Here is a 230686-nt window from a genome sequence, read left to right as displayed (position 1 = left end):
AGCAAAAAGATAATTGTCTTTGCTGTATGGCAGCCTAAGTTCTGTTGCGTTTGTAAAAAACTTCTTTTGCCAAACAGAGCTGCTGGTTTCTCGCATTAAAACATAATAACCTTTTGCAGTTCCATTTACAGGGGCTTTCCATGATAAAAATGTAGAATTGCTTAAATTTTTAACATCAACTTTAACCTCAGTTGGCTCTGATGCGGCTTTTGCTAAATTTGCAAGCACAGAAATATTTACAGCAGTATTTTTTCTCAAGTATTCAAAATCCATGAATTCTTGCAAATCGCCATATTTAATTCCATTCTCAGTTCTTAAATCCTGGTGCTGATGATCGAAGTTTTCATTCATTTCGGTAATGCGAACTGCTGTAAATCCATTATCAACAAATGGGGTATGATCTCCGCCACGTAAAAAACGGTCGTTCCGATAAATCAACTTTACTTCAAGCTGATCTACGTAACGTTCGCCTATTTCTTTAACATACCGGGCTAGCTGCCTGCTTTTTCCGTCGTTTTCTAACCCAAACTGACGGATGCTCTTTGCATTTTTTTCCAGCTCAAAGCTGGGTAAGCCTTCACTAAAAACCCTAAGTTTGGTATTATCAATTATCTGGGTTTCGCTGCTGTTATTGCTTCCAATCATATCGTTGTTAAGCATAGCATCAATATTCCAACCTTCTTTTTTTGCTTTAATAGCCATAAATCCCGATCCCAACAAAGATTGTTCTTCGCCACTCACGGCAACAAAAATAATTGTAGAAGGAAATTTGTACTGGCTCATTATTCTGGCGGCTTCGATAACACCGGCAACTCCGCTACCGTCATCATTTGCGCCTGGGGCATCGCTGGTTCGGTTCATCACATCCGTAACCCTACTGTCCAAATGGCCACTAACCACATAAACCCTTTTATCGTTTGCATCTGTACCTTTTAAAATGGCAACTGCATTGCCTAAAAGAATTGGCTTGTCTACTCTTTTTCCATCGGCTTTTAAAGTAACCGTATCCAAAAATGCTGTCAATCTGCCATCGCCCTGTTTAGCGAACTGATTAAATTTGCCCACTACCCAGTTTCGGGCTGCGCCAATTCCTTTTGTTTTGCTCTTAATATCGCTAATGGTGCTTCTTGTGCCAAATGTTACCATTTTAGAGATATACGATTTTAAAGAATCTTGATTAACAGCCTTTACCATTCTATCAATATCTGTATTCCGATTAATTAATGTTTGGGCTTTAATTGATGATCCTAAGGCAATTAAAAGTACAAGTGAATAAATTTTTTTCATGTTGTTAAATAAGAAAGCTAATGTATTGAATCATTGGCTAATGTATTACAAAGAAATTTATCTTTCCTGTTACAATTTAAGCATAAAAAAGCCCCTCGAATTATTCGAGAGGCTTGAAATATATAGTGAAGACAACGAATTATTTTGAAAGGGATGCGATGGTATTATTCTCAGTTTTGATCCAGTTTCCAAACGCTTTTTTAGCTGAATTTTTAGCATCATTTACATTTACATCACCAGCAATGGTTAGGTAGGTTTTGTCTGGAGTAATTTCATTATAGAAATCCTGAACATCAGATAAAGAAAGCGCATTAATAGATTCTTCAGTTACTGTTTGGTCGTAATCATAATCCTGAAGCTTTAAACTCGTAATAAGTTTTGCTTTCGCAACATTAAATGTTTTTTGATTAATCTGAGCATGTTCTATGTTAGATGCAAAGGCAGTTAAATCAGCATCAAAATCTAAAGCAGAAACAGCAAGTTTCCCACTGTTATCCTTAAAACTCATGTGATCATTTTTTTGAGCACCTTCATTAAGAACCGCATTTAATAATTCTACAACGCCATCTTTTTTGTTTTGGAAGGCTTTAGTATCCAAAGTAAAACTCGAGAAGGCTTTATCAGAACGATTGTTTTCGGAAACGATAACCGTCATGCCATTTTTAAGCTTAAAGGTTACCGGCTCCTTAAAGCCATTTTGTGCATTACTATTTAGGAAAGAGAGAAGGATTAGGGAAGTTAATAATGTTGTTTTGATCTTGTTCATCAGTTTTTTAAATAAGTTTTTTTTAGTTTATTTTCTGCAAAATTATATCGATTAGCGAGTTAAGCCTATGATAACGAGATAAAAAGGCATAAATCCTCGACGAATGCCGTAATATACGTGTCGAAATATCTAACGGTTTTTTTTAAATCGAAAATTATTCATTTTGTTCATTAGCCCCATATATAAAAGTTTTTCGATAGGTTGTATTAGATTTAATTCTGAAAGACTGAAAAACTAAATGAACTGCCTCATAGTTGATGATGATATAATTTGTAGAACCGTAATTAAGCATTTAGTTACGTTTGAGGAATCGTTGAATCTGGTAGCCGAATGTAAGGATGCAAATGAAGCTTACCGTTGCCTTGGCAGCCATAAAATAGATTTGATTTTTCTGGATGTAGAAATGCCGGGAATTTCTGGAATTGATTTGGTTAAGGGCTTAGGGCAATCTAAACCGTTAATTATTTTTATTAGCTCGAAAAAAGATTATGCAGCCGAGGCATTTGATTTAAATGTGGTTGATTTTATTACAAAACCCGTTGCTCCAGATCGTTTTTTACGATCGGTGATAAAGGCAAAGGATATTTACAAACACAAAAATAATTCGTTTTTTTTAGGATCGAAAAAAGATGAGTTTATCTTCATCAGAGATTCCAGTGTAATTAGACGTGTTAAGTTAAATGATATCTGTTACTTAGAAGCTCAAGGCGATTATGTTAAAATTTACCTAATTGACAAGGTTCATTCCATTCATTCTTCGTTAAAATCTGTAGAGGATAAACTACCTGCCGATACTTTTTCTAGGGTGCACCGATCATTTATTGTTAATTTAAGTAAAATAGATACCATTGAGGGAAGCACACTGGTAATAAACAAAAACTTTGTTCCGGTATCCGACGCATACCGTTCAACGCTAAACAAAAGAATGCAAATACTTTAATTATACCTATTTAAAATATGTTATTATGATCAGTGAAAATGAAAAATTAAAAGATGACGCTCAAAATAACTCGATTGATATATTGTTAGTAGAAGATAATGCCATCAATCAGAAATTATTTTCATATTATTTTAAAGAATACGAAGTTAGCTACGATGTGGTAAACGATGGATTTGAAGCCATAGAAATTCTTCGTGAAAAAAAATATAAACTCATTTTATTAGACATCGAACTTCCAAAAAAGGATGGTTATAATACCGCTCAGGAAATCAGAGAAATATTAAATATCGATACCCCAATTGTCGCAATAACTTCTCATAATATTGATGATGTTAAAGAGCAGTGTTTCGAAACTGGTATGAACGCCTGTTTTGCAAAGCCAATCAGCAAAACAGAATTAGTGGGCGTACTTAGTCAATTTCTTCCTCAAGAAATTTTCTGTCAATCTATAAAAAATGAGCAAAAGGTTAAGGGTGAGAAAGAATATCAAACCATAGATTTTGATTACTTAAAACAGATTAGCATGGGCGATAAAATTTTCGAAAAGAAATTAACCGAGCAATTCTGTGAAAAGATTTCGGAAAATTTAAACATGTTGGATGAATGTTTGGTAAAGGAAGATGTGGCAGAACTCAAATTTGTTGCACACCAAATGCACTCAACTATTTTTATAATGGGGTTGCGTTCTAAATTAGAATCTCATTTAGATGCAATTGAACGCAATACATTAAATTACGAACAGCTTAAAGCACGAATTGGGATTATAAGCCTGGTTTGTAAAAAGGCAAGAGCCGAAGCAAGGGAATTTTTGGCAACTGCTGGTTAAATGGTGTTTAATGAATTGAAATTCACTTGTTTGTATTCTTATAAGTATATTTATTATGATGATTTAATTTAATTAGATGGATTATGAATGACAAAAAAAAAGGGTTAAGAATTTTTAATCCATCTTTAACCAATTGTATCATTAATCTTCAGATGAATGGTTACGATTACGACTTCCAGAAAGTTAATGAGGAAGATATTTTGTGTGTACAGAATAATCGGAAGTTTTCTGCAAAGCATTTGATTATAAACGCGATCGAATTATCCCGAAAATCGGCTAAAGGATTACATACTATAGAAACTGCAACAGGAGAAAGAGGTTTGTTATTAACAGAAGTTGATTTTTAAATCTTAAATTTAGGTTTTAAATCCAACCTTAAGATGGCAGAAATCAAATTTGAAACATTCCCGAATGAGCCGAGTGCTTTTAACCTTTATCTCGAAGAGGTAAAAATTGGAGAAATGATTGTTGAAGTTAAAGACAATAATTTAACGGTATACCATACAGAAGTAGACCCAGATCAATCTGGCAATGGTTACGCGGGCCAATTGCTTGCCGAAATGGTTGCATATGCAAGAGCGCAAAAGCTTAAAGTAATTCCTTTATGTCCATATGTTCATGCTCAATTTAATCGCCATCCAGATTTGTATGCAGATTTGTGGAAAAACGAAGACTAATCTTTAATTAAGGCTATTTTAATCCTCAACTTTGATAAAGTTGGGGATTTTTTTTAGTTAAAAAATTGAATGAACGTCGATTATTTTGATCGGTTTGGGCGAATTCTTTGATTTGGTTTTTTCTTTAATGAAATTAGGTAAAACGTTTAACCTATGTTATCTTGCGGTAGAATTTTAATCTAACCAAATCTCATTCCCAATGAAAAATTTTATTTTTTTGCTCCTGCTTCTGTTTGCAAATTTTCTAAAAGCTCAAACTCCGGTAGATCTAAGTAGTTTTAAGAAAAATGGTTCAACGGTATCTATAAATAAAAAATTAATTACGCTGAGCTGGCCGGCCGGAAAATCTGTATCAGGAAAAATCATTCTTGATATGGATCAGAAAAAGCCACTTTTCAATAGCATTTTACTGAGCAAAAATGGAACATTTAAAGAAATTGCAAAAAATCTCGATCCTGCCTTCGTTCTTCGAGTTGGAAAAAGAACACTAAGTCCTTCTAGTGGTGGCTGGGATGTATTTTTTGATAAAGTGCCTACCAGACCTTATACCACAAATCTAATGGCGTTTGATAAACGCAAAGCCAGTATTCAAACCAGCGGTTCTCAAACAATTATTAAAATTTCACAGGTAAAATCCAACACCTTTAATGGCGATTTAGAAATTACCCTTTATAACGGAAGTCCTTTGTTTAATGTGGCTGCAGTTGTATCAACCAAAGTAGACTCTACAGCAATTTTATACGATGCCGGTTTAACCAGTAAAACCGATGTATGGGGAAATATTGCTTGGTCTGATGTAAAGAAACAGATGCAGTCTGTTAAGCCCGCATTAACCGATCAAAGCAAAAATTTAGAAGTTAAGTACCGTACGGTAATAGGCGAAAACAATGGTGGAAGTTTAGCTCTTTTTCCGGCACCACATCAATATTTTTATCCATTAGATGAAGCTTTTAATCTCAAATTTACTTGGTATGGGAGCAATTATCTAAACTTAATTCCAGGTTTTGGTATTGGGATTCGCCAAGATCCATTGGGCGATAGGCGTTATGTGCCGTGGTTCAATGCAAGGCCAAATACCAAGCAGCGCCTTAATTTTTTCTGTTTGATTAGTACCGATCAGGCACAAGCCACTTTAAGCGAAGTAAAGAAATTTACCCATAATGATTCCTATGTTTCCTTGGCTGGGTATAAAACAATGGCGAGTCATTTTCACAATGAATTTATTTCCGATGTGGCTCTTAGTGGAAAACCAATTCCAGAGAAACCAGAGTTTGTAGAAGTTTTAAAAAATACAGGCTTAAACATTGTTAAGCTTGCCGAATTTCATGGGCCAGGACATCCGAAAGGCCCAGACAGTACGCGTTTAAAAGAATTGAATTCGTTATTTGAACAAACCAAACGATTATCTGATGCCAGCTTTCTTTTGTTGCCAGGAGAAGAAGCAAATAATTTTTATGGTGGGCATTGGCTGGCTTTTTTTCCTAAACCGGTGTACTGGGTAATGTCTAAAAAAGAAAATACGCCATTCGAAATCACTGATGCCAAGTATGGAAAAGTTTATCATGTTGGTGATAAGGATGAAATGTTAAAGTTGTTGGAACAGGAAAAAGGTTTGGCCTGGGTGGCACACGCCCGTACCAAGGCATCAACAGGTTATCCCGATAAATATAAAGAAGAAGCCTTTTTTAAATCGGATACTTATATGGGCGCCGCATGGAAAGCAATCCCTGCAGATTTATCCTTGCCAACCTTAAGTAAGCGTGTACTCGATTTAATGGATGATATGGCCAATTGGGGTTTAAAGAAACACGTAATTTCTGAAGCAGATATTTTTACCATAACAGAGCAGAACGAAATGTACGCACACCTAAACGTAAATTACCTTCAAATGGATAAGCTTCCAAGATATGAAGATGGCTGGCAACCTATTTTAGATGTAATAAAAAACGGAAAATTTTTCGTTTCTACTGGAGAAGTATTAATTCCCACTTTCAACATTAATGGCAAAGGAGCCGGAGAAACTTTAAAATTGGATCAGTTGGGCAAAGCAACTGTTAATATGCAACTGAACTGGACTTTTCCGCTAAACTTTGTCGAGATAATCTCCGGAGATGGACATAAAGTTTACAGAGATCGAATAAATTTAAAGGATACGCAGGCTTTTGGAAAACAGACATTTAAATGGTCGGTAAATTTAAAAGGCAGAAAATGGGCAAGGGTAGAAGCTTGGGACATTGCAACAAACGGCGCATTTACCCAAATGGTTTGGTTAGAGTAAATATCTTTAGTTAGGAAAGCTCTGCTATCTGGTTGACAGAAATTTCCTGAATAAAATTTTCTACATTTTGAATGAAGGCGATTTTACCGAAATTCCAGGTTTGTGGAGATGCCATATCCTCAATAATTCCATCGATTGCATCGTCTGGTACGTTGCATAAATTTTTAAACTCTCTAACTAAGCTGTAAGAATCCATATCGCCAAAACCCCTAAGCTGTTTAACCTTTTGTAAAAAAGTGCTCAATTTATTAATCTTGTTTGAATTTTCCATTAACCAAAAATCCCTTTTCGCTCTAATTAATACTACAGTAATTTTACCCTTTTGCGCTTGGTAACGCAATTGTGACAAGATGAATATTTCTAATTTAATAGCAATTTGAACAATGCCCATAATAAAAAAGGAACGAGCACAAAAAGCCCGTTCCATCTAAACCCCAACATGCGCTCAAACATGAAGGAATTACAAAAGTAACAAACAGTTTTCTGATTGGTTTTCAAATTGAATTGTAATTTGATCGAATAATGTAAAAAAGAAGTGATTGGTTGTTAGATGATCTCATCAAAAACAAACCGATAAAATGCAGGGCTTGTCATCTCTTTTATACTTCATCAAAATCAATTTTAATCATGCCTAAATTTTTTGAAGTTTACTGTATCGGCAAAGCGGTCTAAAAGAATTCTAAGTTTAGGCGTTACAAAATTTTTACAAAATGCTTTTTCGGGGTTTTTGTAATAATAATTTAGATAGTTCTCCGTATTGAGTTTAAAATCTTTAAAAGATAATACTCTGGTTATTATTGGTTTATCGAAATCATCTTTCAAATTCAAAATTTCATTTTCTGCTAAATGACTTTGATTTTTATCGAAGGTATAAACAGCCGAACGGTATTTTTGACGCATAGAATGATTTGATGTGCAACTGTGTGTATGCAGATGTATGGCAATTAAAATTTCTAGCGGAATGCGAGACGGTTCAAAAAGTACAATTACAGCTTCCGAGAAAGTCGAATCTTTTCCTTCAGATGAGATCCACCCCTGCATAACTTCTGTAACTCCGTTAAGGGATTGAAAAATCGCTTCTGTACACCAATGGCAACTGCCTCCAAAACCTATTTTATCCATCGAAAGATAACCAGTAATTATCCTACCATCTGCTTTTTAACACGACAAACAAAATCATAAATATCAAAAGGCTTACTAATAAAATCATCTGCCTGGCATTCTTTGCTCAAATCAGAAAGATCTCCAGATGCGGACATAATGATGACGGGAAGATGCACGGTGGCTGGATCTGCTCGAAGTTCTTTACATAGATCTAAACCGTTTCCATCAGGAAGCATCACATCGAAGATCAGAGCATCTGGGCGTACCTTTGAAATCTGATCGCGAAAGCTGGCTGCATCTGCAAAGGAACGAACGGTATATTTTTCACTGTTAAGGAGAAATTCTAGCATTTCGCGAATTTCATCGTTATCCTCAACGATCATAATATGCTTTGCCATAAGAAGTTAATTTGGAATGATTTTAGTTTAAAACAACGGATATCAATTTTAGTTTTAATCGGAACATTTTTATTAATTGAACAATTTTTTAAAAGCTAATTTATTGAAACTGCGGTGTTTTGCTAAATAAAACAAACAATCAAGCCTCTTTTCGTAAAAACTTTGTGCATAAATATAAGTGGTTTCATTTTTGCGTTAGCATTAACAATTAGCGTAATACAAAATAGATTTATGAAAGAGATTATCGGAGTAAGGGATGTTGAACGAAAGATAGAGAAGAAAAAATTAGAAACAATAGAAAATACCATTCTGCTAGTCGAAAAAATATTTAGTGGTATCAGAGCAGAAATTATTCTTTCCGCTGACGGAGTTGATTCTGATTGGGACAAAAACGCCAATATTTTTTTATTAAATACAGAAAGCGAGCAAAAAATAGGCATGCTTATTTTGGAAAATTCTACTTCTTTCGGAGATTATGAAAATGAAATCGTAAAAATAATAAGCAAGAACCTAGTAAGAGAGCTTGGAACGCTTGATGAATTAAGGGAAGTCGGGATAGAAGAATTTAATCAGGGTAAAGAGTTAGAAAGATGCAATTTAGAACTTAGTCTTGCTTACGAAGATTTAAGTCTAGCTCATGAAGAATTGAGCGAGGCTTATAATATGACGGTTTTGCTCAATAAAAACTTATCGCGTGCAAGTCTTAAAGTAAAGAGTTTCCTTGAACAGGCACCCATAGCTTTTGGCATTTTGAGACATCGACACTTAAAAGTTGAGTTGGCAAACAGCCTAATTCTTCAGCTTTGGGGCAAAGATAAATCGGTAATCGGTAAACCACTTTCCGAAGCTTTGCCTGAATTATCTGGACAGCCTTATCTGCAAATTTTGGATGATGTTTATACCTCAGGAGTCCGTTATGTTGGGAGAGAAGCCAAAGTAACCTTAACGAATCAATTAAAAACCTCTGATTTCTATTTTAATTTTATTTACGAACCGCTAAAAAATGAACGGGGAATTACCAATGCAATTATGATTATTGCTACAGATGTAACCGAGCTGGTTAATAATAGAAATACAATTACCAAGGCTATTAAAAATTTAAACCAACCATAAAAATGGATTACTTCGCAATCTAATTAATTCCAATTTGGTTCTGATATTGAAAGGTTAGTTTAAACTAAGCTCAGAAAATTACACTCCTGTTCTCACAATACGCTTGTTATAATAGCGGATAAAATTATTTCACATTAATCCGTTCAACAGCTGGTTTGCCAGTCGATTCATCTAATCCCTCAATCTCCGCATATTTTACATTTGGAAGCCAGAAGGAACCGCCTTCTATTCGAACAAACAATCGGGTAACTCTAATAGTTTTATTGTTTATAGAGACTGATACATGATAATTTTTATCAGCATATCTTTTTAAGGTAAAGGGTAATTTTTTATGGGAAACAAATCTCAGCTCATATTGATCTTTTCCGAGATCCTTTACATCCATTCCATAAGCAAATTTTTTTTGAATGTAGCCAAGATCCTTTTTCTCACCCTTCTCTGCATACCTAATCCAATAAGTGCGAATCGGATTACTGCTACTTATGCTTCCATTCTCTTTTAAATTAATGGCGTAAATCAAAGTATTTGTATTTGGATCCCTTTGCAGATAGAACAGCATATTCTCTACATTTTTTGGAGTGGGAAAATTAATGGGAGATGGATTTTTTGATTGTGCCCATAACTCTGAATAAAGGATTATTAAAAACAAAAAAATAATTCCTGATCTCGAATAAAGAGTATAATAATATTTTTTAGTCATTTGTATGATTCGTCTAGAGGCATGTTTCCCTCGTAATTATAATCAGGTTCGGTAAACTGACTTTCTTTATTTTGAATTGATTTATTTCCGAAAACCCAGAATTTCATTAGCGGATAGTTAAATCCATAAGAAACCATACTGTCAATTAAAAGTCGGCCCAATCTATAATCTAAGTTAAAAAATCGATGTAGTAGGTAAGTTCCTCCAGACTTTAATGAGATGCTCCCCATTACAACGCTAAAAAATCTAAAGAGTTGTTTATTAACCGGGATTGTATAACCATCGTGAGTTTTAAAAGCCCAATATCTATTGATGCAAAAGTTAACGGCTCCGCCAAAGGTTCCCGAAATTAATATTGAGATGGTAAAATGAATGTGCAGTTTTTCTGTTAGTAATATCATTAGCCCATAATCTGTTACGCCACCAGAAAATGCCGATACCTGTGCTTTTAAAAAAACCTTAATTGATTTCCAACGAATCATGAACGTTTTTCCTCCCGATCTCTCAAATCCCCATTCTTTAAAAGTTTAATGGAATCAATTAGGTTGATTACGAAAAGCAGGATTGTAATCGTTATGGCTAAATAGTTTAGTGATCCTGCAATAAATACTTCTGATATAAGAATAAGGGCAATAATTACCCTAAGTTCTGTTGGGCCAAGATTTCCAGAATCAATTTTATACTCACCAATTATTTTATATCGAAGCAAAGAAATAATCATTGACCAGCCATAAAACACAACGAAGAGAAAGCCGAGAATTTTCCAATTTACCGGGGCATAAAAATAGTATCCTAAACCAATTAAGACTATACTCAGCCAGTCCATCATAATATCGAGCGCAAACCCATACCATTTTCTAGGGGTTTCTCTGAAATATGCTAACCTTCCATCAAGAGAATCGCCAAGCCAATTTATAGCCAGGCCCAACAGACCTATTAACAGGTAGGCCCTACCAAAAAATATAGCAAAGATAAATGCAGATAATACAGTTATAGATCCAACCGTTCCAATTGCTGTCATCCCATTTGGAGAGATAAATGAAGGTACTTTTGGCAGTAAAAACAGAATCAATCGTTGCTCGCCCTTTCGTAAAATATTTGTACGCTCCCGATCAGAAAATACCTTTTTCCGATTTATTTCTTCTTTCTCACCAGCCAAATTCAAAGCCATTATATCCTGTTAAAATGATGCTAGAAATGATTGCAGTTTCTGGCCTATAAAATTTCAAAGCCATTTTTTTTGGTAGGCTTTTGATTAAGTAAGTCTGTCGTTTAAGCTTTCCTGATCTAATCAGATAGCTAAATAATAAAACAATCAGCATTGTTATTTTACTATTCCAGCAAAGCGCTGATAAAAAACTGTTGGACTATTTTCGTTCTTTGGCGCATACTTGCCCGCAATAATTGGAACATAAATTACCCGTCTCCTGCTTTCTTCACCACGTATAGAAGATTGCGCAACCCTGTGCCATAATCTACCATCGTGTACGGTAAGATCGCCTGCATTTGGAAGTATCGAGACTTCCGCATCATCTGGATTGTTATCAAGGAAATATTTTTTTCTAAAAAGCATTTGATAAATATTCTGTTTGTGGGTTCCTGGAATAATCTTTAGTCCACCGTTCTCTGGTTTCTGTGTACTTAAATGAATCCCTACATTAAGCATCGGATTTAATTTTCCACCATAAAATATATCTCTAAGTCCATCTGTATGCCAGCCCATTTTACTAAATTTACTTTCAGGGCCATTGATGTAATGATTGAAAACCATTCCGTCTTTCTCTTCAGTTCCAAGTCTGGCGCCGTCTCCTGCAAGTTCCAATAGGGCACTAAATCTTGGGTCGAGTAAAAGCCCGCTCAGGGTTTGATGATGCTGATTGATAAATGCAAAGCGCTGCACAATTGGAGAACCATCGAGATCTTTTCCGTACTTAATGGGTACACCGTTTATTTTTTTAATGTCTTGATCAATCCATTTATCCTGAACTTCTTTAGAAGCATTGATGATAGAAGATACGGTTTCTGCTTTGATGAAATTTTTAAAATGGATAAATCCATGTTGGTGAAAGAAATCAAGTTGCGCTTGAGTAAGTTTTTCGGATAGGGTAAAGGTGGGATACGATGTAGCCATGTGTAGAAGTTTAACAGTTTGGAAAAAAAGAATTTTAAAGAGAATTATGCGCAACAACAGCACATTCGCATTCGCGAGTGGTTCTGTACTGAAGTAAAATAAAACGCGATTGTTTTACTTGACATAATCTATAGATTTAGTAGTATTTAATACAAACGTAACACTTTTTTAACATCGTAAAGAATATTAATCTAATTATTTTTCGAAAAAGATTATTTAGGTCTTGTAAATGCCGGCAGCCATTTTTTCAATAAGTGCTTTTGGAAGTAGTCTAACGCCTATTACGCTGATTAAATTGGTAAAACCAGGAACAATTTCTGATTTCTTTTTAAGCATGCCTTTTACTGCAATTTCGGCAACTTCATCAGGTTGCATGTTAAACTTTTGGGCCATTTTACTGAATGCATCTAAGCCGGCACGTTCGGCAAAGCCGGTATCTACAGGTCCTGGGCAGAGGCAGGATACGGAAACCGATGTATCTTTTAATTCAAATCTCAAGGCTCTGGTAAAGGAGAGAACATAAGCTTTTGTAGCCGAATAAATAGCTAATGTTGGAACGGCTTGATAGGCTGCAGTACTGGAAACGTTAAGGATATAGGCCTGTTTTTGTTTTAAAAGTGCTGGAAGAAAAAGGTGGCAAAACTCGGTTACAACATCCATATTTAAACGGCACATATCCATTTGCTCGCTTAGTTTAAGATCAGAAAAATTACCCCATAAACCATAGCCTGCATTGTTTATTAATGCATTAAGCTGATATTCGTTCGTTGAAATCCAATCTGCAACTTCTTTTGGAGCCCCGGTTTTGCCGAGATCAATGGAAAGCATTTCAACAGTTACTCCATATCGAGTTGTAATTTCGGTACGTAGTAAACCAAGCTCGTTTTCGGAGCGGGCAACAATCAATAAGTTAAATCCTCTTTTGGCTAGCGCAATGGCTATTGATTTGCCAATACCTTTACTTGCGCCGGTAACCAATGCGTATTTTTTCTCTAATTCAGCCATTTCCTATTTCAAGCTTTTTGGCAATAATACAATTTCTTAAATATAAATAACTGTTTTGTAGGTTTAGGTTAGGCATTTAATATTCGAATATCCGTAAATTATAAATCCGGTTGAAGCGGTATCCCCCGATTTTTTCTATCGGGGATTTAGCGGAAAACGGGACCACAATTGCTAAGAACAACAGAAACGTTCATTTCCATATAATCGACTAAGTAACTTGATCTGCTTCCTAAAACGGTCAAAATCAAAGGCAAGATAATTATCTTGAAGTAGTTATCAGACTGGAATCCATTTTCTTTTTTAACTTTTTACGAATTGGAGTATCGATTAAAATAAGGACCAAATAAGCGAAAATCATAAGTAATATAACACCAACTACCATTACAATAATCATCTCGTTCATACTTGGTTTTTTGCTTTCTACATAACTCATAAACAGCCAGATAAACGGATAATGAACCATGTATAAGGGATAAGATATCTCGCCAGAAAATTTGCAAAACCAACCTGATTTTTTTGTTGGGTTAGTGCCGGCACCAAGCGCAATAAGAAAAGGAAAAAACAGAATTACAACTAATGGATCTACAATGAAATTTGTTTTATCTGAGTATGGGATTAGAAAGGTAATCAATAAGAGTGTACCCATAACGGCAAAACCAAGTCTGGATGATATTCTCCAATTTGATCGGTAAATTAAAATGCCCGCTACAAATGAGAAAAAGACTCTGGCTCCTCCTCCAAAAAAATTATCGCCTCCCCAACCAACGGATAGATTGCCCGATTTAAAGGCTTCATATCCAAGCAATACTGCAGCCAATACGATTAAAAACCACAGCACTTTATTCTTTAATCTGATTAAAACGAACGCATAAACAAGATTTGCAACATACTCCCAGAAAAGAGACCAAGTTGGCGGATTTAAGTGAAAAAAATTGAAGTAGCGTTCATGTACTACGGCATAAGGAATCATTAAACAAGAAGCTATAAACATCCACAAACTTTTACTTTGGTAAGTATCGAAGAGACGACTCATCGGATCGAAGGCAAATGCCAATATTCCGATAATTGAACCAATAATTACAAGAGGGTGTAATCGAATTAATCTGATTTTTAAAAAGTTAGGAATACCAATGGTTTTTAGTTTTTTATCATAAGCATAAGCAATTACAAAACCCGATAAACAAAAGAAAAAATCTACTGCTAAATAAGCATGTGCAATAAAGCTTTTTGTATAATCGGGAACTGCAATTTCCATAAAATGGAAAATTACTACTGCTACAGCAGCAAGGCCACGAAGGCCATCTAAAATTTCAAAATGTGGTTTAGATGAAAGTACTAATGGGGATGCGGTTTGATTCATAATTACATTTGGTGTGCCCGAAGATAATATTTAATTTTTTATGGGGAATGGAATGTATAGCTCGATTATAGGATTGTCTACTCTTAGAAGGTCTAAATGAAAAATCAAAAGACGTACAATTAAGCTGGTTACCAATTAGATCAAATAAAAAAACGAGACAAACAGCTAAAAAACTGACTTGTCTCGTTTGTGTTCCCGACGAGATTCGAACTCATATCGATGGTACCGGAAACCATAATTCTATCCATTGAACTACGGGAACAGAGCTGCAAATATAGAAAATCCTAAACTTAATTTATCGTAATATCTAAGCTAATATTAAGTTTGTTTTGCAGGGAAGCAAAACAAGCCAACGCTTTATCTGTTAATTTGGCTTAGTGCGAAAAACGAATAAGATTTACACATCTGTTTAAATTTTATTTTGGCTTTTCTTGGCTGCAAGGTTAGAATTTAAGATTAGAAATTAGCATCTTCAGCCTCAAATCCAATGGAATATAGTTTTCCAAAAATTAGTCATTAAGCAATCAAAATTGGCTTTTTAGAAAATAAAAACGCACCTTTGCGAACCGTTTATAAAGGTTTAGGCATGTAATAAGAAAATTAGTTGTTTATGGAAGAATTGGTTGTAGAAGAGATTCAGGAACTGCTTGAAAAAGAAAACGATAAAGCGTTAAAGCGATATCTAGATGAACTGAATATCTCGGATGTAGAACAACTGATTGATGAGCTTCCACAATATGCAGCTAAATTTATCGAAACCATTTCTGTAAATCGAGCAGTGAATGTTTTCCGAATTCTCGATTTTCCTACCCAGGAGCGTATCATTAAAAAACTTTCGGGTAATAAACTGAATCAAATCATCAAAGATCTTCCTCCAGATGATAGAACAGCACTTTTTAGCGAACTAAAAGGCGATGTCGTAAAAAAAATGATTACGCTTTTACCTCCCGAAGAACGTAAAGAATCGCTTGCACTTTTAGGTTATAAAGAAGACAGTATCGGTAGGTTAATGACGCCCGATTATATTGCGGTTAAACCTGAATGGTCTATTTCTAGAGTTTTAGCGCACATCAGGCGCTATGGTAAAAATTCTGAAACCATTGATGTGGTTTATGTAATTGATAAAGAGGGCGTACTGTTAGATGATATTAGAATTAGGGAAGTATTATTGGCCGATCCAGAAGCTATTATTGGCGAATTAACCGATAAACGCTTTATTGCTTTAAAAGCAAACGATCCACAGGAAGATGCCATTAATATTTTCCGTATGAACAATCGGGTGGCTTTGCCAGTAGTTGATGAAAATAATATTCTTTTAGGGATTGTAACTGTTGATGATATCTTATGGATTGCCAACGAAGAGTACACCGAAGATATGCACAAAATTGGTGGTACAGAAGCTTTGGATGAACCCTATCTCGATACTTCTATTTTTAATCTAGTTAGAAAACGCGTAGGATGGCTGGCTATTTTAATGATCGGAGAGATGCTTACAGCCACCGCAATGGGCTTTTTCGAAGGACAGATTCATAAAGCTACTGTGCTTGCGCTTTTTATTCCTCTAATTATATCATGTGGTGGAAACAGCGGTTCGCAGGCATCAACTTTAATTATACAGGCCATGGCTTTGGGCGAAGTAACCATCAAGGATTGGTGGCTGGTTATGAGAAGAGAGATTACATCTGGTTTTCTGCTTGGTGTGTGTTTAGGGATTATCGGATTTCTTCGCATTTTGGTTTGGCATGTTGCCGCACCGAATGTATACGGAGAACATTGGATACTAATAGCAGCCACAATTAGCGTTTCTTTGGTGTTTGTTGTTTTATGGGGTTCATTAAGTGGCTCGATGTTGCCTGTTTTACTTAAAAAGCTGGGTGCCGATCCAGCTACGTCATCAGCTCCTTTTGTAGCAACACTTGTTGATGTTACTGGCTTAATTATTTATTTCAGCTTCGCAGTTCTATTTTTAAAAGGTGTTTTGCTTTAACTTATATTCATGGAAAATCAAAAGAAAATTACAACCCTATTTACCGATATTGGTGGTGTTTTATTAACAAATGGTTGGGACAGACAGGCAAGGGGAGAGGCATCTGTACTTTTTAATCTCGATTCTGTCGATTTAGAAGAACGCCATCACCTTACTTTTGATACTTATGAAGTTGGTAAACTAACGCTAGATGAATATCTGGAAAGAATTGTATTTTTCGAGGAACGCTCGTTTAGTTATGATGATTTTAAAGAATTTATGTTCAAAAAATCGTTGCCTTATAACGATATGATTGCATTAATATGCGATTTAAAAAAGAAATACAATCTTAAGGTTGCCGTAATCAGTAATGAGGGAAGAGAGTTAAATCAGTATAGAATAAATACTTTCAGGTTAAATGAATTCGTTGATTTCTTCGTATCATCAAGCTTTGTCCATTTCCGTAAACCTGATGCAGATATTTTTAAAGTAGCCATAGATATTTCGCAGAGCGATGTTGAAACAAGCTTATATATTGATGATAGGATGTTGTTTGTTCAGGTAGCTGAAGGATTGGGATTGAAGGGAATTCACCATACCACATACGAGGATACAAAGACACAATTGGCCAGTTTTGGTTTAGAGGTTTAGACAATAAACGAGTACAAAGAAAAACTGCTTGAGTTATTTTAAAAGAGAAAAATAGTTTTTGGAAAGCAATGACAGTATCTCTTTTTAATGTCTGTTCCCGCTTTCCGTTTTATCCCTGATGAAAAATCATGGGATGCCACTTCAATCGGGTTTAAGGAGTTAAGATTCAGCTACTATGTATGTTTGCAAACTTGGCCTTTCTAAAGTGTTAACTCAAACCTACTTCCGTTTTTCCGCGTTTCCGTGGCAAAAAGGACAAAAAAAAGCCACTTTCTCAAATGGCTCCATGCTTTTAAAGTCCCCTTTAGGGGATTTAGGGGCTATACATTAAATCTAAAATGCATAATATCCCCATCTTCAACGATGTAAGTTTTGCCTTCAACGCCTAACTTTCCAGCTTCTTTACACGCATTTTCAGATCCAAGCGTTACAAAATCATTATATTTTATGACCTCGGCACGGATAAATCCTTTTTCAAAATCGGTATGGATTACACTTGCAGCTTGTGGTGCAGTAAATCCTTTTGTAATTGTCCAGGCTCTAACCTCTTGTACACCAGCAGTAAAGTAAGTGTAGAGGTTTAATAATTTATAAGCTGCACGAATTAATTTATTTACGCCAGATTCGGTTAAACCTAAATCTGCTAAAAATTCCTGACGCTCTTCGTAGCTGTCCAGTTCGGCAATTTCCGATTCAATTTTAGCAGAAATTACCAAAACTTCAGCATTCTCATCCGCAACATTTGCCTTAACTAAATCAACATATTTATTTCCGTTAATTACAGAAGCTTCGTCGACGTTACAAACGTACATTACTGGTTTTTGCGTTAATAAGCCCAAATCTTCAATAAAATCGAAATCATCTTGAGGAAGCGATGCCGTACGAATAGATTTTCCGCTTTCTAAATGTGCTTTTACAATGGTTAAAATTTCAAAAGTACGTTTAGCATCTTTATCCGTTTTAGCCATTTTCTCTACTTTTTGAATTCGTTTATCAACGGTATCCAAATCTTTAAGCTGTAATTCGGTATCAATAATTTCTCTATCGCGAATAGGATCAACAGAACCATCAACATGAATAACGTTACCATCATCAAAACAACGTAAAACATGGATAATCGCATTAGTTGCACGGATATTTCCTAAAAACTGATTTCCCAATCCTTCTCCTTTTGAAGCACCTTTAACTAAACCAGCAATATCAACAATCTCAATTGTATTTGGTTGCACCTTGTTCGGCTTAACCAATTCCGCTAATTTTGTCAGCCTATCATCAGGTACCGTAATTACGCCAACATTTGGCTCAATTGTACAGAACGGAAAATTTGCCGCCTGTGCTTTTGCATTTGATAAACAGTTAAAAAGTGTCGATTTTCCAACATTTGGTAAACCCACTATACCACATTGTAATGCCATTTATATTTTAAATTATTTGATTTGCTTTTAATTTGTATTTCGTCTCACGTTCTCAACCTTCAACCTTTCTTAAAGTCGGCAAAGATAAGCTTTTAAAACCTTTATTTAAATCGTTTCGTTTGTAGGAAATCGATATTTTATCTAAGTTTAAACCAAATTAGAGATTTAAGCCCATGGATAATTTAGAACAAGACGTTCCTCAAGAAGTAAAATTGGTTGTTACCGAAGAAATGCGCAGTTATATTTATGAAATAACAAAGTGGAGCAGATTCTTGTCTATAATAGGATTTATCCTATCAGCACTTTTAATTCTGGGCTCTTTAAGTATTGGTGCTGCAATTAGTGCAAATCCGGCAATGCTAAGTCAGTTAGGCCCATTAGCAGGAATAGGGGGTATGGGTTTAACCGTTATGTATTTAGTTATTGCCCTGATTTATTTTTATCCAAGCTTATTATTGTTTAGATTTTCAAATAAAGGCAAGCATGCCGTTTTGTACGGAGAGCAGGAAAGCTTAAATGAAGCCATGTTACACATGAAATCTTTATTTAAGTTTTGGGGCATCCTTACCATTGTTATAATCATTTTATACTTCTTAATGATTTTTATTGTAGGCGCAAGTATTGCAATGAAGTAGTTTTAGATTTTGTTACCATATAAGGAATGTAAGAAAATATAAGCTATTTAAATTGTCACCACCTGAGACACCTTAGTTAACCTAAGCTGGATGGTTACTCTAGGATATTAGTCTCGTTCTAATGGTTAATCCACTGTCCATTATCTCCCTCTCTATAAGAAGAGGGAAGGTACAACACCCATTATTATTACTTGTTTTGATAGAGAGAAGCTTTTGCCACATACGGAATGTAAGAAAATATAAGCTATTTAAAATGTAACCACCTGAAATTCCTTGTTAACCTAAGCTCCGTGGTTATTCTGGGATATTAGTCTCGTTCTGATGGTTAATCCACTGTCATTATCTCCCTCTCTTCAGAGGGAAGGCACAGCTCTTATTGCTATTCCTTGCTTTGATAGGGAGAGGTTAATACATCAAAAAAAACTCAAAAAATCAAGCACAAAAAAAGCCTTTGTGTTTAAAACAAAGGCTTTCTATAGAAATGTATATTACTTAAAAAGAAAAATCATCGTTGGTTTTAGTGCTATGTTCTCCATTTTCAGAATATTCATAACGCTTTTCAACAACATCTTGGTGAGTTTTGATGTATTCTACAGTTTCTGTTAATCCTTCAGCAAATTTTTCGAAGTCTTCTTTGTATAAAAAGATTTTATGTTTTACGAATACCCCGTCTTCTAATCTTTTCTTGCTTTCGGTAACTGTTAAATAATAATCACCTGAACGAGTAGCCTTCACGTCGAAAAAATAAGTTCTCTTACCTGCCCTTACTTTCTTTGAAAAAACTTCTTCTCTCTCTTTGTTGTCGAATTCTCCCATGGTTGGTATTGATGTTGGTTTTTGGTTTCGGTAAATATAAAGCAAATATTTAAAGTTCAAAATAGTATTTAACAGAATTTAAATACTTCTGCTTTCTTCCTCTAAAAGTTGGTTGTTGTACATTTCGGTATAAGCACCATTTAAGCTAAGTAATTGGTGGTGTGTGCCTTGTTCTATTATCATTCCATCATCGAGCACCAAAATTTTGTCGGCATTTTTAATTGTCGATATTCGGTGTGCAATTAAGATACTGGTTTTTCCAAGCATAATTTTACCCAGATTTTGTAATATTTCTTCCTCGGTTTTTGTATCCACAGCAGAAAGACAATCATCAAAAATTAAAATCTTTGGCGATTTAATCAAAGCCCTTGCAATAGATACACGCTGTTTTTGGCCTCCAGAAAGCGTAATGCCACGTTCACCAAGCATCGTTTCGAAACGTTCTTCAAAATCTATAATGTTTTGATAAACAGATGCATTTTTGGCAGCGTCAAACACTTGCTCATCCGTTACTTCATCCAAGCCAAAAGCAATATTATTCTTAATGGTATCAGAGAAAAGGAAAACTTCCTGAGGCACAAAACCGATCTGACTGCGATAATTTTTAAGGTTAAGCGATGTTAAACGCTGTCCATCAATTATAATTTGCCCATCCCCAACATCATACATTCTCATTATTAAATTGGCAAGTGTAGATTTTCCAGAACCTGTTTTGCCTATAATGGCTACAAATTCTCCGTTATTAATTTCGAAATTAACATTTTTCAACGCCACAATTCCGGTATCTGGATAAGTAAAACTTACATTTTCGAACTTAATGTTTCCGTTTAATTCGATTTCATCGGTTTGTTTAGATTGTATGTCAGAAGGAATATCCAAAAACTCATTAATCCTTTTTTGCGATGCTGCAGCCCTTTGAATTAATGAGGTTACCCACCCAAGCATGGTTACAGGGAAAGTAAGCTGATTGATGTAGATAATAAACTCCGCAATATTTCCGGCAGTAATACTTCCATTCATTACCTGGATGCCACCAATATAAATAGTTAAAATGGTACTCAAACCAATCAAAAGTAACATGGTTGGGTAAAACAAAGCCGAGACTTTTACCAAACCCATCGAATCTTTTTTATACGCATTACTCTGAATTTCGAACATGTTTCTCGTGTAATCCTCACGTACGTAAGACTTTATAATCCTAATTCCAGAAAAACGTTCCTGCACAAAACTCGAAAGATCAGATAAACGTTCCTGAATCTTTCCGCTCTTTTTAAAAATTAGCGTATTTACGTAGTATATAATAATTACCAAAAAAGGCAGTGGCAATAAACAATATATGGCCAGTTTAGAATTCACATCAAACATCGACCAGATAATCAATACCGATAAAACAAAAGTATTAATGGTGTACATAATTGCTGGGCCAACATACATCCTAACCCGATTTACATCCTCAGTCGCCCGGTTCATCAAATCACCCGTATTGTTTCGTCTATAAAACCCTAAACTCAGTTCCTGGTAGTGCTGGTAAATATCGTTTTTCATATCAAATTCAATATGTCTCGACATCAGAATGATGGTTTGGCGCATAAAGAATAGAAACAGCCCCCTTAAAATATAAAGTGCAATTACCAACAATCCGAAATAAAGTAGGTTACTGCTAAAAATACTGTAAATAATTTCCTGCCGCTCAAAACCTTGAAAAAGATTGTAAATCTGGATGTTTTCCGTAATTAAATCTACGGCGTAACCAATAACCTGAGCAGGTACTACTCCAAAAATATTCGATATGACTACGAAAATACTTCCCGGAATAATCCACCATTTATATTTTAAGAAATACTTGTTTAATCTGCTCAGATGTTTCATGTATTACAAACTTAGATAAATTTGTTATTTCATACTACAATTAATATATATGTGCGGTTAAGCTTTAAAAATTAATGACATTCAATTAGCCATAAAAGCTTTTAAGTTCCCATCGAAAAAATGCCACAGTTTATCGGTTTTAGTTTTTAGGTTTTTTGAAAACGGCTGGTTCTGTGTTTCATCGCAATTTTAGCCCTGCTATCCATTTCAAGCCGATGAAAAATCGGGCTTTTCATTCCCATCAGGTTTATTATACACCAGTTTGGTAATCCTTAGGATGGTAAACAATCCACAGCCTAACTAAGATGGAAATTTAGTTTTGAAGATTATATTATTAGGCTGTATCATAAATCAATTTTTTTGTCACATTGAGCCTGTCGAAATGCTTTAAATCCATTTTTTATTAATCATTCGACAAGCTCAGGATGACAATTCTTGTTTATGATACAGCCTCGTCAAAGTTTTGTGCTGATGCAAAAAATCAGATCACATGCTGCGCTAACGGAATTAATTTTGTTATTGTTTAGTTAAATTCATGTATTAACGGTTTTTTATTTTAATTTTGCGAGAAGTTAGTCGTACATACAAACATGCCAGCAAATTCTTCGTCAGATATTTCAATTTTAGATCAATTAAGTGCTTACGGGCATAAAAAATTGGTCTTCTGTAATGATCCCGACACAGGTTTAAAAGCAATTATTGCCATTCACGATACCACATTGGGTCCTGCCTTAGGCGGAACACGCATGTGGAGTTACGCTACAGAAGGTGAGGCTTTACAAGATGCTTTACGCTTATCGAGAGGGATGACGTATAAGGCGGCCATCACAGGATTGAATCTTGGAGGAGGTAAAGGTGTAATCATCGGCGATTCTAGAAAAGACAAAACAGAAACTTTAATGCGCAGCTATGGAAGGTTTATTAAAAACCTAAATGGCGAATTTATAACCGCAGAAGAAATGGGAACCAACACCCGCGACATGGAATACATCCGAATGGAAACCAACCATGTTACAGGCGTACCAGAATCTATCGGCGGTGCAGGTAACCCGGCTCCATTTACCGCCCAAGGTGTGTATTTAGGAATTAAAGCCAGTGTTAAAGAAGTTTTTGGAACTGATATGCTTGCCGGAAGAACCATTGTGGTGCAAGGCATTGGAAATGTTGGCGAACACTTGGTAGCTTTGTTAAGGAAAGAAAATGCTGAAGTTTTAATTAGCGACATTAACCAAGAACAGCTCACCTACGTTGCTCGAAAATACAAGGCAAAAACCATCGAAGCCGATAAAATTTTCGGTATAGATGCCGATGTTTATGCTCCATGTGCAATGGGCGCTACAGTAAACAGCAAAACGATTGAAAAAATGAAATTCGCTATTATTGCAGGCTCGGCAAACAATCAACTAAAAGATGAAGTTATTGATAGTGAGTTGCTTCTTAAGAAAGGAATTTTATTTGCGCCAGATTATTTAATTAATGCTGGAGGCTTAATTTCATGTTATTCAGAGTTAACTGGCTTTGGAAAAAAACGAACTGTGCAATTAACAGAAAACATTTACGATGCAACACGTAATGTTATTAAATTGAGTAAAACAGATCACATACCAACAAATATTGCTGCAAACCGAATTGCTGAAAAACGGATTGAAGATGTTAAAAAAATTAAATCGTCATATTAAATTAATTATTAAAATAGGTTTAAAAAACCACACTCGTTCTTACATTCATGTTAAATAGAAGACATTTAAGGATCAAAGCTTTGCAAAATATTTTTGCTTGGCACATGGCAGACAAAAAAGACATTAAAGGTGATTTGAAAACTTTAATGCAGAGCATCGATAGCGTGTACGAAATGTACATTTGGATGTTATCTCTAATGGTAGAAGTTACCGAATTTACTGCAAACGATGCGGCTGAGCGTGCAAACAAGCACCTTAAAACTGCAGAAGATTTAAATCCTAACTTAAAATTGCTCCACAACAAGTTTAGTGTTTTAATGCAGCAAAATCCCGAGTATGCATCGGCGATTAAAAAATACAAGGTAGATTGGGGTTTCGATCCAGAAATCCGTAAAACCGTTTACAATTCTTTAAAGGCATCAAAAGAATATGCTGAATATCTTGCCGATCCAAACGAAAGTTTAGAATCATCAAAAGATATTATCAAATACATTTTCAGGAAAATTATCTTAAAAAATCAGGCCATAATTCAGGTTTTTGAAGAAAAATTCATCAATTGGCAAGTAGATCACGAAGTGATGAAAGGCATGGTTGCCAAAACACTTAAAAACTTTACATCTGATGATCCTTTTAAAAATAAGCTAACAGAAATTAGTGCCGATTGGATAGAGGATAGTAAGTTTGTTCAGGATTTGTTCGTTTATACTTTGCAAAACGATGCTAAATATCAGGAAATGATTGCCGAGAGAACTAAAAATTGGGAATCGGAACGTATTGCCCTGATGGATACTATTTTGATGAAAATGGCAATTTGCGAACTGCTTAATTTTCCGTCAATTCCGGTTAAAGTTACCATTAACGAATATCTTGAGCTATCAAAAGATTACAGTACGCCGAAGAGTAACTCGTTCATAAATGGTATTTTGGACAAAATTTTAGGCGACCTAAAGAAAACCAATACAATCAAAAAAATTGGTCGCGGGTTAATAGAAGAATAAAAAAATATGTGTTATTGCGTTAAAGGATAATAACATACATTTGAAAATCAAACACCATGAAAAGAATATTCATCCTAGCTATTGCTTCGTTATCATTTGTTGCTTGCCGTAACGGCAACACAAATAGCCCGGCAACTTCTGCGGTTTCTGTCGGCAACGATACTTCTAGCAAAATTGCTTCACCTAATGCACCAATAATGACTTTCGAACGCGATATTTTCGATTTCGGAAAAGTTAAACAAGGTGATTTGGTTCAGCATGATTTTAAATTTAAGAACACTGGTAAAAGCCCGTTAATTGTTTCTAATGCTACTGCAACCTGCGGTTGCACAGTTCCTCAGGTTCCGGGAGAACCAATTTTGCCAGGCAAGGAAGGATCTATTAAAGTTGTTTTTAACAGCACAGGTAAAATGGATATGCAGGATAAGGTAATTACGATAACTTCTAATGCAAATCCTACAATAAATAAAGTTCATTTAGTAGGCGAGGTGCTTGCAAAATAATTGGATATTGGCTATAAACCATTAGCTATAAACTATTCACAAATAAATAAACAAATAAAAATGATATCAACAGTAATTTTACAAGCAGCAGGTGGTGGTATGTTGGGTACAGTTGTACCAATGGTATTGATCATGGTAGTTTTCTACTTTTTCATGATTCGCCCGCAGGTTAAAAAAGCAAAAGATCACAAGAAATTAGTAGCCGAATTAGGAAAAGGCGATAAAGTAATTACCACTGCAGGGATCCATGGAAAAATTATCGATTTAAACGAAACTACTTTCCTAATCGAGGTAGAAAGCGGTGCTAAAATCCGTTTTGATAAATCGGCTGTATCTTTAGATGCGACCAAAGCAGTTGCCCCGAAAGCATAGATTATTAAAAAAACATCAAGGAAAAGCTACTCTCAGGAGTGGCTTTTCTTGTTTACTATAATTAACTCCAATAAAGCTGTTTTACAAATGCTTTGGTTTAATCATAACGGCATTTGTTTTTGAGTGCCTATTTAGTTTTGTACATTTGGCTATATTGTTGTAATGAATTAAATCATTTCAATCGATATTGATCAATTATTTGTTATGCCCTTTATTAAGTTAACTAAAATAGAGAAAAGACGTGTTCTAAGCTTGCTCGCTTGTTTGGTACTGGCGGTTGCTGCATGGCTTTTTATGGCATTAAATAATAAATATGTTTATACTGCAAAAACCGTATTAATCTATAAAAACTTTCCCCAGAAGAGGGCATTCCATCCCCTACAATCTGATACTGTTGATTTACAGGTAGAAGGGACAGGCTGGCAGTTGCTTTTTGCACGGTTAAGAATTAATCCCCAATCCATCTCGGTTAGCTTAAATCAGCTCAATACGAAAGAATTTGTTGTTTTTTCAGATCAGCTATACAATGTAAATAAGCAACTGGAAAGTTCTCAAAAGGTTATTTCTGTAAAACCTGATACGTTATATTTCGACTTTACCAAAAGAACGGTTAAACGTGTGCCAATTAAATTGATTCAGAAAGTAGATTTTGAAAAACAATATGGCATATCGAGCGAGATTCTTTTAAACCCAAAATATGTTACGGTTACCGGACCAATAGAAGAACTGGAGAAAATAAGTTCATGGTCTACTGATACTTTGAAGCTTACAAATGTTCAAAGCAGTGCTAAGGCAAGAGTTTGGATGCAGCACAGTACACATAAAAATGTAAGTATATTTCCTTCCTCAGTTGAAGTGAAATTACCTGTCGATGAGTTTACGGAGAAAACAGTTGAAGTACCAATTAAGATTATAAACAATAGAAATTATAACAGCATAAAGCTTTATCCTAAAAAAGTTAAAGTAACGTTTTTGGTTGCTTTAAGTAATTATGATCAGGTTGATGATAGTTTTATAACCGCCACTGTAGATGCAGATGAATGGCAAAGCCTTAATCACAATCAGTTTACCATTAAAATAACCGAATTTCCTGATTACTGTAAGCTGATTAGCATTTATCCTTCAAAAATAGATTTCATTGTAGAAAAATAATGTATAAAGTTGGTATAACAGGTGGCATTGGAAGTGGCAAAACAACAGTTTGTAAAGTGTTTGAGGTTTTGGGTATTCCTGTTTTTTATGCAGATGCCGTTGCAAAAGAAATTATGGTTACCGACAAGATACTTATTGAAGGTATTAAAACCACATTTGGAAACTTAAGTTATTTTGAGGACGGAAGGCTGAACAATAAGCACATTGCCAGTATTGTGTTTAACAACGAATCGGAGTTAATTAAATTAAATGCTTTAGTTCATCCTGCAGTTTTTAGAGCTTTTGATGTATGGGAGGCACAGGTTTCTCCTGAAGTTCCATATACCTTGAAAGAAGCTGCCTTACTTTTCGAAAGTGAATCTTACAAAATGGTCGATACGACAATCCTTGTTACTGCTCCATTACAAATTAAATTAGATAGGGTAACTGCAAGAGATGGTGTTGCTACTGATCAGGTTAAAGCTAGAATGGATAAGCAACTTAGTGATGACGAAAAAATTAAAATGGCCAATCATTTTATCATCAATGATGAAGCCCATTCTATCATTCAACAAGTTTTAGCTTTGCATAAACAGTTTCTTGAAATCGCCGCTAATTCGCATAGCAAGGAATAATCTTAACTAATATTATTTATATCAATATGATTATCCAACTAAAATCTGCCTTATCCTTAAATCCCACAAATCCTAAATGATTTTAGAAGATTTTATTACCATTACACCAACAGGACTATATTGTATTTATGGCGATTTTTACCTCGATCCGCAACAACCTGTTAAAGAAGCGGTTGTTTCTCATGCCCATGGAGATCATGCAATTGGTGGAAGTGCGAATGTTTATTGTACAAAACCTACGGAAACTTTTATGAAACACCGTTACCGTAAATTTGCTGCGGTCGATTTTCATGTAAAAGAATATCATCAAACTTTTAAAATAAAAGATGTAGCCATAACATTTTATCCAGCTGGTCATATTCTTGGTTCGGCTCAGGTAATGATGGAGTATCAAGGTATAAAATATCTTTATACAGGTGATTATAAGATAGAACCTGATCCAACATGCGAACCCTTCGAATTTGTAAAAGCCGATGTTTTAATCACCGAAAGCACATTTGCCAAGCCCGAAACCAAACATCCAGATCCTGTTGAAGAAATTAAAAAACTTAATGCAACCAAGGCAAATATTATGTTGGGTTCTTATGCATTAGGTAAAAGCCAACGGATTATTCAACTGATCAATCAACATTGCCCTACCAGAAATATAATGGTGCATTTTAGTATTATGCCCTTTGTTAAAATTTATGAAGATTACGGCATAAAACTAGGTGCGTACAAAATGTACGATAGAAAAGTTATGAAGACTAATTTCGAAAATCAGGTTTATATTGTACCGCCGATGGTTTTTCACAGTTATCATAAAGCGATAAATGTGGTAAGGGCTTTTGCCTCGGGTTGGGAAAACTTGCAACAAAAAAACGGAATTTCACTATATATATCAGACCATGCAGATTGGAATGCTATCTTAGAAACTATAAAAAAAGTTGAACCAAGCCAGGTTTGGACGTTACATGGTGATGGGAGGCAACTAAAACAATACTTTGGGGGTAAATTAGAAATCAAAATAATGAATGAATAATAGAATGAGTGCCTAATGGAATGTTGTACGTATAAACCAACTTGATTCATTCCTTCAAAATTCATCTATTAAATAAATAAACAATCACTCATTTTTTTTATTTTGATATTTACATTCACTCATCATTAATTCAAAATTCATTCATTTTAGATGAAAGAGGGCGAAGATTTTTATTTTAACGAAGATGGTTTTATGGTTTTTACCGAAGCCTATCACCTAAAGCGTGGCTATTGTTGCAAAAATAAATGCAAACATTGTCCGTGGGGTTATGGTAAGAAAAAAGAAAAGAAATAATAATTTATCTTGCAGTTGTTTTGGAAGCAAAATGAACGCGATAATAAATATCTTTCAGTTGAATTTTAAAGCCTAACGAAACAAAGGTTAAAACATTGGTCATTTCCTTGGATTCTTTCAACTCCCAGTTTTGGTTTTCATTAATGTAAAAAGCTTCCACCGAAATAGATTCCGAATCAATTAAAATATACTCTTTTAAAGATGGAATGTCTCTATACAGTTTAAACTTGTTGCCTCTATCGTATTCTTTTGTTGAAGGTGAAAGAATTTCTATTATTACTGTTGGCAATAAAGCAGTATTTTCATCTTCTTCCAGATGTTTAATTTCGTTGCAGTAAATGGAAATATCAGGATAGGTAAATAAAGTATTTTCTGGAATATTCAGGCGCATATCGCTTCCAAAAGGAATGCATTTTGAGCCATTTAACTTAGTTGCTACAAAACTAAATACATTTGAGAAGATTAGGTTATGATTAAAGCTAGCCCCCGACATTGAATTTACATCACTAAAGCTTTCTTCTCTATGTAATGGGAATATCTCGCCTTGAAAGTATTCATGCTTCTGCTGAGACGCATTCTCTAATTCAAGATATTCTTCGATTGTAAAACGCCGTTTTTGATATTCTACTGCAGGTTCGTTAATAAGCTCATCCATGCTCTAATTTAAAGAAAATTTTTTAAATGGCAATCCAGTTTATGTGGTAAACAATCGAATGAAACGGCTGCTTAATTTTAATGTCCTCCGGCAAAGAAACCTATTAAAGCCACTCCAATCCCTAATAAAACGGCTATCATTTTACGGGTATTTATTTTGTGGTCTGCGCTAGATTCAAACAATATCGTTGTAGAAATATGTAAGAAAATACCAATTACAATGCCCATAATTTTATTAAAATAAGCATCAACACCACCAATTGTACCATTACTTAAGCCAATACTCACATAAAAACCAAGTGGAGCCATTACCGCAAAAAGAATTAAATAGAATACGATACTTCCCTTTTTAAAATGATTTTGCATTAATATACTGGCCAATGCAAAGGCTGCAGGAATGTGATGTAGCGCAATTCCGAAAATGAGCTCGTTGTGATGATCTTTTGCAAGTGGCATGCCCTCTAAAAACGCATGTAAACATAAACTGATCATAATTCCATATGGAAAAATTTGAGCATTATGATGTTTATGGATATGGCCGTGTTCTACACCCTCTGAAAATTGTTCCAAAAAAATCTGCAGTAGGAAGCCAATCAGAATGAATATTCCAATCTCGCGGCTATCACTTCCGCTATATGCATCCGGAATTAAATGCAGTACGGTGATGGCAAAAAGATAAGCCCCGCTAAAAGATAAAATCAGTTTTAAGAGTTTAGATTTATCGCTTTTAACTAAAAATATAGCAGAGCCACCTAAAAAAGCACAGAAAAAAAGTACGCAAAATTTCCAAGCTTCCATATCAAAAATCTGGTTGTAAAGTTTTAAAAATTCGGAACGTAATAAAGCCTATTGTTGTGCCTAACAAGGCGCCAACCGTAACATCCACAGGATAGTGAACGCCAACGTAGACTTGTGCAAAGCTTATAATCGCGGCCCAAAATAATCCAATTGGTAAAATAGGTTTCCATCTGCTGTAAAAAATACAGATCAAAAATATAGCGATTGCAAAATGATTGGTTGCATGTGCTGATGGGAAGCTTAAGCCGCTGCCACAAGGAACACGATGAATAATATCATTCGCCAAACTCAAGTCGTTACAAGGTCTTACTCTGCTAACAAAGGGTTTTATTAATCGCGACGCAACTAAATCGCCCAAAGCAAAGGTTGCTAAAACCATTCCTATAATGTAATAACCTTGTTTTTTATATTGCTTAATACAAAATACAACGATGAAAAGATAAAGTGGCGACCAAAAAAAACGATTGCGCATTAAAGGCATTAACCAATCGAAAAATCCGTTTGAAAGACCCCGATTAATTTTCAAAAACAGTTCAACATCAAATTGCTGTATGCTTTCTATCATCCTTTTTTGCAAATTAAAATTAATCTATCCGAATTCGATTCATCAAAATCATCTAATGAGTAACTGCCAAAAGTATTTTGAATAACCATCCCAGCTTTGGTTAACATCCTGGTAAAATCTTCTAAACTAAATGCCTGTACCCGTTCTTCAAAATTGTAAACCTTATGTTTATCCTCAAAATTTATCTTTTTAATAATCTTACCCTCAATAACATTTTTGGTAATATTAAAGGTAATTCCATCAAGCGATTTGGTTTCACAAGAGTTTAGATTTCGAACAATTTTTTCGGTATTAAAATAATCTATTACTAATATTCCATCAGCATTTAAACACTTTCTAAAGGTTTTTAATGCATTAACATGGTCTTTTTCTGTATCGAAATAACCAAAACTGGTAAAAAGATTAAGGGCAATATCGAAGTAGTTAATGTAAAACAATCTTCGCATATCGTGCACCAAAAAATGCAGTTTGCTGTTTTCGAACTGTTTCGCATATTTTATACTCTGCTCAGATAAATCGATCCCAGTAACATCAAAGCCCTTCTTGTTTAAATAAATAGAATGCCTTCCTTTTCCACATGCAATGTCTAGCATTTTGGAACTGGTATTCGGATGAAGAAAATCTGTTAGTTTATCAATAAAAAATTCGGCTTCGGCATCATTTCGTTGTTGATATAGAATATGATAATATGGCGAGTTAAACCAATATTGAAACCATTTGCGCTGCATATAAAGCCGTTTTTTATTTTCGAGAGGCACAAATATAAGGTTTTGTATCTGCTAGTAAAGTTTTGTATGCTTTTTATGCAACATTATTGCATAAAGATTAAGTTGAAACGGACTTAATCTTTATTTTGAGTCTGCATCATTTTGATATTTTATTTAAGTCAACGGCAAAAAAATTGAAAATAGATCACACGTTTGATTTAAATATTCAAAGCAATTTCTATTAAATACATCGTATAAATAGATATAAAAACAATGTAAATTAAGTTCTGCGTTCCTTGCAAAATAGTGGCTATCTTGTTTTTTTTCTTATTTTTGAGCCTCAAATAAAATACACATAGTGACTTTAATAAAATCGATTTCTGGGATAAGAGGAACAATTGGCGGAAAAGCTGGAAATGGCCTAACACCATTTGATATAGTAAAATTTACGGCTGCTTTTGGCAGTTGGGTGGTTCAAAAAACAAATAACAAAAGAATCGTTTTAGGTCGCGATGCTCGGATTTCTGGCGAAATGGTGAATAACCTGGTTATTGGTACTTTGCAGGGATTGGGTATTGAAGTAATTGATTTAGGTTTATCTACCACGCCTACTGTAGAGGTTGCCGTGCCTGATGAAAATGCTGGTGGTGGTATTATTTTAACAGCCAGCCATAATCCAAAACAATGGAATGCACTTAAATTATTGAATGATAAGGGTGAGTTTATAAGCGATACAAATGGTATTGAGGTTTTGGAACTGGCAGAAAACGCAAATTTCGATTTTGCAGAAGTTGATAAACTGGGTAAGGTAATTAAAAACGATACTTATCTTCAAAAACATATCGATAAAGTTTTGGCGCTGCCTTTGGTTGATGTTGAAGCCATTAAAAAGGCGGATTTTAAGGTCGTAATAGACTGTGTTAATTCTACAGGAGGTATTTTTATCCCCGCTTTACTAAAAGCTTTAGGCGTTACTAGAGTTACTGAATTGTATTGTACGCCTGATGGTCATTTTCCGCATAATCCTGAGCCGCTTCCAGAAAATTTAACAGAAATTTCTAAGGAGGTTCAAAAACAAAATGCCGATTTGGGTATTGTGGTTGATCCAGATGTAGATCGTTTATGCTTTGTTAATGAAGATGGAAGCATGTTTGGCGAAGAATATACACTGGTTGCAGTTGCTGATTATGTATTGAAAAATACACCGGGAAATACCGTTTCAAACCTTTCTTCTACTAGAGCTTTACGCGATGTTACCGAGAAATCGGGCGCAGAATATAATGCTTCGGCCGTGGGTGAGGTAAATGTGGTAAATAAAATGAAGGAAACCAATGCCATTATTGGTGGTGAAGGAAATGGCGGAATCATTTACCCTGAATCTCATTATGGTAGAGATGCCTTGGTGGGTATTGCTTTGTTTTTAACACATCTGGCAAAATTTGGCAAATCCATTTCTCTTTTGAGAAGCAGTTATCCAGCCTATCACATTTCAAAAAACAAAATTACCCTAACTCCAGAAATGGATATTGATAATTTGTTGAAACAGGTAGAGGAAAAATATAAAAATCAGCCTTATAGTACTATAGATGGTTTAAAAATCGAATTCGATAAAACATGGGTTCATTTACGCCGTTCTAATACCGAACCGATTATTCGCATTTACAGTGAAGCAGAAAATGAAACTGTAGCCGAGAGTTTGGCGAACAAAATTATTTCTGATATAAAAGAAATACTGAAGCTTTAATTAGTGTTGGATTAGCGCTTAATATTTCGATTTTACAATATTCTAACTTTCAATTATTCATAAAATGAAAAGGGTTTATTTAGATAATGCCGCAACAACGCCTCTTGATCCGGCAGTAATTGCCGAGATGACGAATGTAATGGAAAACTATTTTGGCAATCCATCTGCCATTCATGCACTTGGTCGCGAGGTTAGAACTTTAGTAGAAAAAGCTCGAAAAACTGTTGCCAATTTATTAAATGCCTCGCCATCAGAAATTTTCTTTACCTCAGGTGGTACCGAGGCAGACAATACCGCAATTCGTTGTGGAATCTCAGCTTACGGAATAAAGCATGCCATAACTTCAAAAATTGAGCATCATGCTGTTGAGCATACGCTAAACATGATGCTTAAAAATGGTGAGATTGATAAGTTGAGTTTTGTAAATATTGATGAAAAGGGAAATGTAGACTTAGCCCAGTTAGAAGAGCTTTTGCAAAATAACGAGCGTAGTTTTGTTTCGTTAATGCACGCCAATAACGAGCTAGGCACTTTAAGCGATATGATTAAGGTAGGTGATATTTGCGAAAAATACAATGCAATCTATCATGCCGATACCGTTCAAACCATGGGGCACTATCCGCACAATGTTCGTGAACTTAAAGCACACTTTATCGTTTGTGCTGCACATAAACTTCATGGCCCGAAAGGTGTTGGGTTTTTATACGTGAACAGCAACATCAAAATCCCACCGATGATTTATGGTGGCGCTCAGGAGCGCAATATGCGTGGCGGAACTGAAAATGTTTATGGAATTGTGGGTTTGGCAAAAGCTTTAGAAATTGCTTACGCAGAAATGGACCAACACCAAAACCATATTCAAGGCTTAAAGGATTATTTAAAAGAACAACTGATTGCAGAAGTTCCAGGGATTTCTTTCAATGGTGAAACCGATGCTGATAAAAGTCTTTATACCGTACTAAATGTTTCTTTCCCAGAAATGGATATGGCCGATATGTTGTTGTTTAACTTAGATATTAATGGCATTTGTGCTTCTGGAGGAAGTGCTTGTTCGTCTGGTTCCAATATTGGTTCTCATGTTCTAAATGGAATTAATGCCGATCCAAATCGTCCTTCTGTTCGTTTTTCTTTTAGTAAATACACCACTAAAGAAGAACTGGATTACGTAATAGAAAAAGTCAAAATGGTGGTTAAGCAAAACGCCTTAGCTTAAAATATTCATTAACCAAATAGGAGAGTCTCGGTGCAAATCGAGACTTTTTTTATGTCTGATATTTTTCGGTTGATTTTTAACATCTAAACATCTTATTGCCATTATTTTTAAACAAGGGTTGGTATTGCAAATCTCAAAACAAAATCTTAAATTTAATTAAGACAAAGGCAAATTTTCACGCTATTATCTGTAGATCCTCAACGAAACCTTATCATACACCCCAAACGTATAAGGTTAAGCAAATTATTTTTGAAAACGTTTTCAATAAATCTGAATGCAGATTTCAGCAAACATTCTCTTTAAATTTTATTTAACACAGAAAGCTATATGCTTTTACTAAATCTTATCGTTATGGAAAATGACCAAATTAACCAAGTTTCGGAGTTTGAATCTCAACCAGAAAAACATGTTCAGGCTAAAAAACATGCCTTCAGTTTTATTCTGGCTTCCTTTTCAATCGAATGTACAAATCACTTTAACAAGGTGCATAAAAGGAGATTTCATTCTTTTGGAGATATTCATCAACTGGGTAAATTGCCAGGAGCAATGCTGTAGTTAATTTCTTAATTGGCTAGCAAGTTGGTAACGATATGGGATTGGTATGTTCGCACTGAACCGTTAATTTCCATTGATTATTTGTTGTCCAACTGCGGAAGACAATTACTAAAAACATTCCTAAAACAACTAGCAAAAACAATATTATTTTTCACTTGTTTCATAAGTACATCAATTTATAATCACTATGGAAACAGATAAAGAAAAAGGAAAAGTTGTTGAGAACGACTTACTAGATAAAACTGCAGAAGATGTTAAAGAGGATAGAACGCTAGATGAAAATAAATCATCAAAAGTCACCACAAATCTTTTCAACAAGGATACAGACCGCAAGAATAATTCTTTTGGTCCAGGCCATGAACCGGGAACAACTCCAGGTTCAGGAATCTAACTGAAGGATTCACATTTACGAGCAAAAATTATTAGATTTAAACCACGGCAATTGCTGTGGTTTTTTAGATTAATCTCAAAATGGAAAGAAGAAATTTTATTAAGAATTCGGCATTGGCAATGGCATTGCTTTCAATATACAAAACAGATGTTTTTGCGCAACAAAACCTGCTAAGAGCTTACAACTTTAAGCCTTTGCGTAATAATGTTGGCATATTTACCGAACAAGGCGGAACCATTGGCTGGTTAAATTCCTCTAATGGTTTTGCTGTTATTGATGCACAGTTTCCAGCCTCAGCACCGCATGTAATCGAAGAATTGAAGAAACTGAATGAAAAGCCATTCAAATATTTAATCAATACGCATCATCATGGTGATCATACAGCTGGCAATATCGCATTTAAAGGCCTGGCTGAAAAAGTGGTGGCTCATCAAAACTCTTTGGTCAATCAGAAAAGAGCGGCAGAAAAAGCAAATAACCTAGACCAACAATTATTGCCAGATACTACTTTTGGAACGGGTTGGAAAGCGCCAGTTGGTGATGAAAAAATTAGTGCTTATTATTATGGTTCCGGGCATACCAATGGAGATGCCGTTTATCATTTTGAAAATGCTAACATAGTTCATGTAGGCGATTTGGTTTTTAATCGGAGATTCCCTTACATCGATAGAGAAAATGGCGCACACATTGGTAATTGGATTACAGCTTTGGATAAGATTACAAGCCAGTTTGATAAGGATACCCTTTTTATTTGGGGACATAGCTTAGACCCAGAAAAGGTAACCGGAAATAAAGATGATATTAAAGCTTACCAAAATTATTTGAAAAGCTTGATGACATTTGTTGGTGGGGAAATTAAGCAAGGTAAAACAAAAGAAGATATATTAAAAGCAACCGAGATTCCAGGGGCACCAGAATGGAAGGGTGATGGTATACAGAGAAGCTTAACTGCAGCTTACGATGAATTGAAAGGCGTATAAAAAAATAAAAATAGTATCACCACAGATTATTCATTTACGATTTATAATCTGTGGTTTTTTTGTGCTTGTTTTATCCAAATCTATTTTCAATTTATAAACATTCTATATTTAAAATAAATGGTTAAGTAAAATGCAAATCCCTTATTGATAAAGCATTATCAAGTATATTTGTTCCATACTAATCCCCATCAGATATGGATGATTTTCTTGCCGCTCGTTCCCAAATGGCCTTGTCGTTAGGCTTTCACATTATTTTTTCCTGCATTGGTATGGTTATGCCATTTTTTATGGCCGTATCTCATTATAAATGGCTTAAAACAAATGATGAAGCTTATAAAAATGTAACCAAAGCTTGGAGCAAAGGCGTAGCTATATTTTTTGCAACAGGTGCGGTTTCTGGTACAATGCTTTCATTTGAACTTGGCTTGCTTTGGCCAAAATTTATGGAACATGCCGGGCCAATTTTTGGAATGCCTTTCTCTTTAGAAGGAACAGCTTTCTTTATCGAAGCCATTGCTTTAGGTTTCTTTTTATACGGATGGAATAAGCTGAATAAATGGTTTCATTGGTTTACTGGAATGGTTGTTGGCGTAAGTGGGTTAGCTTCTGGAATATTGGTCGTTGCTGCCAACTCTTGGATGAACAGTCCTGCCGGCTTTGATTTTGTTGGTGGTAAGTATATCAATATAGATCCTATCCAGGCCATGTTAAATAAAGCCTGGTTTTCTCAGGCTTTGCATATGTGCCTGGCTGCATTTACAGCAACTGGTTTTGCAGTTGCTGGTGTACATGCACTAATGATTTTACGAAACTCGAATAAGGATTTTCATTTAAAAGCTTTTAAAATTGCAGCTATATTTGCCTGTATTGGTGCACTGTTACAACCATTAAGTGGCGATATATCAGCAAAAGATGTGGCCAAGAGGCAACCCGCCAAGCTTGCTGCTATGGAGGCACTTTATAAAACCCAAAAACCTGCTCCCTTATTAATCGGCGGCATAGTAAACGAGAAAGACAAAACGGTTAAAATGGCAATAGAAGTTCCTGGTGCATTGAGTTTTCTTGCTCATGGGGATTTTAAATCAGAAGTGAAGGGGCTCGATCAAATTCCTGAAAATGAACATCCGCCAGTTGCCATTACACATTATGCTTTTCAAATAATGGTTGGAATAGGAACTTTGCTTTTATTTGTTGCCCTAATTTATTTCTTTACATTGTTTAAAAAGAAATCCTTAACAGATAAACGTTGGTTACTTAAGCTTTTTGTTTTGGCTATTCCTCTTGGTTATATTGCTTTAGAAGCTGGATGGGTAGTAACAGAAGTTGGCAGACAGCCGTGGATAATTTATGGTATTATGCGTACAAAAGATGCCGTTACACCAATGCCGGGCATTGCTTATTCATTTTATATTTTTACTGCAATTTATGTTTCATTAAGCTTAATTGTTACCTTTTTACTGTATAGACAAATAAAAATGGTTCCTGTATTATATAATCAACCTACATCGAAAACCCCAAATCAATAATTATGGACTACGTAGTAATCTCCTTTTTATGTTTGGGCATTTTGCTGTATTTCCTTTTGGGGGGAGCAGATTTTGGCGCCGGCATTATCGAACTTTTTACATCAACCAAAAATAGAAGCAGAACCCGGAAAACAATGTACCAGGCCATAGGGCCAGTTTGGGAAGCCAATCATATGTGGCTTATTATTGCAATAGTAATCCTTTTTGTAGGCTTTCCGCATATATACACCACCATGTCTGTTTATCTACATATTCCGCTGCTTATCATGCTTATCGGAATTATCGCACGCGGAACGGCCTTTGTTTTTCGCCACTACGATGCCATTAAGGATGATATGCAGTGGCTTTACAATCGCATTTTTAGGTATTCAAGTTTCGTTACGCCTCTGTTTTTAGGAATTATAGCAGGAAGCGTAATTTCTGGCCATATAGATCCAAATGCAAAAGATTTCAGTGCTGCCTATATTTACAGTTGGTTAAATTGGTTTTCGGTTTCTGTTGGCTTATTTACGGTTGCACTCTGTGGTTTTCTAGCTGCCATTTACTTAATTGGTGAAACTGAAGATGATTTTGATAAACGACGATTTATTAAAAAAGCCGAATACATGAACATTGCCGCAGTTGTATTTGGAGCAATGGTTTTCATTGCGGCACAGCTCGATAAAATTCCGTTGATCGATTGGGTCTTCAAAAATACAGTTGGTTTAAGCGCAATCATATTGGCCAGCTTATCTCTTATTCTCCTTTGGTATCTGCTCATTAAAGGCAAAACAAAAGTTTTGAGAATTTTAGCCGGTTTTCAGGTTACCATGATTTTGGTAGCCATAAGTTACGCCCACTTTCCTAACTTCATCCGTTTAAAAAGTGGCGATACAATTTCACTTTTTGAAAGTATTGGCCCCGAGAAAACAATCAATAGTTTAGGCTTGGCACTTTTGTTGGGTAGTATTTTGATCTTACCCTTTTTAGGTTACTTGTTTTATAAATTTCAGAAGAAAGAAGAGTAGAAAATATTTGACTACACTTTTATTTACTAAGTTGATCATCTGAAAATCATAGACAGTTATCCTTCGGTTTCAGTAGTCCCGCTATCGCTTCAATCTTTTTAACCACAGTTATTGCTATGATTTTTGCCAGTACGGTGAGAAACTTTGGAGCAATTTACTCAGAGACTGCAACAAAAAAGGATTTTCACTTTATCGGGTTTAGTTATTACGGATAGCGCCTCGAGAATAATAATATTATCCGTGTTTTAATTCTAGTATCGTTTAAACTAATGCATAAAATATAAAAGGAGCATTTGTTTCCAAATACTCCTTTCAAAATTTATTTTAAATATTGTTGTTATAATCCCCCTTTTCTATTCGATTTAGTTTGCACTGGCCAGGTGGCTTGTTTTCCGGTACGCTCGTTAACCGGTAAATCAGTAGCTTTTTCATTCGAAGTTTTCTCAGGATCTTCACATGCCATATAAACCAAAATGGCAGCTAAGATCACATTGCTTCTAATTTCATCAAAAACCAATTTATCATAACTATCACGATTGGTATGCCAAGTATAAGTGCCGTAATCCCAACTGGTCGAACTTAATGAATAACCCAAAGCACCCACTGCTACAAAAGATGCAAAATCAGAACCACCGGCACCGGGCGTACCCGGAAAGCTGGTTTTAATTTGATTTTTAATCGTATCTGGAACTTTAGCCAACCAACGTGTAATGTAATCTTTAGATTTGGCAAATCCCTGACCTCCGATATTAACAACTCTACCTGTACCGTTATCTTGATTAAACAATGCCTGAAGATTATTTACAATTTCTGGATGATCTTCTACAAAAGCCCTCGATCCATTTAAACCTTGCTCTTCGCTGCCCCAATGGCCAACCAGAATGGTTCTTTTAGGGTTAGGATAAAATTTCTTTAAAATCCTCATGGCTTCCATCATCATAATGGTTCCAGAGCCGTTATCTGTTGCGCCACTGGCACCATCCCATGAATCGAAATGTGCAGAAAGCATTACATATTCTTTTGGTTTCTGCTTTCCTTTAAGCTCTGCAATTGTGTTAAAAGTTGGTACAACGCCAAGCTCCTTAGATTCTGTTTCAATTTTAAGCATCGGTTTGTCACCATTAACGGCTAAGCGATAAACTAAGCCATAATCTTCTACAGATAAATCTACCGTGGGGATTTTTGTGGTGTTTGCTCCAAAAATTTTATCCACCCCAAAACCTTGAGACCAATTATTAATCACAATTCCGGCTGCTCCGGCATTTTCTATAGCCAAAGCTAAATTTTTAGCGTTCAAACCGGTTTTTGCAATGCCTGCAGCAAATGCTTTTACAGCATCAGCTTTATCTTTTTTATATTTTTCAAATAAATCCTTGGTTGCAAATTCTTCCCAGTTTTTTTCTGATCGCCCTGAAAGTTGATTTAAAGAAATAAGAACAAGTTTTCCCTTAACGTTTGGCAACCATTTTTGAAAGGAAATGGAATCTATAATTGCTGGCAAAACAATCGCTTCGGCATTTATCGGTTTTCCATTGGTAGAAGGACTCCAGGCCAATTGCGTACCTTCTAAGGTTCTTAACCTTGGGCTAACCAAATCTATATGGGAAACGCCTCTTTCCCAGCCACGCCACTCGCCCCATTTTTCGTTTTTTGCAGAAATGCCCCAATCCGTATATTTTTTTACCGCCCAATCATTCGCTTGTTTCATCTGCGGACTTCCAACAAGTCTTGGTCCAACAACATCCAATAATTCGTGAGCCAGTTTTTCTAGCTGAGAATTTTCAGTAACTTCTTTTACAATATTATCTATTACCTTATCATCTTGAGCAAAAACAAAAGACGATGAAAATAGAAGGAGTGTAGAAAACAGTAATTTTTTATTCATGATTAGTTCAGTTTACTTAAATGATGAGCTAATTTATGAAATAAGGAAGGCGTTTAGCCGATGATAATGGAAATGTTGCAAAATGAAAATCTACAGATCAAATATCAATAGTTAATATGGCCTAATGCTAAAATACCAAACCCAGGCTATTAAAAATAATTGGAATGGAACCCGAAACCACAGATACTTAACACCGGGACCAGGTTTGTGCAAATTTTCGTAATTGATATTGTTTTTGGCTGAGTAAATATTTGCGGGAAGAATTGCAATGAAGAATATAACCAAGGCTATTCCGGTATAATATCTGGTAGTTTCCATGCCCAAACCTATCGCGAATAGAATTTCCAGCAAACCAGTAATCAAAACAACCTCTACCTTCTTTGGGATAAAAAGAGGAATCATCGCGGCCATGCTGGTTTTAAATTTAAAATGACCCATTGCCGTGAAAAGTAACATGATACTCATAGCAACATTGCCGGCAAAAAGATAATTTTTATCAAAATCGGTATATTTATTAAAAGCTACAAATAAGATAAAGGCAATTATAAGTACAAAAAGAGGTTTCATCTTTGTTTTAAATTATTTGAGCCTTACTTGATCAAATTAAAAGCAATTAAAATTGTAGCTACGAAAAGTACCACTAATCCAGACAAAAACACGAAATCTGCAAATTTTTCTAATCGCTGACTTGAAGTTCTTTCTCTCCGCATCGATATAAAAGATAGGATGCAACTCGTCATAAAAAACATAACGGCCGCCACAGCAAACTCGTCAATTAAAGAGCCATCTGTTAAGTTAAGCTTTCTTAAAGAAGTAAGAACAATAAAACATATTCCTAATAAATTGGCTGAAGTACTTAAAATATGTGGCGATCGATTTTCAGGCATGTTAATCTTTTTCCTCTAATTTAATCTTTTTAGTAATTCGATATACACGTTTCTTTTTATCCGGTTTATGTTCTTCGCCCATTAAAATTCCCCAGGGTTTCAGTGTATCTACACGGTCGAAAATAATCTTTAACATAGCCAAATAAGGGATACATAAAAACATACCGGAGATGCCCCAAATCATTTCACCCACTACAATGCCAATAAAAGCAAAAAGTGCATTTATTTTTACTTTAGAGCCCACAACTAAAGGCATAAGAATATTTCCATCAACAGCATGAACACCCACAAATGCAACTAAAACCAATAAAACTTTTCCTGCGCCGGCAGTTGCAAACGTAATTAAACAGCTCATCAGCAAAGCGAAAAATATTCCAAGATAAGGCACAACATTAAAAATACCTGCCACCAAACCAAGAAGAACTGCATACTTAACACCCAATAAACTCAGTATTGATATCATTAAGACCGTAACAATTAACATTTGCAAAAACAAGCCAATAATGTATTTTTTTATAATGTATTGAATCTGACTAACAATTTCTGTTACTTTTTCTTTATGCTCCTCTTTAAAAACAGAAGTTAAAAAAGTGAATAAAACCCTACGATAATTTAAAATAAAGAATGTAAATAACAGCGTAAAACCTAAAAAAAGAAGGGTTGATGATAGTGTAGCCAAGGTTGTAGCTACAATTGCTGCGCTTGTTGCCAAAGCTTTTTCAGTACTATCATTTAAATAATCCAGCTGTTTTTGAGTATTAACCCCGAAGGTATGAGAAATCCATTTTTGGAGTTCGTGGTACGATACATTTGCCTTGTCTTTTAATAGAGGCCAATCTGCCCAAAGGGAACTGAGCTGGTTTCCGAAGAAATAAATAATCCCACCAATTCCAAGAATCATCAATACAACAGAAACCAATGTAGATAGGCTCCGCTTAAATTTTAATCGATGTTCTAAAAAATTACCTACCGGAAGTAATAAAATTGCCATTAAAAAAGAGAAAAGCAAGGGCGCTAATAGCGACTGCCCTAAAATGGCAATATAGGTTAAACTAATTAAACAGAATAGAACAAGTGCAAGCTTGGGCAGAAAAGATAGTTTCTCTTTCATAAAATTTAAATCCTGTTTAATACAAAATGCCCGATTAATTGTTTCATTAATCGGGCATTTAAATATAATAGTTTATTTCTAATAGATGCTAGCTTTATCTAAAAGTGAAATATCCTCTGGAGATAATTTTAAATTAGCGGCTTCGGTAAACGATTTTAATTGACTTAAATCTGTAACACTGGCAATAGGAGCTGTGATAGATGGATGGTTGATTAACCAGCCCAAAGCTACGGATGCCAGTTCTACATTATGTTTTTCAGCAACTTTATCCAAGGCATCCAAAATCCTAAAACCCCGTTCGTTTAAATATTTTTTTACGCCACCACCACGTTGGCTTTTCTTTAAATCGTCTTCACTGCGATATTTTCCCGTTAAGAAACCACTTGCTAAAGAATAATAGGTAATTACGCCTAAGCCATGTTCTAAACAGATTTTTTCGTGCTCTTGCTCAAATTCCTCGCGATCAAATAAATTGTAGCCGGGTTGGTAAACTTCATAACGCGGAAGATTATGCTCATTTGAAAAAATTAAAGATTCTTTTAAACGATCTGCCGAAAAATTCGAAGCGCCAATCCATCTCACTTTTCCTTCTTTAATTAGGGTTTCGTAAGCGCCCAGAGTTTCTTCAACTGGAGTAGCCTCATCATCAAAATGAGAAAAATAAAGATCTATATAATCTGTTTTTAAGCGGGTAAGCGAATGTTCAACTTCGTTTATAATGTAATCTTTTTTGAGTGATTTGCCAGAACCCATGTCAGAACCAACTTTCGTGGCGATAATAACATCCTGGCGCTTATTGTGTTTTTGAAGCCAGTTGCCGATAATCTTTTCAGATTCTCCTCCTTCGTTTCCCGGTTTCCAACGCGAGTAAACATCAGCAGTATCAATAAAATTAAAACCGCTTTCAACAAAATGATCTAATATTTCGAACGATTTTTGCTCATCTATTGTCCATCCAAAAACATTTCCTCCAAATACAACGGGCGCAATACTCAAATCCGATTTTCCTAAAATTCTTTTTTCCATGATATGAATTGTTAATATAAAACTAACAAAATTGGTAGCGCTAGGTTTTTCTAGGCGGTCGGGATTGTGTAAAAATTATCTATACTCTGTTTTAATGGCTCTCAGCATTTCTCTTTTTCCTGGTGCGCCAGGTAATTTTTCAATAGTGAAACCATTTGCTTTAACAGCCCTTTTTAACTTTCCGGTTATAGCATAGGTAACAAATGTTCCGCCTGGTTTTAAAAAGCTACAAGCATGACTTATAATTTCATCGCTCCACATTTCCGGTTGATGTTGTACAGAAAAAGCATCGTAATAAATTAAATCAAATTTTTTGGTAGAGGTGAATTCTGCCAGCGTGTTATGCGGAATTTCGAGGTCACAAAGTGGCGATAAATTTTGTTCAGCTTTTAGTGCTCCATCATAATTTTCAATAAAACTTGTCCATATTTTTTTTGGAACATAAGCTTGGTAACCTATTTGCTCGATAACTTCTTTGGTAAGTGGAAAAGCCTCTATACTGGTATAATCTAATTTTACGCTGTTTTCCGTACAATATTCATAGCTTAAAATAAAGTTCAAACCTGTTCCAAAACCAATTTCCAGAACCGAAATTTCTGATTTCCCTGCACTGGAAAATTTTAACCCTGCATCAATAAAAACGTGTTTACTTTCTTGCAAAGCGCCGTGTTTGCTGTGATAATGTTCGCCAATGGCTTCGTTGTAAAGTGTGTTAGAACCATCTGCGGTAGGGGTAATAATATTCATGAGCAGGATTTTGACCAGGATTAAAGGATTATAAGATTTTCAAGATTTTTGTACAGAATTGCTATTTTCGTAACAGAATACAAACATAGTGAAATTCGTATTCGTTTACCCTAAACCCTAAACCCTAAACCCTAAACCCTAAACCCTAAACCCTAAACCCTAAACCCTAAACCTTAAAATGGATATAGAATCTTTCAGAGAATATTGTTTGAGTTTGCCCGGTACAACTGAAGGCATGAAATGGGATCATTTATGTTTCATGATCGAAGAAAAAATCTATGTTATTATCGCAATAGAAGAAGGAAGTAGTTTTTCTATAAAATGCAATCCAGATGATTTTGATGCTTTAACGGCGAGAGATGGAATAGCACAGGCTTATCATTTAGCCAAACGCCAGTGGGTACAGTTCCAAAATTTGGATGTTTTAAATGATAAGGAATTGAAAAGCAGAGTGGCAGATTCTAGGGCACTGGTTTTAGCAAAATTGCCCAAAAAAGTACAGGCTAAATATCTTTAGTTATAACAGCTTTTACGTTGATATTTAATTCTCTTTCTTCTCAGTTAATGAATTTGCCTGTAATTCTTTTTGCTTGGCCATATTAAATTTAAAAAGCTCTTCCACGGTTACTAATTTTCTGGTGCATTTTTCAATATCTATACCTTCCTTAGCCCATAAATAGGGGCGGAAGCTGTAAGATTTATTGCCATCTAAATTTGCGATAAACTGATTCCAGCTAGACCATCTCAATCCTTTGTAAAAATTAGAAAGATCACTATCAAAACAGAATAGAATAAATTCTCCGTAGCCTGCACCAAGCGATTCCCAGTTTAAACTATTGGGTGCCAAATAATAAACATTTTTTATATCCTTGCCCAGTGCGCCGTAATTAATGGCGAAAAAACCTCCAACAGCATCATCGGCAACTAACAGGTAACCGGGTTTATCGCCATATTCGGTAATGGTTTTTCCTTTGTTCCACTCGGCTACATTTCTGTTTAGTCTTGTGCTGCCAGAGCCTAAAATTCTGATCCAGCCGTTATCAACCATTATTCCACCTGTATTATAAATTATCGCACCCAAAGTAGAATATGTACTTACTTGAGCATTATAAAGTGCTTCTTTAGCTTTTGCAGAATCTAGTTCTAATACTTCAACTTTATTTTTGGCAGAATCTACCCACTTTTTTACAATCGGCCATGCCGGATCAGTTTTATTAATCAGTTCATCTATGCTTTCCATTTTGTTCTGTGCAAACGAAGCAAATGATAAAAAAGTAAACATGAAAACGGAAAAAGATTTGATTGTACTTTTCATTAGGTATTGTATATAATGCTCAAAGATAGAATGATAAATAACAACCCGAATCTTTTGAATAAAAAAAAACGTCCCGAATATTCGGGACGTTTGTAATATAGGTTTGATATTCCTCTTGGGATGAATGTACTAATGGCAATGGGAGTTACCACATTCTTATTCTGTCTTCTGGCTTTTTATATAACTTGTCGCCAGGTTTAACATCAAAGGCCTTATACCAAGCATCCATATTAACTGGTGCACCAATTGTACGGTACGGACCAGGAGAATGTGGATCGGTTTTAATTAATTGTGCAGCACTTTCGGGTAAAATATTACCTCTCCAAACCTGTGCCCAAGCCAGAAAGAAACGTTGATCTGGAGTAAATCCATCAATTTTCTCATTGCTTTGGCCTTCCTTAGTCATTTTAAAAGCAGTATAAGCCGCATTCAAACCGCCTAAATCTCCAATATTTTCGCCCATGGTTAATTTACCAATAACATGAACAGTATCCAGAACAGTATAAGCATCAAATTGCTCGCCCAAAGCTTTTGTTTTAGCATCAAATTTTGCTTTATCTTCTGCTGTCCACCAGTTTTTTAAGTTACCTGCTGCATCATATTGGCTTCCGCTATCATCAAATCCATGGCTCATTTCATGACCGATAACTGCACCAATTCCACCATAATTTACTGCATCATCAGCATTTGGATCAAAAAACGGGAACTGTAAAATTCCGGCAGGGAAAACAATTTCGTTTAACGTAGGGCTATAATAAGCGTTAACTGTTGGAGGAGTCATTCCGAAACGTGTACGATCTACCGGTTTGCCCAATTGACTAACGCTTTCATTATATCCCCAAACACTTGCATTACGTAAATTTTGGAAATAAGTTGTTGGCGTAATGGTTAAGCCATCATAATTTCTCCATTTTTCCGGATAACCTACCTTTGGTGTAAACGCATGAAGTTTTGCCAATGCTTTTTGTTTTGTTTCGGCGCTCATCCATTCTAAACCATTAATTCTAATTTCAAACGCTTTGCGCAAATTAACGATCATTTGGTTCATGCGGGCTTTTGCTTCAGGCTTAAAATATTTAGCTACGTAAAGCTGTCCAAGTAATTCGCCAATGGTGCCATCAGTTAATGACGACATCCTTTGCCAACGTGGTGTTTGCACTTTTTGGCCGGTTTGTGCTTGGTTAAATGCAAAACTTGCTTTTACAAAAGGAGAGCTAAGGTTAGAAGATGCACTTTTAATTAAGTTCCACTCTAAATAAGTTTTCCAGTCGGCAACAGAAACTGATTTTAACATACCATCCAAACTCGCCATAAATTTTGGCGATGATACCAGCACCGTATCTTGCCCATTAATTTTAAATTTAGGCAAATAAGTTGACCAATTAATATCCGGTGTCTTTTTATTGAGCTCTGCAACAGTAAGTTTGTTGTAAGTAGCGTATGGATCACGCATTTCTAAACGGCTCATCTGTGCTTCCGCAAAAGCTTTCTCGATTTTAAAAACCGTTTCAGCTTTTTGTTTAGCAACATCTGGTGTACTTCCTGTTAAGGTAAAAAGCGTAGTCATGTAAGTATTGTACGCTTCTCGAATTTTAACGCTACGGGTATCGTCTTTCAAATAATAATCACGATCAGGCAAAGTTGTACCACCTTGACTGATGTTAACCATGTACTTGTTAACGTTTTTACGATCTTGCCCAACGCCAATACCAAACATACCGCCACCTATACCGTTGATGCGCATGTAAGCTACTTGGTCTAAAACACCCGGAATATCCTTAATTTGTTTAATTTTTTCGAGGTCGGCTTTAATAGGCGTATATCCAAGTTTTTCTATGGTTACACTATCCATAGCCGCACGGTAAAAATCGCCAACTCTGCGCTTAACAGAACCTGCCGGTGCAGATTTATCGGCAGCAGCTTCTTCTACCAATGTTTTTACAGCATTAATATTGAAATCGCGTAACTCATTAAAACTTCCCCAACGAGTTTCTTTAGCTGGTACAGGATTGTTTTTTACCCAGTTTCCGCTGGCGTATTGATAGAAATCATCACCGGGTTTTACGGAGAGATCCATGTTTGCAGGATCAATGAATTTTTTTGGTACTTGTGCATTTGCTGAAAAGCTTGCAGCAACAATACCGAGTGCAGCAAAATATCTTTTCAAATTTTGGTATTTCATTCGCTTAATAAGTTAGTTTTAATAGCGAAATTTATGAAATACTAATTGATACTGAAACAATATATTAGAAATATTACTTATAGAACCAGTAATAAATTTTAGCTAAGCCAAGCCGTCTTATAAATTCAGATGGCGAGAATAGGGTTTTGATAGACTTCATGATTTTTAAATCTTATACACTATTAACATTTTTTAACATTATTTATTGTGTACCTATTAAAAAAATCGCTATTAAGAATGATTAAGAATAATTGCTAAATTTGAAATATTGCATGTTTACCAATACAGGTTTTGGAATAGAACGTTCAGTATTTCATAGCATTAGGAAGTCCCGCCATACGCTTTACCCTTTTGTTATTGCTTTGCTAGATTCGTTTTGAGGCATTGAAACAAAAAGGATATCGCTTTTGTCGGGTTTATTAACTTTTGATAGTGCTGCTATTTGCGCCACCCAAGTCCGACAAAGTGGAAAATCCGGGCTCCCGATTATTCATCGGGTGAGGGCTTGAAACGATGGCAGGAAAAAAGAAACCGAAAAGATGCTGTTAGTGCTTTTCAATAAAAATAATTTTTAAATGAATCATACCCACGATAAAGAAGATAGTTGCTGTATTAAAAAACACGCTGAAAAAGAGCACATCCATTCTCATAGCCATGAAGAGGGCGAAGAACACGACCATAATCATGGCGGAGATCCTTCGGCATTTAAAACCTATTTGCCAGCGCTTGTTACGTTTACCATGTTGCTTATTGGAATTGCTTTTGATAATATTTTCAAGGTTGAAGCCTTTGCGCTAGTAAGACCATATTGGTACATAATTGCCTATTTACCCGTTGGTATTCCCGTTTTGCAGGAGGTTTGGGAAACCTTTAAGGCAAAAGATTTTTTCACGGAATTTTCTTTAATGTCTATCGCTACAATTGGCGCATTTTGCATCGGGCAATATCCAGAAGGGGTTACGGTTATGCTTTTCTATACCATTGGTGAGCTTTTCCAAATGGTAGCGGTTAACCGGGCAAAACGAAATATCAAAGCCTTGCTTGATGTAAGGGCCGATATTGCGAATGTTTTTAGGAAAGGCAAATATGAAACCGTAAAACCCGAAGCCGTAGAAATTGGAGAAACCATCCAAATTAAAGCTGGAGAGAAAATTCCATTGGATGGAGAACTGATTGCTGAAAAAAGCAGTTTCAATACGGCTGCGCTAACTGGAGAAAGCAAACCTAAAACCATTAATAAAGGCGAAACCGTTTTGGCTGGAATGCTAAATTTGGATAAGGTTATCGAAATTAAGGTAACAAAGGCTTTTGCAGATAGTGCTTTATCTCGTATTTTAGAAATGGTTCAGAATGCTACCACCCGAAAAGCAAAAACCGAACTGTTTATACGCAAGTTTGCGAAAATTTATACACCGATTGTTTTCTTTTTAGCCTTGGCTTTGGTAACCATTCCCATTTTAATTTTGGGAAGTGATTATAATTTTCAGACCTGGCTTTATCGTTCGCTGGTTTTTTTGGTTATTTCTTGTCCATGTGCATTGGTAATTTCTATTCCCTTAGGTTATTTCGGAGGTATCGGCGCCGCATCGGCCAACGGAATTCTATTTAAGGGATCTAACTTTTTAGATTTAATTACCAAGCTTAATACCGTGGTGATGGATAAAACCGGAACCCTTACGAAAGGTGTTTTTAAGGTACAAAAGGTCGAAAGCAATATAGATGAAAAAGAATTTTTAAATTTCTTAACTGCTGTTGAGGCAAAGTCTACACATCCAATTGCTAAAGCTATTGTAGAATATGCAGGTGAAAAAGAAATTCATCCTGCCGAAAATATTGAAGAAATAGCCGGAATGGGCTTAAAAGGAATTGTTAATGGTAAGGAGATTCTCGCTGGGAATGTCAAGCTTTTAGAAAAATATAAAATAGATTTTGATTCAAAAATAAAAGACATTGAAGAAAGTATTGTGGTACTTGCTATTGATGGAAAGTTTGCCGGCTATGTTTTAATTGCTGATGAAATTAAGGAAGATTCGGCTGAAGCGATTAAACAACTTCATTTAAACGGTGTAAAGCAAGTTGTAATGTTGAGCGGAGATAAAGCTTCGATTGTTAAAAAAGTAGCAGGTATTTTAAGGATCGATTCTTATTATGGCGATTTATTGCCTGAAGATAAAGTTGCAAAGCTCGAAGAAATTAAGAAAGACAAAACCAAAATTGTTGCTTTCGTTGGAGATGGGATTAATGATACTCCGGTTTTGGCCATTAGCGATATTGGAATTGCTATGGGGGCCATGGGTAGCGATGCTGCCATTGAAACAGCAGATGTGGTCATTCAAACCGATCAACCTTCGAAAATTGCAACTGCGATTAAAATTGGTAAGGCTACAAAGAACGTGGTTATTCAGAATATTGTATTGGCTTTTGCTGTTAAGGCATTGGTTCTAATTTTGGGCGCTGGAGGTATTGCAACCATGTGGGAAGCCGTTTTTGCTGATGTGGGAGTTGCCTTTTTAGCCATTTTAAATGCTGTTAGAATTCAAAAAATGAAATTTTAATTGCTATAAATTTTAGTATATTTGAATATGTCAGAGCCAAAGCCATATCCAACCGATTTACATGACGGGCCAGTTATGCAGTTTAATGATATTGATGCATCATTAACGTATAGCTATGCAAATTATTTGAATTGGCTTTTCGAAGATCGGGTTGAGCTTATTAAAGGCAAAATCTTTAAAATGAGCCCTGCGCCATCAAGGGTACATCAAAAAATCTCAATAAGAATTACTAACCCTATTGTTAATTTTTTAAAAGGTAAGCCTTGTGAGGTTTACTCTGCTCCATTTGATGTTCGATTTCCTAAAGGCAGTAAGCATGATCAAGATGTATTTACGGTTCTTCAGCCAGATATTTGCGTAATCTGCGATAAAAGCAAATTGGATGATCGCGGATGTATTGGCGCTCCAGATTTAGTTGTCGAGATTCTTTCTCCTGGCAATAATAAAAAGGAATTACTAAACAAATATCAAGTTTATGAAGAGTTTGGCGTAAAGGAATATTGGATAGTGAGCCAAAGCGACCAAAGCATTTTGATTTACACTCTGAATGATTTAGGTAAATTTCAGCCATCAAAAATATTTACACTAAGCGAAAAAATTACATCATCAGTTTTGCCAGGATTTGAGCTGTTACTAGATGATGTTTTTGAGGATTTGGATTGAACCATTTCTTAGATTAAGGAATTCGTCACTCTGGATTTATTTCAGGGCCTTAAATTTCACAATTAAGATGCTGAAATGAATTCAGCATGACAATAGCTTCGAATAAAATATAAGGTTTGTTGACGATGAGAATAGCTTCTCTGTTTGTCAATCTTTATTCCTTGTTCTTTTATCCTTATTCTTTTTAGCCTTTCAGCTTAATTAGCTATTTTTGAATTTTTAATACAATTCATGAGCATTTCCACAAAATACAATCCTGCAGAAACTGAAGATAAATGGTATAGCTATTGGTTAGACAAAAAGTTTTTCCACTCTGAACCTGATGAGCGTGAGCCTTACACCATTGTAATTCCGCCACCAAATGTTACCGGAGTGCTGCACATGGGGCATATGCTGAACAATACGATTCAGGATGTTTTGATTCGCAAGGCACGTATGCAGGGTAAAAATGCTTGTTGGGTTCCTGGAACGGATCATGCATCTATTGCTACAGAAGCAAAAGTTGTGGCCATGCTAAAAGAGCAGGGCATCAATAAAAAAGACCTTTCTCGTGAAGAATTTTTGAAATATGCCTGGGAATGGAAAGAGAAATACGGTGGTATTATTTTAGAGCAATTGAAGAAACTGGGTGCGAGTTGCGATTGGGACCGTACACGTTTTACAATGGAAGAAGATCTTTCTCAAGCCGTTATCGATTCGTTTATCCATCTATATAAAAAAGGCTGGATTTATCGCGGCATCCGTATGGTAAACTGGGATCCGGCTGGTAAAACGGCAGTTTCTGATGAGGAAGTTATCCGCAAGGAAGTTAACCAAAAATTATATTACATAAGATATAACATTGTTAGTCAGAAAGTCGGAAAGTCGGATGATATAGATGCCAATTCTCCGGCCTCCGGGCTTCAGACTCCCGACTATCTTGTTGTGGCAACTACGCGTCCGGAAACGATTATGGCGGATGCTGCAATTTGTATTAACCCAAACGATGAACGTTTTACATACTTAAAAGGCAAAAAGGTTTTTGTACCGTTGGTTAATCACGAAATTCCGGTTATTGAGGATGAATATGTTGATATTGAATTTGGTACAGGTTGTTTAAAAGTTACGCCGGCACATGATTTGAATGATTATGAGTTGGGCGTTAAACATAATTTGCCCGTAACCGATATCTTAAATGATGACGGAACTTTAAATGAGCTGGCGGTTATTTTAGTTGGCGAAGACAGATTTGTAGCCCGTAAAAAGATTGCCAAAATGTTGGAAGAGGCTGGTCATTTAGATAAGGTTGAAGATTATAAATCGCAGGTTGGTTTTTCTGAACGTACCGATGCGGCTATCGAACCAAAGCTTTCTATGCAATGGTTTGTAAAGATGAAAGAAATGGCTCAACCCGCTTTGGATGATGTTTTAAACGGTGATGTAAACCTGATTCCAAATAAATTTGAGAATACATACCGCCATTGGATGGAAAATGTTCGCGATTGGAATATTTCCCGTCAGCTTTGGTGGGGACAGCGAATTCCGGCTTGGTACGATGATAAAGGAAATTGGGTTGTTGCCAAAACTAAAGATGAAGCTTTAGAAGAATTCTGGAAGAAAAAACATTTGGATGAAAGCTGTTCGGAAACTGAAAAAGCAGGATTTAAACATCAATTAGAGCCTTTTTTAAGACAGGATGAAGATGTAATGGATACCTGGTTTTCATCGTGGTTGTGGCCCATTTCTGTTTTCGATGGCTTTAAAAACCCTGAAAATAAGGATATTAATTATTACTATCCAACCAATGATTTGGTTACAGCACCAGAGATTTTATTCTTTTGGGTAGCTCGAATGATTATGGCCGGGCATGAGTTTATGGGTAAAAAACCATTCACAAACGTATATTTAACAGGTATTGTTCGTGATAAATTGGGCCGTAAAATGTCTAAGTCGTTAGGTAATTCGCCTGACCCGATTGGATTAATTGAAAAATATGGCGCTGATGCAGTTCGCGTGGGTATGTTAATGTCATCGCCTGCAGGTAATGATTTAATGTTTGATGAAAGCTACTGCGAACAAGGACGTAATTTCGCATCGAAAATTTGGAATGCTTTCCGTTTGGTAAAAGGTTGGGAAGTTGATGAGAATTTAGAAAATCCGAATACACAGGCGATTTCATGGTTCGAAAATCGTTTCAATGAAGCATTGGTAGAAATTGAGGCAAACTTTAAGCAATATCGCTTATCGGAAGCTTTAATGACGACCTATAAATTAGTTTGGGATGATTTCTGTGCCTGGTACCTGGAAATGGTTAAACCTGCTTATCAACAGCCAATTGATGCTGAAAGTTATAAAGCAACTGTTGGATTTTTCGAGAACATCATCAAGTTATTGCATCCGAATATGCCTTTTTTAACGGAAGAATTATGGCATGATGATTTGTTTGCTGAACGCGGAGAAATGGATTGCTGTATTGTTGCCGAATTCCCAAAAGGTGGTGCAATTGATGAGCAATTATTGAAAGATGCAGAGGTGATTAAAACCGTTGTAGCTGAAATCAGGAATATTCGAAACCAGAAACAGATTTCTCCGAAAGAAGCTTTGCCTTTAAGCTTGAAAGTTAATTCTGATATAGATTACGAAAAATGGTTGAACGTTGTTTTCAAATTGGCTAACGTTTCTGAAGCAGAAATTGTAAATGATAAAGTTGCCGGTGCAACGGCTTTCATGGCAGGTAAAGACGAATTTTTTATTCCATTAACAGAAAATATTGATGTTGATGCAGAACGCATCCGCTTAAATGCTGATTTAGTTTACCTGCAAGGTTTCTTGAAATCTGTTGATGCTAAACTTGGAAATGAGCGTTTCGTACAAAATGCAAAACCTGAAATTATTGCCAACGAGCGCAATAAAAAAGCAGATGCTGAAGCTAAAATCAAGATAATAGAAGAGAGTTTAGCAATGTTGGGATAAAGCTCTGTGTAAATCTCATTTTAAAAAGCCTCTCGAATTAAATTTCGAAAGGCTTTTTTCGTTTACTTCACCCTGTTAAAGTTAGTGGTTAAATAAGAGCTTGTGCTGTCCCTCTCCTCGAGGAGAGGGATTTGGGGACGGTAATAAAGGCATCTAAGATTAAACTCACAAACCCTGTTTCCCTCTCTTCAAGGAGAGGGACTTGTACTGTATAAGCCGATCTTGCAACTTTGATAGGGTGAGGTTTTACGGAACATACTAATTTATTCTCCCAACTCTCATACATCGAGGTTTCTAAATTGTTACCAAAGCCTACTAAATCTCTCAACTAAAAACCCTATTTTGGGATCGTTAAACGTTGATAAATCGTTTAATGTTATGCGCCTTTCTAACCTAATCTAAACCTATTTATTCTATGGAAAATTCCAGAAGAAAATTTATAAAGCAATCGGCAATATTTACAGCGGCAACCTATGTTGGTACTATGGGCATGAGCGCCAAAAGTTATGGCAGAATTATCGGTGCTAACGATCGGGTGCGTGTTGGGGTAGTTGGTTTTTCCGATCGTTTTAAAGACACATTGTTGCCTTGTTTCCTAAATCACAATAAAGAATTGAACTTTGATGTGCTTGGCCTTTCTGATTTATGGAGTTACCGTAGAAACTTGGGTATTGCACATTTAAAGGAAAAATTTGGTCATGATATTAAATCCTGCAGAAATAATGAAGAACTCTATGCCACCAAAGATTTAGATGCCGTTATTATTAGTACAGCAGATTTTCAACATGCTTTACATTTAATTGAAGCCGTTAAGGGTGGTTGTGATGCTTATGTTGAAAAGCCTTTCGCAGAAACTATGGATGATGCAAAAGCAGCACTTAAAGCCGTTAAGGCAAGTGATAGAATTGTTCAGATTGGTTCGCAACGTAGAAGTGGAGAGAACTATCAAAATGCAGCCAAGTATATTCAAGAAGGAAAATTTGAGCCAATTACAGCGGTAGATTTGGTTTGGAATGTAAACCAGCCAGGCCGTTGGCGTAGACCAGAATTAGTAGCTAAATTAAAAGAAGAAGATATAGATTGGAAACGTTTCTTATTAAACCGCCCTTTCGAAAATTTCGATCCAAGAAAATATTTAGAGTACAGATTATTCTGGCCATACTCTTCAGGGATGCCGGGACAATGGATGTCGCATCAAATAGATACCGTACATTGGTTTACCAATTTAAAACATCCACGCAGTGTAGTTGCCAACGGTGGAATTTATACCTGGAAAGATGGCCGCAGAAACTGGGATTCCATGGTTGCGGTTTTTGATTATGGTCAGCCAAATATTGAAGATGGATTTCAGGTTACCTTTACTTCAAGAATGCAAAATAGCGTTGGCGATGTTGGCGAAGTTTATTATTCAAATGGAGGAGAGTTAAATCTGATAACCAATAAAGTATCTCCTAAAGGAGGATTGAGACAGCAAGAAGCTTCTGCGATGGGTATGAAAGCTAATCTTTTACCTGAATTCGATTTAAGTAAAACAGAAATAAAAGCTGCAACAGGTGCAAACATGGGTGGCGATCCTTTAACTTCTGGCCACATGAGAAATTGGATGGAATGTGTTAGAAGTCGCAAAACCCCCAATGCTCCGGTAGAAGCAGGTTATTCGCATTCTATCGCAAATATCATGACGAATGCAGCGGTAAGAACTGGCGCAAAATCAATTTTTGATGAAAACAAGCAAGAAGTAATAGCAAACGGAAAAGTTTTTAAGTATTAAATTATACACCACCTAAGAAACCTTAGAAAACCTAAGCAATCATACTAAAGTGATCTAAGGTTTCTTAGGTGGTGATTTTTAGAATCAATAAATCAACCATGTTAAAAATAAAAATATACTGCATTTTAGCGCTTTCCTTAATCGGTTTATCAACTTTTGCCCAAAAAGCTAAACCATTATTTGACGGTAAAACCTTAGCCGGCTGGAAAGCTGTAGCAGGCGCTGCACCTTATAAAGTTGAAGACGGCGCAATTGTTGGAACTATGACAAAAGGTACACCAAATTCATTCTTGATTACTGAAAAGGAATATGGAGACTTTGTACTCGAATTGGATGTAAAACTAGAAGGAGAAACCACCAATTCTGGCATTCAGACCAGAAGCCACATTAAACCAGAAGGCAACAATGGAAAAGGTTTGGTCTTTGGAAGACAAATCGAAATTGATCCAACAGCAAGAGCTTGGACAGGCGGTGTTTATGATGAAGCCAGAAGATTATGGCTGTATCCTTTAGAGTTAAATCCTTCGGCCAAATCGTTATATAAAAAAAATGAGTTTAACCATTATAAAATTGAATGTATTGGGAACGAAACTAAAACTTGGGTAAACGGAACGCCGGTTGCTTATGTAATCGATACTTTAGATCAATCGGGCTTTATTGGTTTGCAGGTTCATGGAATCGGCAACGAACTGGGCAATGATGGCAAAAAGGTCTATTTCAAAAACATCAATATCCAAACCGAGGGATTAAAATCAAAAACATTCCCAAAGGGAATTTATACGGTTAATTTGACACCGAATTCCTTATCTGCCTACGAAAAATCGGAAGGTTACAAATTGCTTTTCGATGGTAAAAGTAATGCCGGTTGGATTGGTGCTTACAAAACTGCTTTTCCTGCAAAAGGCTGGAAAATTGCAGATGGGATAATTAGTGTAGAACCTTCTGGTGGTGCAGAATCTACAAATGGAGGTGATATTGTAACCAAAGAAGAATTTGCAGCCTTTGATATGTCTTTTGAGTTTAAACTTACACCTGGCGCAAATAGCGGCGTAAAATACTTTGTAACCCTGAGCGAAAATAATTCTGGTTCTGCAATAGGTTTAGAATATCAGGTTTTAGACGATGTTTTACATCCCGATGCGAAATTGGGTAGAGATGGAAACCGTACTCTGGCATCGCTTTACGATTTAATGACAGCTAAAAAAGAGCCTCGTTATCTTCGCCCAATTGGAACTTGGAACAACGCCCGTTTAATTGTTTATCCAAATAATAAGGTTGAACATTACTTAAACGGCGTGAAGGTTTTAGAATACGTTCGTGGTTCTGAAGAGTTTAAAAAGCTGGTTGCAATTAGTAAATATAAAGATTGGAAAAATTTCGGTGAAGCACCAAAAGGCCACATTCTACTACAGGATCATGGAAATAAAGTGGATTTTAGAACCATTAAAATCAAAACATTATAAATGCATCGTCGTTCGTTTGTTAAAAAGTCAGCTTTGCTAAGTTCCGGTTTATTGGTTGGTCATCAGGTTTTAGCTGATTTATATGCTGATGAAGTTATAAATGTTGCGATGATCGGATGCGGTGATCGTGGCAAAGGTGTTCTTTCGGTTATTAAATTCATGCCGGCCAAGTTTAATATTAAGGCTTATTGCGATCTACTGGATTTTAGGCTTAAGGAAACTGAAAAGTATGTTCCAACGGATGCAAAGGCAGTAAAGGATTATCATCAGATTTTAAATGATAAAACAATAGATGCTGTTTTTATTGCAACGCCACTAAGCGAACACTTTCACATTGCCAAAGATGCTGTTTTAGCCGGAAAGCACGTTTATCTGGAAAAAACCATGACTTATAATATTGCTCAGGCTTTAGAGTTGAAAAAGATAGTGAAGCAACGACCGAAGCAGATTTTTCAGGTTGGTTATCAATATCGCTACTCGCCACTTTATTTCAAGGTTAAGGACATGATTCAAAGTGGCTATTTGGGTAAAGTTTCTCAAATAGATTGTCGCTGGGATAGAAACGGAAACTGGCGCAGAGCAGTTCCTGATCCATCGTTAGAAAGAAAAATCAATTGGCGGATGTATAAAGAATATTCTGGCGGATTGGCGGCCGAACTCTTATCTCATCAAATTGATTTTATTAATTGGGCGTTCGAAACTCAGCCCAATGAAATCATGGGTTGTGGTGGAATTGATATTTTTAAAGATGGTCGCGAAACCTATGACAACATTCAGGCCGTACTTCGATATAACGAGAAAGGCATGATTGGCAATTTCGGGGCAACCTGCGGTAATGCACATGATGGCTATCTTTTCAAAATTAAAGGTACAAAAGGATCAGTTTCACTCTTAACCAATACAGGTCTTTTCTATCCGGAAGAAAGTACAAAAAAGGATTTGGGCATTGTTGATGGCGTAAGTGGAGCAACAAAAATTGTTGTCAATAAAGATGGTGGAATCCCAATTTTGGATAAACCCACCATGGATGGAACAAATTATGCTTTAGAAGAATTTTATAAATCGGTAATAACCAAAAAGGAACCCGCTTCTAATATCAATACGGGTACACAAGCTGCCATTTGCGTAGCCATGTGTAATGAAGCCATTTATTCTGGCAATAAGCAAGTTTGGAAGAAAGAATATAGTGTTTAGAGTATCATCAAGAGTTTTGATAGCTTTTTTCTACAACGCTAGGAAAGTTGTCAAAGCTAAATTAAGACTTATATATTTCTCATTTCGACTGAAGCGAAGTGAAACAGAGAAATCTTTGAACTATTTTATTCGATCTACAAAGATTTCTCCACTTTGGTTGAAATGACGACGGATTCAAATTACAAATCCAAATAATCTGGCATTTCTTCAACAAAAACGAAATTTCCTTTTTCCAGATCCATTTTAGCAAAAACATGCTGTAAACCATTGGTAAGGGCAATCCACTTGGCTTGATGAATAGAATTATATCTGGAAGCCTGCTCGAAAACAGATTGCGTAATTCTGACTTTTGGAGCTTTGCATTCGATTAGCATTAATTTTTCGCCTGCAGCATTGTAAACCAAAATATCGCTTCTTTTTTGCAGTTGATTTAAAACCAAACCACCCTCAATTTGAATAAGCGTTTTAGGGAATTTCTTACTGGCAATAAGATCTTGAATAAAATGCTGACGAACCCATTCTTCTGGAGTTAATACCAAATGTTTTTTCCTAAGCTCATCGAAAATGAAAACTACATCATCCCTTTGGGTAATTTTAAATGGATAGGGCGGAAGATTGAGTGGAGTTGGTTTGAACATCTTAAATGGGCAGTTTTCAGTCAACAATTCAGCAATAAAACAGTGTAGCAATTATTAACAGCCAAAGTTAATATTGTTTATAAACATTTGCTTAAATCCTAAAAGCTAAATTGTAATTTTACGGCAATGACTGCTGCCGAAATTATTAAAGATATTAAAGCCCGAAAGTTTAAACCTGTGTATTTGTTGCATGGCGAAGAATCTTTTTATATCGATCAAGTAACCGATTATATTGAAGACAAATTATTGAGTGATGCTGAAAAGGGCTTTAATCAAACCGTTCTTTACGGAAAAGATACGGATATGGCTACGGTTTTGGGTGCTGCTAAGCGATACCCGATGATGTCTGATTATCAGGTTGTCATTGTAAAAGAAGCACAGGATTTAAAATGGGCAAAAGAAGAAGGAAATAGTAAAGAGGCAGAATTTGTATTAAACTATTTTGAGAAACCTTTGCCAAGCACAATTTTGGTTTTGGCTTACAAATATGCAAACTTCGATAAACGCAAAAAGATTTATAAAGCAATAAGCAAAAGCGGTTTAATTTTTCAGTCAGATCCTGTTCGTGATTATAAGTTGGTGCCATGGATTGAAGATTTTGTTAAAGAAAAAGGTTATAAAATCGAGCAGCAGGCTTCGGCTTTAATGGCTGAATATTTAGGAACCGATCTATCTAAAATTTCGAACGAGATCGAAAAGCTGATGTTGAACATTCCGAAGGATGTGGTTATCAATACAGATCTGGTTCAAAAAAATATAGGTATAAGTAAAGAATATAATGTTTTTGAACTTCAAAAAGCACTTGCCATTCGCGATGTTTTAAAGTGCAATAAAATAATCAACTATTTCGCGAGCAATCCGAAAGCTAACCCAACGGTAATGGTTTTGGCAAATTTAGGCGGTTATTTCACAAAGATTTTAAGATACCATTATCTGCCTAATAAAGCTGAGGCTGCATCGGCACTTGGAATCCCGCCTTTTTTTGTAAAGGATTATGAAGTAGCGGCCAGAAATTATAATACCGGAAAAGTTTTTCAAGTAATGAGCTTATTGCGAGAGTATGACCTAAAAAGCAAAGGCTTAGACAGTACTGGAAATGTAGAGGATGGAGAACTTTTAAAAGAGCTGGTTTTTAAGATGATACATTAAAGATGGTTAATTGGTTAAGCGTTAAATTGTTTAACTGTCAATTATCCTATTTAAACATCTTTTGCTAACAATTAACCGAGTACTCAATTTAAACATTTAATCAACCATGTTACAAGGATTAAGAACCATAGTTTATTACGTAGGCGATTTAGAAGCTGCAAAAGAATGGTATAAAAAAGTTTTTGAAATCGAGCCATATTTTGATGAACCTTATTACGTTGGCTACAATGTTGGTGGTTTCGAATTGGGTTTAAATCCTGATGATTCTGGCTTTAGTAACGGTAATCATTCTATCACCTATTGGGGTGTTAAGGATATTAAGGAAACTTTTACCCGTTTAGAAAACTTGGAAGTCGAGATTCATGAAGTACCTAACAATGTTGGTGGGCCAATTTGGGTTGGCAGCATCTTCGATCCTTTTGGAAACGTAATCGGATTAATCGAAAACCCTGAGTTTATTCTGCCAGATTAATTCCCTGATTTATTAGGAATTTTTGCTTTGTAACTATAAAGTTATTGCATAAATCGTAACGTAAGATCGCCACTATCATATATTTACGCTTTATAAATCACCTAATTTATTATGAATAAAAAATTACTCACCATTTTAGTGGCTGTTTCTGCCATTTCCTTTGCTCAGGCACAGGTAAGGCAAGGAGGAACTGCGCCAACTGACTCAACACGAAGAGCGCCCGGCGCTGCTTTGGGCTCAGGAGTTAGAGCACAACCAAAACCTTATGATCAGGTAATCACAAACAAAGCATCAACCAGAAAAGGAATGATCACTACGCATAAAATCGAAGATAAGTTTTTCTTCGAAATTGCGGATACAACCCTTGGAAGAGATATTTTGGTGGTAAGCCGGATTTCTAAATCTGGATCTGATGTTCGAGATGCGCAAGGTTATGCTGGCGATCAAATTGGCAGTGCCGTAATTCGGTTTGAAAAAGGGCCAAACAATCGCATTTTCATGCGCAAAATAAGTTATAAAACTTATGGTCCTGATAGTACAACCTCAATGTACCAATCTCTAAAAAATTCGAATATCCAGGCAATTGCCGCATCATTTAATATTGCAGCTTACACGCCAGATAAAAAGGGAAGCGTAATCGATATTACCGATTATTTAAACAGCGATAATGATATCTTTTACTTCAGCTCTCCAATGGCTAAAACCCGTTTTAGATTGGGTGCACAACAAGCCGATAGAAGTTATATTGTAAGCTTAAGAAGTTTTCCAACCAACGTAGAAATCAATACAGTAAAAACCTATTCTCAAACCGCTGCGCCATCGCCATTCGGTGCCGCTGCACCAGGTTTGGGCGGTGGTGGAGCTTCAGGTTCTTCAACCATTGAACTAAATACTTCTCTTGTTATTTTGCCTAAAGTGCCAATGAAGGCTCGTTATTTCGATCCAAGAGTAGGTTACTTTGCAGTTGGTTATACCGATTTTGATCTTAACCCACAAGGTGTTAAAGAGATAGAATTAATTAAGCGCTGGAAACTAGAGCCAAAACCTCAGGATTTAGCCAAATACAAACGTGGCGAATTGGTAGAACCAATTAAACCGATTGTTTTTTACATTGATCCGGCAACTCCAAAAAAATGGATTCCTTATTTAAAAGCAGGTGTAAACGATTGGGCTAAAGCGTTTGAAAAAGCTGGTTTTAAAAATGCAATTATGGCGAAAGAAGCACCAACTTACGCTCAGGATTCTACTTGGAGCATTGATGATGCCCGTCATTCGGCCATAGTTTACAAACCATCCGAAATTGCTAATGCCAGCGGACCAAGTATTTCTGATCCAAGAAGTGGTGAAATTATGGAAAGCCACATCAATTGGTTTCATAATGTTCAAAAATTGGTTCACGATTGGTATATGATTCAAACTGCTGCGGTAGATCCAAGAGCACGCAAAATGACCTTTAGCGATGAATTAATGGGCGATTTAATTCGTTTTGTTTCTTCTCACGAAGTTGGCCATACCTTAGGTTTGCGCCACAATTATGGTTCGAGTTCTACCGTTCCTGTAGAAAATTTACGCGATAAGAAGTGGGTAGAAGCAAACGGCCATACACCATCGATTATGGATTATGCCCGTTTCAACTACGTAGCACAACCAGAAGATAACATTTCTTCAAAAGGTTTATATCCACGCATTGGCGATTATGATAAATGGGCAATAGAATGGGGTTATAAATATTTTCCAGATACAAAAACACCTGCCGCAGATGTTCCAGTGTTAAATAAAATGGTCATAGAATCTGCTAAAAACCGTAGATTATGGTTTGGAACTGAAACGAACGCAGATGATCCGCATTCGCAAAATGAAGATTTATCGGATAATGCAATGGTAGCAAGTACTTATGGTATCAAGAACTTAAAAGTTATTTTAGCTAACCTTCCAACTTGGACAAAAGAGCCTGCAGATGGTTACGATAACCTATCCAATATGTATGGCCAGTTAACCGCTCAATTCGGTCGATACATGGGCCATGTTGCAAAAAACATCGGCGGTGTGTATGAAAACCCTAAAACGGTAGAGCAAGCCGGCGAAGTTTACGAACGTACACCGGCATCAACCCAAAAAGAAGCTATGACATTTCTAGATGTACAGCTTTTTAAAACACCAATGTGGTTAATTAATAAACCGATTTTGGATAATATTGATGCTGATGGATTGGAAGTTGTAGGTAGATTACAAAATATAACCATTAGTAGATTGTTATCTACAAGCACTTTAACCAAACTTATTTCGGCCGAAGCGGCAGATGGTGCATCAGCATACAAAATTACTGATCTGTTCTCTGATTTAAATGCTTCTATTTTTACTGAACTAAAATCAAATCAAGCAATTGATGTGTATAGAAGAAATCTTCAGAAATCTTATGTAGATAAACTAATCTCCATTCTGAAACCTGCTCCGGCATCATCTGCTACTGTAGTTTTTAGCGGTGGTAGAGGAGGAGCAACTTTGCAACCAAGCATCACAGTGGCGCAAAGTGATGTGCTTTCTGTAGTGAAAGGACAATTGAAAGAACTTGATGCAACGATTGAAACCAGTGCAAATGCTGCCATAGGTTTAAGCAAATATCATTTACAGGATCTTTCCGATCGTATAGAATCTGCTTTGGATAACAAAAAAGATTAACCGTAAATACTTAAAATGTAAAGCGCTCCAAAATTGGGGCGCTTTTTTTATTTTAATCCCAATTCATTTTATAAATCAAGGCTTAATCGTAAATTCGAAGCCTAAAATCGATACAAATGAATCACTGGTTAGTCAAGTCAGAACCTTTTAAGTACAGCTGGGAAAAATTTAATATAGATGGTCGTACCTTTTGGGATGGCGTTCGTAATTATCAGGCAAGGAATAACCTAAAAGCAATGAAAGAGGGCGATTTGGTTCTTTTTTACCATAGTAACGAAGGTAAAAATGTTGTCGGAATTGCTAAAGTTGTAAAAGAGTTTTATCAGGATCCAACAACAGACGATACCAATTGGGTAGTTGTTGACCTTTCTCCGGTAGAAACCTTGAAAACCCCTGTGTCCTTAGAGCAAATCAAAGCAGAAGAAAGCTTGGCCGATATTTCTTTGGTTCGTCAAGGTCGTTTATCTGTAATGCCGTTAAAAGCCGAAGAATTTGATAAGATTTTAGAAATGGGGAGCTAATCAATTAATAATTTTCAATTGGTAGTTTAATTTGGCTTAATTGTTGTGAATTTCAATAAATTAACTTCTCATTTTACGCCATGAAACTTTTTTTTCTTGTTTTAATTTTTGCTCTATCTGTTGGCTTTTCGCAAGCACAAACTGTAAAACCTTACATCACCAAAATAAAAACCAAAGATGGTGTAATTCGTGGTCTTTTGTACAAGGTAGATTCTGCAAGTGTGATTATTCTCGCTGATCATAATTTTTCAACGGTTGATATTAGTGAAATAAAATCGATTAAAATTAGAACACCCAAAAAGCCATATGAAATTGTTCAATTCGTAAAATATGATCCCTGGAGTGAAGATAATTTTGAAAAAAGGACCGATGGTTTAAAAGTACGCAAGTGGGGTGAAAAAGATCCAACGCTAGGCGAAGAAATCGGTGGGCATTTTTATGGAACTTTGTTCAATGTCATTGGAAATATTTTTGCGGCACCAATTCACTCCATTAATCCAAGTATTGCCAATTATAAAATAAATGGCAGCTTACAGAAATTTGCTGAGCAAAAAGCCGAGCTTAATTATTTCTCGGTTTATTATCAATCCAATCTGAATATAGTAGCAGAAACGAATAAGATTAAGGCAATCTCTGCCGGCTTTAAGCCGTAGCAGTTTCTTCTCTTTTGTTTTTGCTCAGGGTTATACCTAAAGTCATAACAATACTTGTACCCAGTACAACCAAAAATAAAAAGGATGTGCCAACTTCGGGTATTTTAAGTGCTTTTGGCAAGTTATAATACAGTAAAATACTGATCAGACCGCGTGGTGCAATATACGCTATGGGTACAATCGATCCCTTTTTAAAGACCTTTAAGAAGAAAAACCGAACAGCAAAAATGGTCAGCAGGATGAAAAAGCCATTTGCTAGAACCGGTTTGTCGTTCAATTCGCTAATGTCCATCGTGAAGCCAAAAATTACAAAGAAAAAAGTTCGTAGTATAAAGGCGCTTTCTGCCGATAACTGATACAGCTGGGATAAATCGGCTGCAAGGTTTTTATATAGAAAAACTCCTCTAAACCAGGCATTTTGAATGGTATCTACATTATTCAAGAATAATCCTGTACTCAAAATTAAAACCAAAGAAGATAGGTGATACGATTGCCCAATGGCATACACAAGAATCAATATCGAAATAATAAGGAAGAATTTAATGTGGTGAACCAACTTACCCATAATGTACAAAAGCACCACACATGCAATTGCAGAAAGTAAAATAATTAGGAAAGTGCTTAACCCCAAACCAATAAATGCAGATGTGGTAAGCGAATGATTGGTTATCGCAAAATTGAAAAGTATAATGCCGAGAATATCGGAGAATGACGATTCGTATATTACAAATTCCCGACCCTGTTTATCTAATGCAGCGGCGGTTGGTATGGCAATTGCCGAACTGATTACACTAAACGGGATCGCATTTGCAATACAAGTGTATAAATCCTTATGGGTAATTTGGTAAATAATCAATGTAATTATCGTTACCGTGGCCAATAAAATGGTTAGGGCAGAGAAAAACGCACCTTTAATAATTTTGTTTTTTTCTTTATCATATTTAAGCTCCAGTGATCCTTCAAAAACAATTAAAATTAAACCAACTGTGCCTAAAGTTGGTAAAATCGATAAGAAATTAAAGGTTTGGATTTTTAGGTAATCGATCAGAAACTTAAGACCTATGCCAAGTAAAAGCAACAACAAAACCGAAGGTACTTTGGTTTTACTAGCCACTAAATCAAACAGATAGGAGAAAATTACTAATCCGCTTAAAATGATAAGAATGGTATATGTTGTCATATTTCAGCGTATTGTTTATCGCTAAAATAACATAATCATCCTAAGGAAAAGGGAAATAATTGTAAAAATTATGCTTTAAAGAAAAGTGCTTTTAGTTCATTTGCATCATCTGGATGCATTTTTCCGCCCAATACCAAACGCAACTGTCTGCGTCTTAATGCACCATCGAAAAGTTCAAATTCTTCAGGCGTTTCAGGTGTAAGTTCGGGCACGGGAATAGTACGTGCACTTTGGTCAACCGCAACAAAAGTATAATAAGCTTCGTTACTCTTTTGGCGGGCACCACTTGGAATGTTTTCTGCCCAAACATCAAGACGAACCTCTACTGATGTATTAAAGGCACGGGTAACTTTAGCTTCAATTGTAATTACATCGCCCAGTTTAATGGGGTGTTTAAAAGAAACATTATCTACAGAAGCCGTCACAACAATACGATTGCAATGTTTTTGTGCCGAAATTGCCGCTGCAATATCCATCCAGTGCAACAAACGGCCACCCATTAAATTATTAAGTGTATTGGTATCGTTTGGTAATACCAATTCGTTCATTATCGTAAAACTTTCTCTAGCAAATTTCTTTTTAAGGCTCATAATCGAGCGCAAAAGTAAGCAAATTGTGGGTTAAAATGGCATAAACAGACGGCGAAGTTTTGTTGGGTTAGGGATGGGGAAACTTCGCCAGTTTTTTGAAATTCCCTATTAGACTGACGAAGTTCTGCAACGCTCTTTCCTAAAAACTTCGTAAGTCGGTTAACTTGCGAAGTTTTGTTGGATAACAGGCAGGGAAGCTACGCCAGTTTTAAAACAGGTCATTATAATTTAGATTTGACAACTTTAATAGCCAGTAGGAAATAAAGTTGTCAAATCTTAAAAGTCAAAAAATTTACAAAATGTAATACGAGCCAACGGGTGCCAGTTCTGTTTGAGGTTTATCCTCATACAATTTATTATCATCCAACATTTGGCAAAGATCACATTCTATATTTCTACAGATTGTTGTGGTCGGTGTATCTGTCGGTTTGTTCTCAAATGGATCTTGAAGATGAACCGCCATTTTCTCAACCAATAAGAAAAATGTAGCAATGGCAACAACCAAAGGAACTTCCATGTAGCCAAAATATTCAATCAGCCCGAATGGCAACAGAACAATAAATAAGTGAATCGACATGTTAATGTATTTACTATAGGTAACCGGAAAAATTGTGTTTTTAATCCTTTGCGATCCACCCATGTGGTTACAAAGTGCGGTTAAAGTTTTGTCAATCTCTATTTGCTGGTATTGGTTAATCCATCCTTCATTTAATGCTTTCCTCAAATCCATTGCATGAAGCTCTAGTATGGAAACCGTAACATTACGATGCCTCTTAATAAATAACATATCTTCTTCGGTTAAGTATCGCTCCAATCCTTTATAAGGGCTAAAGCCTCTTAACGATTGGCTTAACGAATAGCACCAGGCAATTTGGCGTTTTACAAATTTCGATTTAAAACTTTCAATTTCCTCTGAACCATAGGTGTTTTCAATTAGGTACAATATCTGGCGGGAGAGGGTTCTTGAATCATTAACTATGGAACCCCAGATAATTCTTGCCTCCCACCATCTATCGTATGCCTGGTTAGAACGAAATGCCAATAAAAGAGATATAATTGTTCCCAATAAAGCTGGAACAGCCACCGGAATTGAGATCCTAGTGACGTGAAAGTTTTGGTATAGAACTACAATGCCTAGCGAATAGGCTATAACAAAAAGAAGTTCTTTCTTTATCTTACCAAAGATGTAAGTGAGCGGAATATTATTTCGTAACAGCATAATATAAAGTGTTTTCGTGTTTAATTAGATATTTGCGTTTTGCAATTGAATTTCATGAATTCTAGTTTCAATCAGATTTTCTGGTGTGTGTACAACGTTGGTATCCAGTTGAATAACCTCACATCCGGCACGTTCTGTTAAATACTTTGGATCGATACTGTATTTATTAATCGGATTGAAATTGTAGTTTTTTGGATAAGCAATACATTCTACATCAAAAGCCTCGATAAAATTTTTGAAAGCGGAAACCGTACTTCCGTAAAAATATTCTATCCCTATGCTATTTACATTTTCAGAATATTGAACTTTATATTCATTTAGTTTTTGATAAAATGCATCACTTACATTTTCGTAATCGCGGCTTCTTCTGCTCAGCATCAACATATCTGTAATAGAATCTGATAATTTAAAGGCATGCAGAAAAATGATGTTTAAAGTTTCGTTAGATTGATCTTTAACTAATGCATCAATAATTTTTGTGCTTTCTAAGTTAAAGTCAGTTGGAATTAGTATCGTTTTCATAGGTATTTCTTATTTAAATATTTTAATTAATAAATTATTTATACAAGTTTACCCTGAGGTTATTACAGCGAAATAAGAACGAGATTAAAATGAGATTAGAATTTCGGGAAAGTTCACCAGTTAATTAGTCATTTGTATATGGGTAACCCAAAAGCCACAGTAGATAATAACCAAAAACCAATAAACAAACAACCATTGACTAATGAACAATGACCAATGAGCAATTGACCAATGAACAATGATCAATGACCAATTGACCAATGACCAATGAACAATGATCAATGACCAATTGACCAATGAACAACGACCAATTGACTAATGAACCAATGACTATTGAACTAAATACTTATAGGAAGAATAACCTTTATTTCAGTACCCACGCCTTCTTGAGATTTAATACCAATACTGCCACGATGTAAGCGAATGATATTTAATGATAGTGGCAAACCTACGCCATAGCCTTTAAATTCGTTTGTATTTGAGGCCCTAAAAAATGGTTCGAAGATGTGCTGAATATCGCTTTGTGGAATTCCGATACCCTTATCGCTAACGGTAATGGAGAGAATATTTGCCTTACTTTCTAAGTTAATGCCAACTGGATGGTTATTGGAATATTTACAAGCATTGCTTACAATATTGGTGATGGCAAGTTTAATTAAATTCTTGTTCACCTTTAAGGTAAGCTGTTCTTCATCTTCTGGTAAGGTGCTAAAATCAATTTCGATTAAGCTATCGGGATGCACTTGATTAACCGAATGTTTAATTTCCCAAAGCAATTCATCCATCCTAACTTCTTCCCGAGGCTGGTTTTTCCCATTAAAGCCAGATTGTGCTAAACCTAATAAACTGGTAAGGATATGCTCTAATCTTTCTGATTCATCTTTGATTTTAGAAAGTGCCAAATGCTGTTTTTCAGCATCATCCTTTGCCTTCATGGCCAATTCTACTTCACCACTGATGATGGTTAATGGCGTTCTTAATTCATGCGAAGCATTGCTGATGAAGTTATTCTGCGTTTCGAAAGCTGTTTCCAATCGGTTAAGCATGTTGTTAAACGTTTGAGCCAGCTCCGACATTTCATCACTTCCCTTTTTAACATCCAACCTTAAATGGAGATTTTCTGCCTTAATTTTCTTTACGCTTTTGATAATGTTTCTTAATGGTACCAACATGTAATTTGAAAACTTCCAGCCAACTACGAAAGACAGAATTACCGAAAGGAAAAAACCAATTATGAGAATTCTCTGCAGATCTTTTAACTCTCTAAAACCAAAAGGATCATTGGCCGAAACAATTACAACATACCCTTTTTGCGAATTTTTAAAAAATTTTCCGGCATAGAAATGATTATCTACACGGTATCTAGCCATGAAACCTGCATTTATTCTATTGTAAAAACTTTTAGGAAGTTCGCGATCTACATGGATCTGTGTTTTTCCGGCCTCAATAATAAATTCCTTTTCTGATGGTAATCGCTCTAAATACTGATTCCGCATTTTAGCGTAAGCCTCATTGTTTCCATCTTTGTAAAGTCTAATTTGGGCGGCGATATTTACCCGGGCTTCCAAACGTTTATAAAAATCTTCAAAGGCAAAGTCGTTAGCAAAATACCAAACAAAGCCACTTAACAATGAAATGATTATGGCAGATAAAATGGCAAACAATAAGGTTATTTTTTTGGCAATCTGCATTACTTTTCTTTTAAAACGTAACCTAGTCCAACAGCTGTATGAATGAGTTTTTGATCAGAATTCTTGTCAATCTTTTTACGAAGATAATTTACATAAACATCAACCACATTGGTGCCGAGGTTAAAATCAATATCCCAAACGTTTTCCAAAATATCTATTCTTGATAATATTTTCGATTTGTTTTTGGCCATATATTCCAATAAACGATATTCTGTGGCGGTAAGTACAATATCATTGTTGTTTCTTTTCACACTTTTAGCCGTAATATTAATCTGCAAATCAGCAATGTTTATAATTTGATCATTTGTTACAATGCCACTATATCGCCTTAATAATGTTCTTATTCTAGCAAAAAGTTCTGCAAACTTGAATGGTTTTATTAAGTAGTCATCTGCGCCGTTATCCAGTCCGTTAACCACATTTTCTGTAGTTCCGAGAGCTGTGAGCATAATGATTGGCGTGTTTGGTTTTTCATTTTTGATGATTTTGCAAAGCTCTAAACCATTAATTCCGGGAAGCATAATGTCTAGGATAATTAAATCGAAGTGATTGTTTTTAGCCATCTGTTCACCAATTAAACCGTCGGGTGCAATGCTAACTTTAAAGCCTTCCTCTGTTAATCCTCTTGAAATTACAGAAACCACATTCGGTTCGTCTTCTACAAGTAATAAATTCATCTATTGGCAAATAATCTAAAAGTTGGCGAATTACAAAATTTCGGATTGTACTAATTTGAAATTTATGCTTTTTTAACGCAAAGTAGACAAATTGTTCGAAAACCTTGAAATTGAGCTAAAAAGAAAGCCTCATGAAAATACTTTCAAGAGGCTTATTGTTTACTTGAAATACCGATTTTAATTAACTTTTTCTGATTTTTCCTTTAAATATTGAAGACCGTTTTCGAAATCCTTACCTATCATTTTATCCATCGCCAAAAAGCCAAACCACTTGCTAAAAGCACTAGTGTTTTCACCACTCATGGTCCAGATAACTTTATTTCCATCACCCGATTTTTCGATATCAAATCGAGTATCAGCCAGACTTTCCATTGGCTTTAAAAATTTAAGTTCAATATCTACCATTTTGTTTGGTTCAACCTTAACAATTTTCATGTACCCAGATCCAGTTTCCTTTCCTTCCCATTCGTATAAATGATCTGGCTGTTCTACCGTGCCGCTTATTTTTGTTTTAGCGGATGGTTCCATTTTCGCCCACGGATTCCATTTATAAAATTCGTTAAAATCGGCGATGTTTTTGTAAATGGTGCTGTCAGGAGCTTTTATTACAGTATTTCTGGATACGGTGTAGGTTTTGGGAAGAAACAAACTTCCTCCGAAGAAAATTATCGCCAAAACGATAATAATCCCAATTAAGATTCTTAGAAATTTCATATTTGATTTGTTTGGTTGTTTAAATTTATAAAGAAAGCAACGCAAATCAAAAGAATATTTTTTAAACGATTTTAATCTTTGATGGATTACTGTTAATCTTAAAATGCATTAAATCTGCTATGGATTGCGCCTTTTGTTTAATTGTAGTGGCATTTTCTCCTTCAAATAATGCATCAACGGTTTCAAAAAAAATCCTTTTCCAGGTATCAAATTCTTCTTCTCTTAAAGATGCCTTATTGTTTATTGCAAAATGAGTAAGCATGGGATTGCCTTTGTAAATAGCTTTTCCAAGCAAAATACTTTCCCAAAAATCGTACATTTTAGGTAAGTGGTGATTCCAATCTACTTTAACAACATCGGTAAATATTGGTCCAATGGCAAGATTTTTCTGAACTTTAGTATAAAAAGAGTCGACCAGGATAATGATATCCGCTCTATTTTTAATATCCGCTTTCATTGCAATTGAATTTGGTTTTTATCATCGTGCAAGGATTTAATTAAGCCTCAAAAAAAATTCTAACCGTTATCGTTGAACATTTATTTTGAAAATATAAGTTCCATTGTATGATAATTAATTAAGGCTTTAAACTTCATTAAAATATCGCCCCCAATAATGCCCATAATTGGAGGATGACCAAATTGCTGATAAGTTTCGCTAACCGATTGGAGATCAAAAGCTACGGTTTCGTAATTTTTTATTTTGAGCTTCCCGATTTTGAGCTCAGGAATAGTTGCCTGAATGGTTGTTGTTGTGGTAAAAAGTGTTGCTGCATTAATTTCATCAGAAACTTGCAGGGTTTCAGAAAGGTGACTTTCTATCAGGCCTTTGTCAAACACACTTCTCGATGCTCCTGTATCTAAAACAGCCAAATGTTTCTGCTTAAAAACAACAATTTCCACCAAAAGATGGAAACCGTCGTCTTGTAAATTAATAAGTTTTAGTGGAATTGTAATAACTGTCATTTAATGATTTTTACCAGCTAAGACATCTTTGGGCGTCTGAGTTGGGTGTTGATAATAGTCTGCTTCCGTGCTTTTACCGCTCTCTATCAGCGTTTTTGCTTTTGTAGCGCTCATCCTTCTCCTTAAAAGGGGATATAGCTTACGGTTTAGATATATAGGTTCAAACCACAACCTTGATTTCCCTCTCCTTGGGAGAGGGATGCACAATAGTAGCCTTGCCATAACCTCTCAAAGGGTGAGGTCTTTTAAACCAATTTCATTTCAGCCAATACGCTATTCATATTTCTAACTGCATCTGCACTTTTGTTAAATGCATTTTGCTCATCTTCAGTTAGTTTAAAATCGATAATTTTTTCCCAGCCACCGCGACCAATAATTACCGGAACACCCAAACAAATATCTTCTTGCCCGTATTCTCCTTCTAAAGAAACACAGCAGGTAAATAATTTTTTCTCATCGCGTAATATGGCTTCGACTAAAGCCGCACCTGCGGAACCTGGGGCATACCAGGCAGAAGTTCCGATTAATCCGGTTAGGGTAGCGCCACCAACCATAGTATCTGCCGCAACCTTATCCAAAGTAGCTTTGTCTAACAAATTGCTCACTGGCAAACTTTGATAAGTAGCCAAACGGGTTAAAGGAATCATGGTAGTATCGCCATGGCCACCAATTACAAAGCCTTGTAAATCGTTCGGATTGCAATCTAAAGCCTGTGACAAATAGAATTTAAAGCGTGAGCTGTCTAAAGTTCCACCCATGCCAATGATGCGGTTTTTAGGTAATCCAAGAGATTTCAGCGCCAAATAAGTCATGGTATCCATCGGGTTGCTGATCACAATAATAATGGCCTCCGGAGAAAATTTTAAAATATTTTCGGCAACGCCTTTCACAATTCCAGCGTTGATGCCAATTAATTCTTCGCGGGTCATTCCCGGTTTACGAGGTAAGCCAGAAGTAATCACAACAACATCAGAACCAGCTGTTTTACTGTAATCGCCAGTAACGCCAGTAATTTTTGTATCGAAACCTAAAAGGGTTGCGGTTTGCATCATATCTATGGCTTTACCTTCGGCAAAACCTTCTTTAATATCCAACAGAACAAGTTCGTTCGCTAATTCTTTACGGGCAATATTATCTGCACAAGTTGCGCCAACTGCGCCTGCACCTACAACCGTTACTTTCATATATTTAAATTTTGGTTTGCTGTTGTTAATTATCAATCGAAGTTAAAAATAAATATAAGCTTAAAAAATGCTTTTCAAAACTTTATAATTTGATGATGGTTTAGTTAATAAGCGGAAGGCAGAAAGCTGAAGCTCAAAGCAATTACAATATGGAAAATAGACCGATTAGCAACATAGATTATAAGGCTTTTGAAGGCAAATGGTATTCATTGTATTCGATCCCAACCTTGATGGATAAGCATTGGAGACAAACTACGGAAACTTATACGCTGAAAGATGAAGATCATTTTGATGTGTTTACTACCTATCATAAAGAAGGAAAACCTGAGGAAAAATCGATTACTTCTAAACTCTTTTTTGATCCGGAAAAACCAGATGGCGATATGAAAGCGCAGTTTTTGTGGCCGTTTAAAATAGGTTATTGGATCATCGAATTGGCAGATGACTACAGTTATGTGGTGGTTGGTCACCCAGATGAAAAATATCTGTTTATTATGGCAAGGGAACCCAAAATGGAAGCTGATTTATTGGTCGATATTATTGAAAGATGCAGAGAAAAGGGATATGATGTGAGTGAATTGGTGAGTCAGGAACATTTTTAGTTTCTTTTTCCAAAAGTGGTTCCCGAAATTTTTGAAGGATTAAAAATCCAAAGATCAAAAGAGTTAAAAATCAGTTAATTAATACCGTCATTTCGAGCGGAGCCGAGAAATCTTTGTACCATTTCTCTGTGAGCAGGTATTTTTTCTCTATCGGTTGGTATCTCGTCGACCGAATAAAATTAGTCCTTTACAATTTCCCATTTTTCGAAAGTTGTTCTTAATCCAAGTTTTTTTTCTTCATCATAACTTGATAAACTCACAACGCCATCCTTAGCTTCCAAAATAATTTCAACAGGAGATTTTGTTCCGTCAGTTTGTAAAATGTAGCCTTTGTAATCAGCTTTACCAGAAGTTATTTTTTTATCAAATGTACATTCTACACTTTCAATTACGGTATCAAATGTTGCCTTACCATCGTTCAAGCTTTCGCTTTCTACAGTAATCAGTTTCATGCCTGGATTAAAAGTAATATTTGTTGAAGCCGTTACTTCCTCGCCACTTGGCGTAAGTAATTTATTTGTGCTGTATTTTATGGTTTGTTCACAAATTTCTGCATCTTTTGCCGGAGATTTAATGCTTGAAAAGCTGTTAAGGAGTAGAAAACTACCAAACAGGATAGAGTAATTTAGGGAATTCGTTTTCATAGAGGTTGATTTTAGATTTCCTAAAGTAATGAAATTATTTTTCTTCAAGGAAGTAAATATCAGCGCATAAAGATTGGACTTGATCTGCATTACAAATAGACATACGAATGTTTCGTTCCCCAACATGACAGAATTGTACACACGTTGCATTCAAATGAATTCTTGCTTTTTGTTGATAAAATCCTGACAACATCAACCAGCAAATTCCTTATTTTTGAAGAACCGTTTATAATCTGAAACGGCTAATTCTTTACATCAAACTATGTACTTAATTTTTGATACAGAAACCACGGGTTTGCCACGTAATTACAACGCACCAATTACCGATACCGATAATTGGCCACGCTGTATTCAAATTGCATGGCAACTGCACGATGAGATGGGACGGATGGTTGAACATCAAGATTATTTGGTTAAACCAGAAGGGTTTAATATTCCTTATGATGCAGAGCGCATTCATGGTATCTCTACCGAACTGGCTGACGAACAGGGAATCACACTTGCAGAGGTATTAGAGAAGTTTAATATCGCTCTATCAAAATCGAAATTTATTGTCGGACAAAATGTGGGTTTCGATGTAAATATTATGGGTTGCGAGTTCCATCGTTTTGGTATTGAAAACCGCATGGCGGAAATGCCCATTTTAGATACTTGTACCGAAATTACCGCAAGCTTATTAAAATTGCCCGGAGGTAGAGGTGGCAAATTTAAACTGCCAACCTTAACCGAATTGCATTCTTATTTGTTCGGCGTACCTTTTAACGAAGCACACAATGCAACCGCCGATGTGGAAGCAACCACACGCTGTTTCTTAGAGCTGATTAAAAAAGAAGTTTTTACAAAAGAAGAACTACTGGTTGATGTTGAATATTTTCCTCGTTTCAGGGAAATTAATCCAGCTTCGATTCCCAGTTTTGGTATTCAGCATATAAATTTAAAGGCGGCTTCGGATGAAATTCGTAAGCGCTTACAAAAATCAGAAGGCGAAGGGATTTCTAAACAAACGCTTACTGAAAATAAGCAAGAACTGGCTTCGGCTACCTTTGTTCATTTGCATAATCATACCCAGTTTTCTGTCCTTCAAAGTACCATTAGTATTCCCGATTTAATCAAAGCTGCAGCTGCACACAAAATGCCGGCCGTAGCCATGACAGATCATGCCAATATGATGGGCGCTTTTCATTTTGTGAGTCAGGTTTTAAATTATAACAAAACTGCCGAAGCCAAAAATGCCGCTGCAATTGAGGCCGGAGAAAGACCAACTGAAGTAATTATGACCCCAATTGTAGGGGTTGAATTTTTTGTATGTGATGATCATTTAAACAGAACTGCAAAAGACAATGGTTACCAAATGGTATTGTTGGCTAAAAATAAAAACGGCTACCATAATTTAGCCAAAATGTCATCAATTGCCTATACAAAGGGCTTTTATTATGTTCCAAGGATAGATCGAAAAGTAATCGAACAATATAAAGACGACATTATTGTGCTTTCTGGAAACCTTTCCGGTGAAATTTCGAATAAGCTTCTGAATATGGGCGAAACTCAGGCAGAAGAGGCTTTAATTTGGTGGAAAGCGCAATTTGGACAGGATTTTTATGTGGAAATTATGCGCCACAAGCAGGAAGATGAAGATCGTGTTAATGCATCTTTAATCGCCCTCGCGAAGAAGCATGAGGTTAAACTGATTGCTACAAACAATACCTATTACATCAATAAAAAAGATGCGAATGCCCACGATATTTTGCTTTGTGTAAAAGATGGCGAAAAACAGGCCACGCCAATCGGTCGTGGTCGTGGTTACCGTTATGGCTTGCCAAATCAGGAGTATTATTTTAAATCTCCTGATGAAATGAAAGCACTCTTTGCTGATTTGCCAGAAGCGATTTTAAATATTCAAGAGGTTGTAGATAAAATAGAAAGCTACAAACTTGCCCGTGAGGTTTTATTACCTAAATTCGATATTCCAGAGCAGTTTTTGGTTGCTGAAGATGAAGTTGACGGTGGTAAAAGAGGGGAAAATAAATTCTTACGTCACCTTACTTATGAGGGTGCAAAAATCAGATACGGGGTTTTAACGCCAGAAATTATCGATCGTTTAGATTTCGAATTGGCCACCATTGAAAAAACTGGTTATCCGGGTTATTTCTTAATTGTTCAGGATTTTATCGCCGAGGCAAGGCGGAGAGATGTTTCCGTAGGGCCTGGTCGTGGTTCTGCTGCAGGTTCGGTAGTTGCTTACTGTTTGTGGATTACCAACATTGATCCAATTAAATACGACCTCCTTTTTGAGCGTTTCTTAAATCCAGATCGTGTTTCCATGCCCGATATTGATATCGATTTTGATGATGAGGGTCGGGGCCGCGTGATGGAATACGTAATCAATAAGTATGGTTCCAGTCAGGTTGCGCAAATTATTACCTATGGAACAATGGCAGCGAAGTCTTCTATTCGTGACACAGCAAGGGTTTTGGATTTGCCACTTTTCGAAGCAGATAAAATTGCTAAGCTCATTCCGAATATGAAGCTTGCTAAAATCTTCAATCTGGATGAAAAGAGCTTAAAAGATGCGCTGCGGCCAGATGAATATGAGCGTGTACAGGAGTTGAAAGCCATGGGACTTTTAAAAGATCTGAGTGCCGAAACCATTCAGCAGGCTCAGGTTTTAGAAGGCTCTTTAAGAAATACAGGGATTCATGCCTGCGGTGTAATTATTACGCCGAGCGACATTACAAACTTTGTTCCCGTTGCTACCGCGAAGGATTCTGATTTATACGTTACCCAATTTGATAACTCTGTTGTAGAAAGTGCAGGCTTATTAAAAATGGACTTCTTGGGTCTGAAAACCCTTACGCTAATAAAGGATACGGTTAAATTGGTTAAGAAACGGCATAACGTTGTTATCGATCCAGATAATTTCCCAATTGATGATGTAGCAACTTACGAGCTTTTCCAGCGTGGAGAAACCATCGGGATTTTCCAGTATGAAAGTCCCGGTATGCAGAAATACATGAAAGAGTTGAAACCAACGGTTTTCGACGATTTAATTGCCATGAATGCTTTGTATCGACCAGGACCAATGGAGTATATTCCGAGTTTTGTTCGCCGTAAAAATGGAGAAGAAGAAATTAAGTACGATTTAGATGCCTGTGAGGAATATCTAAAAGAAACTTACGGAATTACGGTTTACCAAGAGCAGGTAATGCTTTTATCGCAAAAATTGGCTGGTTTTACCAAAGGTGAAGCCGATGTTTTGCGTAAGGCAATGGGTAAAAAGCAAAAGGATGTTCTGGATAAAATGAAGCCTAAGTTTGTTAAACAGGCAGCAGAAAAAGGACATGATGCAGCAACTTTAGAAAAAATATGGAAAGATTGGGAAGCTTTTGCATCTTACGCATTTAACAAATCGCACTCTACCTGTTATGCCTGGATTGCTTATCAAACGGCCTATTTAAAGGCACATTATCCGGCAGAATATATGGCTGCGGTACTTTCCAACAACATGAGCGATATTAAACAAGTAGCTTTCTTTATGGAAGAGTGTCGCCAAATGGGTGTAGTGGTTTTAGGTCCAGATGTTAACGAATCAGATTTAAAATTCTCTGTAAATGCCAAGGGCGAAGTCCGATTTGGTATGTCGGCCGTTAAAGGTGTGGGCGAAAAGGCGGTAGAAAGTATAATCGAAGAGCGATTAGAAAACGGACCATATGCAACGGTTTACGATTTCGCAAAGCGATCCAATACCCGTATTGTAAATAAAAAGGCTTACGAAAGTTTTGTGTACAGTGGGGCATTCGATGCTTTCGGAGGACACAGGGCACAATTTTTTTACATCGGGCCTAATGATAAGATGAATGGCATTGAAAAGATTATAAAGTATGCCAACGATTTTCAGAATAACGAAAGTACTTCTCAAGGATCGTTATTTGGAGGATCAAAAGCCGATTTAATTTTAGAACCTTCATTGCCAGTTTCTCCAGAATGGGCTTTAATGGATCGATTGAAATATGAAAAGGATGCAATCGGAATTTTTCTTTCGGGGCACCCTTTGGATAATTATAAATTAGAACTTGATAAGTTTTGTACACACGGCGTTAGGCAATTAAGCATTATCAACAAAGTGCGGATGGGCGATACCAATGAAGAAGTTTTGGCCGAATTTGAAAAACTCAAAAACAGAGAGCTTTGCGTGGGCGGATTGGTGGTAACGGCTTCTCAAAGAATTACCAAAACAGGTAAACCTTTCGGGACTTTTGTTTTCGAAGATTATGAAGACGCATCGGAAATGGCTTTGTTCGGAGAAGATTTTCTTAAATTTAAATCGTTCTTAACCGAAGGATATTTCTTGCAGATAAGGGGTAGAGTAGGGGAGCGCTTTGGTAAGGCTGGCGATTGGGAATTTAAAATCACGGCGATAAACTTAATGTCTGAGTTAAGAGATAAATTAGCAAAAAGTTTAACCATTCAAGTGCCAATTGAGCGGGTTAACGATGAGCTGATGAAAGAAATTGAGGCAATTTTAGCAGACAATAAGGCAAATTCTGAACAGCAAAACTGCCAACTTAACTTTGCAGTTTTTGATCGCGAGAAAGAGATTATGTTGGATTTGCCATCCAAAAATTTAAAAATCAATCCGAACAATAAGTTCTTAGAACAATTGCTTGGATTGAATGTTGTAAATTACAAGTTAAATTAGCAAAATCGTCATTGCGAGGCACGAAGCAATCTCTCTCGTTTATAAGATTGCTTCGTGCCTCGCAATGACGAATATGTAGATACCCTCAAAATAATGTCAAATTGACATTACACTGTAGTTGGCATTACAATTGAATACATATATTTGAACATAAAAAAATAATTATGGCATTAGAAATCACAGATGCAAACTTCGAGGAGCTTGTATTAAAATCAGATAAACCCGTATTAGTGGATTTTTGGGCAGAATGGTGTGGCCCTTGTCGCATGGTTGGTCCAGTAGTAGAAGAAATCGCTAAAGAATATGATGGCAAAGCTATTGTTGGAAAAGTGAACGTAGATAACAACCCTCAAATTTCGATGCAATTTGGTATCCGTAACATTCCAGCTTTGTTATATTTCAAAGATGGTCAAGTTGTTGACAAACAAGTTGGTGCTGTTCCAAAATCAGTATTAGCTGAAAAATTAAACAAGCAATTGGCTTAGTAAGGTGAAAAGTTTAAGGCGAAAAGATTAATCGTATAATCTTAACACTAACTACTTTCTACCATCACTGTAACATATTTAAAACCCGAGTTCATTTAGAGGATTCGGGTTTTTTATTGCAAAAATATTTTTGTTTCTTTATTAAAAACTCCTAATCATGTCTATGAACCTATTAACTAACAAAACATTAGGATTGGTATTGGCAGGTTTTTCGTTGAGCGTTCTAAATCTAGCGAACGTTTCAGCTCAAAATCCTGTAGAAACCAATCAACCTTCTGCCGATTATAAACCCGCATTTGAGGGGCAAACTCGAATTGCTGGTGTTAAAACAAGTACCCCATTAGAAATTTCTATCCTAAATGAAAAACTAGATCGCCCTTGGGCAATTTCTGTCCTTCCAGCTGGTGGCTTTTTAATTACTCAAAAGGGCGGAACAATGGTTGTTCTAACTGCTAACGGGAAATTAAGCAAAACAATAACAGGTTTGCCAAAAGTAGATGATTCTGGTCAAGGTGGATTGTTGGACGTAACTTTGGATCCAAACTTTGCCAAAAACAGAATGGTTTACTGGGCTTATTCTGAACCACAAGATAAAGGTGTACTTCTAGCTATTGCAAAGGGAAAACTCTCTGCTGATGAAACTAAAATAGAAAACCAAACCATAATTTATCGTGCAACACCATCTTACGGGGGAAAGTTGCAGTATGGTTCTAGAATTGTTTTTGATAAAAACGGAAACTTATTTGTAAGTACAGGTGAACGCTCTGGTGGCGATATTCGCATTCAGGCACAATATCTAAATTCTTCTTTGGGTAAAATTCTTCATCTTACAACAGATGGAAAAGCTGTAGCAAACGGACCTTTCGCTAAAAATGCGGATGCTAAACCAGAGATTTATGCTTACGGATTGCGTAACCCAGATGGTTTGGCAATTAATCCACTAACTGGCGATTTATGGGAGGCAGAATTTGGACCAAAAGGTGGCGATGAAGTAAACATTATTAAACCAGGGAAAAATTATGGCTGGCCAATTATTACTTACGGAACCGAATATAGTGGCAAAAAAGTTGGCGATGGCGTTCAACAAAAGGATGGAATGGAGCAACCTGTTTATTTCTGGAATCCAAGCATTTCGCCGGGTTGTATTGCTTTCTACAACAGCAGTAGCATCCCTGAATGGAAGGGCAATCTTTTCGTTGGCGGTTTGGGCGGTTCGCACATCATCCGTTTGGTTATCAAAAATGATAAAATTGTTGGCGAGGAAAGATTGTTAGAAGGTAAAGGTGAACGTTTCCGCGATATGGTGGAAAAAGATGGAGCGCTTTATTCGGTAACGGATAATGGCAAGCTTTTTAAAATCGCTAAAAAATAATATTATTATAAAGTTTAAACCTCGCAGGTTTTTAAAACCTGCGAGGTTTTTTTATGGCCAATTTTTGAGGCCGAATGTAACGTTGCCTATATTTCAAACGTTCCTACGGAACGTAAACTGAATTTCCATGGTTTTTCTACCCGCCAGCCGTCCCGCTGGGACGATGGAGAAAGGCTGATAAGGGATTGCGTTAGCTTCCGTTTTTCAATTTGTTTTCTAAAAATCCATGACTGGTAACTCACCTGCCAAAACATGCTGAAAATAAAATTTTAAATTTTTAACTATTTGAAGAATTCATATTGCACCAGATTTTTTAAGCTCAATAATTTATGACTCGCTTGCATTACAAATGGTTTGTGAGTCACAACTATGACTAGCTCATAATTATGGTTTTCTTTGCATTAAAGTGGTTTGTGAGCTGCTAACCATGAGTTAGCTCAAAAATCATTGTTCCCTTGTATTAAAAATAGTTTGCGAGACACCAACCATGGGTTAGCTAAAAAGTTATGGTTCCCTTTGCATTAAAAGTTGTTGGCGAGCCACCAACCATGGGTTAGCTAAAAAGTTATGGTTCCCTTTGCATTAAAAATGGTTTGTGAGCAGCCAACAATGGATTAGCTCAAAAAATCATTGTTCCCTTGTATTAAAAATAGTTTGCGAGCTGCCAACAATGGATTAGCTCAAAATTATGACACCCTTTGCATTAAAAGTGGTTTGTGAGACACCAACCATGGGTTAGCTAAAAAGTTATGGTTCCCTTGGCATTAAAAGTCGTTGGCGAGCCACCAACCATGGGTTAGCTTTCTTGATGATCTATTTTTGCATTAACATTTCGTCCCCTCGGGACGTTTGCTCGGTAGGCTAAACGATGTTGGAGATATTTTCGTTCCGTAGGAACGTCTGATTATAGTTATGAAAATTGGTAGTTGAAGTACAAACATAGAAGCACTAACATAAACTTTTTTTCGTCCCATCGGGACGTTTGCTCGGTAGGCTAAACGTTAATGGAAATATTTTCGTTCCGTAGGAACGTCTGATTATAGTTATGAAAATTGGTAGTTGAAGTACAAACATAGAGGTACTAACATAAACTTTTGTTCGTCCCATCGGGACGTTTGCTCGGTAGGCTAAACATTATTGGAAATATTTTCGTTCCGTAGGAACGTCTGATTATAGTTATGAAAATTGGTAGTTGAAGTACAAACATAGAGGCACTAACATAAACTTTTGTTCGTCCCCTCTGGACGTTTGCTCGGTAGGCTAAACGTTAATGGAAATATTTTCGTTCAGTAGGAACGTCTGATTATAGTTATGAAAATTGGTAGTTGAAGTACAAACATAGAAACACTAACTTAAACTTTTTTTCGTCCCCTCGGGACGTTTGCTCGGTAGGCTAAACGATGTTGGAGATATTTTCGTTCCGTAGGAATGTCTGATCATAATTATGAAAAATTGGTAGTTGGGGTACACACATAGAAATACAATACGTGCCACCTAAACCCGACCTTAGCGAGATGCCGATTTTTCTTCGGCAGAAGCGTGGGCGGGACTGCTTTTTCCTAATTTCTACTGCCATTGCTTTCCAAAAAATTCTTTATAAAAAATGCTTTTGTTATGGTCTCATTTAGTAAAATCTTTTTGCTAGCTTTACCATATGCAGGCGCTGAACTATGAAAATGAAACAAGCTTTGGAAACTTAGAATTACTTGCACAGCAAGTTGTAGAAGGCTTTATTACGGGTTTACATAAAAGCCCTTTTCATGGATTTTCGGTAGAATTTGCAGAACACCGCCAATATAATAATGGTGATAATGTAAAAAATATCGATTGGAAATTATACGCAAAAACCAATAAGCTTTACAGCAAAAGGTTCGAAGAAGAAACTAATTTAAGATGTCAGTTTGTAATTGATGTTTCCTCATCGATGTATTTTCCCGAACCAAAAAACAACAAGCTTGTATTTTCAATTCAAGCTGCTGCTTCTTTAATGTATCTTTTAAAAAAGCAACGTGATGCTTTTGGACTGAGTTTATTTACGGATGAGATTTTATTGAACTCGCCGGCTAAATCGACAACAGTTCACCAAAAATATTTATTTACCAAACTGGACGAACTGCTTCAAAAGCCAAAAGTTAATGCCCAAACCAATTTAAGTGAGGCATTGCATCAAGTAGCAGAACTGATTCATAAAAGGTCTTTGGTTGTAATTTTTAGCGATCTATTTAATACTCAAACCAGTCCTGAAAAAACCGATGCGCTTTTTGACGCTTTGCAACATTTAAAATTCAATAAACACGAAGTAGTGGTTTTTAATGTTGTAGATCAATCCAAAGAAGTAGATTTTAGCTATGAAAATCGGCCCTACCAGTTTATCGACATGGAAACTGGCGAAACCATTAAAGTTCATGCCAATCAGGTTAAAGAAAATTATATAAATGCTGTGGCCAATTATAGGCAGCAAATTGCGTTGAAGTGTGCACAATATAAAATAGATTTAATAGATGCTGATATAAACGAAGGTTTTTATCCAATTCTGCAGGCTTACCTAATTAAAAGGCAGAAACTAGGCTAGCTATTGTTGATTTATTTTTGACAAACAACTGGGCAAGCCTGCTGTTAAACTAAAAAGATTTAAATTTTAAACTCCTAAATATGTTAGAAAAAGGCGCTACAGCACCAGATTTTGAATTGAATGCTACTCCGGATCAAAAAATAAAGCTTAAAGATTTTAAGGGCAAAAATGTAATTCTCGCCTTCTATCCTGCAGATTGGAGTCCGGTTTGCAGCGATCAAATGGCGCTTTACAATGAAATGCTAAAATATTTTGGCAAGTATGATGCCCAGATTTTTGGTATTTCTGTTGATAGTGTTTGGTGTCATCTGGCTTTTGAGCAAGATAGAAAACTTCATTTTCCTTTATTGGCAGATTTTGAACCAAAGGGAAAAGTATCTAAAGCTTATGGTGTTTATAATGATGAAGTTGGCGAAAGTAAACGAGCACTTTTCGTAATTGATAAAGAAGGGAAAATTGCATGGAGTTATTTATCTCCAACGGCTGTTAATCCTGGAGCAGATGGAATTTTAGATGCATTGGAAGAATTGAGTAAAAAATAACTGTTTTATATGAGCACATTAAAACCAACAGTATCGGAGACAGACCACATTCAAGGTGGCAATTCGGCATCAATAGAAATTGTAGAATTTGGCGATTATCAATGCCCGTATTGTGGTAATGCTTATCCCATCGTTAAAGAAATAGAAGAAACATTTGGAGATCAGATTAAATTTGTTTTTAGAAACTTTCCTTTGCAAGAAGCTCATCAGTTTGCTTTTCGGGCAGCCCTTTCTGCAGAGTCTGCAGGTTTGCAAGGCAAATTTTGGGAAATGCACGATGCACTTTACGAAAATCAATATCGCTTGGCTGATGATTTATTTGAAGAACTTGCCGAGACTATTGGCTTAGATTTAGAAAAATTTAAAACAGATTCAGCATCCGATGCTGTAAAAGAAAAGGTTGAAAACGATTTTGAAAGCGGTATTCGCAGTGGGGTTAATGGCACGCCATCGTTTTACGTTAACGGAACCAAATTTGATGGTGGGGCTACAGATTTATATCAAATGTTAAAGGAAAGCACAGAATAATTTATTCTGCAAATGGCGTCATTTGCCCGCAAGAACAGGCGCAATTGACGTCATTTATGTGAAACTTTTTCAAGAAGTATTGGTAAAATCCAATGCGATCCTTCATTGCATTATTGTCATCTCCTTTGTTGCATTCTAGTTTTCCATTGATGATATTTATGGTCATTCCAAAACCCGATCTATAATTTTTCTGGGTATCGCTTACTGTTGGTGTCCATTTGCCAGTCATTACATCATGTGCAGAAGGTTTTAAGCTTTGTGGAGTCATCCAGAAATAGATTGCGGTTTTGAAAGCCAGCACTGGATCAGAATTAACCAGATCTGGATTGTTTAATAAAGTGTTTTTATTTCCAAAAATACAATCAGATGCAAAACCGTAGTTTCCGTTGTAGCTTAATTGCAAAGGACCGCGACCATAATATTTCTTTCCAGCTACAGCTGGGTAAATTACATTTTGAACTACATAATCTGCATTTGTATTAGATTCTGTAATCAACATTAAACCATCATTGAATTTATTATTCGTTCCGTTTCTGGTTTCATGAGCGATGTGTGCGAATAATGCAGCTAATTCCTTTTTATTCGCTCCAAGGTTTTTATCGGAACAAAAATTTCCATAATCTATATTCAAAATAGTATAAGGTTTTGCTTTCGCCCAAGTTTCATCCCAGTCTTTATCTTGCCGAACCGTTACTGATTTGTTGGTTCTTTTGTCAGTTCTGGTAATTTTATATATCCAGTCTCCTCGTTTTTCAATTTTTATTTTGATAAAAGACATTTCGGAAACTGCCTTTGAGAAAGCGGAATAGGTGTAAAACTTATTTCTCTGTGGAAAACAAGCATTAAAATCCTTTTCTGAGATAACCGGCCTGGAGGATTCGGTTTTAAACATGAAGCTTGATGTAAACAATATTATTAGCGTTGCAAGAAAGCATTTAATCATTAAACTTTTTGAGTTCATATTTAGTAAACGAATAATTAAACAATAAAGTTGCACTAAACGAATCGAAATAAAAAACCTCATGTATTTTGCAATACATGAGGTATCAGATAAGGGTAACCGGAAAACTAAAAAACTAATTATGAGTTTTTAGAATTTAACAAAACGGAAATCGCTTCTTGTGTTTTGTTATTTCAAAGGTGCGTTTCATTTATGAAGTTTTAGTGAAGAAAGCTTCACCTAATATTTTTAGGTAAAATACTTCAACCTCTTTTGAAACAATTAACTCATTTGCGGTATTTATTATAAGTAATTGATCTTTCGATGAATTATTTAAACAATACTTTATGAGTAAAAATGTTGCAGAACAATTGGTAGAAATGCTAATTGAAGTTGGTGTAAAAAGAATTTATGCCGTTACAGGTGATAGCCTTAATTATTTTAATGATGCGGTGAGGCGAAATGGTAAAATAAAGTGGATCCATGTTCGAAATGAAGAAGTTGGCGCATTTGCTGCAGCTGCTGAAGCCGAGCTTGATGGTATTGCCTGTTGCGCCGGAAGCTGTGGCCCTGGTCATGTTCATTTAATTAATGGTTTATATGATGCGCACCGATCTCATGTTCCTGTTATCGCAATTGCTTCTACCATACCAACTGGCGAGTTCGGGATGGATTTTTTTCAGGAAACCAATACCATAAAATTATTTGATGATTGTAGCTATTATAATCAAGTTGCAACTACGGCAGAGCAGGTTCCAAGAATGTTTCAAACGGCTATTCAGCATGCCATTCATAAAAAAGGAGTTGCTGTGTTTGGTTTGCCGGGAGATGTAGCCCAATTAGATGCCGTAGAAAGTATTACTTCCATGCAACTCTTTAGAAATAAGCCAGTAATTCGTCCTTCGGATGATGAATTATCTGAATTATCTACCTTACTGAACAAGGAAAAGAAAATAACGCTGTATTGCGGAATTGGCGCTGTTGATGCCCATGACGAGGTAGTAGAACTTGCCGCTAAATTAAATGCCTCAGTAGGTTTTTCTTTCAGAGGGAAAATGAGCATTCAGTATGATAATCCATATGAAGTTGGAATGACAGGTTTATTGGGTCAGCCATCAGGTTATCATGCTATGCATGAGGCTGATGTGGTGGTACTTTTGGGTACAGATTTTCCATATGTAAACTTCATGCCCGAAAAAAACAAAATTATCCAGATTGATGAAAATCCGGAACGATTGGGAAGAAGAGCAAAGCTAACAATGGGCTTATGTGGCGACATAGCTGATTCAATAAAAGCACTTTTGCCCTTATTAGATCAAAAAAGTGATAATTCCTTTCTTAAAGCACAATTAGAATTTTATAAAAAAGTAAAAGAAAATCAGCAGGTTTATGTTGACGATCATGGTGAAGAAAATAAAATTCAACCTGAATTTGTTGCCGATACTTTAAATCGATTGGCTAATAAAGATGCAATTTTTACCGTTGATACTGGGATGTGCTGTGTTTGGGGTGCTCGTTTTATTGATGGAACCGGCGAGCGTAAAATGCTGGGATCGTTTAATCATGGTTCTATGGCCAATGCAATGCCGATGGCGATTGGCGCCGCTTTGGCTCATCCAGAAAAACAAGTGATTGCCCTTTGTGGCGATGGTGGATTATCAATGTTGCTAGGTGATTTGGCGACCATAAAACAATATAATTTACCAATTAAACTTATCGTTTTTAATAACCGAGCTTTAGGAATGGTAAAACTGGAAATGGAGGTTGATGGCTTGCCTGATAACGAAACCGATATGATCAATCCTAATTTTGCCTTAGTGGCTCAAGCAATGGGTTTTACGGGTGTAACAGTTTCTAAACCAGAAGAAGTAGAAAATGCAATTGCAAATGCATTTGCAGAAAATGGACCTGTACTGTTAAATATTATGACGAATCCTAATGCCTTAGCCATGCCTCCAAAAATAGAATGGGCGCAAATTAAGGGCATGACAGAATCTATGGCAAAATTAATGTTGGGCGGTAAAATGACCGAAGTTTTAGATACGATAAAATCGAATTATAAACACTTAGGCGAAGTGTTGTAGTTATCTCCGTTTTAATAATAAGGTCGTAATTTCGACTGTAGCGTTAGCGTAATGGAGAAATCTTTGAACCAAATTACAATTTCAAGGATTTCTCCACTTCGGTCGAGATGACAAATTAATTATCGTCTCTTATACAATCCCTGCAACTGCAATAGTGCCGCTATCAATTTATCTTCGTCTCCTGCTAAGCAATAATATTTAATTCCATTTTTACCATTATCAGGCTCTCCTTCAATTTTTTCGGAAACTGGATATATCGATTTAGTGTTTGTGCTATTCTGTTCCGAACTTATTCTGAATCCATTCCAGTGCTGTATTTGTGATTTGTTGGTGGTTTGTTCTTTCCAATGATCAGAACTGGTGAAGCTTTTTCCAATTGTAAAAACACCGAAATTCATTTCCTCATCAATAGAAAATGAATTTGCTGTAATTTTAAATTCTGTTGCCACATCATTATGTAAAGTGATGTTGGTTCCGCCAATGGCTTTAGCAAGCAACTGATTGATGGTTTTAACGATTTCGGCTTTTGTTTGTGCGAAGCCATTGAATGATGCGACCAGTAATAAAACCAGCGTGAGTTTTGTTCTCATAATAATTAAGGTTTAAATTTGTGTGTAAATAAATTTAGTTATTTATTTGTTTAAACTCCTACCTGAAAATGAGTAAATAAAAAGGCAACCAGATAACTGATTGCCCTTAATAATTTAATGCTGATATTATAGATTCCCCCTTAATTCCTGTTCACGTTCTAAAGATTCAAATAGTGCCTTAAAATTACCTGCACCAAAGCTTTGAGCGCCTTTACGCTGAATAATTTCAAAGAATAAAGTTGGTCTATCTTCTACAGGCTTGGTAAATATCTGTAGTAAATAACCTTCTTCATCACAATCGACCAAAATACCTAAGCTTTCCAAAAGCGAAATTTCTTCATCAATTTTTCCTACTCGTTGAGGCATCATATCATAATAAGCCTCGGGCGGAGCACTCAAAAATTCAACCCCACGTGATTTTAATTCCTTTACCGTTTTAACTATATCCTTTGTCGCAACGGCAATATGCTGAACGCCTTCACCTTCGTAATATTCTAAGTATTCTTCAATCTGCGATTTCTTTTTACCTTCAGCAGGTTCGTTAATCGGAAATTTAGAAAAACCGTTCCCATTACTCATAACTTTACTCATCAAAGCAGAATACTCGGTATTGATCTGCTTATCGTCAAATGAGAGGATGTTTACAAAGCCCATTACATCTTCATACCATTTCACGGCATCATTCATACGGTTCCAGCCTACATTGCCAACACAGTGATCAATATACAAAAGCCCTGCGTCCGTTGGGTTATAATCACTTTCTAAAGCTCTATAACCAGGCATAAAAGTTCCTGAATAGTTTTTACGCTCTATAAACATATGAACGGTTTCGCCATAAGTGTAAATTCCGCTCATTTTAACTTCGCCATGTTCATCTGTTAAGGTTTTAGGCTCCATGTAAGATTTTGCACCACGTTTGGTTGTTTCTTCGTAAGCGCTGTAAGCATCATCAACCCAAAGTGCCAAAACTTTTACCCCATCACCATGTTTTTTAACATGTTCTGAAATCGGATGATCTGATTTTAAAGCCGTCGTCAAAATCAATCTTATTTTTCCTTGTTGTAATACATAAGATGCTCTATCCCTAACCCCAGTTTCCGGTCCGGCGTAGGCAAGACTTTGAAAGCCAAATGCGGTTTTGTAATAATGTGCAGCTTGTTTAGCGTTGCCCACATAAAATTCTATGTAATCCGTTCCGTTAATTGGCAGAAAATCCTGTGCTTTTGATATCTTTTCTGCAAATGTTTGTGTTTCCATTTTGTTTTTTTATTCCGAAGTCGGGCGTCCGAGGTCGGGTGATTAAGTTTTAATAGTTCAGAATCGAAAGCTTTATCTAATGATGATTTTGCTTTGTTTATAATCATTGGACTTCAGACTTCCGACTAATTTATTCGATATTAATTTGCCAGCTTTTATGATAATTTTCATCTTCTATATCCAAAGCATCCTGAGTAAGCATTAATGGTTTAAATGGATCAATCATTACAGCCAATTCATCAGTTTTTTCTTTTCCGATAGATTTTTCTACCGTTCCTGGGTGTGGGCCGTGTGGTATGCCACCGGGATGTAGCGTAATTTGTCCTTTAACCACACTCTTGCGACTCATAAAATCGCCATCAACATAATATAAAACCTCATCGCTATCTACATTGCTGTGGTTATAGGGTGCAGGAATAGAATCTGGATGGTAATCATATTTACGGGGTACAAAAGAGCAAACTACAAAATTATGTCCTTCAAATGTTTGATGTACAGGCGGTGGTTGATGTAAGCGCCCAGTTATCGGTTCAAAATCGTGAATCGAAAATGCGTAAGGGTAATGGTAACCATCCCATCCAATGTAATCAAAAGGGTGCGTGCCATAAGTGTATGGATAGATTAAGCCTTGTTTCTTGATTAGAACCTTAAAATCTCCAGTTTCATCATGAGTTTGCAGATTTTCGGGCAACCTTAAATCGCGTTCGCAGTATGGGGAATGCTCCATTAATTGTCCATACTGATTTAAATATCTCTTTGGGGGCCTTAGCGGGCTAAAACTTTCTACAATAAAATGTCGATTATCTTCAGTATCAAATTCAATTTGATAAATAGTCCCCCGTGGAATAATAAGGTAATCGCCATAAGAAAATTTAATTTCTCCAAAGCCTGTTTTTAATTTTCCAGAACCCTCATGGATAAAAATCATTTCATCAGCCTGACTATTTTTATAAAAATAATCCGTCATTGATTTTTTCGGTGCAGCTAAAACGATGTGTAAATCGCTGTTTACCAAAACAGGTTTTCGACTTTCTAAAAAATCATCTTCTGATTTAATCTTAAAACCGATTAAGCTGGTATGTTTAAGGTGTTTTTCTCTTGCAATTTTAGGTTCAACACTATAAGGCTCGCCTAAATGTTTAACGATAGTAGGAGGATGGTAGTGATAAACCAACGAATACAGACTGGAAAATCCTTCGGTTGATACCAATTCTTCGGCATAGAGTTTTCCATCAGGTTTGCGGAAAACTGTATGGCGTTTTGCAGGTATTTGCCCTAATTTATGATAAATAGGCATAATATATTTAATTACGGTTAGAAATTCTAAAGAATAAACAATTAAAACGTGAGTACGTTTCAATTAAATAGAAAGGCAAGAAAATTATAGAGAATATTGAGCCATGATCAGCTTGGATAGCATCTTGTAGCGACGAGCAGCAATTGCGTCGTTTACTAAATTTATATGTAATGCTTTTAAGATCATGGTTATAACACTGCTAAAATAAGTATTTTATTGAGAAGATGAAATTTTAATTATCTTTAATACCAAACCTATTATAGTAATTTATGAAAATATTTTTGGCGTTCTTACTCAGTTTAAGCCTTTGTTTTACTTGTGTAGCACAAAATAAAGCTAAGTATAAAATTAAGATTGTAGAAAAAAGTGGTAAAGTGAGTCGTGGTAATTTTTATGCCGCTGCAGATGACGGATTAACAATTGTTAAATTTAACCGCGATACAGTTAAACTCAAGGCAGAAGATATCACCGCCCTCTACATTACTAGAAAAGGCATAATTGGGCCTTTAATGGTTGTTGGTGGATTAACCTTTGTAATACTTTCTGCAAAAAGTAACGATGCACTTGGGTCAGTGGTTCTTTTATTAGCAGGTGTGCCTGTTGGTCTATCAGGTGGATTGTTAGTAGGTGAATTACTCGCCAATAAAAAATATTACAAAAAGCTGGAGGCTAAGGATTTTCCCTTAATAAAAGAAAACTTACAAAAGTATACTCAGATAAAATAACCAATTACCTTTCAAATCATATTGGTAAATATTAGCTTTACCCCGTATTTTAACCAAATTATAGATGAAATTAGTATCCTACAAAACCGAGGACAGAGAACATTTAGGCGTATTTGTTAATGGTCATATCTATAACCTAAACAGTTGCGATAAGTTGATTCCAGATAATATTGCTGCCTTTTTGGATGGGGCAGAAGTTTTAATAGAACGAGCAAAAAAAATCGATAATCAGATAAAAGATGGAAGCTTAGAAGCTAAGGAAGAAATTTTTTACGAGGTTTTGGCACCAGTTCCGCATCCAACAAGTTGTAGGGATGGATATGCGTTTAGGCAACATGTTGCGGCGGCTCGTCGCAATAGAAAAGTTGAAATGATTAAGGAATTTGATCAGTATCCAATTTTTTATTTTACAAATCATAATGCCATTCAAGGTCCTGGAGAAATCGAATGTATGCCAGATCATTTTGAAAAACTAGATTTTGAGTTGGAAATCGCCATCGTTATTGGTAAAAAAGGAAGAAATGTAAAAGCTTCAGAGGCAGATGAGTATATAGCAGGTTTCATGATAATGAACGATATGAGCGCCCGTACTTTGCAGATGGAAGAAATGTTGTTAAATCTTGGCCCTGCAAAAGGAAAAGATTTTTCGACGGTTATTGGGCCATGGTTGGTAACGCCTGATGAATTGGAACAATATAAGGTTGCAGCAAAAGATGGCCACATAGGTAATGCTTACGATTTAAAAATGACCTGCCGTGTTAACGGCGTGGAAGTTTCTAATGGAAATACCAAAGATATGGACTGGACCTTTGCCGAAATTATTGAACGCTGCGCTTATGGCGTAGATATTTTACCAGGAGATGTAATTGGTTCTGGTACAGTTGGTACAGGATGCTTCCTAGAATTAAATGGAACGGGTTTACTCAATAATCCTGATTATGAAGTGCAATGGTTACAGCCAGGTGATGTTGTAGAAATGGAAATTACAGGATTAGGTGCCTTAAGTAATACAATTAAGAAAGCCGATACTGATTTTTCGATTTTAGCCTTGAAAAAATCTTAATATGAAGTTTCATGCCGGCCTACTAATTGCTTTCCTAATATTTTCTGTCGTATCATTTATTGGCTGTAAAGAAACTTTTACCTGGTTCTTAGAGTGTATACCTGCATTTATTGGCGTTATAGTGCTTTTACTTACCTACAATAAATTTAAGTTCAGCAACTTTACCTACATTGTAATCTTTATCCACTGTTTAGTGCTGATTGTTGGTGGGCACTATACCTATGCTGAGGTGCCTCTGTTTAACTGGATAAAAGAAACTTTCCATCAATCCAGAAATAACTATGACAAAGTTGGACATTTTATTCAGGGTTTTGGGCCAGCGCTGATTATAAGAGAGATTTTTATTCGGAAAAATGTAGTGAACGGAAAAAAATGGTTAAGCTTTATTATCATTTCGATTGCCTTAGCTATTAGTGCATTTTATGAATTAATCGAATGGTTTGTATCGGTAAATAGTGGAGAATCAGGTGATGCCTTTTTAGGTACTCAAGGTTACATATGGGATACACAATCTGATATGTTAACCGCTTTAATCGGCGCAATAACGGCCGTTTTTCTATTTAAAAAAGTTCAGGATAATTCAATCGCAAAATTAAGTTAAGATGTTATCTCTAAAAACTGAAGATTTATCTCCCGTTCAATTACAGGATTATCTGCAATATGCGATTGCACCCCGACCTATTTGTTTCGCTTCTACAATTGATGTTGATGGAAATATTAATTTAAGTCCATTTAGTTTCTTCAATATGTTTAGTACAAAACCACCTATTTGCATTTTTTCTCCTGCTAGGCGTGTGCGAGACAATACAACAAAGCACACTTTAGAAAATGTTTTGCAGGTTAAAGAATGTGTAATCAATATCGTTAATTATGATATGGTGCAACAAATGAGCTTGGCAAGTACGGAGTATGCAAAAGGAGTAAACGAATTTGAAAAGGCTGGTTTTACGATGTTGAAGTCTGATTTGGTTGCGCCACCAAGAGTCGCAGAAGCGCCCGTTCAATTTGAGTGTATTATAAATGATGTAATTTCTTTAGGGGAAAATCATGGCGCCGGAAATCTTATTTTGGCAGAAATAAAACTGATTCACATCAACGAAAATATTCTGGACGAACAAGGGAAAATAGATCAGAAAAAAATAGATTTGGTTGCTCGTTTGGGTGGCGATTGGTATTGCAGAGTAACTAAAGATAATTTATTTAAAGTTGCAAAACCCTTGGCAAAGCTGGGGATTGGGGTAGATCGTTTACCTTACGCAGTTCGGTATTCCAAAGTATTAACGGGAAATGACTTGGGAATGCTGGGCAATGTAGAGCTTTTACCCAGTGAAGAAGAAATTGACCTGATAAGCCAACTTCCAGAAGTTAAGGAGGTTTTGGATGCAACAATTGGCGATGCAACTAACAGAGAAAGAGAACTTCACGAATTAGCCAAAAGCATGCTTAATGAAGGAAATGTTGATCTTGCTTTAAAGTTAGTTTTACTTTAAATTTAAAAGACCTAAATCTGTTTTTATGCATACCATAGTTGGAGTAGATCAATACATTGCAAACTCGGCCGAATTTGCGATTCCGATTTTAGAACATTTAAGAAATTTGGTTCACCGGGCTGATGCTAGGATTGAAGAAAAAATTAAATGGAGCATGCCTTTTTTTGATTTTAAGGGAACCGTTTGCCATATGGCCGCATTTAAAAATCACTGTGTCTTTGGGTTTTGGAAAGCATCTTTAATGGAAGATGACTTTAAAATTTTTAAGGAACGCAACGAAGCAATGGGCTGGCTAGGTAAGATTAAGTCATTTAAAGACCTTCCCTCGGATGAAGTTTTAATCTCCTACGTTCAGCAGGCTATTGAGTTGAATGAAAAGGGGATTAAATTGCCAGCAAAGAGAAAGAATAAAGAAATCAATGAGTTTGTTGTGCCAGAATATTTTTTGGAAGCCTTAAAACAAGATCCTGAAGCTATGGCCACTTTTCAAAACTTTAGTATTTCTAACAAAAAGGAATATGTTTTCTGGTTGGAAGAAGCCAAGACTGAAGCAACAAGATTAAAAAGATTGGAAACATCCATTGACTGGCTTGCTGAAGGAAAAACCAGAATGTGGAAGTATAAAAAGTAAGAATTATAGTATTGTTACTATTTTCATGAAACGACTTTTATAATAATCGTTAAAATCGGTGATGGTTACACCATGCGCCTTTCCAGAGGTTGAGTGGATAAATTTAATCCCATCGCTATCAATGGAATAGATGATGCCAACGTGACCAATCTTTCTCACTCTAGGGTTTGTTCCGGTAAAGATAAGTACATCTCCAACTTTTGCATTTTCTAAGTTGGTCTCTTTTCCGGTTGAACTAAACTCTACCGAAGAGCGGGGAACCTTGAAGCCAAAATTGCTAAATACATAACTCACAAATCCCGAACAATCAAATCCGACCTTTGGGTTGCTTGTAGCATAACGATAAGGGATACCTAACATGCTTTTTGCAAAATCGATAAGACTTGTAGAATTAGTAGATGACTCTTTTTGAGTTAAATTTGCTGATTTGGGTAAATTTGCCGTTAATGTTTTTACCAGTTCCTGGTATTGAGCAGGAAGAATGGTTTGTGCTTTTCCTGTGCTTGCAAATAAAATGAAAAATGAAAATATTATAAAAGCTTTCTTCATATGGGGCTCCGCAAATATAGAAAAAATTTTCAACTCTGATAAAGCATTGAAAATGAGCTTAAATAAAAATGCCTCAACTGTAGTTGAGGCATTAGAAAACATAAAATTATTTCTTAAATGTTTGGGAACATTGTTTGTGCTTTTTCACCTACTATAGGAATAGGTCTCTTTTCTCCATTAATTGCACCAATTAAACCGATAATCCAAATTACAAAAAGTGCAAGTTGTACTATCCAGCCAATATAAGCAAGAGCTGTAATTCCTGTAGATGCAATTAGAATTGTTAAGACAAAACCTAAACCATACCCTAAAATTGTAGATACAATTGCGAAAAATAAGGTTTGTCTTAGTTGATAACTTCCAAGTTCTGTTTTATTGTCTTTATGCATTGCAAAATATGCAATTAACCAGCCAATAATGGTAAAGTAACTCACAATTCCAGCAGTTTTGCCATTGTCAGTTGTTGTGATGTTTTTGTTTGTTTCCATATATTAAAATTTAGTTTTTGGTGGATTTTAAAGTAGGGAAACTGATGCGAAGTAATAAAAAATATTTAAGATTAAAAAATTTAAATTTTTTTTTGTTTAAAGTTTATTTAAATGCTTGGAAATAAGGTTTGTGCCTTCTCTCCGATTAGGGGAATTGGCTTTTTCTCTCCGTTAATTGCGCCAATTAAACCGATAATCCAAATAATAAACAAAGCCAACTGAACCAGATTTAATATGTAAAATATAGCATTAAACCCAGTTGAAACCATGATGATTCCGAAAAGAAAACTTAAGCCCCAGCTAATTACCGTAACCACAATATGGAAAAGTAATGTTTGTCTTAACTGGTATCTGCTTAGGTCAGTTTTGTTGTCTTTGTACATCGCAAAGTAGGCGATTAACCAACCGATAAACCAAAAGTAGCTTACTATTGAAGCTGTTTTGCCATTGTCTGTTGGGATGGGATTTTGATTGTAGGGATTGTTGGGTTCCATAGTTCTGATTTTTTTAATTTATTGATGATCAATATTCTAAGTAAAGAATAATTTGTTAATAATCAATAAACAAAATCAGATTAAGGCGTTGTCACCGCTACAGGTATAATTTTTCCATTAAAAAACTTACTTCCCGTTTTTGCAAAATCAGCAATATACTTACCCATTTCAAAAGCCATAATTGGGCTTTGATAACCAGGAAAGGCGGCCTCTAACATTTCAGTTTGAGCAGAACCCAAGGCAAGGCAATTAACTTTAATTCCTTTTTCTGCCAATTCAAATGCTAGGCACTCTGTTAAAGTGTGGAAGGCAGACTTACTGGTAGAATATGCAGCTAAACCTGGAAATTTAACACTTCCCTGAAAACCACCCATACTGCCAATGTTAACAATATGGCTTCCAGCCTGCATTAATGGCAAAGTATTCTGAATCATTCTGAAATGTGAAATCACATTGCTCTGCAACATTTGCACTAAATCTTCTTCGGTGGTTTCTAAAAATGGCTTATTAATTAATGAACCGGCATTATTAATCAAAATATCTATGGTACCTAGGCGCTCCTTCAAAAATGGAATCAACGCGGCGTAATCATCATTTACAATGTCAAATTCTACGGGTAGGAGCGTACAGTCAGGATTTATTCCTTTAGCAATTTCTAAAAGCTTACGAAGTTTATCGGCAGAACGGGCAATGGCAACAATTTTATTGTTGTTTTGTAAACTAAATTCTAATGCAGTTTCGAAACCTATTCCACTGCTCGCACCGGTAATTATAATGTTCATTGTTTTGTTTAATAATCCTAACCTTATAAAGGATTTATAAGTTCTACATTGCCGGTTATTTTGTAAAAATCGGCAATGTTGTTTGTAATTAATTTGGCATTAAATACTTGCGCTGTGGCATATATAATGGCATCAGGCAATTTAACTTTAGTTAATTTTCTCAATTTGATCGTTGTATCGACAATCTCATCGGTTAATGGAATAACGTTTAACGAATCAATAAACTCGATAAGGAACTTTTCTTCCTTATCATCTTTAAATGCATAACCCAATAATTCCATTTTAGAAATTATAGAGATAGAATAACTAGCATTCTCAAAAAATACCTTTTCAGTCGCCAACAGTTTTTTGGAAAGATAAATTATGATATTGGTATCAAAGATTACGTTCCCACTCATCTCTTAAATCTTTTTGCCAATCAGATGGATTTTTAATATTAGTGAATAAGGTTTCAGCTTCTGTTTTGTCGAGTATTTTCTTGAGCTTTTTGTAAGAACCTTTAGGTTCTTCAACCATTCCTGAAACATTATTTTTAATGTCTACATCTTCCACAAAAGATAATGCTTTAAGCATTTTCTCTAAAAGAACAGCATTCTGCTCGTTATCTACTTGTACAGTGATGGTTGTCATTTCGTAAAGTTACTAATAAATTTAATCTTCCATAATCAACTGGCTAACGGGATTTTTAATTACATGCAAGCCATCATTAATCAATTTTGTATGATCCAATTCTTTCCCTGCCTTAATTTCAAGATAAATTAAAATCTCTTTTTCCAGTTGGTGGTATTGTTTTTTATGAAACACAATTTCTAAGATTTCTAAAGCACAAAGCCAATCTTGTCTAAAATTAGTTTTAAGCTCAACAAAAATTTCTGATAGCTTCTCCATCTCTTCACCGGTTTCGCGAATGGCCCTGACCTTTTTATATAGGTTATGAAGCCTTAACGTTTTCGGATCGAAAGTGATCTGATGTGTTTTTTCTGAACTAACTAAGGTAATTTCCTCATACGCATCTTTATCTGCAGCGCCATTGTAAACCGATACAATTTTTTCGCCAACCGCCATGTCGTAATTTCCCCATTCTGGTTTAAATAAAACATTGCCATTACTTTCCGTTACATTGCAGTCAGAAAATGTGATCAAAATAACTTTTTCATTCCTTCTTATAATATCAATTACATGTCCATCAACCTTAATACCGCTTTCGAAAATCATTTGCGTTCTGTTACCGATGTAGTGTCCTGACGTTCTGATGTCTTCATCACTATAATCTTCCAACGGTTTACCAGCATCTTTTAATTTTCCTACCGGAGATGAAAAACCATCGACATGATAATCTTTTCCGTGACTATGGAGCTGTTTTCCATTAAAAGCTAAAGCAGATGGGCCAGTAGTTTTTACGAAAGTAACTTCATCTTTGCCATCAATACCAATGTCGGTAAAAATACCGCTAACCTGAAGTCCTGAGCTATAAACAGCTGTTGCAACGTTTTTACAAGCAATTGCTTTCATTATACTTTCTGTTCCGCCCTTTCTAAAAGCCATGGTATCGGCAAATTCCTCCAAAACATCAATTAAGTTTTGAAAGGTTTCAGTTACAAAAAGCTGTGGTTGTGGTTTCGTAATATCATAAGGGTAATTTACCGTGTAAATATTATACCAAAGTTTTTTTACATCAGTTTGCATACAGGTTGCACTTTCGCCTATAGATGAGAGTAAACCTGCACCATAAATTTTAGGGTTATCCAGTGTTCCAATTAGTCCGTATTCTACTGTCCACCAATGTAATCGGCCAAGTAAAGCCATTTCAGAAGGCTCGCCCATATTGGCGTTTATATATTTCAATTCTTTTTCTGCCCTGGCAATTTCTCTCTCATCGGCATCAGCAGCCTCCTTTAAAATAGAAAGTTTTCTTATGGCTTCATAAAGCTCAAAATCTTTTGCAGAGAACATGGCTTTGGCACCAATTGAGCCAAAATAACTTAAGTAATTGTTATAATCCGTATCTGCAATTATTGGCGCATGACCGGCACTTTCGTGAATAATATCTGGAGCGGGCGTATATTCTATATGATTAATTTGCCTAATGTCTGCAGCAATAACCAAAACTCTATAGGCCTGATATTCCATAAATGCAGCTGGCGGAATAAAGCCATCTACCGTAACCGCTCCCCAACCAATTTTACCTAAATTATCATTCATGGTTTGCAAATCGGGAATGTATTCTATGCTCAAGCCAGCGCTCTGCAAGCCCTTTATGTATGGGTAATAAGCAACATTTTTAAGGTAGCTATAATTTTGACGCATAACATAACGCCAAACAGCTTGGTCTATTGGAGTGTATTTTTCGTAATTTTGAGCTACAATAAATTGCTTCAAATGTTTGGGCAATTTCGCTACCTGCGCATTATTAAAATCATTAAAATCGCTCATAGATATTATAAAAAGTTAGTTAAAGGCTAAGTTAGGTGGTTGCTTTTACCTAAGCAAGAAACCTTGTAGATATATTAACAGGCAGAGGTAAATAAAGTTGCGATGGTAAATAAATACTTTTCGTATTAATTAGAAAAAGGTACATCAGCTTTTCATAGGGAAATTCAGTCGGGCTGTTCGCTAAATCTTTTTGTTTTAAATTTGACAACTTTCTTTGCAACCTAGTTATTAAAGTTGTCAAAGTTTTCAGAAAACAAAAAGTATATCGCTGCCATCCCGTTTAAGAACTTAGGTTTCTGCCTTGAAAGTTGCATTAAAGCAATTGCAGAAAACTTAAATATCAGTACGTTTTAAGCCACCTAAACCCGACTTAATGGAAAACCCACAGGTTGAGGAACGAAACCGAGGATTTGAAATGAGGGCGGGGCTGCAGAAACCAAAGCATTGCCGCAACTGATTTTCAAAAAAAAATTAATGCTTTTTAATATCTTTTTTGCCACCTACTTTTTTTACGCTAAACGTAAAATAGTGTTGATACAAATAACTAAAACCAGCAATTAAAACCGTTACAATTACCCGAGATACAGTTGGATAAATATTTAAAATTTCTGAGAAAAACTTAAGTAAAATTGTTGTGAGTAAAATATTAATGAAGTTTAAGTTTAAAAACCGAAGCAACTGTATTCGGCCTTTAACTTCGCTATGCGTAAAAATTACGTAACGATTCATTAGGAAACTGTATGGAATGGCAATTGCAAAATCAGCGATTAAAGCGGCCGTATTTCTTTTAATTGTCATGCCCAAAATTTCTGTTTCACTTTGAAGAAAAACATATTTGTAAGCTAGGGTATATACAATTATGCCCAAGGCAGCGGCACTTCCGCCAGTGGCCAAGTATCTAAAATTATGTTGTGAAATAAACTTTTTAAACGGTGGATAAAAAAAATCGATAAAAGCTAAAATCGCTTGACGCATGTATAAATGATATTGTTTAGCGCAAAGGTAGTTTTTTAACACAAAAAAGAGCCTTGATTTTTTATTTCAAGGCTCGTATTATTAGCAATAGGATATTTTTTATTCGTTTGTGGCTTTGTGTGCGGGATCTGGATGCACCATTCCTTCTATTGCTTTATCTAAATTTAAGTCTAAACCTTTTGCAATTCCTAACCCTAAACTCATATCAGCTCTAAACCAATGACAAAGCTGACGGTTAACAATTTCATCTTTTTTAACGCCATTAATGCCACCCATGGCCCCAACAATATTGGCAATTGTATTCTTTTTGGCTTCTGGATCCATCAAGCGGAAAAGATTTCCAGGTTGTGTGTAATGATCGTTTTCACCCTCGGCATTTCGATCGTACTGATCGGCCATTAAAGATTCTAAGGGCCAAGCGGGTTGTTTATAGCTTTCATCTACTTCAATGTCATCAAAACTATTGGGGAAATAATTTGGATTTGAACCACCGTTTCCGTTAACGGCCATTAAACCATCGCGTTGATAGTTGTTCGTCATAAATGGGCAACGATTTACAGGAATCTGCTCGTAATTTCCGCCTAAGCGATAACGCTGTGCATCTGGGTAAGAAAGAATTCTGCCTTGCAACATTTTATCGGGCGAATAATAAATTCCATCAACCACATGAGCGGGAGCAAAGGCAGCCTGTTCTACATGCGCAAAGTAGTTATCTGGATTTTCGTTTAATTCCAGTTCGCCAACCTCAATTAGCGGATAATCGCCATGTGGCCAAACTTTGGTTAAATCGAATGGGTTAATATGATAAGTTTTTGCATCATCAAAAGGCATAATCTGAACTTTTAAAGTCCATTTTGGGAATTCGCCTCTTTCAATGGCTTCAAACAAATCGCGTTGAGAATGATCAGGATCTTGAGCTTTCATGGCTACAGCTTCATCATTCGTAAAGTTTTGGATTCCCTGTTTGGTTTTAAAGTGAAACTTTACATAAAAACGCTCGTTTTTATCATTATAAAAAGAGAAAGTATGACTTCCAAAACCGTCCATATGGCGATAAGAAAATGGTGTGCCTCTATCGCTCATTAAAATTAAAACCTGATGTAAGCTTTCTGGATTTAAGCTCCAAAAATCCCACATCATGGTTGGACTTTTGGTATTTGTTTGCGGATCGCGTTTTTGGGTATGGATAAAATCTCCAAATTTTTTCGGGTCTTTAACAAAAAACACGGGTGTGTTGTTGCCAACTAAATCCCAGTTTCCGTCTTCAGTATAAAACTTTAGCGCAAATCCTCTTGGATCGCGTTCACTATCTGCCGAGCCCTTTTCGCCACCAACAGTAGAAAAACGTAAAAAGGTTTTGGTTTGCTTGCCAATTTCCGAGAAAAGCTTGGCTTTGGTATATTTTGTAATGTCGTGAGTAACGGTAAAAGTACCATAAGCGCCTGATCCTTTGGCATGTACAACACGTTCAGGAATCCGTTCGCGATTAAAATGAGCCATTTTTTCATGTAAAATGAAATCCTGAATCAAGATCGGACCACGAGGGCCAACCGTCATGCTATCTTCGTTACTCGCATACGGAATACCGGAAGCAGTTGTTAGTTTTTTCTTTTCGCTCATCGTTTAAGTTTTTATTTTGCGATATAAATGTGAGGTTATAAATCGATCATATCAAACTGTTAATATCTATTATTGCATAGATATTATTGATATCGAGTTTAAAACTTCGATAAACTAAATTTAAGAATTTTTACTGATTACTCGTGTAAAATATGGGTTGCGCAACAAAATCTATTACGGTGCAATAATTATACGATGGATGCGGTTGAATACTAACGCCAACGGTATTAAGCTTGTATTTTTGATCGATAATATTAAAGCGATGCCCGAGTGAGGGTACGCCACAGTCTAATAATAAATGACACACAATATCCAGACTTTTAGAATATCCAAAATCAATATTTTCGCTCATAGATTTATTTGGAAAATACTTAGACAATCTTTTTGAAAATTTATCGCCATTGCTGCTTTCGTGGCTTTCCAGATTATTTCTGTTTAAATCAACGGCATGCCCTTTACTTAAAGCGGATAATTTATCATCGGGATAAAATAAAGGGAGGTTTTTTATGCCCTGTAAATGCTTAAGCAATGAAGTGTAATAAGTATTTGTACGGGTAATTTTCAGCTCATTATAATTTCTGTACTGCCTTACATTTGCATTGTATTTATTTATGTAATCATCTAGAAAAGTGTAATAAAACTTTTGCCCATCTAATCGGATTAAATTCATATAAAGAATTACACCTTTTTCTTCTTCGGTAAGATAGTTTGCTGATCCAGCAGTATTTGCTTTTCTAATTTCGGCATTAGTCCATTCTTGCGCATAGGAGATTCGAGCAAAAAATAGAAGAAGAATTGCGGTAAAAATAAAGCGATGCATGGGATGGTTTTCTTGGATAACGCCAATTGAAACTATTTATTTTCGTGTGTTTTAGTTTTAACATAAAAAATATTTGGTAAGCAATTAGTTACATCTTAAGAAATTAAAGAAATACTATATTTAGTAATTTCAGCATCAATAAAAATGATGAAAAAAACCACAACTCTATTTAGTATTTTGTTGATGTCTTTCTGTTTAAGGGCACAGGTTGATACAACCGCATTTAAGCAAATTTCTAAACAGATTCAAAAAGAATATGCGCCAGATAAACGGTCTATCTATTTTAATATCCAATTTAAGGGAGATACGGTTATAAGTGAAAGTACATCAGAAACTGCTTTAAATGAGTGGATTAAGCAGGTTAATGATTTAAAGGGTATTAAAGTAAACGTTCAGTTGCCAGCTAAATCATTAAATCAAATGGAATATGGCTTGGCAAATTTATCGGTTTGCAACAATAGGGCTATGCCTCAAAATTCTGCAGAAATGATGACGCAGATGATTTTGGGTACTCCGGTTGAGGTGCTGAAAAAACAAGGTGGTTATTATTTGGTTAGAACGCCTGATGGTTATTTATCCTGGACAGATGGTACAGCAGTAAGTCTTTTTAATAAGCAAGATTTCGAAACCTGGAAAAATGCCAAAAGAATAATCTTTACTGAAGATTTTGGGCATGCTTTAGGCAGTGCTGATGAAGCCTCATTAAGGGTATCTGATTTGGTAAAGGGAAATATTTTAGAATTAACTGGAGAAGATAAAAGCTATTACAAAGTTCTTTTTCCTGATAAACGAATAGGTTTTGTTAAAAAAACAGAAGCTAAGGTATTTGCTGATTGGCTTAAGGTGCCTAATCCAAATGCAGATGACATTTTAAAAACAGCCAAAACATTAATAGGCGTACCTTATTTATGGGGCGGAACATCTATAAAGGGTGTAGATTGTAGTGGATTTACCAAAACAAGTTATTTTTTGAATGGAATTGTAATTCCCCGAGATGCTTCTCAACAAGCTTTGGTTGGAGCAGATGTTGATGTTCTGGAAAATGATTCCATCAGTATTTCGAAATGCCTAAAAAATTTAAAGGCTGGTGATTTATTATTTTTTGTTGCCGCTAAGCTACGTGGCATAACTGGTGGAAAAGTAACGCATACCGCCATTTATATGGGCGATGGCGAGTTTATTCAGGCCGCGGGAATGGTTAGAATAAATAGTCTAAATCCCGATGCTGATAATTTTGATGAGCGTGAAAGTAAAACTTTAGTAAGCGCAAAACGATTTCTAAATCAAATCGGAACTTCGGAAATTACAAGAGTTGATCAGCATAAATGGTATGTAAATTAAAATTGTGGTTTAAGCTTGTCGAAACTCAATGATTTCCGACAAGCTTAATACGATGAGTCTTACAAGAACATACCACCAGATGCTTCGATACGCTGAGCATTAATCCATCTCGCATCCTCAGTACATAAAAACGCCACAACACCACCAATATCATCGGGCAGGCCTACACGACCTAAGGCAGTTTGTGAAGCAATACCGGCATTCATTTGTTCATTGTCTCGAACCACGCCGCCGCCAAAATCTGTTTCAATAGCGCCTGGAGCAATAATGTTTGATCTTATTCCTCTTGAACCCAATTCTTTAGCCTGGTATTTTGTTAAAGTTTCCATTGCGCCCTTCATTGATGCGTAAGCTGCATAGCCTGGTAATGCAAAACGAGCAAGACCTGTAGAAACATTAATAATCCCGCTTCCATCGTTTAAGAGCGCCAATGCTTTTTGGGTTAAAAAGAATACACCTTTAAACTGGATATTAACCAAAGTATCAAACTGTTCTTCGGTTGTTTCAGCAAATGATGCATGAATGCCGATTCCAGCATTATTTATCAAAAAATCGAATTTTTCTGCATTAAAAACTGATTTTAAAACAGATTTTACTTCGCTGAAAAACGCATCGAAGGTTTTGGAATCTGCTACGTCTAGCTGAAGTGCAACAGCTTTTACACCAAGTTTTTCAATTTCTTCAACTGTGTTTGCAGCTTCTTCTTTTTTGGATTGGTAAGTTATAATTACATCGATCCCTTTTGAAGCGATTTTTAACGCCGCGTTTTTTCCTAATCCGCGACTGCCGCCGGTTACTAAAGCAATTTTATTTTGTGTTTCCATTTTCTTTTTAATTTGTTAAACAAAATTAAATGGAAATCGGATGTAAAAATGGTGACAGCTTAAGATAAAATGGTGACAGTTTAAGTTTTATATGGTGACAACTTCCGCTTTTTGCGATAAAGACTGAAAATAAGCCTCGCGGTATTGCTTTGGTGTTTGTCCAGAGAAGTGTTTGAAAAACTTTGTAAAGTTAGATGGATCGTAAGTTAAGGTTCTAGCAATCTCAGCAATTGGCATACTCACGTTCTGTAGCATCGATTTGGAAATTTCCATTAAACGTTCTTCAAAAAAGAAACATGGTGAATGTCCTGTTGCAGATTTTATGGTGTTGCTTAAGTGGGTCGGATGAACATGAATCAGTTCTGCGAAATCTCTAACCTCAAACATTTCAGTCGCTCTGCCAGAAACAACATCATCTAAATGCTTATCTAATTCCTTCAAAAAATCGGCAGCGATTTCATGTTGACGGGCAAAAAATTTCTTAGGAATTTTCATAAAGATGACTTTTGATATTAAACAAATATAATATTCAAAGCATGAATTATGAAATCAGCCTGATGCGTTTTGGTTTTTGTGACCTAAAAATTATTTTATCTTTTTTCCCGTTCCCAACCAAATTAAGCTGTTGATGATCATTTTACCCTCCATTTCACTATCAAAGGTATTTGATAAGGTTTTGTTCGTTTTATCGTATTTATGTTCATAATCCATATCGTTATGCCCCATGTTTACATAAACCATTTTGTAGTTTTTGTTGCTCCAAACCACAGGATAATAACCACTCTTCCAGATTTCATATTCTTTTGGCCCCGTTCCTAACGGAAAGCTAGTCGAATCGATAGATAGCAGAATCTTAATATCCGGATTTTTTCTTAAATCATTTTGCCATCGATACCATTCGTTTGGTGATGCGTTAAAAGTTTTAGGCAAGTTTTTCGTAACAGGATGCTTTTTGTTTTCTACCCTTAAAACGGCAGATGTTGGTCGCCAGGTGTTACTTCCATATTCTCCAGAACCTAAAAACGTATTGTGGTACCAATCCCAGTTATCAGGATATGCAGATTTAGCTAGGGCAAATGCAGAGAAATGGAAACCCATCCATCCACCACCGTTTTCTACATATTTTTGAAAGGCTTCCCGTTGCTCTGGCTTTTCTGGTCGCGTATCTAAAAACAATACAACTTGGTATTTGGATAGAAACTTTGCATTCAAGTTGTCCCAATTCGAGGTTGAATCATAGCTAAAATGGTATTTATCTGCCATTGCAGGAAACCATTTATTGGCTTCGTGTACAAAGCTGATGTGCGCTAAGTCACTTTTGGCCGTGTAAAATGCAATTACATGGAATTTGGAGTTAGTTGATTGAGCACAAATTGTAAATGCCGAAAATAAGAGCACTAATAGGGGCAAAAATCTTTTTTTCATTTGGTTAGATTATGGTATCTAATTTAAATAAAAGGGTACTCAACCAAAAAGTTAAAGGATTCCAATTTAATAAATATTGGATTTAATGTTGATTCAATCGTTTTAAATAATTCCAAAACATTTATTTTTAGACTAAACTATTTCATTGTTTTTTCAAAAAGAGTTTTTGCTTTAACAAATACCGCAGTTGCATTAATTTCCGGAAAAAAACCTAAATACGATTCAGGATTATCGCACCTATATATTTTTAATTCATTATTTTTTATAATTACAAAATGATACGAGCTTCCATCAACAACAGAGAATCTCCTCGTACGATCTGCAACGATAACAACTGTGTCCTTATTTATAAAATTTTCTGATGGGATTTTAGGTTTGATTTCTTTTATGTTTAGCGAGTCATTATCAATAGACCAAAAACCAATAGCTGTTAAATCATCAACTAACTGTAAGGCTTTTTTGCCATTGAAGGATGCGATTTTCACCTTTGGTTCTGCAGATGGTTCTTTATTCTTTTTTGGAATTTGCAGTAATATTTTCTTCCAGGATTTATCTTTCAAAACTAGGGCCTGAATATTTATAACATCAGCTGCACTCCATCCCCCAGTTACATAATAGGCGATTGTAAAATCGTAATTGCATTTTAAATATTGGTAAGCCTTAAAATAACTGTCTTGATAATTAGAGTTGCCTCCAGTTATTTTTGGGAGTTGAGCATTTGTATTTGTGGATTTGAATAACAGGAAGAGGAAAATAATTTTCAATAAATTTTTCATATAGTTCTAGATGATGTTTAAATACCAATTCCATAAAAAAACCACAAGCTATTCACTCGTGGTTAATTTTTATATCTACTCAGATGATCTTAGTTGTCTAAGGTGGTTAAGGCTAAATTAAGCTAACAAATTTCTCCAACTCACCGCTTTACCAACAATATCAGCTAAATCGGCAATTGCAACACGCTCTTGGTCCATGCTATCGCGATGACGGATCGTAACCGTATTATCCTCTAAGCTTTGGTGGTCAACTGTGATACAGAAAGGCGTACCAACCGCATCCTGACGACGGTAACGTTTACCAATTGCATCTTTCTCCTCATAAATACAATTGAAATCGAACTTCAATGTATCCATAATTTCGCGGGCTTTCTCTGGTAAACCGTCTTTTTTGGTTAGAGGGAAAATAGCCACTTTATATGGCGCTAAAGCAGGGTGAAGACGTAATAAAGTACGGCTATCCTGTTTATCTTCGGTACTTAAATCCTGTTCTTCGAAAGCATTAATCATGGTTAACAAAAACATACGGTCTAAACCGATTGAAGTTTCAATAACATAAGGAACGTAATTTCCATAAGGTTTGCCTTCTTCGTTTAAATCGTTATCGAAATACTGCAATTTCTTGCCAGAAAACTGTTCGTGTTGTTTTAAATCGAAATCAGTACGACTGTGAATTCCTTCAACTTCTTTAAATCCGAATGGGAATTCAAATTCGATATCTGTTGCAGCGTTAGCATAGTGAGCCAATTTCACATGGTCGTGATAACGATATTTTTCAGCAGAAGTCCCCAAAGCTTTATGCCATTTTAAACGAGCCTCTTTCCAGTATTCAAACCATTTTTTATCTTCACCTGGGCGCACAAAGAATTGCATTTCCATTTGTTCAAATTCACGCATGCGCATAATAAACTGACGGGCAATAACTTCATTTCTAAAAGCTTTACCAATTTGAGCGATACCGAAAGGAATTTTCATCCTTCCTGATTTTTGTACGTTCAGAAAGTTTACAAAAATCCCTTGAGCCGTCTCAGGACGTAGATAAACTTCATCGCTGCCTTCGGCCATAGCACCAAATTGAGTGCTAAACATCAGGTTAAATTGGCGAACATCTGTCCAATTTGATGTTTTAGAAATCGGGCAAATTACTTTATAATCAACAATTAAATCTTTTAGCTGTGCTAAGTTTTCAGATTTAAGCGCAAGGTTCATTTCAACTTCCAGTGCTAAACCTTTTTTCACAAATCTCCAGCTCGATTCTTCAATAAAAGGATATTTAGCATTATCTAAAATTCCTTCCTCGTCTTTAAAACTCGGTATCCAAGCCGCCTGACCTTCATCACTTAAGCCTAAAATTTCTTGTTGAAACTCCTCGAATTTAGCTTTGTTTTCAGAAGAAAAATTAGCAAGTTCAGAATATAATTCATCAATTTTATTCTCTAATAACTGGTCGGCACGGTAACGTTTTTTCGAATCTTTGTTATCAATCATCGGGTCGTTAAAACCGTCAACGTGTCCGCTGGCTTTCCAAACTTTAGGGTGCATAAAAATTGCAGAATCAATCCCTACAATGTTTTCATGCATTTGTACCATGGCTTTCCACCAGTACGTTTTAATATTGTTTTTCAACTCGGCACCCAATTGGCCGTAATCGTAAACGGCACTTAAGCCATCATATATTTCGCTGCTTTGGAATACGAAACCGTATTCTTTAGCGTGTGATATTACATTTTTAAACTGTTCGTCGTTATTCTTTTGAGCCATAATGGAGGCAAAGATAATAAATAAGGTAAAAGGATTTGACTAGGATTTTAATGATTATCGGATTTTAAGATTTTGGATGTAAAATAATGAGCTTAAATGTTCTTAGCTGTTCTATATGGTTCAAGATTTTCAGAAAAGCAAATGCAGTGCAAATCGGTTTGTTCAGTCCCGCTTTGCGCTTTACTTCGTTGCACTACGTGTTCGCTGCAATCGGGTTTAAGTGGCTAAAATTGTAAATCTATTTGCGTTTTAAATACACAACACCCTGAATTCCGTTTTACCTCTTAGATCTTCCATTTTTTCTTATTTTTGAAGCATGAAATTTCATTATCTACTTTTCTTCGCATTAACAATTGTTTTTGCTTCCTGCAAACAAGAAGAAAAAGTTCATCATTATATCAAATTCAATAAAACTGAAGAATTATATCAATTTTTGAAATGGTCGCCAGAAAATCGCTTTCCTTTAATTAGCGCTCATCGGGGCGGGCCAATGTCTGGTTTTCCTGAAAACTGTATCGAGACTTTTGACAATGCAACAACTTATAATCCTGTAATTATAGAATTTGATATCGCTTATAGCAAAGATTCAGTAATGGTTATTATGCATGATGATAAGTTAGACCGAACTTCAACGGGAAAGGGTGAAATTGGGAATTATACTTATGATGAATTAAAGGCTTTCAATTTAAAAGATGATGAAGGCAAAGAAACCAATTTTAAAATCCCAACTTTAGATAGCGTTTTAAGCTGGAGCAAGGGCAAAGTTTTGCTAACTATCGATTTGAAAAAAGGTGTTTCTTATGCAAAGGTGATCAAAAAAGTAAGGAAGTACAAAGTAGAAAGTAATTCCATCATCATTACGTATACGGCAGATCAGGCTAAAGAAGTTCATCAATTGGCACCAGATTTAATGATTTCGGCTTCTGTTCAAAAGAAGTCAGAATTGAGAAGATTAAATGCCTTAGGGATTCCAAACAATAGAATTGTTGCTTTCAATGGTGTTAGCGCTCCAGATAAGGAATTGTATCAATATCTTCATGGTAAAGGCATTACAACGATTTTGGGCACAATGGGCAATATTGATAAAAGTTCAATCGCAAATCCTGCCAAGTTGGTTTATTATCATTTGGTAAATAATGGGGCAGATATTTTATCGGGCGATAATTTGCCACAGGCTTCAGAGCAATTGGATAAATTTAGGTATAATAAAAAGTTAGCTTCAAAACATATAGAATAAATTTTACAGCTTCAAAATTAGCCATCACGTCATTGCGAGGCACGAAGCAATCTTAAGGTTTTGGGTTAATAACGATTGTAGTAGGATTGCTTCGTACCTTGCAATGACGACCAAGTTTGAATATTGCGAGCGCCTATATAATATTAAACAATATGAGTATTTCAGTTAAAAATCTTTCCAAGCATTACGATAAGCAAAAAGCGGTCGATTCAATTAGCTTCGAAGCCAAGCCTGGTCGTATTTTAGGTTTTTTGGGGCCAAATGGCGCAGGTAAATCTACTACTATGCGGATGCTAACAGGTTACCTTGAACCAACATCGGGCGAGGCCGAAATTTCTGGAGAAAATATTTCAACCCATACCATAGAAGCCAAAAAGCATATTGGTTATTTGCCCGAAAATACACCGCTTTATAGTGATATGTATGTTAAAGAATTTTTAAATTTTATTGGCGATGCTTATAACTTGTCGAATTTATCTGCCAGGGTAGATGAAGTAATTAAAAAAGTAGGACTAACGCCAGAGCAACATAAAAAAATTGGAATGTTATCTAAAGGTTACCGTCAAAGAGTAGGTTTAGCACAGGCTATTATTCACAATCCAGCTGTTTTAATACTTGATGAACCAACATCTGGTTTAGATCCAAATCAATTGGTTGATATCCGTGCACTGATTAAAGAATTGGGCAAAGATAAAACGGTTGTAATATCAACGCATATTATGCAAGAAGTAGAAGCCATTTGCGATGATATTATTATTATTAACAAAGGAAAAATAGTGGCTAATAATTCTTTAGAGGGAATTAAAAAGGCTCATCAAGGAAGTTCCTTAGAAGATATTTTTAGAAAACTCACTGCTTAAATTATGTTTAAATTTAAACTCGTTTTAGTTCTGTTCGCTCTTTCCGTAACGTTAAATACCCGAGCTCAGAATTCTACAAATCTTGGTGTTGGAGCAGAAATTGGTTTGCCATCAGGAAATTTTACGTCACTTACGGGTATCGGTTTAGGCGCTTCTTTGAAATTTGATGTTCCTGTCTCATCAAATTTGGCAATTACCTTAAATGGTGGTTTCATGAATTTCTTTGGTAAGCACAATCAAATTATGAATATTAAAGATTTAACGTATATACCTGTTAAGGCCGGATTGAAATATCAATTAAGTGAAGGGTTTTACGCCGAAGGTCAGGTAGGAGCCAGCTTACCTCTAAATAATGACCAAAAAACACTTTTTGTTTGGTCGCCAGGAATTGGAAATCTTTTTCGTTTATCAGGAAAAAACAAACTGGATTTAGGCATAAGATATGAAGCCTGGACAGGAAAGAATGATAATCTTGTTATCTTAAATTCGTCCAATGCCAAGGGTTTTGTGGGTATTCGATTTGCCTACGTTTTTGGTTTATAAATAAGTCAACGTCTTTTTTCTTTATCATCTTAGTTGTGTATTGTTTTCCTCAGAGTGGGGATTAATGTTTTGCAACGGGTAATTAAATCCTCGATTATTTATCGCGAAATTTTTTTAAATACTTTTTGCTTTTGTTAACTAAACATCTTTTTAGTTGATTATGAGGGAAATAACTAATTTGTTAGGTGATTTGCATTTGTTTGGCCTAAGTGGCATTTGCTTTGTTTATCTGTGCGAAAACATATAAATAATTAACAAACAAATTAAGATGAAAAAAGTATTACTTTCTTTATTAATGGTTGTAGGAATTGGCTTTGTAGCCAATGCTCAAACAGAAAAAGGTTCATGGATGGTTGGTGCACAAGCAGCTAACATCAATTACAACACAACATCAGAAGTGTTTAGTTTCTCGTTATCTCCACAAGCAGGCTATTTTGTAAAGGATAATCTTGCAATTGGTGGTAAATTATCATTGGATATTGTAAGTGCTTCTGGCTCTACCGCTACATCTTGGGGAATTGGTCCATTTGTACGTGGGTACTTTGGCGGTACTGAAAAAGCTAAGTTTTTTGCTGAAGGCAATGTAGGCTTGGGAGGCATTTCTTACAGCGGAGCAAGCAGTACTGCCTATAACTTAGGCGCTACTGTAGGTTATGCTTATTTCATTACTAAAAATGTTGGTTTAGAAACAGGTTTAGGATATGGCTACAGCAATTCTACTAGCGGGGGAATGAGTTCTTCTGATTTAGGTTTAAATCTTGGTTTCCAAATTTATTTGGGCAAAAGAAAATAGTGTTAAATTAGTTTAATAGCTTTCGAAGAATGTTTTTCTTTGAATGCTTTAAAAAATGATTTTTAAAATTAGCGTGTTTAAAAGGGTTAGCCAATTGGTTAGCCCTTTTTTTTGTTAATAATGTTGCTTTTTGATTTTCAATTGATCAACTTAAGCGTTGTGAGGTGTAATTCCGAGTAGATTTTGTATTTTTATTACCGAAAAACCAAATCCATGTTTCAATACATATTTTTTCTCTTTTTGTATCCAGCCTTATTGCTGTTTAGCGTTTTTATGGGTGCCAGATATGCTACACATCGATTGCGCTTAAATAAATCTTGGAAAAATATAGGCTTGGAGTCGAGTTTGATGAGTATTTATGCACTACTGATATCATTTGCGCTGGCAGGATCTAGTAACCATGCTAATCAGCGAAATGATGAGATTTATGCGGTTGCCGATAAGCTTTCGTTGGTTATAAAAAAATCGAAATATTATGAGCCTGAATTAAAAAAGGCTGTTCAGGATTATATGGTAAATTTTTTTAAAATTCATGAAAATAACCTTAATCCCGATGCCAAGGCAAGCGAAATAATTATAAGACAGGTTCTTCAGAATGATCAGAAATTGGATTATTTTTTAATTAATTATTTAAAAACGAACCCTGAAAGTAAAGCAGAAATTTCCGAAATCACTTCAAATACAAGCAATTTACGTTCTGAATATATTCGTTTAACTCAGAATTATGGGAAGAATACGCCAACGCTAATTATTAGTATTTTAATTGTGTATTCGTTTATGATGGGCTTTTTGATTGGTTTTATGAAAAAAACACATGATAATCAAACCTTTATCGTAACAACCATTTTTATAATCATCAGTTCGTTAATGATTGGGGCAATTTGGGATCAAGACCATCCTGGTATTGGATTTATAAAACCGAATTACGAAAGTATAACTGAGGTTAGTAATCTTTTTAAAGCGTACCTGCTTCGCGATCACATTTAAATATGCTCAAAATATTTAATTATCTTCGGCTTTTAATATCGTATGTACGCAGTATTTAAACGCGAATTGTTCAGCTTTCTTAGTTCGATGGTTGCTTATATAACCATCGGCATTTTTCTTCTGGTTTCGAGCCTTTTACTTTGGTTTTTCCCAAATACATCATTGCTTGATTACGGTTATGCAGAACTTGGTGGGTTTTTCAGTTTGGTGCCTTATCTCTTTATGTTTTTAATTCCAGCCATTACCATGCGCTCTTTTGCCGAAGAAAGAAGAGAAGGCACTTACGAATTATTAATAACCAAACCGATAACCCTTTGGCAAATTATTATCGCCAAATATCTGGCAAGCTTGGTTTTGGTTTTATTTGCGCTTATCCCGACATTGGTTTACTACTATTCTATCTCTGAACTGGGTTTTCCAAAAGGAAATATAGATTCCGGAGCCGTAATTGGTTCGTATATTGGCTTGTTTTTATTGGGCTCTGCATTTACATCCATCGGTATTTTTGCCTCATCATTAACTAAAAACCAGGTTATTGCATTCGTAATTTGTGCTGGCTTATGCGCTTTTGCCTTTTTAGGCTTTGATTACACCGGTCAGCTCATCACTTTGCAGAAATTCGAAAACACAATTACTGCTTTAGGCATTAACGAACATTATGTTTCTATAAGTAGAGGCGTTTTAGATACTCGAGATCTGATTTACTTTGTTAGCTTTTCTATTGTTTTTCTTTTGTTTACCAAATTGATAATGGGAGGGAAGAAATAATGAAAACGCAAAACAAGTGGATCAATTTTATAACTATTTTAGGATTTTTAATCCTCTTGAACATTGGTGGACAATATGTTTACCATCGTTTTGATTTTACAGCAGATAAACGATTTTCATTAAACGATAAAACTAAAAGCATTCTTCAAAAAAACGAAAAACCAATTATTATTACTGTTTTTTTAGATGGTGAATTGCCTCCTGCATTTAAACGTTTGCAAACTGCAGTTAAAGATCTGTTATCCGATTACAAGGCTTATTCGAAAAGCGAAATTAAGGTTGTTTTTGTAGATCCGATTGCTGGTTTAAATCAGGCCGATCAAGATACGGTGATCAACAATTTATATCAGCAAGGTATTGAAGCAACAAATATTAGTGTTAAAACCGAATCGGGCCTAACTCAAAAACTGGTTTTCCCAATGGCAATGATGGAGAGTGATGGGAAGCAACTTCCTATAAAATTGTTCCAGAATTTAGAAGCCAGTGCCGGTTACGAAGATAATTTTAACAGATCTATAGAAAATCTGGAGTATACTTTTACTTCGAGCATCAAGAAGATTGTAAGTGGCGAAAATCCAAGAATTGGCTTTACAGAATCAAATGGTGAATTATCTGATGCGCAACTTTACGATGCCAGATTTACACTTTCAAGTAGTTATGAGGTTGGTCGAGTTGATTTAAATACCATTGAAAAAGAGGGTCTTGATAAGCTTAAGTTACTCATTATTGCAAAACCCAAGAAATCTTTTACCGAAACGGAGAAGTATAAAATTAACTACTTTGTAATGAATGGTGGGCGTGTGGTTTGGAGCATCGATCAAGTAAACGCCGAATTGGATAGCTTAAGAGGTAGAAACGGGCAAATGGTTTTCAATAATAATTTAAATTTAGACGACATGCTTTTTATGTATGGCGCTAGAATAAATTACAACGTAATCGCCGACCGTAATTGCGTAGATATTCCGGTATCGGCAGGTAGTGTTGCAGGCCAAAGTCAGATGCAATTGGTGCCATGGCTATACTATCCGATTTTACTGCCGGATACGATTCACAGTGTGGTTAAAAAATTAGACGGGATAAAATCAGAATTTCCGAGTACGGTTGATACTATTGGTGTTAAGAATGTTAAAAAATCTTACATTTTAACAACTTCTTCATTCAATAAAGTATTTAATGTGCCAAAACTATTTACCTTGCAAATGGTAGCCGAAGAACCTGATCCTAAAACATTTCAAAACCCTCCACAAAATGTTGGTTTAATGCTAGAAGGTAATTTTCCTTCTGTTTTTGATGGAAGACCCTTGCCTGCGGGAATTACGAAGCCGTTTACAGTAGTTGGTACAAGTAAGCCAACCAAAATGATTGTGATCGGTGACGGGGATATTTTTAAAAATCAGATCGCCGGAAAAGATGGTTCGCCATTTCCTTTAGGATTTGATCGATTTACACAGCGTACTTATGGAAATAAAGCGCTATTATTGAATATTGTAGATTACTTTACCGATGAAGACAATCTCATCGCCCTGCGTAATAAAGAAGTTAAAATTAGATTGCTGGATAAGGCAAAGTTGAAGATCGAAAAAACAAAATGGCAATTCGTAAATATTGTGGCGCCAATGCTATTGTTAATATTCTTCGCAATTTTTCAACATTATTACCGCAAGTACAAGTACGCTAAATAATTTTTATATTTTTGAAGAAGACTAAATGATATCATGAGATTTATTGTATCCACATCAACTTTATTAAAACACCTACAAACTGTAAATGGTGCATCTAGCAGCAGTACAGTTTTGCCTATACTTGAGAATTTTTTATTCGAGATTAAAGACGGTAACTTAACCATTTCTGCTACAGATTTACAAACCAGTATGACAACTGCTTTGGCTGTGGAATCAAAAGAAGAAGGCAAAGTAGCTGTACCTTCTAAAATTTTATTAGATACATTAAAAACTTTACCAGACCAGCCGATTGCATTTAATATTGATGATACTACTTTTGCCATTGAAATTAGTGCAGGAGACGGTAAGTATAAGTTAAGTGGCGAAAATGGAGACGATTTTCCAAAAATTCCTGTAGTTGAAAATGCTTCATCTGTAAACTTACCGGCTTCAGTTTTAACAGAGGCCATAACAAAAACCATATTTGCAGTAAGTAACGATGAGTTGCGCCCTGCAATGACAGGTGTTTACTGCCAATTATCTCCTCAGCACATAACATTCGTAGCAACCGATGCACATAAATTGGTTCGTTACCGCCGTATGGATAGCAAGGCTGATAAAGCAACTTCATTTATCTTACCAAAAAAAGCATTAACACTTTTAAAAGCAGCCCTGCCATCAACAGATATTAATGTATCGGTTGATTATAATGCAACCAGTGCTTTCTTTAAATTCGAAAACATCAATTTGGTGTGTCGTTTAATAGACGAACGCTATCCAGATTATGAGGCAGTAATTCCTACAAATAACCCAAATAAACTGGTTATCGATAGAGGATTGTTTTTAAATACGCTGCGTCGTGTTGTTATTTTTGCAAACAAAACTACCCACCAGGTAAGACTGAAAATAAACGGTAGCGAACTTAATATTTCGTCAGAGGATTTAGATTTTGCAAATGAGGCTCATGAGCGTTTAAGCTGCCAATATGACGGAGAAGATTTGGAAATAGGCTTTAATGCACGTTTTTTAATTGAAATGCTTAGCAATTTAACTGGCGATGAAGTTACCCTAGAACTTTCAACTCCAAATAGAGCAGGTCTTTTAATTCCTCAAACAAATGATGAAAACGAAGATGTATTGATGTTGGTAATGCCTGTTATGTTAAATAATAGTTATTAATCCATTATCTTTTCATTAAAAATATAGGAAATGGCTTGGTTTTTGACCAAGCCTTTTTTGTAAACTGCCAAATACAAACTTCCTATGAAAATCTATACTAACATCTCTTGCTCTCTTAATAAATTGTTTTTATTTCTTATGCTTTCAAGCGTATTGGTTTCTTGCAAAAAGCACGATCCGGATATAATTGTAAAAGGAGAAGCAAAGGTTAAAATGATTAATGCGGTACAAACAGAATCCAATCAAGATGTTTACTTTGATAATGAAAAATTAACCGCAACGGCACTTGCATTTGGAGAAAGCAGCGATTATTTAAAGATTAGTTCTGGAAGCAGAAATGTTTCTTTCATGGGAACCAATAATATTTCTACCCAGGCACTGATCAATTTTACACCATCGATTACGTACACAACTTTTTTGATAAGTGATAGAACCGGGAGCCGTGAAGTGGTAAGTTATGAGGATAACTTGAGCAATACTGAAACGGGAAAAGCGAAAATTAAGCTGATCAATTTAACACCGTATTTTGCAACTGGTATTAATGTAACCGTGCAAGCTGGGACACAATTTGTTAATGGTTTGTTGTATAAGGAAGCCTCGAATTATTTTAATGTTGATGCCGGAATGAATTTACGCTTTAATGTTGTAGGCTCTGGAAGTATTAAAACAATTGATGGTGCTACACTTGAAGCAGGTAAAATTTATACCATTTGGTTTAGTGGCATTACAGCCGCTGCTCTGGAAGCGCATTTGGTTGCTGATAATTAAATCTAATAAACTAAAATCCTTCTGCTATCTTTACGTTATAATTGTATAGCAATTTCTGTATGAAGCAATCAAAATTTGTAATCTCCAAAATCTTATTTTTTTTAGTTGGGACTTTCTTATTAAGTTCGTGCATTAAGAATGATAGCACAATCGCCGGAGATGCGAAAGTTATATTTTCCAATTATGTTAGTACAGGTCTATCCAAAGATTTCTATTTAGATAGCGTAAAGTATGGCAGTGCAGTAAGTTATGGCTCGAGCACAGCATACGTAGTTGTTCCAGTTAATACTTATTTACCAGATGGACAAACTTATAAGTTCACCGCAAAAAACTATAATACCACATCAGGCCTGAAAGGATCATTAAGCCACTTAATTAAAATTGGCAAAAACTATTCAGTGTTTTATACCAAAACAAAAGGTACTACGCCCGATTCTTTATTGCTTATTCATGAAGATGATTTAAGACCAGATGTAAACAATACCCGGCTTTTTTTCATCAATCTTGGCTATACCCTAGGTTCAAAAGTTGTTATAAGAGATAGTTTAAACACATTTACCAAAACTTTGGATTACGGAGACATGACGGATTATATATCAGTTAGGTTTGCCGGAAAGAATAAAATTTATGTTAATCTTGTAGATTCAGCAAATGTTGTTGATACCTTAAAAGCCAACAGATTTTCTACAGGAAAAATTGTTACCATTGTACTCGATGGTAATAAGGGAGGCAAATTGCTCGAACGCCTCATTGCTAATAATTAATTGTAACATTAATATCTTCGATTAGTCTATTAATCATTTTGATATACCTATTTTTGCCCAAAATCATACACATTGGAATTACTACAGCAGCTTTTAGATTTTATTCTTCATATAGACGTTCATTTAGCAGAGATTGTTAATCAATATCAAACCTGGACCTACCTAATCTTATTTCTCATTATTTTCGCCGAAACTGGTTTTGTAGTTACTCCTTTTCTACCTGGCGATTCTTTATTATTTGCAATGGGTGCATTAATTGCGGGTGAGCATGAAACCGGTTTAAATATTTGGCTGATGCTAATTATTTTAATTGTTGCAGCAATTTTAGGAAATACCGTTAATTATAAGCTGGGAAGTGTTTTAGGAGCAGGTGTTTTTAAAGAAAATAATAAAATTTTAAAACTAAAATATTATCACCAATCGCACGAATTTTTTGAAAAACACGGTGGCAAGGCGATTATGCTGAGCCGTTTTCTACCAATCTTTAGAACTATAGCACCATTTGTAGCAGGTATTGCCAAAATGCCATTCGGACGTTTCACCTACTACAACATTATCGGAGGTGTAACATGGATTTTTGCTTTGTTAATGGGAGGTTATTTACTGGGACAAATTCCGGTAATTAAAAACAATTTCGAGCTTGTAATCATATTTATAGCGGTTGTTACCTTTGTGCCAGCAGTTTGGGCAGCCATAAAAAGTAAAATGAAACCAAAGAAGATTGAAGAAATTATTGAAGGTGAGGATTCAAAATAAGCCTAAATTTCCCTTCCAATAAGCACTCCCTTTTCGAATTTTTTATCTACATCACTTTCTTCTTTCCTTTCATCAGGAATGGGATCTATTTTGATTAAGTTTTTAAGTTCGGGCTGGCCGGCATCTACCCAAGCTGAATACCAAAACGAACCTATTTCTAAAATAGCCGATCGCATTTGCTTTTCAACCATATTATTCATCGCATCGTGGTAAGTTTTGGAATAGGCTAAAGAGTATTGCTTAAGCACAGTGTTATTTCTTTCCGAAAAACTATACTTCTTATCTGATGGAAATGAAGCGTTTAACTTTGCTTCAAAAGTTAAAACAGTATCTACTAGGCTGTGCGTATGTTTAAGTATTTTCCAAGCTTCCTTTAAGGGATTTTCTATATAGTTCGCCTTCCCTACAACAAAACTATAATTTGTAGAAAATAATTCGGGCAAACGGCTCTCCCAAAAAGCATGAATCCCGACTTGGTTTGTTAACTGCCCATTATGGTTAGAAGTGGTATGGAGCGGTACATGTGCATCACCAATATAATGACCTAAATCTGCAGAGTATTTTAAAATTTTGATAGAATCCCTTGTCTTAAAGGCTTTAACCAAACTGAAATAAGTTCTTTGGATTTGCCAGGGAACTATACCGTTTTCGTTCAATTTTTTCAGTGAGTATTTGGCTACGGCATCATTCCATTTTTGTGGAATGCTATCAATTTCTTTTTCATAATTTTCTACATCCAGGTAATGCCGTGGTGCCTCCAAAGTATCTGCATATCTACGTTTATCAGGATCTACAGCATGTTCGGTAATGTATTTGATGTTCTTTTTATAGAAACCAATCATGCCGGTTGGCAAAGTGAAAATTGCCAAATTGTTGATTCTCTGGTGTGCAAAGAATCCCCATGAGGTACAAAGAAAGAGCGGGATGATTAACGCAATTAAAATCGTTAATCTTTTCATAATGGAAGATAGGAATCTTTTATTTATTATTATAATTTATGCTTTTGCCAAATATTCCTCCTATTATAGAAATCGGTGCAAAAAAAGCTATTGCTAAAATTTGTGTCCAATGATTTCCATCAGATTTAAAAAGAGAGTAGCCTGCAAAACCTGCTATAATTATGGCGAGAATGTAATTAACATTTAACTTTCTAGCTCTAGAAATTGCCTGAGTGATATAACCTGCAAAAATTGAAAATAATGCACCGTAAATTGCAGTAAAAAAAATGAAAAGATTTGTTGCATCAGCATGAGGTTTTTGTCCTGAAATTTTGAAAAGCAGGAGCGATGATACTACAAAAATGGCATATCCGATTATTACACCTAATATTTTTCTAATCATTATGCTAAAGTTATTTTTTTATTACATATTCAAATGCAGAATGCGCAAATTCAAGCCACCTATCTTTATTGTTAAAACTTACTTGCACCCATTCTTTCATTGCTCTCTTCTTTCCAGATGGGTCGAATAATTGTGAACCATCTAAACTCAGTGCCTCTTTATGAGTTTCTCCGGTAAGCTTAAATACCATTTCATTCTTAAAAAAACAGACAAAAGCTTTACCATTTATTTTGAAACAGGGTTTGCCAAACATCTGACTTTGAATTGCACCATCAATATTTGCACCAATGGACAGGTATAAATTTTCTTCCTCTAACATATAGCTATGCTCCAAATTGATTTAAATGATGGTCTAAATGTTTATAAAACATATTGTTCCATTCTGTTTTAGTCAGTTTTCCAAAAGAATGAGATTCTTTGCCATCGAAATAACTTTCTCCCAATTCCTGTGTTTTATTGATGTATTCTATCAATCGTATTTTTTCTTTCTCGAATTCTTTTTCATCCGTAATTACAAATGATGGCGCAGTTTGGCTATTTCTCTTGTAAGGTTTTTCACTTACAACGATGTTCTTCACAAATGCTTTCATTATTAGTTTCATAAAAGCATTGGGCTTTGGATGATTGTTGTCATAAACCAATTCATAGCTTACGTTGCAATGTGCCAACATTTGTGATGCGTTCATTTTACCCCAAAGCTGAGGAGAAGCAGGTGTTAATTTATTAATTCTAGCGATTACTTCGCTGGTTGTTTCGGGTTGGAAAATATTTTTCATGTTTTGTCTTTTTAAAATCCACGAGTATCTACCCAAATGAAGTACCTACAGTTTTTTGAGACCAAGGAATCTTTCATTAATGAGTTATTGTCAAAATGTTCTATGCTTTTTTTATTCCATATTAATCTTTCTCTAATATCAGAATGCGTTTTTTTATTGTATGTGTTTCTTATTATTATTTCAAATCTTCCATTTCTACTAACATTAAATCCCAATAAATTTTTCTTTGCTATGCTGGCTACGGTTTTTTCTATTGATGCTAAAAGGAATTTGGGTAAATTTTTACCATCAATTGATTCATGAATATTTTCATCATGATTGAAAATAAAAGTATAAGAATCTTCATCTGATTGTTGCCATGATTCTTTCCCGTTTTCGCTTGCAATATATCTTTTGTGATACCTAAACTTGAATATTGTGTCAATATTTTTAATAACTATGTCATTCAATAACTTGTATTTATCTAAGTCTTTGATAACGCTTTTGTCGTATTTTACTTTCTGAAATAATGAATCTAAATCTTTTTGCCTGCTACAAGAAATTACACAACATGAAAGTAAAATGAATAGAATTTTTTGTTTCATTTCTAATTCCTCAACATTTTAAATGAAAACCAACCCAACAGTGCTATGATAACTGCCATTTGCGTTATTCTGTAGTGCCGAACTCGGCGGTGTGTTTCTCGGCGGTGAAACTAAAATAGGTTGTTGAGCTTTTATTGGAGGAATGGGGGCAACTCCAGGCGATTGCAGCACTTTCACTTCTTGCTTTAAAGCCTCAATTTCGGCTTCGAAACCCTGATGCCTAAGCAATAAGTTTTCCAGCTTAATTAAAAGCAGGTTGAGTTGTTCGGAATTATCCATTCTATATTTTGATGCGTAATTAGTACTTAATAAATATAGGAATGTATTACAAGGTTAAGTAAAATATTTTATGGAGTAAAATGTAACAGGGAATTTCTTTTAAAAGAAGAGGGTATATTATGGGTTTCCGCGTTTTACTACATGAAGAATATATCTACAGTCATTACCCAAAAGCGTGTCCTTTGCCGTCGCTGAAATCGGTAAATCTTTTGGCATATGCCACACTAGGCTTCCATAAGTGTCGCAATTCGTTTTCTCATCGTATGTATGCTCAACCGACATGTCAATCATTCCTTGTGGAGTGATGCTAAAACCGCTTATTTTTCCTTTTTTGATTGCATAAAATGCACTGTCAAGTTTTGGAAGTATAAATTCTGGCATATTGCTGAAGTTAATGTCTTTTTGAATAAAATGATTTTCTTTTTCATCGTCGTGTAAGAAATCAAACGATTCAATGTCTTCAGGATGATCGAGTTGAGCGCTTCTAAAATTTATGATCGTATCCATATGTTTAATGATTAGATCGTTTAAGTTTTTATAAGCAGGTAGATCAGCAATAATGTCTTGATCGAAATTTGCCTGCTGAACCAGATCGATTTGCTGACGTCTATTTTTGCATGAAAGCGTTGCTGAAATAAGGATGATAAGCGTAATAACTAAGGCGTTTCTAGTTCGCATTACTATGGAAATTTGAGTTCGTTAAATATTTAAATTACTTTATGGATGTAAAATTATCAAAATGTTGGTTAAAAAAAATTCGAGTTCTCTAAATTTGCTGTAAATAAATTTTTATGGATTTATCCTGTCCAGTTTCAGCAGAAAGAGGTAATGAAAGCGTAATTAGAATCGTCGCTTTTTTAGTAGCCTTAATTACAATAGTTTGCATATTATTTTCCAATTATTGGACGATGCTTTTTTTGGTATTTGACTTTGGAATCAGAGCATTTTTTTCAGGAAAATTGAGCGTTTTAAAATTAATATCGATACAATTGGCTAAGGCATTTTCGATTACTCCAAAAATGACCGACTTGGCTCCGAAAAAATTTGCCGCAACATTGGGGTGCATTTTTAGTTTGTTTATTGCTGTTTTTTATCTGCTTAACTTTCAAACTATTGCCGATATTTTAGCCGTTGTTATGTTATGCTTTGCTGTGCTAGAAAGTTTGTTTGCCATTTGTGTAGGCTGTTATGTATATTCTTTCTGGCAGTTTTTTGTAAAAAACAATCCAAAATAAATCCGCTATTTTTTCAAGGCCTCTCTAACCTTAGGCGCAATTTGTGTTCCGAATATTTCGATTGATTTCATCATCGCAGCATGCGAAGGCCCGCCGACATCCATGTGTGCCGAAAAACGGGTTAAGCCAAAAGTTTCTTCCATGGCTAAAATTTTGTCGATTGATTCACTTGCATCGCCAATAATCAAAGCACCACTTTTGCTTCTTCCTGCATCAAATTGATTTGGTTGATATGGTGGCCAACCACGAGAACGACCAACTCTATTCATTTGAGCTGAATATAATGGATAATAATAATCTGCAGTTTCTTTGCTGTTATCTCCAAACAAGGAATGCATATGAACGCCGACTTCAAATTTATTCATATCGTGCCCATAAGCTTCATAAACCTTTTTATAATAATCGAAAAGCGGTTTAAACTGAATCGGCTGACCGCCAATAATGGCAAACATTACAGGCAAACCCAATCTTCCAGCCCTTTCTACCGATTCTGGTGTTCCGCCAACGGCTACCCAGATTTTTAAATGATCGTTTACGGCACGGGGCAAAACTTCTTGATTGGCTAACTCTGGTCTAAATTTGCCTTTCCAGCTTATTTTAGCATTTTCATTTATTTTTAAAAGTAATTCTAACTTTTCTTCGTAAAGCTCATCGTAATCTTGCAGATTGAAGCCGAATAAAGGAAAAGACTCAATAAAACTTCCTCGGCCGGCCATTAATTCTGCCCTGCCGTTAGAAATCAGATCGATGGTAGCAAAGCTTTGGTATAATTTTACGGGATCTGAAGAACTTAAGACTGAAACAGCGCTGCTTAATTTAATATTTTTGGTAACTGTTGAGGCAGCTGCTAAAATAATTTCGGGACTAGAAACGGCATAATCTGGTCTATGATGTTCTCCAATTCCATAGAAATCCAAGCCAACATCATCCATTAGCTTAATTTCTTCTATAATTTCCTGAAGTCTTTGTTGAGCAGGTTGAACTTCACCGTTTGCACTGATTTGCAAATCGCCGAACATGCCGATACCTAATTCCATAATTGCTAAATATTTTTAACAAATTTAATGGTTAAGGGTTTGCAAAGCTTTGATGTATGGTAAGAAATGGAAGGTTTTACCACAGAGAACACAAAGTTCTCACAGAGATTTATAAACGAACTCTATTTATAGTTGCAATTTTACACTGTCGTCATTGCGAGGTACGAAGCAATCCTAATGCTTTGGATTTTCATTCCCTACTATACTAAAAAGATTGCTTCGTGCCTCGCAATGACGAAAAACTTGTTTAAACAGGATCAGGTTACTCTATTTTTTTACCCTTCATTGCGGTAGATATTGCTGCATCCATTACACGCTCTGCAAAAGGACGTGTAAATTCATTTAGTTCATCTGCCTTTTTCAAAATGGTGTCTTTTTCTTGCGAAGCCAGGGCCGTTTTAAGTGCGTCAATATAAATTTTAGTTTCCGAAATTTCTGCTTCTGTTAAATGTTCTGCATGTTTTTCGATAAAACGCTCGGCAGTATAAAGCAACTGTTCGCCCTCACTTCTGGCTTCAATCAGCATACGTTGTTCCACATCACTTTTAGCATTTGTAATGCTGTCGATCAACATTTTCTCAACCGTATCATCGCTTAAACCATAGCTTGGCGTAATCTCGATTTCCTGTTTTACGCCAGAACGTAATTCGATAGCCTGAACCGTTAAAATTCCATCGGCATTAAGCAAAAAATTAATATCAACTTTAGGCAAACCTGCAGGCATCGCCGGAATTCCTTTTAAATCAAATTCGGCGAGTTTACGGTTCTCTTTTACCAAATCGCGTTCGCCCTGATAAACGGAGATTTTCATATTGACCTGTCCATCAAGAGAGGTGGTGTATTGTCGGCCAGCCTTAGTTGGAACTTTGCTGTTGCGGGCAATAATTACATCCATCAATCCGCCCATGGTTTCAATACCAAGCGAAAGCGGGGTAACATCGAGCAATAAAATATCCGATCTGTTCCCGGCTAAAACATCAGCCTGAATGGCTGCGCCAAGTGCAACAACTTCATCCGGATTGATATTATCCTGGGGTTTTTTGCCAAAAAATTGCTCAACAGCCTGTTTAACAAAAGGTGTACGTGTAGAACCACCTACTAAAATTACTTCATCAATTTGTCCAACAGTTAAATCTGCATCCTTCAATGCATTTTTACAGGCCATAATGGTTTCATCAACCTTAGTTGCAATCAGTTGTTCAAAAGTCTGTTTATCTAAAGTGCACCAAATTTCGCCGACTTGTTCATTATATAAATTTTGAGTTGACAATGCTTTTTTAGCGCTCTCGGCTTGTAAACGTAAGGTTTGCATCAAAATGTTATCTTGTGCCACAACCTCAAAATCTAAATTGTTCTTTTCAATCCAGTAGTTCAAAATCGCACGGTCGAAATCATCACCACCCAAATAGGTATTTCCATTGGTTGCCAAAACTTCGAAAATACCATTTTGTATTTGTAGGATGGAAACATCAAAAGTTCCACCGCCCAAATCGTAAACGGCTATGGTTTTTTGTTGCGATGGATCTAAACCAATTCCATAAGCTAAACTTGCTGCGGTTGGCTCATTTACAATGCGCATTACATCCAAACCAGCCAATTTTCCGGCATCTCTGGTTGCTTGTCGCTGACTATCGTTAAAATATGCAGGAACGGTAATTACAGCACGATTTACAGGTGTTTTTAAGGCATGTTCTGCTCTTGCCTTGAGCTCTTTTAATATCTCTGCAGATAATTCGATTGGAGTATAAAAACGATTTCCAGCTTGGACTTTAACCAAGGAATCGGTATCATCATCAATTATTTTGTAAGAAAAAATGGCTTTGTGTTCGGCAACATCTTTATAAGAACGGCCCAATAAACGTTTAACAGAAAAAATGGTGTTAGCAGGATCCGTAGTTAAAAATTCTTTAGCATCGTTACCCACTACAGTCTCATTTTGGCTATTAAAATATACTACTGAAGGTACTAAAATCCCTTTTCCGGCATCGTTAATCACCTGTGGGTTTTTATCTGCGTTGATAAAAGCCACCAAACTATTGGTTGTGCCTAAATCTATTCCAACTATAATTTCTTCTTTTTGTAACGAACCCGTGGCCAGGTTAATCGATATTTTTGCCATGGGGCGAATTTACGGAGATTGTTGCAATGTTTTAAGGTTGAAATGTTTTAATGTTGTAAAGAAAGTCGGGAAGATTAAAAGTGTTTAGTCCGAAAGTCCGAGGTCGGATGTCAGAAGTCTGAAGTTGGGCTTCAGGATTCGGGCATTTTGTTTATAAGCTGGAATTATAATAGGAAATGAACGGTTCGGTAATTCTTAGCGGACTGTAGTCCTGCTTTTTACTACAATCTTTTTTTAACCTCTGTCATGCTGAGGCACGAAGAATCTTTTTCATAGGTTAGCAAGACAACGATATTTAAGGGGACAGCACAAAAAAGTATTTTCGCGGCAATCAGGTTTAAAGAACAAAGAAGCGGTGCTTTGAAAGAAACCAACCTTAACCCTTCATTTTTACAGGGAGGGTAGCTGTACCGTTTAATAAAATGAGGATAATATTTGCGTTAATTTTCAGAAGTACAAAAAGATAAATTTTGGCGTCAGTTCTTTCTTTTGTGATTTCAATCTATGTCTTTTACCTCGGACCTCCGTCTTCGGACTATTCTGAATTCCAACTATTTCCTATTCTTCTCCTCAATCCACAATGACATGTACTTAGTGCTCTGCATTGTATGATGATTCAAAATCTGACCAACAAAATTGTGCTGGCGGTGTGCTTTTAAATCTAATTTTTCTATGGTGGCAATAAGCTCATCAGCAAAATACGAAGATGAATATCGCTCATTAATAATTTGAACACCATTTTTTTGAGCGTTTAGCCAAGCAGACTGGTCTTGATACAATTCAATAGCCTTATCTATGAACGTGTCTAAATCATCTTCAATAAATCCATTCCAATCTAAATTACCCTTCATCGCTTCAGCGCCAATTGAAGTTGTAACAGTTGGCGTGCCAACATGCATGGCATCAATAAACTTTCCTTTTACGCCGGCACCGAACTGTATTGGTGCAAGTAAAATACGGTGTTTTGCAATGGTTTCTTGCGCATCAGAAGCTCTTCCTCTGATAAAAAATCTTTCATTTTTATTATTTAGCTGTAAAGCCTTTTGCGAGGTGTAAGAACCAAAAATATTTAAATTTACACCCGGAAGTTTCTTTCTTAGCGCTGGCCAAATTTTAGTTTTCAAAACCTGAACGGTATTCCAGTTTGGCTCATGGAGAAAGTTGCCGATGAAAATAAAATCTGCTCGTTCTTCAAAAGGAATCCAGTTTTTAATATTTTCTTTAGTGATTTCCTTCTCTAAAAAGGGCAAGTAATAAATTAATGAGGCATCAACCTTAAATTGATCTTGCAGTATTTTCATTTCCAGTTCGGAGATGATTAAAGATAAATCGCAACGGAGAATGGAAGCAATTTCACGCTTGGCGCTATCCGAAAATAAATCAGTATCTTCTTTCTTTTTATCGCTTTGTTGTCTAGCAATACGCAAAAAATGCAAATCTTCTGTGTCTAAAATCCTGATCGCGTTTGGACATTCTTGCAGAACTCGCCAACCATATTGTTCTTCAATCATAAAACGATCGAATAGCACAATAGCTGGATTCAGGCTTTTTAGAAATGCGTTAAAACTTTCATCATTTAATTTTATCTGCTTTTCACTTACGGTCGTTTGAGAGAAATCGTAACTGAATTCACTTTTCGAGGCTGCGGAGGCAAAAGTAATCTCATAGCCTTTGCGGAGAAACAAATCGACCAATTGGATCATCCGTGTTCCTGCTGCCGATGAAGTTGGTTCAGGCCAAACGAATCCGATGATCAATAATTTCTTTGCAATCATTCTTTAAAATTTCTGCAAAATAAAGGTTTTTTAGTTGAATTGAATTATTTCACGCAGATTTAGATTTTACAAGGTTTGCAGATTTGAAAATGAATTATTAACCCAATTCAGTCTGCGGTTGTAAAATCTGAGGCTATCTGCTGGAAATTCTTAATTTTGCATTTCAATTACACCATCACATGTTAGGACTAAAATTGTTGACAGACCCGCGTTGGGCGAATATTGCAGAATCGAATTTGGAGGAAATTTTATCAGACCATGCATGGTGCGAACAAAAAGCGGCAACAAATGCCATAACTTTAATCACCCAAAATTCAGAACATCAAGATTTAGTTGATGAATTAACTGCAATAGCTATTGAAGAAATGCAACATTTTCAAATGGTAATCAATATTATCAAAGAACGCGGCTATACTTTAAGTCGCGAAAGAAAAGATGATTATGTTGGCCGTTTGGTAAAGTTTAGTAAAAAAGACGGTAGTAGAAACCAGGCTTTTATTGATCGGTTATTGTTTGCCGCTATGATTGAAGCCAGAAGCTGTGAACGTTTTAGAGTATTATCATTAAACATTAAAGATCAAGAGCTCGCCAAATTTTATCACGAATTAATGGTTTCCGAAGCGGGGCATTATACTACTTTTTTAAACTTTGCACGTAAATACAGCACTGATGTTGATGTAGATAAACGCTGGAAAGAATGGTTAGATTTTGAAGGGGAACTGATTCAAGGTTTTGGAACTAAAGAGGCGATTCACGGTTAGTCCGTAGTCGGATGTCTGAAAGTCGGAAGTTTTTACACCTATAAATACTACTCTTTTACTTCGGACTTCTGTCTTCCGACCTCCGACTTATGTATATTCCACAACCAAATTACAATATCCTGATAGCTGTCTATTCCTTTTTTCTGATTATTAAGTTTTAAGAAACGATCAAAAGCAGCGTCCATATAGCCGAACATATCACCATTATATTTGCGCCAGAATTCTTTTTCGATTTTAAAATCTGTTAAAACCCCAGCAGATAATTTATCATGAAGTATTTTATAATCATCAGGAGATTTCATTCTAATTTCAAATAAAATATACCTCAACATTTCATAGTTCGCAGAATACCTGTAGTAAACGTTGTTACTGTTACTTGCGGTTAAGTACCCTAAAAGATTTGCCTCATCTTCATAAGCAATCCCCAGTTGATGCGCAATTTCATGGCAGGCAACATATGGTTTAACAAAACCAGGTAAATTCATATTGATATTAGCTTCGCCGCTTAAAGGCGCATAATAACCCTCAATACCAACTTTGCTAATTATCCAACTGTTTAGTACAGATTTAACACAGGGATTGGAATATTTAAATACCGTATTCTGCTTTTCTTTTAACTGGTAAGCCGATGCAGACAAAGATTCTAGTTCTTGAATGGTGTATGTGGGAATTTTACCTTGTTTTATGGTTTGGATTTTTAGATCATTCGTTTTTTGCACAAAGTAGTTGCCCAGTAAAACGAGTTCTTTAACATTGTATCTTTTATTTCCAATTCCAAGTTCTTCACTAACACTTGGTCGACTGTAATTTAAGCCCCAAGCGATTTTAAAAACAATATTTAGAATTAAAAAGAAGTTTAAAACTTGAAGAGGAACAGTAATTCTATGTGTTTTATGAAGCTCTTTCTTTCGAATCTTTTGATAGAGTTTAATGATTTTATAGAATACAAATATTATGAGTAGAGCATAAATGATATCGCCGATGGCAAAAGGAAATATTGATGAAATGAATCTTAAGGTCGATGAAATATATAAATATAAACCCGTTGAGTAATATTTTTGAACAAGGGTTGGGAATAAGCCGAAAAGGAAAATTAGCAAAGAAAGACTAACTATTATTGACGTCTTAACGATTAATCTTCTTGAAATCATTTATTATAATGGCCTTTTAAAGACTGAATTTCTAAGATAATAATCAATCCATCATCATGAATTTCGTAGATGATTCTAAGTTCTTCATTTATTCTGCGAGACCAAGAGCCTGATAATTCATATTTTAGTGGCTCAGGCTTTCCAATTCCTTCAAAAGGATTTTCCTGAATCGCCAAAATTAATTGTTTAATTTTTTTCTGGATTGCTTTGTTTCCAGATTTTTTCCAATAATTTAAATGCTCAATAGCTTTGGGAGCATATATTACTTCCATAAATCTTCGACCGCGATTTTTACACCCTTGCTATTTTTGATGTCTTTACGTGCTTGCAATATTTCTTTTACAAACTCTGGATTATATGGACTTTCTTCCGTTTCAAACTCAATCTTTAAAACTTTCATAACAGCTTTTAAGGCTGTAGCCTGTTCTTCATTTTTTGGATGTGCAATTAAAGTTTCCATTTCTTTTTCCTATTAAACAAATATAACAAATCTATCTTGCAAAAGTTAAGCGTTTGCCAATCTGATCCGTTGTGAATTTCCCATTTTTATAGGCTAGATTTCCTGAAACAAATGTGTGTGTAATACTTGCCTGGAAAGTATCTCCTTCAAATGGCGACCAACCACATTTATAAAATACGTTGAGCTTAGTAACTTTGAATGGATCATTTAAATTTACCAAAACCAAATCTGCCCAATAACCCTCACGGATAAAACCGCGTTTTTCTATATCGAAACAAATTGCCAAATTATGAGCCGTTTTTTCAACGATCTTTTCTAAAGAAATTTTGCCTTGTAAATGCATTTCTAATAAAGCTGGTAAAGCGTGTTGAACTAATGGACCACCAGATGGTGCTTGAGCATATGGCTGCTGCTTTTCTGCTAAAGTATGCGGCGCATGATCGGTTGCAATTACATCAATATTATCTTCTAAAACACCTTTTAATATGCCATTTTGATCGTTTTCTGTTTTGACCGCTGGATTCCATTTAATGAAATTCCCTTTTGTTGCATAATCTTTATCGTTAAACCAAAGGTGATGTACACAGGCTTCAGCGGTTATTTTTTTATCTTTTAGTGGAATTGTATTATCAAACAAAGCAATTTCTTTTGCCGTTGAAATGTGCAAGATGTGTAAGCGGGTTTGATATTGCTTAGCCAGTTCTACTGCCATCGAAGATGATTTATAGCAGGCTTCTGCGCTCCGAATAAGTGGATGCATATCTATAGTTAAATTATCATCGTACTCGGCCTTAAATTTAGCCAGGTTTTCACGGATGGTTTGCTCATCCTCGCAATGCGTTGCCACTAAAATTGGGGCTTTACTAAAAATGTTCTCTAAAGTTTTTTCATTATCAACCAGCATATTTCCGGTTGATGAACCCATAAAAACCTTAATGCCACAAACATTTTTAGGATCGGTCTTTAAAACTTCTTCCAAATTGTCGTTGCTGGCACCCATGTAAAACGAGTAATTGGCTAATGATGTTTCTGAAGCAATTGCATATTTATCGGCAAGCAATTTTTGAGTTAAGGTATTCGGAACGGTATTGGGCATTTCCATAAAAGAAGTAATTCCACCAACTACCGCCGCCATGCTCTCGGTAAAAATGTCTCCTTTTTCTGTTAATCCCGGTTCGCGAAAATGAACTTGATCATCAATCATTCCAGGTAAAAGATATTGTCCTTCGGCATTAATTTCCTGAGCTTCTGGTGCAGATAAATTCTGACCAATTTTAGCAATCAATCCATCTTTAATTAAAACATCAGCAGCAATTTTTTGGCCTTCGTTTACAATTGTAGCGCCTTTTATCAGATAAGTGTTCATGGTTTCAAAGGTAGTGTTTTAGTAGAAAGTGGAAAGTAAAAAGTTTAAAGTGAAAGTATAAAGTATGGGCATATGAAGGGTGGTAATTAAGTTTAATGTTGCTGTATTGAGTTAATTAAACCTGATTGTAGCGAACACGAAGTGTAACGTAGTAAAGCGAAAAGCAGGACGATTATAACCGAAGCATTACAGGATTTGCTTTTCTGAAAACTTTGAACCTTTGGATATTAAGAACTTTTAAGTTAAAAGCTTTAGGCTTTGGTTTTTAAGCTTTCAGCTTAAAAAGCCTATCTTTGTGCGCTATGGCAAAATCGTTTGAAGAATTTAAGTTAAACAGGCAAATATTAAATGCAGTTGCCGATGCAGGTTACACTGTAGCGACACCCATTCAGGAAAAGGCAATTGCTCCTGTGCTTTCTGGGCAGGATATTTTTGGTATTGCGGAAACCGGAACTGGTAAAACCGCGGCCTTTGTATTGCCAATTTTAATGCAGTTAAAGTATGCTCAGGGCGATAATCCAAGAGCTTTGATTTTGTCGCCTACAAGAGAATTAGCCATGCAAATTGCAGAACAGGTTAAGCTTTTTTCTACTTATACCGATTTACGTTCGTTAGTAATTTTTGGTGGGATTGGTCCGAAAACGCAAAAGGAGCAGATTGCTAAAGGAATAGATATTCTGATTGCAACACCTGGAAGATTCTTGGATTTGTATTTAGCAGGTGATATCAACACACAAAGCCTTAAGTTTTTGGTTTTAGATGAGGCCGATAAAATGATGGATATGGGCTTTATTGGCTCTATTCATAGAATTTTAGAGATTGTACCTCGTAAACGCCAAAACTTACTCTTCTCTGCTACAATGAGCGATTTGGTGCAGAAGATTGCTGGCGATTTTCTGAATAACCCGCTTGTAATTGAAGCATCGGCACAGGCAACACCGGCGGCCAATGTTACTCAGGCGCTGTACTTTGTGCCCAATTTTAAAACGAAGATCAATCTGCTACAACATTTGTTAAAGAATGATGAAACTTTTAATCGCCTAATTATTTTTTGTAAAACAAAAACCGTTGCCGATAATATTTACAGTTTTATAGAACGCAGATATGGTGCCGAAAACGTTCGTGTAATTCATGCAAACAAAGGGCAGAATACAAGAATTAACTCTATTAATAGTTTTAAGGAAGGTAATATTCGCGTTTTAGTTGCAACCGATGTAGCCAGTAGAGGTATAGATGTGAGTGATGTAAGCCATGTTATTAATTTCGACGTGCCGATAATTATTGAAGATTATGTGCACAGAATCGGTCGTACAGGAAGAGCTTTCTCAAAAGGCGATGCGATTACTTTCGCTACCGATGCGGAAAAATATTACATCCGTAAAATTGAAAAGTTAATTCGCCAGTATATTCCTGTTGTCGAAATTCCGGAGGGTGTTTTTATAGATGAAACACCTTACGAAGAACGCCAATATATTGCCAAGGAGATTGATTTGCAAAAACGTAAGGAAGATCCTGATTTTAAAGGTGCTTTCCATGAAAAGAAACATGCTGCAGCTATAGACAAAAAAGCTAGGGAAAAAGCAAAGGCTAAAGCAGGTAAAGTTGTAAAGAGTTTTAAGAAGGGTAAAAAATTCGATAAGAAAAAGTAACGTAATGAATTTAAGGATTACGCCTTTAAATATTATTACCGCAATTGCTTTTGCATTTTTAGTGGTTAGTATTTTTCAGACAAAAACTGCAGGGCAACACTTTGATATGGGTGCATTTTATAAACTCATATTAGGTTGCTTGATTGTTGTAACATTTATTACCGATTTGATTTTTCGTTCCAGCTTTAAAGATTTGAAGCGAATTTGGATTGTTGAGTTCGTCTTTATTGTTATTGCAGCAATCTTAATGTTGATATTGCAAAAGGTAGCGTAATTAAATCGTAAAAATATCTGAGTAATTCTTTCATCTATTTAATCAAACTAAAAATTAAGCATCTTTGCAACCGTAAAAAAAATCGATAATATGTGTAATCATTTTAGCGGTGAAACCAATTTCAAAAATGAGAAAAGAAAAAATTACAATAACCGTTGAGTTAGATGATCAAAATAACCCCGAAAACTTGCTTTGGGAAAGTACAGATGCTGGCAATACAGATAAAGTACCTGTTAAAGCAATGATTTTGGCATTGTGGGATCATAATTATAAAAATTCTATGCGCTTAGATCTTTGGACAAAAGATATGCCTGTTGATGAAATGAAACGTTTCTTTTATGAAACTTTACAAACCATGGGCGATACTTTTTTAAAAGCCACCAACGAAACTTTAATTGTAGAAGATCTTCGAGATTATTGTGCTCATTTTGCCGATAAAATGGGGATTATTGAGGGACAATAGGTTGGTTCATTGGTCATTGGTTCATTGATCATTTGTCATTGGAAAATGCCAAACAAATTGATTATTAAGCTATGGTCCGTTCGCAATTAACCAATTAAACCAATTAAACAGTTAAACAAAAATAGGTTAGTTCATTGGTCATTTGTTCATTGGTCATTGGAAAATGTCAAACAAATCGATTATTAAACAATGGTCCGTTCGCAATTAACCAATTCAAACAAATAAACAGTTAAACAAAAATATGTTAGTTCTAAATAAATTTTATGCTTGGTTAGGCGTTTTGCTATGCGTAATTGCTGGTTTTTGTCCAATGTTAAAAGTGCCGATTAAAGGTAATTGGAACTTGTATCAATCTGATGCTCGTTTATTCCTGATTACCTATGCTATTATTGCCATTTCGGTTTTGTTTCTTTTTATAAGAAAAGTTGGGGCATTTAAATTTATGAGTTTTGTAATGGCCATTTGGTACGTTTTAGCTGTAGTTGCTGTTTACTTTACCGCAAATAATTATACAAAATATGGCTTCGCCAATAAATTAATTGGTAAGGTTGTTCATTTCCAATGGGGATGGATTGTGCTTTTGGTCGGGGTGTTATTCATGCTTTTTAGTGTTAAAAAAGGGGAAAAAATTACCGCTTAATTTAACCTTTAAATTGTGAAGTAAGCTTGCTTACCTCGTAACCTTTTGCTTTGCACCTTGCAACAATTTCATCATGAGTTTTCTTCGGCATAGTTTGATTACGGCTCATGATGAATAGAAATTTATGGTCTGGATGACCAACAACTACATAAGAATAATCGTCTGCTAGTTCAATAATCCAATAATCTACCTTTATGGGCCAGATAAACTGTGCTTGTAATTCACCATTATTTCCTTCTTCGGATGGAAACATTTTTGAATTTCTAGAATAAACTTTTTCATCGTTTGGTTTTTTATAAGTGGTTACAACATTATAAAAACCATCTTTATTCAAGGTATATTTTGTAGTGGTTTCTCTGCTGCCCTTATCAAAAATTGTAGGAATGGAATACAATGAATACCAAGTGCCTGCATATTTTTTCAAATCTAATTTAGCCACAGGAGCATTTTTATCCATGGGCAAATAACTTAATAGCATCAATAGGATGGAACAGATCGTTTTCATAACATCAATAGGTTTTAATGTTATTTACGATTTCTGAATAAATACGGATTTGTTAAGATCAGTCTAAGATAAAATAATCATCTGCCTCCGCTTCAAGAGGAATATAAAGTCTTTCCCACTCTTCTCCATCTAAAATCTCCCAAGTATGGCCAGAACCTAAGGTATCATTAGCAATTAATATTGTTCCGGGTTCTATAATAAAAGTGTTGCCATTGCTTACCTTAAATCTCAGTTTACCTTTTAATGTAATTACATATTGTCTGCGGGGAGCAGGGTGCGCAACTTTTTCATAAGCATCAACTTCTGTTTGCGCAAAGAAATAATTAACGTTTATATGCTGTCTGACAGGAATTTTACCCATTTCGAAATCACATTTTCCATCAGCAATATTTATCAAACGGATTGCTTTTAAATGGTTTTTGTGTTGTGGCTCGGCTTGATCGTTGTTCATCTATTCTGAAAACTGTTAGTAGGGGATATTAAAATTTTAATTCTGTTTGCCCTTTTTGAGCAACTTCTCGTTCATGCTGTAACAGCCATTGTTTACGCCATAAACCACCAGCATAACCGACCAATTTCCCATCGCTCCCAATAACACGATGGCAAGGGATAACGATAGCAATATTGTTTTTGCCGTTTGCAGAGGCAATTGCCCTAATGGCTAAAGGTTTATGTTCTGAAAATTTTGCATAAGAAATGGTTTCAGCATATGGAATGGTGGTTAAATTCTGCCAAACTTCTTGCTGAAAATCAGTACCTTTTTGTTTTATTGGGAAATCGAAAATCTGTAGGCTTCCATCAAAATATCCCTTCAGTTGATCTGCAACTTTCTGGGTAAGTTCATTTTCAGCCAAACCATTGATATCCTTTTCTGTAAATGCAACTTCACTAACAAAATCATCATCAGCAATAATGGTTAATTTGCCAACTGGCGATTCTATAACTGATGCGTATTTCATATTTTTTTTGACGCGGAAGGAGGAAATCAGAGGCTAAAAAAATTAATTCTTCAGTATATTCTGTGTTCCAGTGGCTTAATCTTATATTTCAATAATTTAATATTGGTTTCTGTGTTAAATATTCAGAGGTTAAAAATCTAAACAAAATTACAACAATCCAACAAATTAGTCTCTCATTATTTATCAATAAAAGTATCTTTGCGGTTATGCAACTGGCCAAAGAGGTTAAATATTTAATCCACAAGGAAGTACTTTTAGAGTGGCGTTCAAAATACACGATTAACGGTGTTTTGCTGTATGTTGTATCTACAATTTTTACCTGTTATCTTTCATTTATTAGCTTAGGTACAGAAAAGCTGATCTGGAATGCCTTATTTTGGATCATCATCTTGTTTGCATCCATCAATGGCGTATCAAAAAGCTTCTTACAAGAAACCAAGGGACAGCAATTATATAGTTATATTTTAGCTAGCCCCGCTGCAATTCTCATATCAAAAACAATTTACAATACTTTATTAATGTTGTTTCTAACAACAATTGCTTTGATTCTATACGCTATAGTTTTCGATACTTTTACACCTCCCGATTTGATTTTATATTATGTTGCAGTTATTTTGGGCGGAATTAGTTTCTCTACCGTTTTTACCATGGTATCTGCAATTGCCAGTAAGGCAGGAAATGGAGGGATGTTGATGGCAATTTTGAGCTTTCCCATAATAATTCCTGTATTAATACTATTAATCAAACTGGCGAAAAATGCTGTAGATGGTTTGCCCTGGGAGAATAGTTATGATGAAATTGGAATGTTATTGGTGGTTAATGTAGTTGTTGTATCCGTATCTCTACTGCTATTTCCTTACCTTTGGCGGGATTAAAAAAAGATTGAATTATCGAATTAGTGATGGATTGAATGGGCAATATGTGAACATTCACTCGTTCAAAACTCATTCAAAATTATATACATATGAAGAAAACTTGGTGGAAAATTTTAGGTTCTTTAATCGTCATTTATACAACAATAGCTGGCTTGCTACTTGGTGTGCCACGTTTGGCAATACTTAATGAGACAATCAGAAATTTGTATTTCCACGTACCAATGTGGTTTGCTATGTTAACCTTATTTTCGATCTCCGTGTTTTATAGCATAAAATTCTTGTTGCAAGGTAAGGAAGAAGATGACTTGAGAGCGGTTGAAAGTGTTAATGTAGGAATAGTTTTTAGCTTATTGGGCTTAGTTACAGGTTCGTTTTGGGCTAAATTTACCTGGGGGCAGTTTTGGAGTTTTGATGTAAAACAAAATTTTACAGCGGTATCAATCCTATTATATTTTGCATATTTAATTTTAAGAAATGCTATAGATGAGGAGCAAAAACGTGCGAAAATTGCCGCAATCTATAATATTTTTGCCTTTCCAATGATGGTTGTTCTGATCATGGTTCTACCTAGATTATCAGATTCTTTACACCCAGGGAATGGAGGTAATCCAGGTTTTAACAGTTATGATTTAGATTCTCGAATGAGGGTTGTACTTTATCCTGCTTTTATTGGATGGTCTATTATTGGCTATTGGATCTATACCATACGTTTCAGAATACGCTCAATCGAAAACAAACAACAACACAACTAAATTGAAATTATTTCGATTTTCAAATCACACAGAGATGAATAAACCGAAGTTATTTCACCCGTTTTAAATAATTATAAAGATGAAAAAAATCCTTTTCTCCCTAATATTAATGATAACTACACTGCAATTGTTTGCGCAAAACAATGATGTAGAAATGGCCGATGCATTGCGCAGCAATGGTAAAATTTACGTTGTTGTGATTTGTATCGTGGTAATTCTTCTCGGTTTATTGGTTTATCTGTTCGCATTAGATAAAAGATTAAAAAAAATCGAAAAAGAAAACTTACCTAAAAACTAAGTTTAAACGGTTTAAAGCTATTTAAATCGCTAAAATCTATTGGTGTTGGCTTTACACTAAGTGTTTTTTCATTTGGATATATGCTGTTTTTTTAGGCAATTTTGTGGCATACTTAATTCATAAAAAATAAATAATGGCTAATCTAGCAGACGAGAACAAGTTTTTTGCAGATGTATGCAAGAACTTTGACAGTGCGGCTCAATTTACCAATCATCCCGAGGGTTTATTGAACCAGATTAAAGCGTGTAACAGTGTGTATCGTTTCCAGTTCCCAATTCGTAGAGGAAACGGTTTTGAAGTAATTGATGCTTGGCGTGTAGAACACTCGCATCACATGAGTCCAACCAAAGGCGGGATTCGTTATAGCGAAATGGTTAATGAAGATGAAGTTATGGCGCTTGCGGCATTAATGACATATAAATGTGCCATTGTAAATGTTCCTTTTGGCGGTGCAAAGGGTGGAATTAAAATCAACACTAAACAATATAGTGTAGCTGAATTAGAAACTATTACCCGTCGTTATACTACAGAATTAATTAAGAAAAATTTTATAGGCCCTGGTATCGATGTTCCTGCTCCTGATTATGGATCTGGTGAACGAGAAATGAGCTGGATTGCAGATACTTATATGACCATGAATCCGGGCCAGCTTGATGCTTTAGGTTGTGTAACTGGTAAGCCAATTGCTTTGCATGGTATCCGCGGACGTAAAGAAGCTACCGGCCGTGGAGTTGCTTATGCAGTTCGCGAATGTGTAGACGTTGCCGAAGATATGGCCAAAATCGGCTTAAAAGCCGGTTTAGGAGATAAAAGAGTAATTGTTCAAGGTTTAGGTAATGTTGGTTATCATTCGGCAAAATTTTTGGCTGAATTTGGTGCAACAATTGTTGGTCTTTGCGAATTTGAAGGTGCAATTTACAATCCAAACGGATTAAATGTTGATGAAGTTTTTGCCCATCGTAAAAATACAGGTTCAATTTTAGGTTTCCCTGGAGCAAAAGATTTCAAAAACTCAATGGAAGGTTTAGAGCAGGATTGCGATATTATCGTACCTGCAGCCTTAGAAAATCAGTTTACCGAGCATAACATCCGCAACATTAAAGCAAAAATTATTGCAGAAGGCGCAAACGGTCCAACAACGCCAGAGGCTGAAGCCATATTTACCGAAATGGGCGGCATCATTATTCCAGATATGTACTGTAACGCAGGTGGTGTTACGGTTTCCTACTTCGAATGGTTAAAAAACCTTTCTCACGTTGCATTTGGCCGTATGGAAAACCGCTATGCAGCTAATTCTAATGCTAATTTAATTGCTACTTTAGAAAATTTAACGGGTAAAACCATTCTTCCAGAACACCGCTTAATGATTGTTAAAGGTGCTTCGGAAATGGAACTGGTAAACTCAGGTTTAGAGGATACCATGATCCACTCTTACCACGAAATCCGTGAAACTAGAATGAACAAACCTGCAACTCAAACATTGAGAACAGCCGCTTTTGTTAATTCGATTGACAAAATTGCCGTTTCTTACATGAATTTGGGCGTTTGGCCATAGTAAGCTAAAAGTCGCAAGACTAAAGCTTAAAGCAAAAAATCCTTGCAGATGTAAATTTGCAAGGATTTTTTTTGGAAATGTGTGTTTCTGTGCATTTGGTAGAAGGCTGGTCCCGCTTTCGTTCCAATCTTTTTGTTCACTTTATTAAAGTCATCCGATGAATATCGGTATGATGCATATATTCATCGGATGACTATCATCGAAACAAAAAGTATTTCCACATCAATCGGGTTTAGAAACAAAGGTCAGCTTAGCAATGTGCCTTAAAAAACCATCATTTCGATTGCGGCGGAGAACTCTTTGAATTAATTCCAAACGACCACAAAAAATTTCTTCCAAATATTCGCTTTCCTTTCAGCATCCTCCTGGCACACGCAACATTACCTGCACGCTGATTTATTTAGACACATTTGTGAGCCACCAAAAATAAAGTGGATTTAAAAAACTATTTAGAAAGTGGTGGTTTTATCACCATATTAAAATTAGAATTTAATAAAGTAGTTAATCCATTCTGTGCTAAATTTAAAATCTGTATCAGTGAATTGGCATTTTCATTCGTAAACGTCAGCGCTGATTCTAACCTAATTTTATTTTTTTCTATGGCTCTTCCTTTAATTTCCAGTTTTTTAAATATGTTAATTCGACTAAATAACACATTGAAAGGTTGTTGTTTCCCCAATTTTGAAAAATCCAGTTTAAAATATAAGAAATCATCCGAGGCCTCTTTTTTAACTTCCAGATTTTTATTTTTAATTGTACTTAGCTGTACATTGTTTTGATTAGCCTTAAAATAAAAAGAAGAAAATGGAATTACTGGCCCGCTTATTTTGCCTGTCGATGGATTTAAGAGACCATATTTCTTTAAATAATTAGCCATTTCAGTTGCGTTGGCATCCATATTTATAGAAATATTCGGAACTATATTGTCTTGCAAAACCTTCTTTTCAACACGTTCAAAATTATCATTGTATTCATATCCAACAATAGTATCAACCTGTTTTATCGAGTTCAGCCATTCAATGTCGATATAATCCTTATAAAAGCTTTTTAATGTATTTGTAGATATAACCGGACTTTCAACTGCTGGTTCTTTTTTAATAGAGTCTGCTTTGAATTTAGCATTTATCCAAAAACTTACGGTGCTTTCCGAACTTAAAATTCTGTGCCGAGGTTTTAATGCTGGCTCGATTAGTTTATTGATGAATTCACTGCTAAAATCGATTTTTCCATCAGTAAAATTCATTTTGCTTAAGCTCTGCTCATTTTGAAAACATAAGTGATCAGAAATATCCGTTAAATCTTCAAACTTAGTGTCGCCGATCTTTACTGTGTTTTTCTGAATTAAAAGATCTCTTAAAACCGCGATTGAGGCATCCTTTTTTGGTGCAAAAGCAAAGGCAACTTTCTTATTATCGAATAAAATAGTTAAGGTTGAATCTGTCGACTGATAAAAGTTATGCTCAATTTTGATTAATCTGGATGAGAGCTTACCATCGACAAACTTTTGAAAAGCAACTGAATCACTTATTTTGAAAGTAGAGAAAAAGGTCGATTTATCTTTGCCTCTTAAACCATAAAAATAAACGTTTGCTGGTATTTCCAATCCTGTTTTTAAGTCCTCAATCTTTTGCTTTAAATCCTTTTGGTCTGGTCTAGCATATTCTTTTGGATGTTTAAGGTAACTTATTGCAAGGGTTTTAAATAATCCATCAACATTAATTTTAATTACTGCATTAGTACCAGTTGGAATTGAAACGTTGTTAGATTGGATTTCGCGGTATTTAAAAAAAGCAAAATAGGAGATCAGCAACAATACGATGATCGTTGCTGATATTATTAAAAATTTCTTCATCAGGTGTCCTTAACTTTTTTTGCCACAGAAACACAGATTGTCATGGAAATTTTTTCTTCTAGTTCTGTGTTTCTGTCGCTAATGATTATTTAGTCGCATTTTCGATTAAAGAAAACAGATACTTTAAGGCATTTTCGTGACCATTAGGAATTTCTGCACTGATTTCTCCTGAGACAACATTGCCTTTTATCGGGTTCGATTTAATGTAAAGATTTCCCATTTTACTTAGCGTGCTGTTCAATTTTTCTGCATTTTCTTTACCACCCATTTCATCATCCGGAATTTTTCCGACCATATTTTTCGAATTAAATAACATGGTGAAATTGTTTTTGCTCAACAGGTTTTTGTGTTCCTTGCTAATCGATGCTTTATATTGGTTGTTGCCAATGTTTTGCATTTCTGTTAACGAATTTCCGAAAAATACAATTCCATCCTTAATCATAAAATAAATATCAATTGGGCTTTTCTTTTCCTCAATTTTATAAATATTTTGATCAACCGAAACGTAGTTTTTATTTATTCCATATTTGATCAGTTTATTAATCAATCTGTTATCCTCTGATGAGAACATAAAAAGAAAATCTGGCAAGGTTTCTTTTTTGGTTTTGGTAACTTCCTTTCTATTATAATCATCGTCATAATCGTAAGTGGTATATGTTACGTCTTTAGTCGTCAACCCATTAACAACCAATAGTGCATCGCCTTTAATCACATTGCTTACAGCTTCCTCATCCAATAAAAGTGTGAATAAATCGGTGCCTAAATCAATTTCTTCATCCATCTTGCCACCCAAAATAGATCCATAAGTCTGTTTCAACAATTTAGGAAATTCTTCTAAATAAGCTTTGGTATCAATAGAATAACTGGTAAAGCCAATGGCTTTTTCGCTATTTACATACTTTAAAAAGTTTTTATTCAACTTTCTGTTCATTATTTTTTTATAAGAATCGGCCTGTTCCTGCGCCAATTCTAAGCCGGTTGAGATGCGGAAACTTGTTTTATCCATAAAAAGTTTAGCATTTAAACTACCGTAACCTTTCATTATTCCAGCTTTACCATATGTTCCAAATTCTGGCGCTATCGAATTATAGGCATCTTGCAGGCTCGATACCCAAAGCTCTGCAATGGCCTTGTCATCCAAACTAGAGACGTATGATTTATTATTTGTTATAGATTCATATTCTGAATTAAAAATTTTATCGGCCTGAGCACTCATCCAAACAAACGCAAGCTGTTTTTTCTTTGCATCCTGCTCCGCTCTTTCCTTTTGATAAATGTCGTACTGATCATCAACGCTGGCCGTGTCAACAGCCATAGCAACACCATCTGCTAACTCATCCATAGCTGAAGCTTCCTCCGCCTCAACTGCTTTAATTTTTGCTGCTTTTTTGTTTTTCTTCGGCTTAACTGCGGTTTTCTTATTCAAAGCTTTTTTCTTTCCCGATTTTTTAATACTTGCCTTTTTCTGAACTTTTTCTTTCACAACAGGAACTGCAACATCCTCAACGGCAGGTTCGGTAGTTGTTATATAGGTTGTATCGGTTAAAATAGTTGCGCTATCAGTTAAAACATCATAATTGTTTTGATAGCGAATGTCTTTAAAACCATATTTTGCTGATTTTGCAGAATCGGCAAAAAAAGTGCTCCTAATACTTCCAGTAACAAAATACAAGGTGTTTTCATTCCATTTGACGATGCTTGTACTATCAGGTAACACTATGGTTTTTATGCCATTTACTGTTCTAATTTTTTCGTTTTTGTTATTAATTAAGCCTTCAAATTTTGTTGCATCTTTAAGTGGAATTAGAAAGCAGTTGTAGGTAATACTATCATTAAGCTGATTAAAGTAGTACATGTTTTTGTTCAGGTTTATCCCAAAATCTTCGATGCTTGTAAATTCTTTATCTAAAGATTTTGAGGTTTCTGTTAATAATTTTTTGCCTAGAAAAGATTCATTAAAATCTTTAACAAACATTAATTTAAAAACGTTGTCGCCCTTAATTGTGGCAACAGCAAAAGCATTTGATGGAATTTTCTTAACTAAATCTTGTGCGTTAGCAAGATTGTAAATTAAAAATAGGGAGATCGCAAATAGAATTTTTTTCATTAGTTATAGATGTTAAGGTATTGAAACTTGCCTATAGGTAGTTTTCTTATTTATTTAGATAGTTGTATTTGATTGGAAACATTAACTTTTCCATTTATTAAATCCATTATACTGCTTTTAAGCATTACAGCTTTTTTAGATTTCGATATGTTTGATGCCGGATTGCTGGTATTTGTTACAGTAGATTCAAAGCGATAAATGCTGGTATACGTTGCGGTATTAAAAACAGCCTTGTCCTGGTTTTTTAGCTTATTAAATTCGGTTTTAGCAGTTCCAGTAGCTTGATATTTTCTGCTAAATGTTTTGGTTAGCTTGTTGTAACTATAGGTTGAGCTGTTGTTTGCCTTAATTTTTTGCTGCGCCAGGATGTTCTTTGTAATGTTATTGATGTTGGATACATCTTTAAAGGAAAAGCTAATTGTTGCGATATAATTATTGAAATCGCTGGTACTTTTAACATTCGAAATTCCTTCAGATTTTTTTAGATAAGCAACAACCTCATTTAATTCTTGTTGAATTTTTGCCTTGCTGGGCACTTTGTAGCCTTGAATGCTATCTAAAAGCATAACGGACGCAACTTTGGTTTTGCTCTGACTTAAATTTATGGTAAGAACAACATCTCCGGTTCCGTCATTTTTAATGGTAATTTCTTCTATAACCTGAAAGCATGAGCTTAAAAATGAGGTTAAAGCAATAAGTAGGAAATATGCATAGAACTTTTTAAGGTTCATAATATTAAAATTAAGTGCCGGAATGTATAATTATTAAATGGATAATCTGATGTTTCAAACTTAAGAAATTATGAGCGCAAATTTGTTGCTTTAGTCATTATCATTAGCCTTTTTCTTAGAACCATTACAAATAGTTGCAAATCGCGTTTAAAACGTGTTAAACTATCAGCTAATTGTCAATATAAAGACAAGATAAATGTAAAAGAACCCTCGCTAAGCCTATTTTTCTATCTTTGTTCCCAGCTTTTACAACAATATAGAAATGAAAAAAAGTGCCATCATTGGATTAATTACAATTGCAATTTCTGTAGGGATTTTATTTAGCTTAAACGCGAATACCGATACCTACTCTAATTTTAAACAAGCCTCCTTATCTGATAAGGAAGAGCATGTTATGGGTTATTGGGAAAAATCAAAAGGTACTTATTATGATGCTGTAAAAGACGCTAACCATTTCTCTTTCCACATGAAAGATGAAAAAGGAGAAGTACGTGAAGTTGTGTACAGTGGTACAAAGCCTCAGGATTTTGAAAAATCTGAGAAATTGGTTCTTATCGGTAGAATGGATAAGGATAAATTTTACGCCTCAAAAATTCTAATGAAATGCCCTTCAAAATATAATAACAACCTTGTAGAAGTAAATAAGAACGGTAAGGTTGAAGAAGTGAGCAAAGACGGCGAGAAAAAAATATAAAAATTTAATGGATATTCAATTTGTAGGCGAAAACCTGTTGCCGGGTAAAATCGGGCAGTTTTTTATTGTGTTGGCGTTTTGCGCATCGTTACTTTCAACTGTAGCGTACTTTTATGCCAGTCGCGATAAAAATTTAGAAGATAAATCATGGCGAAACCTAGGTAGAATTGGATTTCTTATAAACTGGGCCAGTATAATCGGTATTGGAGCCATTTTATTCTATTTAATATTAGGTCATTACTTCGAATATTATTACGTTCAGTCTCACTCTTCAAAACAACTTCCGGTTTACTATATTATATCTGCATTTTGGGAAGGGCAGGAAGGTAGTTTCTGGCTTTGGGCTTTTTGGCAATCGTTTTTAGGTGGCCTTTTAATCTGGAAAGCCAAAACTTGGGAGCGTCCGGTAATGACTGTTGTTGCATTCTCGCAGGTGTTTTTAACCTCTATGATGTTGGGTGTTGAGATTTTCGGCGAACGTATCGGAAGTTCTCCTTTTATCTTATTAAGAGATGCTATAGACTTGAAGGCGCAGGCTCCCGTTGTTTTTGCAAATCCAGAAAATTATAAAAATTACCTTAAATTCATCACTGATGGAAAAGGTTTAAATCCATTGTTGCAAAACTATTGGATGGTTATCCACCCACCAACATTGTTTTTGGGTTTTGCAAGTATGGTTGTTCCATTTGCGTATGGTATTGCTGGTTTATGGCAAAAAAGATATAAAGAATGGATTAAACCTGCTATGCCGTGGACGCTTTTTGCAGTTATGGTTTTGGGAACAGGAATTATAATGGGATCTTTTTGGGCCTATGAAGCGCTAAACTTCGGTGGTTTCTGGGCGTGGGATCCTGTAGAAAATGCATCATTAATTCCATGGCTAACTTTAATTGGCGCTGTGCACGTAATGATTGCTTACAAAAATACAGGTCATGCTTATTTTACCGCAATTGCATTGGTGTTTTTAAGTTTCCTACTGGTACTATATGCTTCTTTCTTAACAAGAAGCGGAATTCTTGGTGATACCTCTGTGCACTCATTTACAGACATGGGCATGTTTGGCCACTTAATTCTTTACAATGTTGTATTTGCTGTTTTAGCTGTAGCGCTAATTGTAAAAAGATGGAAGGAATTGCCAATTACAACTAAAGATGAAGAAACTTATTCCCGGGAATTCTGGATGTTTATTGGTGCTTTGGTTGTAACCATTGCTTGTATTCAAGTTATTTTCTCTACATCTGTTCCGGTATTTAATAAAGCTTTTGGTACCAATTTTACCCCTCCAATTGATGCTGTTAAATATTATAATCAGTGGCAGGCACCATTCGCAGTATTAATAACTTTAATTTCTGGCTTTTCGCAATACTTAAAATATAAAAGAACTGATCCTAGGAAATTCTATAGCAGTTTGGTTTCTGCAATTCTTTTTTCAGTTGTGCTAACTTCTGGCTTGGTTTACATTACTGGTATTTATACCAATACCATGTATATTTTAATCACCTTTAGCTGTATGTTTGCTGTGCTTTCTAATGCAAGCATTCTTTATCAGGCATTCGGGGGCAAGGCAAAACTGGCTGGTTCGGCAATTGCACACATTGGTTTTGCGTTTCTAATATTAGGCGCCTTAATTTCAGCGGCTACCAATAAACCAATCTCAATTAATACCAATAATTTTATTCCGGTTAAGGATTTCGAAAAAACGGAAAAACCTGGCGAAAATATTATGTTATACAAAAACGAGCCTAAAAAAATGGGTAAGTATACGGTAACTTATGTAAGCGATACCACAGTAGCTCCGAATACAATTTATCAGTTAAACTTTAAGGTTTATGATGAAGACGGAAAAGTTAAGGAAGATTTTAACCTGCATCCGCACGTTCAGGATAACGATAAAATGGGTTTAATCGCCTCTCCAGATACCAAACATTATTTAACTTATGATGTGTATACGCACATTACAAGTGCCGCAATAAAAAAAGAGTCTCATGGCGATCATGAAGGTCATTCTGACGATGAGAATTATAAGGAACCAAGGATTGTCAAAGTTTCTGCCGGCGACACCATCCACACCTCAAGCGGAATTGTTACGGTTAAAGAATTGAACAGAAACCCAACGGCAAAAGATTTAGTTTTAGCTCAAGGCGATTATGCAGTTGGTTTGCCATTGGAAATTAATGCAAGTGGTAAAATTTACAATACTGAACCAATATTCTTGATTAAGGGAAATAATACATTTGATTTTGCCCGTAAGGTAGAAGGTGTAGATTTAAAATTCCGTTTCTCGAAAGTGCTTCCCGATGAAAAGAAAGTTGAACTCCAGATTTTTGAAAAGCCTCAGCAGGCAAAAGATTGGGTAGTTTTTAAAGCAATCGAATTCCCATTCATCAATTTGTATTGGGCAGGAACAATTGTAATGGTTGTAGGCTTTTTAATATCGATTTTTAGAAGAAGAAAAGAAGCTAAAATAGGATAGGTACATGGGCGTTAAGTTTTGTCGCTGCTGAAAAATTTTAATAAATGAAAATTGCAATATTAGGTTCGGGAAACGTTGCAACACATTTGTCTAAGGCCTTAAAAGCTATAGGTGAAGATGTAGTGCAGGTTTATAGCCCGAATTTAGAACACGCCAAACTATTGGCAGATGAATTGCAGGCTTCTTCCGTTAACCATTTAGAGCAGGTTATCGGCGATGCAGATTTTTATGTTGTATGTGTTAAGGATGATGCAATTGCAACTGTTGCAACAGGTTTAAAAGATGTTGATGGCTTGGTCGTTCATACATCAGGTACAACAGATTTGGAAACTTTATCTTCTACACTAAAGAATACAGGAGTTTTTTATCCACTGCAAACTTTTTCGAAACATAAAGAGATTTCATTCAACAATATTCCACTTTGTCTCGAAGCAAACTCTGAAGCTAACTTTGAAATATTAAATCTACTGGCAAATAAATTGAGTAATCAAGTTTATCAACTTGATGGCGAAAAACGCAAGGTTTTGCATTTAGCAGCCGTTTTTGCTTGTAACTTTACCAATCACCTTTACACACTGGCCAATCAGTTGTTAGAAAAAAACAATCTGGACTTTGAAATTATAAGGCCATTAATTGCTGAAACTGCTGATAAAGTAATGGTTAACCTGCCTGAAAATGTGCAGACCGGCCCTGCGGTACGTAAAGATGAGATTACCATAAACAAGCATTTAAGTATGCTGGCAGACCTGCCTGAATTGCAGGAAATTTATCAAACATTAAGTAGTAGCATTAAATTAACTTACTAATAGTTTATTTTACGCTTTTGCTTATTACTTTTGCAACATAATTATGAGCATTTATAAATTAAAAATAACTTTTGAAGAAGCAGATCACGAATCTATAGAATTGCCTATAGCAGCAGGAGAATCTGTTTTGGATGTTTGTCTGGATAACGGAATTGATCTTCAGCACAATTGTGGTGGAGTTTGTGGTTGTAGTACCTGCCATGTATACGTAACCAAAGGCATGGATAACATTGAAGAGATTTCTGATAAAGAAGAAGACTTTATAGATAGAGCTGTCCGCCCGAGAATTACTTCTCGTTTAGGCTGTCAATGCGTGGTTATTAACGGCGATATTGAGGTAACTATTCCAGATCAATCGGGTTTTATGGGACATTAAAAGTCCGAAGCCTGTAGACCGAAGTCAGAGGCTTGGGTCGAGATTTTAACTAATTTCAAATTACAACATTAACAAAACAACATGAATAACGATAAATTTGCTTTACCCTTTTATTGGAATGATTATGAAGATATCGCGATGTCTTTGTATGAGAAATTTGGTGATGACTTCACCGAAACCAAAATTTACAGAATTCGTTTTACCGAATTGTTGGAATGGGTATTAGAATTGCCAAACTTTAAGGGTACCCGTGAAGAAAGTAGCGAAGGCCATCTGGAACAGATTCAAACTGCTTGGTGCTACGAGTGGAGAGATAATCAAGATTAAGTATCAGTTGTGAGTTGCCAGTTAAAGGTTTGGATGCACATTTCTTTACCCTTTTAACCTTTAACTTTCCACTTTAACTTTTAACCCTCAACTCCTATATGTTCCTACAAAAGTTAAAAGACATTTCTACCTTCATTTTTGATGTTGATGGTGTATTAACCGATGGCAGTATTCAAATTACGGATAATGGTGAGGGTTTACGTACTTTTAACATCAAAGATGGTTATGCAATGCAATTGGCAGTTAAAAAGGGCTATAATATCTGCATAATTTCTGGCGGGAATGGTGTTGCAATGGCCAGGCGTTTTAGTAATTTAGGTATTAGTGATGTTTATTTAGGTGCTGGAGATAAAGTAGATATTTTTAAACAATACCTTATTAATAAAAATATCCTTGCTGATGAAGTACTCTACATGGGAGATGATATTCCAGACCTAAATGTTATGAAACTGGTAGGTTTGCCAACTTGCCCGGCTGATGCGGTTGAAGAAATAAAAGCCATTTCAAAATTTGTATCTCCTTACCCTGGAGGAAAAACTGCCGTACGGGACATTATTGAAAAAGTAATGAAAGTGCAGGATAAGTGGCACGATACACGCCCCAATGCTTCCGATTCCGGGAAATAGCATATTTCGGTTGTGCTGTCTTTTCAATAAGATTATAATTTTAAGACATTAAAAATTTGTAATAATTAAGTTTATCGCCGAAATTTACATTTAAAATTAATCAATCGATTGATTAATTTTAAATGTAATAATTTTTGTAAATTGTATTTATATGAGCACTTATCTTGTACCAGTAGATTTTTCTAAAACAGCGAACCATGCCGCAAAATACGCCGCCCGATTAAGTTGGGCGATGAAGGATTCTAAAATTATTCTATTAAATGCGTATTATGTTTCTGATTATGAAATGCTTTTGCCTACACCCGATTTGTTGGTAACAACTGATGATCGCATTGCCGAAGAGGTTGTTAAAAGGAGGGAAGCATTAGACCAGTTAAAAAATAAGCTGCTGGAAATTAATCCGGAAGCCGATATAGAAGTTTCATTATCTAGGGAAACAATTTTAAGGTCTATCATTGAGATTGTGAATCGCCAGCCTATAGATTTAATTATTATCGGGAGCAATGGCAAAAAAGCTAAAGATGAAAGTGATATTGGTTCAAATGCCATTAAAATTTCCAAATCGAGCCCGGTACCCGTTTTGGTTGTTCCACCAAAAGCGCAGTATCAATCCATTAGAAAAGCAATTTTAGCCTGCGATTTTAAAAAAGTAAAAGAGGTTATCCCAATGAATGCACTTAAAAATATTTTGAGTAAGCACGCTTTGGAATTACTAGTCTTAAATATCAATTCTGGCGAAAAAATAAATTCTAATGAAGATCATTTCCTGCATGAAATGCTTAGGGATTTTTCGCCTTCCTACCACTATTCAGATCATCCTGATACGATAAAAGGAATTGTTCAATTTGCGAAAGCAGAAGAAGCTCAAATTATAATTGCTCTGCCCAAAAAATATAGCTTCTTCGAAAGTTTATTACATGAAAGTGTTTCACATCGGTTAACCATCAAATCTCATATTCCAGTACTTTTATTAAAAGATTAATCTATTTAATTTATTTTAAAATTGCAGCAGTGAAGTTACATCAACTGATTAAACTTTTAAGTTGATTTGTATTCAAACTTATCTAAAAATTCAACAAAAACATGAAAAAATTAATGATGATTTGCGCATTGTTGTTCTCGGTAATAACTTATGCGAATGCACAACAACAAGGTGGTGGTCCAGGTAGGGGCGGAATGATGATGAAACCTGAAGACAGAGTAAAACAATTAGATGAAAAGTTAAAGCTAAGTGATGACCAAAAAACAAAACTAACAGTTGTTTTCACTGAGCAAGCTGAAGCAATGAAAAAAATGCGTGATGAAATGCAAGGTGGGGATAGAGATGCGATGAGAGAAAAAATGCAGAAAATGCGTACTGATAATGATGTTAAAATAAATGCAGTTTTAACAGAAGATCAGAAAAAAGCATATAAAACCTGGCAAGATGAGCAGCGAGCTGAAATGCAAAAACGTATGCAGGATCGCCAAGGTGGTGGAAACAATTAGTTTTTAACCAGAAATAATTTTATGAAAGCGGCTTATCGGCCGCTTTTATTATTTTAGCCAATTATGACGATTATATTAGCCAATACACCAATAATACTTGCCTCAAAATCGCCTCGTAGGCAAGAACTTTTAACCTTGATGGGCTTAAATTTTAAGGTAGAACTTAAGGATGTTGATGAGAGTTACCCTGATGGTTTAAGTCCTGCAGAAATAGCTGTTTATATCTCAGAAAAAAAGGCAAAAGCTTTTGATGGTAAAAATGGAGAAATTGTAATTACTGCAGATACTATAGTTGCCTTAAATGGAGAAATTTTAGGCAAACCAGAAGATAGGGCGCATGCGCAGGAAATGTTGAGGAAACTTTCGGGCAGCAAACATGAGGTTTACACTGGTGTTACAATTGTAAAAGGAAATCTCATCCATTCATTCTACGATCGAACCGAAGTGTATTGTAAAGCAGTAAGCCATGAAGAAATCGATTTCTACATAGACAATTATAAACCTTATGATAAGGCTGGGAGCTATGGCGTACAAGATTGGTGGGGAATTGTAGTTGTGCAACGAATAGAAGGCTCTTATACCAATGTTATGGGTTTGCCAACAGAAAAACTTTATAACGAGTTAATAAAACTGGTGTAAAGATTTTTCTTTTATGGAATCCCATATTGTTCTTCATCCTAATTTAAAATAAACTAAAAATGAAGACAAAAGCCATGGAAATTACAATTGCCGAACCTTGTAAACAAGATTGGGACTTAATGGAAAAAGGAGATGGATATAATTTCTGTTTATCTTGTAACAAGGCTGTAATCGATTTCTCGGATTATAGTAATACGGATATAATCAAGTTAATCTCAAATTCAAGTTCAACGGTTTGTGGCCGAATGAGCCAGTCTCAGTTAAATCAGCTTAATTATCATTTAATGGTTATGCATACTGGCAGAAGCTGGATGAAATATTTTGGCGTTTTGGCTATAGGAGCAAGCATTTTTGTTTCAGATGCAAATGCCTCAGTTGTAAAATATCCAATAGCTATAGAAAAGAAATTTAATGATACAAAGGTCGATTTAAAGCCTATAACTGTAAAAAGGATTTATGGATATGTTTTGGATGCCAATAAAAGGCCAATGGCTGGAATTAGGTTGGTTATTGATAATACCAAGGCTTTTGCCCTAACAGATAAAAATGGCCGTTACGAAATAAAGCTTGATCAGGGATTTGATCCGAAAAATAATTTTTTATACGTAGATAGTGCAAGATTTTCTGCAGAATTGATTGTTAATTATACAAGAGAAAAGCAAGATAATTTAGTTCTATTAATTCAAAAGCCAATGATAATGGGTGTAATAATCGCTAAGCCTAGAAGCTAATGTATCATTAGATTTGCCAAAACACCCATTTTTAAATCATACGTTGATAAGGCCAATTTATTGAGTTTTAATCGGCCCATAACGTAATTTGTAATTAAGGCCGCAATAACAATCATATCTACCCGTAAAGGAATCATACCGGGCATTTTCATTCTTTCATCGTGCGTTGCGTTGATTAGATTTATGGTTGTGTCAATGTAATCATCAAAATCAAACTCGTAGGTTTTAGCTGTTTTAATGTCAATGTTCAAGGTCTTTCGTTGAATAATCAATTCGGCGAAAGTTTCAAAAGCACCCGCAGAACCAATTAGTTTTTGAGGCTGATGCGTTTCGCAGATCTCGAATAAGTCGCTTAACTGATTTTGAATATGATTTAAAATCTCATTTTTATCTTCATCCGAGATGGGATCAGATTTAAAAAACTGTTGCATTAATCTCGCTGCGCCGATATTATAACTTTTCTTCCAGATTAGCTTTTCTACATCGCAAAGAATAAACTCTACACTTCCACCACCAATATCCATGATTAGGCATTTCTCTTGTATGGCCCCACTTAATTTAACACCTTCGTAGATCAGTTTAGCTTCTTCATCCCCGGTAATGGTTTCAATTTCTATGCCTGCTACTTCTTTGGCCGCCTTTACAAAATCTTTTCCGTTTTCAGCACTTCTAACAGCAGATGTTGCTGTTGCTTTTACTTCATCTACTTTATAACTTATAATCGTTTGGTTAAAGTCTTTTAGCGTGTTGATGCCTCTTTCAAAAGCAGCTGGAATAATTATATTTTCATTTATTCGGCCTTCACCCAATTTTACCGGAACATTGGTTTTATAAAGAATTTCAAATTGCTCGCCATTAGTTTCAGCGATTAATAAATGAAAAGTATTGGTTCCTAAATCGATAACGGCAATGCGCATAAGCTAAATTTATATTGCAAACTAGGCAAAAAGATATATATATTAAAAATTTATGAAGAAGTAACTAAATAATGTCTATTCTGTTTTTAATGGTTGGAATATATTTTTTGAGATGATATAAAAAATAAAATCCATTTTGTTAATCACGAATAAAATATTAGGTTTAACGTATATTCTTCTAAAAATTCCTTTTGTTATAGTTTTTAATCTCTGAAAGTCAACATTAAATTAACAAACCAGAAATTAAAATTATTAAAATGAATCTATTAATTAAATCTATCGCATTTGTATCTATTTTATCGTTGATGGCATGTAATGGCGGCGATAAAAATACTGACAAGACCAAAACAGAATATGCTGACGCTAGTAAAGATGATGCAAACGAAATTATCGAATATCATAATATCGTTCTTAATCTAACAGACAAAAATGATAGGAGCCTTAAAAGTATGGACGATAACCTCGAAACCATTGCTAAGGGATTAAAAAATCCAACCGATCGATTTGCATTTACCGGCCTAATGAGATTGACAGATTTTGGAAGGGTAAATTTTTCTAAAATTAAGCCAGAAACTCCGCCAAGCGCTCTAAATAGGGATGATGTTAATTTTTTCAAGGGAAAAATTAAATTGTTAAACGAATCTTATAAATCAATAAACGATACCTACAAAACGTTAACCGATTATATAAAAGCTGAAGATTTTAAGGATGATAAAAGTGTAAATGGCTTTAAGCTTTTGGATTCAATTTATAGCCAGGGAAAAAAGTATTATGCAGTTAATGATGAGATTTTAAATAAACTACAAGTTATCGGCGATGATGCAGAACGTGTTATTTTGAAAACACATCCTTTAAAAGAATTTATTTACGCCTTAAAGGACGATACCCAAGCAGCGGCAGCTTTGATCGCTTTAATGGGCAAACATGCCAAAGATTATAAAAAGGGTGAAAGTGAGATCAAAAAAGCTTATGATGCGCTAGATGCTCAGAATAAAAAGCATATCGCTATGAGTTTTCCAAGCGATTCAGAAAATTCTTATAAGGCTAAATCTTTTGGGGATTTTAACAATAGTGTTACCGATTTTCTGGCCTCTGCAAGAAAGATTATGCGTCAAGGTGCCGAAAAGGGGAGTTTAACGAACGAAAATGCAGATGAACTGTATCAAAAGAAAGATATGATGAGGGTATATTATAACAGCTTTGTCGATTAAATGAAAAAAAAGACCGATGCTTATAGGCATCGGTCTTTTTCGTTTACTAGATATTTTACTCGAAATATTCTTTCATTCTTTCGAAGAAACTTTTATCGTTTTTACCAGGTTGTGGCTTAAAGTTTGGCGACTCACGAAGTTTTTCTAAAGCATCGCGTTCTTCGCTACTTAAAGCTTTTGGTGTCCAAATGTTGATATGGATAATTTCATCACCTCTGTGGTATGAGTTCACTTCTGGTAAACCTTTGCCTTTTAAACGAAGTAATTTTCCACTTTGGGTTCCTGGATCGATTTTAATTTTTGCTTTACCATCAATTGTTGGCACTTCAATGCTCATACCCAACGCCGCATCAACAAAACTTAAATGCAAATCGTAAACAATATTGTTGCCTTCGCGTTTTAGGGTTTCGTGTGGAGTTTCTTCAATTAAAATAATTAAGTCTCCAGGAACGCCGCCATTTGGAGCTGCATTTCCTTTTCCACTCATGCTTAATTGCATGCCTTCGCTTACACCTGCAGGAATGTTTATGGTAATCGTTTCTTCACCGCGTACAACACCGTCGCCATGGCAAACATTACATTTAGAGGTAATTTGTTGTCCACTTCCATTACAGGTAGGGCAGGTAGATGCAGTTTGCATTTGCCCCAGAATTGTATTGGTAACCCGGCGTACTTGTCCGCTGCCACCGCAGGTACCGCAAGTACTTACCGACGATTTATCTTTTGCGCCAGATCCATCGCAGGTTTTACAAACCACAAGCTTGTTTACTTTGATTTTTTTCTCGGCACCGTGAGCAATTTCTTCGAGGGTTAATTTAACTTTTATACGCAGGTTAGAACCTTTCGCTACACGACGACCACCACGTTGCTGGCCACCACCTCCGCCAAAAAAGCTTTCGAAAGGATTATGTCCACCAAAAATATCTCCAAAATTACTGAAGATATCATCCATGTTCATGTTACCGCCACCATAACCTCCAGATGCACTGCTTCCAACGCCAGCATGACCAAATTGATCATAACGCTGCTTTTTCTCTGGATTACTTAAAACCTCGTATGCTTCTGCAGCTTCCTTAAAATTATCTTCTGCAGCTTTATCACCCGGGTTTTTATCAGGATGATATTTAATAGCCATCTTACGATAAGCTTTTTTTATCTCATCTGCTGGTGTGCTTCGCGTTACGCCTAATACGTCGTAATAATCTCTTTTACTCATGTTTATTTAAAATGATCGAATTTTGAATGGTTGAATGATTGAATTTTATATTCTCTCACTGGGCATTCTTTCATTCAATAATTAATTTTTATGCTCCAACTACAACTTTAGCGAAACGGATTACATTATCATTTAATGTGTAGCCTTTTTCAACCTCATCAATTACTTTTCCTTTAAGATCTTCGCTTGGTGCAGGAACATTTGTAATTGCTTCGTGGAAATCGGTGTTAAATTCTTTGCTAATGCTTTCTACATCTTTTAAACCTTTTTGCGCCAATGTATTTTTCAACTTTGTGCTTACCAATAAGATACCTTCTTTAACTGGAGCAATATCCGTCGCAGTTTCCATGGCCTTAAGGGCACGGTCAAAATCATCCAAAACAGTTAGTAATGATACAATAACATCTTTACCGGCAGTTTGCAATAGTTCTACACGTTCTTTTTGTGTACGACGCTTGTAATTATCAAATTCTGCATATAAGCGCAGATATTTATCATTAAGCTGTTGAACTTCTTCTTTAAGTTTATCTTCTATCGATAATTCAGGTGCTTGTTCAGTTTCATTTGTAGAAGCATCAGTATTTTCCACGTTTTCTGGAGTAGTATTTTCTGATGTATTTTCAGTATCCATTATATTTTCTTCTTTATCGTTATTTTTCTTCTTATTAAACATATACTAGGCTGAATTTTTTGTGGTAATCTCAACTATTTTGCCATAAACTGAAATCAGCCAAGCTGGCAGATTTATTTGAGTTTATCTGAACAGTTTGGCTGATTGACTGACAAGCGGTTGACGATTGTAGATTTGCGGTTTTAGATTGGCATAGGCTAAATCGTAATTCGTAAATCTACAATCGTGATTATGTTAAGCTATTTGTGCATCTTCATGAACCACTCCACTTTCGCATTTAATGATGCGTGAAGGGAATTTGCGAATAATTTGATAATCATGCGTAGCCATCAATACCGCAGTTCCGGCTTGGCTAATTTGTTTTAAAAGGGTTACAATTTCTTCTGATGTTTCTGGATCTAAATTTCCTGTTGGTTCATCAGCAAGAATAATTTCGGGATCATTTAATAAGGCTCTCGCAATAACAATCCTTTGTTGTTCGCCTCCAGAAATTTCGTGGGGCATTTTTTTGATTTTTGATCTCAAACCCACCTTATCCAGTACATCTTTAATGCGTTCGTTAATTAATTTTGCATCTTTCCAACCCGTTGCCTTTAAAACAAACTCTAAGTTTTTTTCAATAGTTCTATCGGTTAGCAATTGAAAATCTTGAAATACAACACCCAATTTTCTACGAAGAAACGGTACTTGGCTTTCTTTCAGGTTTTTAAGGTCGAAACCTGCAATGTTTCCCTCACCGTTTCCAATATGTAAATCGCCATATAATATTTTAAGTAGGCTACTTTTACCCGAGCCTGTTTGCCCGATTAAGAAAACAAACTCATCCTTTTCTATATGTAAATTTACATTTGAGAGCACTAAGTGTTTCTGTTGAAAAACATCAACATTGTTTAAGTGAATTACTGCGTTTCCTGCCATGCTATATGTCTAATTTAGCAATCTGCCCAAAGGGCAAATTCTTTACCATTTCCATTATGTATTCAAGTTTATCACCAAGGCCCAGTTTATCCAAAGATTTATCAGGTCTATCTACCCTAAAATAAGCGAGCAGTGTAAACTTTTCATCTCTAAGTTGTACGTAATCTGGAATTTTGGCTATGCCTTTTACTTTAATGATATACATTGAGCCCAAAAATAGCATTTACAAACGATAAGAGAAAGGACGAAAGCCCTTTTTATCGCATTAACATAATCCAACCGGTATACGTTTCGAAATCGGGATTGAAATAGATACTGTAATAATAGGTTGCGGTTGGTAAATCTTTACCGTTGTATTTTCCATCCCAGGGTTTATACTTTCCATTGCTTTGATAAACCAGTTGCCCATAACGATTTGTTACTTTGATTATTGGATTTGGAAATGCTTCTGCTGCCGGAATGTTCCAAGTATCGTTTACCGAATCTCCGTTTGGCGTAAACGAATTGGGTATTACAATTTTTGGATATACTTTAATAAATACATCATCCTCGCTGCTTACACAACCAAGATTAGACTGTGCATGAAGTGTATAAGTAATATCTGATGGAGGATTTGCAATTGGGTGTAATTTAGTTGGGTCGTCTAAATAATCTGCTGGAGTCCAATAATACGATACATCATCTCCAGTCACTTTTCCATTAAGGGTTATTTTTTGTCCATTTAAAAGCTTTAAATCTTCTCCAGCATCTGCTAGCGCATTTTTAATTACATTAACTGTAATTTGAGCAGTACTAAAACAGGCGCCATTAGAAACGGTTACTGTATACGTAGTTGTTTCTTTAGGTGATGTAAAGGGATCAGAAATATTTGGATCAGATAATCCTTCAACAGGAAGCCAGCTGTAGCGCGTTCCCCCATAAGCCTCTAATTGTTTAAAATTACCCTCACAAAGATTTACAACTGAAGCACCAACTGAAGCCACTACGGGATCTAAAACCTGAACATTAACAATAGATGACCTCGAACATCCATTGCTGGAGGCGGTTACGGTATAATCTCCCGTCATATTAAGGGATGCATTTGTAATGGTTGGATTCTGTTGAGTTGAAGTGAAGTTATTGGGCCCAGTCCATGAAAATGTTGTTCCTTCAGTAACATTAAGCTGAATGTTTGAACCAATACAAACAGGGCCATTGCTGCTTGCAATTGGATTTGGCAAAGCTGTAACCGTAATGGTAAGGGGGGGTGAAGCAATTCTACAATTAGCAGAGGCAATGTTCGATCGTTCTGCAGCAAGTAGCCGATATTGATAATTACCCTTAATTGCATTAGCAAAGGTAACAACAGTTTGCTGAGCGGTTTCGCCTAATATGTCATTCCATCCGGTGCCTGTATTTACCTGCCATTGATAAACAGGATCTGCATAGCCTGAAGAAACCGAAGCGGCTAAATTAAAGCTTCCAGAAGCAGCTTCACAAATTCCAGCACTACTTTGCCCATTATTGATTGATGGGATTATTGTCGGGCCACAAGCTCTAAAGGTAATGTCATCAAGTGCCAAATCGTTTCCACCACCACCAGGATTTTCATTAGTCATTTTGATGGTAATAATGCCAACATTTGTAGGTGTTGTAAAAATTGTTCCATACTTGACCCAATTCGAAGAACTTCCTTCTAAAATATCGCCCGTAGAAAACTCTTTAATAGAAACGCCATTATTTTCAATTGTGAACTTAACATTAGGCTTTATTCCAGTTCCTCTAAGAATATTAATGATGTAAGATGCAAATTCGTAGGTTGTATTGGGGCATAAATTGTTCACCGTAGCTTGATAAAATATATCCTTATTAAAGTTAGCATTAACAACCATCATGTATCCATTAGGATCTCCAGTATGGTTTGTTATGTCTTGGAGCCAACCTTGATTTAATCCGGCCGTACTTTTAACGATAGTGTACTGACCATCATTTGGTGAGCCAGCAATATAAGTGTAGTTCGTATTTCCTGATGTTGCATTTCCAAAAGCAGATGCACCATTACCGAAATCCGTACCTGCGCCAACAACTGGATCGCCCAAGGTTCCTGTACATACCTGAGCAAATAGCTGTTGATTAAAAGAAATAAAAAGTATAAAAAGAAGGATCTTAATTAGACAACGCATTGTTTGTAGGGCATTTAGCGAATATCTGAATAAAAACTATAATAACATATTTTAAATTGCAAGCTATTTCAAACCATTTAAAAATTCTATTGTATTAACATTATCAGCATAGTCCCAAAGTTTGGGGTGTTGGCTTTGCCCAAAAGTGAAGGTACTTGTATGCAATGGAGATTTTGTAATTACACATTGAATGTTTTCTGCTTTTTCGGCCAATTTTACTTCTACATCAGATAAGTTCTTATATTCCTCGTAATATAAAACGGCCAATGGCGAAGTTAAACTTTCATCTTCCTTTAAAAGCAAAAAGCCATTGTCGAAATGTTTCGCTGCATTTACTAAATAAATGGATTTGTTATAATCGTAATTGTTGTTGTATTTGAAATGATTGATAATTGGCTGGTGGCTTTCTATGCCCTCATAAAAATTGGCAATATCATATCCTTCTGGAAAATAAATTTTAGACACATTCCTGCAGCCCAAACCAAAGTAATCGAAAATATCTGCCCCTAAATTTTGAATATCTTCTTTGGTTTCTGTCCCATCTAAAACGGCTACACTATTTCGGTTTTTTCGGATAATATTAGGCACCTTACTAAAATAGTAATCAAAATATCGAGATGAATTGTTACTTCCTGTAGCTATAACGGCATCGAAATCTTTTAATCTTTCTACGTATTCTATGTAATTTTCTAATGTGGGTTCTAATTTAATTAATTCTGAAAGTACCGCTTTAATCAGTTTGTCATCAGATGAAGATAATTTTATCAGTGCAATATTTCCTGTTGCCAAAACACATAAAACATCGTGAAAACCCACCATAGGGATGTTTCCAGCTAAAATTAATCCAACCTTTTTAGGTGATGAACTGAATTTAATAGATTGAAACCAATGGTCAACATCATCTTCGTTTAGCATCTCGGCAAAAGAATTTAACGATTTTTTTATATTTTCTGTGGTGAACCAAGCGTTGCTATTTTCTGCACTATATATTGTATTTTCCAGTATATCAGTAGAATTGGCAAGTAATTTGCCTAGTTTTTTAAAGGCATTAATTACTTTATCATGTGTTAAGGCTGACATATTTAGAATTATTATTAAGTGATTATATACTATATTTGCATCGCAAAGGTAAACTAAGCAAAAGAATTAGACGAAAACATGGCAATTAAAATAACAGATGAGTGTATAAATTGTGGGGCTTGCGAACCGGAATGCCCTAATAATGCAATTTACGATGCCGGTACTGCATGGCGTTTTTCTGACGGAACCAATTTAAATGGGGTTATAGATTTTGGTAACCAACAAATTGAGGCTGATGCATCGCAAGAAGCAGTTTCGGATGAAGTTTATTATATCGTATCGGATAAATGTACCGAATGTAAAGGATTTCATGATGAACCACAGTGTGCTGCGGTTTGTCCGGTAGATTGTTGTGTAGATGATGAAGATATCCGTGAAACTGAAGAAGAGTTATTAACCAAAAAAGCTTGGTTGCATCAAGAGAATTAAACTTCTAGATTGATTTTTAAATAAAATATTGAGTCCTGATGCAGATCAGGACTTTTTTTATAAAATTAATCTACTGCCTGATAAATAATCGATTTGAATTTATTTGTGATCTCTCCATGAGAAAATGGCCATTGTTGAATATAAATTTGTGCCACAATTTTCTTCTTCGGATCTACCCAATATGTTGAGCCAAAGAAACCGCCCCAACTAAAAGAGCTTGCACTTTGGCCAAGTTTATGGCTCCCTTTGTCGGTAACAATTTCAAAACCTAAGCCGAATTTATTATCTCCAAGAGAAAGATTCCCAATTTGATTCGTTGTCATTAACGAAACACTTTGTTCAGAAAGAATTCTCTTGCCATTATAAATACCCTTATTAAGCAACATTCGTAAAAAAATACCATAATCTTTTGATGTAGAAACCAAGCCTGCACCGCCCGCAAAATATCCATTATTGTTTGTTGGATAGTTTATGGTTGCACCCGGAAAAGTACCATCTCGCCAAGGCTTTACCAGTTGTGTTTTAGGATCTTCTGTGTAAACTGAAGCTAATCTTGATTGTTTTTCTTTTGGCAAAGCAAAATAAGTATCCATCATTCCCAAAGGTTTAAAAATTCTTTCCTTGAAAAAAGTATTTAAATTAACTCCAGATACAACTTCTACAAGTCTACCCAAAACATCTACACTAAGGCTATATTGCCACTTTGTGCCAGGTTGTAGGGCTAAAGGTAGTTTTGCCAATTTATCTATTTCGGTTTTTAATAATTTCTTATGAATTACAAAACCTGCTTCAACGCCTGCTTTGGCATAAATTGCATTCATTTCCGGAGATCCGATTTGTGCATAACCAAGACCAGCAGTATGCGTTAATAAATCGCGAATGGTAATTTCGCGGTTAGCAGGCTTTGTTGTATAACTACTGTCTGCATGGTTAAATTTATCTAAAACCTTGGGGTTTTTAAATGCTGGAATATATTTCGAAATGGGATCTTCGAGAGCAATTTTTCCTTCATCAAATAACATCATTACAGCCACACTGGTTATAGCTTTGGTTTGTGATGCAATTCTTAAAATATCATCTGTTTTAAAGGGACGATCTATATTATTTCCAAAAGCTTTATTATAGACGGTTTTTCCATCCACAGCAATGTTTGCAGAAATTCCTTTTATCCAACCGTTATCTAGATATTGTTTAAATAAACTATCTATTTTATCAAGCTTACTGTCAGATAAATAAGTCTTAGCAGATTGGGCTAAAACTGAATTTATCCCAATGAGTAAAAACAGCACGGAAACATAAAAATGTTTTTTCATAGTCTGCTATATCAAATTGAAGACTAATCTAATTCACTTTTATTTGGAATAATCAAAACCGGACAGGCAGATTTGCGGGCAACATGTTCTGCAACACTACCCATTAAAAAATGGTATAATCCCGTTCTACCGTAAGTTCCAATTACAATTAAATCCGATCCCCATTCATCAGACTGTTGAATAATTCCATGTGCTGCCGTATCAACAATGCTTAAATATGAGGTTTTTATTCCATTGCCAAATTTGTTTTCTATTTCTTTTAGAAGAATGTGACTGTTTTCCTCGCTGTTATCATAAGTGTCCATGAAAACGGGTGCCAATGTTAAATCAGAATTTACATTAGCCGGAACAGGTTCAATTATATTAACCAGTGCCACCTCTGCATTAAATTTTTCTGCCATTTCGTATCCAGCTTTTGCGGCTTTTTCAGAACAGGTACTGTTATCAACAGCAATTAATATTTTTTTAAAATTCATAACGAGCAGATTTAAATGTTACATCATAAAAATAACAAAATATCGAGCAAAATGTTAGGCTATGGATGTAATTTATTAGTTTTACAATTCGTTACGAGCATATTTAAATGGAAAATCAATACGGTATTTGTAGAGTTGCAGTAGCCCCTTTAAGAGCAGATGCATCAGATAAAGCAGAAATAGTTTCGCAATTATTATTTGGAGAGCATGTAGAAATTATTCAGAAAGATGAGCGTTGGTGGCTTGTTCAAAATGGATACGATGGTTACGAAGGCTGGTTAGATTTTAGACAGCTGGCCCCAATTTCGCAAAACCAGTTCGCAGAAATGCATGATTGTAAATTGCTTTCTCCTTTAGGTTTTAATCATTCTTTAACTGCAGAAGACGGAACGTTGTATCATTTAAGCCCAGCAAGTAATCTGCCTTTTTTACAAGATGGATTTTGTTATGCCGGTGAAGAGAAATTTAAGCTCAATTTTGAAGCGCACAGCAATAAGGGTCAGGATTTTAAAACTCAAATAACCTCAACTGCAAAATTCTTTTTAAATACGCCATATTTGTGGGGCGGGCGCCACTTATTTGGCTTGGATTGTTCGGGCTTTGTACAAACCGTTTTTAAATTATTGGGTATAAAATTAAATCGTGATGCTTCACAACAGGCAGAACAAGGCGAATTAGTTGGGTTTTTAGCAGAGGTTAAACCTGGTGATGTTGCATTTTTTGATAACGCTGAGGGAAAAATTACGCATGTTGGAATCATGCTCAGTCCAAATGAAATTATACATTCATCAGCCAAAGTAAAAATAGATCCAATTGATGATCAGGGCATTTTTAATCGTGAACTAGGTGTCTACAGTCATAAATTAAGGATTATTAAAAGGTTTGTGGAATAAAGATAAAAGTTGCATCATGGTATAAAACTGATATTATGGCAACTTCTTTTACAATTTCAATCAATAATACTTGTGCCGAAAAATGGTCGAACATGCAAGCCGGTACAGGTGAACGATTTTGCGATTCATGCCAAAAATCTGTTACCGATTTTACCCAGTTTTCTGATCGTGATTTACAAGATTGGTTTGCGAAAAATGAAAGCCAAAGCTGTGGAAGATTTAAACCCGAACAAATTAATCGGTTAATTGATGTAAAATCGAACTTTTCTATTGGAAGATTTAAGCCAGGTTTAATCGCCGCCTCATTAGTCGCTTTTTTAAGCTTCCCCAAGGTAGGGAATGCCATCAATAAATCTTGGCCAACCCATGAAACCGAAGCAAAGAAATTCGGGCTCGAGAAAATTGCATCGCCACTCGAAAATGATTCCATCACCGTAAAAGGAAAAGTTATTAATAGTGAAGAAAGTTTACCAATTGTAGGCGGAAGTGTAAGAATAAAAGGAACAACTGTTACAACAGTTACAGACAAAGAAGGTTATTTTGAATTGAAAGTAAGCAGGAACCAAATCAAAAACGGCTTAATTTTAGAAAGTATTTATTTGGGATTTGAAACTCGGCGGTTAAAAGTAAATCTAAAAAAATCTGAATCCATCACCATAACAATGAAAATGAGTTATGCTATTTTAGGTGGTTTCGGAGTCATTAAAACGCCAACCCTCTTAAATAAGCTAAGTCGCTTTCTAAATGGTTGAGATTTTATAAACTATTTCCCAAACGTTTATTGCTTATCATCCCTGATAAGATAAAACATCCCGCTATTGCTCTGTAATACTTCATAAATAGAGTAATTATAACCATTTATAAATCAGCTTACATGAAAATACTTTTAACGTTCATCACTCTTTTTATTTTTTCCTTTCAGGTTTTCAGTCAAAACAAATTATCCAAAAGTAAACAAGCCAGCGATGCTACATTTGTTTATAAAATTAATGATGATGAGGTTGTTAGCATCTTAAAAAAGCAAAAAGCTAACGATAGTTTTTACCACACTTTAATCAGTTCAGATTATTATAAAGACTATAAAAAAACTGATTTACCCTATGGGAATTACTTGCTTGTAAATGCCAGCGGAGGCGCAATCAACTCAAGTTTGCATAGCGAGAATAATGTTTTACTACAGTTTATTAATAATCAAAAGGATTTTCAGTTTTACATTACAGATTTAAAAGGAAATTTAATTAGTAACGCTTTTGTAGAAGTTGATGGAAAAAAGCGAGCTCAATATGATGACAAAGCTAAATTGTATAGAAGTACGCACACAAAGGAAAGTGGTAAACCTAAAGAAGAAGGCATAATCAAGGTTGTACATAATGGGGTAAGCAATTTTTTTGAATACGAAGCAGATGATAATAACCATTACAACGATGACAGGGAAGATTGGCCGTTCTTTAAAAAAGTAGCCTATTCATCTCCCGTAAGGTATTTTTGGCAACCATTTAAATCAATTTTTAAAAAGAAAGGAAGTGTTAAACCCCTGTTTGCGGGCTATATGGTTTTTAGTAAACCAATATACAAACCACTTGATACCGTAAAATTCAAGGCTTTTATTATCAATGCCAAAGGCGGAAACATCCAGAACAGACCAGCCGAGGTAATTTTACAAACTGATGGTAGTAAAAAAACATTGGCTACGATCAATCCATATAAAAATGGAGGTTATGAATACAGTTTTGTGCTTGCAGATAGTTTGAACTTAAAGCTTGATAGAAGCTATGGCATTAGCTTGGAAGAAAAATCTAAAAAGCCTAAAAAAGCATTCCGCATCAACAATAATTTCCGTTACGAGGATTATGAACTTAAATCGCTCGATTTTGCGTTAAGAACGGATAAAAACGAACAAACAAAAGACAGTTTAATTACGGTTTATTTTAAAGCAACAGACGAAAATGAATTAGCAGTGCCCGATGGTAGGGTAGAACTTACATTAACGACTAGTTATATCAATAACTATACTGAAAAAGAGGTTTTCGTACCTGATACACTTTGGCAGAAGAACATCACGCTTGATCCTGTTGGAGAAACTAAACTCGTTATCCCGGCGGATATTTTTCCAAAAGCCAGTCTTTCATTTAATCTGGATGCTAAGTTTTTAAACAGCAATAACGAAGTTAGAACAGCTTCTAAATCTTTAAGTTATAAAGATTGGAGGAGTTCTAAAAAGACCGTTAAAGCGGTTGAGATAAAATCCGAATTTAGAAAAGACAGCTTGTTCATCACTTATTTGGTAAACGGCAAAAACGAAAGTCAGGCTGCCAAAATGGTTAGTTATACGGCAGATGATGTAGTGATAAATTCGCAAAATGTTACCCTGCCTTACGTGGTTAAAACCGATTATCGTGCAGAATACATCGAAATAGAAACGCCAAAAGATACTACCACAATTGACATCACAAAGTTAGAACCTGAATTGCAAATTAACGCCATGCAAAATAAAGACAGTTTGCGTGTGGTGGTTATAAACGAACATCAAGTGCCTTTTTGGTATACCATTTTTGCCGACAATAAAGTGTTTTTAAGAGGTTACTCGACCAATTTGGATACACTAATTAAAAATGATAGCCGAAAAGCCAGCCATATTCGCATCAATTATTTTTGGGATGGCGACGAGGAGACAAGCGAAGTAAGCGCATTTTATAATCCTTACCAATTAAATTTAAAATTGATTGCACCTGAGATGGTTTATCCTGGACAAAAGGTAAATATGTTGGTGCAGGTTACAGATATTAACCACAAACCAGTGCCCGAAACGGATGTTACTGCACAAGCCTTTACTTCAAAATTTAAGGATGTTCCCAATGTTAGAATGCCTTATTTGGGGAGAAAATATCTAGTGCATAAATCCAATAATATAAAGATAGAAGCTGATGAAGCATATGGAAGTGTGAGCGCAAAATTAGATCAGCTCACGTGGACAAAATGGAGCAAAAATTTAGGCTTAGATACCATTGAATATTATAAGTTTACGCACCCAAATCCAATTTATAATACAATCGAAACTACCAATGATACCACAACGCAAGTTGCACCTTTTGTGATTTTAGATGGTGCAATTTTGCCTGCCAACATCGTTTATATAGATAATGCTCCTGTATTCTTTAATCAGGCGCAACAATTACAACGTTACTCTTTTGTAGTTAAATCAGGTTTTCACGATTTTAAAATCCGCACAGCAGATAAATTAGTAACCGTAAAAAATTATTACATCACGGTTGGTAAAAAAACAATTTTTAGTGTGCTGGCAGATACCACCAATCAATTGGTAACAGTAAGTAAACCAACTACGCTTACGGCGAGCGAAAGTCAGGAATTGGATAACTATATGATTAAGGTTGCCAATAATTTCTCTCTCCAAAAAACTACCATTTCGGGGGAGAACTCCGAAACCCATTTGCTGATTAATCCTGATAATCGCCAGGAAAACCCGTTATTAATCGGTCCGATAAGAGAGAATAATTTAATTTTTGATAATGAAAAATTCAAGCAATCCTTTACCAAAGAAGCAGATTACACTTATACTTTTGAGCCAGGTTTAATCAAACAAAAATCAAACGCTACCAAATATGCTTTTGATACGAAACTAACTGCATATACAGGCAATGGAGTTACAAAATTTGCAGATGAGTATGCTTTAAAAAAGAATGAGATAGATAAGATTTGGTTAGATTATATGGATTTGAGAAGCAGAACAACACAACTTTTCTACAATGCAAGTTTAATTGGCCTAAAAGGTACAGGTAAGTTGAGGTATGACATTGATACCGCTTTTACCAACCACATTCCTTACATCAAAAATATAATCGTTTATAAACCCAATCAAGCCAATTATCTACGCATTTATACAGGCAATATCAATACCGATGTATTAGAAAGTGGCAGATACAAAATCTTATTTCTATTAAAAGATAACAGTTATTTTATTGCAGATACCATTAGTGTAATGGCAAATGGTTCAAATTATTATAAATGGAATAGCTTTAAAATTGCAGAGGCTGATGTCTTTAGTAAAAAATTAGATAGTTTGATTAAGTATACTCCCAAAGTAGGATATTATAGTGGCGAGGGAGGAACCGATATTTCAGAAAAAATCCAAACTTTTTTTAACCATTATTTATTTGATAAAAAAGAACTTACGAACACCTTGCAGGGTCGAATACTTTCAGATGAGGATGGTAAACCATTGGCAAATGCTTCTATACAAATTGTAGGATTAGATGTTTCTGCAATCAGCGATGCAAAAGGGTTTTTTACACTAAAAACTCCCGAAAAAGGCAAAATAAAAATAACAGCTAAAGCGTATAATTTTTATAGTCAAGCCATTGATATTATACAAGGCAATGTTGGCGATATAAAATTAAAGCCTATTAGTTATAAAAAAAGAAGGGTTGAGGATGTTGAAGAAGAAGTTGTTCGAGGTAAAGTAAGTACGGCATATAGCACGACAACCATAACCTCAAGAGAATTAAGCTATTCGCTGCAAGGTAAATCTGCCGGGGTGGAACTTCAGGAAGTGGTAATGGTAAGAGGTACAAGCTCATTGCCTGCCAATCAGAAACCATTAATTATAGTAGATGGATTGCCTTTCGATGGCGATATTAGCGCATTGGATAAAGATTTGGTAAAAGAAATTACTATCCTTAAAGATGCCAGTGCAACTGCTATTTATGGGGCTAGAGCAGCAAACGGAGTAATTATCATTAAAAGTAAAAAAGGGAATTTGGCAACCAACCTTGCCGGAGAGCCGGTTGCACAGCAACAAACCATGCGGACCAATTTTAATGATGAAGGTTTTTGGCAACCAAAATTAATTACAGACGAAAATGGCGTGGCCAGGTTTACTGTGAAATTTCCAGATGATATTACAAAATGGAATACTCGTGTAATGGCAATGAATGGGAATAAGCAGACAGGTTATACGGAAGGAAGTATTAAATCTTTCAAATCGCTTAGTGCTAATTTTGTATCGCCACTTTTTGCCACACAGGGCGATAGCATAGACGTAATTGGCAAATTGATGAATTATACACCAATTGAAGAAACCGGTGTTCGGAAATTTATTTACAACGGCAAGGAGTTAAGAAATAGCAATGTAAAATTCAAAAACTCTTACATTGATACAGTTGGTATTACCGTAACATCAAAAGATAGCTTAAATTTTGAATATACTTTAACACAAGAAAATGGCTATTTCGATGGAGAAAGAAGAAAAATACCGGTATTTGAAGCAGGTGTGAAAGAAACCAAGGGATATTTTTCTGCCTTACTCAAGGATACTACCATCAATTATAGCTTCGATAAACAATTGGGCAAAATTACAGTAAGAGCCGAGGCATCCATTTTTCCGGTATTGTTGGATGAAATGACCCAATTACGTAATTATGAATATTTATGTAATGAGCAATTGGCTTCGAAATTGAAATCGTTATTGCTAGAAAAACAGCTTCGAAAGTATTTAGACCAAGCTTTTACGCATGAAAAGGATATCAATTTTATTTTAAAGAAACTCTACCAAACTAAAAACCCACAAGGTACCTGGGGTTGGTGGCAAAATAGTAACGAAGAAATCTGGATTAGCTTACATGTTTTGGAAGCGCTCTTATTGGCAGAAAAACAGGGTTATAAAGTTGAACTTAATAAAGAAGTTTTGAGAAATTACTTAATTGCTAAAATGCAAGAAAGTCCTAATTACAGTCAGCTCGAAACTATAAAGCTTTTGAAATTATTAGATGAAAAATACGACTTTAAAGCTTGGATATTGGCTTTTGAAAAACAGGAATTAGATAAAGAACGGAAACGAGACGAAAATATATCTCATGAACTTTTGGCTGTCAAAAATAGAATAACATACAAAAGCACCTATTCAATATTGGAAATGATGTTGCTCAAACAGACTGCAGGAATTAAAATCAATTTAAATGACTTACTTAAACTCAAAAAGCAGACCATGTTTGGTAGCATTTATTGGGGCGAAGAAAATATCCGTTTCTGGGATAATAGTATTCAAAATACCCTGCTCGCTTATAAACTATTGAAGAATGCAGGCGGTTATGAAAACGAATTGGAGAAAATTTCTTTATACTTTTTAGAGCAACGTAAAGATGGGCAATGGAGAAATACGTATGAGGCTTCACTAATTTTAGAAGCCATTTTGCCGGAGCTAATTGCGGGAAATAAAAAGAATGAACCTGCCTCAATTAAAATAAACGAGCAAACGGTAACTCAATTTCCTTTTGATAAAACCATTGATAATCCTGTTGATTTAAAAATTGAAAAATCAGGAAAAATGACGGTTTATTTTACGGCTTATCAGCAATTTCAAAATGCAAAGCCACAAAAAGTTGAGAAGGATTTTAAAGTTAATTCTAGTTTAGTGCAAAATGGAATAGTTGTAAATAAATTAAAAGCCGGAACTTTTGCAAAATTAAAAGTTGAAGTAGAAGTTAAAGCCGATGCCGATTATGTAATGATAGAAATTCCTATCCCTGCAGGATGTTCTTACGAAAACAAAGTCCAGAATTTTTGGGGAGTAGAAACCCACAGAGAATACTTTAAAAACAAAACATCCATATTTTGTACAAAGCTAAAACAAGGAAAATATGCTTTTGAAATTGACTTAATGCCTAGATATACAGGTTCTTATATTTTAAATCCTGCAAAGGCCGAAATGATGTACTTTCCGGTATTTTATGGTAGAGAAGGAATGAAGAGGGTTGGGATAAATTAGAAATTTGGTCATTTTAAACCTTTCGTTCTTGCAGTCTCCGATTTTTCATAGGGAGTGAAAGCAATCTTACTAATCTAGTCTTTTTTATTACTTTGTGCATTAAGATTGCTTCGTGCCTCGCAATGACGAAAAAATTCTAACCTTCCATCTCCCAAACCATCACTTGCCTATCATCACCAGTGGAAATTAAATACTTACCGTCATTACTCCAGATAATTTTGTTTATGGAATGAGTATGGCCGATTCCTATCTTTTCTAAACTCAAGATTTTATAGAGTTTAAAGTTTTCGGCATCCCAAAGTTTAATGCTTTTATCCTGACTGCTTGTAGCAAAGTAGGGCTTGGTAGGATGGAAGGCAATATCATATACCGTAAACATATGGGCCGGAATGGTTTCCCGAAGTTCATAACCTGGCAAGTCCCATATTTTCAATTGCGCATCTCTACTTCCGGAAATTAGATAATTCTTTTCAGGATGATAAGCCAAAGAGGTAACGGGTAGTGAATGACCCTCTAAAGAGAGTTTCAAACTGTAGTCATTTAGATTATAAATTCTTATTAAATGATCCTTACATCCAAAAGCAGCTTCGGTTTGATCGGGGGAAATCGCAATGGCCCTAACCGTATCATAAGCCACTTGAAAACGATAAATTTCAGAAAAATCCTTAAGCGACCAAACGGCTACAGAACCATCTTCGCCTGTAGTTAAAAGTTCGTTTTTACTAGTAACGGTTTGAATATTGAAGATGGGTTTGGCATGCGCATTAATTCTTGCAATAACTTTTTGCTCGATAAAATCATAAACACTAAAAGCACCACTTCTTTCTCCGATAAACAGTTGATTATTATAATTGTGTAGACAATATACTGAACTTTGTACAGGCAGTTTAACCATTACAAAGGCCATCTTCTTCAACGACCATTCTACTACTCCTTTATCGTTCCCTGCGCTAAAAAAGATTCCATCCTTATCCGAATTGGCTAATGCATAAACAGGATTTTGATGGCCGGAAAAGGTTTGTAGGTGTTTAAGCATTTTAAAATTAAGCTATTGGGGGATTAAAGATTAGAATATTCTCAATTCAATTAATAAATCAATAATTGGCTTTCTGAATAGATATAATAGTATCAAAATGAATAATGTTAGTAAAAATGATTTTGCTTTATTAGTTCTATCTTTCTTGAGATTAATCCATGTTAAAATAAATAAAGCCAAAACAACAAAAATTAGAGCAGCCCATTCGCCAATAAATAAATTAATAGGTAAAGCCTCAATTCTTTCCGACTCAGCACCTTCTCCGTAAGCACCCCAATAAATAAGGGGAATGATTAAAATATATAAGAAATAACAAGTTAAGGTAGAGACTGTGAAAACTAAAAGTAAATGCCAAATTTTAGTTTTAGAATTTAAAATGATCTTAAGTGTATCTATCATTATATTAAAAAATCTAACCTGTAACTCACAATTGGTAACCTGTAACTACTTATGTCTACTTTCTAATTTTTTTGCAATATCCTGGATAGATAAGCCTTTCTCTTTCAATAAAAATAATAAATGAAAAACAAGATCTGAAGCCTCTCCAATTAAATCCTCTTCAGTTTCTGCTAATGCAGCAATTACAGTTTCAACACCTTCTTCTCCTACTTTTTGTGCAATTTTATTCAAACCTTTATTGCGCATTTTATTGATGTAAGAGCCATCAACTGGATTTTCATATCTATCTGTAATGATGTTTTCCAATTCAAAAATAAAATTTTGATTGAATTCTGTTTTAAAACAGCTTCGGCTTCCGGTGTGGCAAGTTGGTCCAACGGCATCTGCTTTAATTAGAATGGTGTCGTTATCGCAATCAACAAAAAGTTCCTTAACGTAAAGAAAGTTATTGCTGGTTTCCCCTTTTGTCCAAAGGCGATTTTTAGAGCGAGAAAAGAAAGTTACTTTGCCCTCTGCTTGGGTTTTAGTTAAAGCTTCGGCATTCATATAGCCCAGCATTAAAACTTCAAGGGTTTTATAATCTTGAATAATTACAGGGAGTAGGCCAGCTGTTTTATCCCAATCGAGGGTTGATGTATCGATATTCATTTTTTATTATGTTTTCGTCATTGCGTGGTACGAAGCAATCTATTTCATAGGAAAGACTGCTTCGTGCCTCGTACATGACGAGTGTATTATTAGATCCTTACCGGAATGTGATTCCGTTTTAATTCCTGTTTTAAATCTGGTATCAAGATTTCTCCATAGTGAAATACCGAAGCCGCTAAGGCGGCATCTACATTTGCTTTTTGAAAAACTTCTGTAAAATGTTCCATGCTTCCTGCACCGCCCGATGCAATAATCGGAATGTTTATCATTTGATTTACTTTGCCAAGTAAACCACAGTCAAAACCTGCTTTAGTTCCGTCGTGATCCATTGAAGTTAGCAAAATTTCACCTGCACCTAAATCTTCTGCTTGTTTAATCCAATTCTCTGTTTCCAGTTCAGTAATTAAGCGGCCGCCGTTTAAGTGAACCATGTTTCTACCATCAACAAATTTAGTGTCGACAGCTAAAACCACAAACTGAACGCCGAAAGCTTTCGCCAGTTCCTCAATTAATTTTGGATTTCTAACTGCTGCGGAATTGATACTGATTTTATCTGCTCCAGCATTTAATAAAGCTTCAGCATCTGCAATTTCGGTTATGCCACCACCAATGGTAAATGGAATATTCAGTTGGCGGGCAACTGATTTGACCATTTCAATCATCGTTTTACGGCGTTCGTGTGTGGCTGTAATGTCTAAGAAAACCAGTTCGTCAGCGCCTTGTTGCGCATATTGAGCAGCCAACTCTACAGGATCACCAGCATCACGTAAATCAACAAAGTTTACACCTTTTACCGTGCGACCGTCTTTAACGTCTAAACAGGGGATTATTCTTTTTGATAACATTTGTTTGGGTTTTCGTCATTGCGAGGCACGAAGCAATCTTAATGCGTATAGTTAGCTACCGTAGTAGGATTGCTTCGTGCCTCGCAATGACGAGTTTGTTTAAAAATTCTATTTAAATTATTTGTCATCCTAAGGAACGAAGAATCTCATTCAAATAGATTCTTCCTGCGTCAGAATGACAGAAAGAATTTAAATCGAACTCAACATCTTCAAATTCCAATCTTTTATTTCTTCAATGGTAATTCTATCTTCATAAATCGCTTTTCCAACTACAACGCTTCTAATTGGGTATTTGGCCAGTTCATGAATATCATCCATAGAACTTACGCCACCAGAGGCAATTAATTTAATCATTGGCGAGTGCTCCAATAGTTTTTTGTATAACTCTACCGCTGCACCGCCCAACTTTCCATCTTTGCTGATATCGGTACACAAGAAACGGAAAAATCCAAGTGCAAGGCATTTATCAACATAATCCATTAATTTAATTGGCGAACTTTCCATCCAGCCGGAATATTTAATTACTTCATCCAAAACATCAATGGCAATTACTATTTTATTGGCATAGTTATCTTTTTTAGCGAAAGCCTCACTTAATTCTTGTAAAAAATCAGGGTTTGTAATTGCTTGCGTACCTACAATAACACGGTGGATTCCTGCATCAAGTAAATTCGTCACTTGTTCAATCGTTCTAATTCCACCACCATACTGCACTTTCATCTCAGTTTTTTTTATGATTTCAAAAAGCGATTTTTGATTACTGAAATCACCTTTGGCGCCATTTAAATCAATAATATGGATGAAATCTGTTCCGTTTGAGCGGTATTTTTCTATCATTTCGGCGATAGAAACATCGTACTCAGTTTTTTGGTTATAATCGCCCTCACGGAGACGAACAACCTTTCCATCCAAAATATCAATAGCAGGAATTATGTACATTTTTTTTAAGTTAAAAGTTAAGAGTTGAAAGTGAAAAAGTTTTGTGTCTACACACTAACACCTCATTAACTCAAGTTTGAAAAATTTTTTAATATCTGTTCGCCAGCCCTGCCCGATTTTTCTGGGTGGAACTGAACGCCATAAAAGTTGTCTTTTTGTACCGCTGCCGAAAACTTTAATCCGTAATTGGCAGAGGCGATGTCAAAAGTAGGGTTATATTCAATAAAGTAAGAATGAACAAAGTAAAATTGCTCATTTTCATCAACAGATGTAAATAAAGAATTGTTTTTATGCTGAACGGCATTCCAGCCCATGTGTGGGATTTTGATATTCAGCGTTTTATCGAATTTTTTGGTTTTTACAGGAACGATATCCAATAGCTTCGCATCTCCTTCTTCTGAGTGCTCAGTAATTAATTGCATACCGACGCAAATACCCAAAACAGGTTTTTTTAGCGCTTTAATTGCATTTACCAATCCGGTAGCTGTCAGCTTTTCCATTGCTGAGCCTGCATGTCCAACACCAGGAATAATGATATGGCTATATTTATCCAAATCAGCTTCTGTATTTACCATGCCATAAGAAACACTCAAACGGTCTAAGGCTGCGGTTAAAGAGAAAATATTTCCAGCGCCGTAATTTATTATTCCGATCATAATTTTTTAGATTAAAGAATAAGGAACAAAGAGCAAAGACGATTTATTCCTTGTTCTTTGCTCATTTATCTTTGTTCGTTTTAAAGAAGCCCCTTTGTGCTTGGCAAAACCATTTTCTCGGCATCACGCTTTATGGCCATTTTAATTGCCTTTGCGAATGCTTTAAAGATGGCCTCGATTTTATGATGTTCGTTATCGCCCTCTGCTTTAATATTTAAATTGCATTTTGCGGCATCACTAAACGATTTAAAGAAGTGATAAAACATTTCTGTGGGCATATCGCCAACTTTTTCACGCTTAAAATCTGCATCCCAAACAATCCAGTTTCTGCCCCCAAAATCAATAGCAACCTGGGCTAAACAATCATCCATGGGTAGGCAAAAACCATAACGTTCAATGCCCAGTTTATTGCCTAAACCTTTGGCAAAGGCTTCGCCTAGTGCAATTCCTGTATCTTCAATAGTGTGGTGTTCATCGATATGTAAATCGCCCTTAGCTATAACTTCTAAATCTACACTTCCATGTCTGGCAATTTGATCCAGCATGTGATCAAAAAAGTTTAAACCTGTTTCGATTTTTGCTTTTCCGGTTCCATCTAAATCTAAATTAATGGTAATGTCTGTTTCGTTTGTTTTACGAACGTGATTAATTTTTCTGCTTCCAGCTTTAAGCAAACTGTAAATATCTTCCCACTTTTGGGTTTCCAGAATAATAACATCGAGTAGGGTTTCATGTTTATCTAATGCTTCGGTAGAACCCAATGCATCATTCTGACGAAGAAATATAGCTTTTGCGCCTAAATTTTTTGCCAAAACAACATCATTCAATCTATCGCCAATTACAAATGAGTTTTTCAAATCGTAATCTTCGCTAAAATATTTTGTTAGCAAGGCAGTACCTGGCTTACGGGTTGGGGCATTATCTTTCGCAAACGTACGGTCGATTACAATTTCACTAAAATTCACCCCTTCACCCTCAAAGGTATCGAGCATGAAATTATGAATTGGCCAAAAATTTTCTTCAGGATTTGAAAGCGTACCCAATCCATCCTGATTGGTAACCATTACCAGCTCGTAATCCATTTCCGAAGCAATTTTGGAAAGGTAGTAAAGCGAACGGGGATAGAATTTAAGTTTGGCAAAGCTGTCTACCTGCTCATCATCCGGTTCAATATTCAAAGTTCCGTCTCGATCTATAAATAGGACTTTCTTCATTTTAAAAATTTGCTAAAACAGTTAATAGTTTATCGTTTTCTACTTTTGTGCCAACCGTAATTCTAAGGCAACCCTCACATAGGGAAACTTTAGACCGATCTCGTACAATAATTCCTTGATCTACCAAGCTGTCGTAGATCTTAGTTGGATCTATTACTTCGGCCAGTATAAAGTTTGCATCGGACGGGTAAACCTTGATCACTGAATTTAGGTTATTTAATTCCACTGATAACCGATCTCGTTCTGACACTGATTCCTTAATCCAAGCATTAACCTGCGCAATGTTTTTTAATGCCTCAAAAGCCAAATCTTGTGTGGCTTGGTTAATGTTGTACGGAGGCTTAATTTTATTTAAAACATCGATAACTTTGGTAGAAGAAAAAGCCATGCCTAAACGCAAAGCGGCCAATCCCCAGGCTTTTGAAAAAGTTTGAAGTACAACCAAATTTGCATACTCCGTTAACTCCTGAATAAAGGTCTTTTGCTTTGCATAATTAATATAAGCCTCATCTATAACCACAATGCCATTAAAATTAGCCAAAATGGTTTCGATATCGGTTCTGTTTATAGAATTTCCTGTTGGGTTATTCGGTGAACAGATGAAAATTATTTTGGTGTTCTTATCAATTGTTTCAGCAATTTTCTCCAAATCCAACTGGAAATTTGGAAGCAGGTCTACCTTGCGGATTTCTACATCATTTATGTTTGCCGAAACTTCGTACATGCCATAAGTTGGAGGTAGAATAATCACATTGTCTCTTCCCGGATTACAGAATGCCCTGAACAATAAATCAATCGCCTCATCGCTTCCATTTCCTAAAAAAGTATTCTCAATTGGAACGCCTTTAATTTTACTAATGGCGTCTTTTAAATCCAGTTGCAAAGGATCTGGATAGCGGTTGTAATTGGCGGGTAGGGGAGAGCCATAACTGTTCTCATTTGCATCTAAAAAGACAGATGCCTGCCCCTTAAACTCGTCTCTTGCTGTAGAGTAAGGTTTAAGTTTTTTTATATTTTCTCGTACTAATTCGTTAATGTCCATGTCTTTATATGGATAAAAGAATAAGGAGCAAAGATAAAAGACAAGGCGTCTATATCTGCCAAAGATTATTCTTTTATCTTTCTTAATGTTTAAATCTTATTTCTTTATAATAGGTATTTAATCCTTGCTCCTTAATCCTTGCTCTTTGTTCTTATATCTTTGTTCCTCAAGTCTAATTGTAACTGCATTTTTGTGTGCCTGCAAGTCTTCTGCACCTGCCAGGATCTCTACAGTTGATCCTATGTTTTTTAAACCATTGATCGATAAGTGCTGAAAGGTTATTTTTTTAAGAAACGCATCAGTTGATACACCCGAATAAGCTTTAGCAAAGCCACTTGTAGGCAAAGTATGGTTTGTTCCTGATGCATAATCGCCAGCGCTTTCTGGAGTTAAATTTCCTAAAAACACCGAACCGGCATTGATTATCAATGGAATAAGATCTTGATGGCTTTCTGTAGCCAAAATAAGGTGCTCGGGAGCGTATTCGTTCGAAAAATCCATCGCATAATTCAAATTTTCGACTAAAATAGTATAGGAATTGGCGATTGCTTTTGATGCAATTTCTTTTCTTGGAAGTATAGATAACTGATTTTCAATTTCTTTTAAGGTTTTTTCTATCAATTTGTTAGAATTAGAAACCAAAATTGCCTGACTATCAGCACCGTGTTCAGCTTGGGCTAAAAGATCTGCAGCAACAAAAGCTGGATTTGCGGTGTCATCAGCAATAACCAAAACCTCCGAAGGACCAGCGGGCATATCAATAGCCACCTTATTTTGTATCCTAGTTTTAGCCGTAGTTACATACCGGTTTCCTGGGCCAAAAATTTTATACACCTGAGGTACAGTTTCCGTTCCAAACGCCATTGCGGCAACTGCCTGCGCTCCTCCGATTAGATAGATTTTTTCTATGCCTAAAAGCACTGCACAGTATGCCAGATAACAATTTGTTTTGCCATCGCTTTGTGGAGGAGAACACACGACTATTTCTTTACACCCGGCAATAACTGCTGGTGTGGCGAGCATTAAAAAAGTACTTGGTAAAACAGCTGTTCCGCCTGGTATGTAAAGCCCAACTTTTTCAATCGCTCTTGATTCACGCCAACAAATAACCCCCGGCATGGTCTCAATTTTATCTTCACTTTTTAATTGGGCTTGGTGAAAGATTTTAATGTTCTGATATGCTGTTTCGATTGCTTTTTTCGCATCTGCCGGAATGGAAGATGCAATAGCCTTTAATTCTGCCGCATCTAAAAAGAGTTTCTTTAATTCTACTTTATCAAATGCTTTTGCAAAATTAAAGAGTGCCTTATCTCCTTCGTTCTTTACGGTCCTGATGATGTCTTCAACCCGCTCTTCAACCGCTCTATCGTCTTCAATCTGTCTTGAACACAATTCTTCAATTTTTGATTTAGATAAATCTTTATAATTGTAGACTTTCAATGTTTTATAATTTAAAATTAACTAATAGTTAATATGATTTTATACGTTTTTGCTCTGGATTAAGTGATTATTTTTTCGATTGGCATTACCAGGATGCCCTCAGCACCTGCAGCTTTCAAACTGTTTATCTTATCCCAAAAATCTTCTTCCGCAATAACAGAATGCACGGCAACCCAATTCTCTTCGAACAAGGGAACAATAGTTGGACTTTTAACTCCTGGCAACAAATCGACAACTTTTTGAAGGTTATCTTTTGATACATTAAGTACCACGTACTTGTTTGACTTTGCGCTTAAAACCGAGCGGATTCTCTGAAGCAATTCTGCAACTTCTGGATTATCAAGTATCGATTTATTTCCGATCAATACAGCTTCAGAAGACATTACATCTGCGAATGGTTTTAGTCCATTACTTTTTAATGTTCCGCCTGTAGAAACGATATCAAAAATCGCATCGCTTAAGCCTAAGCCCGGACCAATTTCCACCGAGCCGGAGATGGTGCGGATATCTGATTTTATGCCTTTTTCTGTTAAGAATTTTTCTAAAATTACAGGATAAGAAGTCGCAATGGCTTTACCGTTTAAGTCTTCTAATTTTTCGATATTGCTACCGGTTTGAATCGCGATTTTTAAAGTGCATTTTCCGAAGCCCAAACGCTGTAGATATTCTACCCCAGCCTTGGTTTCTGTGATAACATTTTCCCCAACAATCCCCAAGTCGGCAATGCCATCTTGTACATATTCTGGAATATCATCATCGCGAAGAAAAAGAATTTCTAAAGGAAAATTCTGAACGGTTGATATGAGGGAGCTCTTGTAGTTTTCGAAAGAAAGACCACAATTTTTTAATATTTCTACGGATTTTTCGTTTAACCTACCCGATTTCTGGATAGCAATTTTAAGTGTTTTCAAAGTATTGAATATAGAATGAACAAGAAATAATTTTACGGAAAAAAAGTTTTGAAGTACAAAACAAACATATCATATCGCCTATTGGCGATGGTGCAAATGTAAGTGATGGTTCAAAATTAATTCCATATTTTATTTATGCTTGTATCAATACTTTAGCTGATCAGCGGTGGCAAATATAAAGATACAATCGGTAAATAAAAAAAATATGGCACTTAATTTGCCATTTATGGGTTTTTAATTGCATTACCCTTACTTTTGATCATTAATTCATACGTGTTGAAAAACTTCCGCTTTCTATTTATCCCAATTATATTAACCATTTCGGCTTGTGGCTGGTTTAAAAAACCACCAGAAATTGGGAAAGTATTGTCAGAGCATTTCAAAAACAAGATCTATAAAGATTTTGATACGGTGGCTTACGACAGCGTTTTTGTTAAAACCATGAGCGAAGTTTCGGAAAATTTTATCAATCCGAAAACAATAAAATCTTTTTATGTATCCAATAAGGATGAACCCAAATTGGTAACAAAGTTTTACACCAATGGAAATCTTGATTCTCTTGTAAATTTTTTGCAAAACAGTACAGTTCACGGCATAAATCCCAAAATATTCAAAACTGAAGAGATAAAATCCTTACTTCAGGAACTTGGTGCAAATAAATTTAAAACCGTTGATGAGAGTTATCCTGTTATTGCTAAACTTGAGATTCTGAGTGCGAATGCGTATTTAAACTATACCAATTTCTTAAAGTTTGGTGTTGTTAACCCACGAAATATTTTTTCAAGATATTATATTAAAGTTAAAAGACCAGATAGTGCTGGAATGATTAACTTATTAGGATCAGAAAGTATGATCGATACTTTGAGGGCTGTTCAGCCTCGATCTGAACAGTACAAAGCTTTACAACAGGCTTATCTAAATGCATCTGCAGAAGACGAAAAAAGAATTCTATTGTTGAATATGGAGCGTTTTAGATGGAAAATGCCAGAGATGGGAGAAAATTTTGTCCAAGTGAACATTCCGGATTTTAAACTGACTTGGTTTGATAAAACAGATACTGTAATTACAATGAAAGTTTGCGTGGGTGGTAAACGCGAAGCCGGATACGAAGATAAAATGAAAGCATTTGCAAAATCGGGTAATTTAGACGACAAACCTAAAAACCATGAAACACCTTTATTATTTAGTAAAATTAATTCCATCCAGGCAAATCCGATCTGGAACATTCCAGTAAGTATTGCGCAAAGTGAAATTTATTGGATGGCCAGAAAAGATCCTTATTATTTATCGAACAGTAACATTCAGGTTTATTATAAGGATAAGCTAATTGGCGAGCCAGATACCATTAACTGGAATAAATATTCGAGGGATAAATTGCCCTTTAAATTTAAACAAGGTTCTGGTGGTGGAAATGCACTAGGCAAATTCAAGTTTATTTTCGATAACAGCTCGAGTATCTATCTGCACGATACGAATAATAAAAATGGATTCAACCTTACCAATAGAGCAATTAGCCATGGTTGCGTGCGAATAGAAAAACCTTTGGAATTTGCAGAGAAATTAGTTGGTGATGGTAACACTTACGATAAATTAAGAGCTGAGGTTGATTTACCTCCAATTGACAGCACGCATATTAAATGGTATAAAAAGCGAATGGCAGCAAAAGCAGATACCACAAAATCCTTTCAATTAAAACCAGCATGGTTCGGGCCGAAGAAAGCTGTTCCGTTAATCATAACCTATATTACTGCATGGTCACAGAATGATAGAATAGAATACCGCCCAGATATTTACGGTATGGATGAGAAACTGTGGACTGCAATGAAAAAGTTTAGATAGAAGCTGTAGATTTGCCAAATGCAAGGAACACCAACTTTTAATCATCAGGCTGATCTCGTTAACAGTGCCATAAGGTTTATCAATTCTTGGTTTAAACAATCAAAATCGATTACCAATGAACTGAACAATTTCTTTATCCTGCCAGAAAATAAAATAATTGGCAAAGATGTTATCATCAGTAGATTGAAAGGTATTTTTGGTCAATCTGATGAGTATGTTGGAGGACGTTATGATATTATTGATGTTAATTTTGAATTGCTGAGTGATGAAAAGGGTATTGGCTTTGTTGAGGGCGTTGCAGGTTATAGAGATGTAATCCAAAAACAATCGAAAATTGTAAGTGGCCCCTTCAAGCTATACTTCGCCCTGCAGAGCGGAGAATGGAAGATTGTCAATATCGAGTTTCCGGGGTTTGTTTATTAAAAATTGGCATTTATCCTCAACAAATTCTCCACTTTCCATATTTTTTCTATCTTTGATTTTTAATGAATTTCCTTTATCCGGGCTTTCTTTTTGCACTAATTGCGGTCGCTATTCCGGTCATCATTCATTTATTCAATTTCAGGAAATTTAAAAAAGTCTATTTCTCTAATGTTCAGCTCTTAAAAGAGGTAGAACAGCAAAATTCTTCGAGAGAAAAAATAAAGAATTTACTCATTTTACTTTCCAGAATTTTAGCGATAATTTTTTTAGTACTGGCTTTTGCTCAACCGTACATTCCTCAAAACAATCAGAAAAATAGTGGATTAAGTAATTCTGTAAGTATCTATATCGATAATTCTTATAGTATGGAAGCTGTTAATAAAGATGGCAACCTGCTTGATGAAGCAAAACGAAGAGCTAAAGAATTAATTAAGGGTTTTGGTTTAAACGATCGTTTTCAGCTTTTAACCAACGATTTTGAAGGGAAGCATCAGCGATTGCTTAATGAAGAAGAGTTTTTGAAAGCCTTAGATGATGTCAAAATTTCTTCATCCAACCGAAATCTGCAACAGATTTTAAACAGACAAGGCAACGTTTTAACTGGCTCCGCAAATAAATACAGTTTCGTGATCTCCGATTTTCAGAAAAATATTTCTACAAATCAAAAGATTGAAACTAGGCCAGAAATCCAATATTCATTTTTAAAGCTGAACGCAACAACGCTTCCCAACATTGCCGTAGATAGTGTTTGGACACTTTCTCCAAATCACCAGCCCGGTGCAAATGAAAAAATTGTGGTTCAGTTAAAAAACTATTCGGATGAAGAAGCTTTAAATATTCCTTTAAAACTGAATATAAACAATCAGCAAAAAGGTTTAAGCTCTGTAAGTATTCCGGCTGGAAAAACAAAAAGAGATACACTAAACTTTTCAGGATTAAAATCGGGATGGCAAAAGGGGATAATAACGATCAAAGATTTCCCTATAACCTTTGATGATACCCTTTCTTTCAGTTTTAAAGTAGACCAAAGTTTACCTGTTTTAAGCATCAACGGAACATCATCGGGAAATTATATTAAATCTCTTTTCGGAGTTGATCCTTACTATAAACTTACTGAAAATGCAGAAAATAATGTTAACTACAGCAGTTTCGCAAACTATGGTTTAATTGTACTTAATGGATTGAAAAATCCTTCGAGTGGTTTGGCACAACAGCTCAAAACATATTTAAATGCTGGTGGCTCAGTGGTGGTGTTTCCAGATCTGGATGCTGATATTCAAAACTACAATTCATTTTTAAGCAATCTTACTTTACCCAATATTCAAGCTTTAAATACTACAGCCACTAAGGTTGATAAAATAGATTTAGAAAATCCCATCTTTAAAACCGTATTCGAGCAAATTCCTAAAAACTTAGATTTGCCAACGGTTAATCGGTATTTTTCTTTTGTAGAACGCAGTAAATCGAATAAGGAAAATATTATGCAATTGCCTGGCGGAAAATTGTTTTTTGCCAAATATGGAGTAGGTGGTGGACAAATCTACTTGTCTGCTATTGGTTTAAACCCCATTGATGGAAACTTTGCACGTCATCCTGTTTTTGTGCCTTTAATGTATCGAATTGCATTGAATGGCGGGCAGGAACAGCCGCTATATTCTAATTTGGGCAATGATAATGCTTTAATGAGCAAACAGATAGCTTTGGGCAAAAACCAAACATTAAAACTTGTTTCAAAAAATTTCGAAGCCATTCCCGAAGTTCGTCAGGCTGGTGGGAAAACCCTTATTTACACAGCCGATCAGATAAAAACTGCTGGTTTTTACAATTTAGAATTGGCAGATTCATTGCTTGCCGTTTATAGTTTTAACAACAGCAGGACAGAATCTGATCTGCATTATCTCGGTAAAACTGAGTTGGATGATGTGGCAGGAAAAAGTAATCTCAAGATATTTGATGCAGATAAAGATGCCCTAAAATTAATTGCCGGTGGAAACAAAATCGAACAAACTTTATGGAAACTTTGCCTAATTTTGTCGCTGATTTTTATTGCAATGGAAATTTTGCTCATCAGATTTTTTAATAACCCTAAAAAAACAATATGAATCTCCTCGTTAAGAACGTAGCCATCGTAGATCCGCAAAGTAATTTTAACAAAGAGCAGTGCGATATTAGAGTGGTTGATGGTAAGATTAAAAACATAGGCAAACTAGAAGCCGAAAAAAATGAAATCATTTTTGATGCTGAAGGTGCTTTCTTAACCCCAGGGTTTTTCGATTTAAACTGTGTTGCCGGAGATCCAGGTTTGGAAACCAAAGAAGATATTGAAACTTTAACCGCTACTGCAAAAGCCGGGGGATTTACTGGATTGGCTTTATTGCCTCAGGCAAATCCGGCAGTACAATCAAAATCGCAGGTAGAATACATCATTAATAAAGCCAAAAACAATTTGGTTGATGTATTCCCGGTTGGTGCCATTAGTCAAAACAGAGAGGCAAAAGAACTTGCCGAGCTTTTCGATATGCAAATGGCTGGTGCGGTAGCTTTTTCTGATGGAGATAGGGCTTTACAGGATGATGGCTTTATGAGCAGAGCCTTGCAATACGCTAAGGGATTTGATGCCTTGTTGATGGTTTATCCCGAAAACAAATCCATTGCAGGGAAATCTCAAATTAACGAAAGCAAAAACTCAGTACTTTTAGGAATGAAAGGCTTGCCTGCGCTAGCAGAGGAAATGCATATTGCTCGTGACATCTTTTTGGCCAGTTATAATGAAACCAAAATTCACATCAGCAATATTTCTACAGCAGGTTCGGTAGCTCTAATTCGCAAAGCCAAAAAAGATGGAGTTCAAATTACCTGCGATGTAACGGCGCATCACTTGGTTTTTACAGAAGAACTTTTAAATGATTTTGACAGCAATTATAAAGTAAAGCCACCGTTGCGCAGTAAAGCAGATGTAAAAGCTTTAATTGTAGGTTTAAAGGACGGAACAATAGATGCAATTATTTCTCAGCATCGCCCCGAAGAAATCGAATTTAAAAATGTAGAATTTGAAATTGCGCATTATGGTATTATCGGCCTGCAAACTGTTTTGCCATTATTATTAAGAGCCGGATTAGATTTAAGCTTAATTGTCGAAAAATTAGCCATTAACCCACGTAAATTATTAAATTTAAATATTCCGGTAGTTGAAGAAGGTGCGGAGGCAAACTTTACGGTTTTGGCAACTGATAAAAAATGGATATACAATGCTTCAAGCAATTATTCAAAATCGGCCAATAACCCCTTAATGGGAACCGAACTTACAGGTAAAGCAATATTAGTTTACAATAACAATCAATACTTTAAAAAATAAAGAACAAGGAATAAGGATAAAAGACCTTGATGGGCTAATAGTCTTTAATCCTTGTTCCTTTATCTTTGCTCCTCTAAATATAACAATATGGACAATAGAGTAAAAAAAGCGTTAATCGCCACGATAAATAAATATGCTGAAGTTTCGGCAATAAATGTTGAGGATTTTGAAAAGGAGTTAATTGCTTCATTTGAACTTGATGTTAATTTTTTAGATAAAGCCACTGCATTTGATGCGGTTTTCGATTCTTATCCAAAGTTTGAAGAATTAAGGGAAGTATTTTTCGATTTATTGATGGTAAATTTCTTTAGCAGCGATGTTCAAAAACTAGAAGATGATTATTTGGAAGGAGATGAATGGGCAAATATCGAAGAAGAAACAATTGATAGGGGAACAGAGCTTTTAAATCTGTTATTATACATTAAAGAATGTAAGGATGAAGAATTGGAACCAGAACTGGGCGATTTCCTAAAAGAATTTTTATTGGTAGAAGATGATGAATTTCAAGATGAGTTTGAAATTTATGAAGAATTAATTAGTAATCAGCAATTGGCAGAAAGTAGTGTTGAGGAAATCTGTAAAACTGCTCCAACGCTAAATGTTAGCGAAGAAATGCAAGAATTATTCGTTCCCTTTATGACGTTTTTCCTTGATACAGAGGGAAGTGCCGAAACAAGCAAAGAATTAATTCAATTTAGCAGTAACAAATCGTTCGATTCTGCTACTTATACTTTAATTACTACAATTAATAACTAAATTATACTCAAATGGAACAACAAATTGCTCAAGAACAAAAAAAACCTAATGCATTGGCTTTTCAAGTAGCCATAACCTTTGCGCTTTATACTTTAGCTTTAGTATTCGTTATGAATCTTTTAGGCATGAGTACGCAAATAGAAGGTACACCAATTTGGCAAAAAGCAATTTCTATAGTACTTTCTTATGGAACATTTATTTTAGCCATCTACTATGCGCAGAATAAACATAAACAGGATTTAGGTGGCTTCATTACTTATGGTCGTGCATTTTCTACAGGCTTTAAAGTTGCTGCTTATTCTGGATTGTTTATCGGTTTATTAATGATGCTTTATTATGCAGTAATTGATAAAGGAGCATTACAGGATATTCTGGATGCACAATTAAAAATTGCTGGAGACGACGAACAAAAAATAAAGGGAATCCAGATGATGAGCAAGTACATGATTTATTTGATTGCATTCGGTTCTGCTATTACATACACATTATTTGGTTTAATAATTAGTCTGGTAACTGCTGCGGTTGTTAAAAAGGATCGCATTTAATTGGTTGAGAAAACAATCAAAATTTTTGAACGTGAATGTGTTTTAAAATTGTATCTGGATTTTATAATTAATGCCAAACTTATATATCATTTCAGGATGTAATGGAGCAGGGAAAACAACTGCATCATTTACAGTATTACCGGAAATGCTAAATTGTAAAGAGTTTGTTAACGCTGATGAAATTGCAAGAGGTATATCTCCGTTCAATCCAGAAAATGTAGCGATTCAAGCTGGTAAAATCATGCTAGCCAGAATTGATGAGTTATTAAATAATTATGTAGATTTTGCTATTGAAACTACTTTAACAACAAAATCTTACATTAATACTATTGCTAAAGCTAAATTGTTAGGTTATCAAATTATACTGTTGTTCTTTTGGCTGAACGATGTTGAATTGGCCATCGAAAGAGTAAAAACAAGAGTCTTAGAAGGGGGACATCATATCCCTGAAGAGGTAATACGAAGGAGATACATTAAAGGAATACAAAATCTACAATTATTTTTCGCAATAGCTAATTATTGGTTAATTATTAATAGTTCTGATCGTAATTTGCAGTTTATTGCCGAGGGAAATTTAAATAAAGAAATAACTATCTTTGAAGAGGATATCTGGTCTAAAATTAATCTAATGTCTAATGGGAAATAATCATACTAGCAATATCGAAATGAGGGAAAAGATTAGAAATGGACTTAATCTTGCTTTCAAAAAAATGGTTAATTATAAAAGTAAAAATGATGGTTATCTGGTTTTTTCTGAGAATGGAAAAATTATAAAAGTAAAAGCTAAAGACATAAAATTATAATACATATCAAAATTTTTGAACGTGCAGGTTTTATCATTTAATTTGATGAAATTTGCACGTTTTATTTTTAAAGTATCTGTTTAAAGATTTAGGTCTTTCTACTTTTTACTTTCTACTTTCTACTTAAAATGGATATATCAGTTGTAGTACCCTTGTTTAATGAAGATGAATCATTGCCAGAATTAACGGCATGGATTGCTAAAGTAATGAACGACAACAATTTCAGCTACGAAATTGTGTTGGTTGATGATGGCAGTACAGATAAATCCTGGGAAGTTATAGAATCGTTAAGAGAACAGAATGAAGCTATAAAAGGGATTAAATTTAGAAGAAACTACGGAAAATCTGCGGCATTAAATGTTGGTTTCGAGGCTACACAAGGTGATGTGATCATTACAATGGATGCCGATTTACAAGATAGTCCTGATGAAATTCCGGAATTGTACCGCAGGATAAAAGAAGAAAAACTCGATTTAATTTCCGGCTGGAAAAAGAAACGTTACGATCCGATTACGAAAACAATTCCTACAAAATTATTCAATGCCGCAACTCGTAAAATGAGTGGAATAGAATTAAACGATTTTAATTGTGGGTTAAAAGCTTACCGTAGCGATGTGATTAAGACCATAGAAGTTTATGGAGAAATGCACAGATATATACCTGTTATTGCAAAATGGGCTGGCTTTAATAAAATTGCCGAACAAGTTGTAGAACACAGGGCACGCAAGTATGGAACAACAAAATTCGGTTTCAGCAGGTTTATAAATGGCTTTTTAGATTTACTTTCCATTTTCTTTGTTGGTAAATTTGGTAAACGCCCCATGCACTTTTTTGGTTCATTGGGGGTATTGAGTTTTTTCATCGGAATTGTGATGGCTTTGTATATCTTATTCGAGAAAAAATATTTAATTTGGCAAGGTTTAGCCTATCGTGATGTAACCGATCAACCCTTGTTTTATTTATCTCTTGTTGCAATCGTCGTGGGCTCACAAATGTTTTTGGCAGGTTTCATTGCAGAACTGTTATCGCGTAACGCACCAGAAAGAAATCAATATTTAATCGAAAAGAAACTTGATTAGCTAATTGGCTAATTGAACAATAAGCTAATTAACTAATGTTTTTCTCCATCATAATCCCTCTTTATAATCGTCCTCAAGAAATTGATGAACTTTTGCACACCTTAACTAAACAAACTTATTTGCAGTTTGAGGTATTGGTAATAGAAGATGGCTCTAAAGACGATGCAAAAGCAATTGTAGAAAGTTATGGTAATCAGTTAGATGTTCGATATTTCTATAAAGAAAACGAAGGGCAAGGTTTTACGAGAAACTATGGCTTTGAAAGAGCAAAGGGAGATTATTTTGTAATATTTGATTCGGACTGTTTAATACCCGCTAATTACTTAGAAGAAGTAAAAAATTACCTTTACGACCATCATTTAGATGCTTACGGCGGACCAGATGCTGCACATGAAAGCTTTACACCTGTGCAAAAAGCCATAAGTTACGCTATGACTTCTCCTTTTACAACCGGTGGAATACGTGGAAATAAAAATCATATTGGTCAGTTTCATCCGCGAAGTTTCAATATGGGGATTTCAAGGCAGGTTTGGGAAAAAGTAGGCGGATTTATTTTAACCCGATTGGGCGAAGATATTGAGTACAGTATTCGAATCCATGAAAACGGCTTTAGTATTGGTTTAATTCCTGATGCCAAAGTTTACCATAAAAGAAGAACAAGCTTTAGTCAGTTTTATAAACAACTGCACTTTTTTGGCAGGGCAAGAATTAATATTTATAAACATTTTCCATCCCAACTCAAGTTGGTTCACTTCTTTCCGGCAGTTTTTACTGTCGGTTTTATATTTACAATTCTTTGTAATATATTCTATTGGCCTTTGGGCTTTGTTTGCAACTTTTTTCTTTTGCTGTATTTTTTGTTGATATTTTTTCACTCTTGGTCAGTAAATAAAAGTTTAAAAGTTGCATTTTTGAGCATTATATCTTCATTTATCCAGTTAACTGCTTATGGTTTGGGATTTATGCAAGATTTTATAAAAAGAGTGGTATTAAAACAAAAATGATAAATTATCTAAAAGAAAGTACGTTTGCCGTTAACGAAGTAATTCAGAAAGCCTGGGGCATTACCAAAAAACATTATTTCTCTATAGCTACGCTGTGTTTTTTAATGTTTATTACGGCTAGTGCATCGAGTTTGATGGCCTTTTTTATTAAGGATGTGAGTAAAGCCCTAAGTGTGGTTATGGTTATTATTTTCATTATGCTTTATTTTACAATCAACCTTTCTTTATTTAAATACATTTTTCATTTAATGGATGATGAAGAAAGCGATGTAAAGATTGTGGATACTTTACCAACAAGACAACAGATTATTAGATTCTTAATCGCCACTTTATATTTTGTAGGTTGCATTTTTGGCGTTTACTTGGTGGTTATCTTAATTGCCTTTCCCTTTATTTACACAGGCATTAACATCAGCATTGTTAAAAACGTGGCAATTTCTGTAGGCATTATTGCCATTTTTATTACTTGGCTAAGAATTTCTTTTTTTCCTTTTTTTATAATCGATAAAAATGCTGGGCCTTTTGAATCTATTAAATTAAGTTTGGCCACAACTAAAGGAAATTTTACTAAAATATTGTTACTTCTTGTTGTTCTAGGCGGAGGCTATCTAATCTATCTTTTGTTAAACTATCTGCAATGGCCACTTGTTGCTTTTATTGTAAATATTTTAAGTTCATTTATTATTGTACCCTTGTCTAGTGTTGCTTTAACTGTGGCTTACCGCAAAATTTCTAGCGAATATCAAGGCGATGAGCATCCAGATATTTTACATAATATCGTTTAAAAATATGCATATGTTGATTAATAAAATTCTGAGCAATCTTAATAATTCTGCAGATTTGGGTCGGCAAAAGGCATTTGAGTTAGGCAATCCGTTATTAGAAACACAGATTTTGATAAATTAAAATCTGATTAATAGAGATATGGGATTAAAATCAGCATTAAGTAAACCTTTTGCGGCCATTGCCGTTTGGCAAATAAACAAATGGAAAAATAATGCCGTTGGAGCTCAAAATAAAATACTTAAAAAATTAATTGAGGCTGCAAAAGAAACGGCTTTCGGTAAAGATCATAGTTTTACTAAAATTAAAAACTATACAGATTTTAAAAAACAGGTTTCAGTTCGAGATTATGAAGGTTTAAAGCCTTATATCGATCGCGTTGTAGCAGGAGAGGAAGATGTTCTGTGGAAGGGGAAACCCTTATATTTTGCTAAAACTTCTGGAACAACTTCCGGTGTTAAGTATATACCGCTTTCAAAAGAATCCATGCCCGAACACATTAAGGCTGCCCGTAATGCGATATTAACCTACATTAATGAAACTGGAAAAGCCGATTTTGTTAATGGAAAGATGATTTTTTTACAGGGAAGTCCTACATTAACTTTAAAACATGGAATAAATGTAGGTCGCCTTTCTGGAATTGTAGCACACCATGTTCCAGCTTATTTACAGAAAAACCGTCTGCCATCTTACGAAACCAATTGTATTGAAGATTGGGAACAAAAGGTTGATGCCATTGTTGATGAAACGATTAAGGAGGATATGACCTTAATTTCTGGCATTCCGCCTTGGGTGCAGATGTATTTTGATAAACTTTCAGAAAAATCGGGCGGAAAGAAAATTGCCGAGATTTTTAAAAACTTTAGTCTATTTATTTATGGTGGGGTAAATTTCGAACCTTACCGGGCCAAGATCGAGCAGAGCATCGGCAAAAAAATCGATTCCATTGAAACTTACCCAGCATCGGAGGGATTCATTGCCTATCAAGATTCGCAAAAAGATAAAGGTTTGTTATTGCTCGCCAACGCAGGTATCTTTTATGAATTTATCCCAACTGATGAATATTATAACGAAAATCCGACCAGATTATCGCTCGGAGAAATTAAGTTAGATACCAATTATGCATTAATACTCAATACCAACGCTGGCCTATGGGGGTACAGCATTGGTGATACGATTAAGTTTGTCTCTAAAAATCCATATAAAATTATAGTTACGGGTAGAATTAAACATTTTATCTCTGCATTTGGAGAACACGTAATTGGAGAAGAAGTAGAACATGCGCTTTTAAGTGTTGCAAATGATGAGCGAATAGAAATTACAGAATTTACGGTAGCTCCACAGGTAAGCCCGAAAGAAGGATTACCGTACCATGAGTGGTTTATAGAATTTTCTACAGCACCAAAAGATCTAATCGCCTTTAGCAAAAAAGTTGATGAAGCTTTACAAAAGAAAAATATTTATTATTTTGATTTAATTGAAGGAAGTATTCTTCAGCCCTTAATTATCCGTACTTTGCAAAAAGACGCTTTTGTTAATTATATGAAGAGCGAAGGTAAGTTGGGTGGGCAGAATAAAGTGCCAAGGTTAAGTAATGATCGGAAATTAGCAGATGAGTTAGAGAAGTATATTGTTTAAGCTAAACGTCATTGCGAGGAGGAACGACGTGGCAATCTATTAGATTTTTGTCCTTGCCAAACAGGCTTCTTCTTTTGATGTCAAAAAGAAACAAAAAACACCGGCTGAAAATTTTTGTATTAAAGCGGGTACTAAGGCCTGACCAATACTTCCGAAAAATTTGTTAAGCCGGATTTAAGTGGAACGGAGAAACACTACTTGGGCTTAGTTAAATGGAAATGCGATTGATCATAAAGTGTCTTAAAAATATAGACAAAAAAGAATTTAAATTTGAAAAATATAACCATACTCGGTTCTACAGGAAGTGTAGGTACACAAGCGCTTGAAGTGATAAGGGAAAATCCTGCGGTTTTTAAGGTTTCAGTATTATCAGCGTTAAAAAATTCAACATTATTGATCCAACAGGCTTTGGAGTTTAAGCCCGATGTTGTGGTAATCTGTGATGAAGATAAATATACAGAAGTAAAAAATGCACTTTCATCACTAAACATTAAAGTTTTAGCAGGAGAGCAAGCATTATCAGAAGTTGCCACACATCCATTAAGTGATGTGGTTTTAACTGCATTAATGGGCTCAGTTGGATTAAAACCGACCATTGCTGCCATTCGGGCCGGCAAAAATATTGCACTCGCCAACAAAGAAACCTTAGTGGTTGCTGGAGAATATATTACCGAGCTGGCAAGAGAACATCAAGTTAAAATACTTCCTGTTGATTCTGAACATTCGGCAATTTTTCAATGTTTGGTGGGTGAGGAGCAAAATGAAATTGAAAAAATTTACCTTACCGCATCAGGCGGGCCATTTCTCAACAAAAATAGAGATTTTTTATCTACAGTTAAAAAAGAGCAGGCCTTAAAACATCCCAACTGGGTAATGGGTGCAAAAATCACAATAGATTCAGCATCTCTTATGAACAAAGGATTGGAGGTTATAGAAGCTAAATGGCTTTTTAATCTCGATGTAGATCAGATTGATGTAATCGTTCATCCACAATCTATAATCCATTCCCTGGTTCAGTTTACAGATGGATCAATGAAAGCGCAGATGGGTGTTCCGGATATGAAATTGCCCATACAATATGCGTTAAATTATCCCGATAGGCTAAAAAATAATTTTAAGCGTTTTAACTTCCTGGATTATCCAAATTTTAGCTTTCAGAAAGCAGACGCCGAAACCTTCAGAAACTTAGGGCTTGCTTTCGATTCGTTGAGAAAGGGCGGTAATATGCCATGCATCTTAAACGCAGCAAATGAAGTTGTTGTTGAAGCGTTTTTAACAGATAAGATTGGTTTTTTGCAAATGAGCGATGTAATTGCAAAATGCATGGAAGACATTAAGTTCATTGAAAAACCAGAATTGAACGATTATTTAGAAACTGACAAACATAGCCGTATCTTAGCCGGCGAATTAGTAACAAAAAAAATATTTTAGCATCTAACATAGAAATTTTATAAGAGAATATGAATGGATTGATTATGGCGGGGCAGTTGCTGCTCGGATTGTCTTTATTGGTAATATTACACGAATTGGGGCATTTTTTGGCAGCAAGGGCGTTTGGGATTAAAGTAGAAAAGTTTTATTTATTTTTTGATGCATGGGGATTTAAGCTTTTTAGCTTCAAAAAAGGTGATGTAGAATATGGTATAGGCTGGTTGCCTCTAGGCGGTTATGTTAAAATAGCCGGAATGATTGATGAAAGTATGGATACAGAGCAAATGGCTCAACCTGCTCAACCTTGGGAATTCCGCTCTAAGCCAGCTTGGCAAAGATTAATTGTAATGCTTGGCGGTATCATAGTAAATATTATAGTCGGTATTTTTATATTTTGGATGCTTACTTTCAGATATGGAGAAACTTATACACCAAATAGTGCAGTTATCAATGGGATTCAGGTTGGTAAAGTTGCTTCTGATATTGGCTTAAAAAATGGAGATAAAATTTTCGCTATTAACGGCAATAAGATTATACGGTTCGAAGAGTTAAAAAGTTCGAAAGTTTTAATGGGCAATACCACCTTAACCGTTATCCGAGGTGATAAAACGCTAGAAATTAAAGTTCCCGATGATTTTTTAAATAAAGTAGCAGATGGCAAAAGCCTTTTTGTTGAGCCAAGATATACAGCCACTGCCGATAGTTTAATGGAAGGCTATGGTGCCATTAAAGCAGGTATGAAACCAGGCGATAAAATTAAGGCAGTTGATGGTGTTCCTGTAAACTTCCAAGATGAAGTTAAGCCTCTTGTAATGAAGAAAAAAGGTAAAAGCGTTGCCTTGTCTATTCAAAGAAATGGTCAGCCCTTACAGCTAAATGTAAAAGTTGATACTGCCGGTGCAATTGGTTATTATCCTGATTTTGATGAAATCAAACGCAAAACCAATACCTATGGTTTTTTTGCGGCACTTCCAGTAGGTGCAAACATGGCTTGGGGTACCTTTATGGATAACGCTAAAGGTATTGGCAAAATGGTAACCGGAAAAGTTAGCGCACGCAACATTAGCAGTCCGATTGGAATTGCAAAAGTTTATGGAAGCACTTTTGATTGGGTTAAATTTTGGACGCTAACTGGTCTAATTTCTATGGCATTGGCTTTTATGAATTTATTGCCAATTCCAGGTTTGGATGGTGGCCATGTGGTTTTCCTTTTAATAGAAATGGTTCAACGTAAACCGGTGAGCGAAAAAGTATTGGAAAGAGCACAAATTGTTGGTTTTGTGATCTTAATTTGCCTCATGGTGTTTGCATTTGGTAATGATATTTTAAAATCTTTCGGTAAGTAAAACGAAATTTATATAATTGCCGCAGATGTAGGTTTTTAGAAATTCTAAACATACATCTGCGGTTTTTTAATTTAATTAAGATGAGTGCGCTAAAACAACTTCCCAACTATTTTGAGTTTTACGATTTGCCTATTCAGTTTAGCCCTGATTTAAATGCAGTTAAAACCAAATTTTACGCTTTCAGCAAAAAGTATCATCCAGATTTTTATGCAAACGAAAGCGATGAAAAACAGCAGGAAGTATTAGATCTATCAACCTTAAATAACAAAGCTTATCAAGTTTTAAGTAATCCGCAAAAACGGCTTAAATACGTTTTAGAATTAAAAGGTATTGTAGAAACGGATGAGGGCTATCAACTGCCACAATCTTTTTTAATGGAGATGATGGATGTAAATGAAGCTTTAATGGATCTGGAATTCGAGCCCGATGCTGAAAAGTTGAATCAGGTTAATCAAGATGTAAATGCGATTGAACATCAATTGGAAAAGGAGCTAACCAGTTTAACAGCGAAATTTGATTCTGATGCCGAAGATGCCGATAAAATATTACTTGCCATTAAAGATCTTTTTTATCGCCAAAAATACATCAATAGAATAAGAGAACGCTTGCCGAAAGTGTAATCGATAATGCCTAAAACCAAACCAATCTTTTAAAATTGTTTTGGTTTTAATCTTTGGGCACTCTGTTTAACAATTTCTGAAATTCTGTTTTTTCTGGTTTCAGGTCTTTTGGCAAGTGCAATCCATTGAAGCATTGCTTTTCTAACTGATTTACTTAAGCTTAGGAAAAAGGCTTTTGATTCGTCTTTGGTTTTAAATTCCTCTTCTAAATCTTTTGGGATTAAGAGTTCCTCAACATCATCTAAAAGTGTCCACGATCCATTTTGTTTTGCTTTTTCAATGCTGTAAAAACCTGCTGGCATCATCAATTCTTCCTTAATTAGCTGAATGATTTTTGCTTTATTTACTTTAGACCAAGTTCCATTCGGTTTTCTTTTGCTAAAAAATTGAACAAATCTTTCTTCATCCAACGTTTTTCGAATGCTGTCGATCCAGCCAAAACAAAGCGCTTCATCAACAGCATCACTCCAAGAAATACTTGGCTTTGCACATTTCTTTTTGTACTGAACAAGCCAAACAGCCGGCTTGGAGTGATGATTTTCTAGCAACCAGTTTCTCCAATCCTGTCGGCTTGTTGGGCAAAAAGTTTCAATATCTTTTTCCTTTATAATCATATTCTAATTTAAGCACCAAATTGCCTTAAATGATGATCAAAATGTTTCCATTGCATTAAAGCCCATTCTTCTGGAGTGAGGGGCCCAAAAAAAGCCTGAGGATGCGTTGTGCATTTAGCAGGGCCGCCTTCAGAAAAGGTTTTAATCTGGCTGATTGATTTTGCCTTTTCTTGTTCAAAATTTGGATCGCCAGTTATAATATAACTCTTATCGGTGGCGCTGTTTTTAGGAAAAGGTGTTTCGCTAAAAAATTTTGGTTTCAATAATTTCCCGAATAAACGGCCAACAAAACCAAGTCTTTTAGGATTGTGAAGTCCCATTGCAGTTCCCAAAGAAGCGTTGCAATGAGCTAACATTTGATTTACATTCATCTTGCCCCATTTTCTTTCTGCATCAGGAGAGAGGTTTTGAATTCGGATAAGTATTTCTGCAGTGTCAGCGTGATCGAATAAATTTTTCATTTTATTAATTTTGTTTACCCTACAAAGTTAATCTGGCTTAATGACAGCCCTATGTCAGGGGTCGAAAATTAATGATAACGTTCAAAATATTCTTGTAAAGTCATTTTATGAGGAGCAAATTTATCTGTCAGGATCTCTAGTTTTTTAATTCTATCCAATCTAAAAAATCTGAATTCACTACGCAACCGACACCATGCGACCAATAGCCAATTCTCTTGAGTACTTACTAAGGCAAAGGGTTCAATTAATCTTTCCGTAGTCTTATTTGCTTCGTTGCTGTATTCAATTTTTGTCAAATAGAAATTGGTGAGTGCAAACTGCAGATCAGAAAGATTATTGCTGTTTCTTTCGCTGTTGTAATTTTGGCTAAACCTAGTTCGCTCTGCAAGTAAATTTGCTTTATCTTTTATGTTATGACCTAATACAGCTTTGATTTTCTCAATGGCTTCTAAGTAATGCTTAACCAAGGATGAATCTTTATTTTTTAGAATAAGTTGCTCTGCAAGGATTAAAGCATTTGCTTGAGCCTCGGTAAACATAATTGGTGGAATTCTATAACCTTCCATTAAGGTATAACCTTTTCCATCTTCAGTTATAATGGGAATTCCGGATTGCTCCAGAGCTCTTATGTCTCTGTAAATGGTTCTCACACTCACACCGAATTTCTTTGCCAATTCTGTAGCCGTCAAAAGTCGTTTCGTTTGCAGTTGGGTCAAAATTGCAGTTAATCGTGAAAGTCTTTTTGTATCGTTTTCATTCATTTTTAAAGTAGATGGCTGTTTGATTTTGAAAGGTAGTTTACTCCACTGCAGAGTTAATTAATTAGTTCGAATAATTAGATGGCTATCTTAAAACAAAAAAAGTCCTCAATATAAATATCAAGGACTTTTCTCGTTAATCTTCTCAGTATTGAAGATTGTGTACCCAGTGCCGGAGTCGAACCGGCACGGTTTCCCACAGGTGTTTGAGACCAGCGCGTCTACCAATTCCGCCAACTGGGCATTATTATTATTTGGACCGGGTTGCAAATGTAGATAACGAAAGTCTAAATCACAAAATTATTTTCAATTAGATTAATAATAATTTGTAAGTCGTTCTAAATGTTTGTATTGGCTTCTAAAGGACGTTCATCTTTTAGTTTTCTATCAACTATAAAAGGCGCAAATGGTAGTAATGAGGCTAGGAATATCAATACTGCTTTACCGAATTTCCACTTTTGTTCTTGCCAGGCCAAAACCAATGTTGCTGCGTACAATACAAACAGTAAACCATGTGCCCAGCCTGTGTATTTAACAACCTTATCAAAATGGAGCAAATATTTTATGGGCATTGCTATAAATAATAAAAGTAGATAAGAAATACCTTCGGCTACTGCTACCTTTCGGAAAATTGAAATAGAGCTATTCATGGTTTGATTCTGATTTGCACCGAAAATAATCTAAAGAATTTGGCATTCAAAAAACTAAAAGCTGATTTTACAATAAAGTGTTTAACCTTGGATTAATCCTTTTAAGAATATGGTTTATAATAATAAATAAAACAAATTATAGCTAAATGGGTTGTAGTATTAGTGCTAACTACTTTGTAATTAAGTAGTAAAATATAAATATAAAAGAAATGGGAAAGCGAATTTGTGTATTAGAAGATAACGACGATATAAGAGAAATCATTTCTTTTGTTTTAGAAGATGAGCAATATGAGGTGTTTTCTTTTTCCAACATAAAAGATTTTGAAAAAGGTGCGAGAGATCTTCATCCAGATGCATTTTTATTGGATGTTATGTTGCCTGATGGAAGCGGGCTTGATGTTTGTTGTGGCTTAAAAGCAGAAACTGAAACTAAAAATGTACCCGTTTTAATGATGTCGGCGAATTTTTCTGCAAGCCAGATGCGAAATAAATGTTCTGCACAGGATTACATCCACAAACCGTTTGATATTTATGATTTTGTAAAGCGAATCGATGCTCAAATTCAGTACAATTAAAATAGAGAACTGGTTCCCAGATAATCGTTAACTAATTTTGTAATTGCACTTCCAAGTTCGACAGCATTTCCTATGCCTACTCCCTTTATGGAGGCTAATTGCTCTGTGTTCCTAGGTAGTTTTGATGCGATTAGAATAAGCGTTTGATCGGATAGAACTGTATGTTCGGGCTTATTTTTCAATTCTCCATGTATTTTACGCCAAGAAATCAAGCTCTTGTATAACTGTAGGTTAGATATGTCTTTTGGAAGGGTAGCTTTTTTTGGAGCAAAAAATGCTTTTTCGACTTTATCGTTTTGACTTGTTGAGTGAAGTGCTCTAATAAATTTTTTCACAGAGAAAAGATCCCAATCTAATTTGAACAACGAAATTTTAGCTGAGAGCGAATTTCTACATGTTGTTGCTAAATTTATAATTTTATCAGAATTGGTATCGTTGTAAAAGTTTAGATTTATAATTTTGTTTAATTCTACAACTGCAGATTCTAACTTTGGGCTAAAGTAAGCAGCTGCTTTCTTTAGCCTTTCAATAAATGGTTTCTCTTCACTTATGGGCTTAAGAATAGAGATTTTCGAGAGTTCCTGTTTAACAAATCCGGCAGCAATTTTAATAACTTCATTCTCTATTTTTTGATTTAGTGGGTCAAAAATTTCCGAAAAATCCCTTTGCTCATCTTTATCTTTAAAGACACTTCTTTTTAGGATTTTCCAATCATTTATAATAGAAGAAAAGTCAAGCAGATCACTAATCAAGTTCCATGCGTACTCATTTTCAGATTTTTGCAAAGTAGCTTGATCAGCATTTGTAGCCGAAGATTTTTGGGTAAATTCTACAACTCTGGCATCTGTAATTATATTTTCTATTTTAACAGGCGATTTTAATATCAATCCATCCAAGCTTCTACATCTACTTAATGCAACATAGGCATGTCCGTGGGCAAATGCAGCGCTTACATCTATTATTGCTTTATCAAATGTTAGCCCTTGACTTTTATGAACGGTTATTGCCCAAGCCAATTTAAACGGGAATTGAGCGAACGAGCCAGTATTTACTTCGTTTATTTTGTTTTCTGTTTCGCTCAGGTTGTATTTTACATTCTGCCAAATTTCCCGTTCAACCTCAATTTCGCTACCTCCATCCATAAATTGTACTTTTATGATATCGTTCTCTATACTTACAATTTTTGCCGCTTTTCCATTATAAAACTGTTTTTTGCCCGATGAATCATTCTTAATGAACATTACCTGTGCTCCAGCTTTCAAGATTAGGTTTTCATCAACAGGGTAAGCATCTTTAGGAAAATCGCCAGTAATATTTGCGCTAAAAGAATGTATTTCTCCTGAAAGTTTATTTAAACAATCGCTATTAATTTCGGTAACCAAATTGTTGTGCGTTGTTAAGGTAATGTATTCATCTTTCCAAACATCATTTAATGTTGGGTCGTAGCGTTTGTTAAGCGTTGCTAAAAGTTCCTGGTTGATGTTATTTTCTCTTATTTTATTTAATATTTCCAAAAAAATTGGATCCGATTGCCTGTATACTTTTTCAAGGGTAAAAGTAGTTACGTTAACGGCTTTAAAAACCAGACTATCAAAAAAATAGGGGCTTTTATAATACTCTTTTAGAATGTGCCAAGCATCATGAAAGATAGGAGAAAGCTGATATAAATCTCCAATCATAAGCAGTTGAACGCCACCAAATGGTCTGTTAGAGCCTTTTACTTTTCTTAAGGTTAAATCGATAAAATCAATCAGATCAGCTCGCACCATACTAATTTCATCGATAATCAAAAGCTCCAAACACTTCAACAACCTAATTTTTTCTTCTGAATACTTTATGGCTTGATTATGTTCTCCAGATTCATTTATTACCGGGATGAGCGGACCAAATGGGATTTGAAAAAAAGAATGCAAAGTTACGCCACCAGCATTTATTGCAGCTACAGCAGTTGGTGCAACAACAGCAAAATTTTTATCAATTGTGCTTTTAATATGCCGAAGTAAGGTTGTTTTTCCAGTACCTGCCTTGCCTGTTAAAAATATAGGTTTATTTGTAGCGGAAAGGAAATCTAAGATAAGTTGATTGTCAGGACTTGGGCTATTCATAAGTGTTCAAAAATAGCCTAATTCATCATAATTTTATGAATCAACTTTTAAACAATCGTAATTATAATCACTGTTCCCAAGCCAATTACTATATTTTTTTATTTTGTCGTATGTAAGTGGTCGACAAATATTGTGTTGACTTAAAAGACAATATTAATATTATTTAAGTAATCGCTTTTCTACTGTTTTTCCAGCTCTTTTGGCAAAGATTCCACCGAGTAGTTTAACTAGAAATCCGGATTTTTTTAAAATAGTATTCTTAACAACAGTTGATAGAAGTTTTCCGATGGGATTGCTCACTACATTTTTGTTGTTCATTAAATTCTCTAGGCTAGAACTGTGATGAAAAAGACGATTTGGAAAACCAAGAGCGATATTTTTCGCATCTTCTTTAATTGCCGATTTCTTTTCTCGCATATCAGATTCCAAAGTAAGCATATACCGCTTTAAGGATTTATGATTGGTAATGGTAATTTCTTTATTCATACGCTTAATGTTGTATTATTTAACAGGATAAAATCGGAAGTAGTTTTAAGAAATTTGAGATTAAGTATTCTTACAGGTTTTATGAGAAGCCTTATGTTTTTCCAATATGGTGAAGTGTAGTAGTTGTTTTTTTCTTTAGGAAATTTAATGTTAATGTAGCGTTTCAACTGGATGGTTCGTTTTATGAACAAACTACGACTATGAAAACTGTTGCTAAAAACTTTTTCTTACTTTTTATTACAATTGCCATTTTTTCAGCGGTGTTTTTTGGCTGTAAGGAGCCTGGTTTAAGAACCAAAAGCGACGATGAGCAAATTCTTAAAATACTTCAATCGGATATAGAAAAGCAGGCTTATCAATACCCTTGTGAAAATGCCGGAGAATGGAAATTTGTTGAGATCGGCTCAAGGCCTTGTGGTGGAGCTTCAGGATTTATTGCCTATTCCTCGAAGGTTGATGAAAAAACGCTTTTTGAAAAGATAAAGTTATTTACAGAAAAAGAAGCTGAATACAATAAGAAATACAATGCGGCATCTCCATGTGCGCTTATTGTGGCTCCCAAAAGTGTAGCCTGTGAAAATGGAAAACCAAAATTTATATATCTATAACTTATAGTGCGCAAAGTTTATCCTGTAAAGATGCCTTTCTATAACGGTTTTTCACCTTTCCGTATAGAGCAGGAAATGGAATAAAAATATTTGATAATCTTTGACAACTAATTATTAGCTCGTAACCAAATCATATTATGAAGAAACGCTCAATTTTTTCAATTCTTTTAATTTTTGTTTCTATACACTTTTCTTGCGAAAAGGATATTCAAACAAAAATGTGTTATCAGGTAAAGTATCTTTCTGATTATTGTCCCAACCAGGATGCATCATTGGTTAGTTTTACCTCAAAAAATAAAGATGCAACACCTATAACGAATAGCAGCGGCGATGTAATCGACTATCAGGCAGCATTGCTCAATGTTCCGCAGAAATTTAAAGTTCCCGGTAAAATATTTTATGTAAAATATCATTACAATGGTGCAGAAGAAGAAACAATTCCTTGCCCAGCCATTACGCTACCGGTAAAAGTTTTATCTGCCGATGGAATATCTGAAGAAGATTGCAACAGCAATTAATTTGATGGTGGAAACTGATTTTTATTTCCTAAAATTTTTTTTGGCTTACTTTACGTATTCCTTAATAAATATCTGTGGATTATAATATCTTTCGTTTAATTGATTTTTGTTCATGGTAAGCCAGCTCGCACAGCCATAATCATCAAATTTTTTCCTGATTTCCAAATGCAAATGATGATAGTCTCCACCATATTTTTTGCTTTCGGCAGGCGTAAATAAACGGGCCAGCTTTGTATGTTCGGTAACCTGCTGACCAGAATTTACATAAACCTCTTTTAGATGTTTATACGTTGTAAACATGATGGTTCCATTGGTTAGTTTGTGCTTTACCACAACAGTACGTTGATTTTCTGTTAAATGGATTGAGCAAACAACCCCATTGGCCATAGCATAAACGCTTACCAATTTATCTTTGGGTTTTGCTGGATTTACATCTATCGCAGTATGGATGTGACCTTTTAAAAAACTATCGCGATGATCACCAAAAATACTGATGATTTTGATGTTTTTTACATTTTTTCGGTCACCGCCTTCAAAAGGAAGAAACCATTTTTCTGCAATTTTAGCCGGAGCGGTATCTACATAATAAGGTTTCCACCGATCTTTATCGGTTTCTATGGTTGGGGTTTGAAAAAGAAAAGCGGATAAGAAGATGAAAATAATTGTTCTCATGTTTAGATTGGTTTGGAAAAACAAGATAAGATTTTATTCTTAAAGGTTGTTAATTTCAACCTAATCCATATGACTACTTTTTCTTTAACTCGATTACTGTAATTTCAGGCCAAATACCAATCCGACCAGAAAAACCTAGAAAACCAAATCCTCGGTTTACATTAAGATATCTTCCATTTTCGGTTTTGATACCTGCCCAATGTTTATAACGGTATTTTACAGGGCTCCATTTTATGCCGAAGGCTTCTATCCCAAATTGCATTCCATGCGTGTGGCCGGCAAGCGAAAGCTGAATTTTAGATGGATTATTTTTAACCTGAGCATCCCAATGAGAAGGATCGTGAGAAAGTAGAATTTTAAAATCATCCACGGCAGTGTTCTGTAAAGCTTTTTTCAAATCACCGCGTTCCCCAAAACCGATACCCCAATTTTCTATCCCAGCAAGAATAATTTTTTGATCACCTTTTACCAGTTCAACGTGCTCATCTAACAATAATCTAAATCCTAATTCTTTATGATAGTCTTTTAATTGTTGAAGATTTTGAACTTTTTCCAATTCAGAAGGCCATTTGATGTAATCACCATAATCATGATTTCCCAATACAGAAAGCTGTCCGAAAGGTGCCTTGATTTGAGAAAAATGACCAATATAAGGCTTAATCTCGTCAGCAGCATTGTTTACCAAGTCGCCAGTAAAAACAAACAAATCACTTTTTTGCGCATTGATCATATCTATGCCTTTTTGCACAGCATTTGGATTGGTAAAACTCCCAGCATGCACATCCGATATCTGAGTTAAGGTAAAGCCATCAAAATTTGACGGTAAATCATCAAAATATAAGGTGTGTTTAATAACTCTATAAGCATATTTACCTTGAGTAATTCCGTAAGCAAATAACACAATTGTTAAGCAGAACATTACAAAAGCAAAGTCTACCCAGTAATTGCTTCTACTTAGCCAGTGGTATCCTTCTGGCTGAAAATTAGAGGTTAGGGCTAAAACGAGTCTATAGAAATCGCCAAGCAGTAAGAATATTGCAAATACAATTTCCGCGACAAAAACGATTAAAAAGGCATGACTAACAATTTGAAAAAAACGGTTTGTGCCTTGAATCCGCATTTGTTGAATGGCGTAAAAAAGAGCGAATGTTAATCCAACAATGAAAACCCAATAAATAGGGCTTAAATATGTTGAATTGTTTAAAGTGCTTAAACCTGACAGAACGTAGGCATTAAGGGCAAAAAACAACAGGGTAACTATGAGTATCGGTAATACGCTAAGCTTTCTTTTCATTAAAAAGTGCAATTAAAATTTTGGTAAAAGTAGATTTTAAACGCTTATTAAAATGATAGTATGCGTAAGGTTGAATATTTTGACGATTGTTTGATTATTGTTAATTCGATTTAGTCCATTTTATCATGACCGATCTTAGATCATCAAGTGTAAAGGGTTTGGCCAGAAAATCTTTCATCCCAGCATCCAAGCAAGCATCTTTATCTGTCTGCATCGCATTAGCGCTACAGCCAATTATTACAGGCGGTTGAACATTTTTAGATTCATATTGCTTTAAAATTTCCAATGTTGCTGTCAAACCATCCATCTCCGGCATTTGCATATCCATCAAAATTATGTTGAAGTATTCTTCGTTGGATTTTTTTACAGCTTCAATACCATTGTTTGCTATATCGTGCTTATAGCCTGATTTTTGAAGCATTTTTGAAGCAATTATTTGATTAAAAACATTATCCTCTGCAATTAAAATCCGCATGCCCGCAACAGGAAGAATGTTTTTGTTTTCTGTTAAGTTTGGGTTTTTTGTTAAAAGGTTAGAATAATAAGGCTCGACAGGAATTGTAAATGTAAATTCCGAACCTACTTTAATTTCGCTTACCGCTGAAATATCTCCACCCATCATTTCGGCTAATTTCCTGCAAATTACCAGTCCTAATCCCGCACCTCCAAACTTTCTGGTAATTGTTGGGTTTAATTGTGAAAAGGGTAAGAAAAGTTTCTTAATGTCATCTTCGGCAATTCCTATTCCTGTGTCTTTAATAATTGAGCTAAGTAAAATCTTTCCGTTCTTATTGGAGAATTTTACCATTAACTTAACGTAGCCAGATTCTGTAAACTTTACAGCATTGCTTAATAAATTTATAATAATCTGTTTATATCTAATTTCATCGGTAACAATGTATTCTGGTACATTAGAGTCTACTTCAAGCAACAGAGCAATATTTTTATTCCCAAAAATTGGCTTCAAAATATTTTCGGCGTCTTTTATGCAATTTCTAAAATCGAAGGGATGATTATGAATTTCCATCTTGTTGGCTTCGATTCTCGAAATATCCAGGAGATCGTTTACAATATCAATCATTATACTGTTGCTTGCCTGTAAAGTATTTAACAATTCAGACTGTTCCGTATTAAGCTTGGTAAGTTTTAATAGTTCTGATGCACCGGTAATGCCATTTAATGGGGTTCTTATTTCATGACTCATGTTGGCTAAAAACCTCGATTTTGCTTTGGTAGCAGATTCTGCAGCCTCTTTTGCAATTAACAATTCCTGTTGAGACATTTCTAAACGTTGCTTGCTTTTCTCTAAAAGGAAACGTTCATAATCTGACACTTTTCGATATACAATCAACATGAAAATCATCATGAAAGAAATATTCAAAAAAGCAAAAATTAAATCAAAGTTTCTAGCAAAATCATTTGGATATGGAGTAATTAATGAAGGAAAAATATTTTCTAAAATAATGCATGAACATGCTGTTGTAATAAAAAAAAATATAAACCAAAATTGAAATTTTTTGGAGAGCGAAAGGATAGCAACACTTAGATAAAATATTAAAAAAACTGGGGTAGAGCCAAGTGAACCTCCATTTAAAAACCAAGATGGAAACATTGTAACACAATTAAATATGAAATACCAAAATCGCCCGTTTTCCGAAATCTTATCTTTTAGCGCATAATAATAAAATGTGGAATGAACAATTAGGTATACGATAATTAATAAGTTATTTAGCCAGGTTAACCCTAAAATTAAATTACATATTATACTAATGATAGAAACTATAACTAAGCATAAGCAAAGTACTGCAAACAACTTTGATTCGATACTAATTTTACGATTTCCAATATTTAATAAATTGATGTTTTTCAGCATTTAATCGAATTTTTCTTAATAAATATAGTGAATTACAGTTATTTTTAAAGCTCAATAAAAATTAGGAATTAATTGTTGTATTATAGGTTGTTTTATATATTACATACTTTTATTAGCTTTGTGCAAATATGCTATCTAAAAAAACAAAATACGCCATTAAAGCACTTGTTGCACTTGGCAAAAATATAGAAAAACCGCCAATGCAAATTTCGAAAATTGCAGAGGAGGAGCATATTCCTAAAAAATTCCTTGAACAAATTCTTTTGGATTTACGTAACGCTGGTTTCTTATATAGTAAAAAGGGAGCAGGGGGTGGTTACAGTCTAAACAAGAAACCAGAGGAAATTCTATTGGTGCATGTAATGCGTGTAACCGATGGTCCGATTGCAATGGTTCCTTGTGCCAGTTTAAATTTTTATCACAAATGTGATGAATGCGTAGATGAAAAAACCTGTGGAATTAGAAGCGCATTTATTGATGTTAGAGATGCCACACTTAAGGTTTTAACCGAAACCAGCATAGCTGATGTAATCGGTCGTGAAGATACGCTAAAAGTAGGCATCGAAAATCTTTAGTTCATTTTGTTAGTCTATAGTCTCTTCCGCTAATAAAGCATAACGATATCTAAATTTCAACATTCATACCAATCGGATGCATATTTGGGTGATTAAGGATTAGCCAACATTTTTTATATCCTCATCTAAGTCATTTAATAATCTTTTTTAATAAAAATTACGACTATTCCTATATACTTTATATATTTGGCAGATGAACTTCAATTTTATACAGAACCAAAATTATATGCTAAGGATGTACTGTTGTTGTAAAACAAAGTAGAAGAGGGTATTAAATAATTTTATAGGTATAAAATATTAGATGCTTCTCAGTAAAAGAGGGGCATTTTTTGAATAAAGCTAACAACACATATGCAAAGTTTCAGAACAGAACTCGAAAACAATATTGTCGAGCAGGACATTATCGATTTAGAGAATAAGATTAAAGCTTTTCGCGATGGGACCATCCACGATGAGAAATTTAGAAGTTTACGCTTAGCCCGCGGGGTTTACGGTCAGAGACAGCCGGGTGTACAAATGATTCGCATTAAGTTGCCTTTTGGGAAAGTAACTTTTAAACAATTATTGCGCATAGCCGATATCGCTGATGAATATGGAAGCGGAAATCTTCACCTCACTACGCGTCAGGATATTCAGTTGCATTATGTAAGTTTAGATAGAACACCAGAGCTTTGGGCGAAATTGGAGCAGGATGATATTACGCTTCGTGAAGCTTGCGGAAACACGGTTCGTAACGTAACGGCATCGCCAAATTCTGGAATCGATGCAGACGAACCTTTTGATGTTTCGCCTTATGCACACGCTGTTTTTAAATATTTTTTGCGCAACCCAATTTGTCAGGAAATGGGCAGAAAGATTAAAATTTCTTTCTCATCGAGCGATAAGGATACCGCTTTTAGTTACATCCACGATTTAGGATTTATTCCAAAAATTAACGAAAACGGCGAACGTGGTTTTAAGGTACTTTTTGCAGGAGGCTTAGGTGCACAACCTTTTCTTGCAAACGCAGTGCACGAATTTTTGCCAGAAGACCAATTGATTCCATTTACCGAATCTGTGCTTCGTGTTTTTGATCGTTACGGAGAACGCAGCAATAGAAATAAAGCTCGCTTAAAATATTTGGTTCAAAAATTAGGTTTAGATGAAGTTTTACGTTTGGTTGCCGAAGAGCGTATTGCCAATAAGGTAAAAACATATAAAATAGATACAGATACCGTTCCCCAGCCAGTTTTGCCTTTAGATCAAGATTATCCTGAAGTTGAAGTTTTAAACGAAACGCACTACAAGCACTGGTTGGCAACAAATGTTGTAGAACAAAAGCAGACTGGTTTTTACGGTGTTTATGTAAAAGTTCAAGTTGGCGACATTAAAACAGATAAAGCCCGTGCCTTTGTTGATGCCATTAGACTGTATGTTGCAGATGAAATTAGAATAACACAAAACCAAGGTTTACTATTAAAATTTGTGCGCAAAGAAGCCTTGCCTTCATTGTACTCAGCACTAAACAAGATTGGATTTACAACAGCAGGTTTTGATAGTTTGGCAGATATTACAACTTGCCCAGGTACAGATACCTGTAATTTAGGAATCTCCAATTCCATGACCTTGGCCGAAGTTTTGGAAGATGTAATTTATACCGATTTTCCAGAGTTTATCTACGAGAAAAACATCAAGATAAAAATTAGTGGCTGTATGAATTCTTGCGGTCAGCATGGTTTGGCAGAAATTGGTTTCCATGGAAGTTCAGTTAAGGCCGATGGAAAAGTTGTTCCGGCTGTTCAGGTTATGCTTGGTGGAGGTACAGTAGGAAACGGAGTAGGCAGAGTTGCAGAACGTGTAATTAAGGTGCCATCCAAAAGAGCAACAAGCGTTTTGCATTTCATTCTAAATGATTTCAAGGCCAATAATTTGGAGGATGAAAATTTCCATCAATATTATGACAGAAAAGGTAAAGACCATTTTTATCAGCTCTTAAAACCTTTGGCAGATTTGAGTAATCTTCAAGAAGAAGAATTTGTAGATTGGGGTCATGTAGAGCAATTTGCAACTGCAATTGGTGTTGGAGAATGTGCGGGTGTAGTAATTGATTTAGTGGCTACGCTATTGTTGGAATCTGATGAGAAATTTGGATGGGCAAAACAGAATTTAGATAAAGAAGCTTACGCTGATGCCATTTATCATACTTACAGCACTTTCGTTAGTGCAGCAAAAGCATTGCTTTTGGATAAAAATGTAAACAGCAGTACGCAAGTTGGCGTAATCAGAGAGTTTGATAATCATTATGTAGAAACTGGCGAGTTTGATTTATCAACAAACTTTTCTGATCTGGTTTTACAAATCAACAAAAACGAACCGACAGCAGAGTTTGCAAACAGTTATTTTAATCAAGCCGAAGCATTTTTAAATCAGATTAAGGAAAAGAGAGCGGTAGAAGCAAAGTAAGGAATGAGAGAATGATTGAATGATTGAATGACGGAATGATTGATTGGGAGAATTGGAGAATGAAAAATGCAATTGCAGGTAAACATTCACTCATCCAATCATTCAGAATCCATTCAATTATCTGCCCATATAATAATTTAAACACATGGTTAATCAAAATAAAGAATCAAAAATTACACTTTTAGGCGCTGGGCCTGGAGATCCAGATTTGCTTACATTGAAAGGCGTTAAGGCACTGCAAACAGCAGATGTAGTGTTGTACGATGCTTTAACAAATGAAGCCTTATTAGAGCATGCGCCAGCCGAAGCCATAAAGGTTTATGTTGGTAAACGCTCAGGAGAACATTCTTATCCTCAGGATACCATCAATAAATTAATGATTGATTATGCCCTTAATTATGGCCATGTGGTACGCTTAAAAGGCGGCGACCCATTTGTTTTTGGAAGAGGTTACGAAGAATTGGATTATGCAGCGTCATACAGCATTCCTGTAAGTGTAATTCCGGGGATTTCAAGTTCTATTGGTGTTCCAGGTTTGCAACAAATTCCGGTTACCCATCGCGGTATGAGCGAAAGCTTTTGGGTAATAACAGGCACAACAACCTCTGGAGAAGTATCAAATGATATTTATCAAGCAGCGCAATCAAACGCAACTGTAGTTGTGTTAATGGGATTGAAGAAATTATCTAAAATTGTAGAAATTTTCCAGGCGGCCGGAAAAGGTAATTTACCTACTGCGGTGGTTCAAAATGGATCGGCAACAGATGAAAAATTAGTAGTTGGTGTGGTTGATACCATTGAAAGTTTAACATCACAAGAAAACATAAAGGCGCCAGCATTATTAATATTTGGAGAAGTTGTTTCGCTTCATCCATCATTTAAAACTTTAGTTAAACATTATGCAGCTATCTCCTAACCAAGAAAATAATGCGGAAACCTTTTCTGATGAAGATAAAGGTAATCAGCTATTTCCGGTTTTTATAAAACTGAACAAGCTCCGTACATTATTAATTGGTGCAGGAAATATTGGTTTAGAGAAATTAACTGCAATTGTAAACAACAGTAATCATGCAAAAATTACAATTGTAGCAGAGCTTATTTCGCCAGAAGTTTATACGCTCATTGCAAATTATCCGCAAATAAAAGTAAAGCAAAAAAGTTTCGATGTAGATGATTTAAATGATATCGATATCGTTTTTGCCGCTACAAATAATATTATTTTAAATGAAGAGATCAGAGTAGTTACACATGAACGCGGTTTACTTATTAATGTAGCAGATAAGCCCGATTTATGTGATTTTTATCTGGGCTCCATCGTTCAAAAAGGGGATTTAAAAATTGCCATTTCTACAAATGGTAAATCGCCTACCATAGCAAAACGTTTAAAACAAATCTTAAGTGAAGGAATACCTCAAGAACTAGACGAAACTTTGCAAAATATGAGCGCACTGCGCCAAACTTTAAATGGCGATTTTTCTTCGAAAGTTAAAAAGCTAAATAAGGTAACACAAAGTTTAATTAACCCTAAGAAAAGTTTTGCAGAGCGAAACATGAAATGGTTAATATGGGTGGCTGCTATTTTGCTTATTGGTGCAATTGGTTTTTCGTTATGGAATACCGAGCCAGAGTTTCAGACTTTTTTAATTAATATCGATCCATTATTTTATTGGTTTTTAGGTGCAGGATTTTTATTCGCTTTAATTGATGGAGCCATCGGAATGTCATACGGGGTAACAACAGCATCCTTTTCGTTGGCTATGGGTTTGCCTCCGGCTTCAGCAAGTATGGCCATCCACATTTCTGAAGTAATGAGTAATGGTATTGCCGGTTGGATGCACTATAGAATGGGCAATGTTAACTGGAAATTGTTTAAAATACTAATTCTTCCAGCCATAATCGGTGCAGTTTTAGGTGCTTATATTTTGTCTTCTTTGGAGCATTATAGCTCTTACGTAAAACCAGTTGTAGCTGTTTATACCTTATTTTTAGGTGGAATAATCCTAATGAAAGCCTTTAATATTAAAAGAAAAAAAGCTAGCGAAAAAATAAAAAAAATAGGATTGCTTGGTTTCGTAGGTGGTTTTATTGATGCCGCTTTCGGTGGTGGTTGGGGTTCTATCGTTTTATCGAGTTTAATTGCCGGTGGCCGCCATCCATTGTTCTCTCTGGGGACTGTTAAAATCAGTCGATTTTTTATTGCAACCCTAAGTTCGCTCACATTTTTTACCATGTTAGGCGGTAAACATTGGGAAGCTGTTTTAGGCTTAATTATTGGCAGTGCACTGGCTTCTCCAATTGCAGCTCGGGTCTCAAATAAAATCTCGGCAAAAACCATTATGGTTGCCGTTGGAATAATTGTAATTGCCGTAAGTTTGCGAAGCGTAATTGTATTTATTTTGAAATTGATTTAAGCAATGGAAAAATTAGAAGTAATAAAGCAAGAGTTATCAGGCTTAACAACAATAGATAAGCTGAAGTTTTTAGCGAATAAGTATGCCGATAGAATTATTTTTTCAACCAGTTTTGGTTGGGAAGATCAAGCGATTACACATTTAATCTTTGCGAACAATATTCCAATAAAGGTTTTTACCTTAGAAACCGGACGCCTGTTTCCAGAAACTTATTACGTTTGGAACCGTACGCTCGAAGTTTACAATAAACCAATTCATGCCTATTATCCAAAAAACGATTTGTTGCAGGATATGGTTAATACAAAAGGACCAAATAGCTTTTACGAATCTGTAGAGAATAGAAAAGAATGCTGTTACATCCGAAAAATAGAGCCTTTAAAGCGTGCATTAAATGGAAACGAAATTTGGATTACAGGCATTCGTGCAGATCAAAGTGCAAACCGTGAGGATATGCACGACTTGGAATGGGATGAAGGAAATCAATTGATTAAATTTCATCCAATATTCGATTGGACATTGGATGATGTTAAAAATTATATTAAAGAAAACAATATTGTTTATAATACTTTGCATGATAAAGGCTTTCCGAGTATTGGTTGCGCACCATGCACAAGAGCAGTACAGCCTGGTGAAGACTTTAGAGCTGGTAGATGGTGGTGGGAAGACCAAAGCAAAAAAGAATGCGGATTGCACGCCACTGAAGATAGTTTAAAGGCAAAAGCTTAAAGGTCAAGGCGAGAAAGCGATTTGCTTAACCATTGGTCGTCAAGTTAAACACTGAAGCGAGTAGGGGGAGGAGTTTATAAGTGGTTCGTGGAGACACAAACCATGACGATGGAAAATGTAACAACAACAAATGAATATAACATTTGAAGAAGATAATGAATAGACTATAGAAAGTCACAATCACTCATTCTCTCATTCAAAATTCAAACATTTATAAATGAGTACATATAATTTTGATTATTTAGATGAACTAGAGGCCGAGGCCATTCACATTTTACGTGAAGTGGCAGGGCAATTTGAAAAGCCTGCCTTATTATTTTCAGGAGGTAAGGATTCCATTACTCTAGTGCGTTTAGCAGAAAAAGCTTTTCGTCCTGGGAAATTTCCGTTCCCATTAGTACACATAGATACAGGTCATAACTTTCAGGAAACGATAGATTATCGTGATAAAATGATTGAAAGAATTGGCGAAAAACTCATTATTGGATCTGTTCAAGAATCTATTGATCAAGGGAAAGTTGTAGAACAAACCGGACGAAATGCCAGCAGAAATGCCTTGCAAACCGTTACTTTGTTAGATACAATCGCAAAATACGAATTTGATGCCTGCATTGGTGGAGCCCGTAGAGACGAAGAAAAAGCCAGAGCGAAAGAACGCATTTTTTCAGTTCGAGATGAATTCGGGCAATGGGATCCAAAACGCCAACGTCCAGAACTTTGGAACATCTACAATGGTAAAATCCACAAAGGCGAAAATGTTCGTGTCTTTCCAATTAGCAATTGGACAGAATTAGACGTTTGGAATTATATCCGTAGAGAAAATATCGAATTGCCAAGCATCTATTTTTCTCATCAAAGAGACTGTATTACCCGTAATGGTCAGTTAATGGCCGCCTCTCCATTTTTAAACATGGATAATGAAGATGTTGTAGTTAATAAACAAGTGCGTTTCCGTACCGTTGGAGATATGTCTTGTACAGCTGCGGTAGAATCTGAGGCCATATTAATTGATGATATTATTTCTGAAATCAGTGCCTCAAAAATTTCTGAACGTGGTGCACGTATGGACGATAAAGTTTCTGAAGCTGCAATGGAAGACAGGAAAAAGGGAGGATATTTTTAACTAGTTGGTTAGTTGTTTTGGTTTTTAGTTGGTTAGGCTCGCCCTTCCCAAATAACCAAACAACCAATTATCTAAACAACCAAAAAATGAACATATTAAAATTTTTTACTGCAGGCAGTGTAGATGATGGGAAAAGTACCCTAATTGGCCGTTTGCTATACGATACAGATTCCATTTTAGCCGATCAATTAGAAGCTCTGCAAAGCTCTAACCGCAAAAACGATGACGGAACAATAGATTTAGCCATTTTAACCGATGGCTTACGGGCGGAACGTGAGCAAGGAATCACGATTGATGTTGCCTATAAATATTTTCAAACTGAAAAACGTAAATTTATCATTGCAGATACTCCGGGCCACATTCAATACACCCGAAATATGGTTACAGGCGCATCTACAGCAAACCTAGCTATAATTTTGGTTGATGCAAGAAACGGTGTAGTAGAACAAACAATCCGCCATTCATATTTGGTTTCTTTATTGGGTATAAAGCATGTGGTGGTTTGTATTAATAAAATGGATATGGTAGATTATAGCGAATCTGTTTATACCACAATTATTGATAAGTATAAAATCCTAGCTCAACAACTTAAGCTAAAAGATGTAACTTATATTCCGGTTAGCGCATTAAAAGGCGATAATGTTGTTCAAGCTTCAGAACAGATGGATTGGTATACAGGTGAAAGCTTATTGCACTTTTTAGAAAAAGTTGATACAGATAATTTAGATAAGTCTCAGTTGGCTCGGATGCCAGTTCAATGGGTTATTCGCCCACAAACTGAAGCATTACACGATTACCGTGGATATGCAGGTAGAGTTTTAAGTGGAACCTTTAAATTAAATGACAAGGTGACCGTTTTACCTTCTGGGGCAAGTTCGACTGTCGAAAAAATTGAATTTTTTGAACAGTCTCCCGATGCCGCACATGCAGGCCAGTCGGTTATTATTCATTTAAAAGATGATGTAGATATTAGTCGTGGCGATACCATCGTAAATGCATCGGCTTTACCACAAGAATCAAAATTAATCGAAGCAGATTTATGTTGGATGGACGGTCGAGCTTTAGATACATCAATAATGTATTTAATTCAGCACAATAGCAAAACTACAAAGTGTAAAATCAGCGAAATTTTGCATAAAGTTGATATCAACACATTAGAAAAGCATCAAGCCGACGAATTTAAGCTAAATGATATTGGCCGTGTAATTATTAAAACGGCAGATGCTTTAGCCTTTGATTTATATGATGATAACCGTGCAAACGGATCTGCAATTTTAATCGATAGCCGTACCAACTTAACTGTAGGCGCACTAATGTTTAGAGCAGCCGTAGAATAGCAAATATAATAGGCAAAGTGTGATTGGAGATGTTTTTGGCAAAACCCTAAAAGAACCACAACCAAATATAATAACGAGAACTCTAGATTTTTAAATTTAGAGTGAAAGCTCCAGAGGAGTTCCTTTGGTACAATTTCAGCGGGACATCGGAAACGGTTGTCCCGTTTTTCTTTTTTTGGTCATCTATTTTTCTGTAAGACCTAATTCCCGAAAATAATATCTTGATGTAAGAATTTCTTTATGGAAACCATTAAAAATAATCATCGTATTTGTAAATTAGAATAACCAATTATAACCTTTATACAATCAACATGAAAAAGAACCCAATTTACCTTGTGTTAATTTCTATCCCATTTATTTTTGCCTGTAATCAAAATAATCAAGCAGATTCTAACTCAGCAAATAGAATCGACTCCCTAACAAATCAAGTTTGTTATGCTGCCGCATTTGAAAAAGACAGCGCAGCCATGATTATCAAAACATTTTCATCAGGAAAAATTAAAGGATCGTTATTGGTGAGATATGGAAGTAAGCCAGAGAACAATGGGCTTATAGAAGGCAAATTTAAGGGCGATACGCTTTACGTTGATTATAGATTTAATACAGGTGGCGATACTACCAAAGTGTTTACAAACCCACTGGCTTTTTTAAAGAAAGATGGAAAACTAATAATGGGCGTAGGACAAATTGAAACGACTTTAGGGCGATCTTATTTTGTGAAAGGAAAACCGATTAATTATGAAGCTGGTAAGTTTATTTTTAATGAAGTAAATTGTAACTAAGTTTTTCAATGACATGAAATTCCGAATATTTTTAATCATATTTTCTCTGATCGTAATAACATCAATTGCCTATGATAATTACTATACAACAAATACAGTTTCGGGTTCTTATTGTTATGAATTTCCATTTGCCGTTCCAGAGGGACCAAGTGAGAATGATAATTTAACTTTATATGAGAATGGAAATTCAAAGAGTGATACTTGGGGCAGTGGAATCTATAAAATAAAAGGATCGAGAATTACATTTATGACTCATGAACTTGGTTTTCAAACTCATCTTTATAGACCATTTTTTGGGGGAAACCTCGAATAAGCATTTCATCAGACCTCGATTATTATTTTGATCGAAAGTAAATAACAGTCTTTTTTCTCATGCCTTTACCACCCCTTCTCTTAGCGTCTTGCTAAAACTTTTTTTTATCAAAAATTAATGTGGAAAAATTTACTAAAAATTATTTTAAAATAAATTACTACAATTCCTATAGACTTTATATATTTGTTTAATTAATAAGAATTGTAACGAGCTAATATTTTTCTGTCATGATATTAAATAAAGTAGAAAAAGCGAACATTGAACCAAGAATTACACTAATAGGAGCAGGTCCAGGCGACCCTGATCTGTTTAGTTTAAAAGGTATTAAAGCATTAAAAACAGCTGATGTTGTTTTGTACGATGCAAATGTGAACGAAGCTTTATTGTGTCATGCTCCAGATGGTATCCCAAAAGTGTATGTTGGAAAACGTACGGATGATGAAGACTTTTCGCAAGAGGCAGTGAACAAGTTAATTGTAGATTATGCCTTAAACTATGGTCACGTGGTTCGTTTAAAAAGCGGGGATCCTTTTTTCTTTGCTAAAGGATATGAGGAAATTGATGCTGCAGAATCTTATAGCATTCCAACAGAAATTATTCCTGGTATTTCGAGCGCAACAGGTGCTCCAAGCTTGCAGAAAATTCCAATGATTTATAAAGATTTAAGCGAAAGTTTTTGGGCGGTTACAGGCACAAATTCTAAAGGAGAAATTTCTGAAGATTTATATATTGCCGCAAAAACCAAGGCTACAATTGTTGTTTTAAATGGAATTGGAAAGGTAGCAGAAATTGCAGCTATTTTTCAAGGAGAAAATAAAGGTTTATTACCAGTTGCAGTAATTCAAAACGGTTCTTCGCCCGATGAAAAAATTGCTATAGGCATTGTAGATACCATTGCAGAAATTGTTGCAGATAAAAAAATAGATGCCCCTGCTTTATTGGTTTTTGGAGATGTGGTTTCATTGCATCCACAGTTTCAGCCCATCAGAGATTTCTACGAAGTTATTGCCAATGAGTATTAAGGTATAATCAAACTAATCTAAACCACATATTTGTTTTGTTGTTAAACCGCTGGCGAAAGTCTGGCGGTTTTTTTTTGCATATAATTTGAAACAGCACTTTGTTTATTAAGCCTGATTGAAATGTAAAGCCCACAGCGAAGCGAGGACTTGGAGTGGAAAGCAGGACAGGTTTGGCCAAGAATGCTGAACATTCACTTTCAAATAATTACAAATTCTTATGAAGATCTGGGTCGAATACTAACGGGTTCTCAGCCATCAAAATTAGAAGTTGCATCTAAACTTTTACTTTTTAAACCCAATTTTTAAGCTTAAGATAACAGCTAAAAATAAATTTTCCATTATTTGCAAACAACAAAACAATTAGTAACTTAACAGGGTTATCTACACCAAATATTTGATGGAAATTATACATGTTAGTGCCGAGTGTTACCCTGTTGCAAAAGTTGGCGGTTTAGCCGACGTGGTGGGGGCTTTACCGAAATACCAAAATAAGTTAGGCCACATTGCCAAAGTGGTTGTGCCTGCATACGATACCAAATTTATCCGCGAAAATGATTTCGAGGTAACTTACGATGCCTGGGCGAATTATGGCAACAATCATTTCCAGTTTCGGATATTAAAAGAAAAAACCAATAAGCTTGGTTTTGATTTGTACATCGTGCATATTCAAGGTTTAACAGATAGGCCAAATGTGTACGGCTACTTTGATGATACGGAAAGATTTATTGCCTTTCAAATTGCTTTATTAGATTGGATTGTACAATGGGAGCATCGCCCGGATGTAATTCACTGTCACGATCACCATACCGGCTTAATTCCGTTTATGGTAACAAACTCGGTTAAATATGCGGCCATAAGTAGTGTGCCAACTGTTTTAACCATACACAATGCACAATACCAAGGGCAATTTGGTTGGGATAAATTATATTATTTACCTGCATTTGATTTATGGAAATCGGGCTTGTTGGAGTGGGATAAAGATATAAATCCGCTAGCATCTGCAATTAAATGTGCTTGGCGAGTGACTACAGTTTCACCTAGTTATTTAGAAGAGATGATGAATAATGCCCGTGGATTAGAAAGTTTGTTAAGACAAGAGCGGCATAAATGTGTTGGTATTTTAAACGGAATTGATACTGAAGTCTGGAATCCGGAAACGGACCCAATGCTTGGAAAAAGTTACAATATTAAAACAGTTGAAGCAGGAAAATTAGCAAACAAAACAGCGCTTTGCAATGTTTTTCAACTAGATGCTTCAAAGCCATTATTTACTTTTATTGGTAGATTGGTTGATGAAAAAGGAGCAGATTTATTGCCTGATATTTTTTATACTGCATTACAACAACACGGCGATAATATCAATGTACTGGTTTTAGGTTCAGGAGATAATTGGGTTGAAGGAAGATTAAACCAGCTTAAGGATATTTTTGGTGGAAAATACAACGCTTATATTGGATACAATGAACAGGTTTCGCATGAAATGTATGCTGGCGCAGATTTTCTTTTAATGCCATCGAGGGTAGAACCTTGTGGGTTAAACCAACTCTACGCTTTAAGATATGGAACCGTACCTGTTGTACGAAGAATTGGTGGATTAAAAGATACGGTTGTTGACATTGGCGATAATGGATTTGGCGTTTGCCACGATCAAACCAGTATCTGGGATGTTACCCATGCCATTAATAGATCAATAGAACTATATAACGATAAAAAGAAATTTAAAGCGGTGAGAAAAACAATGATGAAAATAGATCATTCTTGGGATAGAGCAGCGCTAAATTATACAGAATTATACCAAATATTAAAATAAGCTTAAACGTATGACCGACAAAGTTTTAGGCGTTATCCTCGGCGGTGGCCAAGGCTCTAGATTATCGCCATTAACACAAACACGATCTAAACCTGCAGTTCCAATTGCTGGTAAATATCGCCTTGTAGACATCCCAATTTCTAACTGCCTAAATTCTGGCATACATAGGATGTTTGTGTTAACGCAGTTCAATTCAGCATCCCTAAATAAACACATTAAAAATACCTATCACTTTAGCCATTTTAGTACGGCTTTTGTTGATATTTTGGCCGCTGAGCAAACTGTGCAAAACTCGGGCTGGTTTCAAGGAACGGCCGATGCCGTAAGGCAGTGTATGCACCACATTGTTTCGCATGAGTTTGATTATATCTTAATTCTTTCAGGAGATCAATTGTATCAAATGGATTTTAAGGATATGATCGAAAAACACATCGAAGCAAATGCGGAAATTACCATTGCAACCATTCCGGTAACCGCGAAAGATGCAACTGATTTTGGTATTTTGAAAGCGGATGAAGAAAACATGATCACTTCTTTCATAGAAAAACCCAAAACCGGTTTAGAAGAGTGGATTTCTGATACGGGCGAAGAGATGCAAGGGGAAGGCCGTAATTACCTGGCATCAATGGGAATTTATGTTTTCAACAGAGAATATTTAATTAATATTTTAAATGAAAACGAAGAGGAAAAAGATTTTGGTAAGGAAATTTTGCCAAGAGCAATTACTTCGAGCCGTGTTTTAAGCTACCAATATGAAGGTTACTGGACAGATATCGGTAACATTTCGTCATTTTTCGAAGCCAACCTAGGTTTAACCGATGAATTGCCGAAATTTAATATGTTTGATAGCAATCATACTATTTTTACTCGTGCAAGGATGCTTCCACCATCTAAAATCTCGGGTACTACTTTAGAAAAAACAATTATTGCCGAAGGTTGTATAATTCAGGCCAGTAGGGTAGAACATGCCGTTTTGGGGATTCGCTCAAGAATTGGAAGACATACCGTAATTACCAATGCCTATATAATGGGTAGCGATCGTTATCAAACCTTAGATGAAATTCAATCTGAAACAGAGGCTGGTCATTCATTAATAGGCATTGGAGATCGCTGCTATATTAACAATGCCATAATCGATAAAAACTGCAGCATTGGCAACGATGTGAAAATTAATGGAGGTCCACATTTAGAAGATGGTGATTTTGAACTCTATGCAGTTAAAGATGGTATCGTTGTAATTAAAAAGGGAGCAGTTCTGCCAAGCGGAACGGTCATTTAAGATAATTATTATCATTAACTATTGGCCAGTCTGATTTTTTCAGACTGGCTTTTTTGTTTTTAATGGGTAAAATTCATAACCTATTTTTGCCGCATTTTAAAGGATGGAGATTTCGATAATTAGCCAGATTAACTGATTCAACATGGAGCGTTTTTAGAAAGTGAACGTTCAGCATTTTATTGCCGATTGAAGCCCTGCTTTTTGTTGCAATTTTTTTTAACTTCTGCATTCCGGAGCACGAGGAGTCTTTTTCATCGGTTGCAGATTCTTCGTTCCTCAGAATGGCAGCACATTTCAAGGTTGCTGCAAAAAAAAATTATTTCCACTTCAATCAGGCTTATTTAACAACAGCTTGTTTCATACACAAGACCTAATTCTCCTTAAAATGCTCATTCGCTCCAACATTTTTCCCATCAGCTTGTTAGATAATAAACACACAATTTGCTTATGGCTGATCAACACCTTTATCAAACAGGAATAATAGGAAACTGTGCTTTTTTGGCACATGTAAATAAAAATACAGATATATCATGGCTTTGCTGGCCTCGTTTCGATAGTCCATTTGTTTTTGGAAGTTTATTGGATAAAAAAAAAGGCGGGGAGTTTTCAATTTTGCCACAGGGAGAATATACTTCTACTCAATATTATATTGAAAACACCAACGTTTTAAGAACCGAAATTACCGCAGAAGACGGTCAGTACCGCATTACAGATTTTGCACCTCGCTTTCGCCTTTACGACCGTTATTTCAAGCCTTTAATGTTCATTCGTAAAATTGAGCCGTTAAAAGGAAACCCGCGGATAACCATTAAATGTGAACCCGTTTGTGATTATGGAAAAGGTAAAATGAAATCAAGTCGGGGCAGTAATCATATTGATTATTTGGGCTGTGATGAAAATATCCGGTTGAGCACCAATGTGTCGGTAACTTATATCCTTGATGAAAAGGCTTTTGTTTTAAATGAAACAAAATATCTCATCATGACTTATGGTCAAAATCTAGAGGCGCCTGTTGTTAGTACAGCAGAAAACTTTCTTCGTGATACGGTTGCTTACTGGCGTTTATGGATAAAACATTCATCCATCGCAGGTTTCTACCAGCCTTTTGTAATTCGTTCGGCCTTGGTTTTAAAAATCCATCAATATGAAGACACAGGTGCAATTATCGCTGCCAGCACAACCAGTTTGCCAGAATCGCCAGGCAGTACAAGAAATTGGGATTACCGATATTGTTGGTTACGAGATTCGCATTACGTACTGACTTCACTTAATCATATTGGTCATTTTGAGGAAATGGAAAAGTATTTCAATTATCTTTCTGATATTTCTCATGCAGAAGATACTCGCTATCAGCCATTATACGGCATTGCGGGCGAGCGAGAAATAACCGAACATACGCTTGATCATTTAGAAGGCTACAGAGGTGAACAGCCAATTAGAATTGGCAATCAAGCTTACGAACATATACAAAATGATATTTATGGACAGGTTTTAATTTCGATGTTGCCCCTTTACACCGACCATCGTTTTGTATTTTCGGAAAGAAGTGATTCGGTAAAATGGATTGAAAGTGTTTTGTCTAAAATTGAAAGAACGATTGATGAAAAAGACGCAGGTATTTGGGAGTTCAGAAACATTGCCAATGTACATTGCTACAGCAATCTGTTCCAATGGGCAGGTGCACAGGCAGCGCTAAAAATGGCAAAAACAATTGAAAACCAGGATTTCGAAGTTCGGGCACAGATTCTAATTGATAAAGCTGCAGCGCACATTGAAGCTTGTTATGATCCTGAAAGAAAAGTTTACACAAATGCTGTTGGAAGTCCGCATTTAGATGCAAGCACCCTACAGCTGATTATGATGAACTATCTAGATCCTGCATCAGATAGGGCAAAGGACCATTTAATTGCATTGGAAAAAGAATTGAAAACGGAAGATGGTTTATTCTATCGATACCTGCATGCAGATGATTTCGGTAAACCGAAAACTACGTTCTTAATATGTGCTTTCTGGTATGTTGAGGCTTTGGCTTGTGTCGGCAGAACCGACGAGGCAATTAAAGAATTCGAAAATATCATTAAATATTGTAATCATTTATTGCTTTTTAGTGAAGATGTTGATGCCAAGACTGGTAGTCAGTGGGGGAATTTTCCTCAAGCTTACAGTCATGTAGGGTTAATGAATGCCGCTTATCGAATTGCAATTAAATTGGATAGACCAATATTTTTGTAGTTGAAGATAAAATTTCTGGAAGTTTTTTCATTGAGCTTGTCGAAATGTTTTAAAAGGTTCTTCGACAAGCTCAGAATGACAAAACGACAAACTAATCTCTTTCTTATTGCCTTAGTTGGTGTTTCCACGAACCACTATTAGAACTATAGTTTATTGGTTCAAAGATTTCTCGGCTTCGCTCGAAATGACGGTTCTTTTGAATATAGATTGCCTTGGTTGGTGTTTCCACGAACCACTATTAAATGCGACAACTAATCTCTATCCACGAATTCTTCCTTAACTAAACTCCAGAGCAATTTTCTCACTTCTTTAAAATCATTTAAGTAATATTTTGCTTCAGAAATATTATTGCCAACTTTAATCGTAAATGCATTTTCTGGCAGGGCTTTGAAAATATCTTCATCTGTGTGGTCATCGCCTAGTGCAAGAATAAAATCTGGATGTTTATCGTAAAGCCAGTTTAATGCGGCTTTGCCTTTATTAACTTCCATATTTTTGAACTCGATAACTTTATTCCCTGGCATTAGCTGTAAACCTTTATCGGCAGCCAAAATCTTCATGTGACTTACAATTTCATTTGCCCTTAAGTCGCCTAGACCTTCTTCTGCCTTACGATAATGCCAAACAAGCGAATAACTTTTTTCTTCGATGAAAGAACCTGGGGTTCTGTCTGTGTAAGTTTCCAATTGAGACTTTATTTCCTGTTTCCATTGATCGGTAAGTAATGGAAGACAATTCCACTTTTCGCCTTGCGATTTTTGCCAGGCACCATGCTCTGCAATCAAATCTACTTTTAAATGTCCAAACCAGGCTTCCAGCGTTTCATGCCGTCTTCCGCTAATAATGACTACTTTGTTAGTCTTATCAATGGTTAGGTTTTCAATAAGATCGTATAATTCGTCATCGGGGGAAGCATCGTCTATATTACCGGTAAAATCTACGAGTGTTCCATCATAATCCAAAAAGAATACTCTGTCCTGTGTATGGGCATATTTAGCGGCAATAATTTCATTTACTGAATTTACTGCATGTTTTGTTAATAATGATTTTTGAGTATCCTTCACTTCGTTTAATCTTAAAATAAAATTATTTACCCAATGCTTAACATTGAATTTTTCAACTATTGTACGCATGGCAACCATGCGTCGTTTTTGTTCTTCTAGTGGCATTTTTAGCGCTAAAACGATAGCCTCCATAATGTCGCCCAGATTGTTTGGGTTCACAATTAAGGCGTCGGTCAATTCTTTTGATGCGCCAGCCATTTCGCTTAAAATGAGAACACCATCATCACCATTTCTACTCGCAATGTATTCTTTGCTTACCAGATTCATTCCGTCTCGCATAGGTGTAACCAAGCAAATATCCGCAGATGCATACAAGGCAGACAAGGTTTCAATTGGGAACGACCGATAAAAATAATTTACCGGAATCCAATCCATAGATCGGTAACGGGCATTTAAATTTCCTACAAATTGATCTATCTGATCTCTCAGCTCGCTATATTGCTGAACAGTATCACGAGAAGGAACCACAACCATAAACAACTCTATCTTTCCGATATATTCTGGATGCAGTTGTAAAAGTAATTCTAGTGCTTTTAAACGCTCTAAAATTCCTTTGCTATAATCTAAACGATCTATAGAAAGTATGATTTTCATATCATCTTTCCCGTTTCTAAAATTGGTAATTTCGTATTGCACTTCTTCCGATTCTGTTAATGAAGAGAATTTGTTAAAATCTATTCCCATAGGAAACGCTTCTACAACAATTTGCCTTTCATTACTACTTAAAATGTTAGATGAGGAATTTACAGGTAATAAACGGGTTGCTGTACTGATGAAATGCCGAACATCATCATAAGTATGAAAACCAATTAAATCTGCTCCTATAAGTCCATTAAGAACTTCTTCCCGCCAAGGGATTAAACGGAAAATTTCATAAGAGGGGAAGGGGATGTGCTGAAAAAAGCCTATGGTTGCAGTTGGTAATTTTTCTCTTAATATGCCTGGCAATAAAAGTAATTGATAGTCCTGAATCCAGATTTTATCCCTTCTGTTTAAAACCTGCATGGCACTTTTTGCAAATTTTTCATTTACCGATTTATAACAATCCCAGTAGTTTTGTTCGTAATGTGCGTAGGTAACGAGGTAGTGAAAAACGGGCCACAAAACCTCATTTGAAAAACCCTCGTAATATAAATTGATTTCTTCTTGGGTGAGGAAAACAGGGTATAGGTTGAGTTCGCCTAATTTCTGTATCACTTCCTCTTGTCGTTCTGCAGGAACATCTATTCCTGGCCAACCAACCCAGATTGAGTTGCCAGTTTTGTATACGTCTCCAAGTCCGGTTGCAAGTCCACCTTCGCTTGGAATAAAGCTGTACTCGTTGTTTTCTTCGATGATTTTAACGGGTAGTCGATTCGATATTATAACTGTCTTCATGCTTGTATTTGATGTATCCACATAAATAAAAGCCTTTTAAATAGGTTTTGTTTGGATTTTGTTTCAAAAGAAACATTAAAATGATTGTAAATGTAATTGTTAAATTGATAATGAATTAACTAAACATAATTAAACAACAGTGAAAAAGTTGTCTGCTCATTTGGTTTTGAAACGACTTCAATACTGCCACGGTGCATTTTCATAATGTTTCGACTAATTGTTAAACCAATTCCCGAACCGTTTTTTCGTGTGGTGTAAAACGGAACAAAGATTTTCTCCAAGTCTGCAGGTTCAATTCCTTTTCCGTTGTCGGTTACATCGATATAAAGTTTAGTGTTTTCCAGGCGATAACTTACCAAAATGTGTGGATTTCCTTTGTCTTCAACAGAATAAATGCTATTGGTTATTAGATTGATTAAAACTTGTTCAATTAATTTTAAATCAAGCTGAATAGTAATTTTGGACGAAGTTTGTTCAACATCCAGTACCACATTTTTAACCTTTGCGAAAGGTTGCATCAATACCTTAATGTGTTTAAGGATTTCGCCAATGGTATGCGATTCTAAATTTGGTGTTGGTAATTCTGCAATAAGTCGGTAATCCTTAACAAAATCTAATAAGCCTGAAGAACGGCGTTTAATGGTTTGCAAGGCTGTTTTCAAGTCTTCCATTTCATCCAAATCTAGATTTTCTTTATCAGTTACCATACTGTTTATCGTATCAGATAAAGAGCTTATAGGGGTGATAGAATTTAATATCTCATGAGAAATTACACCAATTAACCTGTTCCATGCCTCGGTTTCTTTCTGCTCAATTTCATCCTTAATGTTTTGGAAGCTGATGATGGTATAATTCTTTCCGTAAAGATTTAATGGAATTACTTCAGTGGATAACTGAATCAGTTTGTCTTGAATTTTTAACTCCAAAAAGCGCTTTCCTCCGGTAGAAATCTGGTCGACTTCATTGGCGAAATTTGGTAGGTGCTGTTGTAAACGGTGCCAATATTTATAAGCCGGAACGCCCAATAAATTCGATGCGGCCTGATTAAAAAAAGCGATTTCTTCGTTATCTTGAGCAGTTTTTGTATTGCTTACTACAATTACACCAACTGGCACTTGCTCCAAAATTGTTTTAATTAATTGGAACATTGCCTCTTGTTCCATCCTTATTTGTTTATGCACCTGAAGTATTTCTCCAAAAGATTCGTAAAGCTCTGGGAAGCTTCCTTTAGTGGCCTTATTTTTAAAATTTAAAGTATGATCTCTTGTTTTTACGGCTAAAATAAAGCGCTTAATATCCGAACGAATTTCGTTTATATAATAGTAGAGCGAAATAATCGAACCTAATAAAATCAAACTTACGCCAATAATCGTAAACCACAATTGGGTGTTTTTAATCAGGTAGAATAATAAGTAGCCCATCAAGTTAATGAAGACTAATCGGGATATTAAACGAAAAGTAAAGCGTTTGTAGAACATGTTTTTAAGCTAAAAGACTAAAGGTAAAAGACCAAAGCACAAAGACCAAAGAGAAATACAGCTTTAGTCTTTATGCTTTTCGCTTTCAGCTCAAATCCCAAATTTTTCAATTCTCCTATATAATGCTGCTCTAGTTAAACCCAACTCTGCGGCGGCTTTTGATATATTTCCCTTATGTTTGTCGATAGCTTTTTGAACCATCATTTTCTCCATGTCGCCTAATGCCATTTCATCGGGCATTGTAGTCGTTTGTGTAAATCGTTGCGGACTCAGTTGTAGGTCTTCATCAGTAATTTCTTTTCCGTCGCTCATAATTACAGCACGTTCCAAAACATGTTGTAATTCGCGAACATTTCCTGGCCATTTATAGTTCAATAAAACATCTTTTGCTTTTGAATTTAAACTTCGGATTTCTTTATGATATTTTGAACAGAAAACCTCCATAAAATGATTTGCCAAAAGTAAGATGTCTGCTCCCCGTTTTCGTAAAGGTGGCAATAAAAGTTCAACGGTATTGATGCGGAATAATAGATCCTGCCTAAAGGTATTCTTAACAACCATCTCATTCAAAGGCATATTGGTAGCTGTAATTAAGCGAACATTTATCTTGCGCTCCTTACTTTCACCCAAACGGGTTACTGTTCGGTTTTGAAGGACACTCAATAATTTTGCCTGCAAAGGCAATGTTAAATTTCCAATTTCATCTAAAAATATTGTTCCACCATCTGCCAGTTCAAATCGACCAGGCTTATCTTCCTTAGCATCTGTAAAAGCACCTTTTGCATAACCAAAAAGTTCGCTTTCGAAAAGATTTTCATTAAGCGAACCCAAATCTACATGCATAAATACCTGGTTTTTACGTTCTGAATTCCCGTGGATCTCATAAGCGAAAACCTGCTTGCCAGTTCCATTTTCTCCCAAAATCAAAATGCTTGCATCAGTTGGTGCTACTTTAAGCAATGTATTTTGAAGTTGTTTAATTCCATCGGCCTCGCCCACAATGTGCTCGAAACCTCGGGTCATATCTTTTTGTAAAGAGGTATGGATTTTCTCTAATTTCTTTACTTTTCTGGTTGATTCACGAAGTTTTGAAGCTGCAGAAATGGTGGCAAAAAGCTTTTCGTTTTCCCATGGTTTAAGAATGAAATCAACTGCACCCTTTTTTATGGCTTTAACCGCAAGTTCTACATTTCCAAAAGCTGTCATAAGTATAACAACATAATCTTTATCAATGGATAAGATATGCTCTAACCAGTATAATCCCTCCCGACCATCACTGGCCCCTTTTTGATAATTCATATCGAGCAAAATGATATCGACTTCGTTCTTACTCAAAAGAACATTAATCTCTTTTGGCGACTTACATGTGATTACTTGCTTAACCTGTTGTTTTAAAAACAGGCGGGCACTTAAAAGGATGTCGTCATCATCATCAATTATTAAAACTGTGGCATTTAACATAAACTTAAATTTTAAAAACCTCACCCTGTTAAAGGTAGAAGCATTTGTTTTTTTGTGCTGTCCTCTCCTTGAAGAGAGGGATTTAAGGGCAAAGTGGTTTGAACCTATTCATTGTATAAAGCTATAAAAACCTCACCCTGTTAAAGGTAGAGGCATTTGTTCTTGTACTGTCCCTCTCCTTACAGAGAGGGATTTAAGGGCAAAGTGGTTTGAACCAATTTTTGCATTGTATAAAGCTATAAAAACCTCACCCTGTTAAAGGTAGAAGCATTTGTTTTTTGTGCTGTCCCTCTCCTTGAAGAGAGGGATTTAAGGGCAAAGTGGTTTGAACCAAATTTTGCATTGTATAAAGCTATAAAAACCTCACCCTGTTAAAGATAGAAGCATTTGTCTTTTGTGCTGTCCCTATCCTTGAAGATAGGGAAATAACGGTTGAACCAAATTTTTAATCACTTTGCTTTTTTTGCGCTTTGCCCCCTCTCTTCAAGGAGAGGGGATTAAGGGGCGAGGTTTTTTATTTCTGCAAATATCCTCTAATCACATTCAAAACCATTTCCAGACTTTCATTTACTTCATCATTTGTAAATCTTAATACTTTTATTCCAAGTTCCTCTAATTCATAACTTCTGTTCTTATCATATTCTATGTTATCTACTTGATTATGAATTCCACCATCAATTTCAATAATTAATTTAGCCTCATGACAATAGAAATCTGCAATATATTTATGCAGTGGATGTTGTCTTCGAAATTTGAAACCTAGAATGTTTCTATTTCTTAGGCTTTGCCAAACTAATTCTTCGGTATCGGTTTGAGTTTTCCTCAATACCTTGGAAAATTCAAAGAGTTTATGGTTTGCTCCCTTAAAAAGATCATTTCCGTAGTTTTCCATATTTATTCACTTTTAAAAACCTCACCCTGTTAAAGGCAGAAGCATTTGTCTTTTGTGCTGTCCCTATCCTTTAAGATAGGGAAATAACGGTTGAACCAAATTTTTAATCACTTTGCTTTTTTTGCGCTTTGCCCCCTCTCTTCAAGGAGAGGGGATAAAGGGCTGAGGTTCTTTCTCCAAAAATAACTAAACTGTCCGCTCTCGCACATTCACTGTTCGGAAATGAACAGTGAAAATTTAACAAAAATTTTATAATATTGATAATCAGTTGTTTATCATTAAAATTCCTTTTGGCACAAGCTTGGTTAATATGGAAATCAAACAGTACAACCGAACAATGGACAAAAAGATAGAGAAGAAAAGATTTAGCACCAAAACCTTAATAATCATAGGCGGCGCAATTGCTTTTGTAGCAGTTGTAATTTATGGCTATACTTTATCCTTAAAGAAAACATACAGTGCCGATGCAGAAAAATTAACGATCAGTAAAGTTGAGTATGGCGATTTTGAAGATGTAGTTTTGCTAAATGCAAGTGTTGTTCCTTTAACCTCGGTAATTGTAAGTTCATCAGAAGGTGGTACTGTTGCCGAAATTTTTACCGAGAACGGTGCCTCTGTGGTAAAGGGAACACCTTTATTGAGGATTGCTAACTCTAACGCAATGTTGGGTTATACTTCGCAACAAACTGCTGCCACAGAGCAAATTAATCAACTACGCAAATCGAGATTGGATTTAGAACAAAATCAGAGAATTTTAAATCAAGATGTTTTGGATGTAGAAAATAATCTGCGTACCGCAACGAGACAATATCGTTTAGATAGCACTCTATTTACCAAAAAAGTAATTACTCAACAAGAATTTAATAAATCCAGTCAAGATTACGAGTATTATCAGGGAAAGTTGAAAATAGTTCGTCAGGCCATTAAGCAAGAAAATCAAAGTAGAAAAATGCAACTTGCTCAAATAGACCAATCGATGAGCCAAATGAACGAAAGCTTGGAAATGATTCGCAAAAATATCGAAAACATGACCATAAAGGCGCCAGTTTCAGGGAAGCTTTCCTCTTACGATCCGGTTACGGGCAAGTCATATAATTCAAATGAGATGATTGGAAAGATTGATGTTTTGCAAGGTTATAAATTGCAGGCTGGGGTTGATGAATATTATATAAATCGCGTAAAAGAAGGACAAACCTCAACCTGCGAATTCAATGGAAAAACTTATAATCTAACCGTTAGCAAAGTTATTCCAGAGGTTACTGCTGGTCAGTTTCAGGTTGAAATGGTTTTCAAAGGCCTTGCTCCAGATGGTTTACGTCGTGGATTATCGCTTCAAACAAAATTAACCTTATCTGATAACAGTAAATCGCTACTGCTTGCTCAAGGTCAGTTTTTCCAAAGTACAGGTGGTTCGTGGGTATTTGTGGTAAACAATGGTAAAGCAATCAAGAAAAACGTTAAAATCGGAAGAAAAAATTACCTTTTTTACGAAATATTAGATGGTTTACAAAAAGGCGATCAAGTAATCACCTCATCATACGACCAGTTTAATCAATACGACCAAGTAGACATAAATAAATAACATGAATAAATTTTTAATAACCACAGCTTTAGTTTGTTTCTCGCTTTTAGCGTATTCACAAAGCATTTTTAAAAAAGAATCCAATTGGATGGATACAAAAAATGGTGTGAGCTATGAAATGAATATTTACAGTAAAACGGCCAAGAATTCAGATGTGAATATGGCTAAGGCGAAATTTACGATAATTGGAGATTTATCTCAATTGGAGAAAATTGAACTGGTTCAGGATGGCAAGCCAAAATTTAAAA

Annotated in this window: 228 protein-coding genes and 2 tRNA genes (2 of these 230 only partly in view); 119 read left to right on the top strand and 111 right to left on the bottom strand. The window is 35.5% G+C overall.

Annotated elements, in window-relative coordinates; translation table 11 throughout:
• On the bottom strand, nucleotides 1-1287 hold the 5' portion of the coding sequence (locus DF947_RS12580) for a M28 family metallopeptidase (protein WP_109930296.1). Its footprint begins 63 nt before the window's first position; 1287 of the gene's 1350 nt are visible here — the first part of the coding sequence; the start codon lies at nucleotides 1285-1287; the stop codon falls past the left edge of the window.
• A gap of 139 nt (nucleotides 1288-1426) precedes the next feature.
• The gene (locus DF947_RS12575; RefSeq protein ID WP_109930294.1) at nucleotides 1427-2053 is read right to left on the bottom strand and encodes a peptidase M16 family protein; all 627 of its coding nucleotides are present in this window, start codon (nucleotides 2051-2053) and stop codon (nucleotides 1427-1429) included.
• Between the two features lie 238 nt (nucleotides 2054-2291).
• On the opposite strand from DF947_RS12575, the gene DF947_RS12570 reads away from it, so the two are divergent.
• From DF947_RS12570 to DF947_RS12550, 5 genes are all read left to right on the top strand, one after another.
• Nucleotides 2292-2993, top strand: coding sequence for a LytR/AlgR family response regulator transcription factor (locus tag DF947_RS12570; protein ID WP_109930293.1), 702 nt, complete (start codon nucleotides 2292-2294; stop codon nucleotides 2991-2993).
• Nucleotides 2994-3018: 25 nt separating this feature from the next.
• Entirely contained in the window at nucleotides 3019-3819 is an 801-nt protein-coding gene (locus tag DF947_RS12565) for a response regulator (RefSeq protein ID WP_109930291.1), read from the top strand.
• An 83-nt stretch (nucleotides 3820-3902) separates the two neighbouring features.
• On the top strand, nucleotides 3903-4166 hold the full coding sequence (locus tag DF947_RS12560) for a hypothetical protein (RefSeq protein WP_109930289.1): 264 nt from the start codon (nucleotides 3903-3905) through the stop codon (nucleotides 4164-4166).
• A gap of 33 nt (nucleotides 4167-4199) precedes the next feature.
• A complete protein-coding gene (locus DF947_RS12555; protein WP_109930287.1) occupies nucleotides 4200-4496 on the top strand; it encodes a GNAT family N-acetyltransferase in 297 nt (98 codons plus the stop codon).
• Between the two features lie 199 nt (nucleotides 4497-4695).
• Nucleotides 4696-6774: a CehA/McbA family metallohydrolase domain-containing protein gene (locus DF947_RS12550; protein WP_109930285.1), complete on the top strand. Its 2079-nt coding sequence runs from the start codon at nucleotides 4696-4698 to the stop codon at nucleotides 6772-6774.
• A 10-nt stretch (nucleotides 6775-6784) separates the two neighbouring features.
• On the opposite strand, the gene DF947_RS22125 is transcribed toward DF947_RS12550, so the two are convergent.
• From DF947_RS22125 to DF947_RS12535, 3 genes are all read right to left on the bottom strand, one after another.
• Nucleotides 6785-7045 (bottom strand): hypothetical protein, encoded by a 261-nt coding sequence (locus DF947_RS22125; protein ID WP_146202911.1) that lies wholly within the window; start codon nucleotides 7043-7045, stop codon nucleotides 6785-6787.
• A 350-nt stretch (nucleotides 7046-7395) separates the two neighbouring features.
• Nucleotides 7396-7896, bottom strand: coding sequence for a peptide-methionine (S)-S-oxide reductase (locus DF947_RS12540; protein WP_109930281.1), 501 nt, complete (start codon nucleotides 7894-7896; stop codon nucleotides 7396-7398).
• Between the two features lie 17 nt (nucleotides 7897-7913).
• Nucleotides 7914-8276, bottom strand: coding sequence for a response regulator transcription factor (locus tag DF947_RS12535; RefSeq protein ID WP_109930279.1), 363 nt, complete (start codon nucleotides 8274-8276; stop codon nucleotides 7914-7916).
• Between the two features lie 162 nt (nucleotides 8277-8438).
• Between DF947_RS12535 and DF947_RS12530 the strand changes: the two genes are divergently transcribed.
• Complete coding sequence (locus DF947_RS12530) at nucleotides 8439-9389, top strand: PAS domain-containing protein (RefSeq protein ID WP_146202910.1); 951 nt, start codon at nucleotides 8439-8441, stop codon at nucleotides 9387-9389.
• 124 nt (nucleotides 9390-9513) lie between these two features.
• On the opposite strand, the gene DF947_RS12525 is transcribed toward DF947_RS12530, so the two are convergent.
• The 7 genes from DF947_RS12525 to DF947_RS12495 all read right to left on the bottom strand — a co-directional run bounded on the left by DF947_RS12525 (nucleotide 9514) and on the right by DF947_RS12495 (nucleotide 14847).
• Nucleotides 9514-10089: a DUF4833 domain-containing protein gene (locus DF947_RS12525; protein ID WP_109930275.1), complete on the bottom strand. Its 576-nt coding sequence runs from the start codon at nucleotides 10087-10089 to the stop codon at nucleotides 9514-9516.
• Complete coding sequence (locus DF947_RS12520) at nucleotides 10086-10571, bottom strand: GtrA family protein (protein ID WP_109930273.1); 486 nt, start codon at nucleotides 10569-10571, stop codon at nucleotides 10086-10088. Before DF947_RS12520 ends, DF947_RS12525 begins: the two co-directional genes overlap by 4 nt.
• A complete protein-coding gene (locus DF947_RS12515) occupies nucleotides 10568-11260 on the bottom strand; it encodes a CDP-alcohol phosphatidyltransferase family protein (protein WP_109930271.1) in 693 nt (230 codons plus the stop codon). The genes DF947_RS12520 and DF947_RS12515 overlap by 4 nt, the downstream gene beginning before the upstream one ends.
• 153 nt (nucleotides 11261-11413) lie before the next feature.
• Nucleotides 11414-12220: a phytanoyl-CoA dioxygenase family protein gene (locus tag DF947_RS12510; protein ID WP_109930269.1), complete on the bottom strand. Its 807-nt coding sequence runs from the start codon at nucleotides 12218-12220 to the stop codon at nucleotides 11414-11416.
• Between the two features lie 216 nt (nucleotides 12221-12436).
• The gene (locus DF947_RS12505; RefSeq protein WP_109930267.1) at nucleotides 12437-13225 is read right to left on the bottom strand and encodes an SDR family NAD(P)-dependent oxidoreductase; all 789 of its coding nucleotides are present in this window, start codon (nucleotides 13223-13225) and stop codon (nucleotides 12437-12439) included.
• Between the two features lie 259 nt (nucleotides 13226-13484).
• The gene (locus DF947_RS12500; RefSeq protein WP_109930265.1) at nucleotides 13485-14585 is read right to left on the bottom strand and encodes an acyltransferase family protein; all 1101 of its coding nucleotides are present in this window, start codon (nucleotides 14583-14585) and stop codon (nucleotides 13485-13487) included.
• A gap of 190 nt (nucleotides 14586-14775) precedes the next feature.
• A tRNA-Arg gene (locus tag DF947_RS12495) sits at nucleotides 14776-14847 on the bottom strand.
• A gap of 348 nt (nucleotides 14848-15195) precedes the next feature.
• Between DF947_RS12495 and mgtE the strand changes: the two genes are divergently transcribed.
• Together mgtE and DF947_RS12485 are read left to right on the top strand one after the other, a co-directional pair.
• Nucleotides 15196-16572, top strand: coding sequence for a magnesium transporter (mgtE, locus tag DF947_RS12490; protein ID WP_109930263.1), 1377 nt, complete (start codon nucleotides 15196-15198; stop codon nucleotides 16570-16572).
• Between the two features lie 9 nt (nucleotides 16573-16581).
• Nucleotides 16582-17202 carry an HAD hydrolase-like protein gene (locus DF947_RS12485; protein WP_109930261.1) on the top strand — a complete coding sequence of 207 codons (621 nt, stop codon included), beginning with the start codon at nucleotides 16582-16584 and terminating at the stop codon, nucleotides 17200-17202.
• Between the two features lie 320 nt (nucleotides 17203-17522).
• Here DF947_RS12485 and ychF read toward each other — a convergent pair whose 3' ends face one another.
• A complete protein-coding gene (gene ychF, locus DF947_RS12480) occupies nucleotides 17523-18617 on the bottom strand; it encodes a redox-regulated ATPase YchF (RefSeq protein WP_109930259.1) in 1095 nt (364 codons plus the stop codon).
• 173 nt (nucleotides 18618-18790) lie between these two features.
• Between ychF and DF947_RS12475 the strand changes: the two genes are divergently transcribed.
• Nucleotides 18791-19252: a DUF5362 family protein gene (locus DF947_RS12475; RefSeq protein WP_109930257.1), complete on the top strand. Its 462-nt coding sequence runs from the start codon at nucleotides 18791-18793 to the stop codon at nucleotides 19250-19252.
• A 492-nt stretch (nucleotides 19253-19744) separates the two neighbouring features.
• Here the strand turns inward: DF947_RS12475 and DF947_RS12470 are convergent, their stop codons facing one another.
• Nucleotides 19745-20068 carry a DUF3276 family protein gene (locus DF947_RS12470; protein ID WP_109930256.1) on the bottom strand — a complete coding sequence of 108 codons (324 nt, stop codon included), beginning with the start codon at nucleotides 20066-20068 and terminating at the stop codon, nucleotides 19745-19747.
• Between the two features lie 78 nt (nucleotides 20069-20146).
• Nucleotides 20147-21937, bottom strand: a complete 1791-nt coding sequence (locus DF947_RS12465; protein WP_109930254.1) for an ABC transporter ATP-binding protein — start codon at nucleotides 21935-21937, stop codon at nucleotides 20147-20149.
• A gap of 590 nt (nucleotides 21938-22527) precedes the next feature.
• Between DF947_RS12465 and DF947_RS12460 the strand changes: the two genes are divergently transcribed.
• The 8 genes from DF947_RS12460 (at nucleotide 22528) to DF947_RS22250 (ending at nucleotide 28570) form a co-directional block, all read left to right on the top strand.
• A complete protein-coding gene (locus DF947_RS12460; RefSeq protein WP_109930252.1) occupies nucleotides 22528-23616 on the top strand; it encodes a Glu/Leu/Phe/Val family dehydrogenase in 1089 nt (362 codons plus the stop codon).
• Nucleotides 23617-23663: 47 nt separating this feature from the next.
• A complete protein-coding gene (gene nusB / locus DF947_RS12455) occupies nucleotides 23664-24614 on the top strand; it encodes a transcription antitermination factor NusB (protein WP_109930250.1) in 951 nt (316 codons plus the stop codon).
• 56 nt (nucleotides 24615-24670) lie between these two features.
• On the top strand, nucleotides 24671-25117 hold the full coding sequence (locus DF947_RS12450; protein WP_109930248.1) for a DUF1573 domain-containing protein: 447 nt from the start codon (nucleotides 24671-24673) through the stop codon (nucleotides 25115-25117).
• Nucleotides 25118-25177: 60 nt separating this feature from the next.
• Nucleotides 25178-25489: a preprotein translocase subunit YajC gene (gene yajC, locus DF947_RS12445; protein ID WP_109930693.1), complete on the top strand. Its 312-nt coding sequence runs from the start codon at nucleotides 25178-25180 to the stop codon at nucleotides 25487-25489.
• A gap of 204 nt (nucleotides 25490-25693) precedes the next feature.
• Nucleotides 25694-26641: a CdaR family protein gene (locus DF947_RS12440; protein ID WP_109930246.1), complete on the top strand. Its 948-nt coding sequence runs from the start codon at nucleotides 25694-25696 to the stop codon at nucleotides 26639-26641.
• Nucleotides 26641-27255 carry a dephospho-CoA kinase gene (gene coaE, locus DF947_RS12435; RefSeq protein ID WP_109930244.1) on the top strand — a complete coding sequence of 205 codons (615 nt, stop codon included), beginning with the start codon at nucleotides 26641-26643 and terminating at the stop codon, nucleotides 27253-27255. Before DF947_RS12440 ends, coaE begins: the two co-directional genes overlap by 1 nt.
• Nucleotides 27256-27331: 76 nt before the next feature.
• On the top strand, nucleotides 27332-28276 hold the full coding sequence (locus DF947_RS12430; RefSeq protein WP_109930242.1) for an exonuclease: 945 nt from the start codon (nucleotides 27332-27334) through the stop codon (nucleotides 28274-28276).
• Nucleotides 28277-28426: 150 nt separating this feature from the next.
• Nucleotides 28427-28570 (top strand): DUF5522 domain-containing protein, encoded by a 144-nt coding sequence (locus DF947_RS22250; RefSeq protein WP_158526271.1) that lies wholly within the window; start codon nucleotides 28427-28429, stop codon nucleotides 28568-28570.
• Between the two features lie 4 nt (nucleotides 28571-28574).
• Here the strand turns inward: DF947_RS22250 and DF947_RS12425 are convergent, their stop codons facing one another.
• The 4 genes from DF947_RS12425 to DF947_RS12410 form a co-directional block, all read right to left on the bottom strand.
• The gene (locus DF947_RS12425) at nucleotides 28575-29225 is read right to left on the bottom strand and encodes a Uma2 family endonuclease (protein ID WP_109930240.1); all 651 of its coding nucleotides are present in this window, start codon (nucleotides 29223-29225) and stop codon (nucleotides 28575-28577) included.
• A gap of 77 nt (nucleotides 29226-29302) precedes the next feature.
• Nucleotides 29303-30022 (bottom strand): ZIP family metal transporter, encoded by a 720-nt coding sequence (locus tag DF947_RS12420; RefSeq protein ID WP_109930238.1) that lies wholly within the window; start codon nucleotides 30020-30022, stop codon nucleotides 29303-29305.
• A gap of 1 nt (nucleotide 30023) precedes the next feature.
• Nucleotides 30024-30587: a phosphatase PAP2 family protein gene (locus DF947_RS12415; RefSeq protein ID WP_109930236.1), complete on the bottom strand. Its 564-nt coding sequence runs from the start codon at nucleotides 30585-30587 to the stop codon at nucleotides 30024-30026.
• Nucleotides 30584-31315 (bottom strand): class I SAM-dependent methyltransferase, encoded by a 732-nt coding sequence (locus DF947_RS12410; protein ID WP_109930234.1) that lies wholly within the window; start codon nucleotides 31313-31315, stop codon nucleotides 30584-30586. Before DF947_RS12410 ends, DF947_RS12415 begins: the two co-directional genes overlap by 4 nt.
• Before the next feature lie 337 nt (nucleotides 31316-31652).
• Here DF947_RS12410 and glmM point away from each other — a divergent pair, with 337 nt between their 5' ends.
• The 7 genes from glmM (at nucleotide 31653) to DF947_RS12375 (ending at nucleotide 38710) form a co-directional block, all read left to right on the top strand.
• Nucleotides 31653-33038: a phosphoglucosamine mutase gene (gene glmM, locus DF947_RS12405; protein WP_109930233.1), complete on the top strand. Its 1386-nt coding sequence runs from the start codon at nucleotides 31653-31655 to the stop codon at nucleotides 33036-33038.
• A 64-nt stretch (nucleotides 33039-33102) separates the two neighbouring features.
• Nucleotides 33103-34251: a cysteine desulfurase family protein gene (locus tag DF947_RS12400; RefSeq protein ID WP_109930231.1), complete on the top strand. Its 1149-nt coding sequence runs from the start codon at nucleotides 33103-33105 to the stop codon at nucleotides 34249-34251.
• 351 nt (nucleotides 34252-34602) lie between these two features.
• A complete protein-coding gene (locus DF947_RS12395) occupies nucleotides 34603-34806 on the top strand; it encodes a hypothetical protein (RefSeq protein ID WP_109930229.1) in 204 nt (67 codons plus the stop codon).
• Between the two features lie 187 nt (nucleotides 34807-34993).
• A complete protein-coding gene (locus DF947_RS12390; RefSeq protein WP_109930227.1) occupies nucleotides 34994-35197 on the top strand; it encodes a hypothetical protein in 204 nt (67 codons plus the stop codon).
• An 80-nt stretch (nucleotides 35198-35277) separates the two neighbouring features.
• Complete coding sequence (locus tag DF947_RS12385) at nucleotides 35278-36177, top strand: MBL fold metallo-hydrolase (RefSeq protein ID WP_109930225.1); 900 nt, start codon at nucleotides 35278-35280, stop codon at nucleotides 36175-36177.
• A gap of 194 nt (nucleotides 36178-36371) precedes the next feature.
• Nucleotides 36372-37703, top strand: coding sequence for a cytochrome ubiquinol oxidase subunit I (locus DF947_RS12380; RefSeq protein WP_109930223.1), 1332 nt, complete (start codon nucleotides 36372-36374; stop codon nucleotides 37701-37703).
• A gap of 2 nt (nucleotides 37704-37705) precedes the next feature.
• Nucleotides 37706-38710: a cytochrome d ubiquinol oxidase subunit II gene (locus DF947_RS12375; protein ID WP_109930221.1), complete on the top strand. Its 1005-nt coding sequence runs from the start codon at nucleotides 37706-37708 to the stop codon at nucleotides 38708-38710.
• A gap of 337 nt (nucleotides 38711-39047) precedes the next feature.
• Here DF947_RS12375 and DF947_RS12370 read toward each other — a convergent pair whose 3' ends face one another.
• The 6 genes from DF947_RS12370 to mnmD form a co-directional block, all read right to left on the bottom strand.
• Nucleotides 39048-40595, bottom strand: coding sequence for a M20/M25/M40 family metallo-hydrolase (locus DF947_RS12370; protein WP_109930219.1), 1548 nt, complete (start codon nucleotides 40593-40595; stop codon nucleotides 39048-39050).
• Nucleotides 40596-40706: 111 nt separating this feature from the next.
• Entirely contained in the window at nucleotides 40707-41162 is a 456-nt protein-coding gene (locus tag DF947_RS12365; protein WP_109930218.1) for a DoxX family protein, read from the bottom strand.
• Between the two features lie 23 nt (nucleotides 41163-41185).
• On the bottom strand, nucleotides 41186-41482 hold the full coding sequence (locus tag DF947_RS12360) for a hypothetical protein (protein WP_109930216.1): 297 nt from the start codon (nucleotides 41480-41482) through the stop codon (nucleotides 41186-41188).
• A 1-nt stretch (nucleotide 41483) separates the two neighbouring features.
• The gene (locus DF947_RS12355; protein WP_109930215.1) at nucleotides 41484-42593 is read right to left on the bottom strand and encodes an AI-2E family transporter; all 1110 of its coding nucleotides are present in this window, start codon (nucleotides 42591-42593) and stop codon (nucleotides 41484-41486) included.
• A gap of 78 nt (nucleotides 42594-42671) precedes the next feature.
• Nucleotides 42672-43619 (bottom strand): aldo/keto reductase, encoded by a 948-nt coding sequence (locus tag DF947_RS12350; protein WP_109930214.1) that lies wholly within the window; start codon nucleotides 43617-43619, stop codon nucleotides 42672-42674.
• Between the two features lie 75 nt (nucleotides 43620-43694).
• The gene (gene mnmD, locus DF947_RS12345) at nucleotides 43695-44366 is read right to left on the bottom strand and encodes a tRNA (5-methylaminomethyl-2-thiouridine)(34)-methyltransferase MnmD (protein WP_109930212.1); all 672 of its coding nucleotides are present in this window, start codon (nucleotides 44364-44366) and stop codon (nucleotides 43695-43697) included.
• 178 nt (nucleotides 44367-44544) lie between these two features.
• On the opposite strand from mnmD, the gene DF947_RS12340 reads away from it, so the two are divergent.
• Nucleotides 44545-44883, top strand: coding sequence for an MmcQ/YjbR family DNA-binding protein (locus DF947_RS12340; RefSeq protein ID WP_109930209.1), 339 nt, complete (start codon nucleotides 44545-44547; stop codon nucleotides 44881-44883).
• A 24-nt stretch (nucleotides 44884-44907) separates the two neighbouring features.
• Here the strand turns inward: DF947_RS12340 and DF947_RS12335 are convergent, their stop codons facing one another.
• Nucleotides 44908-45681, bottom strand: a complete 774-nt coding sequence (locus DF947_RS12335) for a DUF2625 domain-containing protein (protein ID WP_205940789.1) — start codon at nucleotides 45679-45681, stop codon at nucleotides 44908-44910.
• 145 nt (nucleotides 45682-45826) lie between these two features.
• A complete protein-coding gene (locus tag DF947_RS12330) occupies nucleotides 45827-47863 on the bottom strand; it encodes a M13 family metallopeptidase (RefSeq protein WP_109930208.1) in 2037 nt (678 codons plus the stop codon).
• Between the two features lie 575 nt (nucleotides 47864-48438).
• Here DF947_RS12330 and DF947_RS12325 point away from each other — a divergent pair.
• The 6 genes from DF947_RS12325 (at nucleotide 48439) to DF947_RS12295 (ending at nucleotide 58461) form a co-directional block, all read left to right on the top strand.
• Nucleotides 48439-50418: a heavy metal translocating P-type ATPase gene (locus DF947_RS12325; RefSeq protein WP_167398016.1), complete on the top strand. Its 1980-nt coding sequence runs from the start codon at nucleotides 48439-48441 to the stop codon at nucleotides 50416-50418.
• 27 nt (nucleotides 50419-50445) lie between these two features.
• A complete protein-coding gene (locus tag DF947_RS12320) occupies nucleotides 50446-51081 on the top strand; it encodes a Uma2 family endonuclease (RefSeq protein WP_109930206.1) in 636 nt (211 codons plus the stop codon).
• Nucleotides 51082-51312: 231 nt separating this feature from the next.
• On the top strand, nucleotides 51313-54033 hold the full coding sequence (locus DF947_RS12315; RefSeq protein WP_109930204.1) for a valine--tRNA ligase: 2721 nt from the start codon (nucleotides 51313-51315) through the stop codon (nucleotides 54031-54033).
• A 415-nt stretch (nucleotides 54034-54448) separates the two neighbouring features.
• Complete coding sequence (locus DF947_RS12305; protein WP_109930201.1) at nucleotides 54449-55804, top strand: Gfo/Idh/MocA family protein; 1356 nt, start codon at nucleotides 54449-54451, stop codon at nucleotides 55802-55804.
• Between the two features lie 98 nt (nucleotides 55805-55902).
• The gene (locus DF947_RS12300) at nucleotides 55903-57267 is read left to right on the top strand and encodes a 3-keto-disaccharide hydrolase (protein ID WP_109930199.1); all 1365 of its coding nucleotides are present in this window, start codon (nucleotides 55903-55905) and stop codon (nucleotides 57265-57267) included.
• Entirely contained in the window at nucleotides 57268-58461 is a 1194-nt protein-coding gene (locus tag DF947_RS12295) for a Gfo/Idh/MocA family protein (RefSeq protein WP_109930197.1), read from the top strand.
• A gap of 179 nt (nucleotides 58462-58640) precedes the next feature.
• Here DF947_RS12295 and DF947_RS12290 read toward each other — a convergent pair whose 3' ends face one another.
• Nucleotides 58641-59099, bottom strand: coding sequence for a type I restriction enzyme HsdR N-terminal domain-containing protein (locus DF947_RS12290; RefSeq protein ID WP_109930195.1), 459 nt, complete (start codon nucleotides 59097-59099; stop codon nucleotides 58641-58643).
• Between the two features lie 126 nt (nucleotides 59100-59225).
• Between DF947_RS12290 and holA the strand changes: the two genes are divergently transcribed.
• From holA to DF947_RS12265, 5 genes are all read left to right on the top strand, one after another.
• A complete protein-coding gene (gene holA, locus DF947_RS12285; protein WP_109930194.1) occupies nucleotides 59226-60248 on the top strand; it encodes a DNA polymerase III subunit delta in 1023 nt (340 codons plus the stop codon).
• A 106-nt stretch (nucleotides 60249-60354) separates the two neighbouring features.
• Nucleotides 60355-60720 carry a VOC family protein gene (locus DF947_RS12280; protein WP_109930192.1) on the top strand — a complete coding sequence of 122 codons (366 nt, stop codon included), beginning with the start codon at nucleotides 60355-60357 and terminating at the stop codon, nucleotides 60718-60720.
• 111 nt (nucleotides 60721-60831) lie between these two features.
• Complete coding sequence (locus tag DF947_RS12275) at nucleotides 60832-63399, top strand: zinc-dependent metalloprotease (RefSeq protein WP_109930190.1); 2568 nt, start codon at nucleotides 60832-60834, stop codon at nucleotides 63397-63399.
• Between the two features lie 116 nt (nucleotides 63400-63515).
• Nucleotides 63516-63920 (top strand): EVE domain-containing protein, encoded by a 405-nt coding sequence (locus DF947_RS12270; RefSeq protein WP_109930188.1) that lies wholly within the window; start codon nucleotides 63516-63518, stop codon nucleotides 63918-63920.
• A gap of 80 nt (nucleotides 63921-64000) precedes the next feature.
• Nucleotides 64001-64573, top strand: a complete 573-nt coding sequence (locus DF947_RS12265) for a hypothetical protein (RefSeq protein WP_109930187.1) — start codon at nucleotides 64001-64003, stop codon at nucleotides 64571-64573.
• On the opposite strand, the gene DF947_RS12260 is transcribed toward DF947_RS12265, so the two are convergent.
• From DF947_RS12260 to mdh, 10 genes are all read right to left on the bottom strand, one after another.
• On the bottom strand, nucleotides 64563-65753 hold the full coding sequence (locus tag DF947_RS12260) for a cation:proton antiporter (protein WP_109930185.1): 1191 nt from the start codon (nucleotides 65751-65753) through the stop codon (nucleotides 64563-64565). The two genes, DF947_RS12265 and DF947_RS12260, sit on opposite strands and share 11 nt — an antisense overlap.
• Before the next feature lie 68 nt (nucleotides 65754-65821).
• Nucleotides 65822-66343: an acyl-CoA thioesterase gene (locus DF947_RS12255; protein ID WP_109930183.1), complete on the bottom strand. Its 522-nt coding sequence runs from the start codon at nucleotides 66341-66343 to the stop codon at nucleotides 65822-65824.
• A 292-nt stretch (nucleotides 66344-66635) separates the two neighbouring features.
• Nucleotides 66636-67562 (bottom strand): bestrophin family protein, encoded by a 927-nt coding sequence (locus DF947_RS12250; RefSeq protein WP_109930181.1) that lies wholly within the window; start codon nucleotides 67560-67562, stop codon nucleotides 66636-66638.
• A 24-nt stretch (nucleotides 67563-67586) separates the two neighbouring features.
• Nucleotides 67587-68084: a hypothetical protein gene (locus DF947_RS12245; protein WP_109930179.1), complete on the bottom strand. Its 498-nt coding sequence runs from the start codon at nucleotides 68082-68084 to the stop codon at nucleotides 67587-67589.
• Nucleotides 68085-68422: 338 nt separating this feature from the next.
• Complete coding sequence (locus tag DF947_RS12240; RefSeq protein WP_109930177.1) at nucleotides 68423-69775, bottom strand: sensor histidine kinase; 1353 nt, start codon at nucleotides 69773-69775, stop codon at nucleotides 68423-68425.
• A complete protein-coding gene (locus DF947_RS12235) occupies nucleotides 69775-70452 on the bottom strand; it encodes a response regulator transcription factor (RefSeq protein ID WP_109930175.1) in 678 nt (225 codons plus the stop codon). Before DF947_RS12235 ends, DF947_RS12240 begins: the two co-directional genes overlap by 1 nt.
• 177 nt (nucleotides 70453-70629) lie before the next feature.
• Complete coding sequence (locus DF947_RS12230) at nucleotides 70630-71166, bottom strand: SRPBCC family protein (RefSeq protein ID WP_109930174.1); 537 nt, start codon at nucleotides 71164-71166, stop codon at nucleotides 70630-70632.
• A 61-nt stretch (nucleotides 71167-71227) separates the two neighbouring features.
• Nucleotides 71228-71623, bottom strand: a complete 396-nt coding sequence (locus DF947_RS12225) for a group III truncated hemoglobin (RefSeq protein ID WP_109930172.1) — start codon at nucleotides 71621-71623, stop codon at nucleotides 71228-71230.
• A gap of 80 nt (nucleotides 71624-71703) precedes the next feature.
• A complete protein-coding gene (locus DF947_RS12220; RefSeq protein ID WP_109930170.1) occupies nucleotides 71704-72129 on the bottom strand; it encodes an aspartyl protease family protein in 426 nt (141 codons plus the stop codon).
• A 245-nt stretch (nucleotides 72130-72374) separates the two neighbouring features.
• The gene (mdh, locus tag DF947_RS12210; protein WP_109930167.1) at nucleotides 72375-73313 is read right to left on the bottom strand and encodes a malate dehydrogenase; all 939 of its coding nucleotides are present in this window, start codon (nucleotides 73311-73313) and stop codon (nucleotides 72375-72377) included.
• 149 nt (nucleotides 73314-73462) lie between these two features.
• On the opposite strand from mdh, the gene DF947_RS12205 reads away from it, so the two are divergent.
• On the top strand, nucleotides 73463-73915 hold the full coding sequence (locus tag DF947_RS12205; protein ID WP_109930165.1) for a lipocalin family protein: 453 nt from the start codon (nucleotides 73463-73465) through the stop codon (nucleotides 73913-73915).
• 179 nt (nucleotides 73916-74094) lie between these two features.
• Here the strand turns inward: DF947_RS12205 and DF947_RS12200 are convergent, their stop codons facing one another.
• Nucleotides 74095-74559, bottom strand: coding sequence for a hypothetical protein (locus DF947_RS12200; protein WP_146202909.1), 465 nt, complete (start codon nucleotides 74557-74559; stop codon nucleotides 74095-74097).
• A gap of 262 nt (nucleotides 74560-74821) precedes the next feature.
• Between DF947_RS12200 and dnaE the strand changes: the two genes are divergently transcribed.
• From dnaE to DF947_RS12170, 6 genes are all read left to right on the top strand, one after another.
• The gene (gene dnaE / locus DF947_RS12195; protein WP_109930161.1) at nucleotides 74822-79255 is read left to right on the top strand and encodes a DNA polymerase III subunit alpha; all 4434 of its coding nucleotides are present in this window, start codon (nucleotides 74822-74824) and stop codon (nucleotides 79253-79255) included.
• 164 nt (nucleotides 79256-79419) lie between these two features.
• Nucleotides 79420-79740 (top strand): thioredoxin, encoded by a 321-nt coding sequence (gene trxA / locus DF947_RS12190; protein WP_109923776.1) that lies wholly within the window; start codon nucleotides 79420-79422, stop codon nucleotides 79738-79740.
• Between the two features lie 157 nt (nucleotides 79741-79897).
• On the top strand, nucleotides 79898-81112 hold the full coding sequence (locus DF947_RS12185; RefSeq protein WP_240615371.1) for a PQQ-dependent sugar dehydrogenase: 1215 nt from the start codon (nucleotides 79898-79900) through the stop codon (nucleotides 81110-81112).
• 1654 nt (nucleotides 81113-82766) lie between these two features.
• The gene (locus tag DF947_RS12180; protein WP_109930157.1) at nucleotides 82767-83684 is read left to right on the top strand and encodes a DUF58 domain-containing protein; all 918 of its coding nucleotides are present in this window, start codon (nucleotides 82767-82769) and stop codon (nucleotides 83682-83684) included.
• A gap of 80 nt (nucleotides 83685-83764) precedes the next feature.
• On the top strand, nucleotides 83765-84226 hold the full coding sequence (locus DF947_RS12175; protein WP_109930155.1) for a redoxin domain-containing protein: 462 nt from the start codon (nucleotides 83765-83767) through the stop codon (nucleotides 84224-84226).
• 9 nt (nucleotides 84227-84235) lie between these two features.
• Complete coding sequence (locus tag DF947_RS12170) at nucleotides 84236-84754, top strand: DsbA family protein (RefSeq protein ID WP_109930153.1); 519 nt, start codon at nucleotides 84236-84238, stop codon at nucleotides 84752-84754.
• Nucleotide 84755: 1 nt separating this feature from the next.
• On the opposite strand, the gene DF947_RS12165 is transcribed toward DF947_RS12170, so the two are convergent.
• On the bottom strand, nucleotides 84756-85646 hold the full coding sequence (locus DF947_RS12165) for a chitinase (RefSeq protein ID WP_158526270.1): 891 nt from the start codon (nucleotides 85644-85646) through the stop codon (nucleotides 84756-84758).
• A 395-nt stretch (nucleotides 85647-86041) separates the two neighbouring features.
• Here DF947_RS12165 and DF947_RS12160 point away from each other — a divergent pair, with 395 nt between their 5' ends.
• Nucleotides 86042-87778, top strand: coding sequence for a thiamine pyrophosphate-dependent enzyme (locus DF947_RS12160; RefSeq protein ID WP_109930149.1), 1737 nt, complete (start codon nucleotides 86042-86044; stop codon nucleotides 87776-87778).
• Between the two features lie 119 nt (nucleotides 87779-87897).
• Here DF947_RS12160 and DF947_RS12155 read toward each other — a convergent pair whose 3' ends face one another.
• The 3 genes from DF947_RS12155 to DF947_RS12145 all read right to left on the bottom strand — a co-directional run bounded on the left by DF947_RS12155 (nucleotide 87898) and on the right by DF947_RS12145 (nucleotide 90922).
• Nucleotides 87898-88368 carry a hypothetical protein gene (locus tag DF947_RS12155; RefSeq protein ID WP_109930147.1) on the bottom strand — a complete coding sequence of 157 codons (471 nt, stop codon included), beginning with the start codon at nucleotides 88366-88368 and terminating at the stop codon, nucleotides 87898-87900.
• 126 nt (nucleotides 88369-88494) lie between these two features.
• The gene (gene hppD / locus DF947_RS12150) at nucleotides 88495-89625 is read right to left on the bottom strand and encodes a 4-hydroxyphenylpyruvate dioxygenase (RefSeq protein ID WP_109930145.1); all 1131 of its coding nucleotides are present in this window, start codon (nucleotides 89623-89625) and stop codon (nucleotides 88495-88497) included.
• A gap of 130 nt (nucleotides 89626-89755) precedes the next feature.
• Complete coding sequence (locus DF947_RS12145) at nucleotides 89756-90922, bottom strand: homogentisate 1,2-dioxygenase (RefSeq protein WP_109930690.1); 1167 nt, start codon at nucleotides 90920-90922, stop codon at nucleotides 89756-89758.
• Nucleotides 90923-91191: 269 nt separating this feature from the next.
• Between DF947_RS12145 and DF947_RS12140 the strand changes: the two genes are divergently transcribed.
• The 5 genes from DF947_RS12140 (at nucleotide 91192) to DF947_RS12120 (ending at nucleotide 94831) form a co-directional block, all read left to right on the top strand.
• The gene (locus DF947_RS12140; protein WP_109930143.1) at nucleotides 91192-91647 is read left to right on the top strand and encodes a hypothetical protein; all 456 of its coding nucleotides are present in this window, start codon (nucleotides 91192-91194) and stop codon (nucleotides 91645-91647) included.
• Between the two features lie 64 nt (nucleotides 91648-91711).
• On the top strand, nucleotides 91712-92710 hold the full coding sequence (locus tag DF947_RS12135; protein WP_109930141.1) for a fumarylacetoacetate hydrolase family protein: 999 nt from the start codon (nucleotides 91712-91714) through the stop codon (nucleotides 92708-92710).
• Between the two features lies 1 nt (nucleotide 92711).
• Nucleotides 92712-93311, top strand: coding sequence for a DUF2238 domain-containing protein (locus DF947_RS12130; protein ID WP_109930139.1), 600 nt, complete (start codon nucleotides 92712-92714; stop codon nucleotides 93309-93311).
• Nucleotide 93312: 1 nt separating this feature from the next.
• Nucleotides 93313-94200 (top strand): flavin reductase family protein, encoded by an 888-nt coding sequence (locus DF947_RS12125; RefSeq protein WP_109930137.1) that lies wholly within the window; start codon nucleotides 93313-93315, stop codon nucleotides 94198-94200.
• 25 nt (nucleotides 94201-94225) lie between these two features.
• Nucleotides 94226-94831 (top strand): YdeI/OmpD-associated family protein, encoded by a 606-nt coding sequence (locus DF947_RS12120; protein WP_109930135.1) that lies wholly within the window; start codon nucleotides 94226-94228, stop codon nucleotides 94829-94831.
• Nucleotides 94832-94834: 3 nt separating this feature from the next.
• Here DF947_RS12120 and DF947_RS12115 read toward each other — a convergent pair whose 3' ends face one another.
• From DF947_RS12115 to DF947_RS12070, 10 genes are all read right to left on the bottom strand, one after another.
• Nucleotides 94835-95380, bottom strand: a complete 546-nt coding sequence (locus DF947_RS12115; protein WP_109930689.1) for a C40 family peptidase — start codon at nucleotides 95378-95380, stop codon at nucleotides 94835-94837.
• A 113-nt stretch (nucleotides 95381-95493) separates the two neighbouring features.
• Entirely contained in the window at nucleotides 95494-95868 is a 375-nt protein-coding gene (locus tag DF947_RS12110; RefSeq protein WP_109930133.1) for a hypothetical protein, read from the bottom strand.
• Between the two features lie 107 nt (nucleotides 95869-95975).
• On the bottom strand, nucleotides 95976-96362 hold the full coding sequence (locus DF947_RS12105) for a DUF4870 domain-containing protein (RefSeq protein WP_109930132.1): 387 nt from the start codon (nucleotides 96360-96362) through the stop codon (nucleotides 95976-95978).
• Nucleotides 96363-96442: 80 nt separating this feature from the next.
• The gene (locus tag DF947_RS12100; RefSeq protein WP_109930130.1) at nucleotides 96443-97144 is read right to left on the bottom strand and encodes an SDR family oxidoreductase; all 702 of its coding nucleotides are present in this window, start codon (nucleotides 97142-97144) and stop codon (nucleotides 96443-96445) included.
• A gap of 23 nt (nucleotides 97145-97167) precedes the next feature.
• A complete protein-coding gene (locus tag DF947_RS12095) occupies nucleotides 97168-97542 on the bottom strand; it encodes a type II toxin-antitoxin system VapC family toxin (RefSeq protein WP_205940788.1) in 375 nt (124 codons plus the stop codon).
• Nucleotides 97520-97774: a hypothetical protein gene (locus tag DF947_RS12090; protein WP_109930128.1), complete on the bottom strand. Its 255-nt coding sequence runs from the start codon at nucleotides 97772-97774 to the stop codon at nucleotides 97520-97522. Before DF947_RS12090 ends, DF947_RS12095 begins: the two co-directional genes overlap by 23 nt.
• A gap of 21 nt (nucleotides 97775-97795) precedes the next feature.
• Nucleotides 97796-99577: an aromatic amino acid hydroxylase gene (locus DF947_RS12085; protein ID WP_109930126.1), complete on the bottom strand. Its 1782-nt coding sequence runs from the start codon at nucleotides 99575-99577 to the stop codon at nucleotides 97796-97798.
• 471 nt (nucleotides 99578-100048) lie between these two features.
• Nucleotides 100049-100552, bottom strand: coding sequence for a GtrA family protein (locus DF947_RS12080; protein WP_109930124.1), 504 nt, complete (start codon nucleotides 100550-100552; stop codon nucleotides 100049-100051).
• A 99-nt stretch (nucleotides 100553-100651) separates the two neighbouring features.
• Nucleotides 100652-102172 (bottom strand): catalase, encoded by a 1521-nt coding sequence (locus DF947_RS12075; RefSeq protein WP_109930122.1) that lies wholly within the window; start codon nucleotides 102170-102172, stop codon nucleotides 100652-100654.
• A gap of 130 nt (nucleotides 102173-102302) precedes the next feature.
• Nucleotides 102303-102992: a CAP domain-containing protein gene (locus tag DF947_RS12070; RefSeq protein WP_109930120.1), complete on the bottom strand. Its 690-nt coding sequence runs from the start codon at nucleotides 102990-102992 to the stop codon at nucleotides 102303-102305.
• Nucleotides 102993-103136: 144 nt separating this feature from the next.
• On the opposite strand from DF947_RS12070, the gene DF947_RS12065 reads away from it, so the two are divergent.
• Entirely contained in the window at nucleotides 103137-104333 is a 1197-nt protein-coding gene (locus tag DF947_RS12065; protein WP_109930118.1) for a C40 family peptidase, read from the top strand.
• 59 nt (nucleotides 104334-104392) lie between these two features.
• On the opposite strand, the gene DF947_RS12060 is transcribed toward DF947_RS12065, so the two are convergent.
• The 5 genes from DF947_RS12060 to DF947_RS12040 form a co-directional block, all read right to left on the bottom strand.
• Complete coding sequence (locus DF947_RS12060; RefSeq protein ID WP_109930117.1) at nucleotides 104393-105157, bottom strand: SDR family NAD(P)-dependent oxidoreductase; 765 nt, start codon at nucleotides 105155-105157, stop codon at nucleotides 104393-104395.
• Nucleotides 105158-105244: 87 nt separating this feature from the next.
• Nucleotides 105245-105652, bottom strand: coding sequence for a helix-turn-helix domain-containing protein (locus DF947_RS12055; protein ID WP_109930115.1), 408 nt, complete (start codon nucleotides 105650-105652; stop codon nucleotides 105245-105247).
• A 90-nt stretch (nucleotides 105653-105742) separates the two neighbouring features.
• Nucleotides 105743-106582, bottom strand: a complete 840-nt coding sequence (locus DF947_RS12050; protein WP_109930113.1) for a ThuA domain-containing protein — start codon at nucleotides 106580-106582, stop codon at nucleotides 105743-105745.
• A gap of 137 nt (nucleotides 106583-106719) precedes the next feature.
• Nucleotides 106720-107358 (bottom strand): hypothetical protein, encoded by a 639-nt coding sequence (locus DF947_RS12045; RefSeq protein ID WP_109930111.1) that lies wholly within the window; start codon nucleotides 107356-107358, stop codon nucleotides 106720-106722.
• A gap of 117 nt (nucleotides 107359-107475) precedes the next feature.
• Nucleotides 107476-109119 carry a glycine--tRNA ligase gene (locus tag DF947_RS12040; protein WP_109930109.1) on the bottom strand — a complete coding sequence of 548 codons (1644 nt, stop codon included), beginning with the start codon at nucleotides 109117-109119 and terminating at the stop codon, nucleotides 107476-107478.
• Nucleotides 109120-109435: 316 nt separating this feature from the next.
• Here DF947_RS12040 and DF947_RS12035 point away from each other — a divergent pair, with 316 nt between their 5' ends.
• The 11 genes from DF947_RS12035 (at nucleotide 109436) to DF947_RS11985 (ending at nucleotide 119435) form a co-directional block, all read left to right on the top strand.
• Nucleotides 109436-110356 carry a glycerophosphodiester phosphodiesterase family protein gene (locus DF947_RS12035; RefSeq protein ID WP_109930107.1) on the top strand — a complete coding sequence of 307 codons (921 nt, stop codon included), beginning with the start codon at nucleotides 109436-109438 and terminating at the stop codon, nucleotides 110354-110356.
• Between the two features lie 152 nt (nucleotides 110357-110508).
• The gene (locus tag DF947_RS12030; RefSeq protein WP_109930105.1) at nucleotides 110509-111216 is read left to right on the top strand and encodes an ATP-binding cassette domain-containing protein; all 708 of its coding nucleotides are present in this window, start codon (nucleotides 110509-110511) and stop codon (nucleotides 111214-111216) included.
• Nucleotides 111217-111219: 3 nt separating this feature from the next.
• Nucleotides 111220-111759: a hypothetical protein gene (locus DF947_RS12025; RefSeq protein ID WP_109930103.1), complete on the top strand. Its 540-nt coding sequence runs from the start codon at nucleotides 111220-111222 to the stop codon at nucleotides 111757-111759.
• A gap of 268 nt (nucleotides 111760-112027) precedes the next feature.
• A complete protein-coding gene (locus DF947_RS12020) occupies nucleotides 112028-112552 on the top strand; it encodes an outer membrane beta-barrel protein (RefSeq protein ID WP_109930101.1) in 525 nt (174 codons plus the stop codon).
• A gap of 213 nt (nucleotides 112553-112765) precedes the next feature.
• Nucleotides 112766-113539, top strand: a complete 774-nt coding sequence (locus DF947_RS12015) for a hypothetical protein (RefSeq protein ID WP_109930099.1) — start codon at nucleotides 112766-112768, stop codon at nucleotides 113537-113539.
• A 42-nt stretch (nucleotides 113540-113581) separates the two neighbouring features.
• Complete coding sequence (gene gldF / locus DF947_RS12010; protein ID WP_109930097.1) at nucleotides 113582-114307, top strand: gliding motility-associated ABC transporter permease subunit GldF; 726 nt, start codon at nucleotides 113582-113584, stop codon at nucleotides 114305-114307.
• Nucleotides 114307-115989 (top strand): gliding motility-associated ABC transporter substrate-binding protein GldG, encoded by a 1683-nt coding sequence (gene gldG / locus DF947_RS12005; protein ID WP_109930095.1) that lies wholly within the window; start codon nucleotides 114307-114309, stop codon nucleotides 115987-115989. The genes gldF and gldG overlap by 1 nt, the downstream gene beginning before the upstream one ends.
• A 33-nt stretch (nucleotides 115990-116022) precedes the next feature.
• Nucleotides 116023-117147, top strand: a complete 1125-nt coding sequence (gene dnaN, locus DF947_RS12000) for a DNA polymerase III subunit beta (RefSeq protein ID WP_109930093.1) — start codon at nucleotides 116023-116025, stop codon at nucleotides 117145-117147.
• 138 nt (nucleotides 117148-117285) lie between these two features.
• Nucleotides 117286-117915 (top strand): DUF4397 domain-containing protein, encoded by a 630-nt coding sequence (locus tag DF947_RS11995; RefSeq protein ID WP_158526269.1) that lies wholly within the window; start codon nucleotides 117286-117288, stop codon nucleotides 117913-117915.
• Nucleotides 117916-117974: 59 nt separating this feature from the next.
• Nucleotides 117975-118679 (top strand): DUF4397 domain-containing protein, encoded by a 705-nt coding sequence (locus DF947_RS11990; protein WP_109930089.1) that lies wholly within the window; start codon nucleotides 117975-117977, stop codon nucleotides 118677-118679.
• A 72-nt stretch (nucleotides 118680-118751) separates the two neighbouring features.
• Nucleotides 118752-119435 (top strand): DedA family protein, encoded by a 684-nt coding sequence (locus tag DF947_RS11985; RefSeq protein ID WP_109930087.1) that lies wholly within the window; start codon nucleotides 118752-118754, stop codon nucleotides 119433-119435.
• 2 nt (nucleotides 119436-119437) lie between these two features.
• Here DF947_RS11985 and DF947_RS11980 read toward each other — a convergent pair whose 3' ends face one another.
• From DF947_RS11980 to DF947_RS11950, 7 genes are all read right to left on the bottom strand, one after another.
• Complete coding sequence (locus DF947_RS11980) at nucleotides 119438-120394, bottom strand: zinc dependent phospholipase C family protein (protein ID WP_109930086.1); 957 nt, start codon at nucleotides 120392-120394, stop codon at nucleotides 119438-119440.
• A 19-nt stretch (nucleotides 120395-120413) separates the two neighbouring features.
• Nucleotides 120414-120776, bottom strand: coding sequence for a hypothetical protein (locus tag DF947_RS11975; RefSeq protein WP_109930084.1), 363 nt, complete (start codon nucleotides 120774-120776; stop codon nucleotides 120414-120416).
• A gap of 10 nt (nucleotides 120777-120786) precedes the next feature.
• The gene (locus DF947_RS11970) at nucleotides 120787-121095 is read right to left on the bottom strand and encodes a hypothetical protein (RefSeq protein WP_109930082.1); all 309 of its coding nucleotides are present in this window, start codon (nucleotides 121093-121095) and stop codon (nucleotides 120787-120789) included.
• Between the two features lie 4 nt (nucleotides 121096-121099).
• Entirely contained in the window at nucleotides 121100-121552 is a 453-nt protein-coding gene (locus DF947_RS11965; protein ID WP_109930080.1) for a DUF1569 domain-containing protein, read from the bottom strand.
• 11 nt (nucleotides 121553-121563) lie between these two features.
• Nucleotides 121564-122136, bottom strand: coding sequence for a hypothetical protein (locus tag DF947_RS11960; RefSeq protein WP_109930078.1), 573 nt, complete (start codon nucleotides 122134-122136; stop codon nucleotides 121564-121566).
• A gap of 18 nt (nucleotides 122137-122154) precedes the next feature.
• Nucleotides 122155-122415, bottom strand: a complete 261-nt coding sequence (locus DF947_RS11955) for a hypothetical protein (RefSeq protein WP_205940787.1) — start codon at nucleotides 122413-122415, stop codon at nucleotides 122155-122157.
• A 117-nt stretch (nucleotides 122416-122532) separates the two neighbouring features.
• The gene (locus tag DF947_RS11950) at nucleotides 122533-123093 is read right to left on the bottom strand and encodes a hypothetical protein (RefSeq protein ID WP_109930077.1); all 561 of its coding nucleotides are present in this window, start codon (nucleotides 123091-123093) and stop codon (nucleotides 122533-122535) included.
• 113 nt (nucleotides 123094-123206) lie between these two features.
• On the opposite strand from DF947_RS11950, the gene DF947_RS11945 reads away from it, so the two are divergent.
• Nucleotides 123207-123650, top strand: a complete 444-nt coding sequence (locus DF947_RS11945) for a DUF4395 domain-containing protein (RefSeq protein WP_109930075.1) — start codon at nucleotides 123207-123209, stop codon at nucleotides 123648-123650.
• Between the two features lie 5 nt (nucleotides 123651-123655).
• Here DF947_RS11945 and DF947_RS11940 read toward each other — a convergent pair whose 3' ends face one another.
• The 3 genes from DF947_RS11940 to DF947_RS11930 all read right to left on the bottom strand — a co-directional run bounded on the left by DF947_RS11940 (nucleotide 123656) and on the right by DF947_RS11930 (nucleotide 128581).
• Complete coding sequence (locus DF947_RS11940; protein WP_109930073.1) at nucleotides 123656-124687, bottom strand: Atu2307/SP_0267 family LLM class monooxygenase; 1032 nt, start codon at nucleotides 124685-124687, stop codon at nucleotides 123656-123658.
• A 262-nt stretch (nucleotides 124688-124949) separates the two neighbouring features.
• Nucleotides 124950-126806: a molecular chaperone DnaK gene (gene dnaK / locus DF947_RS11935; protein WP_109930072.1), complete on the bottom strand. Its 1857-nt coding sequence runs from the start codon at nucleotides 126804-126806 to the stop codon at nucleotides 124950-124952.
• A 551-nt stretch (nucleotides 126807-127357) separates the two neighbouring features.
• A complete protein-coding gene (locus tag DF947_RS11930) occupies nucleotides 127358-128581 on the bottom strand; it encodes a glycosyltransferase family 4 protein (RefSeq protein WP_109930070.1) in 1224 nt (407 codons plus the stop codon).
• 179 nt (nucleotides 128582-128760) lie between these two features.
• Between DF947_RS11930 and miaE the strand changes: the two genes are divergently transcribed.
• A complete protein-coding gene (gene miaE, locus DF947_RS11925) occupies nucleotides 128761-129342 on the top strand; it encodes a tRNA-(ms[2]io[6]A)-hydroxylase (protein ID WP_109930068.1) in 582 nt (193 codons plus the stop codon).
• 47 nt (nucleotides 129343-129389) lie between these two features.
• Here miaE and DF947_RS11920 read toward each other — a convergent pair whose 3' ends face one another.
• The 4 genes from DF947_RS11920 to DF947_RS11905 are packed head-to-tail and all read right to left on the bottom strand — an operon-like array spanning nucleotide 129390 to nucleotide 132319.
• Nucleotides 129390-130493 carry a DUF3810 domain-containing protein gene (locus DF947_RS11920; protein WP_109930066.1) on the bottom strand — a complete coding sequence of 368 codons (1104 nt, stop codon included), beginning with the start codon at nucleotides 130491-130493 and terminating at the stop codon, nucleotides 129390-129392.
• Complete coding sequence (locus DF947_RS11915) at nucleotides 130490-130765, bottom strand: Txe/YoeB family addiction module toxin (protein ID WP_109930064.1); 276 nt, start codon at nucleotides 130763-130765, stop codon at nucleotides 130490-130492. The genes DF947_RS11920 and DF947_RS11915 overlap by 4 nt, the downstream gene beginning before the upstream one ends.
• A complete protein-coding gene (locus tag DF947_RS11910) occupies nucleotides 130756-130953 on the bottom strand; it encodes a DUF2683 family protein (RefSeq protein WP_109930062.1) in 198 nt (65 codons plus the stop codon). The genes DF947_RS11915 and DF947_RS11910 overlap by 10 nt, the downstream gene beginning before the upstream one ends.
• Nucleotides 130954-130984: 31 nt before the next feature.
• Complete coding sequence (locus tag DF947_RS11905) at nucleotides 130985-132319, bottom strand: dihydroorotase (RefSeq protein ID WP_109930060.1); 1335 nt, start codon at nucleotides 132317-132319, stop codon at nucleotides 130985-130987.
• A gap of 302 nt (nucleotides 132320-132621) precedes the next feature.
• Between DF947_RS11905 and DF947_RS11900 the strand changes: the two genes are divergently transcribed.
• The 4 genes from DF947_RS11900 (at nucleotide 132622) to DF947_RS11885 (ending at nucleotide 135345) form a co-directional block, all read left to right on the top strand.
• Entirely contained in the window at nucleotides 132622-133968 is a 1347-nt protein-coding gene (locus DF947_RS11900) for a DEAD/DEAH box helicase (RefSeq protein ID WP_109930058.1), read from the top strand.
• Between the two features lie 4 nt (nucleotides 133969-133972).
• Entirely contained in the window at nucleotides 133973-134242 is a 270-nt protein-coding gene (locus DF947_RS11895; protein WP_109930056.1) for a hypothetical protein, read from the top strand.
• A gap of 127 nt (nucleotides 134243-134369) precedes the next feature.
• Nucleotides 134370-134705, top strand: coding sequence for a gliding motility protein GldC (gene gldC, locus DF947_RS11890; RefSeq protein WP_109930054.1), 336 nt, complete (start codon nucleotides 134370-134372; stop codon nucleotides 134703-134705).
• A 241-nt stretch (nucleotides 134706-134946) separates the two neighbouring features.
• Nucleotides 134947-135345, top strand: coding sequence for a hypothetical protein (locus DF947_RS11885; protein WP_109930053.1), 399 nt, complete (start codon nucleotides 134947-134949; stop codon nucleotides 135343-135345).
• A 1-nt stretch (nucleotide 135346) separates the two neighbouring features.
• Here DF947_RS11885 and DF947_RS11880 read toward each other — a convergent pair whose 3' ends face one another.
• From DF947_RS11880 to DF947_RS11870, 3 genes are read right to left on the bottom strand one after another with little or no spacing between them, the layout of a single operon-like run.
• A complete protein-coding gene (locus DF947_RS11880; RefSeq protein WP_109930051.1) occupies nucleotides 135347-135850 on the bottom strand; it encodes a lipocalin family protein in 504 nt (167 codons plus the stop codon).
• A gap of 58 nt (nucleotides 135851-135908) precedes the next feature.
• Entirely contained in the window at nucleotides 135909-136301 is a 393-nt protein-coding gene (locus tag DF947_RS11875; RefSeq protein WP_109930049.1) for a cupin domain-containing protein, read from the bottom strand.
• Nucleotides 136302-136329: 28 nt separating this feature from the next.
• A complete protein-coding gene (locus DF947_RS11870) occupies nucleotides 136330-136809 on the bottom strand; it encodes a methylated-DNA--[protein]-cysteine S-methyltransferase (protein ID WP_109930047.1) in 480 nt (159 codons plus the stop codon).
• A gap of 206 nt (nucleotides 136810-137015) precedes the next feature.
• Between DF947_RS11870 and DF947_RS11865 the strand changes: the two genes are divergently transcribed.
• The 4 genes from DF947_RS11865 to DF947_RS11850 all read left to right on the top strand — a co-directional run bounded on the left by DF947_RS11865 (nucleotide 137016) and on the right by DF947_RS11850 (nucleotide 140289).
• Nucleotides 137016-137684: a heme exporter protein CcmB gene (locus DF947_RS11865; RefSeq protein WP_109930045.1), complete on the top strand. Its 669-nt coding sequence runs from the start codon at nucleotides 137016-137018 to the stop codon at nucleotides 137682-137684.
• Nucleotides 137685-137773: 89 nt separating this feature from the next.
• Nucleotides 137774-138436 carry a cytochrome c biogenesis protein CcsA gene (ccsA, locus tag DF947_RS11860; RefSeq protein ID WP_109930043.1) on the top strand — a complete coding sequence of 221 codons (663 nt, stop codon included), beginning with the start codon at nucleotides 137774-137776 and terminating at the stop codon, nucleotides 138434-138436.
• A gap of 79 nt (nucleotides 138437-138515) precedes the next feature.
• A complete protein-coding gene (locus DF947_RS11855; RefSeq protein WP_167398015.1) occupies nucleotides 138516-138734 on the top strand; it encodes a CcmD family protein in 219 nt (72 codons plus the stop codon).
• A 133-nt stretch (nucleotides 138735-138867) separates the two neighbouring features.
• The gene (locus DF947_RS11850) at nucleotides 138868-140289 is read left to right on the top strand and encodes a Glu/Leu/Phe/Val family dehydrogenase (protein WP_109930039.1); all 1422 of its coding nucleotides are present in this window, start codon (nucleotides 138868-138870) and stop codon (nucleotides 140287-140289) included.
• A gap of 445 nt (nucleotides 140290-140734) precedes the next feature.
• Here the strand turns inward: DF947_RS11850 and DF947_RS11845 are convergent, their stop codons facing one another.
• The 3 genes from DF947_RS11845 to DF947_RS11835 form a co-directional block, all read right to left on the bottom strand.
• Complete coding sequence (locus DF947_RS11845; RefSeq protein ID WP_146202908.1) at nucleotides 140735-142141, bottom strand: hypothetical protein; 1407 nt, start codon at nucleotides 142139-142141, stop codon at nucleotides 140735-140737.
• Between the two features lie 85 nt (nucleotides 142142-142226).
• The gene (locus DF947_RS11840) at nucleotides 142227-144248 is read right to left on the bottom strand and encodes a hypothetical protein (protein WP_109930035.1); all 2022 of its coding nucleotides are present in this window, start codon (nucleotides 144246-144248) and stop codon (nucleotides 142227-142229) included.
• A gap of 50 nt (nucleotides 144249-144298) precedes the next feature.
• Entirely contained in the window at nucleotides 144299-144979 is a 681-nt protein-coding gene (locus DF947_RS11835) for a hypothetical protein (RefSeq protein ID WP_109930033.1), read from the bottom strand.
• A gap of 262 nt (nucleotides 144980-145241) precedes the next feature.
• Here DF947_RS11835 and DF947_RS11830 point away from each other — a divergent pair, with 262 nt between their 5' ends.
• The 10 genes from DF947_RS11830 to DF947_RS11785 all read left to right on the top strand — a co-directional run bounded on the left by DF947_RS11830 (nucleotide 145242) and on the right by DF947_RS11785 (nucleotide 153139).
• Nucleotides 145242-145673 carry a cytochrome c maturation protein CcmE domain-containing protein gene (locus DF947_RS11830; RefSeq protein ID WP_109930031.1) on the top strand — a complete coding sequence of 144 codons (432 nt, stop codon included), beginning with the start codon at nucleotides 145242-145244 and terminating at the stop codon, nucleotides 145671-145673.
• Nucleotides 145674-145680: 7 nt separating this feature from the next.
• Nucleotides 145681-148146, top strand: a complete 2466-nt coding sequence (locus tag DF947_RS11825) for a heme lyase CcmF/NrfE family subunit (RefSeq protein ID WP_109930029.1) — start codon at nucleotides 145681-145683, stop codon at nucleotides 148144-148146.
• A 44-nt stretch (nucleotides 148147-148190) separates the two neighbouring features.
• Entirely contained in the window at nucleotides 148191-148952 is a 762-nt protein-coding gene (locus DF947_RS11820; RefSeq protein WP_109930027.1) for a Rossmann-like and DUF2520 domain-containing protein, read from the top strand.
• A 43-nt stretch (nucleotides 148953-148995) separates the two neighbouring features.
• On the top strand, nucleotides 148996-149328 hold the full coding sequence (locus tag DF947_RS11815; protein ID WP_109930025.1) for a 2Fe-2S iron-sulfur cluster-binding protein: 333 nt from the start codon (nucleotides 148996-148998) through the stop codon (nucleotides 149326-149328).
• Between the two features lie 81 nt (nucleotides 149329-149409).
• Nucleotides 149410-149655 (top strand): Fe-S cluster assembly protein IscX, encoded by a 246-nt coding sequence (gene iscX, locus DF947_RS11810; RefSeq protein WP_109930023.1) that lies wholly within the window; start codon nucleotides 149410-149412, stop codon nucleotides 149653-149655.
• A gap of 98 nt (nucleotides 149656-149753) precedes the next feature.
• The gene (locus DF947_RS11805; RefSeq protein WP_109930021.1) at nucleotides 149754-150281 is read left to right on the top strand and encodes a KdsC family phosphatase; all 528 of its coding nucleotides are present in this window, start codon (nucleotides 149754-149756) and stop codon (nucleotides 150279-150281) included.
• 151 nt (nucleotides 150282-150432) lie between these two features.
• Nucleotides 150433-151263, top strand: coding sequence for a universal stress protein (locus DF947_RS11800; RefSeq protein ID WP_109930019.1), 831 nt, complete (start codon nucleotides 150433-150435; stop codon nucleotides 151261-151263).
• A gap of 101 nt (nucleotides 151264-151364) precedes the next feature.
• On the top strand, nucleotides 151365-151769 hold the full coding sequence (locus tag DF947_RS11795; RefSeq protein ID WP_109930017.1) for a hypothetical protein: 405 nt from the start codon (nucleotides 151365-151367) through the stop codon (nucleotides 151767-151769).
• Between the two features lie 63 nt (nucleotides 151770-151832).
• Nucleotides 151833-152408: a Maf family protein gene (locus DF947_RS11790; RefSeq protein WP_109930015.1), complete on the top strand. Its 576-nt coding sequence runs from the start codon at nucleotides 151833-151835 to the stop codon at nucleotides 152406-152408.
• A 59-nt stretch (nucleotides 152409-152467) separates the two neighbouring features.
• Complete coding sequence (locus DF947_RS11785) at nucleotides 152468-153139, top strand: carboxypeptidase-like regulatory domain-containing protein (RefSeq protein WP_109930013.1); 672 nt, start codon at nucleotides 152468-152470, stop codon at nucleotides 153137-153139.
• On the opposite strand, the gene DF947_RS11780 is transcribed toward DF947_RS11785, so the two are convergent.
• Nucleotides 153136-154056 (bottom strand): Ppx/GppA phosphatase family protein, encoded by a 921-nt coding sequence (locus DF947_RS11780; RefSeq protein ID WP_109930011.1) that lies wholly within the window; start codon nucleotides 154054-154056, stop codon nucleotides 153136-153138. The genes DF947_RS11785 and DF947_RS11780 overlap by 4 nt on opposite strands.
• A gap of 257 nt (nucleotides 154057-154313) precedes the next feature.
• Between DF947_RS11780 and DF947_RS11775 the strand changes: the two genes are divergently transcribed.
• The gene (locus DF947_RS11775; RefSeq protein ID WP_109930009.1) at nucleotides 154314-155267 is read left to right on the top strand and encodes a DUF3829 domain-containing protein; all 954 of its coding nucleotides are present in this window, start codon (nucleotides 154314-154316) and stop codon (nucleotides 155265-155267) included.
• Between the two features lie 55 nt (nucleotides 155268-155322).
• On the opposite strand, the gene dnaJ is transcribed toward DF947_RS11775, so the two are convergent.
• From dnaJ to DF947_RS11745, 6 genes are all read right to left on the bottom strand, one after another.
• Nucleotides 155323-156483: a molecular chaperone DnaJ gene (dnaJ, locus tag DF947_RS11770; RefSeq protein WP_109930007.1), complete on the bottom strand. Its 1161-nt coding sequence runs from the start codon at nucleotides 156481-156483 to the stop codon at nucleotides 155323-155325.
• An 88-nt stretch (nucleotides 156484-156571) separates the two neighbouring features.
• Complete coding sequence (locus tag DF947_RS11765; protein ID WP_109930005.1) at nucleotides 156572-157156, bottom strand: nucleotide exchange factor GrpE; 585 nt, start codon at nucleotides 157154-157156, stop codon at nucleotides 156572-156574.
• A 192-nt stretch (nucleotides 157157-157348) separates the two neighbouring features.
• Nucleotides 157349-158032 carry a cell division ATP-binding protein FtsE gene (locus DF947_RS11760; RefSeq protein WP_109930004.1) on the bottom strand — a complete coding sequence of 228 codons (684 nt, stop codon included), beginning with the start codon at nucleotides 158030-158032 and terminating at the stop codon, nucleotides 157349-157351.
• A gap of 1 nt (nucleotide 158033) precedes the next feature.
• Nucleotides 158034-158237, bottom strand: a complete 204-nt coding sequence (locus DF947_RS11755; RefSeq protein WP_109930002.1) for a fructose-6-phosphate aldolase — start codon at nucleotides 158235-158237, stop codon at nucleotides 158034-158036.
• Between the two features lie 52 nt (nucleotides 158238-158289).
• Complete coding sequence (locus DF947_RS11750) at nucleotides 158290-160194, bottom strand: T9SS type B sorting domain-containing protein (protein WP_109930000.1); 1905 nt, start codon at nucleotides 160192-160194, stop codon at nucleotides 158290-158292.
• Between the two features lie 63 nt (nucleotides 160195-160257).
• On the bottom strand, nucleotides 160258-161274 hold the full coding sequence (locus DF947_RS11745; RefSeq protein ID WP_109929998.1) for an acyl-CoA reductase: 1017 nt from the start codon (nucleotides 161272-161274) through the stop codon (nucleotides 160258-160260).
• Nucleotides 161275-161352: 78 nt separating this feature from the next.
• On the opposite strand from DF947_RS11745, the gene DF947_RS11740 reads away from it, so the two are divergent.
• Nucleotides 161353-161703: a 4Fe-4S dicluster domain-containing protein gene (locus DF947_RS11740; protein WP_109929997.1), complete on the top strand. Its 351-nt coding sequence runs from the start codon at nucleotides 161353-161355 to the stop codon at nucleotides 161701-161703.
• A 65-nt stretch (nucleotides 161704-161768) separates the two neighbouring features.
• On the opposite strand, the gene DF947_RS11735 is transcribed toward DF947_RS11740, so the two are convergent.
• Both DF947_RS11735 and DF947_RS11730 read right to left on the bottom strand, forming a co-directional pair.
• On the bottom strand, nucleotides 161769-163016 hold the full coding sequence (locus DF947_RS11735) for a serine hydrolase domain-containing protein (protein WP_109929995.1): 1248 nt from the start codon (nucleotides 163014-163016) through the stop codon (nucleotides 161769-161771).
• Nucleotides 163017-163039: 23 nt separating this feature from the next.
• Nucleotides 163040-163492 carry a universal stress protein gene (locus DF947_RS11730; RefSeq protein WP_109929993.1) on the bottom strand — a complete coding sequence of 151 codons (453 nt, stop codon included), beginning with the start codon at nucleotides 163490-163492 and terminating at the stop codon, nucleotides 163040-163042.
• Nucleotides 163493-163599: 107 nt separating this feature from the next.
• On the opposite strand from DF947_RS11730, the gene DF947_RS11725 reads away from it, so the two are divergent.
• The 3 genes from DF947_RS11725 (at nucleotide 163600) to DF947_RS11715 (ending at nucleotide 171166) form a co-directional block, all read left to right on the top strand.
• Complete coding sequence (locus DF947_RS11725; RefSeq protein ID WP_109929991.1) at nucleotides 163600-164385, top strand: C40 family peptidase; 786 nt, start codon at nucleotides 163600-163602, stop codon at nucleotides 164383-164385.
• A gap of 35 nt (nucleotides 164386-164420) precedes the next feature.
• Complete coding sequence (locus DF947_RS11720; protein ID WP_109929989.1) at nucleotides 164421-165137, top strand: carboxypeptidase-like regulatory domain-containing protein; 717 nt, start codon at nucleotides 164421-164423, stop codon at nucleotides 165135-165137.
• Between the two features lie 122 nt (nucleotides 165138-165259).
• A complete protein-coding gene (locus DF947_RS11715; protein ID WP_109929987.1) occupies nucleotides 165260-171166 on the top strand; it encodes an alpha-2-macroglobulin family protein in 5907 nt (1968 codons plus the stop codon).
• 136 nt (nucleotides 171167-171302) lie between these two features.
• Here DF947_RS11715 and DF947_RS11710 read toward each other — a convergent pair whose 3' ends face one another.
• The 10 genes from DF947_RS11710 to hisG form a co-directional block, all read right to left on the bottom strand.
• Entirely contained in the window at nucleotides 171303-172202 is a 900-nt protein-coding gene (locus DF947_RS11710; protein ID WP_109929985.1) for a WD40 repeat domain-containing protein, read from the bottom strand.
• 30 nt (nucleotides 172203-172232) lie between these two features.
• Nucleotides 172233-172601 carry a hypothetical protein gene (locus DF947_RS11705; RefSeq protein ID WP_109929983.1) on the bottom strand — a complete coding sequence of 123 codons (369 nt, stop codon included), beginning with the start codon at nucleotides 172599-172601 and terminating at the stop codon, nucleotides 172233-172235.
• A gap of 45 nt (nucleotides 172602-172646) precedes the next feature.
• Nucleotides 172647-173249, bottom strand: a complete 603-nt coding sequence (gene hisIE, locus DF947_RS11700; protein ID WP_109929981.1) for a bifunctional phosphoribosyl-AMP cyclohydrolase/phosphoribosyl-ATP diphosphatase HisIE — start codon at nucleotides 173247-173249, stop codon at nucleotides 172647-172649.
• 89 nt (nucleotides 173250-173338) lie between these two features.
• A complete protein-coding gene (hisF, locus tag DF947_RS11695) occupies nucleotides 173339-174094 on the bottom strand; it encodes an imidazole glycerol phosphate synthase subunit HisF (RefSeq protein WP_109929979.1) in 756 nt (251 codons plus the stop codon).
• Between the two features lie 189 nt (nucleotides 174095-174283).
• A complete protein-coding gene (hisA, locus tag DF947_RS11690) occupies nucleotides 174284-175033 on the bottom strand; it encodes a 1-(5-phosphoribosyl)-5-[(5-phosphoribosylamino)methylideneamino]imidazole-4-carboxamide isomerase (protein WP_109929977.1) in 750 nt (249 codons plus the stop codon).
• 65 nt (nucleotides 175034-175098) lie between these two features.
• Complete coding sequence (hisH, locus tag DF947_RS11685) at nucleotides 175099-175689, bottom strand: imidazole glycerol phosphate synthase subunit HisH (RefSeq protein WP_109929975.1); 591 nt, start codon at nucleotides 175687-175689, stop codon at nucleotides 175099-175101.
• A gap of 80 nt (nucleotides 175690-175769) precedes the next feature.
• A complete protein-coding gene (gene hisB, locus DF947_RS11680) occupies nucleotides 175770-176903 on the bottom strand; it encodes a bifunctional histidinol-phosphatase/imidazoleglycerol-phosphate dehydratase HisB (protein ID WP_109929974.1) in 1134 nt (377 codons plus the stop codon).
• Between the two features lies 1 nt (nucleotide 176904).
• Nucleotides 176905-177945, bottom strand: a complete 1041-nt coding sequence (hisC, locus tag DF947_RS11675) for a histidinol-phosphate transaminase (protein WP_109929972.1) — start codon at nucleotides 177943-177945, stop codon at nucleotides 176905-176907.
• A gap of 117 nt (nucleotides 177946-178062) precedes the next feature.
• Nucleotides 178063-179385, bottom strand: coding sequence for a histidinol dehydrogenase (gene hisD, locus DF947_RS11670; RefSeq protein ID WP_109929970.1), 1323 nt, complete (start codon nucleotides 179383-179385; stop codon nucleotides 178063-178065).
• Nucleotides 179386-179444: 59 nt separating this feature from the next.
• A complete protein-coding gene (gene hisG, locus DF947_RS11665; protein WP_109929968.1) occupies nucleotides 179445-180296 on the bottom strand; it encodes an ATP phosphoribosyltransferase in 852 nt (283 codons plus the stop codon).
• Between the two features lie 273 nt (nucleotides 180297-180569).
• Here hisG and DF947_RS11660 point away from each other — a divergent pair, with 273 nt between their 5' ends.
• The 15 genes from DF947_RS11660 (at nucleotide 180570) to hscB (ending at nucleotide 195918) form a co-directional block, all read left to right on the top strand.
• Nucleotides 180570-182135: a L,D-transpeptidase family protein gene (locus DF947_RS11660; RefSeq protein WP_394341492.1), complete on the top strand. Its 1566-nt coding sequence runs from the start codon at nucleotides 180570-180572 to the stop codon at nucleotides 182133-182135.
• A gap of 18 nt (nucleotides 182136-182153) precedes the next feature.
• A complete protein-coding gene (locus DF947_RS11655; RefSeq protein ID WP_109929964.1) occupies nucleotides 182154-182558 on the top strand; it encodes a hypothetical protein in 405 nt (134 codons plus the stop codon).
• Nucleotides 182559-182620: 62 nt separating this feature from the next.
• Nucleotides 182621-184660, top strand: coding sequence for a vWA domain-containing protein (locus DF947_RS11650; RefSeq protein ID WP_109929962.1), 2040 nt, complete (start codon nucleotides 182621-182623; stop codon nucleotides 184658-184660).
• Nucleotides 184657-185913: a dihydroorotase gene (locus DF947_RS11645; RefSeq protein ID WP_109929960.1), complete on the top strand. Its 1257-nt coding sequence runs from the start codon at nucleotides 184657-184659 to the stop codon at nucleotides 185911-185913. The genes DF947_RS11650 and DF947_RS11645 overlap by 4 nt, the downstream gene beginning before the upstream one ends.
• Before the next feature lie 87 nt (nucleotides 185914-186000).
• Nucleotides 186001-186669 (top strand): hypothetical protein, encoded by a 669-nt coding sequence (locus DF947_RS11640; RefSeq protein ID WP_109929958.1) that lies wholly within the window; start codon nucleotides 186001-186003, stop codon nucleotides 186667-186669.
• An 11-nt stretch (nucleotides 186670-186680) separates the two neighbouring features.
• Nucleotides 186681-187214 (top strand): DUF4199 domain-containing protein, encoded by a 534-nt coding sequence (locus tag DF947_RS11635; RefSeq protein ID WP_109929956.1) that lies wholly within the window; start codon nucleotides 186681-186683, stop codon nucleotides 187212-187214.
• 70 nt (nucleotides 187215-187284) lie between these two features.
• Entirely contained in the window at nucleotides 187285-187860 is a 576-nt protein-coding gene (locus DF947_RS11630; RefSeq protein WP_109929954.1) for a zeta toxin family protein, read from the top strand.
• Complete coding sequence (locus tag DF947_RS22245; RefSeq protein ID WP_158526268.1) at nucleotides 187850-188017, top strand: hypothetical protein; 168 nt, start codon at nucleotides 187850-187852, stop codon at nucleotides 188015-188017. Before DF947_RS11630 ends, DF947_RS22245 begins: the two co-directional genes overlap by 11 nt.
• Nucleotides 188018-188145: 128 nt before the next feature.
• Nucleotides 188146-189096, top strand: coding sequence for a glycosyltransferase family 2 protein (locus DF947_RS11625; RefSeq protein ID WP_109929952.1), 951 nt, complete (start codon nucleotides 188146-188148; stop codon nucleotides 189094-189096).
• 35 nt (nucleotides 189097-189131) lie between these two features.
• Nucleotides 189132-190100, top strand: a complete 969-nt coding sequence (locus tag DF947_RS11620) for a glycosyltransferase (RefSeq protein ID WP_109929950.1) — start codon at nucleotides 189132-189134, stop codon at nucleotides 190098-190100.
• Nucleotides 190097-190885, top strand: a complete 789-nt coding sequence (locus DF947_RS11615) for a hypothetical protein (RefSeq protein WP_109929948.1) — start codon at nucleotides 190097-190099, stop codon at nucleotides 190883-190885. The genes DF947_RS11620 and DF947_RS11615 overlap by 4 nt, the downstream gene beginning before the upstream one ends.
• Nucleotides 190886-191024: 139 nt before the next feature.
• Complete coding sequence (locus DF947_RS11610) at nucleotides 191025-192521, top strand: GH3 auxin-responsive promoter family protein (RefSeq protein ID WP_109929946.1); 1497 nt, start codon at nucleotides 191025-191027, stop codon at nucleotides 192519-192521.
• A 270-nt stretch (nucleotides 192522-192791) separates the two neighbouring features.
• Nucleotides 192792-193952: a 1-deoxy-D-xylulose-5-phosphate reductoisomerase gene (locus tag DF947_RS11605; protein WP_109929944.1), complete on the top strand. Its 1161-nt coding sequence runs from the start codon at nucleotides 192792-192794 to the stop codon at nucleotides 193950-193952.
• A 29-nt stretch (nucleotides 193953-193981) separates the two neighbouring features.
• Nucleotides 193982-195298, top strand: a complete 1317-nt coding sequence (gene rseP / locus DF947_RS11600; protein ID WP_109929942.1) for an RIP metalloprotease RseP — start codon at nucleotides 193982-193984, stop codon at nucleotides 195296-195298.
• A gap of 80 nt (nucleotides 195299-195378) precedes the next feature.
• A complete protein-coding gene (hscB, locus tag DF947_RS11595) occupies nucleotides 195379-195918 on the top strand; it encodes a Fe-S protein assembly co-chaperone HscB (RefSeq protein WP_109929940.1) in 540 nt (179 codons plus the stop codon).
• Between the two features lie 29 nt (nucleotides 195919-195947).
• Here the strand turns inward: hscB and DF947_RS11590 are convergent, their stop codons facing one another.
• The 5 genes from DF947_RS11590 to DF947_RS11570 form a co-directional block, all read right to left on the bottom strand.
• Entirely contained in the window at nucleotides 195948-196532 is a 585-nt protein-coding gene (locus DF947_RS11590) for a YdeI/OmpD-associated family protein (RefSeq protein WP_240615370.1), read from the bottom strand.
• A gap of 8 nt (nucleotides 196533-196540) precedes the next feature.
• On the bottom strand, nucleotides 196541-196993 hold the full coding sequence (locus tag DF947_RS11585; protein WP_109929938.1) for a DUF1569 domain-containing protein: 453 nt from the start codon (nucleotides 196991-196993) through the stop codon (nucleotides 196541-196543).
• Between the two features lie 68 nt (nucleotides 196994-197061).
• A complete protein-coding gene (locus DF947_RS11580) occupies nucleotides 197062-197754 on the bottom strand; it encodes a helix-turn-helix transcriptional regulator (RefSeq protein ID WP_109929936.1) in 693 nt (230 codons plus the stop codon).
• A gap of 160 nt (nucleotides 197755-197914) precedes the next feature.
• A tRNA-Leu gene (locus tag DF947_RS11575) sits at nucleotides 197915-197994 on the bottom strand.
• A gap of 95 nt (nucleotides 197995-198089) precedes the next feature.
• On the bottom strand, nucleotides 198090-198401 hold the full coding sequence (locus DF947_RS11570) for a DUF3817 domain-containing protein (protein WP_109929934.1): 312 nt from the start codon (nucleotides 198399-198401) through the stop codon (nucleotides 198090-198092).
• A 209-nt stretch (nucleotides 198402-198610) separates the two neighbouring features.
• Here DF947_RS11570 and DF947_RS11565 point away from each other — a divergent pair, with 209 nt between their 5' ends.
• On the top strand, nucleotides 198611-198976 hold the full coding sequence (locus DF947_RS11565; protein ID WP_109929932.1) for a response regulator transcription factor: 366 nt from the start codon (nucleotides 198611-198613) through the stop codon (nucleotides 198974-198976).
• On the opposite strand, the gene DF947_RS11560 is transcribed toward DF947_RS11565, so the two are convergent.
• Together DF947_RS11560 and DF947_RS11555 are read right to left on the bottom strand one after the other, a co-directional pair.
• The gene (locus DF947_RS11560; protein ID WP_109929930.1) at nucleotides 198973-201081 is read right to left on the bottom strand and encodes an AAA family ATPase; all 2109 of its coding nucleotides are present in this window, start codon (nucleotides 201079-201081) and stop codon (nucleotides 198973-198975) included. The genes DF947_RS11565 and DF947_RS11560 overlap by 4 nt on opposite strands.
• Nucleotides 201082-201240: 159 nt before the next feature.
• Complete coding sequence (locus DF947_RS11555; RefSeq protein ID WP_109929928.1) at nucleotides 201241-201567, bottom strand: hypothetical protein; 327 nt, start codon at nucleotides 201565-201567, stop codon at nucleotides 201241-201243.
• A gap of 200 nt (nucleotides 201568-201767) precedes the next feature.
• Here DF947_RS11555 and DF947_RS11550 point away from each other — a divergent pair, with 200 nt between their 5' ends.
• A complete protein-coding gene (locus DF947_RS11550) occupies nucleotides 201768-202175 on the top strand; it encodes a hypothetical protein (protein ID WP_109929926.1) in 408 nt (135 codons plus the stop codon).
• Between the two features lie 137 nt (nucleotides 202176-202312).
• The gene (locus tag DF947_RS11545; RefSeq protein ID WP_109929924.1) at nucleotides 202313-202693 is read left to right on the top strand and encodes a hypothetical protein; all 381 of its coding nucleotides are present in this window, start codon (nucleotides 202313-202315) and stop codon (nucleotides 202691-202693) included.
• A 45-nt stretch (nucleotides 202694-202738) separates the two neighbouring features.
• Here the strand turns inward: DF947_RS11545 and DF947_RS11540 are convergent, their stop codons facing one another.
• The 3 genes from DF947_RS11540 to DF947_RS11530 all read right to left on the bottom strand — a co-directional run bounded on the left by DF947_RS11540 (nucleotide 202739) and on the right by DF947_RS11530 (nucleotide 206025).
• Nucleotides 202739-203365, bottom strand: a complete 627-nt coding sequence (locus DF947_RS11540) for a M23 family metallopeptidase (RefSeq protein ID WP_109929922.1) — start codon at nucleotides 203363-203365, stop codon at nucleotides 202739-202741.
• Between the two features lie 73 nt (nucleotides 203366-203438).
• On the bottom strand, nucleotides 203439-204659 hold the full coding sequence (locus DF947_RS11535; protein WP_109929921.1) for a metallophosphoesterase: 1221 nt from the start codon (nucleotides 204657-204659) through the stop codon (nucleotides 203439-203441).
• Between the two features lie 100 nt (nucleotides 204660-204759).
• Nucleotides 204760-206025, bottom strand: coding sequence for an ATP-binding protein (locus DF947_RS11530; protein WP_158526267.1), 1266 nt, complete (start codon nucleotides 206023-206025; stop codon nucleotides 204760-204762).
• Between DF947_RS11530 and DF947_RS22240 the strand changes: the two genes are divergently transcribed.
• The 13 genes from DF947_RS22240 to DF947_RS11460 all read left to right on the top strand — a co-directional run bounded on the left by DF947_RS22240 (nucleotide 206024) and on the right by DF947_RS11460 (nucleotide 222584).
• Complete coding sequence (locus DF947_RS22240) at nucleotides 206024-206170, top strand: hypothetical protein (protein WP_158526266.1); 147 nt, start codon at nucleotides 206024-206026, stop codon at nucleotides 206168-206170. The two genes, DF947_RS11530 and DF947_RS22240, sit on opposite strands and share 2 nt — an antisense overlap.
• A 490-nt stretch (nucleotides 206171-206660) precedes the next feature.
• A complete protein-coding gene (locus tag DF947_RS11525; protein ID WP_109929917.1) occupies nucleotides 206661-207107 on the top strand; it encodes an RrF2 family transcriptional regulator in 447 nt (148 codons plus the stop codon).
• A gap of 351 nt (nucleotides 207108-207458) precedes the next feature.
• Complete coding sequence (locus DF947_RS11520; protein ID WP_109929915.1) at nucleotides 207459-209549, top strand: HEPN domain-containing protein; 2091 nt, start codon at nucleotides 207459-207461, stop codon at nucleotides 209547-209549.
• Nucleotides 209550-209694: 145 nt separating this feature from the next.
• Nucleotides 209695-210465 carry a uroporphyrinogen-III C-methyltransferase gene (gene cobA, locus DF947_RS11515; RefSeq protein ID WP_109929913.1) on the top strand — a complete coding sequence of 257 codons (771 nt, stop codon included), beginning with the start codon at nucleotides 209695-209697 and terminating at the stop codon, nucleotides 210463-210465.
• Complete coding sequence (locus DF947_RS11510; protein WP_109929911.1) at nucleotides 210449-211960, top strand: TSUP family transporter; 1512 nt, start codon at nucleotides 210449-210451, stop codon at nucleotides 211958-211960. The genes cobA (DF947_RS11515) and DF947_RS11510 overlap by 17 nt, the downstream gene beginning before the upstream one ends.
• Nucleotides 211961-211963: 3 nt before the next feature.
• Nucleotides 211964-212686, top strand: coding sequence for a phosphoadenylyl-sulfate reductase (locus DF947_RS11505; RefSeq protein ID WP_109929909.1), 723 nt, complete (start codon nucleotides 211964-211966; stop codon nucleotides 212684-212686).
• 217 nt (nucleotides 212687-212903) lie between these two features.
• Nucleotides 212904-213809, top strand: a complete 906-nt coding sequence (cysD, locus tag DF947_RS11500) for a sulfate adenylyltransferase subunit CysD (protein WP_109929907.1) — start codon at nucleotides 212904-212906, stop codon at nucleotides 213807-213809.
• 86 nt (nucleotides 213810-213895) lie between these two features.
• On the top strand, nucleotides 213896-215146 hold the full coding sequence (locus DF947_RS11495) for a sulfate adenylyltransferase subunit 1 (protein ID WP_109930686.1): 1251 nt from the start codon (nucleotides 213896-213898) through the stop codon (nucleotides 215144-215146).
• A gap of 311 nt (nucleotides 215147-215457) precedes the next feature.
• The gene (locus tag DF947_RS11490) at nucleotides 215458-215928 is read left to right on the top strand and encodes a hypothetical protein (RefSeq protein WP_109929905.1); all 471 of its coding nucleotides are present in this window, start codon (nucleotides 215458-215460) and stop codon (nucleotides 215926-215928) included.
• A 540-nt stretch (nucleotides 215929-216468) separates the two neighbouring features.
• Nucleotides 216469-217263 carry a uroporphyrinogen-III C-methyltransferase gene (gene cobA / locus DF947_RS11480; protein WP_109929902.1) on the top strand — a complete coding sequence of 265 codons (795 nt, stop codon included), beginning with the start codon at nucleotides 216469-216471 and terminating at the stop codon, nucleotides 217261-217263.
• Nucleotides 217264-217660: 397 nt separating this feature from the next.
• Complete coding sequence (locus DF947_RS11475) at nucleotides 217661-219073, top strand: glycogen synthase (protein WP_109929900.1); 1413 nt, start codon at nucleotides 217661-217663, stop codon at nucleotides 219071-219073.
• A 10-nt stretch (nucleotides 219074-219083) separates the two neighbouring features.
• On the top strand, nucleotides 219084-220352 hold the full coding sequence (locus tag DF947_RS11470) for a glucose-1-phosphate adenylyltransferase (RefSeq protein WP_109929898.1): 1269 nt from the start codon (nucleotides 219084-219086) through the stop codon (nucleotides 220350-220352).
• Nucleotides 220353-220799: 447 nt separating this feature from the next.
• On the top strand, nucleotides 220800-222584 hold the full coding sequence (locus DF947_RS11460) for a glycoside hydrolase family 15 protein (RefSeq protein ID WP_109929895.1): 1785 nt from the start codon (nucleotides 220800-220802) through the stop codon (nucleotides 222582-222584).
• Between the two features lie 251 nt (nucleotides 222585-222835).
• Here DF947_RS11460 and DF947_RS11455 read toward each other — a convergent pair whose 3' ends face one another.
• The 4 genes from DF947_RS11455 to DF947_RS11440 all read right to left on the bottom strand — a co-directional run bounded on the left by DF947_RS11455 (nucleotide 222836) and on the right by DF947_RS11440 (nucleotide 228856).
• The gene (locus DF947_RS11455; protein WP_167398014.1) at nucleotides 222836-225025 is read right to left on the bottom strand and encodes a bifunctional alpha,alpha-trehalose-phosphate synthase (UDP-forming)/trehalose-phosphatase; all 2190 of its coding nucleotides are present in this window, start codon (nucleotides 225023-225025) and stop codon (nucleotides 222836-222838) included.
• Between the two features lie 119 nt (nucleotides 225026-225144).
• Nucleotides 225145-226446 carry a sensor histidine kinase gene (locus DF947_RS11450; protein WP_240615369.1) on the bottom strand — a complete coding sequence of 434 codons (1302 nt, stop codon included), beginning with the start codon at nucleotides 226444-226446 and terminating at the stop codon, nucleotides 225145-225147.
• Between the two features lie 147 nt (nucleotides 226447-226593).
• A complete protein-coding gene (locus DF947_RS11445; RefSeq protein WP_109929890.1) occupies nucleotides 226594-227964 on the bottom strand; it encodes a sigma-54-dependent transcriptional regulator in 1371 nt (456 codons plus the stop codon).
• 514 nt (nucleotides 227965-228478) lie between these two features.
• A complete protein-coding gene (locus DF947_RS11440; protein ID WP_109929888.1) occupies nucleotides 228479-228856 on the bottom strand; it encodes an endonuclease domain-containing protein in 378 nt (125 codons plus the stop codon).
• 337 nt (nucleotides 228857-229193) lie between these two features.
• Here DF947_RS11440 and DF947_RS11435 point away from each other — a divergent pair, with 337 nt between their 5' ends.
• Together DF947_RS11435 and DF947_RS11430 are read left to right on the top strand one after the other, a co-directional pair.
• Nucleotides 229194-230438: an efflux RND transporter periplasmic adaptor subunit gene (locus DF947_RS11435; protein ID WP_158526265.1), complete on the top strand. Its 1245-nt coding sequence runs from the start codon at nucleotides 229194-229196 to the stop codon at nucleotides 230436-230438.
• 1 nt (nucleotide 230439) lies between these two features.
• A protein-coding gene (locus DF947_RS11430) for a hypothetical protein (RefSeq protein WP_109929886.1) crosses the window boundary here: on the top strand, nucleotides 230440-230686 show its 5' portion. Its footprint extends 146 nt past the window's final position; 247 of the gene's 393 nt are visible here — the first part of the coding sequence; the start codon lies at nucleotides 230440-230442; its stop codon lies beyond the right edge, outside the window.

It is taken from the genome of Pedobacter paludis, assembly GCF_003173575.1.
Lineage (GTDB): Bacteria > Bacteroidota > Bacteroidia > Sphingobacteriales > Sphingobacteriaceae > Pedobacter > Pedobacter paludis.
This window is presented reverse-complemented; position numbering and strand designations above follow the sequence as displayed.

What these genes read in the sequence shown, in the direction of transcription:
- hisH (WP_109929975.1), bottom strand. Translation starts at nt 175,689, where the DNA reads ATGATCGGAATAATAAATTACGGCGCTGGAAATATTTTCTCTTTAACC.
- DF947_RS12470 (WP_109930256.1), bottom strand. Translation starts at nt 20,068, where the DNA reads ATGGGAGAATTCGACAACAAAGAGAGAGAAGAAGTTTTTTCAAAGAAA.
- DF947_RS12300 (WP_109930199.1), top strand. Translation starts at nt 55,903, where the DNA reads ATGTTAAAAATAAAAATATACTGCATTTTAGCGCTTTCCTTAATCGGT.
- DF947_RS12360 (WP_109930216.1), bottom strand. Translation starts at nt 41,482, where the DNA reads ATGCCTGAAAATCGATCGCCACATATTTTAAGTACTTCAGCCAATTTA.
- DF947_RS11435 (WP_158526265.1), top strand. Translation starts at nt 229,194, where the DNA reads ATGGACAAAAAGATAGAGAAGAAAAGATTTAGCACCAAAACCTTAATA.
- mgtE (WP_109930263.1), top strand. Translation starts at nt 15,196, where the DNA reads ATGGAAGAATTGGTTGTAGAAGAGATTCAGGAACTGCTTGAAAAAGAA.
- DF947_RS12385 (WP_109930225.1), top strand. Translation starts at nt 35,278, where the DNA reads ATGGAAAGAAGAAATTTTATTAAGAATTCGGCATTGGCAATGGCATTG.
- DF947_RS11975 (WP_109930084.1), bottom strand. Translation starts at nt 120,776, where the DNA reads ATGATTAGAAAAATATTAGGTGTAATAATCGGATATGCCATTTTTGTA.
- DF947_RS12410 (WP_109930234.1), bottom strand. Translation starts at nt 31,315, where the DNA reads ATGCAGCGCAAATGGTTTCAATATTGGTTTAACTCGCCATATTATCAT.
- DF947_RS11995 (WP_158526269.1), top strand. Translation starts at nt 117,286, where the DNA reads ATGCTTTCAAGCGTATTGGTTTCTTGCAAAAAGCACGATCCGGATATA.
- DF947_RS12430 (WP_109930242.1), top strand. Translation starts at nt 27,332, where the DNA reads ATGATTTTAGAAGATTTTATTACCATTACACCAACAGGACTATATTGT.
- dnaE (WP_109930161.1), top strand. Translation starts at nt 74,822, where the DNA reads ATGTACTTAATTTTTGATACAGAAACCACGGGTTTGCCACGTAATTAC.
- ccsA (WP_109930043.1), top strand. Translation starts at nt 137,774, where the DNA reads ATGAAGAAAACTTGGTGGAAAATTTTAGGTTCTTTAATCGTCATTTAT.
- hscB (WP_109929940.1), top strand. Translation starts at nt 195,379, where the DNA reads ATGAGTGCGCTAAAACAACTTCCCAACTATTTTGAGTTTTACGATTTG.
- DF947_RS11520 (WP_109929915.1), top strand. Translation starts at nt 207,459, where the DNA reads ATGCAAAGTTTCAGAACAGAACTCGAAAACAATATTGTCGAGCAGGAC.
- gldG (WP_109930095.1), top strand. Translation starts at nt 114,307, where the DNA reads ATGAAAACGCAAAACAAGTGGATCAATTTTATAACTATTTTAGGATTT.
- DF947_RS11720 (WP_109929989.1), top strand. Translation starts at nt 164,421, where the DNA reads ATGGCAACTTCTTTTACAATTTCAATCAATAATACTTGTGCCGAAAAA.
- DF947_RS12320 (WP_109930206.1), top strand. Translation starts at nt 50,446, where the DNA reads ATGTCAGAGCCAAAGCCATATCCAACCGATTTACATGACGGGCCAGTT.
- DF947_RS11970 (WP_109930082.1), bottom strand. Translation starts at nt 121,095, where the DNA reads ATGTTAGAGGAAGAAAATTTATACCTGTCCATTGGTGCAAATATTGAT.
- DF947_RS12040 (WP_109930109.1), bottom strand. Translation starts at nt 109,119, where the DNA reads ATGGCTCAAAAGAATAACGACGAACAGTTTAAAAATGTAATATCACAC.
- DF947_RS12290 (WP_109930195.1), bottom strand. Translation starts at nt 59,099, where the DNA reads ATGTTCAAACCAACTCCACTCAATCTTCCGCCCTATCCATTTAAAATT.
- DF947_RS11835 (WP_109930033.1), bottom strand. Translation starts at nt 144,979, where the DNA reads ATGAACCTTAAAAAGTTCTATGCATATTTCCTACTTATTGCTTTAACC.
- DF947_RS12550 (WP_109930285.1), top strand. Translation starts at nt 4,696, where the DNA reads ATGAAAAATTTTATTTTTTTGCTCCTGCTTCTGTTTGCAAATTTTCTA.
- DF947_RS11815 (WP_109930025.1), top strand. Translation starts at nt 148,996, where the DNA reads ATGAGCATTTATAAATTAAAAATAACTTTTGAAGAAGCAGATCACGAA.
- DF947_RS12085 (WP_109930126.1), bottom strand. Translation starts at nt 99,577, where the DNA reads ATGAGCGATTTTAATGATTTTAATAATGCGCAGGTAGCGAAATTGCCC.
- DF947_RS11955 (WP_205940787.1), bottom strand. Translation starts at nt 122,415, where the DNA reads ATGGATAATTCCGAACAACTCAACCTGCTTTTAATTAAGCTGGAAAAC.
- DF947_RS11920 (WP_109930066.1), bottom strand. Translation starts at nt 130,493, where the DNA reads ATGATTTCAAGAAGATTAATCGTTAAGACGTCAATAATAGTTAGTCTT.
- DF947_RS12420 (WP_109930238.1), bottom strand. Translation starts at nt 30,022, where the DNA reads ATGGAAGCTTGGAAATTTTGCGTACTTTTTTTCTGTGCTTTTTTAGGT.
- DF947_RS12400 (WP_109930231.1), top strand. Translation starts at nt 33,103, where the DNA reads ATGAAAAGGGTTTATTTAGATAATGCCGCAACAACGCCTCTTGATCCG.
- DF947_RS12055 (WP_109930115.1), bottom strand. Translation starts at nt 105,652, where the DNA reads ATGAAAATTCCTAAGAAATTTTTTGCCCGTCAACATGAAATCGCTGCC.
- DF947_RS12075 (WP_109930122.1), bottom strand. Translation starts at nt 102,172, where the DNA reads ATGAGCGAAAAGAAAAAACTAACAACTGCTTCCGGTATTCCGTATGCG.
- DF947_RS12020 (WP_109930101.1), top strand. Translation starts at nt 112,028, where the DNA reads ATGAAAAAAGTATTACTTTCTTTATTAATGGTTGTAGGAATTGGCTTT.
- DF947_RS12070 (WP_109930120.1), bottom strand. Translation starts at nt 102,992, where the DNA reads ATGCATCGCTTTATTTTTACCGCAATTCTTCTTCTATTTTTTGCTCGA.
- DF947_RS11800 (WP_109930019.1), top strand. Translation starts at nt 150,433, where the DNA reads ATGAGCACTTATCTTGTACCAGTAGATTTTTCTAAAACAGCGAACCAT.
- DF947_RS11590 (WP_240615370.1), bottom strand. Translation starts at nt 196,532, where the DNA reads ATGATTATAAAGGAAAAAGATATTGAAACTTTTTGCCCAACAAGCCGA.
- DF947_RS12560 (WP_109930289.1), top strand. Translation starts at nt 3,903, where the DNA reads ATGAATGACAAAAAAAAAGGGTTAAGAATTTTTAATCCATCTTTAACC.
- DF947_RS11505 (WP_109929909.1), top strand. Translation starts at nt 211,964, where the DNA reads ATGGAAAAATTAGAAGTAATAAAGCAAGAGTTATCAGGCTTAACAACA.
- DF947_RS12485 (WP_109930261.1), top strand. Translation starts at nt 16,582, where the DNA reads ATGGAAAATCAAAAGAAAATTACAACCCTATTTACCGATATTGGTGGT.
- DF947_RS11510 (WP_109929911.1), top strand. Translation starts at nt 210,449, where the DNA reads ATGCAGCTATCTCCTAACCAAGAAAATAATGCGGAAACCTTTTCTGAT.
- coaE (WP_109930244.1), top strand. Translation starts at nt 26,641, where the DNA reads ATGTATAAAGTTGGTATAACAGGTGGCATTGGAAGTGGCAAAACAACA.
- DF947_RS12365 (WP_109930218.1), bottom strand. Translation starts at nt 41,162, where the DNA reads ATGAAACCTCTTTTTGTACTTATAATTGCCTTTATCTTATTTGTAGCT.
- DF947_RS11885 (WP_109930053.1), top strand. Translation starts at nt 134,947, where the DNA reads ATGTTAGTTCTAAATAAATTTTATGCTTGGTTAGGCGTTTTGCTATGC.
- DF947_RS12065 (WP_109930118.1), top strand. Translation starts at nt 103,137, where the DNA reads ATGATGAAAAAAACCACAACTCTATTTAGTATTTTGTTGATGTCTTTC.
- DF947_RS12115 (WP_109930689.1), bottom strand. Translation starts at nt 95,380, where the DNA reads ATGAAGAAAGCTTTTATAATATTTTCATTTTTCATTTTATTTGCAAGC.
- DF947_RS11880 (WP_109930051.1), bottom strand. Translation starts at nt 135,850, where the DNA reads ATGAAAACGATCTGTTCCATCCTATTGATGCTATTAAGTTATTTGCCC.
- DF947_RS11450 (WP_240615369.1), bottom strand. Translation starts at nt 226,446, where the DNA reads ATGGGCTACTTATTATTCTACCTGATTAAAAACACCCAATTGTGGTTT.
- DF947_RS12440 (WP_109930246.1), top strand. Translation starts at nt 25,694, where the DNA reads ATGCCCTTTATTAAGTTAACTAAAATAGAGAAAAGACGTGTTCTAAGC.
- DF947_RS12555 (WP_109930287.1), top strand. Translation starts at nt 4,200, where the DNA reads ATGGCAGAAATCAAATTTGAAACATTCCCGAATGAGCCGAGTGCTTTT.
- DF947_RS12185 (WP_240615371.1), top strand. Translation starts at nt 79,898, where the DNA reads ATGTCTATGAACCTATTAACTAACAAAACATTAGGATTGGTATTGGCA.
- DF947_RS11555 (WP_109929928.1), bottom strand. Translation starts at nt 201,567, where the DNA reads ATGAATAAAGAAATTACCATTACCAATCATAAATCCTTAAAGCGGTAT.
- DF947_RS11950 (WP_109930077.1), bottom strand. Translation starts at nt 123,093, where the DNA reads ATGCGAACTAGAAACGCCTTAGTTATTACGCTTATCATCCTTATTTCA.
- DF947_RS12315 (WP_109930204.1), top strand. Translation starts at nt 51,313, where the DNA reads ATGAGCATTTCCACAAAATACAATCCTGCAGAAACTGAAGATAAATGG.
- DF947_RS11755 (WP_109930002.1), bottom strand. Translation starts at nt 158,237, where the DNA reads ATGTATATCATTAAAGTAAAAGGCATAGCCAAAATTCCAGATTACGTA.
- dnaJ (WP_109930007.1), bottom strand. Translation starts at nt 156,483, where the DNA reads ATGAGTAAAAGAGATTATTACGACGTATTAGGCGTAACGCGAAGCACA.
- DF947_RS12080 (WP_109930124.1), bottom strand. Translation starts at nt 100,552, where the DNA reads ATGCGTCAAGCGATTTTAGCTTTTATCGATTTTTTTTATCCACCGTTT.
- DF947_RS12505 (WP_109930267.1), bottom strand. Translation starts at nt 13,225, where the DNA reads ATGGCTGAATTAGAGAAAAAATACGCATTGGTTACCGGCGCAAGTAAA.
- DF947_RS11570 (WP_109929934.1), bottom strand. Translation starts at nt 198,401, where the DNA reads ATGAATAGCTCTATTTCAATTTTCCGAAAGGTAGCAGTAGCCGAAGGT.
- DF947_RS12220 (WP_109930170.1), bottom strand. Translation starts at nt 72,129, where the DNA reads ATGACAGTTATTACAATTCCACTAAAACTTATTAATTTACAAGACGAC.
- DF947_RS12165 (WP_158526270.1), bottom strand. Translation starts at nt 85,646, where the DNA reads ATGTTTAAAACCGAATCCTCCAGGCCGGTTATCTCAGAAAAGGATTTT.
- DF947_RS12520 (WP_109930273.1), bottom strand. Translation starts at nt 10,571, where the DNA reads ATGATTCGTTGGAAATCAATTAAGGTTTTTTTAAAAGCACAGGTATCG.
- DF947_RS22245 (WP_158526268.1), top strand. Translation starts at nt 187,850, where the DNA reads ATGGGAAATAATCATACTAGCAATATCGAAATGAGGGAAAAGATTAGA.
- DF947_RS12200 (WP_146202909.1), bottom strand. Translation starts at nt 74,559, where the DNA reads ATGAAAACGAATTCCCTAAATTACTCTATCCTGTTTGGTAGTTTTCTA.
- DF947_RS12025 (WP_109930103.1), top strand. Translation starts at nt 111,220, where the DNA reads ATGTTTAAATTTAAACTCGTTTTAGTTCTGTTCGCTCTTTCCGTAACG.
- hisA (WP_109929977.1), bottom strand. Translation starts at nt 175,033, where the DNA reads ATGTACATAATTCCTGCTATTGATATTTTGGATGGAAAGGTTGTTCGT.
- DF947_RS12225 (WP_109930172.1), bottom strand. Translation starts at nt 71,623, where the DNA reads ATGAAAGCGGATATTAAAAATAGAGCGGATATCATTATCCTGGTCGAC.
- DF947_RS12465 (WP_109930254.1), bottom strand. Translation starts at nt 21,937, where the DNA reads ATGAAACATCTGAGCAGATTAAACAAGTATTTCTTAAAATATAAATGG.
- DF947_RS12035 (WP_109930107.1), top strand. Translation starts at nt 109,436, where the DNA reads ATGAAATTTCATTATCTACTTTTCTTCGCATTAACAATTGTTTTTGCT.
- DF947_RS11790 (WP_109930015.1), top strand. Translation starts at nt 151,833, where the DNA reads ATGACGATTATATTAGCCAATACACCAATAATACTTGCCTCAAAATCG.
- DF947_RS12125 (WP_109930137.1), top strand. Translation starts at nt 93,313, where the DNA reads ATGTTATCTCTAAAAACTGAAGATTTATCTCCCGTTCAATTACAGGAT.
- DF947_RS11615 (WP_109929948.1), top strand. Translation starts at nt 190,097, where the DNA reads ATGATAAATTATCTAAAAGAAAGTACGTTTGCCGTTAACGAAGTAATT.
- DF947_RS11490 (WP_109929905.1), top strand. Translation starts at nt 215,458, where the DNA reads ATGAAAAAGAACCCAATTTACCTTGTGTTAATTTCTATCCCATTTATT.
- rseP (WP_109929942.1), top strand. Translation starts at nt 193,982, where the DNA reads ATGAATGGATTGATTATGGCGGGGCAGTTGCTGCTCGGATTGTCTTTA.
- DF947_RS12415 (WP_109930236.1), bottom strand. Translation starts at nt 30,587, where the DNA reads ATGATAGAAAGCATACAGCAATTTGATGTTGAACTGTTTTTGAAAATT.
- DF947_RS12120 (WP_109930135.1), top strand. Translation starts at nt 94,226, where the DNA reads ATGCATACCATAGTTGGAGTAGATCAATACATTGCAAACTCGGCCGAA.
- DF947_RS12235 (WP_109930175.1), bottom strand. Translation starts at nt 70,452, where the DNA reads ATGAATTTATTACTTGTAGAAGACGAACCGAATGTGGTTTCTGTAATT.
- DF947_RS11650 (WP_109929962.1), top strand. Translation starts at nt 182,621, where the DNA reads ATGAATTTCCTTTATCCGGGCTTTCTTTTTGCACTAATTGCGGTCGCT.
- trxA (WP_109923776.1), top strand. Translation starts at nt 79,420, where the DNA reads ATGGCATTAGAAATCACAGATGCAAACTTCGAGGAGCTTGTATTAAAA.
- DF947_RS11560 (WP_109929930.1), bottom strand. Translation starts at nt 201,081, where the DNA reads ATGAATAGCCCAAGTCCTGACAATCAACTTATCTTAGATTTCCTTTCC.
- DF947_RS11765 (WP_109930005.1), bottom strand. Translation starts at nt 157,156, where the DNA reads ATGTTTAATAAGAAGAAAAATAACGATAAAGAAGAAAATATAATGGAT.
- hisB (WP_109929974.1), bottom strand. Translation starts at nt 176,903, where the DNA reads ATGAAGAAAGTCCTATTTATAGATCGAGACGGAACTTTGAATATTGAA.
- gldC (WP_109930054.1), top strand. Translation starts at nt 134,370, where the DNA reads ATGAGAAAAGAAAAAATTACAATAACCGTTGAGTTAGATGATCAAAAT.
- DF947_RS12305 (WP_109930201.1), top strand. Translation starts at nt 54,449, where the DNA reads ATGGAAAATTCCAGAAGAAAATTTATAAAGCAATCGGCAATATTTACA.
- DF947_RS22125 (WP_146202911.1), bottom strand. Translation starts at nt 7,045, where the DNA reads ATGGAAAATTCAAACAAGATTAATAAATTGAGCACTTTTTTACAAAAG.
- miaE (WP_109930068.1), top strand. Translation starts at nt 128,761, where the DNA reads ATGTTAGGACTAAAATTGTTGACAGACCCGCGTTGGGCGAATATTGCA.
- DF947_RS11535 (WP_109929921.1), bottom strand. Translation starts at nt 204,659, where the DNA reads ATGAAAAGAAAGCTTAGCGTATTACCGATACTCATAGTTACCCTGTTG.
- DF947_RS11830 (WP_109930031.1), top strand. Translation starts at nt 145,242, where the DNA reads ATGAAAAAAAGTGCCATCATTGGATTAATTACAATTGCAATTTCTGTA.
- DF947_RS11440 (WP_109929888.1), bottom strand. Translation starts at nt 228,856, where the DNA reads ATGGAAAACTACGGAAATGATCTTTTTAAGGGAGCAAACCATAAACTC.
- dnaN (WP_109930093.1), top strand. Translation starts at nt 116,023, where the DNA reads ATGAGATTTATTGTATCCACATCAACTTTATTAAAACACCTACAAACT.
- DF947_RS11455 (WP_167398014.1), bottom strand. Translation starts at nt 225,025, where the DNA reads ATGAAGACAGTTATAATATCGAATCGACTACCCGTTAAAATCATCGAA.
- DF947_RS12255 (WP_109930183.1), bottom strand. Translation starts at nt 66,343, where the DNA reads ATGAGCCTTAAAAAGAAATTTGCTAGAGAAAGTTTTACGATAATGAAC.
- cobA (WP_109929913.1), top strand. Translation starts at nt 209,695, where the DNA reads ATGGTTAATCAAAATAAAGAATCAAAAATTACACTTTTAGGCGCTGGG.
- DF947_RS11750 (WP_109930000.1), bottom strand. Translation starts at nt 160,194, where the DNA reads ATGCGTTGTCTAATTAAGATCCTTCTTTTTATACTTTTTATTTCTTTT.
- DF947_RS12280 (WP_109930192.1), top strand. Translation starts at nt 60,355, where the DNA reads ATGTTACAAGGATTAAGAACCATAGTTTATTACGTAGGCGATTTAGAA.
- mnmD (WP_109930212.1), bottom strand. Translation starts at nt 44,366, where the DNA reads ATGAATATTATTACCCCTACCGCAGATGGTTCTAACACACTTTACAAC.
- DF947_RS12295 (WP_109930197.1), top strand. Translation starts at nt 57,268, where the DNA reads ATGCATCGTCGTTCGTTTGTTAAAAAGTCAGCTTTGCTAAGTTCCGGT.
- DF947_RS11865 (WP_109930045.1), top strand. Translation starts at nt 137,016, where the DNA reads ATGCAACTGGCCAAAGAGGTTAAATATTTAATCCACAAGGAAGTACTT.
- DF947_RS11870 (WP_109930047.1), bottom strand. Translation starts at nt 136,809, where the DNA reads ATGAAATACGCATCAGTTATAGAATCGCCAGTTGGCAAATTAACCATT.
- DF947_RS11875 (WP_109930049.1), bottom strand. Translation starts at nt 136,301, where the DNA reads ATGAACAACGATCAAGCCGAGCCACAACACAAAAACCATTTAAAAGCA.
- DF947_RS11460 (WP_109929895.1), top strand. Translation starts at nt 220,800, where the DNA reads ATGGCTGATCAACACCTTTATCAAACAGGAATAATAGGAAACTGTGCT.
- DF947_RS11525 (WP_109929917.1), top strand. Translation starts at nt 206,661, where the DNA reads ATGCTATCTAAAAAAACAAAATACGCCATTAAAGCACTTGTTGCACTT.
- DF947_RS12540 (WP_109930281.1), bottom strand. Translation starts at nt 7,896, where the DNA reads ATGGATAAAATAGGTTTTGGAGGCAGTTGCCATTGGTGTACAGAAGCG.
- DF947_RS11565 (WP_109929932.1), top strand. Translation starts at nt 198,611, where the DNA reads ATGGGAAAGCGAATTTGTGTATTAGAAGATAACGACGATATAAGAGAA.
- DF947_RS12260 (WP_109930185.1), bottom strand. Translation starts at nt 65,753, where the DNA reads ATGACAACATATACCATTCTTATCATTTTAAGCGGATTAGTAATTTTC.
- DF947_RS12175 (WP_109930155.1), top strand. Translation starts at nt 83,765, where the DNA reads ATGTTAGAAAAAGGCGCTACAGCACCAGATTTTGAATTGAATGCTACT.
- DF947_RS11900 (WP_109930058.1), top strand. Translation starts at nt 132,622, where the DNA reads ATGGCAAAATCGTTTGAAGAATTTAAGTTAAACAGGCAAATATTAAAT.
- DF947_RS12340 (WP_109930209.1), top strand. Translation starts at nt 44,545, where the DNA reads ATGGATATAGAATCTTTCAGAGAATATTGTTTGAGTTTGCCCGGTACA.
- DF947_RS12245 (WP_109930179.1), bottom strand. Translation starts at nt 68,084, where the DNA reads ATGAAAACGATACTAATTCCAACTGACTTTAACTTAGAAAGCACAAAA.
- DF947_RS11445 (WP_109929890.1), bottom strand. Translation starts at nt 227,964, where the DNA reads ATGTTAAATGCCACAGTTTTAATAATTGATGATGATGACGACATCCTT.
- DF947_RS11610 (WP_109929946.1), top strand. Translation starts at nt 191,025, where the DNA reads ATGGGATTAAAATCAGCATTAAGTAAACCTTTTGCGGCCATTGCCGTT.
- DF947_RS11620 (WP_109929950.1), top strand. Translation starts at nt 189,132, where the DNA reads ATGTTTTTCTCCATCATAATCCCTCTTTATAATCGTCCTCAAGAAATT.
- DF947_RS12380 (WP_109930223.1), top strand. Translation starts at nt 36,372, where the DNA reads ATGGATGATTTTCTTGCCGCTCGTTCCCAAATGGCCTTGTCGTTAGGC.
- DF947_RS11495 (WP_109930686.1), top strand. Translation starts at nt 213,896, where the DNA reads ATGAACATATTAAAATTTTTTACTGCAGGCAGTGTAGATGATGGGAAA.
- DF947_RS11540 (WP_109929922.1), bottom strand. Translation starts at nt 203,365, where the DNA reads ATGAGAACAATTATTTTCATCTTCTTATCCGCTTTTCTTTTTCAAACC.
- DF947_RS11785 (WP_109930013.1), top strand. Translation starts at nt 152,468, where the DNA reads ATGAAGACAAAAGCCATGGAAATTACAATTGCCGAACCTTGTAAACAA.
- DF947_RS11705 (WP_109929983.1), bottom strand. Translation starts at nt 172,601, where the DNA reads ATGATAGATACACTTAAGATCATTTTAAATTCTAAAACTAAAATTTGG.
- DF947_RS12015 (WP_109930099.1), top strand. Translation starts at nt 112,766, where the DNA reads ATGTTTCAATACATATTTTTTCTCTTTTTGTATCCAGCCTTATTGCTG.
- DF947_RS11530 (WP_158526267.1), bottom strand. Translation starts at nt 206,025, where the DNA reads ATGATGATTTTCATGTTGATTGTATATCGAAAAGTGTCAGATTATGAA.
- DF947_RS12155 (WP_109930147.1), bottom strand. Translation starts at nt 88,368, where the DNA reads ATGAGAACAAAACTCACGCTGGTTTTATTACTGGTCGCATCATTCAAT.
- DF947_RS12275 (WP_109930190.1), top strand. Translation starts at nt 60,832, where the DNA reads ATGAATAAAAAATTACTCACCATTTTAGTGGCTGTTTCTGCCATTTCC.
- DF947_RS11640 (WP_109929958.1), top strand. Translation starts at nt 186,001, where the DNA reads ATGGACAATAGAGTAAAAAAAGCGTTAATCGCCACGATAAATAAATAT.
- DF947_RS11545 (WP_109929924.1), top strand. Translation starts at nt 202,313, where the DNA reads ATGAAGAAACGCTCAATTTTTTCAATTCTTTTAATTTTTGTTTCTATA.
- DF947_RS12525 (WP_109930275.1), bottom strand. Translation starts at nt 10,089, where the DNA reads ATGACTAAAAAATATTATTATACTCTTTATTCGAGATCAGGAATTATT.
- DF947_RS12350 (WP_109930214.1), bottom strand. Translation starts at nt 43,619, where the DNA reads ATGGAAAAAAGAATTTTAGGAAAATCGGATTTGAGTATTGCGCCCGTT.
- DF947_RS12250 (WP_109930181.1), bottom strand. Translation starts at nt 67,562, where the DNA reads ATGCTGTTACGAAATAATATTCCGCTCACTTACATCTTTGGTAAGATA.
- DF947_RS12370 (WP_109930219.1), bottom strand. Translation starts at nt 40,595, where the DNA reads ATGAATAAAAAATTACTGTTTTCTACACTCCTTCTATTTTCATCGTCT.
- DF947_RS12535 (WP_109930279.1), bottom strand. Translation starts at nt 8,276, where the DNA reads ATGGCAAAGCATATTATGATCGTTGAGGATAACGATGAAATTCGCGAA.
- DF947_RS11855 (WP_167398015.1), top strand. Translation starts at nt 138,516, where the DNA reads ATGAAAAAAATCCTTTTCTCCCTAATATTAATGATAACTACACTGCAA.
- DF947_RS12160 (WP_109930149.1), top strand. Translation starts at nt 86,042, where the DNA reads ATGAGTAAAAATGTTGCAGAACAATTGGTAGAAATGCTAATTGAAGTT.
- DF947_RS11840 (WP_109930035.1), bottom strand. Translation starts at nt 144,248, where the DNA reads ATGAAAAAAATTCTATTTGCGATCTCCCTATTTTTAATTTACAATCTT.
- iscX (WP_109930023.1), top strand. Translation starts at nt 149,410, where the DNA reads ATGAATAACGATAAATTTGCTTTACCCTTTTATTGGAATGATTATGAA.
- DF947_RS11470 (WP_109929898.1), top strand. Translation starts at nt 219,084, where the DNA reads ATGACCGACAAAGTTTTAGGCGTTATCCTCGGCGGTGGCCAAGGCTCT.
- DF947_RS12095 (WP_205940788.1), bottom strand. Translation starts at nt 97,542, where the DNA reads ATGAGTGGGAACGTAATCTTTGATACCAATATCATAATTTATCTTTCC.
- DF947_RS12090 (WP_109930128.1), bottom strand. Translation starts at nt 97,774, where the DNA reads ATGACAACCATCACTGTACAAGTAGATAACGAGCAGAATGCTGTTCTT.
- DF947_RS12335 (WP_205940789.1), bottom strand. Translation starts at nt 45,681, where the DNA reads ATGAAAAGTACAATCAAATCTTTTTCCGTTTTCATGTTTACTTTTTTA.
- DF947_RS12105 (WP_109930132.1), bottom strand. Translation starts at nt 96,362, where the DNA reads ATGGAACCCAACAATCCCTACAATCAAAATCCCATCCCAACAGACAAT.
- DF947_RS11730 (WP_109929993.1), bottom strand. Translation starts at nt 163,492, where the DNA reads ATGAATTTTAAAAAAATATTAATTGCTGTTGATAACAGTACCTGTTCT.
- DF947_RS11945 (WP_109930075.1), top strand. Translation starts at nt 123,207, where the DNA reads ATGGATTTATCCTGTCCAGTTTCAGCAGAAAGAGGTAATGAAAGCGTA.
- hisF (WP_109929979.1), bottom strand. Translation starts at nt 174,094, where the DNA reads ATGTTATCAAAAAGAATAATCCCCTGTTTAGACGTTAAAGACGGTCGC.
- DF947_RS11745 (WP_109929998.1), bottom strand. Translation starts at nt 161,274, where the DNA reads ATGTCAGCCTTAACACATGATAAAGTAATTAATGCCTTTAAAAAACTA.
- DF947_RS12575 (WP_109930294.1), bottom strand. Translation starts at nt 2,053, where the DNA reads ATGAACAAGATCAAAACAACATTATTAACTTCCCTAATCCTTCTCTCT.
- DF947_RS11895 (WP_109930056.1), top strand. Translation starts at nt 133,973, where the DNA reads ATGAATTTAAGGATTACGCCTTTAAATATTATTACCGCAATTGCTTTT.
- DF947_RS12230 (WP_109930174.1), bottom strand. Translation starts at nt 71,166, where the DNA reads ATGAAATTTCTAAGAATCTTAATTGGGATTATTATCGTTTTGGCGATA.
- DF947_RS22240 (WP_158526266.1), top strand. Translation starts at nt 206,024, where the DNA reads ATGAAAGAAATATTCAAAAAAGCAAAAATTAAATCAAAGTTTCTAGCA.
- DF947_RS11820 (WP_109930027.1), top strand. Translation starts at nt 148,191, where the DNA reads ATGAAAATTGCAATATTAGGTTCGGGAAACGTTGCAACACATTTGTCT.
- DF947_RS12475 (WP_109930257.1), top strand. Translation starts at nt 18,791, where the DNA reads ATGGATAATTTAGAACAAGACGTTCCTCAAGAAGTAAAATTGGTTGTT.
- DF947_RS11775 (WP_109930009.1), top strand. Translation starts at nt 154,314, where the DNA reads ATGAATCTATTAATTAAATCTATCGCATTTGTATCTATTTTATCGTTG.
- DF947_RS12375 (WP_109930221.1), top strand. Translation starts at nt 37,706, where the DNA reads ATGGACTACGTAGTAATCTCCTTTTTATGTTTGGGCATTTTGCTGTAT.
- DF947_RS11905 (WP_109930060.1), bottom strand. Translation starts at nt 132,319, where the DNA reads ATGAACACTTATCTGATAAAAGGCGCTACAATTGTAAACGAAGGCCAA.
- DF947_RS11825 (WP_109930029.1), top strand. Translation starts at nt 145,681, where the DNA reads ATGGATATTCAATTTGTAGGCGAAAACCTGTTGCCGGGTAAAATCGGG.
- DF947_RS12140 (WP_109930143.1), top strand. Translation starts at nt 91,192, where the DNA reads ATGAAAATATTTTTGGCGTTCTTACTCAGTTTAAGCCTTTGTTTTACT.
- DF947_RS12450 (WP_109930248.1), top strand. Translation starts at nt 24,671, where the DNA reads ATGAAAAGAATATTCATCCTAGCTATTGCTTCGTTATCATTTGTTGCT.
- nusB (WP_109930250.1), top strand. Translation starts at nt 23,664, where the DNA reads ATGTTAAATAGAAGACATTTAAGGATCAAAGCTTTGCAAAATATTTTT.
- DF947_RS12390 (WP_109930227.1), top strand. Translation starts at nt 34,994, where the DNA reads ATGGAAACAGATAAAGAAAAAGGAAAAGTTGTTGAGAACGACTTACTA.
- mdh (WP_109930167.1), bottom strand. Translation starts at nt 73,313, where the DNA reads ATGAAAGTAACGGTTGTAGGTGCAGGCGCAGTTGGCGCAACTTGTGCA.
- DF947_RS12060 (WP_109930117.1), bottom strand. Translation starts at nt 105,157, where the DNA reads ATGGAAACACAAAATAAAATTGCTTTAGTAACCGGCGGCAGTCGCGGA.
- ychF (WP_109930259.1), bottom strand. Translation starts at nt 18,617, where the DNA reads ATGGCATTACAATGTGGTATAGTGGGTTTACCAAATGTTGGAAAATCG.
- DF947_RS11930 (WP_109930070.1), bottom strand. Translation starts at nt 128,581, where the DNA reads ATGATTGCAAAGAAATTATTGATCATCGGATTCGTTTGGCCTGAACCA.
- cysD (WP_109929907.1), top strand. Translation starts at nt 212,904, where the DNA reads ATGAGTACATATAATTTTGATTATTTAGATGAACTAGAGGCCGAGGCC.
- DF947_RS11915 (WP_109930064.1), bottom strand. Translation starts at nt 130,765, where the DNA reads ATGGAAGTAATATATGCTCCCAAAGCTATTGAGCATTTAAATTATTGG.
- DF947_RS11585 (WP_109929938.1), bottom strand. Translation starts at nt 196,993, where the DNA reads ATGAAAAATTTATTCGATCACGCTGACACTGCAGAAATACTTATCCGA.
- hppD (WP_109930145.1), bottom strand. Translation starts at nt 89,625, where the DNA reads ATGGAAACACAAACATTTGCAGAAAAGATATCAAAAGCACAGGATTTT.
- DF947_RS11795 (WP_109930017.1), top strand. Translation starts at nt 151,365, where the DNA reads ATGAAAAAATTAATGATGATTTGCGCATTGTTGTTCTCGGTAATAACT.
- DF947_RS12510 (WP_109930269.1), bottom strand. Translation starts at nt 12,220, where the DNA reads ATGGCTACATCGTATCCCACCTTTACCCTATCCGAAAAACTTACTCAA.
- DF947_RS12425 (WP_109930240.1), bottom strand. Translation starts at nt 29,225, where the DNA reads ATGGATGAGCTTATTAACGAACCTGCAGTAGAATATCAAAAACGGCGT.
- DF947_RS11965 (WP_109930080.1), bottom strand. Translation starts at nt 121,552, where the DNA reads ATGAAAAATATTTTCCAACCCGAAACAACCAGCGAAGTAATCGCTAGA.
- hisIE (WP_109929981.1), bottom strand. Translation starts at nt 173,249, where the DNA reads ATGAATATCGATACATCAACCCTCGATTGGGATAAAACAGCTGGCCTA.
- DF947_RS11710 (WP_109929985.1), bottom strand. Translation starts at nt 172,202, where the DNA reads ATGCTTAAACACCTACAAACCTTTTCCGGCCATCAAAATCCTGTTTAT.
- DF947_RS12330 (WP_109930208.1), bottom strand. Translation starts at nt 47,863, where the DNA reads ATGAAATACCAAAATTTGAAAAGATATTTTGCTGCACTCGGTATTGTT.
- hisC (WP_109929972.1), bottom strand. Translation starts at nt 177,945, where the DNA reads ATGGACATTAACGAATTAGTACGAGAAAATATAAAAAAACTTAAACCT.
- DF947_RS11740 (WP_109929997.1), top strand. Translation starts at nt 161,353, where the DNA reads ATGGCAATTAAAATAACAGATGAGTGTATAAATTGTGGGGCTTGCGAA.
- holA (WP_109930194.1), top strand. Translation starts at nt 59,226, where the DNA reads ATGACTGCTGCCGAAATTATTAAAGATATTAAAGCCCGAAAGTTTAAA.
- DF947_RS12170 (WP_109930153.1), top strand. Translation starts at nt 84,236, where the DNA reads ATGAGCACATTAAAACCAACAGTATCGGAGACAGACCACATTCAAGGT.
- cobA (WP_109929902.1), top strand. Translation starts at nt 216,469, where the DNA reads ATGATATTAAATAAAGTAGAAAAAGCGAACATTGAACCAAGAATTACA.
- DF947_RS11990 (WP_109930089.1), top strand. Translation starts at nt 117,975, where the DNA reads ATGAAGCAATCAAAATTTGTAATCTCCAAAATCTTATTTTTTTTAGTT.
- DF947_RS12205 (WP_109930165.1), top strand. Translation starts at nt 73,463, where the DNA reads ATGGAAAATAGACCGATTAGCAACATAGATTATAAGGCTTTTGAAGGC.
- gldF (WP_109930097.1), top strand. Translation starts at nt 113,582, where the DNA reads ATGTACGCAGTATTTAAACGCGAATTGTTCAGCTTTCTTAGTTCGATG.
- DF947_RS11940 (WP_109930073.1), bottom strand. Translation starts at nt 124,687, where the DNA reads ATGGAATTAGGTATCGGCATGTTCGGCGATTTGCAAATCAGTGCAAAC.
- DF947_RS12110 (WP_109930133.1), bottom strand. Translation starts at nt 95,868, where the DNA reads ATGGAAACAAACAAAAACATCACAACAACTGACAATGGCAAAACTGCT.
- DF947_RS11980 (WP_109930086.1), bottom strand. Translation starts at nt 120,394, where the DNA reads ATGAAAAGATTAACGATTTTAATTGCGTTAATCATCCCGCTCTTTCTT.
- DF947_RS12030 (WP_109930105.1), top strand. Translation starts at nt 110,509, where the DNA reads ATGAGTATTTCAGTTAAAAATCTTTCCAAGCATTACGATAAGCAAAAA.
- DF947_RS12145 (WP_109930690.1), bottom strand. Translation starts at nt 90,922, where the DNA reads ATGCCTATTTATCATAAATTAGGGCAAATACCTGCAAAACGCCATACA.
- DF947_RS11960 (WP_109930078.1), bottom strand. Translation starts at nt 122,136, where the DNA reads ATGAAACAAAAAATTCTATTCATTTTACTTTCATGTTGTGTAATTTCT.
- yajC (WP_109930693.1), top strand. Translation starts at nt 25,178, where the DNA reads ATGATATCAACAGTAATTTTACAAGCAGCAGGTGGTGGTATGTTGGGT.
- DF947_RS11645 (WP_109929960.1), top strand. Translation starts at nt 184,657, where the DNA reads ATGAATCTCCTCGTTAAGAACGTAGCCATCGTAGATCCGCAAAGTAAT.
- DF947_RS11805 (WP_109930021.1), top strand. Translation starts at nt 149,754, where the DNA reads ATGTTCCTACAAAAGTTAAAAGACATTTCTACCTTCATTTTTGATGTT.
- DF947_RS11630 (WP_109929954.1), top strand. Translation starts at nt 187,285, where the DNA reads ATGCCAAACTTATATATCATTTCAGGATGTAATGGAGCAGGGAAAACA.
- DF947_RS12565 (WP_109930291.1), top strand. Translation starts at nt 3,019, where the DNA reads ATGATCAGTGAAAATGAAAAATTAAAAGATGACGCTCAAAATAACTCG.
- DF947_RS12100 (WP_109930130.1), bottom strand. Translation starts at nt 97,144, where the DNA reads ATGAACATTATAATTACCGGTGCGAGCAGTGGAATAGGTTTCGAAACT.
- DF947_RS12265 (WP_109930187.1), top strand. Translation starts at nt 64,001, where the DNA reads ATGAAACTTTTTTTTCTTGTTTTAATTTTTGCTCTATCTGTTGGCTTT.
- DF947_RS11735 (WP_109929995.1), bottom strand. Translation starts at nt 163,016, where the DNA reads ATGAAAAAACATTTTTATGTTTCCGTGCTGTTTTTACTCATTGGGATA.
- DF947_RS11655 (WP_109929964.1), top strand. Translation starts at nt 182,154, where the DNA reads ATGCAAGGAACACCAACTTTTAATCATCAGGCTGATCTCGTTAACAGT.
- DF947_RS12570 (WP_109930293.1), top strand. Translation starts at nt 2,292, where the DNA reads ATGAACTGCCTCATAGTTGATGATGATATAATTTGTAGAACCGTAATT.
- DF947_RS11725 (WP_109929991.1), top strand. Translation starts at nt 163,600, where the DNA reads ATGGAAAATCAATACGGTATTTGTAGAGTTGCAGTAGCCCCTTTAAGA.
- DF947_RS11625 (WP_109929952.1), top strand. Translation starts at nt 188,146, where the DNA reads ATGGATATATCAGTTGTAGTACCCTTGTTTAATGAAGATGAATCATTG.
- DF947_RS11635 (WP_109929956.1), top strand. Translation starts at nt 186,681, where the DNA reads ATGGAACAACAAATTGCTCAAGAACAAAAAAAACCTAATGCATTGGCT.
- DF947_RS22250 (WP_158526271.1), top strand. Translation starts at nt 28,427, where the DNA reads ATGAAAGAGGGCGAAGATTTTTATTTTAACGAAGATGGTTTTATGGTT.
- DF947_RS12515 (WP_109930271.1), bottom strand. Translation starts at nt 11,260, where the DNA reads ATGGCTTTGAATTTGGCTGGTGAGAAAGAAGAAATAAATCGGAAAAAG.
- dnaK (WP_109930072.1), bottom strand. Translation starts at nt 126,806, where the DNA reads ATGGCAAAAATATCGATTAACCTGGCCACGGGTTCGTTACAAAAAGAA.
- DF947_RS12270 (WP_109930188.1), top strand. Translation starts at nt 63,516, where the DNA reads ATGAATCACTGGTTAGTCAAGTCAGAACCTTTTAAGTACAGCTGGGAA.
- DF947_RS11550 (WP_109929926.1), top strand. Translation starts at nt 201,768, where the DNA reads ATGAAAACTGTTGCTAAAAACTTTTTCTTACTTTTTATTACAATTGCC.
- DF947_RS11715 (WP_109929987.1), top strand. Translation starts at nt 165,260, where the DNA reads ATGAAAATACTTTTAACGTTCATCACTCTTTTTATTTTTTCCTTTCAG.
- DF947_RS12240 (WP_109930177.1), bottom strand. Translation starts at nt 69,775, where the DNA reads ATGCAGATTGCCAAAAAAATAACCTTATTGTTTGCCATTTTATCTGCC.
- DF947_RS11780 (WP_109930011.1), bottom strand. Translation starts at nt 154,056, where the DNA reads ATGCGCATTGCCGTTATCGATTTAGGAACCAATACTTTTCATTTATTA.
- DF947_RS12500 (WP_109930265.1), bottom strand. Translation starts at nt 14,585, where the DNA reads ATGAATCAAACCGCATCCCCATTAGTACTTTCATCTAAACCACATTTT.
- DF947_RS12180 (WP_109930157.1), top strand. Translation starts at nt 82,767, where the DNA reads ATGCAGGCGCTGAACTATGAAAATGAAACAAGCTTTGGAAACTTAGAA.
- DF947_RS12460 (WP_109930252.1), top strand. Translation starts at nt 22,528, where the DNA reads ATGCCAGCAAATTCTTCGTCAGATATTTCAATTTTAGATCAATTAAGT.
- DF947_RS12135 (WP_109930141.1), top strand. Translation starts at nt 91,712, where the DNA reads ATGAAATTAGTATCCTACAAAACCGAGGACAGAGAACATTTAGGCGTA.
- DF947_RS12355 (WP_109930215.1), bottom strand. Translation starts at nt 42,593, where the DNA reads ATGAAAGAGAAACTATCTTTTCTGCCCAAGCTTGCACTTGTTCTATTC.
- DF947_RS12045 (WP_109930111.1), bottom strand. Translation starts at nt 107,358, where the DNA reads ATGAAAAATTTATTGAAAATTATTTTCCTCTTCCTGTTATTCAAATCC.
- DF947_RS11850 (WP_109930039.1), top strand. Translation starts at nt 138,868, where the DNA reads ATGGCTAATCTAGCAGACGAGAACAAGTTTTTTGCAGATGTATGCAAG.
- DF947_RS11580 (WP_109929936.1), bottom strand. Translation starts at nt 197,754, where the DNA reads ATGAATGAAAACGATACAAAAAGACTTTCACGATTAACTGCAATTTTG.
- DF947_RS12325 (WP_167398016.1), top strand. Translation starts at nt 48,439, where the DNA reads ATGAATCATACCCACGATAAAGAAGATAGTTGCTGTATTAAAAAACAC.
- DF947_RS11760 (WP_109930004.1), bottom strand. Translation starts at nt 158,032, where the DNA reads ATGGCAGGAAACGCAGTAATTCACTTAAACAATGTTGATGTTTTTCAA.
- DF947_RS12395 (WP_109930229.1), top strand. Translation starts at nt 34,603, where the DNA reads ATGGAAAATGACCAAATTAACCAAGTTTCGGAGTTTGAATCTCAACCA.
- DF947_RS11910 (WP_109930062.1), bottom strand. Translation starts at nt 130,953, where the DNA reads ATGGAAACTTTAATTGCACATCCAAAAAATGAAGAACAGGCTACAGCC.
- DF947_RS11845 (WP_146202908.1), bottom strand. Translation starts at nt 142,141, where the DNA reads ATGAAGAAATTTTTAATAATATCAGCAACGATCATCGTATTGTTGCTG.
- DF947_RS11475 (WP_109929900.1), top strand. Translation starts at nt 217,661, where the DNA reads ATGGAAATTATACATGTTAGTGCCGAGTGTTACCCTGTTGCAAAAGTT.
- DF947_RS12130 (WP_109930139.1), top strand. Translation starts at nt 92,712, where the DNA reads ATGAAGTTTCATGCCGGCCTACTAATTGCTTTCCTAATATTTTCTGTC.
- DF947_RS12050 (WP_109930113.1), bottom strand. Translation starts at nt 106,582, where the DNA reads ATGAAAAAAAGATTTTTGCCCCTATTAGTGCTCTTATTTTCGGCATTT.